The sequence below is a fragment of the Streptomyces sp. NPDC047917 genome, assembly GCF_043204345.1.
GTDB classification, from domain to species: domain Bacteria; phylum Actinomycetota; class Actinomycetes; order Streptomycetales; family Streptomycetaceae; genus Streptomyces; species Streptomyces sanglieri.
In genome coordinates this window covers 115,546-346,231 of sequence record NZ_JBIDCA010000003.1, presented here as the reverse complement: position 1 = coordinate 346,231, position 230,686 = coordinate 115,546, and the positions used below count along the sequence as shown (strand labels likewise).

General features: G+C 70.2%; 182 protein-coding genes and 2 pseudogenes (1 of these 184 cut by a window edge). 70 read left to right on the top strand and 114 right to left on the bottom strand.

What is annotated here, in order from left to right; all coding sequences use genetic code 11:
- The 5 genes from zapE to ACGF8B_RS08375 form a co-directional block, all read left to right on the top strand.
- On the top strand, window positions 1-209 hold the final stretch of the coding sequence (gene zapE, locus ACGF8B_RS08395) for a cell division protein ZapE (protein ID WP_392735941.1). Its footprint begins 931 nt before the window's first position; 209 of the gene's 1,140 nt are visible here — the last part of the coding sequence; its start codon lies beyond the left edge, outside the window; its stop codon occupies window positions 207-209.
- An 85-nt stretch (window positions 210-294) separates the two neighbouring features.
- Entirely contained in the window at window positions 295-720 is a 426-nt protein-coding gene (locus tag ACGF8B_RS08390) for an OsmC family protein (protein ID WP_392735939.1), read from the top strand.
- 125 nt (window positions 721-845) lie between these two features.
- On the top strand, window positions 846-2,246 hold the full coding sequence (locus ACGF8B_RS08385) for an alkaline phosphatase PhoX (protein WP_392735937.1): 1,401 nt from the start codon (window positions 846-848) through the stop codon (window positions 2,244-2,246).
- A 310-nt stretch (window positions 2,247-2,556) separates the two neighbouring features.
- The gene (locus ACGF8B_RS08380) at window positions 2,557-4,779 is read left to right on the top strand and encodes an FAD-dependent oxidoreductase (protein ID WP_392735935.1); all 2,223 of its coding nucleotides are present in this window, start codon (window positions 2,557-2,559) and stop codon (window positions 4,777-4,779) included.
- A 143-nt stretch (window positions 4,780-4,922) separates the two neighbouring features.
- Entirely contained in the window at window positions 4,923-5,792 is an 870-nt protein-coding gene (locus ACGF8B_RS08375) for a polysaccharide deacetylase family protein (RefSeq protein WP_392735933.1), read from the top strand.
- 160 nt (window positions 5,793-5,952) lie between these two features.
- On the opposite strand, the gene dacB is transcribed toward ACGF8B_RS08375, so the two are convergent.
- The 3 genes from dacB to ACGF8B_RS08360 all read right to left on the bottom strand — a co-directional run bounded on the left by dacB (window position 5,953) and on the right by ACGF8B_RS08360 (window position 9,762).
- Window positions 5,953-7,419, bottom strand: coding sequence for a D-alanyl-D-alanine carboxypeptidase/D-alanyl-D-alanine-endopeptidase (gene dacB / locus ACGF8B_RS08370; protein ID WP_392735931.1), 1,467 nt, complete (start codon window positions 7,417-7,419; stop codon window positions 5,953-5,955).
- A 322-nt stretch (window positions 7,420-7,741) separates the two neighbouring features.
- On the bottom strand, window positions 7,742-8,929 hold the full coding sequence (locus tag ACGF8B_RS08365) for an FtsX-like permease family protein (protein WP_392735929.1): 1,188 nt from the start codon (window positions 8,927-8,929) through the stop codon (window positions 7,742-7,744).
- Window positions 8,930-9,078: 149 nt separating this feature from the next.
- Window positions 9,079-9,762: an ABC transporter ATP-binding protein gene (locus ACGF8B_RS08360; RefSeq protein ID WP_392735927.1), complete on the bottom strand. Its 684-nt coding sequence runs from the start codon at window positions 9,760-9,762 to the stop codon at window positions 9,079-9,081.
- Window positions 9,763-10,153: 391 nt separating this feature from the next.
- Between ACGF8B_RS08360 and ACGF8B_RS08355 the strand changes: the two genes are divergently transcribed.
- Window positions 10,154-11,119, top strand: a complete 966-nt coding sequence (locus ACGF8B_RS08355; RefSeq protein WP_392735925.1) for a sensor histidine kinase — start codon at window positions 10,154-10,156, stop codon at window positions 11,117-11,119.
- A 35-nt stretch (window positions 11,120-11,154) separates the two neighbouring features.
- Window positions 11,155-11,820 carry a LuxR C-terminal-related transcriptional regulator gene (locus ACGF8B_RS08350; RefSeq protein WP_392735923.1) on the top strand — a complete coding sequence of 222 codons (666 nt, stop codon included), beginning with the start codon at window positions 11,155-11,157 and terminating at the stop codon, window positions 11,818-11,820.
- A gap of 89 nt (window positions 11,821-11,909) precedes the next feature.
- On the opposite strand, the gene ACGF8B_RS08345 is transcribed toward ACGF8B_RS08350, so the two are convergent.
- The 4 genes from ACGF8B_RS08345 to ACGF8B_RS08330 form a co-directional block, all read right to left on the bottom strand.
- Window positions 11,910-12,185, bottom strand: a complete 276-nt coding sequence (locus ACGF8B_RS08345; RefSeq protein WP_392735921.1) for a hypothetical protein — start codon at window positions 12,183-12,185, stop codon at window positions 11,910-11,912.
- 156 nt (window positions 12,186-12,341) lie between these two features.
- Window positions 12,342-13,010: an ABC transporter gene (locus tag ACGF8B_RS08340; protein WP_392735919.1), complete on the bottom strand. Its 669-nt coding sequence runs from the start codon at window positions 13,008-13,010 to the stop codon at window positions 12,342-12,344.
- On the bottom strand, window positions 13,007-13,864 hold the full coding sequence (locus ACGF8B_RS08335) for an ATP-binding cassette domain-containing protein (protein ID WP_392735915.1): 858 nt from the start codon (window positions 13,862-13,864) through the stop codon (window positions 13,007-13,009). The genes ACGF8B_RS08340 and ACGF8B_RS08335 overlap by 4 nt, the downstream gene beginning before the upstream one ends.
- A gap of 44 nt (window positions 13,865-13,908) precedes the next feature.
- The gene (locus ACGF8B_RS08330; RefSeq protein WP_392735913.1) at window positions 13,909-14,583 is read right to left on the bottom strand and encodes an AIM24 family protein; all 675 of its coding nucleotides are present in this window, start codon (window positions 14,581-14,583) and stop codon (window positions 13,909-13,911) included.
- Between the two features lie 72 nt (window positions 14,584-14,655).
- On the opposite strand from ACGF8B_RS08330, the gene ACGF8B_RS08325 reads away from it, so the two are divergent.
- The 4 genes from ACGF8B_RS08325 (at window position 14,656) to ACGF8B_RS08310 (ending at window position 18,741) form a co-directional block, all read left to right on the top strand.
- The gene (locus ACGF8B_RS08325; RefSeq protein WP_392735912.1) at window positions 14,656-15,405 is read left to right on the top strand and encodes a peptidyl-tRNA hydrolase; all 750 of its coding nucleotides are present in this window, start codon (window positions 14,656-14,658) and stop codon (window positions 15,403-15,405) included.
- Between the two features lie 107 nt (window positions 15,406-15,512).
- Window positions 15,513-16,811, top strand: a complete 1,299-nt coding sequence (locus ACGF8B_RS08320; RefSeq protein ID WP_392735910.1) for a DUF692 domain-containing protein — start codon at window positions 15,513-15,515, stop codon at window positions 16,809-16,811.
- 5 nt (window positions 16,812-16,816) lie between these two features.
- The gene (locus ACGF8B_RS08315; protein WP_392735908.1) at window positions 16,817-17,854 is read left to right on the top strand and encodes a TIGR04222 domain-containing membrane protein; all 1,038 of its coding nucleotides are present in this window, start codon (window positions 16,817-16,819) and stop codon (window positions 17,852-17,854) included.
- Between the two features lie 89 nt (window positions 17,855-17,943).
- Complete coding sequence (locus tag ACGF8B_RS08310; RefSeq protein ID WP_392735906.1) at window positions 17,944-18,741, top strand: TIGR04222 domain-containing membrane protein; 798 nt, start codon at window positions 17,944-17,946, stop codon at window positions 18,739-18,741.
- A gap of 160 nt (window positions 18,742-18,901) precedes the next feature.
- Here the strand turns inward: ACGF8B_RS08310 and hemQ are convergent, their stop codons facing one another.
- The gene (gene hemQ / locus ACGF8B_RS08305; RefSeq protein ID WP_360552020.1) at window positions 18,902-19,630 is read right to left on the bottom strand and encodes a hydrogen peroxide-dependent heme synthase; all 729 of its coding nucleotides are present in this window, start codon (window positions 19,628-19,630) and stop codon (window positions 18,902-18,904) included.
- A 4-nt stretch (window positions 19,631-19,634) separates the two neighbouring features.
- A complete protein-coding gene (gene hemG, locus ACGF8B_RS08300) occupies window positions 19,635-21,122 on the bottom strand; it encodes a protoporphyrinogen oxidase (protein ID WP_392735903.1) in 1,488 nt (495 codons plus the stop codon).
- Between the two features lie 125 nt (window positions 21,123-21,247).
- Here hemG and ACGF8B_RS08295 point away from each other — a divergent pair, with 125 nt between their 5' ends.
- Window positions 21,248-22,234: a DUF4349 domain-containing protein gene (locus tag ACGF8B_RS08295; RefSeq protein WP_392735901.1), complete on the top strand. Its 987-nt coding sequence runs from the start codon at window positions 21,248-21,250 to the stop codon at window positions 22,232-22,234.
- A gap of 50 nt (window positions 22,235-22,284) precedes the next feature.
- Window positions 22,285-23,670, top strand: coding sequence for an FAD-dependent oxidoreductase (locus ACGF8B_RS08290; RefSeq protein ID WP_392735899.1), 1,386 nt, complete (start codon window positions 22,285-22,287; stop codon window positions 23,668-23,670).
- Between the two features lie 26 nt (window positions 23,671-23,696).
- On the opposite strand, the gene hemE is transcribed toward ACGF8B_RS08290, so the two are convergent.
- Window positions 23,697-24,770 carry a uroporphyrinogen decarboxylase gene (hemE, locus tag ACGF8B_RS08285; RefSeq protein WP_392735897.1) on the bottom strand — a complete coding sequence of 358 codons (1,074 nt, stop codon included), beginning with the start codon at window positions 24,768-24,770 and terminating at the stop codon, window positions 23,697-23,699.
- Window positions 24,771-24,898: 128 nt separating this feature from the next.
- On the opposite strand from hemE, the gene ACGF8B_RS08280 reads away from it, so the two are divergent.
- The 9 genes from ACGF8B_RS08280 (at window position 24,899) to ACGF8B_RS08240 (ending at window position 34,624) form a co-directional block, all read left to right on the top strand.
- On the top strand, window positions 24,899-25,558 hold the full coding sequence (locus tag ACGF8B_RS08280) for a DUF3000 domain-containing protein (RefSeq protein ID WP_124721164.1): 660 nt from the start codon (window positions 24,899-24,901) through the stop codon (window positions 25,556-25,558).
- 263 nt (window positions 25,559-25,821) lie between these two features.
- Entirely contained in the window at window positions 25,822-26,484 is a 663-nt protein-coding gene (locus ACGF8B_RS08275) for a response regulator transcription factor (RefSeq protein ID WP_024488613.1), read from the top strand.
- Window positions 26,485-26,599: 115 nt separating this feature from the next.
- Window positions 26,600-27,874: an HRDC domain-containing protein gene (locus tag ACGF8B_RS08270; protein ID WP_392735894.1), complete on the top strand. Its 1,275-nt coding sequence runs from the start codon at window positions 26,600-26,602 to the stop codon at window positions 27,872-27,874.
- Between the two features lie 290 nt (window positions 27,875-28,164).
- Window positions 28,165-29,391: a thiolase family protein gene (locus ACGF8B_RS08265; protein WP_392735892.1), complete on the top strand. Its 1,227-nt coding sequence runs from the start codon at window positions 28,165-28,167 to the stop codon at window positions 29,389-29,391.
- Entirely contained in the window at window positions 29,388-31,517 is a 2,130-nt protein-coding gene (locus tag ACGF8B_RS08260) for a 3-hydroxyacyl-CoA dehydrogenase NAD-binding domain-containing protein (protein WP_392735890.1), read from the top strand. The genes ACGF8B_RS08265 and ACGF8B_RS08260 overlap by 4 nt, the downstream gene beginning before the upstream one ends.
- Before the next feature lie 279 nt (window positions 31,518-31,796).
- A complete protein-coding gene (locus tag ACGF8B_RS08255; protein WP_392735888.1) occupies window positions 31,797-32,138 on the top strand; it encodes an ArsR/SmtB family transcription factor in 342 nt (113 codons plus the stop codon).
- Window positions 32,139-32,206: 68 nt separating this feature from the next.
- The gene (locus ACGF8B_RS08250) at window positions 32,207-33,904 is read left to right on the top strand and encodes a SulP family inorganic anion transporter (protein ID WP_392736468.1); all 1,698 of its coding nucleotides are present in this window, start codon (window positions 32,207-32,209) and stop codon (window positions 33,902-33,904) included.
- Complete coding sequence (locus ACGF8B_RS08245) at window positions 33,901-34,326, top strand: ATP-binding protein (RefSeq protein ID WP_392735887.1); 426 nt, start codon at window positions 33,901-33,903, stop codon at window positions 34,324-34,326. Before ACGF8B_RS08250 ends, ACGF8B_RS08245 begins: the two co-directional genes overlap by 4 nt.
- Window positions 34,327-34,402: 76 nt before the next feature.
- Window positions 34,403-34,624, top strand: coding sequence for an alkylphosphonate utilization protein (locus ACGF8B_RS08240; RefSeq protein ID WP_124721159.1), 222 nt, complete (start codon window positions 34,403-34,405; stop codon window positions 34,622-34,624).
- A 92-nt stretch (window positions 34,625-34,716) separates the two neighbouring features.
- Here ACGF8B_RS08240 and ACGF8B_RS08235 read toward each other — a convergent pair whose 3' ends face one another.
- The 4 genes from ACGF8B_RS08235 to galE form a co-directional block, all read right to left on the bottom strand.
- Window positions 34,717-35,067 carry an ArsR/SmtB family transcription factor gene (locus tag ACGF8B_RS08235; RefSeq protein WP_392735885.1) on the bottom strand — a complete coding sequence of 117 codons (351 nt, stop codon included), beginning with the start codon at window positions 35,065-35,067 and terminating at the stop codon, window positions 34,717-34,719.
- 183 nt (window positions 35,068-35,250) lie between these two features.
- The gene (locus tag ACGF8B_RS08230; RefSeq protein ID WP_392735883.1) at window positions 35,251-35,622 is read right to left on the bottom strand and encodes a hypothetical protein; all 372 of its coding nucleotides are present in this window, start codon (window positions 35,620-35,622) and stop codon (window positions 35,251-35,253) included.
- Between the two features lie 526 nt (window positions 35,623-36,148).
- Window positions 36,149-37,255, bottom strand: a complete 1,107-nt coding sequence (locus ACGF8B_RS08225; RefSeq protein WP_392735881.1) for a hypothetical protein — start codon at window positions 37,253-37,255, stop codon at window positions 36,149-36,151.
- A gap of 83 nt (window positions 37,256-37,338) precedes the next feature.
- Complete coding sequence (gene galE, locus ACGF8B_RS08220; RefSeq protein ID WP_392735879.1) at window positions 37,339-38,349, bottom strand: UDP-glucose 4-epimerase GalE; 1,011 nt, start codon at window positions 38,347-38,349, stop codon at window positions 37,339-37,341.
- 181 nt (window positions 38,350-38,530) lie between these two features.
- On the opposite strand from galE, the gene ACGF8B_RS08215 reads away from it, so the two are divergent.
- The gene (locus tag ACGF8B_RS08215) at window positions 38,531-39,637 is read left to right on the top strand and encodes an LCP family protein (RefSeq protein WP_392735877.1); all 1,107 of its coding nucleotides are present in this window, start codon (window positions 38,531-38,533) and stop codon (window positions 39,635-39,637) included.
- A gap of 31 nt (window positions 39,638-39,668) precedes the next feature.
- Here the strand turns inward: ACGF8B_RS08215 and ACGF8B_RS08210 are convergent, their stop codons facing one another.
- The 9 genes from ACGF8B_RS08210 to ngcE all read right to left on the bottom strand — a co-directional run bounded on the left by ACGF8B_RS08210 (window position 39,669) and on the right by ngcE (window position 51,975).
- Entirely contained in the window at window positions 39,669-41,183 is a 1,515-nt protein-coding gene (locus ACGF8B_RS08210; protein WP_392735875.1) for an amino acid permease, read from the bottom strand.
- A 145-nt stretch (window positions 41,184-41,328) separates the two neighbouring features.
- Window positions 41,329-43,257: a 1-deoxy-D-xylulose-5-phosphate synthase gene (gene dxs, locus ACGF8B_RS08205; RefSeq protein WP_392735874.1), complete on the bottom strand. Its 1,929-nt coding sequence runs from the start codon at window positions 43,255-43,257 to the stop codon at window positions 41,329-41,331.
- Window positions 43,258-43,463: 206 nt separating this feature from the next.
- Window positions 43,464-44,792, bottom strand: a complete 1,329-nt coding sequence (locus ACGF8B_RS08200) for a sugar ABC transporter permease (protein ID WP_392735872.1) — start codon at window positions 44,790-44,792, stop codon at window positions 43,464-43,466.
- Complete coding sequence (locus ACGF8B_RS08195; protein WP_124721550.1) at window positions 44,789-45,583, bottom strand: ATP-binding cassette domain-containing protein; 795 nt, start codon at window positions 45,581-45,583, stop codon at window positions 44,789-44,791. Before ACGF8B_RS08195 ends, ACGF8B_RS08200 begins: the two co-directional genes overlap by 4 nt.
- Window positions 45,584-45,928: 345 nt before the next feature.
- Window positions 45,929-47,026, bottom strand: a complete 1,098-nt coding sequence (locus tag ACGF8B_RS08190) for a substrate-binding domain-containing protein (RefSeq protein ID WP_392735869.1) — start codon at window positions 47,024-47,026, stop codon at window positions 45,929-45,931.
- Window positions 47,027-47,148: 122 nt separating this feature from the next.
- Complete coding sequence (locus ACGF8B_RS08185; RefSeq protein WP_342279351.1) at window positions 47,149-48,348, bottom strand: ROK family transcriptional regulator; 1,200 nt, start codon at window positions 48,346-48,348, stop codon at window positions 47,149-47,151.
- A 195-nt stretch (window positions 48,349-48,543) separates the two neighbouring features.
- Window positions 48,544-49,461: a carbohydrate ABC transporter permease gene (locus ACGF8B_RS08180; protein WP_392735867.1), complete on the bottom strand. Its 918-nt coding sequence runs from the start codon at window positions 49,459-49,461 to the stop codon at window positions 48,544-48,546.
- 91 nt (window positions 49,462-49,552) lie between these two features.
- Window positions 49,553-50,476, bottom strand: coding sequence for a carbohydrate ABC transporter permease (locus ACGF8B_RS08175; protein ID WP_392735865.1), 924 nt, complete (start codon window positions 50,474-50,476; stop codon window positions 49,553-49,555).
- A gap of 50 nt (window positions 50,477-50,526) precedes the next feature.
- Entirely contained in the window at window positions 50,527-51,975 is a 1,449-nt protein-coding gene (gene ngcE / locus ACGF8B_RS08170; RefSeq protein ID WP_392735863.1) for an N-acetylglucosamine/diacetylchitobiose ABC transporter substrate-binding protein, read from the bottom strand.
- 500 nt (window positions 51,976-52,475) lie between these two features.
- On the opposite strand from ngcE, the gene ACGF8B_RS08165 reads away from it, so the two are divergent.
- The gene (locus tag ACGF8B_RS08165) at window positions 52,476-56,321 is read left to right on the top strand and encodes a GH92 family glycosyl hydrolase (RefSeq protein WP_392735861.1); all 3,846 of its coding nucleotides are present in this window, start codon (window positions 52,476-52,478) and stop codon (window positions 56,319-56,321) included.
- A gap of 134 nt (window positions 56,322-56,455) precedes the next feature.
- On the opposite strand, the gene ACGF8B_RS08160 is transcribed toward ACGF8B_RS08165, so the two are convergent.
- The 4 genes from ACGF8B_RS08160 to ACGF8B_RS08145 all read right to left on the bottom strand — a co-directional run bounded on the left by ACGF8B_RS08160 (window position 56,456) and on the right by ACGF8B_RS08145 (window position 61,986).
- Window positions 56,456-57,100 carry a histidine phosphatase family protein gene (locus tag ACGF8B_RS08160; RefSeq protein WP_392735859.1) on the bottom strand — a complete coding sequence of 215 codons (645 nt, stop codon included), beginning with the start codon at window positions 57,098-57,100 and terminating at the stop codon, window positions 56,456-56,458.
- Between the two features lie 380 nt (window positions 57,101-57,480).
- Window positions 57,481-60,207 carry an aconitate hydratase AcnA gene (gene acnA / locus ACGF8B_RS08155; RefSeq protein WP_392735857.1) on the bottom strand — a complete coding sequence of 909 codons (2,727 nt, stop codon included), beginning with the start codon at window positions 60,205-60,207 and terminating at the stop codon, window positions 57,481-57,483.
- 259 nt (window positions 60,208-60,466) lie between these two features.
- Window positions 60,467-61,357: an aminoglycoside phosphotransferase family protein gene (locus tag ACGF8B_RS08150; RefSeq protein ID WP_392735854.1), complete on the bottom strand. Its 891-nt coding sequence runs from the start codon at window positions 61,355-61,357 to the stop codon at window positions 60,467-60,469.
- Between the two features lie 224 nt (window positions 61,358-61,581).
- Window positions 61,582-61,986, bottom strand: coding sequence for a winged helix-turn-helix transcriptional regulator (locus tag ACGF8B_RS08145; protein ID WP_392735853.1), 405 nt, complete (start codon window positions 61,984-61,986; stop codon window positions 61,582-61,584).
- Between the two features lie 70 nt (window positions 61,987-62,056).
- Here ACGF8B_RS08145 and ACGF8B_RS08140 point away from each other — a divergent pair, with 70 nt between their 5' ends.
- Entirely contained in the window at window positions 62,057-62,881 is an 825-nt protein-coding gene (locus ACGF8B_RS08140) for an alpha/beta fold hydrolase (protein ID WP_392735851.1), read from the top strand.
- A gap of 158 nt (window positions 62,882-63,039) precedes the next feature.
- On the opposite strand, the gene ACGF8B_RS08135 is transcribed toward ACGF8B_RS08140, so the two are convergent.
- The 3 genes from ACGF8B_RS08135 to ACGF8B_RS08125 all read right to left on the bottom strand — a co-directional run bounded on the left by ACGF8B_RS08135 (window position 63,040) and on the right by ACGF8B_RS08125 (window position 65,899).
- Window positions 63,040-63,921: a GyrI-like domain-containing protein gene (locus tag ACGF8B_RS08135; RefSeq protein ID WP_392735850.1), complete on the bottom strand. Its 882-nt coding sequence runs from the start codon at window positions 63,919-63,921 to the stop codon at window positions 63,040-63,042.
- 49 nt (window positions 63,922-63,970) lie between these two features.
- On the bottom strand, window positions 63,971-64,780 hold the full coding sequence (locus ACGF8B_RS08130; protein WP_392735848.1) for a phytanoyl-CoA dioxygenase family protein: 810 nt from the start codon (window positions 64,778-64,780) through the stop codon (window positions 63,971-63,973).
- A gap of 192 nt (window positions 64,781-64,972) precedes the next feature.
- The gene (locus ACGF8B_RS08125) at window positions 64,973-65,899 is read right to left on the bottom strand and encodes a hypothetical protein (RefSeq protein ID WP_392735847.1); all 927 of its coding nucleotides are present in this window, start codon (window positions 65,897-65,899) and stop codon (window positions 64,973-64,975) included.
- A gap of 356 nt (window positions 65,900-66,255) precedes the next feature.
- Between ACGF8B_RS08125 and ACGF8B_RS08120 the strand changes: the two genes are divergently transcribed.
- The 3 genes from ACGF8B_RS08120 (at window position 66,256) to ACGF8B_RS08110 (ending at window position 69,350) form a co-directional block, all read left to right on the top strand.
- Complete coding sequence (locus ACGF8B_RS08120) at window positions 66,256-66,768, top strand: hypothetical protein (protein ID WP_392735845.1); 513 nt, start codon at window positions 66,256-66,258, stop codon at window positions 66,766-66,768.
- 26 nt (window positions 66,769-66,794) lie between these two features.
- Window positions 66,795-67,526: an RraA family protein gene (locus tag ACGF8B_RS08115; protein WP_392735844.1), complete on the top strand. Its 732-nt coding sequence runs from the start codon at window positions 66,795-66,797 to the stop codon at window positions 67,524-67,526.
- Window positions 67,527-67,820: 294 nt separating this feature from the next.
- Window positions 67,821-69,350, top strand: a complete 1,530-nt coding sequence (locus ACGF8B_RS08110) for a UDP-N-acetylglucosamine 1-carboxyvinyltransferase (RefSeq protein ID WP_342279337.1) — start codon at window positions 67,821-67,823, stop codon at window positions 69,348-69,350.
- Window positions 69,351-69,992: 642 nt separating this feature from the next.
- Here ACGF8B_RS08110 and ACGF8B_RS08105 read toward each other — a convergent pair.
- The 3 genes from ACGF8B_RS08105 to ACGF8B_RS08095 all read right to left on the bottom strand — a co-directional run bounded on the left by ACGF8B_RS08105 (window position 69,993) and on the right by ACGF8B_RS08095 (window position 75,663).
- Window positions 69,993-71,114: an oligogalacturonate lyase family protein gene (locus ACGF8B_RS08105; RefSeq protein WP_392735842.1), complete on the bottom strand. Its 1,122-nt coding sequence runs from the start codon at window positions 71,112-71,114 to the stop codon at window positions 69,993-69,995.
- Window positions 71,111-74,308 (bottom strand): hypothetical protein, encoded by a 3,198-nt coding sequence (locus tag ACGF8B_RS08100; protein ID WP_392735840.1) that lies wholly within the window; start codon window positions 74,306-74,308, stop codon window positions 71,111-71,113. The genes ACGF8B_RS08105 and ACGF8B_RS08100 overlap by 4 nt, the downstream gene beginning before the upstream one ends.
- A gap of 110 nt (window positions 74,309-74,418) precedes the next feature.
- Window positions 74,419-75,663 (bottom strand): ABC transporter substrate-binding protein, encoded by a 1,245-nt coding sequence (locus ACGF8B_RS08095; protein WP_392735839.1) that lies wholly within the window; start codon window positions 75,661-75,663, stop codon window positions 74,419-74,421.
- Window positions 75,664-76,061: 398 nt separating this feature from the next.
- On the opposite strand from ACGF8B_RS08095, the gene ACGF8B_RS08090 reads away from it, so the two are divergent.
- Both ACGF8B_RS08090 and ACGF8B_RS08085 read left to right on the top strand, forming a co-directional pair.
- Window positions 76,062-77,243, top strand: coding sequence for a LacI family DNA-binding transcriptional regulator (locus tag ACGF8B_RS08090; RefSeq protein WP_392735837.1), 1,182 nt, complete (start codon window positions 76,062-76,064; stop codon window positions 77,241-77,243).
- Window positions 77,244-77,879: 636 nt separating this feature from the next.
- On the top strand, window positions 77,880-78,530 hold the full coding sequence (locus ACGF8B_RS08085; RefSeq protein ID WP_392735835.1) for a GNAT family N-acetyltransferase: 651 nt from the start codon (window positions 77,880-77,882) through the stop codon (window positions 78,528-78,530).
- A gap of 125 nt (window positions 78,531-78,655) precedes the next feature.
- Here ACGF8B_RS08085 and ACGF8B_RS08080 read toward each other — a convergent pair whose 3' ends face one another.
- Window positions 78,656-79,465: a sulfite exporter TauE/SafE family protein gene (locus ACGF8B_RS08080; protein WP_392735833.1), complete on the bottom strand. Its 810-nt coding sequence runs from the start codon at window positions 79,463-79,465 to the stop codon at window positions 78,656-78,658.
- Between the two features lie 101 nt (window positions 79,466-79,566).
- Here ACGF8B_RS08080 and ACGF8B_RS08075 point away from each other — a divergent pair, with 101 nt between their 5' ends.
- From ACGF8B_RS08075 to ACGF8B_RS08055, 5 genes are all read left to right on the top strand, one after another.
- Window positions 79,567-80,337, top strand: a complete 771-nt coding sequence (locus ACGF8B_RS08075) for an AraC family transcriptional regulator (protein WP_392735831.1) — start codon at window positions 79,567-79,569, stop codon at window positions 80,335-80,337.
- 231 nt (window positions 80,338-80,568) lie between these two features.
- The gene (locus ACGF8B_RS08070; RefSeq protein WP_392735829.1) at window positions 80,569-86,943 is read left to right on the top strand and encodes a protein kinase; all 6,375 of its coding nucleotides are present in this window, start codon (window positions 80,569-80,571) and stop codon (window positions 86,941-86,943) included.
- A gap of 43 nt (window positions 86,944-86,986) precedes the next feature.
- Window positions 86,987-89,962 (top strand): DEAD/DEAH box helicase, encoded by a 2,976-nt coding sequence (locus ACGF8B_RS08065; protein ID WP_392735827.1) that lies wholly within the window; start codon window positions 86,987-86,989, stop codon window positions 89,960-89,962.
- A complete protein-coding gene (locus tag ACGF8B_RS08060; protein ID WP_392735825.1) occupies window positions 89,962-93,939 on the top strand; it encodes an Eco57I restriction-modification methylase domain-containing protein in 3,978 nt (1,325 codons plus the stop codon). Before ACGF8B_RS08065 ends, ACGF8B_RS08060 begins: the two co-directional genes overlap by 1 nt.
- Before the next feature lie 323 nt (window positions 93,940-94,262).
- Window positions 94,263-95,084: an EcsC family protein gene (locus ACGF8B_RS08055; protein ID WP_392735823.1), complete on the top strand. Its 822-nt coding sequence runs from the start codon at window positions 94,263-94,265 to the stop codon at window positions 95,082-95,084.
- 70 nt (window positions 95,085-95,154) lie between these two features.
- Here the strand turns inward: ACGF8B_RS08055 and ACGF8B_RS08050 are convergent, their stop codons facing one another.
- Window positions 95,155-95,346 (bottom strand): DUF397 domain-containing protein, encoded by a 192-nt coding sequence (locus ACGF8B_RS08050; protein ID WP_392735821.1) that lies wholly within the window; start codon window positions 95,344-95,346, stop codon window positions 95,155-95,157.
- The gene (locus ACGF8B_RS08045; protein ID WP_392735820.1) at window positions 95,343-96,224 is read right to left on the bottom strand and encodes a Scr1 family TA system antitoxin-like transcriptional regulator; all 882 of its coding nucleotides are present in this window, start codon (window positions 96,222-96,224) and stop codon (window positions 95,343-95,345) included. Before ACGF8B_RS08045 ends, ACGF8B_RS08050 begins: the two co-directional genes overlap by 4 nt.
- Before the next feature lie 173 nt (window positions 96,225-96,397).
- Here ACGF8B_RS08045 and ACGF8B_RS08040 point away from each other — a divergent pair, with 173 nt between their 5' ends.
- Window positions 96,398-96,850 carry an ATP-binding protein gene (locus ACGF8B_RS08040; protein ID WP_392735818.1) on the top strand — a complete coding sequence of 151 codons (453 nt, stop codon included), beginning with the start codon at window positions 96,398-96,400 and terminating at the stop codon, window positions 96,848-96,850.
- Between the two features lie 397 nt (window positions 96,851-97,247).
- A complete protein-coding gene (locus tag ACGF8B_RS08035; protein ID WP_392735817.1) occupies window positions 97,248-99,359 on the top strand; it encodes an RNA-directed DNA polymerase in 2,112 nt (703 codons plus the stop codon).
- Between the two features lie 95 nt (window positions 99,360-99,454).
- Here ACGF8B_RS08035 and ACGF8B_RS08030 read toward each other — a convergent pair whose 3' ends face one another.
- The 5 genes from ACGF8B_RS08030 to ACGF8B_RS08010 are packed head-to-tail and all read right to left on the bottom strand — an operon-like array spanning window position 99,455 to window position 108,186.
- Window positions 99,455-100,765, bottom strand: coding sequence for a hypothetical protein (locus ACGF8B_RS08030; protein ID WP_392735816.1), 1,311 nt, complete (start codon window positions 100,763-100,765; stop codon window positions 99,455-99,457).
- A 45-nt stretch (window positions 100,766-100,810) separates the two neighbouring features.
- On the bottom strand, window positions 100,811-101,923 hold the full coding sequence (locus ACGF8B_RS08025; RefSeq protein ID WP_392735815.1) for a hypothetical protein: 1,113 nt from the start codon (window positions 101,921-101,923) through the stop codon (window positions 100,811-100,813).
- Between the two features lie 5 nt (window positions 101,924-101,928).
- The gene (gene drmB, locus ACGF8B_RS08020) at window positions 101,929-103,812 is read right to left on the bottom strand and encodes a DrmB family protein (RefSeq protein WP_392735814.1); all 1,884 of its coding nucleotides are present in this window, start codon (window positions 103,810-103,812) and stop codon (window positions 101,929-101,931) included.
- Complete coding sequence (locus ACGF8B_RS08015; RefSeq protein WP_392735812.1) at window positions 103,809-106,958, bottom strand: helicase-related protein; 3,150 nt, start codon at window positions 106,956-106,958, stop codon at window positions 103,809-103,811. Before ACGF8B_RS08015 ends, drmB begins: the two co-directional genes overlap by 4 nt.
- A gap of 37 nt (window positions 106,959-106,995) precedes the next feature.
- A complete protein-coding gene (locus ACGF8B_RS08010) occupies window positions 106,996-108,186 on the bottom strand; it encodes an RNA polymerase sigma factor RpoD/SigA (RefSeq protein ID WP_392735810.1) in 1,191 nt (396 codons plus the stop codon).
- Window positions 108,187-108,762: 576 nt separating this feature from the next.
- Between ACGF8B_RS08010 and ACGF8B_RS08005 the strand changes: the two genes are divergently transcribed.
- From ACGF8B_RS08005 to ACGF8B_RS07995, 3 genes are read left to right on the top strand one after another with little or no spacing between them, the layout of a single operon-like run.
- Window positions 108,763-110,550 (top strand): AAA family ATPase, encoded by a 1,788-nt coding sequence (locus ACGF8B_RS08005; RefSeq protein WP_392735808.1) that lies wholly within the window; start codon window positions 108,763-108,765, stop codon window positions 110,548-110,550.
- Between the two features lie 20 nt (window positions 110,551-110,570).
- Window positions 110,571-111,836, top strand: a complete 1,266-nt coding sequence (locus ACGF8B_RS08000) for an McrC family protein (RefSeq protein ID WP_392736466.1) — start codon at window positions 110,571-110,573, stop codon at window positions 111,834-111,836.
- A 12-nt stretch (window positions 111,837-111,848) separates the two neighbouring features.
- Entirely contained in the window at window positions 111,849-113,984 is a 2,136-nt protein-coding gene (locus tag ACGF8B_RS07995; RefSeq protein ID WP_392735806.1) for a UvrD-helicase domain-containing protein, read from the top strand.
- 57 nt (window positions 113,985-114,041) lie between these two features.
- Here ACGF8B_RS07995 and ACGF8B_RS07990 read toward each other — a convergent pair whose 3' ends face one another.
- On the bottom strand, window positions 114,042-115,697 hold the full coding sequence (locus tag ACGF8B_RS07990; RefSeq protein WP_392735804.1) for a class I SAM-dependent DNA methyltransferase: 1,656 nt from the start codon (window positions 115,695-115,697) through the stop codon (window positions 114,042-114,044).
- 285 nt (window positions 115,698-115,982) lie between these two features.
- Between ACGF8B_RS07990 and ACGF8B_RS07985 the strand changes: the two genes are divergently transcribed.
- Window positions 115,983-117,686: a TIGR04141 family sporadically distributed protein gene (locus tag ACGF8B_RS07985; RefSeq protein ID WP_392735802.1), complete on the top strand. Its 1,704-nt coding sequence runs from the start codon at window positions 115,983-115,985 to the stop codon at window positions 117,684-117,686.
- Window positions 117,687-117,796: 110 nt separating this feature from the next.
- Here ACGF8B_RS07985 and ACGF8B_RS07980 read toward each other — a convergent pair whose 3' ends face one another.
- A complete protein-coding gene (locus tag ACGF8B_RS07980; RefSeq protein ID WP_392735800.1) occupies window positions 117,797-118,615 on the bottom strand; it encodes a hypothetical protein in 819 nt (272 codons plus the stop codon).
- 56 nt (window positions 118,616-118,671) lie between these two features.
- On the bottom strand, window positions 118,672-119,295 hold the full coding sequence (locus ACGF8B_RS07975; protein ID WP_392735798.1) for a TetR/AcrR family transcriptional regulator: 624 nt from the start codon (window positions 119,293-119,295) through the stop codon (window positions 118,672-118,674).
- A 98-nt stretch (window positions 119,296-119,393) separates the two neighbouring features.
- Here ACGF8B_RS07975 and ACGF8B_RS07970 point away from each other — a divergent pair, with 98 nt between their 5' ends.
- Together ACGF8B_RS07970 and ACGF8B_RS07965 are read left to right on the top strand one after the other, a co-directional pair.
- Entirely contained in the window at window positions 119,394-120,326 is a 933-nt protein-coding gene (locus ACGF8B_RS07970) for an aldo/keto reductase (protein ID WP_392735796.1), read from the top strand.
- Between the two features lie 37 nt (window positions 120,327-120,363).
- Window positions 120,364-121,203 carry an SDR family NAD(P)-dependent oxidoreductase gene (locus ACGF8B_RS07965; protein WP_392735794.1) on the top strand — a complete coding sequence of 280 codons (840 nt, stop codon included), beginning with the start codon at window positions 120,364-120,366 and terminating at the stop codon, window positions 121,201-121,203.
- A gap of 145 nt (window positions 121,204-121,348) precedes the next feature.
- Here the strand turns inward: ACGF8B_RS07965 and mnhG are convergent, their stop codons facing one another.
- Genes mnhG through ACGF8B_RS07935 form a run of 6 tightly spaced genes read right to left on the bottom strand, consistent with a single transcriptional unit; the run spans window position 121,349 to window position 127,829 of the window.
- The gene (gene mnhG / locus ACGF8B_RS07960) at window positions 121,349-121,702 is read right to left on the bottom strand and encodes a monovalent cation/H(+) antiporter subunit G (RefSeq protein WP_392735792.1); all 354 of its coding nucleotides are present in this window, start codon (window positions 121,700-121,702) and stop codon (window positions 121,349-121,351) included.
- The gene (locus ACGF8B_RS07955) at window positions 121,699-122,037 is read right to left on the bottom strand and encodes a monovalent cation/H+ antiporter complex subunit F (RefSeq protein WP_392735790.1); all 339 of its coding nucleotides are present in this window, start codon (window positions 122,035-122,037) and stop codon (window positions 121,699-121,701) included. The genes mnhG and ACGF8B_RS07955 overlap by 4 nt, the downstream gene beginning before the upstream one ends.
- Entirely contained in the window at window positions 122,034-122,660 is a 627-nt protein-coding gene (locus tag ACGF8B_RS07950; protein WP_392735788.1) for a Na+/H+ antiporter subunit E, read from the bottom strand. The genes ACGF8B_RS07955 and ACGF8B_RS07950 overlap by 4 nt, the downstream gene beginning before the upstream one ends.
- Window positions 122,657-124,309: a Na+/H+ antiporter subunit D gene (locus tag ACGF8B_RS07945; protein WP_392735787.1), complete on the bottom strand. Its 1,653-nt coding sequence runs from the start codon at window positions 124,307-124,309 to the stop codon at window positions 122,657-122,659. The genes ACGF8B_RS07950 and ACGF8B_RS07945 overlap by 4 nt, the downstream gene beginning before the upstream one ends.
- A complete protein-coding gene (locus tag ACGF8B_RS07940) occupies window positions 124,306-124,908 on the bottom strand; it encodes a Na(+)/H(+) antiporter subunit C (RefSeq protein WP_392735785.1) in 603 nt (200 codons plus the stop codon). Before ACGF8B_RS07940 ends, ACGF8B_RS07945 begins: the two co-directional genes overlap by 4 nt.
- Window positions 124,905-127,829 (bottom strand): Na+/H+ antiporter subunit A, encoded by a 2,925-nt coding sequence (locus ACGF8B_RS07935; protein ID WP_392735783.1) that lies wholly within the window; start codon window positions 127,827-127,829, stop codon window positions 124,905-124,907. The genes ACGF8B_RS07940 and ACGF8B_RS07935 overlap by 4 nt, the downstream gene beginning before the upstream one ends.
- A 303-nt stretch (window positions 127,830-128,132) precedes the next feature.
- On the opposite strand from ACGF8B_RS07935, the gene ACGF8B_RS07930 reads away from it, so the two are divergent.
- Genes ACGF8B_RS07930 through ACGF8B_RS07910 form a run of 5 tightly spaced genes read left to right on the top strand, consistent with a single transcriptional unit; the run spans window position 128,133 to window position 133,724 of the window.
- On the top strand, window positions 128,133-131,129 hold the full coding sequence (locus ACGF8B_RS07930; RefSeq protein ID WP_392735781.1) for a nitrate- and nitrite sensing domain-containing protein: 2,997 nt from the start codon (window positions 128,133-128,135) through the stop codon (window positions 131,127-131,129).
- The gene (locus ACGF8B_RS07925; RefSeq protein ID WP_124721110.1) at window positions 131,126-131,563 is read left to right on the top strand and encodes a roadblock/LC7 domain-containing protein; all 438 of its coding nucleotides are present in this window, start codon (window positions 131,126-131,128) and stop codon (window positions 131,561-131,563) included. The genes ACGF8B_RS07930 and ACGF8B_RS07925 overlap by 4 nt, the downstream gene beginning before the upstream one ends.
- Window positions 131,560-131,964 carry a DUF742 domain-containing protein gene (locus ACGF8B_RS07920; RefSeq protein ID WP_371098985.1) on the top strand — a complete coding sequence of 135 codons (405 nt, stop codon included), beginning with the start codon at window positions 131,560-131,562 and terminating at the stop codon, window positions 131,962-131,964. The genes ACGF8B_RS07925 and ACGF8B_RS07920 overlap by 4 nt, the downstream gene beginning before the upstream one ends.
- A 6-nt stretch (window positions 131,965-131,970) precedes the next feature.
- The gene (locus ACGF8B_RS07915) at window positions 131,971-132,540 is read left to right on the top strand and encodes an ATP/GTP-binding protein (RefSeq protein WP_259933666.1); all 570 of its coding nucleotides are present in this window, start codon (window positions 131,971-131,973) and stop codon (window positions 132,538-132,540) included.
- A gap of 50 nt (window positions 132,541-132,590) precedes the next feature.
- Window positions 132,591-133,724 (top strand): FAD-dependent monooxygenase, encoded by a 1,134-nt coding sequence (locus tag ACGF8B_RS07910; RefSeq protein ID WP_392735778.1) that lies wholly within the window; start codon window positions 132,591-132,593, stop codon window positions 133,722-133,724.
- 62 nt (window positions 133,725-133,786) lie between these two features.
- Here the strand turns inward: ACGF8B_RS07910 and ACGF8B_RS07905 are convergent, their stop codons facing one another.
- Together ACGF8B_RS07905 and ACGF8B_RS07900 are read right to left on the bottom strand one after the other, a co-directional pair.
- A complete protein-coding gene (locus ACGF8B_RS07905) occupies window positions 133,787-134,188 on the bottom strand; it encodes a RidA family protein (RefSeq protein ID WP_317868165.1) in 402 nt (133 codons plus the stop codon).
- Entirely contained in the window at window positions 134,185-135,312 is a 1,128-nt protein-coding gene (locus tag ACGF8B_RS07900; RefSeq protein ID WP_392735775.1) for an acyl-CoA dehydrogenase family protein, read from the bottom strand. Before ACGF8B_RS07900 ends, ACGF8B_RS07905 begins: the two co-directional genes overlap by 4 nt.
- A gap of 198 nt (window positions 135,313-135,510) precedes the next feature.
- On the opposite strand from ACGF8B_RS07900, the gene ACGF8B_RS07895 reads away from it, so the two are divergent.
- The 3 genes from ACGF8B_RS07895 (at window position 135,511) to ACGF8B_RS07885 (ending at window position 138,432) form a co-directional block, all read left to right on the top strand.
- Complete coding sequence (locus tag ACGF8B_RS07895) at window positions 135,511-137,112, top strand: AMP-binding protein (protein WP_392735773.1); 1,602 nt, start codon at window positions 135,511-135,513, stop codon at window positions 137,110-137,112.
- A 70-nt stretch (window positions 137,113-137,182) separates the two neighbouring features.
- Window positions 137,183-138,004, top strand: a complete 822-nt coding sequence (locus ACGF8B_RS07890) for a GNAT family N-acetyltransferase (RefSeq protein WP_392735772.1) — start codon at window positions 137,183-137,185, stop codon at window positions 138,002-138,004.
- On the top strand, window positions 138,001-138,432 hold the full coding sequence (locus ACGF8B_RS07885; protein ID WP_392735770.1) for a hypothetical protein: 432 nt from the start codon (window positions 138,001-138,003) through the stop codon (window positions 138,430-138,432). Before ACGF8B_RS07890 ends, ACGF8B_RS07885 begins: the two co-directional genes overlap by 4 nt.
- On the opposite strand, the gene ACGF8B_RS07880 is transcribed toward ACGF8B_RS07885, so the two are convergent.
- A complete protein-coding gene (locus ACGF8B_RS07880) occupies window positions 138,419-140,773 on the bottom strand; it encodes a bifunctional salicylyl-CoA 5-hydroxylase/oxidoreductase (protein ID WP_392735767.1) in 2,355 nt (784 codons plus the stop codon). The two genes, ACGF8B_RS07885 and ACGF8B_RS07880, sit on opposite strands and share 14 nt — an antisense overlap.
- A gap of 4 nt (window positions 140,774-140,777) precedes the next feature.
- Window positions 140,778-141,605 (bottom strand): enoyl-CoA hydratase family protein, encoded by an 828-nt coding sequence (locus ACGF8B_RS07875; RefSeq protein ID WP_392735764.1) that lies wholly within the window; start codon window positions 141,603-141,605, stop codon window positions 140,778-140,780.
- A 257-nt stretch (window positions 141,606-141,862) separates the two neighbouring features.
- Between ACGF8B_RS07875 and ACGF8B_RS07870 the strand changes: the two genes are divergently transcribed.
- Window positions 141,863-142,294 (top strand): ATP-binding protein, encoded by a 432-nt coding sequence (locus ACGF8B_RS07870; protein ID WP_342279310.1) that lies wholly within the window; start codon window positions 141,863-141,865, stop codon window positions 142,292-142,294.
- A gap of 40 nt (window positions 142,295-142,334) precedes the next feature.
- Here ACGF8B_RS07870 and ACGF8B_RS07865 read toward each other — a convergent pair whose 3' ends face one another.
- The 19 genes from ACGF8B_RS07865 to ACGF8B_RS07775 all read right to left on the bottom strand — a co-directional run bounded on the left by ACGF8B_RS07865 (window position 142,335) and on the right by ACGF8B_RS07775 (window position 163,558).
- On the bottom strand, window positions 142,335-143,777 hold the full coding sequence (locus ACGF8B_RS07865; RefSeq protein WP_392735762.1) for an amino acid permease: 1,443 nt from the start codon (window positions 143,775-143,777) through the stop codon (window positions 142,335-142,337).
- A 166-nt stretch (window positions 143,778-143,943) separates the two neighbouring features.
- Window positions 143,944-144,963: an ornithine carbamoyltransferase gene (argF, locus tag ACGF8B_RS07860; protein WP_392735760.1), complete on the bottom strand. Its 1,020-nt coding sequence runs from the start codon at window positions 144,961-144,963 to the stop codon at window positions 143,944-143,946.
- Between the two features lie 180 nt (window positions 144,964-145,143).
- Entirely contained in the window at window positions 145,144-146,376 is a 1,233-nt protein-coding gene (locus ACGF8B_RS07855; protein WP_124721096.1) for an arginine deiminase, read from the bottom strand.
- 154 nt (window positions 146,377-146,530) lie between these two features.
- Window positions 146,531-149,095 (bottom strand): polynucleotide kinase-phosphatase, encoded by a 2,565-nt coding sequence (locus ACGF8B_RS07850; RefSeq protein ID WP_392735758.1) that lies wholly within the window; start codon window positions 149,093-149,095, stop codon window positions 146,531-146,533.
- Window positions 149,092-150,591 carry a 3' terminal RNA ribose 2'-O-methyltransferase Hen1 gene (locus tag ACGF8B_RS07845; RefSeq protein ID WP_392735756.1) on the bottom strand — a complete coding sequence of 500 codons (1,500 nt, stop codon included), beginning with the start codon at window positions 150,589-150,591 and terminating at the stop codon, window positions 149,092-149,094. The genes ACGF8B_RS07850 and ACGF8B_RS07845 overlap by 4 nt, the downstream gene beginning before the upstream one ends.
- 103 nt (window positions 150,592-150,694) lie before the next feature.
- A complete protein-coding gene (mmuM, locus tag ACGF8B_RS07840) occupies window positions 150,695-151,729 on the bottom strand; it encodes a homocysteine S-methyltransferase (protein WP_392735755.1) in 1,035 nt (344 codons plus the stop codon).
- A 189-nt stretch (window positions 151,730-151,918) separates the two neighbouring features.
- Window positions 151,919-152,842: an LLM class F420-dependent oxidoreductase gene (locus ACGF8B_RS07835; RefSeq protein WP_392735754.1), complete on the bottom strand. Its 924-nt coding sequence runs from the start codon at window positions 152,840-152,842 to the stop codon at window positions 151,919-151,921.
- Window positions 152,843-152,967: 125 nt separating this feature from the next.
- Window positions 152,968-153,570 (bottom strand): DUF6099 family protein, encoded by a 603-nt coding sequence (locus ACGF8B_RS07830; protein ID WP_392735752.1) that lies wholly within the window; start codon window positions 153,568-153,570, stop codon window positions 152,968-152,970.
- A gap of 123 nt (window positions 153,571-153,693) precedes the next feature.
- Window positions 153,694-154,062: a nucleotide pyrophosphohydrolase gene (locus ACGF8B_RS07825; protein ID WP_342279303.1), complete on the bottom strand. Its 369-nt coding sequence runs from the start codon at window positions 154,060-154,062 to the stop codon at window positions 153,694-153,696.
- Window positions 154,059-155,270: an ATP-binding protein gene (locus tag ACGF8B_RS07820; protein WP_392735750.1), complete on the bottom strand. Its 1,212-nt coding sequence runs from the start codon at window positions 155,268-155,270 to the stop codon at window positions 154,059-154,061. Before ACGF8B_RS07820 ends, ACGF8B_RS07825 begins: the two co-directional genes overlap by 4 nt.
- A gap of 116 nt (window positions 155,271-155,386) precedes the next feature.
- A complete protein-coding gene (locus ACGF8B_RS07815; RefSeq protein WP_266621820.1) occupies window positions 155,387-155,782 on the bottom strand; it encodes a cell division protein SepF in 396 nt (131 codons plus the stop codon).
- Between the two features lie 104 nt (window positions 155,783-155,886).
- Window positions 155,887-157,161: a cytochrome P450 gene (locus ACGF8B_RS07810; protein WP_392735748.1), complete on the bottom strand. Its 1,275-nt coding sequence runs from the start codon at window positions 157,159-157,161 to the stop codon at window positions 155,887-155,889.
- The gene (locus ACGF8B_RS07805; protein ID WP_342279300.1) at window positions 157,158-157,772 is read right to left on the bottom strand and encodes an ATP/GTP-binding protein; all 615 of its coding nucleotides are present in this window, start codon (window positions 157,770-157,772) and stop codon (window positions 157,158-157,160) included. Before ACGF8B_RS07805 ends, ACGF8B_RS07810 begins: the two co-directional genes overlap by 4 nt.
- Window positions 157,750-158,103: a DUF742 domain-containing protein gene (locus tag ACGF8B_RS07800; protein WP_259933687.1), complete on the bottom strand. Its 354-nt coding sequence runs from the start codon at window positions 158,101-158,103 to the stop codon at window positions 157,750-157,752. Before ACGF8B_RS07800 ends, ACGF8B_RS07805 begins: the two co-directional genes overlap by 23 nt.
- Window positions 158,100-158,525, bottom strand: a complete 426-nt coding sequence (locus ACGF8B_RS07795; RefSeq protein WP_392735745.1) for a roadblock/LC7 domain-containing protein — start codon at window positions 158,523-158,525, stop codon at window positions 158,100-158,102. Before ACGF8B_RS07795 ends, ACGF8B_RS07800 begins: the two co-directional genes overlap by 4 nt.
- Entirely contained in the window at window positions 158,522-159,883 is a 1,362-nt protein-coding gene (locus ACGF8B_RS07790; protein WP_392735744.1) for an ATP-binding protein, read from the bottom strand. Before ACGF8B_RS07790 ends, ACGF8B_RS07795 begins: the two co-directional genes overlap by 4 nt.
- A gap of 75 nt (window positions 159,884-159,958) precedes the next feature.
- Window positions 159,959-160,975: an MBL fold metallo-hydrolase gene (locus tag ACGF8B_RS07785; protein WP_392735743.1), complete on the bottom strand. Its 1,017-nt coding sequence runs from the start codon at window positions 160,973-160,975 to the stop codon at window positions 159,959-159,961.
- 349 nt (window positions 160,976-161,324) lie between these two features.
- A complete protein-coding gene (locus ACGF8B_RS07780) occupies window positions 161,325-162,497 on the bottom strand; it encodes a Gfo/Idh/MocA family protein (RefSeq protein WP_392735741.1) in 1,173 nt (390 codons plus the stop codon).
- 260 nt (window positions 162,498-162,757) lie between these two features.
- Entirely contained in the window at window positions 162,758-163,558 is an 801-nt protein-coding gene (locus tag ACGF8B_RS07775; protein WP_124721081.1) for a DeoR/GlpR family DNA-binding transcription regulator, read from the bottom strand.
- 185 nt (window positions 163,559-163,743) lie between these two features.
- On the opposite strand from ACGF8B_RS07775, the gene ACGF8B_RS07770 reads away from it, so the two are divergent.
- Both ACGF8B_RS07770 and ACGF8B_RS07765 read left to right on the top strand, forming a co-directional pair.
- On the top strand, window positions 163,744-164,628 hold the full coding sequence (locus tag ACGF8B_RS07770) for an SIS domain-containing protein (RefSeq protein WP_266489904.1): 885 nt from the start codon (window positions 163,744-163,746) through the stop codon (window positions 164,626-164,628).
- 11 nt (window positions 164,629-164,639) lie between these two features.
- Window positions 164,640-165,758 (top strand): acyl-CoA thioester hydrolase/BAAT C-terminal domain-containing protein, encoded by a 1,119-nt coding sequence (locus tag ACGF8B_RS07765; protein ID WP_392735740.1) that lies wholly within the window; start codon window positions 164,640-164,642, stop codon window positions 165,756-165,758.
- On the opposite strand, the gene ACGF8B_RS07760 is transcribed toward ACGF8B_RS07765, so the two are convergent.
- The 11 genes from ACGF8B_RS07760 to ACGF8B_RS07710 form a co-directional block, all read right to left on the bottom strand.
- Window positions 165,740-166,342, bottom strand: a complete 603-nt coding sequence (locus ACGF8B_RS07760) for a hypothetical protein (protein ID WP_392735738.1) — start codon at window positions 166,340-166,342, stop codon at window positions 165,740-165,742. The genes ACGF8B_RS07765 and ACGF8B_RS07760 overlap by 19 nt on opposite strands.
- A gap of 81 nt (window positions 166,343-166,423) precedes the next feature.
- Window positions 166,424-167,578: a P1 family peptidase gene (locus tag ACGF8B_RS07755; RefSeq protein WP_392735736.1), complete on the bottom strand. Its 1,155-nt coding sequence runs from the start codon at window positions 167,576-167,578 to the stop codon at window positions 166,424-166,426.
- A gap of 11 nt (window positions 167,579-167,589) precedes the next feature.
- Window positions 167,590-168,270: a 4'-phosphopantetheinyl transferase gene (locus ACGF8B_RS07750; RefSeq protein ID WP_392735734.1), complete on the bottom strand. Its 681-nt coding sequence runs from the start codon at window positions 168,268-168,270 to the stop codon at window positions 167,590-167,592.
- A 133-nt stretch (window positions 168,271-168,403) separates the two neighbouring features.
- On the bottom strand, window positions 168,404-169,636 hold the full coding sequence (locus ACGF8B_RS07745; RefSeq protein ID WP_392735732.1) for an MFS transporter: 1,233 nt from the start codon (window positions 169,634-169,636) through the stop codon (window positions 168,404-168,406).
- Between the two features lie 6 nt (window positions 169,637-169,642).
- Complete coding sequence (locus ACGF8B_RS07740) at window positions 169,643-170,200, bottom strand: GNAT family N-acetyltransferase (RefSeq protein ID WP_392735730.1); 558 nt, start codon at window positions 170,198-170,200, stop codon at window positions 169,643-169,645.
- Between the two features lie 12 nt (window positions 170,201-170,212).
- Window positions 170,213-171,382, bottom strand: coding sequence for a type III PLP-dependent enzyme (locus ACGF8B_RS07735; RefSeq protein ID WP_392735728.1), 1,170 nt, complete (start codon window positions 171,380-171,382; stop codon window positions 170,213-170,215).
- A gap of 16 nt (window positions 171,383-171,398) precedes the next feature.
- Window positions 171,399-172,820 carry a DUF6271 family protein gene (locus tag ACGF8B_RS07730; RefSeq protein WP_392735726.1) on the bottom strand — a complete coding sequence of 474 codons (1,422 nt, stop codon included), beginning with the start codon at window positions 172,818-172,820 and terminating at the stop codon, window positions 171,399-171,401.
- Window positions 172,802-173,866: a phytanoyl-CoA dioxygenase family protein gene (locus tag ACGF8B_RS07725; protein WP_384762353.1), complete on the bottom strand. Its 1,065-nt coding sequence runs from the start codon at window positions 173,864-173,866 to the stop codon at window positions 172,802-172,804. The genes ACGF8B_RS07730 and ACGF8B_RS07725 overlap by 19 nt, the downstream gene beginning before the upstream one ends.
- Before the next feature lie 292 nt (window positions 173,867-174,158).
- A complete protein-coding gene (locus tag ACGF8B_RS07720; protein ID WP_392735724.1) occupies window positions 174,159-175,049 on the bottom strand; it encodes an ArsR/SmtB family transcription factor in 891 nt (296 codons plus the stop codon).
- 337 nt (window positions 175,050-175,386) lie between these two features.
- Window positions 175,387-176,247, bottom strand: coding sequence for a Gfo/Idh/MocA family protein (locus ACGF8B_RS07715; protein ID WP_392735722.1), 861 nt, complete (start codon window positions 176,245-176,247; stop codon window positions 175,387-175,389).
- Window positions 176,248-176,467: 220 nt separating this feature from the next.
- Window positions 176,468-176,899 (bottom strand): hypothetical protein, encoded by a 432-nt coding sequence (locus ACGF8B_RS07710; protein WP_392735720.1) that lies wholly within the window; start codon window positions 176,897-176,899, stop codon window positions 176,468-176,470.
- A gap of 104 nt (window positions 176,900-177,003) precedes the next feature.
- On the opposite strand from ACGF8B_RS07710, the gene ACGF8B_RS07705 reads away from it, so the two are divergent.
- Window positions 177,004-177,990, top strand: coding sequence for a sensor histidine kinase (locus ACGF8B_RS07705; RefSeq protein WP_392735718.1), 987 nt, complete (start codon window positions 177,004-177,006; stop codon window positions 177,988-177,990).
- Between the two features lie 18 nt (window positions 177,991-178,008).
- On the top strand, window positions 178,009-178,620 hold the full coding sequence (locus tag ACGF8B_RS07700; RefSeq protein WP_392735716.1) for a DNA-binding response regulator: 612 nt from the start codon (window positions 178,009-178,011) through the stop codon (window positions 178,618-178,620).
- Between the two features lie 108 nt (window positions 178,621-178,728).
- Here ACGF8B_RS07700 and ACGF8B_RS07695 read toward each other — a convergent pair whose 3' ends face one another.
- Window positions 178,729-179,382, bottom strand: coding sequence for a LuxR C-terminal-related transcriptional regulator (locus ACGF8B_RS07695; RefSeq protein WP_392735714.1), 654 nt, complete (start codon window positions 179,380-179,382; stop codon window positions 178,729-178,731).
- Window positions 179,370-180,536 carry a histidine kinase gene (locus ACGF8B_RS07690; RefSeq protein WP_392735712.1) on the bottom strand — a complete coding sequence of 389 codons (1,167 nt, stop codon included), beginning with the start codon at window positions 180,534-180,536 and terminating at the stop codon, window positions 179,370-179,372. The genes ACGF8B_RS07695 and ACGF8B_RS07690 overlap by 13 nt, the downstream gene beginning before the upstream one ends.
- A 179-nt stretch (window positions 180,537-180,715) precedes the next feature.
- Between ACGF8B_RS07690 and ACGF8B_RS07685 the strand changes: the two genes are divergently transcribed.
- Window positions 180,716-180,889, top strand: coding sequence for a hypothetical protein (locus tag ACGF8B_RS07685; RefSeq protein ID WP_266768893.1), 174 nt, complete (start codon window positions 180,716-180,718; stop codon window positions 180,887-180,889).
- Between the two features lie 161 nt (window positions 180,890-181,050).
- Here ACGF8B_RS07685 and ACGF8B_RS07680 read toward each other — a convergent pair whose 3' ends face one another.
- The 3 genes and pseudogenes from ACGF8B_RS07680 to ACGF8B_RS07670 form a co-directional block, all read right to left on the bottom strand.
- Window positions 181,051-181,950 (bottom strand): agmatine deiminase family protein, encoded by a 900-nt coding sequence (locus ACGF8B_RS07680; RefSeq protein ID WP_392736465.1) that lies wholly within the window; start codon window positions 181,948-181,950, stop codon window positions 181,051-181,053.
- 76 nt (window positions 181,951-182,026) lie between these two features.
- A pseudogene (locus ACGF8B_RS07675) lies at window positions 182,027-182,944 on the bottom strand (ABC transporter permease); the annotation flags it as partial.
- A gap of 152 nt (window positions 182,945-183,096) precedes the next feature.
- Window positions 183,097-184,248: an ABC transporter substrate-binding protein gene (locus tag ACGF8B_RS07670; RefSeq protein WP_392735710.1), complete on the bottom strand. Its 1,152-nt coding sequence runs from the start codon at window positions 184,246-184,248 to the stop codon at window positions 183,097-183,099.
- Between ACGF8B_RS07670 and ACGF8B_RS07665 the strand changes: the two genes are divergently transcribed.
- Together ACGF8B_RS07665 and ACGF8B_RS07660 are read left to right on the top strand one after the other, a co-directional pair.
- The gene (locus ACGF8B_RS07665; RefSeq protein WP_392736463.1) at window positions 184,202-184,804 is read left to right on the top strand and encodes a TetR/AcrR family transcriptional regulator; all 603 of its coding nucleotides are present in this window, start codon (window positions 184,202-184,204) and stop codon (window positions 184,802-184,804) included. The two genes, ACGF8B_RS07670 and ACGF8B_RS07665, sit on opposite strands and share 47 nt — an antisense overlap.
- 109 nt (window positions 184,805-184,913) lie before the next feature.
- Window positions 184,914-186,068 carry an agmatine deiminase family protein gene (locus tag ACGF8B_RS07660; protein WP_384768933.1) on the top strand — a complete coding sequence of 385 codons (1,155 nt, stop codon included), beginning with the start codon at window positions 184,914-184,916 and terminating at the stop codon, window positions 186,066-186,068.
- Window positions 186,069-186,433: 365 nt separating this feature from the next.
- Here the strand turns inward: ACGF8B_RS07660 and ACGF8B_RS07655 are convergent, their stop codons facing one another.
- Complete coding sequence (locus ACGF8B_RS07655; protein ID WP_363278713.1) at window positions 186,434-187,084, bottom strand: GPP34 family phosphoprotein; 651 nt, start codon at window positions 187,082-187,084, stop codon at window positions 186,434-186,436.
- A 655-nt stretch (window positions 187,085-187,739) separates the two neighbouring features.
- Here ACGF8B_RS07655 and ACGF8B_RS07650 point away from each other — a divergent pair.
- Window positions 187,740-188,921 (top strand): PucR family transcriptional regulator, encoded by a 1,182-nt coding sequence (locus ACGF8B_RS07650; RefSeq protein ID WP_392735708.1) that lies wholly within the window; start codon window positions 187,740-187,742, stop codon window positions 188,919-188,921.
- 43 nt (window positions 188,922-188,964) lie between these two features.
- Here the strand turns inward: ACGF8B_RS07650 and ACGF8B_RS07645 are convergent, their stop codons facing one another.
- Both ACGF8B_RS07645 and ACGF8B_RS07640 read right to left on the bottom strand, forming a co-directional pair.
- Window positions 188,965-190,365, bottom strand: coding sequence for a carboxylesterase/lipase family protein (locus ACGF8B_RS07645; protein ID WP_392735706.1), 1,401 nt, complete (start codon window positions 190,363-190,365; stop codon window positions 188,965-188,967).
- A gap of 117 nt (window positions 190,366-190,482) precedes the next feature.
- Window positions 190,483-191,337: an alpha/beta hydrolase family protein gene (locus tag ACGF8B_RS07640; RefSeq protein WP_392735705.1), complete on the bottom strand. Its 855-nt coding sequence runs from the start codon at window positions 191,335-191,337 to the stop codon at window positions 190,483-190,485.
- Between the two features lie 2,721 nt (window positions 191,338-194,058).
- Between ACGF8B_RS07640 and ACGF8B_RS07635 the strand changes: the two genes are divergently transcribed.
- Both ACGF8B_RS07635 and ACGF8B_RS07630 read left to right on the top strand, forming a co-directional pair.
- The gene (locus tag ACGF8B_RS07635) at window positions 194,059-195,075 is read left to right on the top strand and encodes a hypothetical protein (RefSeq protein WP_392735703.1); all 1,017 of its coding nucleotides are present in this window, start codon (window positions 194,059-194,061) and stop codon (window positions 195,073-195,075) included.
- A gap of 1,249 nt (window positions 195,076-196,324) precedes the next feature.
- Window positions 196,325-197,332: a hypothetical protein gene (locus tag ACGF8B_RS07630; protein WP_392735701.1), complete on the top strand. Its 1,008-nt coding sequence runs from the start codon at window positions 196,325-196,327 to the stop codon at window positions 197,330-197,332.
- 505 nt (window positions 197,333-197,837) lie between these two features.
- Here the strand turns inward: ACGF8B_RS07630 and ACGF8B_RS07625 are convergent.
- The 11 genes and pseudogenes from ACGF8B_RS07625 to ACGF8B_RS07575 form a co-directional block, all read right to left on the bottom strand.
- Window positions 197,838-198,179, bottom strand: coding sequence for a hypothetical protein (locus ACGF8B_RS07625; RefSeq protein ID WP_392735699.1), 342 nt, complete (start codon window positions 198,177-198,179; stop codon window positions 197,838-197,840).
- Between the two features lie 187 nt (window positions 198,180-198,366).
- Window positions 198,367-198,801 carry a hypothetical protein gene (locus ACGF8B_RS07620; RefSeq protein WP_392735697.1) on the bottom strand — a complete coding sequence of 145 codons (435 nt, stop codon included), beginning with the start codon at window positions 198,799-198,801 and terminating at the stop codon, window positions 198,367-198,369.
- Window positions 198,802-198,995: 194 nt separating this feature from the next.
- A complete protein-coding gene (locus ACGF8B_RS07615; protein ID WP_392736500.1) occupies window positions 198,996-199,253 on the bottom strand; it encodes a hypothetical protein in 258 nt (85 codons plus the stop codon).
- Between the two features lie 820 nt (window positions 199,254-200,073).
- Window positions 200,074-200,145 (bottom strand): annotated as a pseudogene (locus tag ACGF8B_RS07610) (helix-turn-helix domain-containing protein); the annotation flags it as partial.
- Window positions 200,146-200,288: 143 nt separating this feature from the next.
- Complete coding sequence (locus ACGF8B_RS07605; RefSeq protein WP_392735695.1) at window positions 200,289-200,942, bottom strand: HAD-IA family hydrolase; 654 nt, start codon at window positions 200,940-200,942, stop codon at window positions 200,289-200,291.
- A gap of 323 nt (window positions 200,943-201,265) precedes the next feature.
- Entirely contained in the window at window positions 201,266-201,463 is a 198-nt protein-coding gene (locus ACGF8B_RS07600; protein ID WP_392735694.1) for a hypothetical protein, read from the bottom strand.
- Between the two features lie 387 nt (window positions 201,464-201,850).
- The gene (locus ACGF8B_RS07595) at window positions 201,851-202,783 is read right to left on the bottom strand and encodes an alpha/beta hydrolase (protein ID WP_392735692.1); all 933 of its coding nucleotides are present in this window, start codon (window positions 202,781-202,783) and stop codon (window positions 201,851-201,853) included.
- A 13-nt stretch (window positions 202,784-202,796) separates the two neighbouring features.
- The gene (locus ACGF8B_RS07590) at window positions 202,797-203,981 is read right to left on the bottom strand and encodes a low temperature requirement protein A (protein WP_392735690.1); all 1,185 of its coding nucleotides are present in this window, start codon (window positions 203,979-203,981) and stop codon (window positions 202,797-202,799) included.
- A 72-nt stretch (window positions 203,982-204,053) separates the two neighbouring features.
- Window positions 204,054-204,986, bottom strand: a complete 933-nt coding sequence (locus ACGF8B_RS07585) for an alpha/beta hydrolase (RefSeq protein ID WP_392735688.1) — start codon at window positions 204,984-204,986, stop codon at window positions 204,054-204,056.
- A 41-nt stretch (window positions 204,987-205,027) separates the two neighbouring features.
- The gene (locus tag ACGF8B_RS07580; RefSeq protein ID WP_392735686.1) at window positions 205,028-205,798 is read right to left on the bottom strand and encodes an SDR family oxidoreductase; all 771 of its coding nucleotides are present in this window, start codon (window positions 205,796-205,798) and stop codon (window positions 205,028-205,030) included.
- A 53-nt stretch (window positions 205,799-205,851) separates the two neighbouring features.
- On the bottom strand, window positions 205,852-206,265 hold the full coding sequence (locus ACGF8B_RS07575) for a cupin domain-containing protein (protein WP_392735685.1): 414 nt from the start codon (window positions 206,263-206,265) through the stop codon (window positions 205,852-205,854).
- 187 nt (window positions 206,266-206,452) lie between these two features.
- Between ACGF8B_RS07575 and ACGF8B_RS07570 the strand changes: the two genes are divergently transcribed.
- The 3 genes from ACGF8B_RS07570 (at window position 206,453) to ACGF8B_RS07560 (ending at window position 209,196) form a co-directional block, all read left to right on the top strand.
- Complete coding sequence (locus tag ACGF8B_RS07570; RefSeq protein ID WP_392735683.1) at window positions 206,453-207,337, top strand: helix-turn-helix transcriptional regulator; 885 nt, start codon at window positions 206,453-206,455, stop codon at window positions 207,335-207,337.
- 35 nt (window positions 207,338-207,372) lie between these two features.
- Entirely contained in the window at window positions 207,373-208,260 is an 888-nt protein-coding gene (locus tag ACGF8B_RS07565) for a helix-turn-helix domain-containing protein (RefSeq protein ID WP_392735681.1), read from the top strand.
- A 588-nt stretch (window positions 208,261-208,848) separates the two neighbouring features.
- Entirely contained in the window at window positions 208,849-209,196 is a 348-nt protein-coding gene (locus tag ACGF8B_RS07560) for a hypothetical protein (RefSeq protein ID WP_392735679.1), read from the top strand.
- A gap of 39 nt (window positions 209,197-209,235) precedes the next feature.
- Here the strand turns inward: ACGF8B_RS07560 and ACGF8B_RS07555 are convergent, their stop codons facing one another.
- The gene (locus ACGF8B_RS07555) at window positions 209,236-210,363 is read right to left on the bottom strand and encodes a hypothetical protein (protein WP_392735677.1); all 1,128 of its coding nucleotides are present in this window, start codon (window positions 210,361-210,363) and stop codon (window positions 209,236-209,238) included.
- 679 nt (window positions 210,364-211,042) lie between these two features.
- Here ACGF8B_RS07555 and ACGF8B_RS07550 point away from each other — a divergent pair.
- On the top strand, window positions 211,043-212,416 hold the full coding sequence (locus tag ACGF8B_RS07550; protein ID WP_392735675.1) for a hypothetical protein: 1,374 nt from the start codon (window positions 211,043-211,045) through the stop codon (window positions 212,414-212,416).
- Window positions 212,417-212,686: 270 nt separating this feature from the next.
- On the opposite strand, the gene ACGF8B_RS07545 is transcribed toward ACGF8B_RS07550, so the two are convergent.
- The 5 genes from ACGF8B_RS07545 to ACGF8B_RS07525 form a co-directional block, all read right to left on the bottom strand.
- Window positions 212,687-214,537, bottom strand: coding sequence for a serine/threonine-protein kinase (locus ACGF8B_RS07545; RefSeq protein WP_392736461.1), 1,851 nt, complete (start codon window positions 214,535-214,537; stop codon window positions 212,687-212,689).
- A 490-nt stretch (window positions 214,538-215,027) separates the two neighbouring features.
- Entirely contained in the window at window positions 215,028-216,356 is a 1,329-nt protein-coding gene (locus ACGF8B_RS07540) for a class I SAM-dependent RNA methyltransferase (protein WP_392735673.1), read from the bottom strand.
- Window positions 216,357-216,500: 144 nt separating this feature from the next.
- Window positions 216,501-218,549, bottom strand: coding sequence for an APC family permease (locus ACGF8B_RS07535; protein ID WP_392735670.1), 2,049 nt, complete (start codon window positions 218,547-218,549; stop codon window positions 216,501-216,503).
- A 134-nt stretch (window positions 218,550-218,683) separates the two neighbouring features.
- A complete protein-coding gene (locus ACGF8B_RS07530; protein WP_392735668.1) occupies window positions 218,684-219,709 on the bottom strand; it encodes a 1-aminocyclopropane-1-carboxylate deaminase in 1,026 nt (341 codons plus the stop codon).
- 208 nt (window positions 219,710-219,917) lie between these two features.
- Window positions 219,918-220,592, bottom strand: a complete 675-nt coding sequence (locus ACGF8B_RS07525) for a GntR family transcriptional regulator (RefSeq protein WP_392735667.1) — start codon at window positions 220,590-220,592, stop codon at window positions 219,918-219,920.
- A 286-nt stretch (window positions 220,593-220,878) separates the two neighbouring features.
- Between ACGF8B_RS07525 and ACGF8B_RS07520 the strand changes: the two genes are divergently transcribed.
- On the top strand, window positions 220,879-221,547 hold the full coding sequence (locus ACGF8B_RS07520) for a TrkA family potassium uptake protein (RefSeq protein ID WP_124721011.1): 669 nt from the start codon (window positions 220,879-220,881) through the stop codon (window positions 221,545-221,547).
- A complete protein-coding gene (locus ACGF8B_RS07515) occupies window positions 221,547-222,224 on the top strand; it encodes a TrkA family potassium uptake protein (RefSeq protein ID WP_072485888.1) in 678 nt (225 codons plus the stop codon). Before ACGF8B_RS07520 ends, ACGF8B_RS07515 begins: the two co-directional genes overlap by 1 nt.
- A 104-nt stretch (window positions 222,225-222,328) precedes the next feature.
- Here the strand turns inward: ACGF8B_RS07515 and ACGF8B_RS07510 are convergent, their stop codons facing one another.
- The 5 genes from ACGF8B_RS07510 to ACGF8B_RS07490 all read right to left on the bottom strand — a co-directional run bounded on the left by ACGF8B_RS07510 (window position 222,329) and on the right by ACGF8B_RS07490 (window position 227,933).
- Window positions 222,329-223,099, bottom strand: coding sequence for a DUF3159 domain-containing protein (locus ACGF8B_RS07510; protein ID WP_392735665.1), 771 nt, complete (start codon window positions 223,097-223,099; stop codon window positions 222,329-222,331).
- A 3-nt stretch (window positions 223,100-223,102) separates the two neighbouring features.
- Window positions 223,103-223,519: an OB-fold nucleic acid binding domain-containing protein gene (locus ACGF8B_RS07505; protein ID WP_164495335.1), complete on the bottom strand. Its 417-nt coding sequence runs from the start codon at window positions 223,517-223,519 to the stop codon at window positions 223,103-223,105.
- A gap of 167 nt (window positions 223,520-223,686) precedes the next feature.
- Window positions 223,687-224,379: a response regulator gene (locus ACGF8B_RS07500; protein WP_124721532.1), complete on the bottom strand. Its 693-nt coding sequence runs from the start codon at window positions 224,377-224,379 to the stop codon at window positions 223,687-223,689.
- An 88-nt stretch (window positions 224,380-224,467) separates the two neighbouring features.
- Window positions 224,468-227,011, bottom strand: coding sequence for an ATP-binding protein (locus ACGF8B_RS07495; RefSeq protein WP_392735663.1), 2,544 nt, complete (start codon window positions 227,009-227,011; stop codon window positions 224,468-224,470).
- 172 nt (window positions 227,012-227,183) lie between these two features.
- On the bottom strand, window positions 227,184-227,933 hold the full coding sequence (locus ACGF8B_RS07490) for an ABC transporter ATP-binding protein (RefSeq protein WP_392735661.1): 750 nt from the start codon (window positions 227,931-227,933) through the stop codon (window positions 227,184-227,186).
- 263 nt (window positions 227,934-228,196) lie between these two features.
- Here ACGF8B_RS07490 and ACGF8B_RS07485 point away from each other — a divergent pair, with 263 nt between their 5' ends.
- Together ACGF8B_RS07485 and ACGF8B_RS07480 are read left to right on the top strand one after the other, a co-directional pair.
- Window positions 228,197-229,099 carry a M20/M25/M40 family metallo-hydrolase gene (locus ACGF8B_RS07485; protein ID WP_392735660.1) on the top strand — a complete coding sequence of 301 codons (903 nt, stop codon included), beginning with the start codon at window positions 228,197-228,199 and terminating at the stop codon, window positions 229,097-229,099.
- 22 nt (window positions 229,100-229,121) lie between these two features.
- Window positions 229,122-230,552: a M1 family metallopeptidase gene (locus ACGF8B_RS07480; protein ID WP_392735659.1), complete on the top strand. Its 1,431-nt coding sequence runs from the start codon at window positions 229,122-229,124 to the stop codon at window positions 230,550-230,552.
- Window positions 230,553-230,686: the final 134 nt, after the last annotated feature.

The window sequence follows — 230,686 nt, the reverse complement described above, 5'->3', positions numbered from 1 at the left end:
CGGTCCCCGACCAGTCGACCGCGCTGCGCCTCGTCGTCCTCGCCGACCGGCTGTACGACCGGGAGGTCCCGGTGCTCGCCTCCGGGCTGCCGTTCGACCGGCTGTTCAGCGAAGAGATGCTGAACGGCGGGTACCGGAAGAAGTACTTCCGGGCGATCTCCCGGCTGACGGCGCTGGCGCGCGACGCGAAGGGGCTGGTGGCGCAGTAGGTTCGGGGACGTACCACCCCGAGGCGCCCCCGCGGCGCCCCGGGACCCCCGTAGCGACCGCGCACACCGTTTGAAGGGATCCAGCATGGCTACCACCCGCCAGGCCCACACGGTCTGGGAAGGCAACCTGATCGAGGGCAAGGGTGTCGTCACCTTCGACTCCTCCGGCATCGGCGAGTTCGACGTCTCCTGGCCGTCCCGCGCGGAGAAGGCGAACGGCAAGACCTCGCCCGAGGAGCTCATCGCGGCGGCCCACTCCAGCTGCTTCTCGATGGCGCTGTCCCACGGACTGGCCTCGGCCGGCACCCCGTCGACCCAGCTGACCACCACGGCCGACGTCACCTTCCAGCCCGGCACCGGCATCACCGGCATCCACCTCACCGTCCAGGGCGAGGTCCCCGGCATCGACGAGGCGGGCTTCGTCAGGGCCGCCGAGGAGGCCAAGGCGAACTGCCCGGTCAGCCAGGCGCTGACCGGTACGACGATCACGCTCTCCGCCTCGCTGGTCTGACCACGGGGGCCACTCCCGGCCCGGGACACACCCGCGGCCCGGTGACCCGCATGGTTCCCGCGCGGCTGTGCGCGTGGTACACACATGCGGGTCACTTCTCCTGTCCGCCAGCAGGGAGTTGCCCCATGTCATCAGAGACATCACGACCGACCGCAGAAACGTCGCGCCCCGCCGCCACCCGCCGTCAGGTCCTGGCCGGCAGCGGCGCGGCCATCGCCTCGGTCGCCTTCACCGGAGCGTTCTCCGAACTCTTCGCGGGCACCGCGGCCGCCCGGGGACACGCCGGGTACGGCCCGCTGGTGCCGGACCCCGACGGGCTGCTCGACCTTCCCAGGGGCTTCCGCTACCGGGTGCTGTCCCGGGAGGGCGACCCGCTCCGCTCCGGCGAGGGCCCGGTCCCCAGCAACCACGACGGCATGGCCGCCTTCGCGGGCCGCCACGGACACGTCCGCCTGGTCCGCAACCACGAGAACCGCGTCACCGCCAAGCTCCAGGTCCCGGTCGTCGAGGGGCTCACCTACGACCCGATGGGCAAGGGCGGCTGTACGGCACTGGAGCTGGACGGCCGCAACAACGTCCTCGGTGAACGCGTCGCCATCGCCGGTACGGCGGTGAACTGCGCGGGTGGCCGCACCCCCTGGAACACGTGGCTGACCTGCGAGGAGACCGAGGACCGAGCGGGCACCAACGGCTACACCAAGGACCACGGCTTCATCTTCGAGGTGGACGGCGCCGATCCGCGCCGCACGGGGGCCGTGCCGCTCACCGCGATGGGCCGCTTCCAGCACGAGGCCATCGCGATCGACCCGGAGAACGGGACCGTCTACGAGACGGAGGACGCGTTCGAGAGGCCGTTCGGGCTCTTCTACCGCTTCCTGCCGGAAAAACCGCTCGGCGGTACCGGCTCGCTGCGGGCCGGCGGCCGGCTGGAGGCCATGCGGGTGCCGGGCGTCCCCGACCTCTCCGCGGTCCAGGAGACCGGCGCGAGCTTCGAGCGCGTCGAGTGGGTTCCGGTACCGGATCCGCTGGCCGCCGGGACACCGATCCGGTTCCAGGACTTCGGCCCGAAGGGCATCACCCACGCGCAGAAGCTGGAGGGCTGCTACTGGGGCGGGTCCTCGGTCTACTTCGTCTCCAGCTTCGCGCACAGCGCGGAGGGGTCGGCCGCCGACCACTACGGCCAGGTGTGGCGGTACGAGCCGAAGCGGCGCCGTCTCACCCTCGTGATCGTCTTCGGCCCCGGCACCGACGTACAGCTGCCGGGCGAGTCCCCGGACAACATCACTCTCGCCGCCGACGGCGGGCTGATGGTGTGCGAGGACGGCGGCGGCGCGCAGCATGTCTTCGGGCTGACACGGCGCGGCGAGGTGTACGCGATGGCGCGGGGCCGGCAGAACATCGGGACGCCCGAGAAGCCGGAGTGGGGAGAGTTCGCCGGGGTCACGTTCGCGCCGGACGGCGGGACGATGTTCGTGAACTGCTACACGCCGGGGACCACGTTCGCGGTGACCGGGCCGTGGCGCTGACGCGCTGACCCACCGACGTACCGGGGGGGGGCGGGCAGCCGGTGCCCGCCCCCTTCGCGCCGCCCGGAGCGGGGCCCGTGTTCCGCACAGCGGAACAGCGGGCGGGAGGGCCGGAAGAACGCCCCACGGGACGATGGAAGTCGATCGAAGAAGCTGCGGCGGAACGGCATCGGTGGGGATAGGCTCCCGCCTGGTTCCGCGTGCCTCCGCGGGACCCGCCGCACCGGCAGGCAAGGAGGAGCGCCTTGTCCGCACCGGTGCACCGCATGTTCTCCACAGCCTCGAAACCAACCCCGATGGGACGTGAACAATGAGGCACGAAACCGCACGGCACGACATCACCGTCGTCGGCGGCGGACTGGCCGGTGTGTGCGCGGCGATAGCCGCCGCCCGGCTGGGCCGTACCGTGGCGCTCGTCAACAACCGGCCGGTGCTCGGCGGGAATTCCAGCAGCGAGGTCCGGGTCTGGGTCGTCGGCGCCACCGCGCACGGCAACAACCACAACGCCCGCGAGGGCGGCATCATGGGCGAGCTCTTCGTCGAGAACCAGTTCCGCAATCCGGACGGGAACCCGTACTACTGGGACACGGTCGTGCTGGACGCGGTCCGGGCCGAGCCCGGGATCACGCTCTACCTCAACACCGATGTCAGGGAGGTGGATGCCCAGGGGCCCGAGGACGCCCGGCACATCACCGCCGTCACCGGCTGGATGATGGGCTCCGAGCGGCTCATCCGCTTCGAGAGCGAGATGTTCCTGGACTGTTCGGGGGACGGCCTGATCGGCCACCTGGCGGGCGCCCGGCACCGCATCGGCCGGGAGTCGCGCGCCGAGTACGACGAGGCGTGGGCGCCCGAGGAGGCCGATCGCATCACACTGGGATCGACCCTGCTCTTCTACACCAAGGACGCCGGACACCCCGTCAAGTACGTGCCGCCGTCCTTCGCCAAGAACATCGCCGAGACCTCCATCCCGCAGCGGCGCATCATCAAGTCCGGTGACAACGGCTGCGCGTACTGGTGGATCGAGTTCGGCGGCGAGCTGGACACGGTGCATGACAACGATGTCATCCGTGATGAGCTGTGGTCGGTGATCCACGGCATCTGGGACCACATCAAGAACTCCGGCGAGTTCGACGCGGCGAACATGACGCTGGAGTGGGTGGGTTCGGTGCCCGGCAAGCGCGAGTACCGGCGCTTCCTCGGCGACTACGTGCTCCACCAGGGCGACATCCTCGGCCAGACCGAGTTCGACGACCGGGTCGCGTTCGGCGGCTGGTCCATCGACCTGCATCCACCCAAGGGCATGTACGCCGACGGGGACGGCGCCAAGCAGCGCTACGCGGACGGGATCTACCACATCCCCTACCGCAGCCTGTACTCGGTGAACACGACCAACCTGCTCCTCGCCGGACGCAACATCTCCGCCAGCCACGTCGCCTTCGGCTCCACCCGCGTCATGGCGACCTGCGCCACCGTCGGCCAGGCGGCCGGCACCGCCGCCGCGCTCTGCGCCACCGGGGAGGTCACCCCGCGCGAACTCCCCGTACCCGAACTGCAGCGCGCCCTGCTGCGGGAGGACGCCTCCGTCGTCGGTCTGGCGTCGAGCGACCCGGAGGACCTGGCCCTGAGCGCCACCGTCACGGCCTCGTCCACGCTGACGGGTCTCGGCGCCGAGGCCCCGCTGGAGCGCGTGCCGCTGACCGCCGACGCCGGTCTGGTGCTGCCCGTCGATCCCGAACTGACCGGCCTCGAACTGCTCGTCGACGCCGAACGAGACACCGAACTCGTCGTCGAGCTGTACGACCCGGAACTCGGGCAGAACTACGTCCCGCGGCGCCTCGTCGACTCCGTCACCGTCCCGGTCGCCGCCGGGTCGAAGCAGTGGGCCGGGACGGGGCTGCGCTGGTCGCCGGAGAACGCCCGCAACGCCTTCGTCCGCGTACGCGCGAACGAGGACCTCGCCCTGTACGGCACCGACGGGCCGGTCCCGGGTGTTCTCGGCCTCACCCACGTTCCGCTGCGCCCGGAGCAGGAGTCGCCGCAGCCGCTGCGCGAGTGGACCGACGACGGTCTGCTGCGCCGCGCCTTCTGCTTCCGGGCGGGCGAGACCGCCGCGTATGCCCCCGCCAAGGCCGTGGACGGCTTTGCCCGCCCGTACGCCGGTCCGCACATGTGGGTCTCCGAGCCGCTCCGGGACGGCGTCGGGGCCTGGCTGGAGCTGGCGTGGCCGCAGCCGGTCACCCTGGGGCGGATCGACGTGCTCGCCGACGACGACGTCAACGAGGACCTGATCAACCTGCACCACCACCGCACGCCCTTCGACGTCCTCCCCACCCTGCTGCGGGACTACCGCGTCGAGGCGCGTGACGCGGACGGCACCTGGCGGACCGTCTCCCGCACGACGGACAACCGGCGGCGGCGCCAGGTGCACACCCTGGACCAGCCGGTCGCCTCGACGGCGCTGAGGATCGTCGTCGAGGCGACCAACGGGGCTCCGTCGGCCCATGTGGTCGCCGTCCGCGCCTACGCGTAGGCGCGGTCCGGCGGGGCGGGCCGGTGGACCACTCGGCCGGCCCGCACCCGCCGACTCGACGGCCCGGGTGAATCCGGGTGCGACTCCGGTCGAGCGCGGCCCCGTATCCACCCACTGGTCAGATAAACCGATACTTTCCGCTGGTGACCCATTCTGTGCGGAAATCAACGGCTCTGACCGTTCTCGGTGTGGTGCTGGGCGGCCTCGCCGGCTGCGGGGGCCCCGGCAGTGTGTCTACCGACGGCCCCCCGGCTGCCGGGCGTACGCCCTTCGCGGCCCACACCCCGTCGCACGCGGCCTCGGCGCCGCCCACGCTGGCTCCGGGCCCCGGTGCGCGGACGCCGGTCTTCGAGCGCGGGGTGAAGGCCGGCGCGAAGGTGGTGGCGCTGACCTTCGACGCCGACATGACGGCCGACGAGGGACCGCGCGCGGCGGCCGGCGAGCATTTCGACAATCCCGGACTCATCGATCTGCTGCGCCGGTCGAAGGTGCCGGCGACGGTCTTCATGACCGGACGATGGGCCGACGAATACCCGGAGCAGGCCAGGTCCATCGGTGCCGATCCGCTCTTCGAGGTCGGCAACCACTCGTACAGCCACTACGCCTTCAAGTCCCCCTGCTACGGACTGCCGGCCGTGGCGAAGGACGGCGAGCGCGCCGACGTGGCGCGGGCCTCCGCCTCGTTCCGGAAGGCGGGGGTGCGCAATACGGTGCCGTACTTCCGCTTCCCCGGCGGCTGCTACGACGATGCCTCGCTGCGCGCGCTCGCGCCCGAGAAGGTGACGGCGGTCCAGTGGGACGTCATCAGCGGCGACGCCTTCGCGACGGACCCGGACGCGGTGGCCGAACAGGTGCTGGACGGAGTGAGGCCGGGGTCGCTGGTCGTCATGCACTGCACCCGCAGCGCGGCGCCGGTCACCGACGAGGCGGTCGAGCGGATCGTCCCGGAGCTTCGTGAACGCGGGTACCGCTTCGTGAAGGTCTCCGACCTGATCCGGGCCGCGCAGCGCTGACCGCGGCCCCGTGTCCGCTCAGCCGGAGCACGCCGTGCGCTGGGACGCGTACGAGCCCTACCCGGGCAGCGAGCCGGCGCGATCCGGTGTGACCGCTGCCCCTGGCCCGGACTCCGCTCCATCATCCCGCGCCCCCTTCACGTCGGTTGGGTTGTGCTTCTCAGGGATTGGGGTTCCGGTAGATGCTCGCGGCCATGGCGCCCAACTGTTTGTTGGCCTTGAGTGCCAGGTCGATGGCACCGTTCACGGTGTTGCCCGGTGCGAGGATGTCATTGACGTAGATGGCGAAGGCGTAGCGGCGGCCGTTCTCCGCATCGACATATCCGGCGAGTGCCTTGGTGGTCAGGGCCAACTTCCCGTTGACGGCACCGATCAGGGTGCCGGTCTTGGCTCGGATGTGGCCCGCGGCCGGGTCGGTGGGCTTGATGACGCCGGCCAGCGAGCCGTCCACGCCCATGGTCGGCATGGAGTCGTGCAGGACGCCGAAGTAGTTCTTCCCGGAGAGATTCCGCAGTAGTTGCGTCTGGGCGGCCGGTGTGGCCCTGTCACCGGTGAGGCCCTGGGCGTCCACGAGATCGAAGGAATCACCGTCGATGCCGGCACGCGTGAGAAATTCTCGTTCGGTCCTCATACCGTCGGCGTAGGTGTGCTTGCCGTTGTGGACGGCCATCAGGGGCGGCAGAAGGTTGGCGCCGAGGTTGTGACTGACCTTGTTGATCAGTTTTGCGTATTCCTTGAAGGGGGGTGACGTGTAGCTTGCGGAGACGGGCAGCCTTTTGACCTTCTGCACCGGCGGGAGTTTGCTGCTGGGATTGTCCCCCAGGGTTGGGGAGGCGACGGAGACGCCATGCTCGGCGAGTGCTTCGATGAGTACCGTGCGGGCGAACGCGGCCGGGTCGGGCACTTGGTACGTCGCGATGAAGGGCGCGGTGGCGTCCGCCGGCACGGAACCCCGTATCCGGATGCGTCCGGCAGCGGGAGAGTCGGTCGTGACGGCCGGCTTCGTCCCGGCGGGAGTCGTGGTGACGTGCGAGTCGACGGTGAACGCGGCGGTCTTGGGGCGCCAGTCGACGGTTGCCGGCCGGCCGGGTGCTGCCGGGGTGATCAGCAGGTCGATGAGGTTGTCGTTGACGACTGTCGGCGTGATGGGTATGCCTCCGATCGTCACCGGGGCCCAGAGGCGGTCGTCGATGACCACGTCTCCGTCGATGTGCCGGATGCCGCTCGCCGCGACCTGCCGGGCGAGGTCGTTGATGCCGGCGAGGGGGTCTTCACGCGTGAGGGTGGCCATACCGGGCACGGCATTTGCATCGGTGTGGTCGAAATCCGGGATGTCGACCTTCCCGAGCGCGTTGGTCCGCCCGCCGAGTGTCAGATCGCCGCTTCCCACCATGATGAGGTTTCCGGAGAGGCGGCCGTCGTGCGATACCGAACCGGAGCGGACAAGGGGGGTGCGGAACCGATGGCTGCTCCCGAGTGTGTCGAGCGCGGCGCCGACGGCGAAGGTCTTGGCGGTCGAGCCCATCACGAACTTGGACGTGGCGTTCTTGGACTGCACGACCTTTCCGGATGTCAGGTCGGTGACCTGAAGTCCCCACTGTCCCGAGGACCATGGGGCACCTCGCATGAGTTTCTGCAGCTCTGCGCTCACTCCAGCGGCGCTCGATGATCCTGGAGCCGAAGGATGCTTGTCGGTTGCGTCGGTGTGGCACGCGGAAGCGGTGAGCGCGGCGACCGTCGAGGCGGCGACGACGGCTACGGTGCGGGGCCGTCGGCGTCGTGCCTTCGGCTTGACGGCGTGTGCGCCGTTCATGGGAGTGCGCTCCTGCAAGGCGACGCCTTGGCGGTCCGACGGGGTGTGACGGCGCACGAAGCCAGTGATCCTGGAGAACATTTGGGGTTGATCCTCATCTTGTTGCGCGGCGGTGACGCGAGTGGTCGTGCCGGAGTTACGAACGCAGGGCCCGGGCAGCGACCGTGCGTGATGTGCGGGCAGCCTGGAGGGCCAGGGCGAGGCAGGTGGTCAGGAGGGTCACAGCGGCGAGTGCGCCGAGCGTTTCCCACGGGAGACCGTTCAGAACGCGGGCGATACCGATCCTGGCTCCCGCGGCGATGGTGGCGCTCGTGACGGCGATGGAGATCGCGCCGAAGAGGATTGCCGTCCCGGCGTAGATGGCTCCCTCATAGATCGTTGCCCGGATGACCACGCCCGGTCGTGCGCCGGCGACCGTCACGACGGCGGAGTCACGGGTGCGCTCCCGCCCGACCAGGGCGATCACGGCGAGGCCGCCGACCCAGGACACGACGAAGACCCAGCCCAGAACGACCATGACGTCACCCAGCCCGGCGCTGCTTCCGGGCATGACGTTCCCCATCACCATGAAGAGCCCGACAAACGACAGGGAGAGCGCGAAGGGCAGCACCGTGGTGACGCTTCGGGCTGCCCGTGCACGGCACGATTGCACGGCAAGGTGCCAGGTGACGCTGCGCGACGGTACGAGTGCGGTCCAGAGCTTCATCAGAGGCGTGAGAACCCACGGCCCCATCAGCAGCGCCAGGCAGATGAGGAACAGGTCGCCGGCGAAAGCGAAGGCCGTCCGCTGTTCGACGCCGCCTTCGAGTTCCAGTCCCAGCCCGGGAATCCACATGCCGACCACTCCGGCGAGGAGACACAGGGCGAGAACGCCGCGTGCGGCACCCGGCCGGGCCGGCGGATCCGAGAGGTCCCGGAAGGCGCGCATCTCCGGTGTCCTGGCGGCGCGGCGTGTGACTCCCCAGCCGCCGAGCAGACACGGAACCGCCCCGAGCAGCACGGCTACGCCCACGTGCCAGAGCTCGAAGCCGACCGTCGCTCCGTGCAGATCGAGTCCCGTGGCCGTCCACTGGTCGAGGGCGATACCCGCGACCAGAGGGGCCAGCGGCACCGCCAGCGCACCGGCAATCGCGCCGAGCACCATCAGTTCGGTGCGCAGGATGCGCCTGACCCGATCGCGGGGGATCCCGAGGATCACCCACAGGGCGTGTTCGCGTCGCTGGGTCTTCGACGTCAGACCGACCGCGGACGCGACGATGCCCACGGCGGCGAACAAGGTGAAGAAGACGATGTTTCCGCCCAGCGCGATCGACGCCGAGGACATGCGTGTATCGCCTGCTGCGCGTGCCGCCGAGACAGCGGTGAACATGGCAATGACCGAGCCGGCGGAGCATGCCGCGCCGACCGCCGCACACACGAGCGTCCACAGCCACATGGATGCCTGCATGCGGATGTCCGACAAGACGAGTCGCATCATGCTGCTTCGTCACCTGCCTCATCCACGGACTGTGCCGCGAGGACGGCATCGCTCACCGCGCGGGAGTCGCCGCCGGGAATGACGGCGTGAATGCGCCCGGACCCCATCACCACGACCTGGTCGGCCCGTGCGGCCGCGTGAGGGTCGTGCGTGACCATGAGGACCGTGGTCCCCTGCGCGGGGAGCGCCTGGAGCCAGTCGAGCACGACATGACCGCTCTTGAGGTCGAGCGCCCCGGTCGGCTCGTCGGCGAAGACGATCCGCGGCTGATTCGCGACGACCCGGGCCACTGCGACGCGCTGGCGTTCCCCGCCGGAGAGGCGGTCGGGACGTCGCCGGGCGTGCTTGGCGATGCCGAGCCGCGTCATCGCGTCGTCGACACGGGACCTGGGCACACGGTGGCCGGCCAGCCGTGCCGGAAGGGAGATGTTGTCCTCGACGGACAGAGAACTGACGAGGTTGTACTCCTGGAAGATGAAGCCGACGTTCTCGCTGCGGAATGCAGCCTGCTTGCGCGGCGAGAGCGAAAGGACGTCCGTCCCGAGAACCTCGATGGAACCTGCGGTCGCTCGCTCCAGGCCGGCCGCGCACAGCAGGAGCGTCGACTTGCCTGACCCGGACGGGCCGACGACGGCAGTCAGCCGGCCTTCTGGAACGTCAAGGTCGATGGCGTGCAGCACACGTGTTGTCTCGCGTCGACGCCCCGGGACCGGAAAGTCCATCTGAAGGCCACGCAATCGAATACACGGAGAAGAAGAGGAAGCTGAAAAATGCATGTCTCAAGCCAAGCAGGGCGCGAGGGCCGATGCACGGGTGCCTGCACTGCTTGAAGGTAGACCTGGGTCTACCTTCTGGCTGTGTGCGAGAATGCTCGTCATGGCGCAGATTCGCTTGGTCCGGAGGGTACTGACAGAATTGGTCGCAGGGATAGCCTTTCCGATTCTGCTGCTTTCTCTCCTCGTTGTGCCGGTAGCGGCCCCAGTGGTGGCAGAGGTAGACCGTTCACGAGCCCATTGGTGTGGCGCTGAGGCACTGTCCCTGAGGCCCGCTGCTCAGAGCTGGACGCGATGGGTGTCACTCCGGCTGCGTTCAAAATCGGTATGGAGAACCGACCTCCCTGTTTTCCTCGTCACGCTGCTCCTGTCCGCGCTGTCACTGTTGATTTCCTTCTTCGGGTTCATCGGCGCCGCCGCCCTGGTTTTCTCTCCCGTATTCTGGGCCTTCGATATCGCAGCACAGGTCGGCCCGTTCACGCCGAAATCAGTACAGCAAACCCTTCTGGCCGTGCCCGCAGGAATCGCTCTGGGTGCAGTCACCGCGAGTTCGTTGACCGGAGTGTCCCTTCTTCGTGACCTTCTCCTGCGCGCTTTCTCAAGAAGCCGGGACTCGGACCTGCTGGCAAAACTTGAGGAGCTCCGCAGCAGCAGGGCGTCCCTGACTGCGGCCTTCGAGATTGAGCGACAGCGAATCGAACGCGATCTGCACGACGGAGCCCAGCAGGAGCTCGTCGCCGTCGTCATGCGCCTCGGGATGCTGGAGGCGGCAGCCGCCGACCACGAGCGAACCGTGCAGCTGGCACGCCAGGCACAGGCCCACGCGGAACGCGCCCTGGAACGGCTGCGGGAAACGGTGCGTGACATCCACCCCCGTGAGCTGAGCGACCTCGGCCTCGTCGCAGCCGTCCGGGAACTGGCTGCGCGATCACCCCTGCGCGTCGAGTTGACCAGCAATGGCGACGACTCCCAGCTTTCGTCGCCAACAGCGACGGCGGTATACTTCACGGTCTCCGAGGCTCTGACAAACATCGCGAAACATGCAGGCGTGGACACCGCACAGATCGACATGAAATGCGCTAAAACCAGCGTGAAAGTTCGCGTTCGTGACGACGGTACCGGCGGTGCGAGAATCGACTCGGGCTCCGGACTCGCAGGACTGCGTGAGCGAATGCGGAGTGTCGGCGGGGATCTCGAAATCCTCAGCCCGGCCGGTGGCGGAACAGAGGTTACAGCGTCCGCCCCCAGCCAACCCCCATGGTAGATGAAAAAATATTGAGCAACCGGATAGGGGCGGGCATGAGAATTGTCCTGGCGGACGACAGCGTGCTGATTCGAGCGGGTATCCGAGAAATCTTGACCTCCAATGCCCATGACGTGATCCGCGAATGCGAAGACGCCGATGAGCTGGTGGCCGCTGTCGATGCATTGGCGCATGCCGGGACCGCTCCAGACATCGTTATTACAGATGTTCGCATGCCACCGGGAAACACGGATGACGGGCTCCGTGCTGCAATCGATCTGCGCTCCCGGTACCGGGATCTGCCGGTGGTGGTCCTTTCCGCATATGTCACGGGACCATATGTGCGAGAGCTCCTCAACGGACCAGGCGCTGACGGAGCCGTCGGATACCTGCTCAAGGAGAAAGTGGGAAGAGTCGCAGACTTCCTACGGGCTGTCGAGACGGTCTCCAGGGGCGGAGTAGTGATCGACCCCGAGGTCGTCCGCCACGTCACGCGCGCCCACTCTCCCCAAGGACCGCTTGCCCGGCTCACCGCCCGCGAGCGGGAGGTGCTCGCCCTCATGGCCGAGGGGAGCTCCAACGCGGAGATCGCATCGAAGTTGTTCCTTTCGAGCGCTGCTGTCAGCAAGCATGTGGCGAATGTTTTCGCGAAGCTCGGCATGGCTCCCGGCGAGGACAACAGACGAGTCAAGGCCATTCTGACCTGGTTTGAATACAATTGACTCGATGCCGATATCAGCCGGTGAGCGAGTCCCTGGACTTCCCGGTACGGGCTCGAATCTGTCGACGTTGAGCTGGCCTTCCGCTCGATTCAGTCTGTGCGGCGGCGTGCTGCGAAGAAGATGAGGACTGCCGGCGCCACGGCAATCAGCCGGCAGACGGCTGCCACGATCCACGGGGTACCGAGAGCCTGCGGGAACCAGCCCGCGAAGAAGGCGCAGCCCAGCACGAGCGGCAAAAGCACGCGACAGACGCGGTGGATGCGGACGGCGTCGGCGGGGCCGGCGGGGCTGTTGCAGTGTCCGACCGCAGCCGTGCAAAGGAACGCGACGCCCACGCTGCTGATCGCCCACGGCAGCCGCTCCATGCGGTCTCCCTGCCTGACGGGCCGATCCCATGTCGAGGCGATGCAGTGTGAGCTGGGCACGCTGCTTGACGACTGGCGCCGGCTGCAACGCTCAGTCACAGGTGGACGCACCGCAGTACGTCGCTTCCCTGCGTTCGTCCATGGGTACGAGCCTGTTCAGGCGCGCAGGGAAGCCACCTTGGCGACGAGCGCGGCCGCCACGACGGCGAGGGCGGTGGCGGCGACGAGCGGCAGGACGGGCAGGTGCACCGTGCCGGTCCGCGACCCGGTGACCAGGCCGGTCACGGCGGCGTTCGCGGGCGAACCGCCGATCACCAGGGCCGGCAGCGCGAGGAACACGGTGGCGGCGACGGACCAGCCGCGCCGGTGCAGCAGCGGCCGGGTGCAGAGCGCGCCGATCACCGCCCCCAGCAGCACACAGCAGGCGACGGCGAGCAGCCCCGCGATCCCGGCGGGCAGCAGCGGCACCCGGACGGAACCGTCGGCACTGGCCGGCTTGCTGATCAGCAGCACGATCAGGCCGGCGGCCGCCCCCAGCAGTCCGGCGCAGCCGAGCCCGGCGAGCAGCGCCGCCAGATGCGCCCTCGCCGGTCCCGCCGCCGCGGCGACGACGGTGCGGGCGGCGGGCGGCTCCTGGTTGACGCAGAGCTGTACGAGCCAGGCGGTGACGGGCAGGAGCCCGGCGGCGGTGTAGCCGAGCGAGTCGAGGACGGGCTGTCCCTGCTGCACGCCGACGCCGATGAAGGCCGCGTACAGCAGGACCGGGGCGAGCCAGCGCTGGGAGCGGACCAGCAGGGCGGTCTGGTAGCGCAGGAGGGCGGTCATGGTGCCTCGGGGATCGGGCGGTGACCCGGGTCCGTGGCGGACCGGGGCGGAGCGGAGCTCTCGACGTGGGCGGGTGCGGTGGCCACCTGCCGGATGTGCCAGGGCGGGTGGGCGGTGAGCAGGGTGCGCAGCAGCGCGTCGGAGTGCGCGGCCGCGACGGTGAGCCGTACGCCTCCGCCGGGCGCGGGGGCGTGCTCCGGAGCGCCCGGCAGTCCGGCGGGGAGCGCGGCGCCGGGCGGGCCCGCCACCTCGATCCTTACTCGCGGGCCGGCCCCGGTGGCGGGTGCCCCGGGGGCGGCGAGGAGGGTGTTGCCCTCGATCCGGAACACGGCGTCGGCCGCTCCGGCGAGCCTGCGCGGGTCGTGGTCGACGAAGACGACGGTGGCGCCGGCCGCGACGCGTTCGGCCACCGCCCGGTCCAGCTCGTCCCGGGCCGCCGTGTCGAGCCCGGTCCAGGCCTCGTCCAGGATCAGCAGCTCCGGCTCGGCGAGGAACGCCTGGGCGACGGCGACCTTCTGGCTGGTGCCCTTGGAGAGTTCCGGCAGCGGTGTGCGGGCGTGGCCGGCGGCCCCGAAGCGGGTCAGCCAGGCCCCGGCGCGGTCCGCCGCCTCGGGGGTCCGCAGGCCGTGGATCCGGCCGAGGTGGACGAGGTACCCGGACGCGGTGAACGGCAGCGCGGCCGGGAAGCGCTCGGGGACGTAGGCGGTGCGTGCCCGGCGGCCGGTGATCCGGCCCTCCGTCGGGGCGTCGATCCCGGCGAGCAGCCGCAGCAGGGTCGACTTGCCGGTGCCGTTGGCCCCCTCGATCCGGATCAGGGTGTGCGTGGGCAGGTCGAGGGCGATCCCGCGCAGCACCCATGGGCCGCCGATCCCGTATCGGCGGCCGACCCCGTCCAGCCTCAGTTGGCCGTCTTCTCGGGTTTGGCCTCGCTGGGCCGTACGATCACGAATCCCTCGCCGTCCAGCCGCAGTTGGACGGCCTCGCCGGATCCGCCGCGGATCATCGAGCCGACGCTCTGCGAGCGGTGCAGCGACGTGGTCAGGCTGGCGCTCCAGCCGACCACCGCGTCCGTGTCGACACAGACCGGCTGCTGCGGCGTGACGGGGATCACGATGGGGTGGCCCTCACACATCAGGCCGAGCTTGCCGTAGCCCGTGAAGACGCTGTTGAAGAGCCCGCCGCCGGTCATTCCGGCGCCCTTCACGGTCTTGATCTCGTAGGAGAGCGTGGGGTCGAAGCAGAGCACGTTGCGGCCGTTGATCGTGAGGACGTCGCCGTGCTCCATCTCCACGATGAAGCAGTTGGCGGCCTCGTGCGCGAACCAGGCCTCGCCCTGGCCCCGGACCGCCATCAGCGGCAGTCCCTCGCCGGTGACGGCGCGCTTCAGCATGCCGCCTATGCCCTGGCCCTTGCGCTCGAACTGCAGATCACCGCGGAAGGCGATCATCGCTCCCTGGCGGGCGTGCATCTCGCCGTTGACGGCGTATTTGATGGATTTGGCGTTCTGCAGGGTCATCCCGGGGGCCGTCGCCTGCTGTGCCAGGTTCTCGCTGGAAAAGAGATCGCTCTTCATGCGGTGCATCCTCACCCGGAGCGGTCCATTCCGCCAAGATGCCCGGGTCGGGCGGCTGGCAGACTGGACCGGGTGAGCAGCAATGACATTCCCGCGTCCCCTTCCACTCCCCGTTCGCCCGCGGCGGACAGCCCGTTCAGGTCGGAGCCGACGAGCCGCGACGAGGCGCCGCAGTACGTACTGCCGTTGGTCGTGCACATCGAGAAGACGGCTCCCCCGGTCCGTACCGACGCGTTGCGGACGGCGGCCCGCGCGGTGCTCGTGATGCTCAGCGACGAGCGCTCGACCGGCGAGGGCGAGTGGGCGCGGGTGATGCGGGACTGGCAGGACGCCCGGATCCGCAAGGTGGTGCGGCGGGCGCGCGGCGCGGAGTGGCGCAGGGCGTCGGCGCTGCCGGGCATCACGGTCACCGGTGACAGCGCCGAGGTGCGGGTCTTCCCGCCGGTGCCGCTGGACGGCTGGCCGAAGGAGCTGGCGAAGCTCCAGGTGTCGGGGACGGATCTGGACGACCCGGAGCCGCCGGCCGCGCCCGATCGCTCGGGGCCGGTGCTGTGGCTCAACCCGGAGCTGGACATGTCGGCGGGCAAGACGATGGCGCAGGCCGGACACGGTGCGCAGCTCGCCTGGTGGGAGCTGTCGGACACGGAGCGCAAGGCGTGGCGGGAGGCGGGCTTCCCGCTCTCCGTCGCCACCGCGGAGGCGGGGAGCTGGCGGGAGCTCACGGTGAGCGGGCTTCCGGTGGTGCAGGACGCCGGGTTCACCGAGATCGCCCCCGGGTCGTGCACGGTGGTCGCCGACCACCCGGCCCTGCGACGCGGCTGAGCGCCGGGGCCGGGAACCTCAAATCGAGCTCTGAACGTCCCTCACTTCGGATTCACCACCGGCCCGTGGGGCCATGAGCCCTGCACGGAGCGGAGGAGGGGGACGGCATGAGGCTGGGAATCGGGATCGGCTGGCGGCCGGAGATCGCGGACGCCGTCGAGGCGCTGCCCGGGATCGACTGGGTGGAGGCGGTCGCGGAGAACATCTGCACCGGTCATCTGCCCGATTCGCTGGTACGGCTCAGGGCGCGCGGTGTCACGGTCGTGCCGCACGGGGTCTCACTGGGGCTCGGCGGTGCCGGCCGCCCCGACCCGGGCCGGCTCGCGGATCTCGCCGCCCGCGCCGAACTGCTCTCCGCGCCGCTGGTGACCGAGCACATCGCGTTCGTACGGGCCGGGGGCCCGCGCGTCTCCTCGCCGGTTCTGGAGGCGGGTCATCTGCTGCCCGTCCCGCGGACCCGGGACGCGCTGGACGTGCTCTGCGAGAACGTACGCATCGCGCAGGACTCGCTGCCGGTGCCGCTGGCCCTGGAGAACATCGCGGCACTGATCTCCTGGCCCGGCGAGGAGCTGACCGAGGGGCAGTTCCTGGCGGAGCTGGTCGAGCGCACCGGGGTCCGGCTGCTGATCGACGTGGCCAACCTGCACACCAACCACGTCAATCTCGGCGAGGACCCGGCCACCGCGCTCGACGAGCTGCCGGTGGAGGCCATCGCGTACGTGCATGTGGCCGGCGGCGTCGAGAAGGACGGCGTGTGGCACGACACCCACGCCCACCCGGTCACCGGTCCCGTCCTCGACGTCCTGGCCGAGCTCCGCTCCCGGGTCGACCCGCCCGGCGTCCTGCTGGAACGCGACGACGACTTCCCGCCGGCCGCGGAGCTGGCGGGCGAACTGGACATGATCCGGGCCACCTTGGACGGGGCGTCCGGGGACGCGGGGCGGCCCGCCCCGCGTGTCCGCCCGTCCGCGCCGGCCGGGGCGTCCACGCCCTCCGACGCCACGCGCGACCGGCTCGCGGCGGCCCAGACCGCGCTGCTCGGCGCGCTCGTCGCCGGCGGCCCCGCCCCGCGGGGCTTCGACCGGGAACGCCTCGGCGTCCAGAGCCGCGCCCTGGCCGCCAAGCGGGCCGGGGTCGTCGCCAAGGTGGCGCCCGAGCTGCCGGAGATCCTCGGCAGCGGCTACCGGGACGCCTTCCTCTCGTACGCCGGTGCCCGCCCCATGTCCGGCGGGTACCGGCGCGACGCGCTGGACTTCGCCGAGCAGTTGCTGATCGCGGGCCGGCCCGCCGACGCCGCCGCCCGGCGCCGGCTGACCCACTGGTGGCAGGACCGGGCAGGTGCGCACCCGCCGCGCCGTGCGACCCGGCTGGTACGAGCCGCCCGCGCGGCCCTGATCGGAAGGTGACCGGCATGAACACCGTCGCACTGCTGGTGGACCTCGGGATCGTGGTCTCCTCCGTGCTGCTGATCGTGGGGCTCTCGCGGGCCCGTGGCGGCACCGGCGGCGCCGTCCACGACCTCCACGAGGTCGCCTTCCTCAACGGCGGTCCGGGCAGGGTCGTGGACACCGCGCTCACCGCGATGCAGGCGGACGGCCGGATCGCAGTCGGCGGCCCCGGAATCGTCGCCGTCCAGCGGGCCGAAGCCCATGACCCGGTGGAGCGCGCGGTGCTCCAGGAACACGCCGTGGCTCCCAGCGGGGCGCTGCACACCCTGCGCGAGGCGGTGATGCGGCACCCGGCGGTGCAGGAGGTCGGCGACGGGCTCGCGGCCCGCGGTCTGCTGGCGGCGCCCGCCGCGAGCCGGACGTGGCGCCGCTGGGGCATCGTCCAGGGGCTGGCCTGCGTACTGGCCGTCCCGCTCACCGTCGTGGCGACCGTGAGCCGGTCGCTGTCCGACGAACTGTCCCCGGACTCCCCCGTGCCGTTCGTCCTCAAGGTGCTCCCGGTTCTGATCCTCGGCCTGCTCACCGGCTTCATCTGTGCCGGGGTCGCCCGGGGACGCGTCACCAGGTCGGGGCGCCGGGCCTCCGAGGCCTACCGCGCCGCTCACGCGTACGACCCGGGCCCGGCCGGTCTGGTGGCGACGCACGGACTGCGGGCGCTCCCCGATCCGGTGCTCCAGGCGCAGCTGATCGCGGCGGCCCGGATGCAGCCGCAGGGGCGGCGGGCGCACACGGCGGCGACGGCGGCGACGGTCACGGGTTCCTCCGCCCTGCTCCTCGCGCCGGTGGTGTGGTGTGCGGGTACGAGTCCCGGTCACGGCAGTTGCGGGAGTTCCGGCGACGGGGGCGGCGGAGGCGGCGGGGGCGGGTGCAGTTCCGGGTCGAGTTGCGGCTCGGGGTCCGGCTGCGGTGGTTCGAGCGGCTCCGGCTGTGGCGGCAGCAGCGGTTCCAGCTGCTCCAGTGGGGGCTCCAGCTGTGGTGGCGGGTCCAGTTGCGGCAGTTAGGGCGGTTCCGGCGCCGCCGGACGGGCCCCGGCCGTCCGCATGGTGAACGGACCATGGCGTTCCGAGCCCTCCTGGCATAGAAAGCCGCCATGCTCTGGGTACTGTTTCTGCTGGTCGCATGGGGTGCGGCAACCGTCTCGTGCGTCCGGCTCTGCCTCGTCTCGGCCCGCGCCGGGCTGCTGTCCGGCGCGTCCGCCGACGACGTGGGGAGCATCACCGCCGGGCATGAACTGACCCTGTACGAGACCGCGTTCCTGGCGGGCGGCCCGCACCGGGTGGTCGATCTGGTGCTGGCCGGCATGCATCTGCGCCGACGGCTGCTGCTCGCGCACACCGGCTGGGCGACGGTCGTCGACCCGGAGGGCCGCGACGAGATGGAGCGCACGGTGATCCGTGCGATAGGGCCGCGGGGCCAGTCCCCGATACCGTCGATACGGACCGCCGCGGCCGGCGCCGACGCCGTACGCGCCCTGGCCGACCGGCTGGTCGCCGCGGGTCTGGCGCTGCCCGGTGGTGCCGGTACCGATGTCGCGGCCGCGGTGCGCGCGGTGCGCGGTGCTGCCGCGCTGGTGGTCGCGATGGGGGCCGTCACGCTGCTGATGCCCGGTCAGGAACACGGCCCCGGCGGGCCGGTGATGTCGCTGCTGGTGTGGTTCGGGCTGCCGCTCGCGCTGACCGTCGGCTGTCTGGCCATAGCCCGGATGGAGGTCCATCCGTACAGCTCGTGGGCGTCGCCCGCCGGTCAGCGGCTGCTCGCCGCGAACGATGTGCGGGGCGTCGGGGCGCACCGTGATGTGCTGGCGGCGCTCGCGGTACGCGGGGTGCGCGCCGTGGACGATCCGGCGCTGCGGGCCGCACTCGGGGGCGGTCCGGGCGCTCCGTCGTGAAGTGGTGTGCGGTGGGGCGTGTCGAGAAGACGCCGGTGCGGCGCGCTGGACGCGCGCCGCACCCGGAGCCGAACCCGGTGTCGCTGGAACGACGGGCAGCGCGTGACGCGCCGGTGCCCGCCGTCTGATCTTCCGGGTCGGGGTGGTCGGAGCCCGCTCGCTACGCGAGCCCGGCCACCAGGTCTGCGACCGACTTCCTGCGCCCCGTGTAGAACGGAACCTCTTCGCGGACGTGCATCCGCGCTTCGGAGGCCCGCAGGTGACGCATCAGGTCGACGATGCGGTGGAGCTCGTCGGCCTCGAAGGCGAGGATCCACTCGTAGTCGCCGAGCGAGAAGGAGGCGACGGTGTTGGCCCGGACGTCGGGGTAGCCGCGCGCCATCTTGCCGTGGTCCGCGAGCATGCGGCGGCGGTCCTCGTCGGGCAGCAGGTACCAGTCGTAGGAGCGCACGAAGGGGTACACGCTGATGTAGTTGCGCGGCGTCTCGTCGGCCAGGAACGCCGGGATGTGGGACTTGTTGAACTCGGCGGGGCGGTGCAGCGCCATGTTCGACCAGACCGGCTCCAGCGCCAGGCCGAGCCTGGTGCGCCGGAAGAGGTTGTACGCCTCCTGGAGCTCGTCCGCCGTCTCGGCGTGCCACCAGATCATGACGTCGGCGTCGGCCCGCAGGCCGGAGAGGTCGTAGGTGCCGCGGACGGTGATGTCCTTGGCCGCGAGCTGGTCGAACAGCTCCTGGACCTCGTCGGCGTAGCCGGCCCGGTCCGCGGGCAGGACGTCGCGCAGCTTGAAGACGGACCACAACGTGTAGCGGATGACCTCGTTGAGGTCCTTGGCCTTCTTACCCGCGTTGGGGCCCTTGCTTGATTTCACAGTCTCAGGCGCACTCATACGGCTATTGTCCCGCCTCGCTCCGTGTGCCCTTAACCAGGGTCGACGTGGCGATGATCTCTTCACCGGATCCGCCGGTGACGTCGGCCGCGATCTCGTCCGCGGCGCGATGGGCGCTCGCGATGCACGCCGGGATGCCGACTCCGTCGTAGACCGCTCCGCAGACCCGCAGCGCGGGCAGCTTGGCGACCTCGTCGCGGATCCGGGCGACCCGGGAGAGATGGCCCACCGGGTACTGGGGCAGTCCGCCGATCCACCGGGTGACCTCGGTGTCCACCGGCTCGGCGGCCAGGCCGGTGGCCTCGGCGAGGTCGCGCAGCGACACGTCGACCAGCTCGGCGTCCTCGCGGTGGATGTGGTCCTCCTCGCCGTAGCGGCCGACGGAGGTCCGCAGCACGAAGAGGTCCGGGGCGGATTCTGCGACCCAGTTCCACTTGTGGGAGGAGAACGTGGACGCCTTGATGGTGCGGCCGTCGACCGGGGGGACGAGGAAGCCGGAGCGGCCGTCCAGTGCGGTGGTGGCGGCGATGTCGGAACGGCGGAAGGCCATCGTGACGAGCGCCATCGACGCGTACTCGACACCGGCGAGTTCGGCGGAGGCCGCCGGGGACTCGGCGGCGAGCAGTGTGGAGGCGGACCAGGCGGGGGCGGCGAGCACGATGCCGTCGGCGTTGATGACCCGGCTGTCCGTGCGGACGTCCCAGCCCTCGGCGGTACGGGTCAGGCCGAGGACGGGGGTGGCGGTGAGGATCTCCCCGCCGCCCGCGCGCACGGCGTCGGCGACCGCCCGGGGCAGGGTGCCGATGCCGCCGGCCAGGCCCTGGAAGACCGGTCCGGTCTGCTGCCGGGCCGCGGCCCGTTCCTGGATGCGGCGGACGCCGTCGAGCAGCGAGCCGCCCTCCCGCGCCGCCTCGAAGAGCTGCGGTACGGCGGCGCGCATCGAGATCCGGTAGGCGTCGCCCGCGTACACACCGCCGAGCAGCGGCTCCACGAGCCGGTCGACGACCTCGCGGCCGAGCCGGTCGGCGACGTACGCGCCGACGGCGACGTCGTCGCCGACGGGGGTCGGGGTGAGGTCGCGTTCCTGCGCGATGCGGGCGAGGCCCTCGGGGGTGAGCAGTCCGCCGAGCGCCGCCGGGTCGCCGGGGACGCCCATCACATGGCCCTTGGGCATGGGGCGCAGGGCGTCGCGTGTCCAGACCGACGCGGTGGCCGTGGCGGGCGGCTGGAGGCGGTCGCCGAGCCCGACGACGCGTGCCAGGTCCACGCCCTCGGGGCGCCGGGCGAGCATCGACTCGGCTCCGAGGTCGACCTGGGTGCCGGCGATCTCGCCGGTCATGAGCTTGCCGCCGAGCCGCTCGGTGGCCTCCAGCAGGGTGACCCGCAGGCCGGTCCCGAGGAGCCGGTGGGCGGCGGCGAGACCGGCGATGCCGCCGCCGATGACGACGACGTGTCCGGTGCCCTGGTCCGCGCGGTTTATTGAACGCTGCATGTCCCCACTCTCTCAAACCCGGTCCGAGTCCTGAACGTGACTGCTTCGAAACCGGCATTCGGCAACCGCTGCCCCGGCCCGGCACGTCGAACCGGCACCATCGACGACCCGCCTTGGGGGCATTCATGCAGAGACACCGGCATCCTGGCCGTTCATCGATCCGTCGTCCGCGTCCGGTCCTGGCGGCCGGCCTCGTGGCCGGCCTCGTGGCCGGCCTGCTCGCGCTGAGCGGCTGCGCGGCCTCGGACAGTGCGAGCGACGCGAGTCCCGGTGACGGCAAGCGGGCGTTCGGTGCCGAGGAGCGGGGCGCCGCCGACGCGGCGGCCGGGAAGGCGGAGCAGGGGACGGCCGGTTCGCCGTCGCAGCGGAAGAAGACCGACGCCCTGCCCTCCGGCACCCATGTCATCCGTACCGCCGCGCTCTCGGTGGAGGTGCGGAACGCGCCGGAGGCGGCCGCGGCCGCCCGTTCCGCCGCCGAGGGCGCGGGCGGTCTGGTGGCCGACGAGAGGACCGAGCGCGTCGACGACACGCATGAGGTGTCACATCTCGTGCTGCGTGTTCCGCAGGGCGAGTACGAGTCGGTGCTGAAGCGGCTCGCGGGCACCGGAAAGCTGCTGTCGCGCACCTCGTCGGCGAAGGACGTCACCGACCAGGTGGTCGACGTGGAGAGCCGCATCGCCACCCAGCGGGCGAGTGTGGCGCGGGTACGGAAGCTGATGGACCAGGCGGAGAAGCTCAGCGACGTGGTCACGCTGGAGGGCGAGCTGAGCAGCCGTCAGGCGACCCTGGAGTCGCTGCTCGCCCAGCAGGCGTCGCTGAAGGACCGCACCACGCTCGCCACGATCACCCTCGACCTCTCCGAGCCGGAGACGGCGGCGAAGGACGGCGACGACGACGGCCCCGGCTTCCTGGACGCGCTCGGCGGCGGCTGGCACGCGTTCGTGACGGCGCTGCTGTGGCTGGCGATGGCGGTGGGTGCCGCGGCCCCGTTCCTGGTCGCGGCGGCCGTGCTCCTGCTGCTGTGGCGGCTGCTGCGCCGCCGGCTGCCCGGACGCCGCGCGCCGCGGACTCCCGGGCCGGGCGGGTCCTCGCCCGCTCCCCCGGCGTCGTAGCGTGGTCCCTTCGGACCGGGGACGGACCCCGGGTGTCGAAGGGACCAGGCATGACGGCGGAGCGACTGGTGGTCATCGGTGGTGACGCGGCGGGCATGTCCGCCGCGTCCCAGGCCCGCAGGCTCAAGGGCCCCGACGAGCTGAGCATCGTCGCGTTCGAGCGGGGCAACTTCACGTCGTACTCCGCCTGCGGCATCCCGTACTGGGTCGGCGGCGACGTCGCGGAGCGGGACCACCTCATCGCGCGTACGCCCGAGGAGCACCGGGCCCGCGACATCGATCTGCGGATGCGTACCGAGGTCACGGAGATCGATGTCGCCGGGCAGCGGGTGCGGGCGCTGGACCTGGGCTCCGGCGAGTCGTACTGGACGGGCTTCGACAAGCTGGTGATCGCGACGGGTGCCCGGCCGGTGCGTCCGGCGCTGCCCGGCATGGACGCGCCCGGAGTTCACGGGGTGCAGACCCTGGACGACGGTCAGGCCCTGCTGGAGTCCCTGGACCGGGCGCCGGGCGGCAGACGGGCGGTCGTCGTCGGGGCGGGCTACATCGGCGTGGAGATGGCGGAGGCCATGCTGAAGCACGGCTTCGAGGTGACCGTGCTCAACCGCGGCGAGCAGCCGATGGCGACGCTCGACCCCGACATGGGGCGGCTGGTCCACGACGCGATGGACGGCCTGGGCATCACCACGGTCAACCGGTCCGAGGTCACCGCGATCCGCACCGGCTCGGACGGACGGGTCCGCGCGGTCGCCACCGGCGACGCCTCCTACCCGGCCGACGTGGTGGTGCTCGGGATCGGCGTGGAGCCGGAGACGACGCTGGCCCGCGCCGTCGGGCTGCCGCTCGGCCCGCACGGCGGGCTGCTGACCGATCTTTCGATGCGGGTCGTCGGGCACGACAGCATCTGGGCGGGCGGCGACTGCGTGGAGGTCCTCGACCTGGTGGCGGGCCGCACCCGGCACATCGCGCTGGGCACCCACGCCAACAAGCACGGCCAGATCATCGGGGCCAACGTCGGCGGCGGCTACGGGACGTTCCCCGGGGTGGTCGGCACGGCGGTGAGCAAGGTGTGCGACCTGGAGATCGCCCGTACCGGTCTGCGCGAGAAGGACGCCCGCGCGGTGGGTCTGCGGTACGTCACGGCGACGATCGAGTCGACGGGCCGGGCGGGCTACTACCCGGGGGCGCGGCCGATGACGGTGAAGATGCTCGCGGAGTACCGCACGGGCCGGCTGCTCGGGGTGCAGATCGTGGGCCGGGACGGGGCGGCCAAGCGGGTGGACATCGCGGCGGTGGCGCTCACGGCGGGGATGACGGTGGAGCAGATGACCGCCCTGGACCTGGGTTACGCCCCGCCGTTCTCGCCGGTCTGGGACCCGGTCCTGGTGGCGGCCCGCAAGGCGGTGACCGCGGTACGGCGGGCGGGCACCGCCTGAGCGCGCGGTGCCCGCCCGTCGCCGGGTCAGCGCTCGGTGCTGGTGTGCACGTACTCGACGAGCCGGGTCAGCGCGTCCGGGTCCATCGACGGCATCACGCCGTGGCCCAGGTTGAAGACATGGCCTTCGAGACCGGCGGCGGCGTCCAGCACTTCCTGGGCCTTCTCCTCCACGGTCGCCGTCGGGGCGAACAGCACCGCGGGGTCGAGGTTGCCCTGGAGCGCCTTGCCGGGGCCGACCCGGCGCGCGGCCTCGTCCAGCGGGACCCGCCAGTCGACGCCGACGACATCGGCGCCCGCCTCGCCCATCGGGCCGAGGAGTTCGCCGGTGCCGACGCCGAAGTGGATGCGCGGGACGCCGTACGGGGCGACGGCGTCGAAGACCTTCGCGGAGGCGGGCAGCACCGAACGGCGGTAGTCGGCGGGGGCCAGCGCGCCCACCCAGGAGTCGAAGAGCTGGACGGCCGAGGCGCCCGCCTCGATCTGCACCTTGAGGAAGGCACCGGTGATCTCGGCGAGCCGGTCGAGCAGATCCGCCCAGAGCTGCGGGTCGCCGTACATCAGGGCCTTGGTGTGCTCGTGGTTGCGGGACGGGCCGCCCTCCACGAGGTAGCTGGCGAGGGTGAACGGCGCTCCGGCGAATCCGATCAGGGGGGTGGCGCCCAGCTCGGCGGTGAGCAGGCCGATGGCCTCGGTGACGTAGCCGACGTCCTCGGGCGTGAGGTCGCGCAGCCGGGCGAGATCGGCGCGGGTGCGGATCGGGTCGGCGATCACCGGGCCGACGCCGGGCTTGATGTCGAGGTCGATCCCGATGGCCTTGAGGGGTACGACGATGTCGCTGAAGTAGATCGCGGCGTCGACCTTGTGGCGGCGGACGGGCTGCATCGTGATCTCGGCGACCAGTTCCGGCATCATGCAGGAGTCGAGCATCCCGATGCCCTCGCGCACCTTCAGGTACTCCGGCAGCGAACGCCCGGCCTGGCGCATGAACCAGACCGGCGTGTGCGGAACGGGCTCGCGCCGGCACGCCTTCAGGAACGCCGACTCATGGGTGGCGGAGGTCTTCGTCTGCTGGCCCATGGGGCGGTCGTTGGCACTCACACCGGAATCTTCGCACGAAGCCGTGACGGCCTCGCTCCCTCCCCGATCGTGGACATGGTGACAAGCAGCCGAGCCCGCCAGGGTGTCCCTCCCTGCGCGAAGCGCCGGTTCCGCCTACTCTTCCCCGCATGGCTCCGGCTCAGGGACAGTTCTCCGATCAAACCGATGGCGCTGACAGCAAGGACAGCGAGGAGGGTGGTTCCGTCCCGCCCGCGTTCCGGTCGGCGGTGGACGCGCTGCACTCCGCGCGGCTCCGCCCCGAGCTGGAGGTGGAGTCGACGAGGCCGCCCAAGCGGCTCGCTCCGTACGCGTACGCGCTGGAGGCGGCGGTCGTCGACGGCGAGGACGATCTCGCCGACGGCCGCCTGGTGCTGCTCCACGACCCGGCCGGGCACGATGCCTGGCAGGGCACTTTCCGTCTGGTGACGCTGGTGCGGGCCGAGCTGGAGCCGGAGATGGCCTCCGATCCGCTGCTGCCGGAGGTCTGCTGGTCCTGGCTGACCGGTGCGCTGGAGGCGCGCGGTCTCTCGTACGGGGAGGCGGGCGGCACGGTGACCCGGGCGGGGTCGCACTACTTCGGCGCGCTGGGCGCGAGACGCCCGGCGACCCAGATCGAGATCCGGGCGTCGTGGACGCCTCGGGAGGGCCGCGGCGGGGTGCCGGACACGGCGGCGCATCTCATGGCGTGGGGCGACCTGCTGTGCCAGATCGCCGGTCTGCCGCCCTCGGGGCCCACCGACGCGGCGGTGGTGACACTTCCGCAGCGGCGCGGTCCGCAGGTTTCCTGATCTTTTGCTCTTCTGCTCTAAATTCTCTGGCTGAAACTCTACCCTCGCCGGTAACTGTGCGTCATATTTCGCGCACGGTTACCGGCGTTCTTTTCGTACAATCGATCGCGCGTCCGATTTGCCCGAATTGTTACTCAGCAAATCGTGATCTTCCCCTAAAGGAGCACGGGTCTGCTGCCGAAGAGGTCAATGACCCTTCAAGCACGGTTCGCCCCGGCTTCATCCCCGAGCCGGCCCGTCCCGTCCACTCCCCAGGAGGCCTGGTGTCCGTTCTCCTAGAGCAGCCCGCAAGCCTGGTCGCCTACCGCCCGAACAAGCCGACGGCCATGGTCGTCGTGGCCGACCCGCGCGTCCGTTCCACCGTCACCCGCCATCTGTGGGCACTCGGAGTACGTGACGTCATCGAGGCGTCGTCCATCGCGGAGGCTCGTCCCCGCGTCGGCAATCCGCGCGACATCTGCGTAGCCGACGTCCACCTGCCCGACGGTTCCGGGCTGACCCTGTTGTCCGAGACCCGAGCAGCCGGCTGGCCGAACGGCCTCGCCCTCTCCGCCGCCGATGACATCGGCGCCGTGCGCAACGCCCTCGCGGGCGGCGTGAAGGGCTATGTAGTCACCGGCACACGTACCAATATCGGCCACCCCACCCGTCCTGGCGTCGCCCCCATCGGCGCCAATGCCGCCCGTATGCACCGCCGGCCCCCCGGCACCCCGAGCCACCCGGGCGGCTACCGCGAACTGTCCGGCCGCGAGGTCGAGGTCCTCCGGCTGGTCGCCGAGGGCCAGTCCAACAAGGCCATCGGCGTCTCGATGGGCCTGTCCGCACTGACCGTCAAGAGCCACCTCGCCCGAATCGCCCGCAAGCTCGGCACCGGAGACCGCGCCGGAATGGTCGCCGTCGCCCTGCGAACGGGAATCATCCACTGACGCCCGCGCCCCGGCGGGTCCACGCAGTCACGGACCGGCTGGTTTGCATTCATCGGCGCCCGTCGACGGAACGTTCCGTCGACGGGCGCCGTACATACACAGATACCCTTGACACGTGACCGACGCCCAAGAGACCGCAGCAGACACTTCACTGCGAACCACCGGGGGCGCTCCCCCGGACGACGTCGCCCCGGCGCCGATCCCCTTGCTCGAACCTCGCGAGGGCATTCCCCCGGTGGTGGCCTCCGACGACGCCCTCGCCCGGGTGATCGCCGCCTTCGCCGACGGCTCCGGACCGGTGGCCGTCGACGCCGAGCGCGCCTCCGGCTACCGCTACGGCCAGCGCGCCTACCTCGTGCAGCTGCGCCGTGACGGCGCGGGCAGCGCGCTGATCGACCCCGTCGGCTGCCCCGACCTGTCGGGCCTCGGCGAGGTGCTGAGCGGCAGCGAGTGGATCCTGCACGCCGCTACCCAGGACCTGCCCTGCCTGCGCGAAATAGGGATGACTCCCACCGGGCTCTTCGACACGGAGCTGGCCGGACGGCTGGCCGGCTTCCCCCGCGTCGGCCTCGGCGCCATGGTCGAGAGCGTGCTCGGCTACTCGCTGGAGAAGGGCCACTCCGCCGTCGACTGGTCCACCCGCCCGCTGCCCGACCCCTGGCTGCGCTACGCGGCGCTCGACGTCGAGCTGCTGATCGATCTGCGCAACGCCCTGGAGGAGGAGCTCGACCGGCAGGGCAAGCTGGACTGGGCCCGCGAGGAGTTCGACGCGATCGCCTCGGCGCCGCCCGCTCCCCCGCGCAAGGACCCGTGGCGGCGCACGTCCGGCATGCACAAGGTCCGCCGGCGCCGCCAGATGGCGGTGGTGCGGGAGCTGTGGACCGCACGCGACCAGGTCGCCCGGCGCCGCGACATCTCGCCGGGCAAGGTGCTGGGCGACACCGCGATCGTCGAGGCCGCGCTCGCGCTGCCGCCGAACACGCAGGCGCTGACCGCGCTGCCCGGGTACGGCCACCGCATGGGGCGGCGCCAGCTGGAGCAGTGGCAGGCGGCCATCGACCGGGCCAAGGCGCTGCCGGACACGGAACTGCCGCAGCCCGGCCAGACCCTCGCCGGCCCGCCGCCGCCCCGCGCCTGGGCGGACAAGGACCCCGCGGCGGCGGCCCGGCTCTCGGCCGCCCGCGCCGCGGTGTCGGAGCTCGCCGAGCGGCTGCACATGCCGCAGGAGAACCTGATCACCCCGGACACGGTGCGCCGGGTCTGCTGGGAGCCGCCGAAGAACCTGGCGCCGGACGCGGTCGAGACCGCGCTCGCCGGGTACGGGGCGCGCCGCTGGCAGATCGAGCAGGTGGCCCCGCTGCTGGTCCGCGCGCTGGCGCCGACCGCCTGAGCGACGCTCGCCAAAGAGCGCTTCGAGGGGCGTAATCGCGCCAGGTTGTGCGGTCCGCGGTCACATCGTGTTCCCGATCGCCGGGCGGGGCTGAATTCCAGCCGCGTCCGGCGATCGGCGCTTCCGGACCCCGGAACGGCTCCCGTTCCGGGGTCCGCCCGCATGTGACCTTCGCCGCTCCCGCCACGGGGGGTGGGCAGTCTGGTTACCCGCAAGTAGCATGATGGGGGCGGCGCGCTTCCGGGCGTGCCGCGCAGCAGTGCCATCCCGCACCCTGGAGGAGAGCCACCGTGCCTCGTACCATCCGGGACGTCGTCTTCGTCGACGGCGTCCGCACCCCGTTCGGCAAAGCGGGCCCGAAGGGCATCTACCACGAGACCCGCGCCGACGATCTCGTCGTGAAGGCCATCCGGGAGCTGCTGCGCCGCAACCCGGACCTGGACCCCGCGAAGATCGACGAGGTCGCCATCGCGGCGACCACCCAGATCGGCGACCAGGGCCTGACGCTGGGCCGTACCGCCGGGATCCTGGCCGGGCTGCCGCAGTCCGTGCCCGGTTACTCCATCGACCGCATGTGCGCGGGCGCCCTGACCGCAGTCACCTCGACGGCCGGTTCCATCGCGTTCGGTGCGTACGACGTCGTCGTCGCCGGTGGTGTCGAGCACATGGGCCGCCACCCGATGGGCGAGGGCGTGGACCCCAACCCGCGCTTCGTGTCGGAGAAGCTGGTCGACGAGTCCGCCCTGTTCATGGGCATGACCGCGGAGAACCTGCACGACCGGTACCCCACGATCACCAAGCAGCGCGCCGACGAGTACGCGGTGCGTTCGCAGGAGAAGGCCGCCAAGGCGTACGCCGACGGCAAGATCCAGCAGGACCTGGTGCCGGTCTCGGTGCGCCGCACCAACGCCGAGGCCGGCGAGACGGGCTGGGGCCTGGTCACCGCCGACGAGCCGATGCGCCCGGGCACCACGATGGAGTCCCTGGCCGGTCTGAAGACCCCGTTCCGCGCCCACGGCCGGGTCACCGCCGGTAACGCCGCCGGTCTCAACGACGGCGCCACCGCCTCCCTGCTCGCCGCCGAGGACGTCGCCCGCGAGCTGGGGCTCCCGGTCAAGATGCGTCTCGTCTCCTACGCCTTCGCGGGCGTGGAGCCGGAGGTCATGGGCTACGGCCCGATCCCGGCCACGGAGAAGGCCCTCGCCAAGGCGGGCCTGTCCATCTCGGACATCGGTCTCTTCGAGATCAACGAGGCGTTCGCCGTGCAGGTGCTCGCCTTCCTGGAGCACTACGGCATCGCCGACGACGACGCCCGCGTCAACCAGTACGGCGGCGCCATCGCCTACGGTCATCCGCTGGCCTCCTCCGGTGTGCGTCTGATGACTCAGCTGGCCCGCCAGTTCGAGGAGCAGCCGGAGGTCCGCTACGGCCTGACGACGATGTGCGTCGGCTTCGGCATGGGCGCCACGGTCGTCTGGGAGAACCCGCACTTCGAGAACGCCGGAGGCGACAAGTGAGCACCACCACCGAGCTTCTGAAGGGTGCGGCCGAGCTGTTCCCCGGCGAGGTCGTCACGCAGGCGCACGTACGCCACCTGGACCTTCCGGCCGGTGCGGGGCGGTTCGCCCTCATCACGCTGGACAACGGCCTGGACCACACCAAGCCGACCACCTTCGGACCGCAGTCGCTGGCGAATCTGAACGCCGCCGTCGACCAGGTCGAGAAGGAGGCCGCCGAGGGTGCGATCACCGGTATCGGCATCACCGGCAAGCCGTTCATCTTCGCGGTCGGCGCCGACCTCAAGGGCGTCGAGCTGCTGAAGAACCACGACGACGCGCTCGCCATCGGCAAGGGCGGCCACGACGTGTTCCGGCGTCTGTCCGCTCTCGCGGTCCCGACGTTCGCCTACTACAACGGCGCGGCGATGGGCGGCGGTGTCGAGGTCGGTCTGCACTGCTCGTACCGCACCGTCTCCAAGGCGCTGCCCGCGTTCTCGCTGCCCGAGGTCTTCCTCGGTCTGGTCCCGGGCTGGGGCGGCTGCGCGCTGCTTCCCAACCTGATCGGTGCCGACCGCGCGGTCTCGGTCATCATCGAGAACTCGCTGAACCAGAACCGCCAGCTCAAGGGCAAGCAGGTCTTCGAGCTCGGGATCGCCGACGCGCTCTTCGAGGGCGCGGACTTCCTGGAGCAGTCGCTGATCTGGACCGCGAACGTGCTGAACGGCACGGTCACGGTGGAGCGTGCCGAGATCGACCGCGGTGACGCCTGGGACCAGGCCGTCGCGCGGGGCAGGGCGATCGCCGACTCCAAGGTGCACGGCGCCGCCCCGGCCGCGTACCGCGCGCTGGAGATCATCGCCGCGGCCAAGGACGGCGACCTGGGCGCCGGCTTCGACGCCGAGGACCAGGCCCTCGCGGACCTGATCATGGGTGGCGAGCTGCGCTCCGGGATCTACTCCTTCAACCTGGTCCAGAAGCGCGCCAAGCGCCCGGCCGGTGCCCCGGACAAGAACCTGGCCCGCCCGGTCACCAAGGTCGGCGTCGTGGGTGCCGGTCTGATGGCCTCGCAGCTGGCGCTGCTGTTCCTGCGCCGCCTGGAGGTGCCGGTCGTGCTGACCGACATCGACCAGGAGCGGGTGGACAAGGGTGTGGGCTACGTCCACGCCGAGATCGAGAAGCTGCTCGGCAAGGGCCGGATCAACCAGGACAAGGCCAACCGCCTCAAGGCCCTGGTCTCCGGTGTGCTGGACAAGGCGGAGGGCTTCTCCGACGCCGACTTCATCATCGAGGCCGTCTTCGAGGAGATCGGCGTCAAGCAGCAGGTGTTCGCGGAGGTCGAGGCGGTCGCCCCGGCGCACGCGATCCTCGCCACCAACACCTCGTCCCTCTCGGTCACCGAGATGGCGTCGAAGCTGAAGCACCCGGAGCGGGTCGTCGGCTTCCACTTCTTCAACCCGGTCGCGATCCTGCCGCTGCTGGAGATCGTCCGCGGCGAGCAGACCGACGACGCCTCGCTGGCCACGGCGTTCGGTGTGGCGCGGAAGCTGAAGAAGACCGCGGTGCTGGTGAAGGACGCCCCGGCGTTCGTCGTCAACCGCATCCTCACCCGCTTCATGGGCGAGATCCAGAACATCATCGACGAGGGCACCCCGGTCGACGTCGCCGAGAAGGCCATCGAGCCGCTCGGTCTGCCGATGTCGCCGCTGGTGCTGCTGGAGCTGGTCGGCCCGGCCATCGGTCTGCACGTCTCGGAGACCCTGAACCGCGCCTTCCCGGACCGGTTCACCGTCTCGGAGAACCTGGCCGCGGTCGTCAAGGCCGGCAAGCGCGGCTTCTACGTCTACGGCTCCGGCAAGCCGGAGCTGGACCCGGAGGTCGCCGCGCTCCTGAAGCAGGGCGATGTGGTCCTGTCCGAGGAGCAGGTCCGTGACCGGGTCCTGGACGCGGTGGCGCAGGAGATCGGTCTGATGCTGGACGAGGGCGTCGTCGCCGAGGCGCAGGACATCGACCTCTGCCTGATCACCGGCGCGGGCTGGCCCTTCCACCTGGGCGGCATCACGCCGTACCTGGACCGTGAGGGCGTCTCGGAGCGGGTGAACGGCAAGAAGTTCCTGGCGCAGGGCGTGGCGAGCGTTCCGGCCTAGTACCTGGTGGGTACCGGTGGACGGGCCGTGCGGAGGGATCTCCGTACGGCCCGTCCGTCGTGTGCTGGGCATACGGCGTGCGGGAGGCCGGTGCCGAAGCCGCCCCGCCGGTGCGCGGTGTCCTGTCCCGGAACTGCCGAACTCTTGAACTACTGAATCCGTGAATTGCAAAATTATGCAATTCAATACATGCTGTGGTGGCTGTGTCCGTAGGTAGCCGCGGGCACAGCACCAGTCGATGCCCCGGGGCGACCGGGGCGATGAGGAGCGCTGGAGACCGTGCCGGTTCCGCTGTACCAGGCCAAGGCCGAGTTCTTCCGGATGCTCGGGCACCCGGTACGTATCCGGGTGCTGGAGCTCCTCCAGGACGGACCGATGCCGGTACGGGACCTGCTCGCCGAGATCGGGATCGAGCCTGCCGCACTGTCCCAGCAACTGGCGGTCCTGCGCCGCTCGGGAATCGTGACCGCGACCCGCGAGGGCTCGACGGTGGTGTACGAACTGGCCGGCGGCGACGTCGCCGAACTGATGCGCGCGGCACGGCGCATCCTGACGCAGATGCTGGCCGGCCAGCACGAACTGCTGGCCGAGCTGCGGGAAGCCGAGGTCACGGCCCGGTGAGCACTCTCCTGGCGAAGGGCGGTGCCCGGCTGCGGCCGCTGCTGCCTTCGCGTGCCGATCTGGCGGCGATGGGCCGTGATCCGCGCCGGGACCTGCTGGCCGGGCTGACGGTGGCCGTCGTGGCGCTGCCGCTCGCGCTGGGTTTCGGGGTCTCCTCCGGCCTGGGCGCCGAGGCCGGGCTGGCCACCGCCGTGGTCGCGGGTGCGGTGGCCGCCGTATTCGGCGGCTCCGGCCTCCAGGTGTCCGGGCCGACCGGGGCGATGACGGTGGTGCTGGTGCCGATCGTCGCCCGGTACGGCACCGGTGGTGTGCTGATGGTCGGGCTGATCGCCGGGCTGATGCTGCTCGGCCTCGCCGTCGCGCGGGCCGGGCGGTACATGGCGTACATTCCCGCCTCGGTGGTGGAGGGCTTCACCCTGGGCATCGCGTGTGTGATCGGCCTCCAGCAGGTCCCGAACGCGCTCGGGGTGACCGGGCCGGAGGGCGACAAGGTCCTCGTGGTGACCTGGCACGCCGTCGAGGCGTTCGTGAGGTCCCCGGATCCGACCGCCCCGGCGCTGGCCGCCGGGGTGGTCGTGGTGATGCTGGCGGGGGCCCGCCTGCGGCCGGGCATCCCGTTCTCGATCGTCGCGGTGATCGCCGCGACCCTCGTGACGCAGCTCCTCCATCTGGACGCCGCCCCGATCGGGGAGCTCCCGGCGGGGCTGCCCTCCCCGTCGCTCGGCTTCGTCGATCCGTCCGCGCTGGGCTCGCTGCTGGCCCCGGCGGTCGCGGTCGCCGCCCTGGCGGCGCTGGAGTCCCTGCTGTCCGCGCAGGTCGCCGACGGCATGACGGTCGGCCGGAGGCACGACCCCGACAGGGAACTGTTCGGGCAGGGACTGGCGAACATCGCCGCCCCGTTGTTCGGCGGGGTGCCCGCGACCGGGGCGATCGCCCGCACCGCGGTCAACGTCCGCACCGGCGCCTCCTCCCGGCTGGCCGCGCTCTTCCACTCCGCCGTGCTCGCGGCCATCGTGTTCGCCGCCGCCCCGCTGGTCTCCAGGATCCCGCTGGCCGCGCTGGCCGGGGTGCTGATCGCGACCGCGATCCGCATGGTCGAGGTCGGCTCGCTGCGGGCCATGGCGAAGGCCACCCGCGCGGACGCGACCGTCCTGGTGCTGACCGCGGTGGCGACCCTGGCCCTGGACCTCGTGTACGCGGTCGTCATCGGCCTGGTCGTCGCCGGGGCGCTGGCGCTGCGGGCGGTGGCCCGCCAGGCACGGATGGACCGGGTGGACTTCCGGCCCGACCTGCCCGGCGACCACAGCGAGGAGGAACACGCGCTGCTGGCCGAGCACATCGTCGCGTACCGCATCGACGGGCCGCTGTTCTTCGCCGGTGCCCACCGCTTCCTCCTCGAACTGTCCGAGATCTCCGACGTCCGCGTGGTGATCCTGCGGATGTCGCGGGTCACCACCCTGGACGCCACCGGCGCGCTCGTGCTCAAGGACGCCGTGGAGCGGCTCGACCGGCGCGGCATCGCCGTACTCACATCCGGCATCCGCCCCGGTCAGCGCCAGGCACTGGACTCCGTCGGCGCTCTGGAGCTGCTGCGGGCGGAGGGCCGGGAGTACGCCACCACGCCGGAGGCGATCGCCGGAGCCCGCGGCCACCTGCAGCGGGCCGGGCTGCTGCCCGCCGCGCCCGAGCGGAACGCTCCGGCCACCGACCGGACCGGCCCCGTCACCCACGAAACCCTCGTCGACATCCACCCGGAGGCGAAGTGAGCACCGGGCTCGAAGCCCTCCCGTACCGGCATGTGCTGACCGTGCCCGCCATGGGGACGGCCGTCCGCATCGCCCGCGAGACCACCGAGCAGGTCCTGGCGGAGTGGGGGGTCGGCCGCCGCCACCCCTGCGTGGATCCGGTACTGCTGATGGTCGCGGAGCTGGTCACCAACAGCGTCCGGCACGCCGCGGAACTCTCCCCGAGCCTCACGGTCGTCTTCGCGGGCGGCCCGGACACCTTCGCGTTCGCCGTCCACGACCGTCACCCCCACCAACCCGCCCTGCACACCGCGTTCACCGGATCCGGCTCCGGAGGGCTGGCGACCGTCGTCGAGCTCACCCTCCAGCTCGGCGGCAGCGCCGTCGTCCGCCCGGACGCGGACGGGCACGGCAAGAGCATCTGGATCACCCTGCCCCTGTAGCGGCTCGCCCACGACGGCGGCGCGGCAACCCGACAGCCCGAACAACCCGAACAACCCGAACAGCAAGGAAAGACCGATGAGCGACATCGTGGTGAAGGACAGCAACGGCACCGCCCTGGAGGACGGTGACTCCGTCACGCTGACCAAGGACCTGAAGGTCAAGGGGACGTCCGAGACCCTCAAGCGCGGCACCCTGGTGAAGAACATCCGGCTCACCGGCCGGGCCGACGAGGTCGAGTGCAACACCAAGAAGGTCAAGGGGCTGGTCCTGAAGACCCAGTTCCTGAAGAAGGCCTGACCAGGCGCGGTGCCCGCCGTGCGGTCATCGGCCCCGTTCCCGGCTCCGGGGACGGGGCCGCGCACGTCGCGGATCGTGCCGCCGGCGTCAGGTCACGGCCTGGTCCGGGCATCGGCAGTGTGCAGCTCGGCCAGCAGGCCCTGCTGGCCGGCCAGCATCTGCGTCAGGATGCGCCGTGCCGCGCGCATCAGTTCGGCGACGTCGCCGCCGGCCAGTTCGTACACCACCGTCGAGCCCTCGCGGGTCGCGGTCACGATTCCCGAGCGGCGCAGGACCGCCAGTTGCTGGGACAGCGCGGCAGGCTCGATCCCGATCTCGGCGAGCAGGTCCCGTACCGGCATCGGACCGTCCTGGAGGAGCTCCAGCACCCGGATACGTACCGGGTGCCCGAGCATCCGGAAGAACTCGGCCTTGGCCTGGTACAGCGGAACCGCGGGCTTCACCGCTCGCTCACTCCTTCTCCGGTCGGCGTGCTGATGCTGTGGCGGACACGTCCATTCTCGCTCGCGTACCGGCGGTGCCGAAGCACGAGCCGTTCACCGCGGTCACGGCTCGCGTCCGCCGCCGGTCGGGGCCGTGGCCGGCCCCGACCGCACACCGCCGCGCGCGGCGGCCCCGGTGCGGTCTCAGGTGCCGTCGGCCCCCTGGTGCCGGTAGCTCACGCTGTGCCCCAAGTTGCGTACGAGGACGAAGAGGCCTCCCGTGCCGTCGAAGGCGGCCGCCGGGAAGCCGGCCTCCCGGCTGCGGTGCCGGTTGCCGGAGTTCGGGCTGCCCAGGGAGTGCCACGGGGTGGGCGGGTGCCCGGTGCGGTACTGGGTGGCCCGCACCACCGCGACGTCGTCGCCGCCGTCCTTGAGCGGGATCCTGCGGAGTGCGAACAGGTGCGGGAAGCCGTGCATGTCCCGGACCACCCGGAGGCCGGGCATCAGCCGCGGGCCGGGGAGGAGCTCCGGACCCTGCCAGGCCGTGCCGCCCGGTTCGCGCTGCGTCCAGCGCACGACGCCCGCGGCGGAGGGCAGGAAGGCGGACAGCCTGCCGTCGAACCCTCGGTCGGCCAGTGCGCCGGGTGCGGGTGGCGCGGCTGCGAAGCGGCGCCGGACCGTTCGTCCGCGCCGGCCCGGTGGCAGTCGACGAAGACCGGGGTGCCCGATTCCAGCTGGTGTTCGCGGGCCGCGGTGAGCGCGGCGGCGGCGTTCTCGGCCGACTCGTCGTGGACGGGGAGTTCGCGCTCCTCGTCGTACGACACGTGCGCCGGATCGGGGTCCGCCAGGCGTACCCGCTGCGGCTTCAGCGTGCGCAGCTCCCGGAGCAGCGCGGCGTGGCGACGGTCCGGGGTGCGCCGGTGACCCGGCAGCCGCGCCGTTCCGCGTCGGTGAGCGCGCGGTCCAGAGCCGCCCGTCCTTGCCGTCCTCCTCGACGCAGAGAGCGCTCAGCTCCGCGCCGGGCCCCTCCGCCGCGACGAGTGCCGCCGCCTCGCGATGGCGTGCGGCGACGATCGTCACCGCCGGGCCGGACCCGGGGTGTTCACACCCGGCTCCAGTCGCCGAGGGTCAGCCCCTGGCCGTCCTCCTGGCGTGCGACGACCAGCACGCCGTCGGCGCCGAGGGCCGCGAGGACCGTCCTCCCGTGGCCGTCGGCGGCCAGTGCCGGGTCTCCGGCGCAGCTCCTTCCCGTGCCGGTCCACCAGAAGCCGGCCTGCTCGCCCTCGGTCGCACAGACCCCGAGGTGGACCGTCCCGTCGGCCCCGCGGACCGCGAGCACCGTGCAGTCGAAGCCGTCGACCGTCGTCCGGACGGCGGCGATGCGGCCGTCACCGGGGTTGCCCCCCAGCGGTACGGGCCGGCCGCCCTCCCGGACCGCGACCACACCGGTCCCCCACGCATCGGTGAGGTAGTACGTCAGCCGGCCGGGCGCGGTCTCCAGCGCGGTCACCGATCCGGGCAGCGGGGGCACGGGCACGTCGTGTCCGCGCTCCAGGACGCCGTCCGGCTCCGGCTGCCGGAGCCGCAGCGCGGCGGTGCGGGTGGGAACGAGGACCTCCACCAGGCCCGAGGAGGTCGCCGCGGGGACCGGCCCGTCGGTGCCGCCGGAGACCTGGAGCTGCGTCCAGGCCTCCCACCGGCCACGCTTGTCCTCACGGCGCAGGGCGACGCCGCCCGCTCCGGTGGGCACACAGACGTGCAGCGCTCCGTCGCGGGCGACGGCGGCGGCCGGGGCACCGGTCCCGACCGCCTGGTCGATCTCCTTGAACGGGTTGCCCAGCGAGCGCCACTGCGTCATCGGGCGGCCCGTCTGGTACTGCGTGGCGTACATGACGTCCACGTTCGTCCGGCCGTCGGCGCGCGGCCGGACCCGGCGCCCCAGCAGATGCGCGTAACGATTCTGCCCCTGCACCACGGTGAGCCGGTCGATGTCCTTCGCGGGCAGGACGTCCGGGCCCGTCCACCGCGGGCCGCCGGGAGCGGACTCGGTCCAGCGCAGCACGGCGCCCTCGACGTGGACGTACGCGGTCAGCCTGCCGTCGTGTCCGATCAGCAGCCAGGGGCCGCCGAGGGCTCGGTCCAGCCGCGCGGAAGCCTCCGCCACGGGCTCGTCGCGCTGCGTCGCTCCACGCGGGGAGGTGTTGCGCATCGCTGTTCGTCACCCACCCTGTGAGCAGGCCCGTGCAGGTCACAGGCGCTGGATCGAGACATCATAAACAAGCCATGGCATGCTCAGGCCGAGCCGGCGGCACCGGCCGGGCGGCGCGCCTCGGGGTGCCCGAGGCACCAGCCCTCCCACGCGGAGGCGACCATCTCGCGGACGTCGTGCCGGGCGGACCAGCCCAGCTCGGCACGGATCCGGTCGGCCGAGGCGACCACCCTGGCCGGGTCTCCCGCCCTGCGCGGCGCCGGGACCGGGGCCGCGTCGGCCCCGTACCCCGTCACCTCACCGATCAGTTCGATCATCTCGCGCACCGAGACGCCCTCGCCCCGGCCGATGTTGACGGTCAGGTCGGTGCCCGGCTCCCGGCCGAGGAGGGCTCGCGCCGCGGCGAGGTGCGCGGAGGCGATGTCGTCGACGTGGATGAAGTCGCGTACGCAGGTGCCGTCCGCGGTGTCGTAGTCGTCGCCGAAGACCACCGGGGCCGCCCCCTGCGTCAGCCTCTCGAAGACCATGGGCACCAGATTGTGGACGCCCGTGTCGGCGAGGGCGGGGGTGGCCGCCCCGGCCACGTTGAAGTACCGCATCGAGGCGGTTGCGATGCCGTGCGCCTTCCCGGCGGCACGCACCATCCACTCGCCCGTCAGCTTGGTCTCGCCGTACGGGTTGATCGGGGCGCACGGGGTCGACTCCGTGACGAGCGGCACGTCGGGCATGCCGTAGACGGCCGCCGACGACGAGAAGAGGAACGCCCGCACCGCGTTTCCCGCGGCGGCCTCCAACAGGGTCCGCAGGCCCTGCACGTTCTCCCGGTAGTAGAACAGCGGGCGCTCGACGGACTCCGCCACCTGCTTCTTCGCGGCGAGGTGGACCACCCCGCGCACCGGGAACTCGGCGAAGGCGTGCCGCAGGCAGTCCGCGTCGAGCGTCGAGCCCTGGATGAGCGGGACGTCCGCGGGCAGACGCGAGCGGTCGCCCGTGGAGAGGTCGTCGTACACGGCGACCGATTCGCCGGCCTCGCGCATGGCGCGGACGACGTGCGCTCCGATGAAGCCCGCCCCACCCGTGATCAACCAAGTCATGAACGAATAGTAGTTCGGGCAGCACAGATCATGATTCCGGGGGCCAAAACACCCATTCGAGCGATCCTCCGTTCTATAGTGCACGCTCAGCCATGCACACACGGACCGGCCGCACCTCCCACCCGAGTCCCACGCACTCCACGGTCCGTCTCGAACCACGAGATTTGAGGACTCGACCACGATGAGCCACGACGGCATGTCACGGGGCACCCGTGAGGGGCGTCCGGCCTCCCACGGTGGCGGACGGAAGCAGCGCGGCGGCCCTCGCAAGCGTCGCCGCGGCCTCAGGATCACCCTCGGCGTCCTGCTCGTCCTGCTGCTCGCCGCCGGCGGCACCGTCTACTGGCTCTACAGCCGCCTCGACGGGAACATCCAGGGCGTGGACATCGACAAGGCTCTCGGTGAGGACCGTCCCGAGAAGCTGCCGACCAGCGGTCAGAACCTGCTGGTGCTCGGGTCCGACTCGCGGGCCGGAGCCGAGAACAAGGAGCTGGGCGGCGGCGGTGACGTCAGCGGCGCCCGGTCCGACACCGCGATGGTGGTGCACATTCCCGAGGGCCGTTCCAGGGCGGTCGCCGTCTCCATACCCCGCGACACCCTGGTCACCCGGCCCGAGTGCACGAAGGCGGACGGCTCGACGGTGCCGTCGGCGAACCGCGTGATGTTCAACTCCGTCTACTCGCAGGTCGGCCCGGCCTGTGTGGTCAAGACCGTCGAGAAGATGTCGAAGGTCCGGATCGACCACTACCTGGAGATCAACTTCGCCGGGTTCAAGGACCTGGTGGACGCCATCGGGGGCGTCACCGTCGATGTCCCGCAGGACATCCACGACAAGTCCTCCGGCCTCGACCTCACCAAGGGCCCGCACAAGCTCGACGGCACCGAATCCCTCGCCTACGTCCGTACGCGCCACGGCATCGGGGACGGCAGCGACCTCGGTCGGATCGGGCTCCAGCAGCAGTTCCTGCTCGCCCTGCTGAGCGAGGTCAAGTCGCAGGACCTGCTGGGCAGTCCGACCAAGTCGTACCGGATCGCCGGCTCGGCGACCAGGTCGCTGACCACCGACGCGGGGCTCGCCTCGCTCAAGTCCCTCGCGGAGTTCGGGCGTTCGATCAACGGCGTGGACCCGGGCAACATGGAAACGATCATGCTCCCGGTGGCGTACGACAAGCAGGACCGCAACCGGGTGGTGGCGGCCGAGCCGCAGGCCGGCGAGCTCTGGAAGGCGATCCGCGAGGACGGCACGATCCCGGAGTCAGCGAAGAAGTCCCCCGCCACCGGCGGCTGACGACCCGGCACCCCGTCGCGCACCGACCCGGCTACGACCGGCGGCCGACGGGGTCGTTGATCCGGCTGTGCCCGCGTCCGTAGACGAAGTAGATGACCACGCCGATGGCCATCCAGATGCCGAACCGCAGCCAGGTCTCCGCGGGCAGATTGAGCATCAGCCACACCGACGCGGCCACCGAGAGGACGGGGATCAGCGGTACCCACGGGGTACGGAAGGCCCGGTGGAGGTCGGGGCGGGTGCGGCGCAGCACCATCACGCCCAGGGCCACGACGACGAACGCGAAGAGCGTGCCGATGTTCACCAGCGTCGCCAGCTCGTTGATGCTGGTGAATCCCGCGACGATCGCGATGATCACGCCGAGCAGGATGGTCGGGCGGTACGGGGTGCCGAACTTCGGGTGGGTCTTGGAGAAGAACCTCGGGAGCAGCCCGTCGCGGCTCATCGCGAAGAAGACCCGGGTCTGTCCCAGCAGCAGGATCAGACAGACCGTGGTGAGACCGATCGCCGCACCGAAGCTGATCAGCCCCGCGTAGACCGGATGGCCGACGGCCTTGAAGGCGTCCGCCAGCGGGGCCTCCACCGACAGTTCGGTGTAGTGCTCCATGCCCGTGACCACCAGCGATACGGCGACGTAGAGCACGGTGCAGATGAAGAGCGAGGCCAGGATGCCGCGTGGCATGTCACGTTGCGGAAGCTTGGTCTCCTCGGCGGCGGTGGCCACCACGTCGAAACCGATGAAGGCGAAGAAGACGACGGAGGCGGCGGTGAAGACGCCCATGACGCCGAAGTTGGTGGGGGCGTAACCGAACATCAGCTGGACCAGCGGTGCGGTCAGCCCGGAACCCGAGGTCTGCGGCTGTGCCTCGGGGATGAACGGCGAGTAGTTGGCGGCCTTCACGAAGAACAGCCCCGCGATGATCACGATCAGGACCACCGCGATCTTGATGGCGACGACGACGGTGGTGACCCGGGCGGACAGCTTCATGCCGAGCACCAGCACCACGGTCAGGACCAGCACCAGGGCGAAGGCCAGGATGTCGAAGCCGAATCCTTTTGCCACGTCCGTTCCGGAGAGCACGTCCGGCATGCTCCAGCCGAAGTTGTCCATCAGTGAGCGGACGTAGCCGGACCAGCCGACCGCCACCACTGCCGTGCCCAGCGCGAATTCCAGCACCAGGTCCCAGCCGATGATCCAGGCGACCAGTTCGCCGAGCGAGGCGTAGGAGAACGTGTAGGCGGAGCCGGCGACCGGGACGGTGGAGGCGAACTCGGCGTAGCACAGTGCCGCCAGCGCGCAGACGACACCGGCGACGACGAAGGCCAGTGCGGTGGCGGGGCCCGCCGTCTCCTTGGCCACCTTGCCGGTGAGGACGAAGATGCCGGTGCCGATGATGACGCCCACTCCGAAGACCGTGAGGTCCAGGGCGGAGAGGGACTTGCGCAGCGCGTGCTCCGGCTCCTCGGTGTCGCGGATGGACTGCTCGACCGTCTTGGTCCGGAACAGTCCGTCGCTGCTGGGTGGTGTGTCCTGCTGGGCAGTCACCGGCGTACCTCCACGCACTCGTCGTGTACGCCATGATTGGGACCGCACCGGCGGCACACCGTTGCGCACCGGGCGATTTCACGCGAATGGGCCGGTCGGACCACCCGTACAGGGTGACCCGACCGGCCCATCGGTCGTACCGGTGTCAGTCGCGGGCGGGCTCGATCACGGAGCGGCTGTCGGCGTCGCTCTCGAAGCGGCCGTCCAGCTTGGCGACCAGGCCGGTGACCTGGCGGGCGATGTCCGGCGCGGTCAGCCCGATCTCGGCCATGACCTCCTTGCGGGAGGCGTGGTCGAGGAAGCGGGGCGGGATGCCGAAGTCGCGCAGCGGTACGTCGACCCCGGCGTCGCGCAGGGCCTGTGCCACGGCGGAGCCGACGCCGCCTGCCCGGCTGTTGTCCTCGACGGTGACGACGACCCGGTGCTGCTCGGCGAGCGGGGCCATGGCCTCGTCGACGGGCTTGACCCAGCGGGGGTCGACGACGGTCGTCGAGATGCCCTGGGCCTCCAGCAGCTCGGCGATCTCCAGGCACATCGGGGCGAGCGCGCCGACGGAGACCAGCAGTACGTCCGGACGGGTGGTGCCGGGCTCGCGCAGCACGTCCATGCCGCCGACCCTGCCGACGGCCTTGACCGCCGGGCCGACCGCGCCCTTGGAGAAGCGGACCACGGTCGGTGCGTCGTCGACCTCGACGGCCTCGCGGAGCTGGGCGCGTACCTGGTCGGCGTCGCGCGGGGCGGCGATCCGCAGGGTGGGCACGCACTGCAGGATCGACATGTCCCACATGCCGTTGTGCGAGGCGCCGTCGGTACCGGTGACTCCGGCCCGGTCCAGGACGAAGGTCACACCGCACTTGTGCAGCGCGACGTCCATCAGGACCTGGTCGAAGGCGCGGTTGAGGAAGGTGGCGTACACCGCGAAGACGGGGTGCAGTCCGCCGGTGGCGAGGCCGGCCGCGGAGACCGCGCCGTGCTGCTCGGCGATGCCGACGTCGTAGATCCGGTCCGGGAAGGCCTTCTCGAACTTGGTCAGGCCGACCGGCTGGAGCATGGCCGCGGTGATCGCGACGATGTCCTCGCGCTCCTTGCCGAGCTTGACCATCTCCTCGCCGAAGACGGAGGTCCAGTCGAGGCCGGAGGTGGCGACCGGGAGGCCGGTGTCGGGGTGGATCTTGCCGACGGCGTGGAAGCGGTCCGCCTCGTCGAGCAGGGCGGGGGTGTAGCCGCGGCCCTTCTCGGTGAGGCAGTGCACGATGACGGGTCCGCCGAAGCGCTTGGCGCGCTGGAGCGCGGACTCCAGGGCCTCGATGTCGTGGCCGTCGATCGGGCCGACGTACTTCAGGCCGAGGTCCTCGAACATGCCCTGCGGGGCGATGAAGTCCTTCAGCCCCTTCTTGGCGCCGTGCAGCGTCTCGTACAGCGGCTTCCCGACGACGGGGGTGCGCTCCAGGAGGTCCTTGCCGCGGGCCAGGAAACGCTCGTAGCCGTCGGTGGTGCGCAGCGTCGCGAGGTGGTTGGCGAGACCGCCGATGGTCGGCGCGTAGGAGCGCTCGTTGTCGTTGACGACGATGACGAGCGGGCGGTCCTTGGCGGCGGCGATGTTGTTCAGCGCCTCCCAGGCCATGCCGCCGGTGAGGGCGCCGTCACCGATGACCGCGACGACGTGGTCGTCCTTCTTGAGGACCTCGTTGGCCTTGGCGAGGCCGTCGGCCCAGCCGAGGACCGTGGAGGCGTGCGAGTTCTCGATGACGTCGTGCTCGGACTCGGCACGGGAGGGGTAGCCGGAGAGGCCGCCCCTGCTCTTGAGCTTCGAGAAGTCCTGCCGGCCGGTGAGGAGCTTGTGCACATAGCTCTGGTGGCCGGTGTCGAACAGCACCTTGTCCTTCGGCGACTCGAAGACCCGGTGCAGGGCGATGGTCAGCTCGACCACACCCAGGTTGGGGCCGAGGTGGCCGCCGGTCTTCGATACGGCGTCGACCAGGAAGGTCCGGATCTCTTCGGCGAGCTGGTCCAGCTGCTCGGGAGTGAGCCGGTCCAGGTCACGCGGTCCACCGATGCGGGTCAGCAGAGCCACCCGTGCCTCCTTGCGTATTGAGCTGGTCGAGCATGCCGATCCGATGAGTCTAATGTTCCGTCCGCCGTCACGGGCATCGGGCAGGGACAGTACGGGGAGAGTGCTGTCACACTCCGCGCCCCGCACCGGACTGTGCCCGGCACCCCTCGGGGGGTGCCGGGCACAGTCCGGTGCGGATGTGATGTCCGGGTCTCGCGCGGGGCCTGCTACGCGCGGCCTGCGGTCTTCTGTGTGCGGCGGGAGACCGAGTCGATGACCACGGCGGCCAGCAGCACCGCTCCGGTGATCATGTACTGGATGGCGTTGGCCATCCCGATCATGTTCAGGCCCTGCTGGATCGACTGGATCACGATCATGCCGAGCAGCGCCGACCAGACCTTGCCCCGGCCGCCGAAGAGGCTGGTGCCGCCGATGACGGCGGCCGCGATGACCAGCATCAGGGTGTTGCCGCCGCCGACGCTCTTGGTGGCACCGCCGGAGAGGCTGGCGATGAACAGGCCACCGAAGGCGCCCAGCATTCCGGAGAGCGCGAAGACGATGATCCGGATCCGGTCGACGTCGATACCGGCGCGGCGTGCCGCCTCCGGGTTGCCACCGACCGCGAAGACCTGGCGGCCGAAGGTGGTCCGGCGGGCCACGAAGTCGGCGACGATCAGCACGGCGAGGAAGATCACCAGGGCCAGCGGCAGGCCGCGGGCGCCGGAGGGCTCGTTCAGGACGTACGCGACGGCGAAGCAGAGGATCGCGACGATGCCCGTGCGGACCAGGACCTCGGTGGTGGGGCGGGCGGGCAGGCCCGCGGCCCCGCGGCGCCGGCTGTCCATCAGGAGCGAGGCGGCGTAGGCGAGGACGGCGACCAGGGCGACACCGTACGCGACGGCCTTGTCCTCGAAGAAGTAGTTGGTGAGGTTCTCGACGATGCTGCCTGACGGCGTGTTGATCGAGCCCTCACCGCCCATCATCCACTCCTGCAGACCGCTCCAGCCGAGGAAACCGGCCAGGGTGACGACGAAGGCCGGCACGCCGATCTTGGCGAAGAAGAAGCCGTGCAGTGCGCCGAGCACCATGCCGGAGAGCACCGCGACGAGCACCGCCGTCCAGTCGCTCCAGCCGTGGTTGACGCTGAGCACGGCCCAGACGGCCGCACCGACACCGGCGACCGAGCCGACGGACAGGTCGATCTCGCCGAGCAGCAGCACGAAGACGATGCCGACCGCCATGATGCCGAGGCCGGAGCTGTAGACGGCGACGTTGGCGATGGAGCTGGCGGAGAGGAAGTTGCTGTTCTGGAACTGGAAGACGACCGCGATGACGATCAGGCCGACCAGGACCGGCAGCGAGCCGAGCTCGCCGCCGCGCACCTTGCGGGTGAACTCGGACCAGTAGCCCTTGAAGCCCTCCTCGCGGACGAGCAGGCGCGGGTCGACCGCGGGGGCGGGGGCCGCCGACGGTTCGGCCTGCGGTGCCGCCGCGTCGGACTTCTCGGTGGCGGGCTTCTCGGTGGAGGTCCCGGGGGTCTTGGCGAGGTCGCTCACTTCGCGTCCTCCTTCGTGGCTGTGCGTGCCTGGCGGCGCGTGACGGCATTGTCGGTGGCACCGGTGATCGCGGAGATGATCTCCTCGTGGGACGTGGTCGCCACGTCGAAGACCCCGTTGTTGCGGCCCAGCCGCAGCACCGCCACCTTGTCGGCGACGGCGCGCACATCGGCCATGTTGTGGCTGATGAGGATGACGCCGTGGCCGCGCTCGCGCAGCCGCTCGACGAGGTCGAGGACCTGGGCGGTCTGCTCGACGCCGAGGGCGGCGGTCGGCTCGTCGAGGATGACGACCTTGGGGTCGCCGATCAGGGCGCGGGCGATGGCCACGACCTGGCGCTGACCGCCGGAGAGCGAGGCGACCGGGATGCGGACGCTGGGGATCCGGATGGACAGCGTGTCGAGCAGTTCCTTGGCGCGCTTCTCCATCCCGATCTCGTCGAGGACGGAGGCCTTGCGCAGTTCGCTGCCGAGGAAGAGGTTGGCGACCACATCGAGGTTGTCGCAGAGCGCCAAGTCCTGGTAGACGGTGGCGACTCCGAGCTCCTGGGCGTCGTTCGGCCGGTTGATGCGGACCGGTGCGCCCTCCCACTCGATGGTGCCTTCGTCGATCGGGTGGACACCCGAAATGGTCTTGACGAGGGTCGACTTGCCGGCGCCGTTGTCGCCGACCAGGGCGACCACTTCACCGGAGCGAATCTCCAGGTCCACATCGGTGAGCGCCTGGACGGCGCCGAACCGCTTGGAGATTCCGCGCAACGCCAGCACGGGCGTAGCGGACACGTGAATCATCTCCTTCGCCGCCTGACCGGCGGGGATGGTGCTGCTGAGCACAGGGGCGGTGCCGGTCGCCGGACCACCGGGGTGGCCGGGAGGTCTCCGGGGGGCTGTCCCGGTGAGCGCCGTCGCCGGGGGACGACCGCGCGCAGAGGACCGGAGCCGGCGAAAAGTCCGGGACCGGTGATCGGTCCGGAACCGGCATGGGGCCGGGACCACCGGGAGTCCCGGGGCCTGTGAGCGGCCCGGGACGGCAGGAGGTCCGCGATCGGGGAGAAGTCCGGCTCCCGCCCCTGCTTGCGGGGCATTGGACGGGGCGGGTGCCGGACCGGAACGGGGGTGACGCCTGCCGGCGGTGGCTTACTTGATGCCGGCGGCGTCACAGGCCGCCTTGTACTGGGCGGTGCAGATCTCCTCGACCTTGTAGACCTTGTCGGCGACGATCGTGGAGGCGATGTTCTCCTTGGTCACGACCGAGGCGTCGTACAGCTTCGACGGGGTGCCCTTGAACTCGCCCGAGAGGCTGTCGACCTTGACCGGGGCCAGGTCGTCGATCTTCTTGCCCTGGAGCAGCCGGACGGCGATCTCGGCGGTGGTCTCGGCCTCCGGCTTGATCTGCTTGTAGATCGAGAAGGCCTGCTCGCCCGCGAGGATGCGCTGCAGACCGGCGAGCTCGGAGTCCTGACCGCCGACCGGGATCTTCACGCCCTGCTTCTTCAGGGCCGTGATGATGCCGCCGGCCATGCCGTCGTTGGCGGAGTAGACGCCCTGGAAGCCGTTCTTGCCCAGGGAGTCGATGGCCGCTCCCATCTTCTTGTTGGCCTCGTCCGCCGACCAGTCCGGGATGTCCTGCTCGTAGACGACCTTCTTGACCTGCTTGTCGAGGACGCTGTGCGCGCCCTTCTTGAAGAAGGGGGCGTTCGGGTCGGTCGGCGAGCCGTTGATCATGACAACGTTGCTGTCCTTGGCCTTGGCGCCCATCGCCTTGACCAGTGCCTCGCCCTGGAGCTGGCCGATCTTCTCGTTGTCGTACGACACATAGGCGGAGATCGGACCCTCGGCGAGACGGTCGTACGCGACGACCTTGACGTCCTTCTTCGCGGCCTGCTGGACCCAGGACTTCGCGGCCTTGTAGTCGACGGTGTCCAGGATGATGACCTTCACACCCTGCGTGACGAGCGCGTCGAACTGCTTCTTCTGGGTCTCGCTGTCCTGCGCGGCGTTGTTGTACTTGACCTTGCAGTCGGAGCACAGCGCCTCGATCTTCGCCTCCATGATGGGGCGGTCGAACGTCTCGTATCGCGTGGTCTTGTTCTCCGGCAGGAGCAGGCCGATGGTCTTGCCGTCGCCGCCGCTGCCGGAGTCCTTGTCGTCACCGGCCTTGCCACACGCCGCGAGGGAGACGGCCATCGAGACTGCGGCCGTGCCTATGACGATGCGTCGCGTCGTTGCGTTCATTACGGGTTGCCTCCCTGACGAGGCCGCAACGTTGCGGCCGAGGTGGCTGGCAGTCAACTCGGCTGCAACGTCAGCGTCAAGGAGTAAATCCTTAACGAGATGACAACGGTGCCATTCGTTATCTAAGTGAAGGCAGGAGTGGCTTTCGGCAGGGTGCTCTCCAAAAGGGTCGAATCACCCATCTCACTGAGCACCAGGGCCAGTGCGCCCAGCACTTCGGCCCGGCCGCCCAGTGCCCCGGGCAGCACCGAGAGCTGCCGGGCGGCGCTCGGAATGGCGTAGCGGGAGACCGAGTCGCGGATCGGCCCGAGCACCAACTCGCCCGCCTCGGCGAGTGATCCGCCGAGGACCACCCGGCTGGGGTTGAGCAGATTGCAGAGGTTGGCCACTCCGCTGCCGATGTGCCGCCCGACGTCGCCGATCACCCGGCGGCAGCCCGGATCGCCCTCGCGGGCCAGCTGGACCACGCGTTCCATGGTGAGGTCGGGGCCGTGGCTGGGCTGGAGCAGCGGCAGGACGTACCGGGCGGCCGTGAAGGTCTCCAGGCAGCCGCGGTTGCCGCAGCGGCAGACCGGGCCCGACTCGTCGAGCGTGATGTGCCCGATCTCGCCGGCCGTGCCGCCCGGACCCCGGTAGATGCGCCCGTCGATCACCAGACCGGCGCCGACCCCGCTGGCCACCTTGATGTACGCGAGGTCCTTGACGCCCCGGCCGCTCCCCCACACCAGCTCGCCGAGCGCCCCGAGGTTGGCGTCGTTGTCGACGTACACCGGCACACCGAGCCGGCCCGCCAGCTCCTTGCTGGGGTTGATCCCCGTCCAGCCCGGCAGGATCGACGTGGAGCCCAGCGTGCCGGACTCCACGTCGATCGGGCCGGGTACACCGAGGCCCACCCCGATCACCTTGTCCGCACTGATCCCGGTGGTCTCGATCAGCCGCCTGACCAGCTGCTCCGCCCGCCCGAACCCCTGTGCGGACGAGGCGTCGACGTCCAGCGGCTCGGCTTCCTCGGCCAGCACCTGGTGGGCCAGGTTGCCGACCGCCACCCGAAGGTGCGTATGGCCGAAGTCGACGCCGATCACGATGCCCGCGTCACCGCTGAGCGAGACGCTGCGGGCCCGGCGGCCGCCCGCCGAGGTGGGGGTGACCTCGACCGTGCCTCCATCCTTCAGTTCACGAACGATGTTGGAGACGGTGGCCGCTGACAGGCCGGTGCTCCGTGCGATCTCCGCCTGGGTGAGCGAACCGGCCATGCGTACCGCACGCACGACCCGCTCAAGGTTGGCGCGATGCAGAGATGTCTGCGACCCCGGAGTCTCCATCGACTCTCTCACTCCTACCGTTTTCTCTAACATGTGAACTCTAAGCTGAGCGTTTTGCGGCACCCCCCGTCAAGACCTTGAGCAAGCGAAGCCTCGGATGAGCACCGCGGGACGGCCCCGCGGACGCGCGAACCGCCCGCCGGCGCGTGGCCGACGGGCGGTTCGTCTGTACGGGGGTGGGGTGGTGCCGGGCGGCTACTTCACCGCGCCCGCGGTGAGGCCGGCGACGACCTGGCGCTGGAAGATGATGTAGGCCGCGAGGACCGGCAGCATCGCCATCACCAGACCGGCGAACAGGCCGGACCAGTCGCCCTTGTACCCCTGGCTGGTGGCCAGTTCGACCAGCCCCTGGGAGAGCACCCGGTATTTCGGTTCGGTGTTGAGCACCGTCGGCAGCATGTACTGGTTCCACTGACCGAGGAAGTTGAAGATACCGACGCTGATCAGGCCGGGCTTCGCCATCGGCAGCATCACCTGGAAGAACGTCCGGGTGTGCGAGGCACCGTCGAGCATCGCGGCTTCCGCCACCGAGCTCGGCAGGGTCCGGAAGAACGAGGTGAGGAAGAAGACGGTGAACGGCAGCGAGTACGCGATGTAGACCATGATCAGTCCGTGCCGCGTGTTCAGCAGGGCCATGTTGTTCATGACGAAGAACAGCGGGACCAGCGCCAGGATGATCGGGAAGCTCATCCCGCCGATGAACAGGAAGTAGATGAAGCGGTTGCCGGGGAAGTCGAACCGCGCCAGTACGTACGCCGCCATCGAACCGAGCAGCAGGGTGCCGACGAGCGAACAGCCCACCACCACGATGGTGTTGAAGAAGTAGTCGCTCATGTGCGCCTGGCTCCAGGCGCGCGACCAGTTCTCGAAGTGCAGCTTGTCGGGCAGCGCCCACGGCGTCGACAGGATCGAGTCGTCCGTCTTGAACGACGCCATCACCGCCCAGAGCAGCGGCAGGACGACCAGGATCGCCCAGATGATCAGCACACCGTGCGAGAAGACGTTGAGGACCTGGCCCTCGCTGCTCTTCTCCTTGGCCGCGGGTGCGGGCTCCTTGGCCACCGGAGCCGGGTCCGCGGCCGGGGCCGCGGGGGGAGTGTCAGTCGTCTTCACGTGTACTCACCTCGTACTGTCGAGCCGGACACGGAGGCCGACCTGTGGTGCCTGCTGGGGGTCCGGGAACCGTCTCCCGGGAATCGCAGCATCAGAACTCCAGCCGATCACGCCGGCCCAGTCGCATCACGATGGCGGCGAAGGCCAGGGTGACGATGAGCAGTCCGACACCGATCGTCGTCGCGTAGCCGGCCTGCCCGTCACGGAAGGCCGTCTGGTACACGTACAGCGGCAGGACGGTGGTCGAGTAGTCGGGGCCACCAGGGCCCACGGTCATGACCTGCACGGCGGTGAACGCCTCGACGCCGAGGGCCAGAATTCCCATGTAGACCCAGCCCGACTGCACCGTGTCCCAGAGCAGCGGAAGGGTGATCTTGAAGAACGTGGTGAAGCGGCTGGCGCCGTCGAGCAGTGCCGCCTCGTAGAAGTCCTTCGGGATGGACGCCATTCCGGCCGAGAACAGGACGACGAAGAATCCGACCGTCGACCAGACCAGCACCGTCATGACACAGATCAGCGCGAGGTTCGGGTCGCCCAGCCAGTCCGGCTGGATGGAATCCAGGCCGATTCCCTTCAGTGTCGAATTCAGCATCCCGCTGGTGGGGTTGAACGCGAACTGGAAGAGCAGGGCCACGATGACGATCGAGAGCACCTGCGGGAAGAAATAGGCGATCTTGTAGAAACTTGAGCCGCGCACGCCGGAGACCGTGGCGTTCTTGCGCCGCCGGCCCCCGACATTGAGCATGAAGGCGAAGAAGAGCGCCAGACCCAGCGTCACCAGCGGCAGCAGCAGCACGAGCAACACGCTGTGCTGCAACGACTTCCAGAAGATGTCGTCCTTCAGCATCCTCGTGTAGTTGTCGAACCCGACCATCTTGAAGTCCGGGCTCAGGCCGGTCCAGTCCGTGAACGAGTAGTAGATGGACTGGATGAACGGCCAGATGACGAAGACCGCGTACAACGCGAGTGGGAGTACCAAGAATCCCACGATGAAACGGTACTTGCCGTGCTGCATCGTTTACCGACCCCGATCTTTCTGCGGGTGCCGCCGCTGGTGACGGTTGCTCACTGGTGCTTGTAGTGCTTGATGGACTGGTCCTTGGCCGCCGCGTCGGCGAAGGCCTGGATCTTCTTGATGGCTTCCGCCGGGGTCGCGCGGCCGGCCATCATCTCGCCGATGCCGGCGACACCGATCTGCTCCTTCTGGAGCTTCACGTACCAGTCCTGCATGCGCGGGTTCACCACGTTGTCGCCGGCCTTCTTCAGCGCGTCGACCCCGGCCTGCATGGCGGTCGACAGGGTCAGACCGTCGGTGCCGCCGTTGAACGCGCTGAGCGACTTGACCTGCTTGGTGAAGTTCTTCGAGGACTCCTCGGAGAGCATGATGCGCAGCTGCTCCATGCCGCCCTGCGGGTTCTTCGCGTTGGCCGGGACGATGAAGGGCTCGCCGCCGGAGGCCCAGATGGTGCCGAACGGCAGCTTGTCGGACGAGTCCAGGCTGGACGGCGCCGAGACCATCATCTTGAAGTCCTTGGGCGTGGTCGGCGCGGCCTCGTTCTCCACCCACGAACCGTTCGGGAGGAAGAGCGCCTTGCCCTTGGTCCACTCGGTCTGCGACTGGATGTGGGTCAGACCGGGGGTGCCCTTGAGGATGTACCCCTTCTTGTACAGCTCGTAGTACGCCTCGAACGCCGCCTTGACCGCGGGGTCCTTCCAGGCGTTCGGCTCCAGGTTGTCGATCTTGTCGAGAACCTCCCGGCCACCGATCTTGGCGATGAACGGGGAGAGCGAGAACGGCAGGTAGTACGGGTACTTACCGGCGTACGTCCAGCCCGCGATGCCCTGCTTCTTCGCCTTCGCGCAGAGGGCGAGCATGGCGTCCCAGTCCTCGGGGTACTCCGCGTCGAGCTTCTCCAGCGCGGTCTGCGAGTACCAGACGCCGTACACGGTGTACGCGTAGTACATGATCCAGACCGGGTCGCCGTCGAACTGCCCCATCTCCAGGACACCGGGGCGCAGCGTGTCGCGGACCTTCTTGCTCGGGTCGTCGATGGACGGGGCGTCCATCAGCGGCGTCAGGTCGAGCAGCTGCTTCTTGCTGGCCAGGACACCCATGTCCATCTGCTCGGCGCCGGAGTTGTCGATCAGGTCCGGCGGGGTGCCGCCGTTGAAGCGGGGCTGCAGCTGCGACTGGATCTTCTGGGTCGCGACGTGCTTGATCTTGGGGGCCTTCGGGAACGCCGCGTTGTACTTCTTCTCCGCGTCGATCGCGTACTGCTGGCCGAAGCCGCCGTCGAAGATGACCACCTCGAGCGGGGCCGTCTCGTTCACGCCGAGCGGGTTGGTCTTGGTGACCTTGCCCTTGTCGACCTTCTTGTCGCTGCTGCTGTCGCCGCTGGCGCACGCCGACAGGAAGCCCATCGCCGGAACGCTGATCAGGCCGAGTGCGGCCGATCGCTTGATCACATCGCGACGGCCAAGGCCCTCATTCTTGTGGGCGGAGGTGGATCCCATGCTCAAGTCCTCGCCTTCTCCAGGACTCAGGCGGTGTGTACCGGTCGCCCGTAGATATTCGCCTCAGGCGAAGGGCCCCGCCACCGCGGTCAGTTGCGCTTGGGTGGTGCTGATTTCAGGCTAGCCATGTGCAGTGGGGGGATCGGGGAGACCGGGCATCGGACGCACCCGTCGTGCTGTCCTCGGCCCTTCCCCCGTGTCCCCCTTGTCCGCGTCACCGGAAAAGCTGTGCGGACGCCGACAGGTATAGTCCACTTCCGGTCGACTGAGCAAGATCGAATGCGAGTTTGAGCAGCAGTCTTTCCCGAGTTGAGACCTCGCGGATACATGGCCCCCGCACGCTCTTGGTCCGGGTGTAACGATTTCCGCATTCCGGTCGATTCGGCTTGCGCTTCCCACCCAACACCCTTGACACGTCCCGGCACTTGGCTCCCTACTGGACCTTGCGCATCTCTCTGACAACGTTGTCCAGATGCACTCCTCGGGAGGAATGGCTCGGCATGCAGCCCCGACATGGTTCTCGCACGAGACAAAGCCGTACGGCCGCGCTGATCGCGGCTTCACTCGTTCTGGTCGTGACCGCCCCCTCCGTCGCCGCCGCACAGTCGGCCGGCGCACACGAAAAGGGCCGGCCGCCTTCGGGAGACCGGACATTCAGCTCGTCGTTCGAAGCGGACGAAAAGCAGCCGGACTGGCGCAATACCGTAGAAGAGGGTCCGGACGGAAAGAAGCGGTCATCGGGTGTCGATGGCGGCTTCTCCGCAGGAATACCGGGCAATATCACCGACAAGGTGACAGATGTCCGCGCCAGTGGCGAGAACACCGGCGGCGGAGAGGTCAAGGAAAACCTGATCGACGGGGAATCCGGCACCAAGTGGCTGGCCTTCGAGCCCACCGGTTGGGTCGAATTCGACCTGGACGAACCGGTCAAGGTCGTGACATACGCACTGACTTCGGCCAATGACCACGACGAGCGCGACCCGAAGGACTGGACCCTCCAGGGCTCCGCCGACGGCAAGGACTGGCAGGACCTCGACTCCCGGACCGGCCAGACGTTCACCGAGCGGTTCCAGACGAAGTCGTACGATTTCACCTCTGACACCGCATACCAGCACTTCCGTCTTCGGATCACGAAGAACAACGGCGCCTCGGACGCCACCCAGCTCGCCGACGTCCAGTTCTCCGACGGCGACACCTCCACCCCGGCCCCGGACGAGATGCGCAGCCAGGTCGACCGCGGCCCCTCCGGCTCCCCCACCGCCAAGGCAGGCGCGGGCTTCACCGGAAAGCGGGCCCTGCGGTACGCCGGTACGCACAAGGCGGACGGCCGGGCGTACTCGTACAACAAGGTCTTCGACGTGAACACGGCTGTCACCCGTGACACCTCACTGTCGTACCTGGTCTATCCCCAGATGGGCGAGACCGACCTCTCCTACCCGGCGACCCATGTCTCGGTGGACCTGGCGTTCACGGACGGCACGTATCTGAGCGATCTGCGGGCCACCGACAGCAACGGCGGGCTGCTCACCCCGCAGGGCCAGGCCGACGCCAAGCGGCTGTACGTCAACCAGTGGAACAAGGTCGAGTCGACGATCGGCACCGTCGCGGCGGGCAGGACCGTCGACCGGATCCTGGTGGCGTACGACTCCCCCAAGGGCACGGCGAAGTTCCAGGGCTGGATCGACGACATCGAGATCGCCCCGAAGGCGCCCGAGAAGCGCCGCTCCCACCTCTCCGACTACGCGTCGACGGTCCGCGGCACCAACTCCAGCGGCGCCTTCTCCCGGGGCAACAACTTCCCCGCCACCGCGGTCCCCAACGGCTTCAACTTCTGGACACCGGTCACCAATGCCGGCTCGACGAGCTGGCTGTACGACTACGCGCGGGGCAACAACGACGACAACCTGCCGACCCTCCAGGCGTTCAGCGCCAGCCACGAACCGAGCCCCTGGATGGGCGACCGGCAGACCTTCCAGCTGATGCCCTCGGCGGCCACCGGCACCCCGGACGCCTCCCGCAAGGCGCGTGCGCTGCCGTTCCACCACGAGAACGAGACGGCGCGGCCGCACTACTACGGTGTGACCTTCGACAACGGTCTCAAGGCCGAGATGACGCCGTCGGACCATGCGGCCCGGATGCGGTTCACCTACCCCGGTGACGACGCGAGCATCGTCTTCGACAACGTCTCCAACGACGGCGGACTCACCCTCGACCCGGCCACCGGCTCCTTCACCGGCTTCTCCGACGTGAAGAGCGGCGGCTCGACCGGCGCCACCCGGCTCTTCGTGTACGGCGTCTTCGACGCGCCGGTCACCGCGAGCGGCAAGCTGTCCGGCGGCGGGGGCGACGATGTCACCGGCTACCTCCGCTTCGACGCGGGCAAGGACCGCACGGTCGGGCTGCGCCTGGCGACCTCGCTCATCAGCGTCGACCAGGCCAAGCAGAACCTCGCCGCCGAGATCCCCGCCTCGCGCTCCTTCGGCCGGGTCGAGGACCGGGCGCAGCGGGCCTGGGACGACATCCTGGGCAAGGTGGAGGTCGAGGGTGCCACGGCCGATCAGCTGACCACCCTCTACTCCAGCCTGTACCGGCTGTACCTGTACCCGAACTCGGGCTTCGAGAAGGTCGGCGGCAAGGACAAGTACGCCAGCCCGTTCTCCCCGCAGGTCGGCTCCGACACCCCGACGCACACCGGGGCGAAGATCGTCGACGGCAAGGTGTACGTCAACAACGGCTTCTGGGACACCTACCGCACCACGTGGCCCGCGTACTCCCTGCTCACCCCGGGCAGGGCCGGCGAGATGGTGGACGGCTTCGTCCAGCAGTACAAGGACGGGGGCTGGATCTCCCGCTGGTCCTCCCCCGGCTACTCCGACCTGATGACCGGCACCTCCTCGGACGTCGCGTTCGCGGACGCCTACGTCAAGGGCGTGCGGTTCGACGCGGAGGCGGCGTACGACGCGGCGCTGAAGAACGCCACGGTGGTCCCGCCGTCCTCGGGCGTCGGCCGCAAGGGCATGGTGACGTCACCGTTCACCGGTTATGCGAACACCGACACCCATGAGGGCCTGTCCTGGTCGCTGGAGGGCTACCTCAACGACTACGGCATCGCGCGGATGGGCGAGGCGCTCTACAGGAAGACGAAGAAGCAGCGCTACAAGGAGGAGTCCGAGTACTTCCTCGACCGCGCCCGCAACTACGTCCGGCTCTTCGACGACAAGGCCGGTTTCTTCCAGGGCAGGGACGCCGGGGGCGGCTGGCGGCTCCCCTCGGACCGGTACGACCCCCGGGTCTGGGGCTACGACTACACGGAGACCAACGGCTGGGGCTACGCCTTCACCGCCCCGCAGGACAGCCGGGGCCTGGCGAACCTGTACGGCGGCCGCGCCGGCCTGGCCGAGAAGCTCGACACGTACTTCTCGACTCCCGAGACGGCGGGCCCCGAGTTCGTCGGCTCGTACGGCGGTGTCATCCACGAGATGACCGAGGCGCGGGACGTGCGGATGGGCCAGTACGGCCACAGCAACCAGGTTGCGCACCACGTCACCTACATGTACGACGCGGCCTCCCAGCCCTGGAAGACGCAGGAGAAGGTCCGCGAGGTCCTGGGCCGGCTCTACACGGGCAGCGCCATCGGGCAGGGCTACCACGGCGACGAGGACAACGGCGAGCAGTCGGCCTGGTTCCTCTTCTCCTCGCTCGGCTTCTACCCGCTGGTCATGGGCAGCGGCGAGTACGCGATCGGCTCCCCGCTCTTCAAGAAGACCACCGTCCACCTGGAGAACGGCCGCGACCTGGTCGTCCGGGCGCCGAAGAACAGCGCGGAGAACATCTACGTCCAGGGTCTGCGGGTCAACGGCAAGAAGTGGACCTCCACCTCACTGCCGCACGAGCTGCTGGCCAAGGGCGGTGTGCTGGACTTCGACATGGGCCCGAAGCCGTCGTCGTGGGGCACCGGCAAGGACGCGGCGCCGACCTCGATCACCACGGACGACAAGGTGGCGTCGCCGCGGACGGACGTGCTGAAGGGCGACGGCGCCCTGTTCGACGACACGTCGGCCACCTCGGCGAAGGTCACCTCGGTGGACCTGCCGGTCCCCGCCGCCACGGACGCGGTCCGGTACACACTGACGTCGGACAAGGCCGCCGGGGCCCCGTCCGGCTGGGTACTCCAGGGCTCGTCGGACGGCACGACGTGGAAGGACCTCGACAAGCGCTCGGCCGAATCGTTCGCCTGGGACAGGCAGACGAGGGTGTTCTCGGTGCGCGAGCCGGGCGCGTACGCGCACTACCGCCTGGTGTTCGCCGGTGAAGGCACGCTGGCGGAGCTGGAGTTGTTCTCCTGATACGACGCCCCCTTCTCCATAGCCGGCGGCCGGTACCCCTGGCGGGGCGCCGGCCGCCGGCGCGTGCGGGCCGGCGCGGCTCCCGCTCGGTCGTGCTCGGTCGTGCTCGGTCCGTTCAGTCCCGCTCGGTCCGTTCAGTCCCGCTCCGGACTCTCCGGCACTGCCCGGGGGAACAGGCTCTCCGGCAGTGTCACGTTCCACGCCGTGATGACCGGCTTCCCGTGCTCGGTACCGAGCCGCGAGACGGCACCTGTGGCGAGCTGGAACAGCGTCCCCTCGGCCGGGGTCAGACCGAGATAGCGAGCGGTGAGCACACGCAGGAAGTGGGAGTGGGCGACGAGCGCGATGTCCTCGTCCGTGTCCCGGCTCGCCGCCTCGGCGGCTTCGGCCAGCACCCGGTCGGCGCGCGCCCCGATCTCCGCGGGGGTCTCGCCGGGGTGCGCCTCGGGGCCGGGAGCGACGCCGTCGGTCCAGAGGTTCCAGTCGGGGCGGGTACGGCGGATCTCGTCGGTGGTCACCCCTTCGTAGCCGCCGTAGTCCCATTCGCGCAGTTCGGGTGTGATGCGGGGCGCGGCGAGCCCGGCGAGCTCGGCGGTGCGCCGGGCCCGCACGGCGGGAGAGACGAGGGTGAGCGCGACCCGCCGGTCGGCGAGCAGCGGCGCCAGGGCCCGGGCCTGCCGTTCCCCGAAGGCGGTCAGGGGCAGATCGGTGTAGCTCGTGTGCTGCCCGGACCGCGACCACTCCGTCTCGCCGTGCCGGATCAGGATCAGCTCGCCCATGATGATTCCGCTCTTTCCTTGCCGATGCCGATGCCGATGCCGGTGCCGGTGCCGTCGGCGCTGTCACTGTCGCTGTGTGAACCTGCGGCCCCACGATCGCATTCCACCGGGCCGGCGGCGGGGTGCGGCTCGCCCTCGTGCGCCCGGTCGGCACGGAGTCCTGCGGGTGGGACGTCCCGGCCTTCCGGGTGCGGTACGTCCACGCGCCGCTGCGTCGCGGCGCATGCCGCAGCCCAGGAATCTCGACCCGTACGCCGACGCCCGCCCCTGCTGCGGATCCGAACCGCGCCGTCTGCGGAGGGGCCGCCCGGACGACACGCGAAGGGCCGCACCCCGGAATTCCGGAGTGCGGCCCTTCGGCTCTGCTGCCCGCCTCGCGACTACTTGCGGATCAGGTTGCGGAGCACGTACTGCATGATGCCGCCGTTGCGGTAGTAGTCCGCCTCACCGGGGGTGTCGATGCGGACGACCGCGTCGAACTCCACACCGGTGTCGGTGGTCACCTTGACCGTGCGCGGCGTGGTGCCGTTGTTCAGCTCGGTGACGCCGGTGAAGGAGAAGGTCTCCTCGCCGGTGAGGCCGAGGGCCTCGGCGGTCGCGCCCTCCGGGAACTGGAGCGGGAGGACGCCCATGCCGATGAGGTTCGAGCGGTGGATGCGCTCGTAGGACTCGGCGATGACGGCCTTGACGCCGAGGAGCGCGGTGCCCTTGGCGGCCCAGTCGCGGGACGAGCCGGAGCCGTACTCCTTGCCCGCCAGGATGACCAGCGGGGTGCCGGCGGCCTGGTAGTTCTGCGAGGCGTCGTAGATGAACGAGACGGGGGCATCGCCCGCGGACGCAGCCTGGGTGAAGTCGCGGGTGAAGCCACCCTCGGTGCCCGGGGCGATCTGGTTGCGCAGGCGGATGTTCGCGAAGGTGCCGCGAATCATGACCTCGTGGTTGCCGCGGCGCGAGCCGTACGAGTTGAAGTCGCGGCGCTCGACGCCGTGCTCCGTCAGGTACTTGCCGGCCGGGGTGTCGGCCTTGATCGCACCGGCCGGGGAGATGTGGTCGGTGGTGACCGAGTCGCCCAGCTTGGCGAGCACGCGGGCGCCGGTGATGTCGGCGACCGGGGTCGTCTCCATCGTCATGCCCTCGAAGTACGGGGGCTTGCGCACGTAGGTGGACTGCGCGTCCCACTCGAAGGTGTTGCCGGTGGGGATCGACAGCGCCTGCCACTGGGCGTCGCCCGCGAAGACGTCCTGGTAGGACTTGTTGAACATGTCCTCGCCGATGGAGTTGGCGACGACGTCGTTCACCTCGGCCTCGGAGGGCCAGATGTCCGCGAGGTAGACCGGCTTGCCGTCCTGGTCGATGCCCAGGGCGTCCTTGGTGATGTCCACCTTCATCGAACCGGCGATGGCGTACGCGACGACCAGCGGCGGGGACGCCAGGTAGTTCATCTTGACGTCGGGGTTGATCCGGCCCTCGAAGTTACGGTTGCCGGAGAGCACCGAGGTCACGGCCAGGTCGTGCTCGTTGACCGCCTTGGAGACCTCCTCCGGCAGCGGGCCGGAGTTGCCGATGCAGGTGGTGCAGCCGTAGCCGACGAGGTTGAAGCCGACCTTGTCGAGGTACGGGGTCAGGCCCGCCTTGTCGAAGTAGTCGGTGACGACCTTCGAGCCCGGGGCGAGGGTGGTCTTGACCCACGGCTTGCGGGTCAGGCCCTTCTCGACCGCCTTCTTCGCCACGAGCGCCGCGGCGACCATGACGTACGGGTTCGAGGTGTTGGTGCAGGAGGTGATCGCGGCGACGGTGACGGCGCCGTGGTCGATCTCGTACGTCGTGCCGTCGGGGGCGGTCACGGTGACCGGGTTCGACGGGACGCCGTTGTGCGCGGCCGGGGAGTCGGAGGCCGGGAAGGACTCCTTGCCCGCCTCCTCGTCGTCCGCGACGTAGTTGCGCACGTCCTGGGCGAACTGCGCCTTGGCGTTCGCGAGGACGATGCGGTCCTGCGGGCGCTTCGGGCCGGCGATCGACGGGACGACCGTCGACAGGTCCAGCTCCAGCTTCTCGGAGAAGTCCGGCTCGGCGGCCGGGTCGAGCCAGAGGCCCTGCTCCTTGGCGTACGCCTCGACGAGCGCGACCTGCTGCTCGTCGCGACCGGTCAGGCGCAGGTACTTCAGCGTCTCGTCGTCGATCGGGAAGATCGCGGCGGTGGAGCCGAACTCCGGCGACATGTTGCCGATGGTGGCGCGGTTGGCGAGCGAGGTGGCGGCGACGCCCTCACCGTAGAACTCGACGAACTTGCCGACGACACCGTGCTTGCGGAGCATCTCGGTGATGGTCAGCACCAGGTCGGTGGCGGTGGTGCCGGCCGGGAGCTCGCCGGTCAGCTTGAAGCCGACGACGCGCGGGATGAGCATGGAGACCGGCTGGCCGAGCATCGCGGCCTCGGCCTCGATGCCGCCGACGCCCCAGCCCAGCACGCCGAGGCCGTTGACCATGGTGGTGTGCGAGTCGGTGCCGACGAGGGTGTCGGGGTACGCCTGGCCACCCCGGACCATGACCGTACGGGCCAGGTGCTCGATGTTGACCTGGTGGACGATGCCGGTGCCCGGGGGGACGACCTTGAACTCGTCGAAGGCGGTCTGGCCCCAGCGCAGGAACTGGTAGCGCTCCTTGTTGCGGCCGTACTCCAGCTCGACGTTCTGGCCGAAGGCGTCCTTCGTGCCGAACTTGTCGGCGATGACGGAGTGGTCGATGACCAGCTCGGCCGGGGCGAGCGGGTTGATCTTGGCCGGGTCACCGCCCAGCTCCTTGACGGCCTCACGCATGGTGGCGAGGTCCACGACACACGGCACACCGGTGAAGTCCTGCATGATCACGCGAGCCGGCGTGAACTGGATCTCCTGGCTGGGCTGAGCCTGGGAGTCCCAGCCGCCGAGGGCCCGGATGTGGTCGGCGGTGATGTTCGCGCCGTCCTCGGTGCGGAGCAGGTTCTCCAGCAGCACCTTCAGGCTGTAGGGGAGGCGCGCGGAGCCCTCGACCTTGTCCAGCTTGAAGATCTCGTACGACTCGTCGCCCACGCGCAGCGTGCTGCGGGCGTCGAAGCTGTTCGCCGACACGACAGTCTCCTTCATCAATGTGCGCGTACTCCGCGCCGCGCCTCATTACGGCGGGCGCCGCGTGGTGCCGCCTACGGCTCCTCGACCATCCGCTAAGGTAAGGCTTAGTTAGGTAACCCTTACCGACTGACGGACTGCGGTGCGCCTTCGGCATATATCTCGATGTCGAGATAACTCTAGTACATCACCGTCGCACGGTCATGCGGGGGCGCCGGTGTCCGCCGCAATCCAACCGGTGTCCGCTGTCATCCAAGCGGCATCACCTCGTAGGCTCCAGAATGCGGTCGAGTGTCCGGCGCCCCATTCCGCTCATCGTCGGATTGCTCTCGACGTAGTACCAGACGAGACCCATCGCCTGTTCGAAGGCCCACGCCCTGCCCCGCTCCCACTCCAGATCGTCGCAGGCCAGCGCCCGCCGGAGCACTTCCCGCGGGCCCGGTCGCAACAGGTGCCAGGCGCTGACCAGGTCCAGCGCGGGGTCGGCCGGGCCGAAGCCGCCGGTGTCGAGTACGCCGCTGAGCCGGTCTCCCGTGACCAGTACGTTGCCGGGAATCAGGTCACCGTGGCTCATCACATCGGCAGCCGTGCGTGGCAACTCCCGGAGGTGGCTCCACACTTTGCGCAGCCGCGGCACGTCGAGCAGCTCCTCGCTCTCCTCGAAGCATTTCGCCATCCAGTCGTCGTGGTGGGCGAGAACGCCGCCACGGTTCTCGCCGCTGAAACACCGCCCCCGCGTCCCGGCGTCCCGCAGGGACGCGATGAAGGCCGCAAGGTCCTCGGCGAAAGCGTCCGACCCACTCGGGTCGGCATCGGAGGCGACCGTTCCCGGCAGCCATGTCTGGACCGACCACGGCATGGGGTAACCCGCTCCAGGCTTTCCCAGGGCGACGGGTTCCGGAACGGGGAACCGAGACACCTGTGCAAGCTCCGCGCTCGCCCGGGCCTCCCGTTCCAGAACCGCCAGCCCCTCCGCGGCATCGGTCGGGCGCAGCGGGAAACGCGCGGAGAGGTTGTCCCCGATACGGAAGATGGCGTGGACCGTCCCGGTCGACGACAGGGGCCGGACCGCCCTGCCGCTCCACTGAGGGAACTGCTCCTCGATCAAGGTCGCAACGATTTCGGTGGTCACGTCCAGTTGGTCGTCGTGCATGGTCAATCTCTCGGGCCCTTCCACTCGTCCAGCTCGAAACGACGGAAGCAATCCTGATCAACGGAGGCAATCCCGGTCAACGGAAGCAATCCGGATCGGCTTGGACGACAGCCAGTACGCGGACGTCAGATTCCACCCGGCCCGGCCGCGTTCGAGTGAAGACCCCGGCCATGTGGCCACGCGTCCCGCATTCGTCACGGCCCGGGCACCGTCTTCCTGCGCGCTCAGTCGCGGCTGTCGTACGAGTGCCGTGCGGCCGCGATGGCCGGTCGGTTCCTGTCGGCCCACGCCGCCAGGGCCTCCAACGGCTCACGGATCTCGTCGATCAAGGCAGTGGTGGCGTATTCCACGCGGGGTGGTGAATCGGGATGGACGGTTCGGGTGATCAGCCCGTTTCGCTCCAGGTTGCGCAGGCTCAAGGTCAGCATGCGTCGGCTGATGCCCTCGATGGCGCGCTCCAGTGCGGTGAAGCGGTGCGGTCCGTCGCCGAGAACGACCAGCACCTGGGCGCTCCACTTGTCGCCGATCAGGGCGAGCACTTCCCTCAAAGGGCAGTCGGGGATCACCTGGGCGTCGTCCGGGGGCAGCGGTGTGAGCTGGTTCGTTACGCCGGTGTTCCGTCGCGACATGAAAGTGCCTCCTTCCGCAGAGCCTGAGCATGCTCCAGGATGACGCCTGTTACAAGTCGTAACTTTCCTGGTGGCAGGCGCTGTTGAGCGTGATTCCGAGGGCGCCGAGCAGACAGTGGACAAGGAGGAGCGGGTGCCGACCGCACACAGCGACGGATTGAAGATCTTCTACGAGGTGTCCGGAGACGGGCCGGTTCTGGTCCTGCATCCGGGGATGTTCCAGACCGGCGCGAGCTGGAGTGCCGCCGGCTACGCCCCGAGGCTGCGCGCCAACCACACGGTGGTGGCCATCGATCCGCCGGGGCTGGGAGCGAGCGACGCCCCGACGGACCCGGCCGCGTACGCCCTGGAACGCCGTGTCGAGTGCGTCACCGCCGTCCTCGACGACATCGGTGCCGACCGGGCCGGTGTCTGGGGCTACTCCATGGGTGCGTTGACCGCACTCGCCATGGCCCTGCACGCGCCGGAAAGGTGCGCGCGGGTCGTCGCCGGCTCGTGGGACCCCGCGGACGGTTTCGCCTCCGCACGCGATCACGTGTTCCAGCAGCTCGGCCTGCCCGCCGAGACCGACGCGTTCGACATCCTGCGGCAGGGCGCCCGTGCCGATCCTTCGCAGGCCGCCGTCATCGACGCAGCCGATCCGGCGGCCCTGCGCGCCAACTACGAGGCGTTCTCCCGTGACCGCGCTCTCGACGCCGGACTGGCCTCCTCCGACGTCCCGATGCTGATGTACTGCGGCACGGCCGACCCCTGGCACGAACCGATGCGCAAGGTCACTGAACGGACCAGCGGCAGCTTCTTCTCCGTACCCGGTGCCGATCACCGGGGCGGCTGGGTTCGTTCTGCGGAGATCCTGCCCCGCGTTCTGCCGTTCCTTGCCGCCGGCAGGTGGTGAGCACTCCGGTCGACCGCGTGAGATGTTCCGCCCCGGCCCGCCGGTGGCCACCGGGCGTGGGACAAGCCGAGGACGGCCGTCCCACCACACCTGTCCGGCCCCGGGTCAGCACCTGATCGCGGGCCACGGTCCGCCGGACGGCACGCCGGTGCCGCGGCTCACGACGAAGGCCGGGCGTCCGGCTCGGGCTCCACCGGGAGCCACAGTTCGGCGTCGGCCCCGGTCTTCTCCGGCGACAGGCGGATACGCAGGATCTCGGGGCCGGTGCGGGTGCGGTACGGGTTCGACGGGAACCACTCGGTGAACACGTCCCGCCACAGCTCCTGGACGGCCTGCGGCGCGGGCCCGGAGGTGGTGAAGACCGCCCAGGTGCCGGCCGGGACGGACAGCGCGGTGGTGCCCTCGGGAGCGGCCGCGGAGGTGACCACGCCGTGGTGGTAGTCGAGATCGGTGCCCTCGGCACGGCTGGGGTCCAGGTCGTCGCAGACCGCGACGACGCCGTGCGGCTCCTGGTCCGACAGTTTCTCCACACGCTCCAGGGCCCGCGGATCGATCCCGCGGACGAAGTCCATGATCGCCCGGTTCGGCCCGGCGTGCACCAGCGGCACCCGCGCCCTGAAGCCGACGACGGTGAAGGCCGCCTTGTCGACGAGGCGGTATCGCATACTGCTGCTCCCCTCGACGGTGAGGCGGAAGGCCATCCGCGACTGGGAGCTGAGCGCGGCGCCGGTACGCCGGGCCTCGCCCGGTCCGATGCCGTGCATGGCACGGAACGCCCGCGCGAACGCCTCGCCGGATCCGTAGCCGAATCGCACCGCGATCTCCAGCAGCGTGTCACGTCCCGCGAGCACTTCGGCAGCGGCGAGGGTGAGCCGGCGGCGCCGGACGTACTCCGACAGCGGCATGCCCGCGAGCGCGGAGAACATCCGGCGCAGGTGGTACTCCGAGGTGGCCGCGACGCGTGCCAGCTCCCCCATCTCGACAGTCCCGTCGAGATGGCGCTCGATGTGCTCCATGGCCTGGTTCAGCCGCTCCAGCACGCCCGGTCTCCCTCCTCCTGGCGACCACGGCGCCGGGCGGTGTCCACGGTTACCCGGCGCCGCCGGTGCCGGCCCCGTCCGGACCTGGCGTGTCCCGTCCCAGGCCTCGGCGGATCGCGATCTCCACGGGAGAGTACGCGCCGTCGGCCCGTTCCGTTTCGTACGGTGCGGCCGGCATCAGCGGCGGCTGGGCCATGAAGCGCGGCCGCGTCCCGTGGTGCGGTTGCGCCGAGTGCACCAGGAACGGATGGCACAGGAGGACATCGCCCGGGGACCCGGTGGCGAGGGCGAGTGGCCGGTGGTCGGACGCCGCCACCAGCTCGGGGGCGAGGGCCAACCCGCTCGCCCCGTCCTCCCCGTACTTCTCCAGCACCTTCGGCACATCGAGGTGCGAGCCGACCCGGATCCGGGTGGGGGCGTCCTGCTCACCGACCTCGCTGAACAGGAACAGCATCAGCAGCGCCCGGCCCCGGGAGCGCAGATTCGTGAAGTACCAGCTCTCGCCCTCCGGCAGATAGCTCCCCTCGATGTGCCAGCCCGCGTCGTCCGGTTCCTCCACGTGCGGGAAGCGCAGCGGGAACGTGCCCAGCGAGTAGCGCGGCTCCCAGCGTCCCGCGCCGACGAGAAGGTCGTAGGCGTGGTGCAGGGACGGGGAGTTGGGTGCGGCGGCGAACGGCCCCTGCGCCATGCCGGGCACCTGGTGCACGGGCCGCGTCCACGTCGCCGGGTCCTGCGGGTCGCAGCCCGTCTCCCGCCACAGCAGACGGGCGCAGTCGGCGGCCACACGTGGCGCGACGGCGCCCGCCAGCTTCACGAAGCCGTCACGGAGAAAGCGGGATACCAAGGTCGTGTCGTCCATGCGCCCATCGTGCGGCGGCACCGGCCCCGGCCACCCGACATTGTCCGCACCGCTTCTGTCGGGTGTCCGCCGAGCCCTTACCCGCTCCTGCGACCCGGCCGCGCCCGGCGCTCCGAAGGGGCCGGCACGGCCGCGGGGAGCCGATCGGCCTCGCCTCGGGGCCCGGCGACACACGGCAGCACACGGCGGCACTCAGAATCCGTGGTCGATCTTCTTCTCCCGCATCAACTCCCCCAGCTCCGTGTCCGACAGCGGGTGCAGAGTGTCCAGGAGATGACGCAGCCCTGATTCGCCGACGCTCTGGCTGGCGACCGAGACCTCCGCCTTCCCGTGCCGGCGTACGAGGGTGACCTCGCGGGTGCCGTCGGGAAAGCCGCGGACCATGACCATCTCCCCGTGCCCGTCCACCGCGCAGGTGACGGACTTGTCCACGGGCTCGGGGCACCGGGGTTCCGGCATGTCCGAGGAGCGCACGACGAGGCCCGCGTACCCCGTCTCGTACCCCTCCCGCACGGGGCGGTAGTCGACGACGAAGGTGGCGGGGCCCAGCTCCGCCCGGGACACGTGCATGCCCGGCGGCGCGTCGCCGAGGTACAGCAGCTCGGGCTTCTCCCGGTACCGCGCGACCTCCGCCTCGTGCTGACGTCGCTGCGACTGCGCCGGGCCGACGAAACCCCCGTAGACCACGCCGGCCGCCAGCACCACCAGCGCCCCCGACCGCACCCACCGGCCCGGCACGAAGAACGCCGCGGCCACGGTGTACGGCACCCCCGTCAGCGCGATCCGGGTACCGGCGCTCCCCAGGTCGACGTCCCCGCCGTAGGCGGCCAGGCCCGCCAGGACGCCGAGTGTGCCGAGTACGAAGACCAGTACCGCCCAGCCCAACCGCCCCGGCACGGAACCGCACAGCGGCACCACGTCCTTCACCGGCAGGCCCGCCACGGCCAGCAGGCCCACCATCAGCGGCGCTCCCAGTGCCAGGACCGGCACCGTCGCACCGGCACCGCCGCCCCAGGCAACCGCCACCAGACCGAAGCCGAGCGCCGGCACCGTCATCGCCGTGATCGCCCAGACCAGAAAGAGATGCAGGGCCGTGAACGCCCCTCTGCCACTCGTCATGCCGCGGAGCCTGTCAACCGGCTTCCCGGCACACATGAGTACCCGTACTCAGCGGACGGCCCCTCCGCCCGGCCGGGGGGCAAGTCGGCCCGTACGCCGGCGTCGAACCCCTCGTCGGCGTCGAACGACGCGTCGGCGCACGCGAGCACAGCGTGCCGGCGAAGCCGCTGAGCCCGTGGTCCTGCGCGTGGTCCTGCCGTAGTTCTGCCAGAAGTCCTGCCGGAAGTCCTACCCGTAGCGGAAGCAGTACAGCTCGCGCATCCGCGCCGTCGCCAACTCCGGCCGCCTTCCTCCGTGTCTGCGGCACCGGGACCTCCGGGCGGGCCGATGTCAGATGCCGGATCTATGGTTCCGCCATGGCAGTTCCCGAGATCATCCCCATAGCCCACGAGCCCGGATACCGGACCGACACCGTCGGGCGGTACGCGGACGGACAGTTCCTGGCCTCGGTCACCTACGCCTTTCCCCAGGGGTACACGATCGGCGACGGCTGGGAGGAGCACAAGCGCCTCTACACCGTTCTGCACCGCTTCGACCACGAGGGCCGGCACCTCGATTCGGACATCGGGTACGCGGGCACGTACGCCGAGCAGCAGCACCCCGCGGGCGACGGCTCCGTCATGGCGCGGGCGGAGGCGCGGCTGGCGGCGCTCCTCGACGGCCTTCCCGAGCGCGACTACGGAGACATCGCGATCCGGCCCTTCCGGCTGACGGTCGACGGCGTGCTCTTCGGGCTGATCGTCGAGCACCACGACGGGGAGAGCGCGGACGAGGAGGGCGGCGACGGGGAGGGCGAGGACGACTGGGCCGAGCTCCACCCCGACCAGCTCGGCTTCTACGCTCCCTGGGACGGCCAGTACGACACCTGACGCGTGGGCCCGGACGACGGAGGAACATGAACGACATCAGTGAGTTCGAGGAGTTCAAGGAGCCCCGGGAGCCCGGTCGGACGGGAGAGTCCGGTGGGCCCGGGGAGTCCGGTGAGCCCGGGGTGACCGACGGGTTCGGGGAGACCGACGGGTTCGGGGGCATCTCCCCGACCACCCTGGCCGATCTCCTGGGGCGCGGGCAGGTCATGGACATCGGCGTCCGCCCGCTGTGGCCCTCGGTCCCCCGGGTCGCCGGACCGGCGTTCACCGTGCGGTGCCCTCCGGGTGACAACCTCATGCTCCACGCCGCCGTCCACCGCGCGCAGCCCGGCGCCGTCATCGTCGTCGAGTCGGGCGACGTGGACCACGCGCTGGCCGGCGGGAACGTCTGCGCGGTCGCCCAACGCCGGGGAATCGCCGCGTTCGTGACCGACGGCGTGATCCGTGACCTCGCCGAGGTGCGCGAGATGGGGTTCCCCGTCTTCGCCAGGGGCGTGATCCCCATCCCCGGCACCAAGAAGGCGGTCGGGCCGCTCAACGGCCCCGTGCGGTGCGGCGGTGTGGCCGTGGACGCCGGTGACATCGTGGTGGCGGACGAGGAGGGCATCGTGGTCGTTCCGCGTGCCCGGCACGAACAGGTACTCCTCGACGCGCGGGCGAAGGCGGCCAAGGAGGCGGGCGAATCCCTGGACGCCTGGGAGGCCGCGCATCGTGCCCGTATCGACGGCATCCTGCGCGACAACGGTTTCGAGGACTGACCTCGCAGGACGGCCGCCGGTCTCCAGAGGCGGCCCCGGAACCGGCGGCCGGTCTCCGCCCTCCCGATCCCCGGGCACCGGCTTCCGTACGCCCGGGTCGCCCCGCCCCCCCGTACGGACGCGCACCGCGGGCGGTCGCGGCGATCCGGGCGGACCATTGAACGCATGGTGCGCAGCGGGACGGCGCATCTCGTACGCCTCCGACCTGCAACTGCCGCGCCGACACGCCCGGGCGTCACCCGAACGCCACACCCCGGCGCAGGTCGCATCTCATATCTGAGATAACCTTTCACCATGTCAGACGATTACCTCGTACGCATCGGCAAGCTCATCCGTGACGCCCGTCAGCATCGGGGCTGGACACAGAGTCAGCTCGCCGAGGCGCTCGCCACCAGCCAGAGCGCCGTGAACCGCATCGAGCGCGGCAATCAAAACATCAGCCTTGAGATGATCGCGCGCATCGGTGAGGCACTCGACAGCGAGATCGTGTCGCTCGGCTACGCCGGGCCCATGCACCTGCGGGTGGTCGGCGGTCGCCGGCTCTCGGGCTCCATCGACGTCAAGACGAGCAAGAACGCGTGCGTGGCACTCCTCTGCGCCTCGCTGCTCAACAAGGGCCGTACGGTGCTGCGCCGGGTGGCCCGGATCGAGGAGGTCTACCGCCTCCTGGAGGTGCTGAACTCCATCGGTGTGCGCACCCGGTGGATCAACGAGGGAACCGATCTGGAGATCGTCCCGCCCGCCCGGCTCGACATGGACGCCATCGACGCGGACGCCGCCCGCCGGACCCGTTCCATCATCATGTTCCTCGGCCCGCTGCTGCACCGCATGGACCGGTTCAAACTCCCGTACGCCGGCGGCTGCGACCTCGGTACGCGGACCATCGAGCCGCACATGATCGCGCTGCGCCGCTTCGGCCTGGAGATCGCCGCGACCGAGGGGATCTACCACGCCCAGGTCGACCACTCGGTGACCCCCGCCCGCCCCATAGTGCTGACCGAGCGCGGTGACACCGTGACCGAGAACGCGCTGCTGGCCGCCGCCCGGCACGACGGCACGACCGTCATCCGCAACGCCTCCTCCAACTACATGGTCCAGGACCTCTGCTTCTTCCTGGAGGCGCTCGGCATACGCGTGGACGGCATCGGCACGACCACACTGACCGTGCACGGCGTCCCGCACATAGACGTGGACGTCGACTACTCCCCCTCCGAGGACCCGGTCGAGGCGATGAGCCTCCTCGCCGCCGCCGTGGTGACGGAGTCCGAACTGACGATCCGCCGGGTGCCGATCGAGTTCCTGGAGATCGAACTCGCGGTGCTGGAGGAGATGGGCGTCGACTGCGACCGCACCACGGAGTACGTCGCCGACAACGGCCGTACCCGCCTGGTCGACCTCACGGTCCGGCCCTCCAAGCTGGAGGCGCCGATCGACAAGATCCACCCCATGCCGTTCCCGGGCCTCAACATCGACAACGTGCCCTTCTTCGCGGCGATCGCCGCCTCGGCCCAGGGCCAGACCCTCATCCACGACTGGGTCTACGACAACCGGGCCATCTACCTCACCGATCTGAACCGCCTCGGCGGCCGGCTGCAACTCCTGGACCCGCACCGGGTACTGGTCGAGGGCCCGACCCGCTGGCGCGCCGCCGAAATGATGTGCCCGCCGGCCCTGCGGCCCGCCGTGGTGGTACTGCTCGCCATGATGGCGGCCGAGGGCACGTCGGTCCTGCGCAACGTGTATGTCATCAACCGCGGTTACGAGGAGCTGGCGGAGCGGCTCAACTCCGTGGGCGCGCAGATCGAGATCTTCCGGGACATCTGATGCGCAGATGCCGCCGCACTCTGTCTGACCTGCTAATCAGCGGGTCTGGGAGGGGTGCGGCGGCATCTCTGGGACTTCTCCGGGACATTGGGCCGGCGGTGGGCTGCGAGCCGCGCTCCACAGGCCCTGCCGACCGGCCGCGGCTACGCGAAGATCGCGTCGATGGCTGCGCTGCCCCGTGCGCCGGCTCGGGGCAAGAAGTGGGAGTACTTCCGCAGCGTGAACCCGGGGTCGGAGTGCCCCCAGCCGGCGTGCCGGGGAGACGACCGATGCGCCGGCCTCCAGTTCCTCGGAGGCGTAGAAGTGCCGCAGGGCTTCCGCTCACGTCCCGTCGCCAAGAGGTTGTATGTCCTCGGCCGCCGGTGTTTGGCTTCCACAGGCGTCTCAGGGGGAGTCGGGTCGTCCCAGGGCAGTGTGACTGGTACTTCCTGGCATGCTCACCTCCCGTCTGCACCGGCAGTTGCGCGGTGTGACGGTCGTGGCCCTTCCGTAGCGGGACGAGGCCACCCACTTGCGAAGCCTCCCTTCACGAGGCGGCCAGTTACGAGGCGCCCGCTTGTGAAGCGGCCCACCCCGTCCCGCTGTTCAGACAGGTCCGGCGGTCGGTCCCGCGTGGTCTCGGAAGCAGTCGGGAACCGTGTTTCATGACGTGGCTGGGGGTGGCGGCGGGGGCAGGGGCACCCGGGCCACCGCGATGTCACCGGTCGACGGATCGCCGTGGTTGTAGAGGACCGCGGTGCCGTCGGGGGTGAATATCGGGTGCGGGTGCCGGGGGTGCCGGTCGGCTTCCGTGCGTGCCAGGGGTGTGCGGGCGCCGGTGGCGACGTCGACGAGCACGATGTCGGACACCTGTCCCGCGTTCTGCCAGCCCCGGCCCGGTGCGTCGAGCGGACCGGAGGTGTCGACGACGGCCAGCCGTCCGTCGCGGCTGATGTCGCAGTGCCAGTCCCGTTCGCCCTCGCTGACGAGCCGGGCCGGCCTGCCGTCGGGGTGGACCATGTAGAGGCCGCGCGGTCCTGCCTCGCTCTCGCCGTACGCGCACACCACGGCGCCCACATCGTGGAACATCCAGCGTTCGTGGCCCACGGCGAGTGTTCCGGCTGGTGCTCCGGTGCGCGCTCCGGGATGCGTTTCGGAGCGCGTTCCCCCATCCGCCGTCTGGTCGAAGACGCAACGCCCCTCCGGGTCCCGTGTGCGGTGCCGAGCCCAGATCCGGTCGGCGATCTGCTGGGAGGGCCCCTCGTGGGCGAAGGCCAGCCACGATTCGTCGTACGGGCTGTACGCCGGGTGGTTGGCGAACCATGGCTTGGTGAACAGTTCGCCGACCCTTCCGGTGGACACGGAGATTTCCAGGCAGGTCACCGGTGTGTCCCGGCCCTCGGGGTGTTCCATCACCACCACCCGATCTCCCGCACCCGTGAGGGAGCACAGGTCCTGCAGGGTGTGCCCGGGAGCGGCCGTGTACAGCCGCTCGGGGACACCGGAGTCCAGATCGAGAATGTGGAGCGCACTGTTCCAGACCCAGGCCACCCGCTCGGCGGACAGGGCCACGTCGGGCCAGAGCAACTGCTCCGGCCCCGAGGCGCTGGGCGGCAGTTCGCACAGGGCGCGTGCGGCACGGTCCTCGCCGCGCCAGCGGACACTGGTGAGCCCGATGGCACCGGTGACCGGGGAGTGCCGGGTCAGCACCACCCGTTCACCGGCGGCGTGGAACCCGTTGGTATGGGGGTAGGGCAGATGGGCGCCGCTGAGGAGGAGAGTCATGGCACGAGCCTCGCGGACCGGAACTGTGCGGGGTTCTTGGGAGCCGCGCCGACTCCGGCCCCCCACTGGAGATAGCCGTCCCGGGCGTCGGGGCCGGTACCCGCGTCGGCGTCGTTGACGAGGAACGACAGCCCGATCGTCCCGGTGGGCGGCCGGTCGAACCCGAGCGAGGACCAGGGCACCGCGAGCCGGTACGTGGTGGTCCGGGCCGCCTCGTCGCGCACGACGGAGACGTCCGCGCCCGGTGTGGGCCCGGCCTGCTGCCCCGGTGGGGCGCTCCAGGTGTACGCGACGGGGCCGCTCGGCAGCAGCGCCGCGCCGACCTCGACCCGGGTGCCGCCGAGCGTGCCGGGGAAGTCCGAGTAGAGGTCGTACTGAATGGAGTCGACCTGCCAGGCCGTCGAAGGGTCGGTGCGGGCGGCGTTGTGCACGTCGTCCCTGATGGCCGCGTCCAGGATCAGGTTCTCGTCCGTGTAGGTGTAGCGGATCGTCCCGGAGAGATCGTCGGGGCCGGTCCTGGTACCGCCCCGCAGACCCACCCAGTCCCCGAGGGAGTTCAGGTCCGTCGGGGCGAGGGTGGTTTCGCCCGCGCGTTCCACGGGGCTGAAGCTGAGCGAGCCCGAATCCGTGGCACCGCCGGTGGTGACGGAGTAGGCGTAGGACACGAACTGCTTCATATCGGAAGGGAGTTCAACCGTCCTCTCGGACGATTGCCCGGCGGGAACCGGAGCCGGATCCGTGATCGTGCCCATCCAGGGCCCGACTCGCCAACCCACCGGCGCGGGTGCCAGAGCCCGGTCCGGGTCGTTGTTGGTGATCTTCACGGTGAGGCCTCCGCCGCTCCTGCGGATGTCGGGTCGTCCGGTCACGGTGTACGGCTCGACCACCTTCGTCGTGGTGCGCAGCCGGGCCAGCCGGCCGAAGGAGGCGTTGACTTCGCGCATGCCGGCGGTCGCGGTGGCGGGCACCGTCAGCGTGAGCGAGGTCTTGGCACCGGGCCGGGTTCCCAGCGTGCCGTGCACGCCGTCGATCGTGACCGGCAGTCGGCGGGGCAGCGCGCCCGCCCCGGTGCGGTCCGCGGTGACGGTGACCTTCAGGGCGGCGCCGGTCACCGACTGCTCCGTCGTACTCAGCGAGAGCGGTGAGTTCGTGACTGTCACGCCGGTGACCGGCCCTTCAAGGAAGACGGGGCTGCCGTCGAGGCCGAGCGTGATGTGCCCGGCCGTCGGGACGAGCGTGCTCCGCTTGCCGAACTGGTCGGTCAGGGTCAGGGGCCTGTCGGTGGCGACGGAGACCGTCTTCGGCGAAGTGGCCCACAGGGAACGGGTGGTGGTGCCGTACGGGTAGATGTGGACGGCCGGGTCGCCCGCGCTCTCCCGCTCCCCGAGCGGCTTGCCGGCGGTCTGGCGGATGAGGACGGCGTTGGAGACGGCGGCGGGTTTGGGGGCCAGTCCCTGGACACCGGCCCCGGCGCGGCGGAACAGGCCGAAGCGGTGTTCGCGTTCACCGGAGTCGGTGCCGTCGTCGAGGAGGTCGTACCAGAAGTACTTGTCGGCACCGGCCGCGCGCGCCAGCGTCTGGGCGCGGATCAGGTAGTCGGCCTGCTGGGGCTCGCTCCAGCCGCCGGTGTGTGTGGGCCAGCCGTTCTCGGTGACCCAGACCGGCATCTTCTTGCGCGCCTCGACCTTCTTCACCAGCTGCGCGAACTCTCCGAGCGCCTTGATGTCCTCCGGCGGCGTGCCGGGCGCGTCCGCCGCGTTGGCGTAGTAGTTGACGCTGAAGGTGTCGAGGTGATCGAGGCCGCCTCGGGCGATGAAGTCGTCATGCCAGGCGAGCTGGGTGCCGGCCGAGGTGGGGCCCACGATGTTGGCGTCCGGCATTGCCTGCTTCACCGCCTTGACCATGTCGATGTAGCACTGCGCGGTGATGCCGCAGGCCCCGTCGTTGAACCCGGTCCCGTTGAACTCGTTGTAGACGGAGAAGTCCTTGGTGTACGGGGCATAGGCGGCGGCCGCCGCCGCACCGAACCTGGCGAAGGCCGCCAGCCCCTCGGGCGAGCTGGGGGTTTTGCCCCCGTCGTAGAGGGGATTGCGGTAGCCGAGGATCGGCATGGTCCTGATGCCGCGCCCCGCCGCGCTCTTCAGCCCCGCGTCGAGGGCGTGGGAACCGAAGTCGTAGACGCCCTTCTGCTTCTCCACCGCCCAGTTGGCGTCGGATCTGACCTGGCTCCAGCCCACGGTGGCGGCGGAGTCGAGCAGGGTGTCCTCCCACCCCGGCTGCCAGCCGTAGTGCATGGCCACGGCGTAGTACGGGTCCTTGGCGGACGGCGGTGGGGTGACGACACCGAACGAGGTCGTCCGCGTCACCGGGGCACCGGAGTCGGCGGTGGCGGTGAGTGTGTAATAGCCGGGGCCGAGATCCCTGATGTCGAGGGCGGCGCTGCCGTTGGTGACCTGCGCCGTGCCGGACTTCAGCGGCACCCCGTTCGGGTCGCCGATGGTCCAGCCGACCCGGTCTGCCGCGGAGGCGAAGGTGATCGGCCCCTGATCCGCGCCCTGGGCGAAGAGCAGACGGCGTGAGGTGATGTCGAGCAGCGGGGCATCGGTGAACTCGACGGATATCCGACTGAAGCAGATCGGCGGCATGTTCTCGGCCGTCGCCTGCACATCGAGCCGGAAGTCGGCGCCGTTGGCACGGTTGGCGAACCTGATGTCGCCGAGCTCGAACTGTTGGCTGCGCCAGGTGCCGGTGCCCTTCAGCGCCGGGCCGGACACGCCGGTGAAGGCATTGGACTGCGAGTCGTACTGGAGATTCATGCCGACCGCCGCCGCGTCGAAGTAGTCGACCGTGACCACGGCCCGCTTCGCCCCGGCGGGGACGGCACCGGCCGCCACATCGACGTACAGGTACCGGTTGTACGGATCGCCCGACATCGTCCAGCAGCTTCGCCCCGCCTGTTCGCACACCGCGTGGGCGGGGTCCTTGTCGCGGTCTCCGGGCCAGGCCCGTTCGATGCCCTCGTACACGGGCTTCGCGCCGAGCACCGCCGTGGCACGGGCGGTCTGGGCGGGCCGGGCATGCGCCTGCGTGGCTGCGGGGGCCTGTATCAGTGTTGCAGCCAGGGCGGATACGGCGAGCGTCGTGAGCGTGCGACGCAGCCGGGTGAGCGGTCTTCTCGGTGGTGCTCCGGACATCGTGAGGCCCTTCTCGCGGAGTTGCGGGGTGCCGAGCCGTTCTGTGTGGGGGTGTCAGTTCCGTGTGGGGTGCCGGCTCCGTACACGAGTGTCGGTTCCGTGGGGGTGTGTCACCGCTGCGCCCGGTCGATGAGCGGGCCGACCCTCCGGTCCGCCTTCTCCAGCTCGGCAGCCGGATCGGTGTTCTCCCGGGTCAGTACGGCCTGCACGGCGCCGTCCAGAGCGGCGTACAACTCCTGTGCGGCGACGGGTGGTTCGACGACGTACTTGGTGGTGTCGAGGCTGTTCACGTACGGGGCGAAGTTCTTCAGCGGCACGTTGGAGTGCTTGCGCTCGGCCTCGGCGGCCGGGCCGGAGACCTTCGCGTCGTAGAAGGGAAGACCGGGGACTCCGGCGGGATTCCTGTCGGCGGCGATCTGCTCGGTGCGCTGTGCGGCCAGCGCGGGGTCGTACTTGGTCCTGAGGTAGAAGAAGTCGATCCACTTTGCCGCGGCGCGACGCTGCGCCGCGTCCGCCTTCGGCGAGACGACGGCGACGCCGCCGCCGAGGAGGGTGGCCTTCTCGCCGCCGGAGGGAAGCGGGGCCTGTCCGTAGGCGCCGGGCCTGCCGTGGAACTTGGCCACATAGGCACCGTAGGTGCTGGGAGAACCCAGCAGCATGGCGACCTTCCCACTGGCGAAGTCACGGGTCAGGTCGTCGGTGCCACGCAGGTGCTGCTTGCCCATCGACCCGTCGGCCCACCGCATGGCCTTGAGCAGGTCGAGGGCCTTGCCGGTCCGGCCGTCCCGGAAGGCCGTGGTCTGTTTGCCGTCCGCCTTCTTCTCCATCCGGCCGCCGTAGGAGTACGTCATTGTGGTCAGCATCCAGCCGCCGGTGTTGTCTACGGTATGCATGCCGAATCCGGGCACACCGGTCCGGTCCGTGATCGTCCTGGCCGCGGTGCGCAAGTCGTCCCAGGTGACGGGCGGCTTGTCGGGGTCGAGACCCGCCTTGCGAAACAGTTCGCGGTTGTAGACCAGGCCGACGGAGTACACCTCGGTGGGAATCCCGTACACCTTGCCGTCGGCACCCGTGACCGGGGCGAGCAGCCGCTTGTCGAACTCCGTGCCGTGCGGCAGTTCCGCGATCTCCTTGCTGAGGTCGGCGATCTGGTGCCGTTCGATCATGTTCGGCGGGTAGGTCAGCGGTATCCGGAAGACGGTCTCCAACTGACCGGAGGCGAGACGCGCGGGAAAGGTCTTGGCGTCCCACAGCGCGTCGGTCGGCTTGATCCTGATGTCCGGGTTGGCCTTCTCGAATGCCTTGACCTGCGCGAGGAAGTCCTTCCGGCCTGCCGGAAGTGTGGTCGGCGGCATGCCCGCGACGGTGATCTCCGTTCTGCCGTCCGCGCTCCCTCCCCCTTCGCCACGCCCACAGGCGGCGAGGGAGACAACCATGAGCAGAGCCGCACCGACGGCGGAGAAGTCCCGCCGTCGGTTCCTGATCCGCCTGCCTGCTGATCTGCGCGTGGGTTCGGTCATCATGGCTCCCCTGAAGGTGGATCGGGCTGAGCAGAAGCTAGCAATAACGTGTTAACGCGTATAGACGTTGGCGCCAACTCACCTTGTTCGAAGTGAAAGTTCGTGCAGTTAACGCATTAGGAGTGCTGTCTTTCGTCGTCGCCCACCACTTGGACCGCAGGCGCGTGAGCCCCTTCTGTGCAGGAGGGGCTCGGAGCTATCCTTAGCGCGTTAACGTGTCAGGGAATGAGTCGGTGAACGATGGGGGCAGCATGATCGAGGCCGAGCGCGAAGGCACCGGCCAGAACCCGCTCTACCGGATGGTGAAGCGGGATCTCGTCGCGGACATCGACCGGGGCGCCTACGAGCCCGATCAGCCCTTCATCAGCCAGCGCGAGGTCTGCGAGAGATTCGGTGTCAGCTCCACGACCGCCGTGCGGGCCCTCAACGAACTCGTCACCGAGGGCTACCTGGTTCGGCAACGGGGACGCGGAACGTTCGTGGCGGAGCGGCGATCACCGCCGACCGGTAACGGGGCAGGGGCGCGTGAGCGCTCGGTCGCCTGTGTGATGCACGGCCACGGCGCGCACCAGTCGGACGTCCTCGACGGCATCGAGTCGGTGTGCGGCGAGGAGGGGCTGCGGATGTTCCTGTCGAACTCCAAGGGCTCGAAGCGGGCGGAGGAGCACTCCCTGCGTCAGGCGCTGGAGTCGGGCGCCGGGGGTGTTGTGCTCTACCCCGTCGACGGCGGCTCGGACTCACCGGCGCTGGCCGAGCTCGCACGGTGCGGGGTGCCCGTCGTCATGATCGACCGCTACCACCCCGAATCCCCGAGCGATGCCGTCGTCTTCGACAACTACGCGGTGGGATTCGGGCTCACCGAGCACCTCATCGAGCGCGGTCACCGCCGGATCGCCACGCTCTGGGACGAGACCGACGTCACCAGCGTGACGGAGCGGCTCACCGGACACGTCCAGGCGCTTCGGACGCATGGCATTCCGGTCTCACCCGAACTCACCGCCCTCACGACCTATCACAGGCTGCCCGACGACCGTCGGCTGGCGATGCTCTCGGCCTTCCTCGACCGCCCGGAGCCACCCACCGTGCTGCTCTGTGCCAACGGCCACACCCTGGCGCACGCGGCCCGGGACCTCTCCGTCCTCGGTCTTGAGGTCCCCGGCCAGATCGAACTCGCCGGCATGGACGACGCCGGCCCCTTCGACCTGCTTCCGCTGACGCTCGCTGCCGCCCGCCTGCCCTCCCGGGAGATGGGCCGCCGGGCGATGGAGATGCTCGCGCAGCGCATCCGGAACCCGGACGGTCCGCACGAGGTCCGGCACATCCTGCTGCCCGTCGAGATCCGGACGCGTGACTCCGCGCAGGCGTATCTGCGGGTGGTCGGGGCCGGATCCGCCCACCGCGCGCGAGCGCGTTAGGCCGGGACCGCTGCCGTCCGCCGTCCGCCTTGCGGCTCCGCTGCCTCGTGGCCCCTCCGTATGGCGTCCTCCTCCGGAACTCGCCCTCCGGAACTGTCCTGATGTGCCTGATGTGCCTGATGTGCCTGATGCGCCTGACGCGTCCGCCGTGCCGCCGCCACCCGCATGACGTCCTCGCGCCGGAGCGAGGGCGTTGCGGAGTACCTTCGGCGGGGCTCCCTCGCCGAACGGGATGCCTGAGAGCGGGCGCCTGAACGGGGTGCCCGAAGGGGACGCTCGATGGGAACGCCCGAAGGGAACCCGTTCGCGTCGCCGCCGATCCGGCCTCGGCCGAAGAAGAGTGTCGCCCATGCCGCTCTCCGTACCGGCCGGCGTCGCGCCCGACGACGCCACCGAAGTCCTCAAGGTCCCTGACTTCCGGCGTCTGTGGGCGGCCGAACGGATTCCGGTACGTGGCAGCCGAGGTGGCTCCCTTCGCACTGCCGGTCACCGCCCTGCTCCTGCTGCACGCACAGCCGTTGACGATGAGCCTGATCTTCAGGTCTGCGGGACTTCGCGCCCGAGCGGAAGGGCTGTTGCCGGCCACGGTCCGGTGGTGCCGGGCGGGAGGCGAGCAGGTCGTGGTTTCATGCTGCGATGGAACGACAGGCGGACCCCGCGGTGGAAGAGACTCCCGGCTGCCGCGTCCGGTGGCGTGAGGGTTCCGATCTCGACGCCTGCGTGGAGCTGCTGGCCGACGTGCACGAACGGGACGGCTACCCGGAGAACTGGCCCGAGCATCCCGGTGACTGGCTGGCCCCGCCCTCCCTGTTCGCCGCCTGGGTGGCGGAGGTGGACGGGCAGGTCGTCGGTCATGTCGGCCTGGCCGAGGGCGGGGCGGGAGACCGGGCGCCGGCCCTGTGGGGCCGCCGGGCGGGCGTGCCTGTCGAGAAGGCGGCCGTGGTCAGCCGTTTGTTCGTCTCCCCCGCGGCACGTGGCCACGGGGTCGGGGCCCTGCTGATGGAGCGGGCCACCGGTGAGGCCCGGCGGCGCGGACGCCATCCGGTCCTGGACGTCCTGACGTCCGACACATCGGCCGTGGCCCTGTACGGACGTCTGGGGTGGACCTTGCTGGCCACCGTCGAGCACCGGTGGAGCCCGACGGAGACGGAGACGGTGACATTGCACTGCTACGCCGCACCCGTCACTCCCGCCGCACCCGTCACTCCCATCGCACCCGCCGCACCCGTCGCTCCCGTCGCTCCCGTCGCTCCCGGGTCGGCACGGCAGGTCGCGTCCGGACCGTGAGCCGGCTCCCGCCCCACAAAGTCGGACGGCTCCCCGGTGCGGGAGCGAGGTTCCACGGTGTCCCTGGCGCGGCGGACGAGCCGTGAACCAACCGAGTCCTGGCCGGGCTTGGCGATGACGGAACGTCAGAGCCCCATCACCAGCATCACGATCAGCACGATCACGAGCAGCGCGACGTACGCGATCGAATGGACCCGGTCCGGGACCCGGCCGACGAGGCGTCGGGCCACGGCGATGGTGGGGAGCGAGCCGATGAGCAGGGCGGCGCCCGCGGTGAGGTCGATGTAGCCGAGTCGACCCGAGCCGGCGGTGGTGGGGGCGAGAGCGTAGACGAGGGTTCCGGCCACGGCGACCGGGACGCTCAGGGGGTTGGCCATCCCGGTCGCCTCGGCCATCGGCAGGCCCCTGCGTCGCAGGAGCGGGACGGTCATGACGCTGCCGCCCACCCCCAGGCCGGCGGCCACCAGGCCGATACCGATGCCGCCAAAGGTGACGGTTCGTCGTTCCAGGGGCTGCGGGCGGGTCCGTTGCGTCACGGCGAGGAAGCCCTTCCTGAGCAGGCTGTCGGCGATCGTGACCAGCAGATAGGCGGCGAACAGCAGGCTCAGCGCCGTGCCGCCGATCAGGGTGGTCGCGAACGATCCGGCGACGGCGCCCGCCGCGATGAAGGCCGCCAGCGGCCAGACGTACTCGCGGCGCAGCCGGCCCTGGCGCCACTGGGCCAGGGCCGCCGCCGAGGCGTTGACGACCATGACGGCCGCCGAGGTCGCCACGGCCACGTGCATGGCGTCCGCGTCCGCTCCGGGGCGAGCCGTCACGGTCAGGACGCCGTAGACCACGGGCACCGTGATGAAGCCGCCGCCGAAGCCGAAGAGCACGGTCGTGATGCCGGTCAGACAGCCGAGGGACAGGAGAGTGAGGAAGGAGGTGAGCACTGGTCCGACACTAGGGAGGGCCGGACCTGGCGGGCAATCGATGAATTGCCTACCGTCTACGCGCAGCAGACACGATGTGTGGCCCCGGGTAGCCTCGCGGCATGCGGAACATTCCGGTCGCGGAGGTGGACGGGCTCGATCGAGCGGTGCTGGCCATCGGCACCGACTACCCCCCTGACCACCTGCTCGTCTGGCACGAGCACCGCCGCGCCCAGGTCCTGTACGCGGCCACCGGCATCATGCGGGTCGAGACGGCGGACGGCAGCTGGACGATCCCCACCGCCCGCGCCGTACTGATCCCGTCCATGACCAGGCACCAGGTGGCGATGACGGGCGTCAGCACCCGCAGTCTCTACATCGAGCCCGCCGCCGTGCCGTGGTTCCCGTCCCGCTGCCAGGCCGTCGACGTCTCCGCCCTGCTCCGGGAACTCATCCTGGAGGCCGTCGAGATGGCGCCGCGCTACCCCGAGCACAGCCGCGACGCCGCGGTCGCCGCGCTCATCCTCCACGAGCTCAGGAACCTCACCCCGCTCCCCCTCGATGTGCCGCTGCCCTCCGATCCCCGGCTGCGCGGCCTGTGCGAGGCGTTCCTCCAGCAGCCGGACATCCACGACCCGCCCGCGCGCTGGTGCACGGCCCTCAGCGTCAGCGAACGCACCCTCGCCCGCCTGTTCCTGCGCGGCACCGGGCTGACCTTCTCGCAGTGGCGTCAGCGCGCCTGTGTCCTGCACTCCCTCCAGCACCTCACGGCGGGTACGCCCGTCACACGCATCGCGGGCCTGCTCGGCTACGACAACCCGGCCGCCTACACGGCCGCGTTCAAGAAGCTCCTGGGCCGGCCGCCGACGGCGTACCGGAGCGGGGAGGGCTGATCGTATCGGGAGCCTGGGGAAGACCGGGGACGTGCGGCCCGCCTGGCCACGCTCATCGACCACACCTTGCAGTCCTCGCCATCCGATGCCGCCGTACTGGAAGAGCCGCATTCACCGTTCACGACATCACAATGAGTTGACGACGTCAACAAGGCAATGCAACCTTCTCCAGCGGGGTTGAGGTGTACACTTCCTGCGGAATGTACGCGACAGGTGAACGGGGGAGGGCCAGTGAGCCTGGAGACGGTCGACGCGCGGTTCCGGATCACGGGAATCGTGGGGCGCGGGAACATGGGGGAAGTGCACCGGGCCGAAGACCTTCAAGCCGCCCCGGACTCCCCTCACCGGGAGGTCGCGATCAAGACCGTGCTGCGCGGCCGGACCGGAATCGCCGTCGACACCTCGGGGTCCAACAAGGAGATCGACCGCTTCCGCCGTGAAGTGCGGATCATGCGCATGCTCTCCCAGGGCCACCCGAACCTCACCCGGCTGATCGACGGCGGCGTCGACGAGTCGCTGGGCAGCACCGGTCTGCCTTACCTCGCCATGGAGCTGCTGGACGGTCATCCGCTCGCGGATCTCATCGACGAAGAGCCTCAGCTCCCGGTCTCCTGGGCCGCCGCCGTCGGGGCGCAGATCGCCGCCGGTCTCGCCGCCGCGCACACGGCCGGGGTCGTCCACCGCGACCTGAAGCCCGCCAATGTGATGCTTACACGCGACGGCACCGTCAAGATCCTCGATTTCGGCATGGGCTCGATCGTCGACGATCCCGACCAGACGCGGCTGACCAGCACGGGCGTCAGCGTCGGCACGGCCCGCTACATGGCACCCGAGCAGTTCCGTGCCGAACGCGTCTCCGCCCTCGCCGATCTCTACGCGCTCGGCTGCATCCTGTACGAGCTGCTGATCGGGCAGCCGCCGTTCTCCGCCAGAACCCCGTTCGAGCTCTCCGAGCAGCACCAGCACGAGCGGCCGCCGCTGCTGACCCTGGTACGCCCGGACCTGCCCGCCGGGCTGGTCCGGCTCGTGGACCGGCTCCTGGAGAAGGACGCCGAGCTGCGGCCGGAGAACGCCGCTCTGGTCCGTGACGCGCTGGTTCCGCTCGCGCTCGCACCGGACGACACCGCCACCCTGCCGGCTCCGCACTGGCAGGTGATGGACCCGGTGGCGCGGCTGCGTTCCCTGCTTCCCGAGCGCACCCCGGCCGCGCCCGCACCCGTGCCACGCAGGGAGCCGCGCCTGCCCGAGACGATGGATGTCTTCGGCATCCATGGCAAGTTGATCAGCGAGTACGAGGAGTTCACCAGGAGCGCGACGGTGATCCGGGACGCCCGGATCGAGGGCTTCGTCAAGGACGACCTGGCGGCGAAGTCGCAATGGCCCGACCCGTGGCTGTCGCTGAACCCGTTCTTCGCCGACGGCGGCCAGGTCACCGACCTCGTACGGGACGGCGTGCTGCACCCCAGGTGTGCGGAGATCTTCCAGGCGGGCAAGAAGGAGACCTCGCCGCGCCCGGACGGTCGTCCACTCACCTTCCATCTCCACCAGCGGGAGGCGATCGAGGCCGCGCAGGCGGGCGACTCCTATGTACTGACCACGGGCACCGGATCCGGCAAGTCCCTGTCGTACATCGTCCCGATCGTGCACCACGTCCTGAAGGAACGCGAGGCGGCCAGCGCAGGCGCGGGAGGCCGGGTGCGCGCGATCGTCGTATACCCGATGAACGCCCTGGCCAACTCCCAGCTGAAGGAGCTGGAGAAGTACCTGCGCCATGGTTTTGGAGCAGGTCGCGAGCCGGTCACCTTCGCCCGCTACACCGGCCAGGAGTCCGAGGAGCAGCGTCGGGAACTGCGCAAGAACCCTCCGGACATCCTGCTGACGAACTACGTGATGCTGGAGCTGATGCTGACCCGGCCGGACGACCGGTCCAGCCTGATCCGTATGGCCGACGGTCTGCAGTTCCTCGTCTTCGACGAGTTGCACACCTACCGGGGCAGGCAGGGCGCGGACGTGGCGTTCCTGATCCGTCGGGTCCGTGAGGCCTGCCGGGCCTCGGCGACCCTGCAGTGCATCGGCACCTCGGCGACCATGTCCACCGAGGGCTCCTGGGAGGACCAGCGGCGCGAAGTGGCCAAGGTCGCCGGCCGGCTGTTCGGTACGACAGTGCTGCCGAAGCGGGTCATCGGCGAGACGCTCGTCCGGGCGACCGAGGAGGCCGCGGTGACCGTGCCCGCCGAGCGGCTGCGGGTGCCTGCGGCTCCCCGCTCGTACGAGGCGCTGACGAAGGACTCACTGGCCCGCTGGGTGGAGTCCCGGTTCGGTCTGGAGCGCGAGGAGGCGACGGGACGGCTCCGCCGCCGTGCACCGGGCACCGTCGAGGATGCGGCGGCCGAGCTGGCCGCGGAGTCCGGGGTGGCCGAGGAGAACGTGCGCGAGGCGATCCGTACCACGCTGGAGGCGGGTGCGCAGGCGAAGCATCCGGTGACCGAGCGGCCGATGTTCGCCTTCCGGCTGCACCAGTTCCTCTCCAAGGGCGACACCGTCTACACGACACTGGAGGATCCACTCACCCGGCCACTCACCCGCACCTACCAGCTGGAGCAGCCGGACAGCGACGGCAAGCCGCTGTTCCCGCTGGCGTTCTGCCGTGAGTGCGGCCAGGAGTACCTGACCGTCTGGCGCTCCGGGGAAAGCGGCGCGTTCCGGTACGAGCCGCGTCGGAACACCTCAGCCTCCGGAGGCCGTGACGGCGAGGGCTACCTGTACCTGGGCATGCCCGGGGAGGACTACGAGTGGCCGGCCGATCCTCAGAACGCCGTGGACGACAGGCGGTTGCCGGAGTCCTGGCTGGAGCCGGACGCGCAGGGTGTGACCGTCGTCAAGAAGTCCTACCGGCCCCGGGTGCCCAAGCGCGTCGTCGTGGACGCCTTCGGGAACGAGGCCGACGAGTCGGGCGAGGCAGGCGAGGGGCTGGTGGCGGCGTTCGTCCCGGCACCGTTCCTGTTCTGCGTGCACTGCCAGGTCTCCTACGAGCAGACTCGCGGCCGGGACTTCGCCAAGCTGGCCACCCTGGACCAGGAGGGACGCTCCTCGGCCACCTCCCTGATCTCCGCGTCGATCGTGAAGTCCCTGCGCGCGGTGCCCGAGGAGAGCCTCGGCAAGGATGCGCGCAAACTCCTGACCTTCGTCGACAACCGGCAGGATGCCTCGCTCCAGGCCGGCCACTTCAACGACTTCGCGCAGGTGACCCAGTTGCGCGGCGCCCTCTACCAGGCCGCGGTGCAGGCGAGCGAGGAGGGGCTGCACCACGACGACCTCGCCGAGGCGGTGACCGAGGTGATGGGGTTGTCGCCGCGTGAGTACGCCGGGGGTGTGTCCCCCGCCCCCTCGATGGAGCGTCGTGCGACGAAGGCCTTCCGCGACGTCGTGGGATACCGGCTCTACCGGGACCTGGAGCGCGGTTGGCGCATCACGATGCCGAACCTCGAACAGACGGGGCTGCTGCGGATCGACTACGAGGACCTGGACTGGATCGCCGCCCGGCCGGATCGCTGGCAGTCCGCGCACGCCGTGCTGCGCGACGCCGACCCCGCGCTGCGCGAGGAGGTCGCCCGTACACTGCTCGACTTCATGCGGCGGGCCCTCGCCATCGACGTGCAGTACTTCCGTGACGACTTCGACACTCTGCAGCGGGCCAGCGAGGAGCGTCTCACCGGTCCATGGGTGCTGAGCGAGAGCGACCGGCCCGCCGTCGGTACCGCCTACCCGTACGGTTCGAAGCCTGGCATGGAGCGCTCCGCGCTGTTCCTGTCGGCCCGCGGCAAGTTCGGCAAGTACCTTCGGCGGAACATGCCCGAACTGCGTGCTCTGCCGCTGGACGATGTGCAGTGCGTGATCGAGGACCTGCTGAAGGTGCTGCTCGATGCGGAGCTGGTGCGCGAGGTGGAGGCTGCCCCCGAGCACTCCGGGCCTGCTTACCGGCGCCGAGCGGCCGAGAAGCGCACCGGTTACCGGGTGTCGGCCGCCGCCCTGGTCTGGCGGTCCGGGAGCGGTGAGCGGGGTGCGGTCGATCCGCTGGCACGCACGTACAGCAGCGGTGAGGGGCCGCGCGTCAACCCGTTCTTCCGCGACCTGTACCGGACAGCAGCGGCTGAGCTGGCCGGGCTGTTCGCCCGGGAGCACACCGCGCAGGTCACCCCGGAGGAGCGGCTGGAGCGCGAGGAGCAGTTCCGTAAGGCCGAACTGCCCCTGCTGTACTGCTCGCCGACGATGGAGCTGGGCGTGGACATCTCCTCGCTCAACGCTGTACTGATGCGCAATGTGCCACCGACCCCGGCGAACTACGCGCAGCGCTCGGGCCGGGCCGGCCGTTCCGGTCAGCCAGCGCTGGTGACCACGTACTGCGCCACGGGCAACAGCCACGACCAGTACTACTTCCGCCGTTCCCAGGACATGGTGTCCGGGCAGGTGGCGCCACCTCGCCTGGACCTTGCCAACGAGGATCTGGTCCGTTCCCACCTCCAGGGCATCTGGCTGGCGGAGACCGGGATGAAGCTGGGCATCGCGATTCCGGATGTCGTCGACGTGGCCTACGACCCGGACGCCAGCGACCGCCCCGACCCGCGGATGCCGCTGCCGCTCCTCCCCCACATCCGCGACCTGTCCCTGGACGAGGGCGCGCGCCGGCGCGCGGTCGCCGCCGCCCGTACCGTCCTCGCCCCGCTGATCGCGGACTTCGCGGCCACCACCTGGTGGTACGACGAGTGGATCGAGGACAGGATCGACCGGGCACCGCATCGGTTCGACGAGTCCTTCGATCGGTGGCGCCAGCTGTTCCGGGCTTCCGTCGTCGATCAGTACGAGCAGAACAAGCGGGTCGTCGACCACACGCTCTCGCAGGGCGAGCAGGGCCGCGCACGCACCCGGCGCCGCGAGGCCGAGACCCAGACGAACCTGCTGTTGAACCGCTCGTCCGACAGCAAGTCGGTGATGAGCGACTTCAATCCGTACCGCTATCTGGCGTCCGAGGGGTTCCTGCCCGGCTACAGCTTCCCGCGCCTTCCCCTGGCCGCGTACATCCCGCGCTCGGGCAACCGCCGCAATGCCGACGGCGACTACCTCCAGCGTCCCCGGTTCCTCGCGATCCGGGAGTTCGGCCCCGGCGCGCTCATCTACCACGAGGGTGCCCGCTACCAGGTCACCCGTGTCCAGCTGCCGCCGGACGCCTCGGGCGACCTGGCGACGGCGGAGGCGCGGCGCTGCGACGGCTGCGGTTACCACTACGCCGTCAAGCCCGGCACGGACCGGTGCGACATGTGCGGCGAGGACCTGCGAAACAAGCGCACCGGCCTACTGCACCTGCACACCGTGTACACCACCCCGCGCGAGCGGATCTCCTCCGACGAGGAGGAGCGCCGCCGGGCCGGTTTCCGCCTGGAGACGTCGTACGCGTTCCAGGAGCACGGCGCCCGCAAGGGACGCCTCACCTCGCACGTCACCGACAGCGACGGGGCGCCGGTCCTCAACCTGGACTACGGCGACTCGGCGACCGTCCGCATCACCAACCTCGGCCGGGTCCGCGACAAGGAGAACGAGCCGGACGGCTACTGGCTCGATCTCGGCGACGGCCGCTGGCTCAACGACCGGGCCGCCGCGGACGCCATCGAGGGCACCGGTATGCCGGTGGTCGACGAGGACGGCAACGAGAAGCGTCGCAAGAAGCGCGTCCTGCCCTATGTCGAGGACCGTCGCAACATCCTCGTGGTGACCTTGGACGAACCGCAGCCCGAACCGGTGGCCCTGTCGTTCCTGTACGCGCTGGAGCGGGGTATCGAGGCCGCGTTCGAGCTGGAGGACTCCGAACTGACCGCGGAGCTGCTGCCTCCGGACGAAGGACCGCGGCGTCACATCCTGTTCACGGAGGCGGCCGAGGGCGGCGCCGGCGTGCTGCGGCGGATCCAGCACGACAGGGGTGCCCTCGCCAAGGCCGCCCGGACCGCCCTGGAGATCTGCCACTTCGACCCGGAGACGGGCGAGGACGAGGGCGGGCCCGCGGAGGGCGAGAAGTGCGCCCGTGGCTGCTACGCCTGCCTGCTGACCTATGGAAACCAGACGCACCACCGCAACCTGAGCCGGCACAGCGCCAGGCCGTTGCTCGCGCGGCTGGCCGCCGCCCGTACCGAACGGGAGGACCGGGGCGAGTCCCGCAGTGAACGCTTCCGCAGGCTGGCCCCGGCGGTCGACGTCGCCGGTGACACGCCCGCCAGGACCGTGACGCCCGCGCCGACCCCGCTGGAGACGGATCTGGGGGCCCTCGTAGCGAGCGGCGACCTGCTCGGCTGGCTCAAGGCGAAGGGCTTCCGGCTGCCGGACGAGGTCGAGGTCCTCGTCCCGGAGGCGGCGGCCTGCCCCGACCTCGTCTTCCGCCTGGACGGTGTCAACCTCGCCGTGTTCGTCGACGCCCCCGGCCAGGCGGCCGGCTCGACCCGTGACATCGAGGCCAGCTACCGCCTGGAGGAAGCCGGCTGGGACGTCGTGCGCTTCCCGACGGACGCGGACTGGGACGCCATCACCGAGCGCAACGCCTCCTACCTCCACCTGCGTTGACCGCCACCCCGCCTCTTCTCGATCCAAGGAACTGAGAAATCTCATGAGCCTCACGTACACAGCCGGCTCCCTGGTCGCTGCCCGTGGCCGGGAATGGGTGGTACTGCCCGAGAGCGCCCCCGACATGCTGGTACTGCGCCCCCTGGGTGGGAGCGAGGACGACATCGCGGCCGTCTTCCCCACCTTCGAAGAAGTGCGGCCGGCCGAATTCACGGCACCGAGCCCGGCCGACCTGGGTGACCAGCGGTCCGCCGGTCTGCTGCGCACCGCGCTGCGAATCGGCTTCCGTTCGGGAGCGGGCCCGTTCCGTTCGCTGGCTTCGATCGCCGTGGAGCCCCGGGCCTACCAGCTGGTCCCGCTGCTGATGGCGCTGCGGCAGCGCACCGTGCGGCTGCTGATCTCGGACGACGTCGGCATCGGCAAAACCGTCGAAGCCGGTCTGATCGCCAAGGAGCTGCTCGCGCAGGGCGAGGCGACCCGGCTGACGGTGTTGTGCTCCCCGGCGCTGGCCGAGCAGTGGCAGTCCGAGCTGCGGGAGAAGTTCGCCATCGACGCCGAACTGGTCCTGGCCTCCACGGTGTCACGCCTGGAGCGCGGCCTGGAGCTGGGCCAGTCCCTGTTCGACAAGCACCCATACACGATCATCTCGACGGACTTCATCAAGTCGACCCGGCACCGCGAGGACTTCGTACGGCACTGCCCCGACCTGGTGATCGTCGACGAGGCCCACTCCTGCGTGGCCGCCGACGACGCGTCGACGGGCTCCGCATCCCATACCAACCAGCTCCGTTACGAGCTGCTGCGCAAGGTCTCCGCCGAAGCGGACCGGCATCTGCTGCTGCTGACCGCGACCCCGCACTCCGGCAAGGAGTCCGCGTTCCGCAACCTGCTCGGCCTGGTGCGGCCCGAACTCGCGACGCTGGACCTGGAGTCGCCCGCGGGACGGGCGAAGCTCGCCGAGCATTTCGTGGCCCGCAAGCGCGCCGACGTCCGCGACTACCTCACCAAGGAGGACGGTCTCGCCGACGACTCCCTGGCCGAGCGGACGGCCTTCCCGTCCGACCGCTGGACGAAGGACGAGCCGTACAAGCTGACGCCCGCCTACCGGGCGCTGCTCGACGACGCCATCGCGTACGCACGCGACCGCGTCGCAGCCGCCGGGGAGCAGGGCCGTCGTGAGGCCCGGATCGCCTGGTGGTCGGTGATCGCGCTGCTGCGCTCGATGGTGTCCTCGCCCGCGGCCGCCGCGCAGACCCTGAAGACCCGCTCCGAGTCTGCCACCGCCCGCACCGCGCAGGAAGCGGACGCCCTGGGTTCCCCGGTCGCCGCCGATTCCGCCGACAACGACCGGCTCGAAGGCATGGACGTCGCGCCGGGTGCCGCCGAGTCGGAGGAGGCGGGTGCCCGGCTGCTCGAACTCTCCCAGCGGGCCGCCGAGCTCGTCGGCCCGGCCGAGGACGCGAAACTGAAGGCGCTGACCCGGCACCTGAAGAGTCTGGTCGCCGACGGCTACCACCCGATCGTCTTCTGCCGCTACATCCCCACCGCCGAGTACCTCGCCACCCAGCTGGAGGGAAAGCTCGGCAAGAAGACGAAGATCGCCGCGGTGACCGGCACCCTCTCCCCTCAGCAGCGCCTGGAGCGGATCGAGCAACTCGCCACCGAGACCGCCGAGGCGTCCGGGGAAGCCGGTGACCCGGCCGTCCGTCGCGTCCTGATCGCCACCGACTGTCTCTCCGAAGGAGTGAACCTCCAGCACCACTTCGATGCCGTCGTCCACTACGACCTGGCCTGGAACCCCACTCGCCACGACCAGCGCGAGGGCCGTGTCGACCGTTACGGGCAAAAGCACGACCAGGTCCGTGTCATCACCATGTTCGGCGAGGACAACGGCATCGACGGCAAGGTCCTGGAGGTGCTGTTCATGAAGCACCGCCAGATCATGAAGGACCTGGGCATCTCCGTCTCCGTCCCCGACGAGACCGCCTCCGGCGTCACCGACGCGGTGGTGGAGTGGCTGCTGCTGCACGGGCGACAGGGCAGTCAGGAGAGCCTGTTCGAGCTGGACACCCATCAGGAGTCGTTCGACCGCATCGAGCGCGAGTGGAACTCGGCCGCCGAGCGCGAGAAGACGTCCCGCTCCAAGTACGCCCAGCGTGCGATCCACCCGGAGGAGGTGGCGCGCGAGGTCGCCGCCGTACGGGCCGCGCTCGGCGGTGCCGAGGAGGTCCGCGGTTTCGCCCTGGAGGCGCTGCGCGACCTGGACCTGCTGGTCCGTGACCCGCGTGACGGTACCGGCGACTTCACGGCCCAGCCCGGCGGCGCCCCGGCCGGCCTGCGCGACGCGCTCGCCGCCACGCTCGGCGGACGGCTCGTCGAGGAGGACCGCCAGATCCCCTTCCGCACCACACCCGCGATCGGTCGCGGCGAGGCCGCTTTGGTCCGCACCGACCCGGCGATCGGCGCCATCGCCTCGTACGTCCTGGACTCGGCGCTCGACGCGAACACCCCCGGCCCCCGCCCGGCCCGCCGCTGCGGTGTGGTCACCACGGACGCGGTCACCATCCGCACCACGCTCCTGCTGGTCCGCTACCGCTTCCACCTCACGCTGCCGTCCCGCACCGGCGAGCGGCAGCTGGTGGCCGAGGACGCCCGGCTGCTCGCCTACGAGGGGATGCCGTCGCGCGCCCGCTGGCTGGACGACGACGCGACCGCCGCCCTCCTTGCGGCCCGCGCCAGCTCCAACACCCACGAGCAGTTGGTCCGCAACCAGATCGCCAAGGACCTGAACGGTCTGCCGGACCTCGCCGCGCACCTCACCGAGTACGGCACCCGCCTGGCCGCCGAGCTCGACGCCTCGCATCGCCGGGTCCGCAAGGCCAACGAGGAGATCGTCCGCGGCCTGAAGGTCGTCCCGCAGGAGCCCGCCGACGTCCTCGGCGTCTACGTCTACCTGCCGCAGCAGCCCGCCACCGTCCCCGCCGCGCCCGCCTCTACCGTGTCCGGAGCCGAAGCCTGATGTCCGCCGCCACCCGCACCGCCCTGGCCTTCACCGCCGTCACCACGGTCGGCGGCCTGCTCCCCACCGACATACTGCTGCGCATCGCCGAAGCACGGAACCTGCCGGGCACCAAGCCCGCCGACTACGGCCTGCCCGCCTCGGTGCCCGTACGCGACGAGGCCGAGCGCGCCTGGGAGTACCTGAAGCCCCTCTGGCGCGACCTTCGCACCGCGCTCCCCTCGGACCCGGCTACCGGCGCACCCGCCGCCGACCCGACGGGCCGCGCCGGCACCGACTGGCTCGCCCAGCTCTTCCGCAAGCTGGACTTCGGCGCGCTGACGGAGGTCGGCGCGGCGGGGATTCCGGCGGACTCCGACCCGGAGAAGCGCTTCCCCGTCTCCCACCGCCACGGCCCGGCGCTCATCCACCAGATCCCCTGGAACCAGGATCTCGACAAGCGCCCGGCCCCCGGGCTGGTCCCGCCGCAGTCCATGCTCCAGGACTGCCTCAACCGCACCGAGGCCCATCAGTGGGCCGTCCTCACCAACGGCCGCCGGCTGCGTCTGCTGCGTGACTCGTCGTCCTTCTCGACGGCGGCCTACGTCGATTTCGACCTGGAAGCCCTGTTCGACGGCGAACTGTTCAGCGAGTTCGTGCTGCTGTACAGCCTGCTGCACGCATCCCGGTTCACGGTGGCGGACGGGGCGGCGGCTACGGGGTGCTGGCTGGAGAGGTGGCGCGCCGAGGCCGTCACCTCAGGCGCCCGCGCCCTGGACCAGCTGCGCCTGGGCGTGCAGAACGCTCTCACCGTCCTCGGCACCGGCTTCCTGCGCCACCCGGACAACGGAAAGCTGCGGGAGAACACCGACCCGAAGGCCCTCCGGGACGCCCTGCTGCGCCTGGTCTACCGCCTGCTGTTCGTCTTCGTCGCCGAGGACCGCGACGCCCTGCTCGACCCGGACGCCGACAAGCGTCAACGGGAGGCGTACGAGCGGTACTTCTCCTCCGTCCGGCTGCGTGAACGCGCCCGCCGCCGTCAGGGCACCGCCCACGGTGACCAGTACGAGGCCCTGCGCATCGTCCTCGCCGCTCTCGGCACGGAGGGCGGCCGCCCCGAACTGGCCCTGCCCGGCCTCGGCGGCCTGTTCTCCTCCATCGAGGCCGACGCGCCGCTCGACGGCCTGAAGCTGTCCAACGAGTCCCTGCTCGCCGCCGTCCGCCACCTAGCCCAGGTCCGCGACCCGGGCGCGCGCCGCTGGCGCTCCGTCGACTACCGCCACCTGGACGCCGAGGAACTCGGTTCGGTCTACGAGTCCCTGCTGGAACTGGAACCGAAGCACTCCGCGACGGACCGCTCCTTCGAGCTGGTGGAAGTGGCGGGCAACAGCCGTAAGACGACCGGCAGTTACTACACCCCGTCCTCGCTCATCGAGTGCCTGCTCGACACGACGCTCGACCCGGTGCTCGACGACGCCGTCAAGCGGGGCGAGCAGCGGGCCACTGCCGCCGGCCGCCCCGACCCGGCCGACGACATCGTCGCCGAGCTCCTGTCCCTGACGGTCTGCGACCCGGCCTGTGGCTCCGGCCACTTCCTCGTCGCCTCGGCTCGCCGCATCGCCAAACGTGTGGCGTCCGTGCGTGAGCGCAACCCGGAGCCGACGGTCGACGCCATGCGCCACGCCCTGCACGAGGTCGTCGCGCGCTGCGTCTACGGTGTCGACCTCAACCCGATGGCCGTGGAGCTGGCGAAGGTCTCCCTGTGGCTGGAGGCCATGGAACCGGGCAAGGCGCTTGGTTTCCTCGACGCCCACATCAAGCACGGCAACGGGCTGATCGGTGCGACGCCGAAGCTGCTGGGGGACGGCGTCCCCAACGACGCCTTCAAGCCGATCGAGGGCGACGACAAGAAGCACGCGTCCGGCCTGGTCAAGCGCAACAAGGCCCAGCGCGGCGGCCAGGACGAGCTGCTGTTCGACACGGAGACCCTGCCGGGGAACGAGCGGTACGCCGTGGAGCTCGCCCGGATCACCGCCGCCCCTGCCGATTCGCTGGAGGACGTGCACGCTCAGGAGACCGCGTACCGGGTGTACGTGGAGTCGTCGGCGTACGTCCAGGACCTCCACGCCGCCGACGCCTGGTGCGCCGCGTTCGTCTGGCCCAAGCACGCGGGGGCGCCGGAGGCCCCGACCGACCAGGTGTTCCGGGCGCTGCGTGGCCGGGATCAGTCGTCGGTGTCGGACGCGACGCACGAGGAGATCCTGCGGCTGCGGGACCAGTACCGGTTCTTCCACTGGCACCTGGAGTTCCCGGAGGTGTTCGCCGTCCCGGGGTCGGGGGCGGGGGTCCAGTCGGGGACGGGGTGGGCCGGCGGGTTTGACGCGGTGGTGGGGAACCCGCCGTGGGAACACCTTGAGCTGAAGGAAACGGAGTTCTTCTCCTCTTTCCCGGAAATCGCTGACGCCTCCAGCGGCAAGCGCAAAAAACTCATCGATCAAATCCAAGAAACAAATCCAAACCTCTACGAGGCCTATCAGAGATCGAAGCGCGCAATCGACGGCACCCGACACTTCGCTAACTTCTCCGGCCTTTACCCACTGTGTGGCCGCGGCCGCATCAAGACGGACCCTGTCTTCGCCGAGCAGTGCCGCCGCCTGGGGTCACCGAGTGGGCGTGTCGGCATCATCGTGCCCACAGGCATCGCTACGGACGCGACAACGCAGTTCTTCTTCAAGGACCTAGTCGCACACAAGTCCTTGGCAGCGCTGTTCGACTTCGAAAATTCGTCCCCGCTATTCCCTGGCGTTCACCGCTCGTTCAAGTTTTGCGTCCTCTCCCTGACAGGCAGCGATGCGCCCACGCCAGCAGCGCGCTTCGGCTTCTTCCTGTCTGACCCTTCCGAGCTCGCCTGCCCTGACAACACGTTCCCACTCACCCCCGGGGAGATCGTTCTCCTCAATCCGAACACCGGCACGTGCCCAGTATTTCGCAGCCGCAGGGACGTCAGGATCGCACTTCGGGCCTCGCAGCAGTTCCCTCCCCTGCGCTCAAAAACCTCGCAAGGCCCATACAAGTTGACTATTCGCAGAGTATTCAACATGGGACTCCCAGAGGTCGACTCCATTTGCCCTCACGAGACCACTCCGAGCCCCGGAAACACGATGATGCTGGAGTCCAAACTTACCCACGCATACAACCATCGATTCGCAACCTACTCAGATGCAGAAAAAGGAGCGCGTCGGTATAGCACCGTTTCCGAACTTGATGACCCGACCTGGAATATCAGAGGCCGACGTTCCATTGCTAACGCCGAGCTTTCAAAGAAGCTCGATACTCTATGGAAAGCCGACTGGATTCTCGCATGGTCAGACGTCGCTCGAAATAATGATGTGCGCACACTGATTGCCCTGATCGCACCTCGCGCAGCATCTGACTTTACGCTGCGCTTGGGATTCCCGGCTGAAAAAGTGCATGCACCTCTACTCCTTGCAGCTTTCAATACCTTCAAAATGGACTACTTGCTTCGACTGCGCCTAGGAGGTCTTCATGTATCCGATTACCTTCTCGAGCAACTTCCAGTCCCGCCCCCGGAAGCACTCGCCCCGTATGAAGCGTTCATCTCCGCTCGCGTTTTGGAGCTCACCTACACCGCGCATGAGATGGCCCCCTTCGCCCGCGACCTCGGCGACACCGACACCCCCTTCCGCTGGAACGAGGAGCGCCGCGCCGTAATCCGCGCCGAATTGGACGCTCTGTTCTTCCACCTCTACGACACCAACCGCGACGACGTGTCGTACATCCTCGACACTTTCCCGATTGTCAAGCGCAAGGACGAGGAAAAGTATGGCGAGTACCGCACCAAGAACCTGATCCTCGCCGAGTACGACCGGATGGCCTCCGCCGGCCTCACCCTGGAAACCCCGCTCACCGAGGACGAGTCCGGCACCTACCGTTCCACCCTCACTCCGCCCCCCGGCCAGGGTCCGCGCCACCACTGATCGTCCTCCGGGGTGGCCGCGTCTGCGGTCGCCCCGGGGAGTTCCGCTCGTCACGGCTTCGCCTTCCCCTGCCCGCAGACAGGCCCCCTGGGCCCGGCGGCCACAGCCGAAACGGAGAACTTCTTTGAGTACATACGCGGCCTCGTCCCCCGCTGTCCCGCCCTCCATGAGCGCGTACGAGGAGCAGGTCTGGAAAGCGCTCAACGAGCACTGGGAGCGCCGCAACAACCGTCGCGGCCTTCCGAACTGGGCGAGCAACGCCCTCGGCCGCACCGGGGAGGTCGCAGGGAACGCCGGGCGCCGGGCGCCGGGTCAAGGAGGCCGTGCCAGAAGGGGTCAAGGAGCCGATACGTCGCGCGGGCGGCGCGCTCGCCGACGCGGCCCTGCGACCGGCGGTCGCGGGCGCGACAGCGCTGCTCGACCTGGTCAACGACGCGGCCCTGGAGCTCAACGACCCGAAGAGCGTCGAGAAAATCGCCCGCAAGCGAGGGCTCGAAATCGACAGCTTCACCGAACTGCGGGAGCAGGACCTCAAGGTCTGCGACCGGCTGCTGACCCGCAACACCATGAAGTGGCGGACCGCCGGCGCGTTCGAAGGGGGTGCCATGGGCGCACTGGCCATGGTCCCCGTCGCCGGTATCCCCGCCGCGATGACGGCGGACATCCTCGTCATCCAGGTCCTGAGCGCGTCGATAGCCACACGCATCGCTTACTCCTACGGCTACGACGCCAAGGACCCCGACGAGCAGCTCTTCATCCAGCGCCTGGTACACCGGTCCTTCATGGCGCAGGCGGCCAAAGCCGAGCCGCTGCACAAGACCGCCCAGGCGGCACAGGCGCTCAAGGGGCGCGTGAACTGGTCGGCCAAGCTCCGCAACGACCACCAACTCGCCGCCGCTCTGGAGAAGTTGATGCAGCACCTGAGCCCGGCGGGCTCCAGGGTGTCGGTCAAGAGCGTCGCCAAGGTCGTGCCGTTCGTCGGCGTCCTCGTCAGCGCAGGCTTGAACTCCGCGGTCCTCGGCCGCGTGGCCTCCGAGGCCCAGCGGTACTGCCAGACCCGCTTCCTGTGCGACAAGTACGGGCTGCCGCTGCCGGCCGCACTGGCGACCGACCCGGACGACAACCCCGAGGACGGCACCCCGTAAAACGCCGACCGAGGGAGCCCGGGCCACCCCGGTGTGCCGCCGGTCGTTCCACCGGCGGCACACCGGCCGCTCAGCTCCCCGACACGAACCTCACGAAGGGCGCCCACTCCTCGCGCCCCACGGCGAAGGCCGGGCGCGCCAAGTCCTTAGAGTCCCGTACGTGAACAGCCTCTTCGGCGACTGCGATCTCCACGCAGCTGTCGCCCTGGGTGCCGCTGTAGCTGGACTTGAACCAGGCGAGTTCCGTCGTACCGCTGCTCATAGCTCTCCTCGCAGTCGCTCCAGCAGGTCCCGGGATTCCTTGGGGTTCAGGGCCTGCGAGCGCAGTGTTTCACAGCGGCGGCAGAGCAGACTCACCTCTTTCGGGCCGGAGATGAGCCGCCCGTTCTGCTGCCCCTCGGAGTATCCGAGTCGCTTGCCGTCCGGAGTCTCCAACAGCTGAACCGGCCCGTCCAGGCACCCGTGGAACTCCAGATCCATCGGTACCACCTGAAGCGTCACGTTGCGCGGGGCGGTGAGCTCAAGGACATGATCCAGCATGCTCGCGTGCACCTCCGCCCCACCCAGCCTGCGCCGGAACACATGTTCCTCCACGATGAAGCTGAACGGCACGGTCGGCCGCTCCCTCATCATCCGCTGCCGCTCCATCCGCGCGTTGAGCTGATCCTCGATCTTCTCGTCGGTCAGCAGCGGGATGCTGTTGTCGAACACCGCCCGCGCATACGCCTCCGACTGCAACAGCCCCGGCACCAGCCGACACTCGTACGTGCACAGGCTCACCGCCTTCCGCTCCAGTCGCGCCCAGCGCCTGAACCACGCCGCGAGGCCGACCTCGCCACGGCTGAGGTGGCCGGCCGCCTTCCGCAGGGCGCCCGTGTTGCCAAGCGCCCCCTCCGCGCGCTCGACGAACTCCTCGTCCGGCATGCGGCGGCCCAACTCAACAGACTCCACGGTGAGTTTGGAGTACTGGACGAGGTCGCCGAGCTCGGTCCGGCTGAGTCCCGCGTGCTCGCGCAGGGCCTGGACGACCGCGCCGAACGTGCGCAGACTGTCCGACGGATGGGGCTCTCGCTCCCCCTCCCCCGCCTGGGCTGTCCGGGCTTCGGCGCCCCCGGCCGCCTCCTCTTCGACGATGTCCATCCGCCGCTCCTCTCGTCGCACCCGCACCCGCGGCAGCTCCTCGCCACCGTCACGTTCACCACCCAGCGTGACAGCCAACCTCACGTACCACCTACTGAATGTGCCCGTACGCTGACTCCGCGTACGGGGTGCGGCGCTCGCATCCGGCCATATCCGGCCGCCACGATGGCGCCATGAACCAACCCACCCCCCAACTGGCCGTATCACAGCGCACCTTCACGCAGCTACTGTCGTCCACACGGCGCGGCGCCCGGCTCGCGCGGCTGCTCGGCGTGGCCCAGCTGCAATCCTGGGGCGCCCCGCAGGACCTCACGGAGCGTGCTGAGCTTGTCGTCGCGGAGCTTGCCGCCAACGCCGTCCTGCACGGCTTCGTGCCCGGCCGGAGCTTTCGGCTGACGCTCACGTTCGATGCCTCGTCCGGCCGCCTCCGCGTCGACGTCACCGACGCACGCGGGGAGCGGCTGCCCCGCCTCCCCCGCGAGTTTCCCCATGAGGACGCCGAGTTCGGCGCGCTCCACACCGGCGGGCGCGGCCTCGCGCTGATCGCCGCGCTCTCCGACCGCTGGGAGACGGTCCCCCACCCGCCCAGCGGCAAGACCGTCCGGGCCGAGCTGTCGACTCCTTGACCAGCAGGTGTTCGTCACCGTACGCGCCGCCGCCCTCGACGTTCAGGACCATCACGAGCAGGTCGACGCTGCGGCTGTCGTCGTGCTGCCGGACGCTGTGAGGGAGCACCGTGCTTCGGTGTGCCATCAGGTGACCCCGCATGGCGAGTTCGGCTCATAGGGAGGCTACGATCCGACTCAACGCAGTCGGCGGGTCTCAGGAACCCATCCCTTGCGATGGGCCCTCCGGTCCGGGGCACCTCGGTGCTGATCACATCGGGTGCTGGGGATCGGGCCCTGTGCTTGCACAGGGTGGCGGAGGGACACAGCGGACCGCCCGTGGCGGGGCGGTGGAACTACTCAAGGTGAGGCTCGCCGGCTGCGTCTCACAGGTGAGGGACGAGGCGGTTCGGTGACGATGGCAGACAACTTCGTAGACCTCACCCCTGCGCAGTTCCTCGAGGCGGTGGTCAGCGGCTCGATCTTCCCGTACACCGAGCACCGGATCCCCAAACACAGCGGCGGGCTGCGGACCTTACATGCCCCGGTCCCACAGTTGTCCGAGATGCAGCAGGGAATCCTGACCCGTCTGGAGACTCTTCCAGCCAGGTTCCAGCCCCACCCGGCAGCGTTCGCCTACCGAGGTGGCCGCTCGGTCGTGGACTGTGCCGCCATCCATCTACGAGCCCACACCGTGATCCGCCTGGACATCGCCGACTTCTTCGGGAGCATCCGGGAACGACACATCCACACCGCGCTGAAGGGCGCCTGGGCTCGCCCGGCGGAGCGCGAGTACCAGATCGATCTTGTGGAGAACGGCGACGGCCACCAGGAGATCGGCCTGCGTCGTATCGGCCGCACCCTGAGCGCATACACCACCGCTCGGCTGGTCACCGTCTCTCCGCCCGGGCCGAACCAGACCTGGTCGAACCGCGGCACCGGGCGTCGCAGCGTGTACCTGGAGGCCACCGGACAGAGCTTCTCCGTCAGCCGGCCCGACTTGCTCTACAAGCACACCCGCGAGGGGTTCCTGCCGCAGGGCGCTCCTACAAGCGGATACCTGTCGAACCTCGTCATGCACGATGCCGACGCTGTGGTCACCCACTTGGCAGAGTCCTTGGGTCTGCGCTACACGCGCTACAGCGACGACATGTACTTCTCCAGTCGTCGGCTCGTTCGCCACGAGAAGGTCGACCGTCTCGTGGTCGGTGTGAAGAAGGCATTGACCTCGCTGGGCATGAAACTCAACACGAAGAAGACCTACGTGGCGCGTCCCGGTGCACGCCGCAGTGTGCTGGGCATCCTCGTCGACGGCCCCACTCCTCGCCTGACGCGCGAGTACAAGCGCCGCATCACCAAGCATGTGCGAGGGGCTGCGTCGTTCGGTATCGAGCAGCACCGCCGTCACCAGGAGTTCAAGGGTCTGGCCGAGCTGGACGCCCACGTGACCGGGCTGCTGTCGTTCGCGCACATGGTCGAGCCCGGCTGGGCCGAGAAGCAACTCGCAGACTGGAAGCGGCTGCGCGGGATTCCCCTTGCGTACGAAGAACCGGTGATCGCGGAGCATGGACTCGATCTGTTCTGGGACGAGGAGGTCGAGATCTCGCAGGCAGACCTGGCCAAGGCCTCGATCGACGACCTCATCCGCGGCGCCCAGCGCTACCGCTCGTCCTCGGACTACTTGCAGATGCTCGAGTTCGTAGGCCGGTTCAAGCGGTATGCCCCGTTCAACGCGATGGTGGTCCACATCCAGAAGCCCGGGGCTCGCTACGTCCTTTCCTCCTCCGAGTGGATGTCGAAGTACCAGCGCGTGCTCAAGCCCGGTGCCCAGCCGCTGCTGATCTTTCAGCCGCGTGGGCCCTACATGCTCGTGTACGACGTCGGGGACACCGAAGCCCTGCCCGGGGCTCGGCCTTTGCCCAAAGCAATCACCGCCCCTGCGTCGGTGTCCTCTCGAGCCGGCGAGAAGGAACTCGTCGAGGTCTGGCACCACACCGAGAGCAACCTCGCACCCCTGGGGATCCGGCTCACCCTGGTCAATTACGGGGCCTCCTCCTGCGGGCGTACGTACCCCAGCAGGTCCGGTGTTCCCGTCGAGCGTTCCGGCAGCAGGCCCGGGGACCGGCCGGAGACATACCCGACGTTGTTCGAGATCGAGGTCAACCGGAACCTGCCTCTGCTGGACCAGTACGCCACGCTTGCCCACGAGCTCGGCCACTTGTTCTGCGGGCACCTCGGTGCAGGCCCCGGGCAGACCTGGCCAGACCGACAGTTGCGGCCCCGCTCGGATGAGCAACGCGTCACAGCCCATGCCCGCAATGAGGTCGAGGCCGAGTCCATCGCCTACATGGTCCTCAAGCGGCTGGACCCAGATGTCCAGATGGGCGACTACATCACCGGACACCTCGGCCTCGACCAGCAGGTTCCCGAAAGCGTCGCCCTCAACCTCACGTTCAAGGCGGCGGGCCTGATCATCGAGATGGGCAAAAAGCGCCTCCCTGCTACCAAGCTCCAGAAACCCAAAAAGTGATCAGGGCGCCAGTCCTGGACTCGACCAGTCCTCGCAGCACCGGTGGAATCGGGCCCGGATGTCAACCCTCGAAGGATTTCCGAAGCCGCCCCCCCCTAAGCGGGCAGCGCAGGGAACACGACCACCGAGCCGTCCTTGTCGCGGGCAATCTCAATCGCCACGTCTGTCGTGCGGCTGTTGACCGTGACGCCGTCGCCCAGCTTGTGAATCCGGTGTGCCGCACTCATAAGGCGATCGACTTCACCGGTCGTGAAAACGGGTCGCAAACCGTTCGGGCGTGCCAGCTCCAGTACCGACAGGCGTACCAGGACACCGGCGATGCTCGACTCCAGTTCGTCGAGGCGCTGCTGATCGCGCTTGAGTGCGCGGGTGAAGCTCTCGAAAGGATTACCGGGGTCGCTCTGGGCGTGCTCGACGGCCTGGAGGACGACCACCCGCCGCTTCAGCGCGATAGCCAGGGAAGCGAGTTCGAGGTGGGTGCGGAACGTGCCGCCATGGTCGTCGACGCCAGGGAAAGACTTGGTCAACGTGCCGAGTTCGACGGCCTCACCCTCGGGCAGTCTGGCGAGCGCGCTCTGCCATCGGGCAAGGCGGCGGTCGGCTCTGCCCAGCGCCGTGTTGATGGCATGCACCGCCGAATCGAGTCCCAGCGAGACACCGAGCTTGCCCTGGTCGAGCAGAAGGGCAGTGGCTTTGTCGATGGAGTCGCGACAGCCGTCGAGTTCGCTGTGCTCGTCGTCGAGCTTCTCCTCCTGAATTTGCTCCAGCAGTACCGTGATGTGTTCGATGGCCTGCTGGCGCTTGTGGTCGGCGTGCGCGCTCACCCCCACCGCCACGGCCATGAGCACGAGCGGAGCGGCCACGGTGAGCACCGTGCCGCCGGCGGCCGCGGCACCCGCGGTCGCACCGGCCCCGCCGACCGTGCCCGCCGCTGCCGCTCCTCCGACCGGCACGAACCTCGCTTTGGAGGCGATCCTGCCCGTCGAGTTCACGAGCTCACCGTAGATGCCACCGGCTGCCCCCTTGGGCACCATCGGGCGAACGATGCCCTGCCCGAACTGGGCGGCGACCTTCGCCGGGATCACCATGCGATACAGATTCTCGCCGGAAGCGGTCGCTCTGGCCGCCGTAAGGGAACTTCGCGCCGATTGCGTGATGAACTGGGACAGGTGCTGTGCTAGGGGACTCGCGGCGTCGAGCGGGATGCCACGGCCGCGGTCGATCTTGTCGGGCACCGGATGCACCTCAAGGGTGACGATCGGCTCGTCGGCCAGGACGGCCAGCACTCCGCGCAGTTCAGCCAGGCGCTCAGCCGTCATCGACTCGCCTGCGGTCAACCCTGGCAATCGGACATCAGCGGTCGCCAGCGTCCACACAGGCACGGTCGCCTTGCGGTCGTCAGTCATCGTCTCCCCTTGTTTTCCAACATGCTCGTAGCCTCAGTCGCGCCATCACCGCATCCGCACCCACCCGTGCAGCCCCTCCAGATGCCGTGGCAGTCGGCTGCCCTGCCAGCCCAGCACCAGCCGCTCCCGGGCGCGAGTGATCATGACGTAGTACGCCATGCGCAGGGTCGCCGACGTGGGGTCGGTGGCGGAGTCGGACTCCGCGTCTGCGATGACGACGGTGTCGAAGTCGAGGCCCTTGGCGCTGGCACGGTGGACGAGGACGACGCCGGGGCGGGCCAGGTCGAGGTCGCGGTAGCGGCCGGAGGAGGCCGCAGAGCTGTAGAGCTGGGGCTCGTGGGCGAGACCGGCACGCTCCAGACGGCGCATCAGGTCAGCTGCAGTGCGCAGGGAGTTGGTGATGACGCCGATGCGGTCCCGCGGGTTCCGGGCCGCCAGGCCGACAATGTCGTCGGCGAGATCCTTGGTGCCGGAATACTGGCGGACCATGGGCAACGTCCCGCTGCGGAAAGGGATTTCGGGGCTGCTACCGCCCGTACGGAAGTGCTCCGCGAGGGAGGCGATCTCGCGGCTGTTGCGGTGGTTCCCGGCGATCTCGACTCGCCCCGTGGAGCGGCCGAGAGCGTCAGTGATCTCGGTGAGGGTGGAGTTCGTCTCAGTGAGGCGCTGACACTCGTCGGCGAAGACCGTCACGGAGGCGGCGGCAAGGCGGGCCAATCGGTAGAAGCCCGGCGGCAGGTCCTGGCCCTCGTCGACGACGAGACGGGGCGTGGCGGCATCGTGCTCACCGACAGCGTCGGCGGCCTGGTGAGCGAGAGCCGGCCAGTCGAACCAGCTGTCCTCCGTCCGCGGTGCGTCACGGCCGAAGCGGCTGTAGATCCAGAGGTGGGCGGTGGATGCCTCGACAGGTGCGCGGGGGACCGCGAGACCCGCGAGGGTGTCGCCCAGGAGCTGGCGCAGCAAGTTGGAGCGCGACAGCAGCAGGGTGGGGCGGCCGGTGAGGGCGAGGTGGACGGCGCGGTGTGCGGCGAGCAGGCTCTTGCCGCTGCCGGGCGGGCCGCTGACGACGTGGTTGCCGGTCAGTGGCAGGGCGTCCAGGCAGTCGCGCTGGGCGGGGGTGAGGTCGGGGTGGAGGATGGCGGCGTTCGCGGTGGTCATGGGCGTCATCCCCGGGCGATGGCGGCGGCGTACTCGCGGCTCGCAGTGAGGACATCGGTGAAATAGCCGGGAACCCGGGCGGAGCCGACGACCAGGGCACGGTCGAGAAGAGTGTTGCCGGTCTGGCAGCTGGTCTCGGGCAGCAGGGTGCAGGCGTGGCAGGCGGCCCGGTTGAGGTTACCGAAGCCCTGGCCGGTGTGTTCGGCACACAGCGGGTCGGCGGAGCACCAGGCGGCCGCCTCCAGCATCCGGATGAGCGTCTCGGCCAAGTGCGGTGCCTCGCCCTGCCGGACCAGGCCGCCGAGGGTGCCCTCCGCGTCGCCGGCGGCCGTGTAGATCAGCAGCCCGCACTGGCCGTACTCGGGGCGGCCGTAGACACGTTCGCACAGGCTGGCGGTGGTGTAGCCGGAGTCGAAGGAGAGCTGGCGGATGAGCAGGTGGGCGACGGTGTGCAGGAGCAGGAAGCGGGCCGAGAGTTCACTGCCGGTGGTCTCGGCGAGCTGTTCGTCGCGGAACGACGCGTCGAGGTCCGTACGGATTTCGTGGACGTGGGCCTGCACACGGGGGTCGTTCTCCCAGGCGGTGAGGCGCTGTTCGTCGAGGGTGAGGACGATGCCCTCGCCGTAGACCTCGGTCGCGGGGAGCCAGCGCAGGCGGCCGCTGGTGTCCGCGGGCACGAGGGTGCCGCCCGGCGAGTGGCGGCGGAAGCCGGTCAGCGCCCGCACCTCACGGAGGCGGTCGACGAGGACGACGCCGTCGACGTGCGCGTCGAGGGCGGCCCAGGGCTCCTCCTTCTCGCCGTCCAGGCCGAGTCCGCCGCGACGGATCGCGAACTCCGATGTGGCTTCGGGGAGTTGGCTGACATCGAAGGCGTACCACTCGTCGCGGCTCAGGTCGACCTTTCCGGACCTACCTGGCTCCGGCCGGTCGGCAAGCGGTTGTACAGAGGCGCCTGTGGCCTCCGCGACGAGCTCGTCGATGAGGCTGTCGGGGGCGTCGGTGTCCTCCTTGATCATGCCTCGGAAGGTGTCGGCTCTGGATGTGCCGAGCGCGTCGAGCAGGATCGGCCAGTAGCCATGGCCCAGGACGGCCTCCGCCATGTTCCGCTCCGCACGCGGGGCTTCGGCGGTCTGAGGGATGTCGAGGGCCGAGTAGACGACCGGGTAGTAGACGTTGCCGGCGGTGCGCTGCACGATATGCACCTGCTGGCCGCAGGAGGCCCTCGCGTCCCAGTGCTGCCAGGGGTTGCGGCCCGAGCAGCGTCCGCCCTGGGGACCGAGGACGTCGAGCAGGTCGCGTTCGGCGCCGCAGGGCTTGCCGCTCTCCCTGGTCGCTCCGCAGCGCACCGAGAGCGCTTCGAGTCCGGAGGCGCGGTCTGCGACGCGGAAGCTGAGCCGGCGTGCCTTCCAGGCGTGCTTCGACTCGGAGCAGGACTCCCGCCGCTCGGGCGCCAGCTTGGAGTGTGCCCAGTACCACCAGTCGACGTCGTCGAGGTGTCCGTCCGGGCAGATGCGGACGAACCGCATCGGGGTGAGACGGGGTGCGGCGGCGCAGGACGTGCAGACGGGCGGCTCGCCCGGCTTCTCGTTCTCGCGCAGAAAGCGGGCCATGGCCCGGCAGGAACCGCAGAACAGCCAGCCGGGGAAGCGCACATAGGGGACGCCGGGCCGGTCGGACTTGTCATAGCGGTCGTTGAGGGTGTGGGGCGCGGCGAAGAATCCCTTGACGCCGAGGCGGGTGGCGAGCCGTTCGGCGGGGATGGGGGCCTTGAGGTCCGGCCACCTCTCGATGCCGGCGGCGACGAAGGACTCGCCCTGTACGTCGAGTACCGCGCCCACGCCGAACGGCAGCACGGTCTGCGCCTGGCGGACCCGGAGTTTGCGCTTCACTTTCCCGCTCCCGTCACGGTGATCTGGCACTCACGGTCGACGCTGCGCATGGAGTTCAGGGTCTCCCACAGGCCGTAACGCTGTTCGAAAGTCTTGAGCAAGTTGTGCTGGCCCTTGCCCTGGCTGCGGTAGTAGAGCTCCTTGCCCTCGGCGGCGGCGGTGTCGGCCTGCCGGTACCAGTCGTCCAGGAGGTAGCCGAGCTCCGCTCGTACGTCGGCGCGTACGGCGTCGGCGTCGGCTCCCGTGGCGCCGCGCTCGGCGGTCGCGGCACGCTCGGCGAGGGCGTCGGCGATCCGCCCTGCCTCTTCCTTGTGGTTGGTGATCCGTCCGGCCCGGTTCTCGGCGGCCAGGCCGAGCCGGTGCCGGACCAGGATGACGAGTGCGGCGTGCAGGGCACGGCGGCGCGCGGGCAGGGACCAGGGGGTGACGCTGGCGGGTTCGACGTAGCGGTAGAGCGCCCGGTGGTAGTCCATGAAGGTCTCGTAGTGGGACCGGTCGCGCGGGCGCGTGGCGTTGAGGTAGGTGACGACGAGTCCGGGCACGTGGTGGCGGCCGACGCGGCTGGTGGCCTGGATGTACTCAGCGGTGGTCTTGGGCTGGCCCTGCATGAGCAGGTACGCGAGCCGCTTCACGTCGACGCCGACGGAGAGCATGTTGGTGCACGGCAGAAACGACACCGACCGGGGGTCCGTCCAGGGCTTTTCGAGACGGTCGAGGAGGATGGGCTGATCAGCGCGCTTCACGCTGCTGTCGAGTTGTTGTACCTGCTCGCCGACCAGCTCGCGCGTGCCCGCGCCCTCGTCGAGGCCGCGGAGCTGGGCGGGGATGTCGTCGCCGGCCGCGGTGACGGTACGGCCGAGTTCGCGCAGGCTGTGGTGGTAGGCGACGAGCGTCCAGTAGTCGTCGCGGTGTTCCTCGGGGAGCTGGTGGACGCCCTGGAGCATGGCCGCCGTGGTGGCGACGGCGCCGCGGCCCGCGGTGTGGCCCTGCGCCATGACACCGAGGTAGAGGCGGCCGGGGCGGCCGGTGTCGGGGACGGCGAAGAAGCTGTCGCGGGCGTCGAGTCCGGGCGGCGGGAAGAGCTGAACGTCCTGGTGGTGCAGGGCGCGGACCTGTTCGGCGGAGCGCCGGATGGTGGCCGTGGCTGCGACGATCTTGGGCGTGCGGCCGTCCGGGTCGGTGCACAGCTCAAGGATGGCCGCCTCGTAGAGGCCGACCGTGGTGCCGAGCGGTCCGGTGAGCAGGTGCAGCTCGTCCTGGATGATCAGGGACGGGGGCAGGTTGCCGGTGCCCGCGCCGAAGAGACTGCCGGAGTCGGGCTCCCAGGCGAGCCGGGCGAACTTGTCGACGGTGCCCAGGACGAAGGTGGGCGGATCCTCGTAGAGGTGCTGGTCGACGACGGCGACGGGAAGGACGTCGTGGAAGGCGCACTCGTCGCGGGTGCAGTAGAAGGCGAACTCGTCAGTCTCGGCGCGAACTCCGTAGTCGGAGCGGACGCTGGACCGGGTCGGCGGCAGGATGCGGGTGCCACACCACGGACAGCGGTCGAGGATGAAGACGTCCTCGGGGTGGCTGGCCTCGCGCTGCTCGTCGAAGGCGTCCTTGGCCGCCTGGAACTTGTTCGGGGTGGTGGTGTCGCCGACCCACAGGCCGATGGTGATGGGCTCGCCACCGAGGCCAAGTCCGGGTTCGGTGCGGCGAAGGTGCTCTATGGCGCAGATCGTGGTGGCGGCGCGCTGGAACTGCTGGGTGGTGAGCAGACTGAGGGTGTAGCGGCTGAGCACAGTGGTCCCGCCGCCTTCGCCGCGGATCCGGCGCAGGGCGATGGTGAAGGCGGCAAGGAGCAGATACGCCTCGGTCTTGCCGCCACCGGTGGGGAACCAGATCAGGTCGGTGGTCTCGCGGTCGCGGTGTCCGGGGTCGGCGACGCCGTCGATGGCGAGGAGGAAGAAGGCGAGCTGGAAGGGACGCCAGGTTGCCTTGGGGTCGACGGGTGGGTCGAGGGCCACGGGGTCCGCGCGGTGGCGCCGTTGACCGGCCTGGTCGGGGGCGGAGTGCCGCATCTGCAGCAGCATGGCGCGTTGGGCGATGCGGAAGGCGTCCAGGAGTTCGGGACGTTCGGGGTCGCAGAGTGTGCGTACGCCCGCTTCAATGCGGGTGACCGTCTTGTGGACTCGGTCGAGGATCCGCTCCGCGGCCTCCCGGCCCCAGGGCGGCACCTCGACGGATCGCTGGCCCACGTACCAAGCGTGGTACGAGGCAGCGAACTCAGCGAGCTCCTCGCGGAGTTGGCCCCTGCTGACGGCCGGGTCGGCCAGGTGGGAGATGGTGAGCGCGGGGGCGTCGAGCGGGCCGCCGGCCCGGATGGCGGGCACCTCAGCGCGTGGCAGGGCTTCGCAGACGAGGAGTTCGACACCGCCGTCCTCGCCGCGGTCCTCACGAACGGCGCAGCCGTGGCCGATGGCATGGGTGACGACGTGCCGGTACTGAAGACGCAGTTCGCGTTCCTCGGGATCGCGGCTGGCGAGCCGGACGCTGGGATACGGCAGCACGGCGCCGTCAGAGGGGCGGACGCTGAGCCGGCACTGGAACAGCATGTCGTCCCAGTCCGGCGCCTTGTCGTCGGCACCGTCGTGGTGTCTTTCGTTGACCAGGGCCACGGTGATGAGGGTGCCCGCGCCGTAGGTCCGGCGGGTCAGCTGAATCTTCGCGCGGTCATCGAGGACAGGGATCTCCTCCCGGTCGGGGCCGGCCGTGTGTGTCTCGGGCGTGAGGGGGACGCGCCGCCAGCGCCGCCCGCGCCCGGATTCGTTCCGCTGCGTCTCGTAGCGGGCGGCGGCACAGCTCACTTCGACGTCTACGGCATCGGTGTAGAAGCTGATGCCGAGGGACGCGGGCAGCCAGCTGTTGGTCTCGGGCACGGGGTCGGGGGCCGGGTCCACGTCAGGGGCGTCCTGCTCGGCACCGGGTGCCTCGGGGTCTTCGGCCGCGTGGGCGAGCCGACGCTGGCGGTCCGCCTGTTGCGGGTAGAGCGTGCCCATCAAGTACTGCCGGTCCGGCGGCGCGTCGAGCACCTCGTCGTCTTCGCCGACGGGGCCGACGAGCTGTCGGGCGAGGTAGTCGACCAGCTCCTGGCGCGGGTCCATGTGCGGGTTCCTTCGGATCTGATGGGATGCGGCCGGTTCACAAGTGCGACGGGATCAGCCCGTGGCGGATCAGCTGGCCACGGAACTTGGACTTGGACTTCGACTCGATCTGGCGGATGCGCTCGCGAGTGACGCCGAAGACGACTCCGATCTCCTCGAGCGTGTCCGGCTCGTCGCCGTCGAGACCGGTGCGCCGGATGAGGACGTGCCGCTCACGCTCGGAGAGATGACCCAGGACGTGCCGCAGGCGTTCCTGAAGCTCCTTGCGGAGCAGCACGACCTGGGGCCCGGGCAGTCGGCTCGGCCCGATGATCAGGTCACCGAGGACCGTGTCGTCGCCGATGATCCGGTCCAGGGAGTCGGTGGGCCGGCTGACCCGGCGCACCTCCTCCACCTCGGCGAAGGTGAGGCCGGTCGCGTAGGCCACGTTGTCGACGGTCCGAGGGCGGCCCTCGCTCAGCAGCTTGCGCTCGGCGACGGCGACCTTGCTGACCCTTTCGTGCATATATACCGGCAGCCGGATCATGGTGCCCTCGTCAGCGATGGCCCGAGTCATGGCCTGCTTGATCCACCACGTCGCATAGGTCGACAGCTTGAAGCCCTTGGTGGCGTCGAACTTGCGGACCGCGCGCATCAGTCCGAGGGTTCCGTGCTGAACGAGGTCCTCGATGTCGAGTCCGTGCCCCTGGTGGCCGTGTGCGATCTTCCACACGAGCCGCTGATTGTGCAGGACAAGGCATTCGTAGGCATGCCACTGCTCGCTGCCGCGAGGCAGCGCCTTGATCTCGTCCGCCGGAACATCGCGGCTGAGGTGGTCAAGGCCACCGCGAAGGAGAACGGCGAGGCCCACTTCCTCTTCCGCCTTGAGCAGCACCTTGCCCAGGCTCCGCCGCCACCGGTCCTCTTCCAGCACGGCCCGGGCCGCGCGGACGGCGTCGGACAGTCTGTCGTCCGTGGCGGAAGCAGTGAAGCGGGCTACGCGCTTCTTGCCGGTCGGCGGCTTCGGCGACGCGGCTCCCGACACGGCAAGGAACGCCGGCCTCGCCGAGCGGGTCACCTGGCCACCCGTCAGAGCCTGGGCGACCGAGCGGGACAGACCCGGGCGGGTGATCGGGAAGTCCACGGTCAGCTCTCGCGCTTCGGCGGGACTGAGCCCATGGAGCCGCACGACGCCGTCGTGGGCCAGCTTGCCGACCTTGCCGTCGGCATCGGCGTAACGGGCCAGCATGCGCCGGGCCTGGGCCAGGCGTCCGGCCGCTTCACTGGGGACCGGCGCAGGTTCGGGGGCGGCATTCCACTGCGCCCCTGGCCGAAGCACGGGGGCGCCGGGTTGCGGAACTGACACTACGACAGGTTCCGCGGCGGAGGTCCGGCACCGTTTCCGGCGCGCGGATTTCACGTGAAGACCGACAGCGGCAAGCCCGTTGCGCAGCCTTCGTTGCTGCTCGTCACTCGTGAGCCCGAGCCGGTCCGCTTCCAGGGCAAAGGCCCGATGACTCACGAGGCCCGAATGAGGCGCGGATTGCCTCAGCCTCTCGATGACCGACGGCAACTCCGCCTCGATCGTGCGCCGTCTGGCCTCGGCCGTCGGCTCCCCACCCATAGCGCCCCCCAGTTGAGCGTTTGAGCACCCGGACTTCCGGCGAACGGTCTGCCGGGCGCAAGCAACACCCTAGAACGGACATGTTTACATCGTCAACACATTAAGCCGATCCGTTTACATGTTCGAGAAGGGTCAATTGACGGCGTCAACAGGTAGGGTGAGCGCGTTCGCGCAAGCCTCCCCTCGCACGGAAGGTCACCCATGCCGCAGCCCGACCGCCTTCCCGGCGCGCCCGAGTTCCGTATCAAGCTCCCCAAGGACGGTGGCGAGGCACGCGGGCATCTGCTCACCGAGTTCGGCGGGAACGGCACGCACAAGTTCCTCCTGCACGAGGGGTCGACGGTGGCGGCGGAGGCGTGGCCCGGGCTCGGTGACCACGGACGCCGGCTCCGTGCGGATCTGAGGGCGAGCGGCGCACTGGCCGACGCCCCGGTGGACCTCGACCGGCCCGGGACGCTGCCGCGATGGGTGGCCACGCGCGACATCCCGTGCAACTCCTCCTCCGCTGCCGCCGCACTGGTGTACGGCTATGACGCTTCTGGCCCGGAGTCCTGGCGAACCGCCGAGGGCCATCCGCTCGCCGACTACCTGTCCACCGCCTGGCGCGCTCCGCGCAAGGCATGGCTGGTGCGCGGCAACAACGTCTCGGGGCACAACCTGGTACGGCAGCTGTGGTTGAAGGAGGGGTTCGTCTCGCTCGCCGGTGCGCATCTGCCGCCCCTGGAGGAGGCCGATCCGACCAAGAGCGCGCTTCGTCGCTTCGTCGAGGGTGGGTACGAGGGGTCGGCCTCGTACAACCAGAAGCGCGGTCTTGTCGACGAGTTGCACGGATTCCTGACGCAGATGCGCGTCGGCGACACGGTGGTCACCATAGGCGACGGCCGGCTTCACCTCGGCCGGATCACCGGGGAGGCCGCGCAGACCGCGTCCCCCGGCGGCCTGTCCAATCTGCGGCGGTCCGTCTCCTGGCAGCCCGACAGCCACCCGTACGAGGAACTGCCGGAAGAGGTGCAGCAGAAGCTCTCCGTGCAGCATGACGTCGTCGACCTGACCGGTGTGCTGGAGGCGCTGGACGGGCTCGCCGCACCGGCCGGCCCTGTCGCGCCCACCGATCCCACCGCGTCCGACTTCCTGCCGGACATCACCGGTGCGCTCGCCGCAGACCTCCTCGTCCACGAGAAGGAATGGCTGGAGGACGTACGTGAACTGCTCGTCGACGAGCGGCAGATGGTCTTCTACGGTCCGCCCGGCACAGGCAAGACCTATCTGGCGATGAAGCTGGCCGAGCACTTCGGCGGCGGTCCCGAGCAGGTCAAGATCGTGCAGTTCCACCCGTCATACGCCTACGAGGACTTCTTCGAGGGGTTCCGGCCCGTGGAGGACGACGAGACCCGGGAGGTCGCCTTCCGGCTGACTGCGGGGCCGCTGCGGGAACTCGCCGATCTCGCCTCCCGAGAGGGCAATCGGAACATCCCGCACTTCCTGATCATCGACGAGATCAACCGGGCCAATCTCGCGAAGGTCTTCGGCGAGCTGTACTTCCTGCTGGAGTACCGGCAGCGGTCCGTCCGTCTCACCTACTCCGGGGACGATTTCGCGCTGCCTCCCAACCTGTTCGTGATCGGCACCATGAACACCGCCGACCGCTCGATCGCTTTGGTGGACGCGGCGATGCGGCGCCGATTCGCGTTCGTGGAGCTGTCCCCCCGTACCGAACCGACCGCCGGGCTGCTCGCACGGTGGCTGGAGAGCCAGGGCAAGGACGGGGAACCCGCTCGTCTTCTCGACGCGCTCAACGCCCGCATCGACGACACGGACTTCGCCATCGGGCCCTCCTACCTCATGAAGCCGGGCGTGTACCGCAAGGGCGGCCTCGACCGCACCTGGCGCACGAAGATCCTGCCGCTGCTGGAGGAGCACCACTACGGCGAGGGCCTCGATGTCGCCGCCCGCTACGGCCTCGACTCGCTGCGCGAGCAGCACCCGTGACCGTTTCCGCAGCCGCGTCCATGCCGGATGTGACGCTGCGCGAGTACGGGCCCGCGCTCTCCGTCCCACTCGCCGCCGAAGCCGGCCGAGCGCTGGCCGCCGCCGGAATCCTGCAGAGCGCGACCCCGGATCCCCGCCGGGAGGGGCACTGGCTGCTGCGGGCGGGCAGCAGGGTCGGCGCCGTGCGCACTCCCGGCGGTCCTGTCGTTCGGATCATGCCCAAGACCCCTGTGAGCCGGCTGTTCTTCCTTCTGGGCTTCAGTCTCGACCCGGCGCGTGCCTGGCGCGACAGCCGGGAGGGCACCGTCGACACCGGGGCTCACGACGACATCGTCCCCGCGCTCGCGCATGCCGTGGAGCGGCAGATCGACGCGGCTCTGCGCCAGGGGGTTCTCCAGGGCTACCGCGAGGTCGAGGAATCCGCGCTGGTCGTGCGCGGGCGGCTGCGCGAGGCCGAGCAGATCAGGCGGCACTTCGGCCGGACACCGCCCGTGGAGATCGTGTACGACGCGTTCACGGCCGACACCGCCGAGAACCGGATACTGCGCGCCGCCGTCGAGCGGCTGTTGCGGCTGCCCGGAGTTCCCGGGCCGGTTCGTCGGCGCCTCGCTCATCAGCGTGTGCGTCTCGCCGATGCCCGGCCTCTGATACGAGGGCAGGAACTGCCGCGCTGGCAGCCGTCGCGTCTCAACTCCCGCTATCAGCCCGCGCTGCGACTCGCCGAGGCCGTCCTGCGTGGTGCCTCGCCGGAGCACCGGCCGGCCGAGGCCGAACCGCTTGCCGTGGACGGCTTCCTGTTCGACATGAACAAGCTGTTCGAGGACTTCGTCACGGTCGCGCTGCGCGAGGCTCTTCGTGAGCACGGCCTGACCGCGCGGCTCCAGGACCCCCACCACCTCGACACCGCCGGTCTGGTGGGGATGCGTCCCGACCTCGTCGTCCGCACCGGGGACGGTCGCGCTCCGGTCGCCGTGGTCGACGCCAAGTACAAGATCGAGAAGGCCGACGGGCTCCTCAACGCCGACCTGTACCAGGCCCTCGCGTACGCCACGGTGCTCGGTCTGCGCGAGGCCCACCTCGTGTACGCGGCCGGACGGCAACCGGAGCGTTTCCACGAGGTCCTCGGAACGGCTGCCGGACAGGAGCGTCGAGGAGTGCGCCTGTACCAGCACACCCTCGACCTCTCCCGTACGCCTGAACAGCTCCTGTCGAGGATTCGGGAACTCGCCGGAAAGCTGACCGCGGCAGCACCACGTCCTCGGTCCTCAGACACCGCCACGCTGTAAGAAAGGGACATCATGCCCCGGCTTGCCTTCGCCCAGAGCTTCTGGGACGGCTACGACATGCTGGAGAAGCCGGTGCGAGCCGGTGTGCGCAAGGCCATGGGCAAGTTCCATGCCCTGACCGCCGCCGAACTCAACGCGGACAAGGGCCTGCATCTGGAGTCGGTGAACAACGCCCGTGACCCAAGGATGCGAACCATCCGCATCACCGACTTCTGGCGGGGCGTCGTTCTCGCACCCGACGACGGCAGTGATGTGTTCCTGCTGGTCAACGTCCTGCCGCACGACGACGCCTACAGGTGGGCCGCGAAGCGTCTGTACAGCGCGAACACGGCGACCAGGGCCCTGGAGGTACGCGACGCCGTCGCCCTGGACGAGCTGACGCCGCTGTACGAGACGGCTGCGGCGGACGCCCCCAGGCTGCTGTTCGCAGATGTCTCCGACGGTGCTCTGCGCGAACTCGGTCTCGACGACCAGGTGTTGCGCGCCGCGCGTTCCATGGTCGACAAGGCCCAGCTGGAAGCGTTCTCCACTCTTCTGCCGGAGGACCAGCTGGAGGTGCTGCAGTACCTTGCCGAGGACTTCAGCCCGGAAGTGGTCTACCGCGACGTCGTCGCCGTCCGCCGGCCCGCCGACGCACCCGCCGAGCCGGTCGAGGACCTCGCCACGGTGATCGCCAACACTGCGACGCGCATCCGGCTGGTCACCGGGCCCCAGGAGCTGGAGGAGGTGTTGCAGAAGCCGTTCGCAGCCTGGCGGGTCTTTCTCCACCCATCCCAGCGACGTGCCGCCTACCGCACCTCGTACGGGGGTCCGGTCCAGGTCACGGGCGGGCCGGGCACGGGCAAGACGGTCGCCGCCCTGCACCGGGTCAAGCATCTGCTGGGGCGCAGCGAAGACCGCCGGGTCCTGCTGACCACGTACACGAACGCGCTCGCCGCCGGGCTGCGCGAGATGCTCGGCCTTCTCCTCGACGAGGACGAGAGGCTGTTGGCCCGGGTCGATGTGACGACGGTCGACGCCTACGCCAACGGAGTCGTGCGTGCGAAGTCCGGGGCGATGCCGCAGCCGATCGGGGACAGAGAGCAGCGGCAGTTGTGGGAGAAGACCGTCAAGCAGCTTGAACTGCCGTTCACCACGCAGTTTCTGGCCCAGGAGTACCGGCATGTCGTACTCGGCCAGGACCTTCGCGATCTCGACTCCTACCTCGGCGCGAGCCGCCGCGGCCGCGGCACCGGCATGGGTCCCGCACGCCGCCGAGAAGTGTGGAGCGGCGTCGAACGGTTCGAGCAGTTCTTGCATGACCGGGGCGAGACCACACACCTGCGGGTCTGCACCCGAGCAGCGGAATTCCTGGCCGGCGAGCCGGCTCCGTACGCCCACGTCGTCGTCGACGAAGCGCAGGACCTGCACCCCGCGCAGTGGCGGGTGCTGCGTGCCGCTGTGACTCCCGGGCCTGATGACCTGTTCATCGCCGGCGATCCGCACCAGCGGATCTATGACTCCCGGGTGTCGCTCGGTTCCCTTGGTATCGCCACAGCCGGCCGCAGCTTCCGGCTGCGCGTCAACTACCGCTCCACCGAGGAGATTCTCACCTGGTCGGCGCGGCTCCTCGCGCCCGTCACCGTCGACGCGCTGGAGGGCGAGGGATCGGACTCGTTGGCCGGCTACCGTTCCCTGCTCCATGGACGCCGCCCGCAGGTCCAGGGGTACGGAACCCGGCAGGAGGAGACCGACGCCCTGATGGAACGCGTTCAGGCTCTGCTCGCCAATGGCCTTGCGCCACACGAGATCGGCGTGTGCGCACGCTTCAATCTCGCCCTCGACGCGGCCGAGGACAAGCTCAAGGCTTCCCGTATCCCGGTTCTCCGGGTCAAGGGGCAGTCCGCACCGGGGTCGCCGGGCGTACGGCTGGCGACCATGCACGCGATGAAAGGGCTGGAGTTCCGCGCGGTGTCCGTCCTCGGCGTCAATGAGGGCGCCGTACCGTTCGCCCGCGAAGTCACCCCACGTGAGGCGGACCCTCTCCAGCACGACGCCGACCTGCTCCGGGAACGCTGCCTGCTCTTCGTCGCCTGCACTCGTGCACGCGAGTCACTGAGCGTGACATGGAGCGGAACCCCGAGCCCGTTTCTGCCGCGCCCGGCCTGACCGGCCCGGGCGCGGACCGGTGCAAGTCACCCCTCGGCGGGGTGTCCCGCACCGAACTCATTCCTCCGGTGTCAGGGCGCCCGTGGCAAGGCCGTCACGGGCAACTTCGGCAAGCTGCCTGCTCAGCTCGTCGACCCGGCGCATGCCTTCCTCGAACTCGGACAGGGCCCGGAAGGCGGATCCATAGCGTCGCTGCTCGTCGATGCCCATGCGGGGGATGCGTGACCCCCGGGTGTCGAGGCGATAGGTCCCACTGGCGCTCGTGGACCGGCGGGTGTTGACGGAGCTCCGCAGGAAACCCTGGAGATAGTCGGTGTCGAGTTGCTCGCTGGCCGAAACCGGCTCCGAGTCCTCGTATGCGACGAGTCCGGCGCGGGCGAGATCCGCGACGCTGGTCGTCGCGCCGTCCAGTGAGCCCGGTCCGCCCCCGACCGTCAGCTCGGGCAGGAGGGCGGCGAGTCGGCGGATCCAGTCCTCCATCTCCTGGCGCAGGGCCGTGTACTCACCGGGATAGTCGCGGTGCCGGGAGCGGAGGTGACTGCCGGGGGTGAGATCGACGGTGTCGTCGAGGAGTTTGATCAGCGGCACGTCGGCGACCTGGTCGGAGCGTGGATCCAGACCGTCGTCGGGGCTGTTGCCGGTCAGGTCCACCATGCGCACGGTGCGGTTCGTGTCCGCGCTCCCCGTGTTCTCAGGACGCTGCAGACACCACAGGTGGACGGGCAGGGAGTGAGATGTCGCCGTCCCCGGCGGCAGGGCGACCACTTGACGCAGGATGCCCCGGCGTACGAGTTCTGCCCGGATGCGGCGTCCCGCCTTACGGTAGGCGACCGAGGCAGGCATGACCATGAGGACCTGGCCGCCGGGCTCGGCGTGCGCATACGCATGCTGGAGCCAGGCAAGCTCGCCCTCGGCCTTGGACGGGGTACCGAGCTCCCAGCGCGAGTCGAGCAGCAGCTCCTCCCGCCCCCACTCGGTCACACCGGCCGGCGGGTCGCAGACGACGAGGTCCGCCTTGAGATCCGCCCATTCGTCCGCACGCAGGGAATCCCCCGCCACGATGCGGACTCCCGATCGCCCCAGGAGGTCGGCACGGAGCTGTGCGAAACGGGCGCTGTCGGCGTCCACCTCCTGACCGCAACAACGCATGCCCGGCTGGGAGGCGACGGACAGCAGCAGCACCCCGATTCCGCAGGCGGGGTCGAAGACCACGGCTCCGGAAGGAAGTGCGGGAGCGAAATGGCACACGGCACGCACCACGCGCTCGGGAGTCACCTGATCCGATCCCGTCCGCCGAGCGGAGTCCATGAACCGTTCGGTCAGCCCGTGCACGAGGTCGGCGGGTGCCGCGGTGCGAGCGAGCTTCCGTACTCGAGGAGCGACGTCGTCCGGCAGCTCCGGCGCAGGCTTTCCGGCCAGCGCCGCGGCCACCTCGGTCAGGCCCGCAACCATCTGTTCCCCGTACGCAGCTCGCAGGGCCTGCCACAACTCGACCTCGGGTGACATTTCCTGACCCTTGCGCTGCTTGTCCAGCCAGCCCTGAACCTCGGCGAGCGCGAAGAGCGGACTGTTCGCGGCGCCTCCCGCCGGCGCCGGGAAGTCGTCATAGCGCCGACGCCAGTTGGAGACAGCAGCCCGGGTGACACCGGCCAGCCGAGCGATCTCGGCACCAGTGACAAGGGGGCCGACCGGTGAAGCCGCTTTATCCGTCATGCGTCCAGCGTACACGGATCGCCAGGACTCCATCCAGAAGACACTCTGTTGACAGTGCGCACAGACTAGTGTCAATGTCCTCCGTGTACCTGATCCGTCCTGGCAGGTGCGAGGTGTGGGGCGCCCTCGGCGCAGCCGCTCTCGTCGTGTTGTGTCCCGCGACGTGGGGCTGCCCGAACCTGCCTGCTGCACCTGCCCTCGTCCCGTCCGGCCACGAGGCGAAGCACTCCGGTGCATCCCGCCCTCGCTTCAGACTTCTCGCTCGCTGTTCCACGGAGGCTCGCCTTGGCATCGAACACCGCGGTACGCACCGTCTACCGGCTGACTGGTGTCGCACCCACCCCTGAGGCCATGTTGGACGTCCTTGACCCGGAGCTTCTGGACAGGCTCGGTGCCGATCTGCACTTCCCCGAAGCACTCGGAGTTCCGGCCGTGTACATCACCTGCGGGATGGAACTCACCGAGGCCCCGTGGTGCGACCCCATGGCACGCACCACCGGTGTCACAGTTACCGAAAGCGTCCGCCGCACCGCCGCCGTCCTTCTGCTCGCCGTCGACGGCGCGGCGTACGCCATAGGCTGCGACCAGGGGTACCGGCTGATCCCCGACCACCTCAAGGACAAGCGCTTCGGTCTCTCCTTCGCCATCCGGCAGATGGATCCGAACATGATCCGTGGGGCGGTCTCAAGGTCCCTCGGACAGGCACGCACCGACATCTCCCTGGTTCCGAGCGGCGCCCCGGTCCCGATGCTCGGCATCCGTGACCACTCGCGTGTCGTTCGCAGCCTGGGCGGATACCTCGACGACCTTCCACTCACCCGCTCGCGGTACACGCGTGGAAAGGCTGTCAGCGCCCAGGGCGGATGCGGATTGAGGATCGCCCTCGGGATCGAACCCGAGGCTCTGCTCTCCGACTTGCGGACCATCGCCAGAATCTGCCACGAGGACATCCCGCACCAGGAACTGGCGTTCGTCGACCACATCGTTCCGGTGGGCGACCCGACGGTCCTCGACGCCCTTGAGCGGGATCTGGACGACTGTCTCGGTCGGCCCGTCGATGGACGGATCTCTGCCGTCGTTCCTTCCGATCATCATGTGGCGTACACGGAGGCCACCGCGTACATGACCCGGATCAACAGCAGCGATGCTCGGCGCTCCGACGACTTCGACCTCGGCTACGTACTCGCTCGAGCCCGGCTCGCACCGCCCGGGCGGCGTGTCGAGGTGCTGCGTGAGGGGACGGTGACCCTTGCCAGAGACCGCTGGGCGGGTGCTGCCGACACCCTCGCTGCGACCAGTGCGCTGGCCTGGTTGGAGGCCGGCTCCTCTCTGGGCTCCAAGCGGTACTTCCTCCTGGAGGGCGAGTGGTACGAAGCCGGGGCCGCCTATGTGGCCGAGTGCCGAGCCTCCGTGGCGGCCCTGTTCTCTCCCGTGCCCTCCGTCTCGCTCCCCGCCTGGCTCGAGGGTGAGTCCGAGAACGCCTACAACAACAGGGTGGCCGACGAGCGGCCGGGCTGGTTCTGTCTCGACACCAAGAACGTGATCAATCCCCTCCGGCCGAGGGACCAGGTCGAGATCTGCGATCTACTCATGCCCGACGACACCCTGGTCCTCGTCAAGCGCGCAAGTGGTTCCGGCCCGCTGAGCCACCTGTTCGGCCAGGCCAGGGTGGCCGTGGAACTCCTCCAGGAGTCCGCCCAGGTCCGTGCAGAATTCGCTGCGAAGGTCACCCGGATCAGCGGAGGCAACCATGTGCTTCCCGACGACTTCACGCCCAGGCGGATCGTCCTTGCCATGCTGCTCAAGAACCGCGAGAGCCTGACCCCGGATTCCATCTTCGGCTTCTCCCAGATCACCATTGCCCAGACCGCGAAGGCCCTGGCCGCACGTGGAGTGGCTGTCGAGGTCATCGGGATCCCCGAAGGCGAGGCCGACACGCTGCCTCTACCTTCGCGTCATGTAGGGATCAGTGCCGGGATCCCTGGCTGAGCGTTCCGGACGCCGGTTCATTGGGATGACGGTCGCGTACGTCCAGGCGAAGTCAGTGTGACCCGATGGCCTCCGGTCCAGGCACCGAGACTGCCCGGACTCCCCGGCCGTCACGAGGGGCGCTGGTGGCCCACGTCCCGGGCCAGGTCCAGGCCGAGGACCCGGTCGAGGTGGGCGAAGGTCTCGAACTTGGCGCCCGGCGGTACATCGGACCGGTCCGCCAGCTCGGCCAGCAGGGCCAGGACGGCGGCGACGTCGAGATCCTCGGCGAGCGCCGCGTACGACTGCCGCAGCAGGTCGGCGGGGATCGGCCGGGACGGCTCCTGCGCCCAGTCGGCGACCGACCGGCGCCAGTCGCGCAGTGTCCGCCTGGCCTCGGCGAGCGCGGCGCCGGTGACCGTGACGGGTGTTCTGTAGGGGCTGGTCAGCAGCAGCAGGCGCACGGCCAGCGGGTCGGCGGTGTCCGCCGGATCGGGTGTGCCCGGGACCGGGAGGTCTGGGGTCGGTGGGGCCGTGGTGACTCGGCCCACCTCGATCAGGGCGCCGCCCTCGGCGCCGGCCGGGTGGGTGCCCTCGGAGACCACGTGGACGTCGGCGGGGCCGCCCAGCGCCGCGTCCGGGCGGTGGGCTCCGACGACTGCGGGGGGATGGATGCCGAGTACCGCCATGACCCGGTCCAGGGCGCGGGCCCGGTCGGGTGTCAGCTCCGGGGTGGTGAGGACCGTGATGACCTGGAGGCCGTTCAGCTCGGCGGTGCGTGCCAGTACGTCGCCGATCAGCGGGACGCGCAGGTGCACGGGGCCCAGCCCGATGCCGGTGTCCGCCCCCGTGCCGATGTCCGGCAGCTGGACGCGGCTGCGCAGCAGGTGGCGTGGGGCGGCGGGGACTTCCACGAGGTGGCCGGTGCGGGTGTCGGTGATACGCAGCATGATGCGGAGGCTAGGCCGTGTCCGGGGGCCGGTCCTGTTGCCACGCCTCGCGCGCTTCAGGAGGGGGCGTCGGGGAGCTCCGTGGCCGAGCGCATGTAGTCGTCGATGATCCGGTGGACCGCGCCGCGGTGGTCGGCCGGGTCGCCGTCGAGGCCGGCGGCGCGGAGGGCAAAGGCGCCGAACAGCTCCCAGCCCAGCAGCTGAGCGACGGCCAGGGCGAAGGCCTCACGTACCTCCGCGCTGTCCTGCGCCCCGAGGGACACCGCGGCGTCAAGCGCCGACGAGCGTTCCTGGAAGGAGGAAGGGGCCCGGTTGCTCAGCGCCAGCCAGGACACCAGGCGCACGTAGTCCATGCTGCGCTGTTCCTCGCTGCGGAGCCGGGCGAGTGCCTCCAGCGGGTCGGAGGCCGTGCGTACCGCCTCCAGGGTCTCGCGCTCCGACACGTCCAGCACGGCACGGATGAGGTCCTCGCGGCCGCCGATGTAGTGGTGGATGAGGCCGTGATTGACGCCGGCGTGCTGGGCGACATCGCGGAGCGACACCGAGTCGGGGCCGCGTTCGGCGAAGAGGGCCCGTGCGGAGGTGACCAGTGCGGCCACCGTCTGTTCCCGGCCCAGCCGCGGTCGGCGGCCGGGACGGTTCGCGGGCTCGTCGTGCTTGTCGTGCTTGTCGGAGGACATGTTCTCGACTTTAGTCACTCGTCTAAAGTGAAGCGATCCGGGTCGGGGCAGCGCTGCCCGGCCGGTGAAGGAGAGAAGGCAAGTGGAGGTCTTGAACAATGGAAACGCGTGAGTTCGGCGACGGTGGTCCGCAGCTGTCGGTGGTGGGCCTAGGGTGCAACAACTTCGGGATGAAGCTGGACGCCGAGGCGAGCCGGGCGGTGGTGGCCGCCGCCCTGGACGCGGGTATCACCCACTTCGACACCGCTGAGATGTACGGCGACGGCAAGTCCGAGGAGTACCTCGGCGCCGCCCTCGCGGACCGCCGCGACGAGGCCGTCATCGCCACCAAGTACCTTCCGCGGCCGCAGGACGAGCCCTGCACGCCGGGCGCTCTCGCGACGCGCATCCGCGAGGCGTGCGAGTCGAGCCTGCGCCGTCTGGGTACCGACCGGATCGACGTCTACTACCAGCACTACCCGGACCCCGAGGCGCCGGTCGAGGAGGTCGTGGAGACGCTCGACGAGCTGGTGCGGGCCGGCAAGGTGCTGCACGTGGCCACCTCGAACGTGGACGCGGGGCAGATCACCGACTCCCGCCAGGTCGCCGAGAAGCTCGGGCTCGCCCGCTTCACCGGGGTGCAGGCCGAGTGGAACCTGCTTGCGCGCGATGTGGAGGCCGGTGTCGTTCCGGCGGCGCGGGCGGCGGGCATGGGCGTCGTGCCCTACTTCCCGCTCGCCTCCGGCCTGCTCACCGGCAAGTACGCCGCCGGGCAGCCCTACCCCGAAGGGTCGCGCTTCGCGCTCATCCCGTACTTCGCCCAGGTGGCGACCGAGGAGAACTTCCGCAAGGTCGATCAGCTGACCCGGTTCGCGGCCGACCGCGGGCGGAGCATCATCGAGCTCGCCTTCGGCTGGCTCCTCGCCCAGGACGGTGTCGCCTCCGTCATCGCCGGCGCCACCACCCCCGAGCAGGTCGCCGCCAACGCCGCGGCGATCGGCTGGGAGCTGGATGCCGAGGAGCTCGCGGCCGTGCAGGACATCCTGCGCTGAACCGCCGCACACCCACGATCGAGAAACAGGACCTTTCATGACCACTTCACAGGACACCTTCCAGGGCAAGGTCGCCGTCATCACCGGGGCCTCCGCGGGCATCGGCGCCGGCTTCGCCGAGCACGCCGCCTCGCTCGGGATGAAGCTGGTCCTCGCCGACATCGCCGAGGACCGGCTGGCTGCCATGGTGCGGGCGCTGGCCGACAAGGGCGCCGAGGTCGAGGGCGTCGTCACCGATGTCGCCGACCCGGCGTCCGTGGAGGCGCTCGCCGAGCGGGCGTACGAGCGCTTCGGCACGGTCGATCTGCTGCTCAACAACGCCGGGATCATGGCGATGGGCTACTCCTGGGAGATCCCCGCCGAGCGCTGGGACGCCATGCTGCGGATCAACATCGGCGGGTACGTCAACGGCATCCGGGCCTTCGTGCCACGGCTGCTCGCCCAGGGCGGGAAGGCGTGGGTGGTGAACGTGTCGTCCGTCGGCGGGTTCCTGCCGAGCCCGCTCATGGCGCCGTACAGCGTGACGAAGTTCGGCACCCTGGCGCTGACCGAGTCGCTCGCCTACGAGTTGCAGATGAAGCAGTCGGACATCCAGGTGTCGGTCGTCTTCCCGGACTCCGTCCAGAGCGAGATCTTCAAGGTCGACGCTCCCGGCCAGGAGGCTCAGCCGGAGGTCGCCGCGTTCAACGAGCAGCTCCAGGCGCGGGCCGACTCTGTCGGGATCACGCCGCTGGAGCACGCGCGACGGTGCTTCGAGCAGATCGCGGAGGGGCGCTACTGGGTGTTCCCGCAGCCGGAGATGGTGGACGCGGCGCTGCCGGCGCGCACGGACATGATCCTGGGGCGGCACAACCCGGTGCTGAACCCGAACGTCTGACGCGATACGTCCGGGCGATGAAGAGGCGGGGCCCCCGTCCCCCTGGCATTCATGCACGGATGCCGGAGGTGCCCCGCCCCGTCGCTTCTCGCCGCGTCACTTCTCGCTTCTCACTTCTCGCCTCTCGCCTCTCGCCTCTCGCTTTTCACTTCTCCTCGGTCAGCTGCTCGTCCAGTTCGTCGAAGAGCAGCTCGCCGTGGTCGATCTGGCCGGTCCGGTAGGCGGATCGCGCCACCAGATGGGCGGCGACGGGGCCGGTCATCAGCTGGAAGAAGCCGATCAGCGCGAGGGTGGCGAGGTCCATGCCGCTGCGCAGCCGCAGGGCTACCCCGGCGAGGACCAGGAGCATGCCGAGGGTCTGCGGTTTGGTCGCGGCGTGGCTGCGGGAGAGCACGTCCGGCAGCCGCAGCATCCCGATCACGCCGAGCAGGCAGATCGCCGCGCCGATGAAGACCAGGGCCGCGCCGGCCAGGTCGAGGATCTGGAACCAGACGTTCACTGCTTCCTCCTCTCGGAGGTGTCGGGGCCGTTCCCGTTCGTTCCGTTTCGCGGCGGCCTGTCGCGTACGGCGATGAAGCGGGCGATGCCGACCGACCCGGTGAATCCCAGGAACGCCAGCACCAGCATGATCGGGAAGTAGAACGAGTCCCGTGCGAAGGCGGACTTGGCGCCGAGGCCCGCGATGATCAGGGCCGCGCACACATCGAGCGAGATGGCCCGGTCGAGCATGGAGGGGCCTCGGCGGATGCGTTCGAGCAGTGCCGCTCCGGCGACGACGATGACCACGACGGCCGCGGTGAGCAGTGCCCGGTCGACGGTCTCCAGTGCGCTCATGCGTCGCCCTCCCGGTCGGGTGCGGTCGGTGGGGGCGGTGCGGCGACGCGGGCGATCTCGTCCGCGGTGCCGAAGGCCCGTACGGTGAGCCGTTCCAGGCGCCAGACGGAGCGGCGCGCCGCGTCGAGCACGGCGGGCCGGTCCGCGTCGAGGACGTGCAGGAAGACGGTGGCCGTGGCGCGGCGTACCTCGACGACCGATCCGCCGGGCACGTTGGAGACGGCCACGGCGGTGGCCGCGAGCATCAGGTCGGAGCGGCAGCGCAGCGGTACGGCGATGACGGCGGCCCGGTGCGGGTGGTCGACGAAGATCTGCCGGGTGACGCGTACGCCCGAGGTGTACATGTCGTAGAGCAGATATCCGGCGAGCATCAGGATGCCCCAGGGGTGCAGGCGGAGTCCGAGGTCGACACGGGGCAGCGGGAAGGCCAGGCAGACGGCCACGGCGACGATCGCGCCGGTGAGCAGGTTGGCCGGGTTCGGGCTGGACCAGAGCAGCACCCAGATGACGGTGAGCCAGGCGATGAGCGGGAGGTCGAGCACGCGTCGTCGGCGTCCGACGAACTCGCAGCTGAAGGGTGGCAGGTCCTTGTTCCGGAAGGACAGCCTGAGCAGGCGTTTCACCGGCCGAGCACCGCCTGTACGTAGGGCGCCCGCGCGATGAGTTCGGCGGCCGCGCGGTCGGTGTAGGAGGTCAGGGGGCCCGCGAAGACGGTGAAGGCGAGGCCGAGTGCGACGGTCGCCGCGGTGGCCCAGGTCATCGGCAGGGGCAGTTTCGTCGTGGTGGTGACGGCGTGCCCGTGGAGGGTGGCCGCGACCGCCCGCCCGGCGGGCTGGTGGCGGGGACGGACCGGTTCGTCGCCGGTGCCGGGGATCCGGTCGGGGCCCTCGTCCCCGTCGTCGTCCTCGTCGGAGTCGGACTCCAGGACGGTGCCGGTGGCGGCCTGTCCGGGCGGCGCGGCCCGCCAGAACGCCAGGTTCCAGACCTTGGCCATCACGTACAGGGTGAGGAGGCTGGTCACCGCCGACCCGGTCACGAGGATCCACGCCCAGACGCTGCCGTCGGCGACGCCGGCCCGCATCAGCCCGAGCTTGCCGATGAACCCGGACAGCGGCGGGATGCCGGCCAGGTTCATGGCGGGTACGAAGAAGAGGGCGGCGAGCAGCGGGGCGGCCTTGGCGAGGCCGCCGATGCGGGTGAGTTCGGTGGTGCCGCTCCGGCGTTCGATCAGCCCGGCCACCAGGAACAGCGTGGTCTGGACGGTGATGTGGTGGGCGACGTAGACGATCGCGCCGCCGTACGCGTCCCGGGTGGCGAGGCCGATCCCGAAGACCATGTAGCCGATGTGGCTGATGAGGGTGAAGGAGAGCAGCCGTTTCAGGTCGGTCTGGGCCACCGCTCCGAGGATCCCGACGACCATGGAGGCGAGCGCGGCGGCCATCAGCAGATCGCCGAGCCGGTTGCCGGGGAAGAGCAGGGTCTCGGTGCGCAGCATGCAGTAGACGCCGACCTTGGTGAGCAGACCGGCGAAGACGGCGGTGACCGGGGCGGGTGCGGTCGGGTAGGAGTCGGGGAGCCAGGCGGCGAGCGGGAAGACGGCGGCCTTGATGGCGAAGACGGTGAGCAGCATGGCCTGGATCAGGGTCTGGACGCCGAGCGGGAGTGCGGCGAGGCGGCCGGCCAGTTGGGCGAAGTTCGCGGTGCCGGTCGCCGCGTACGTCATGGCGATGGCGGTGAGGAACAGCATCGACGAGAACAGCGAGATGACCACGTAGGTGGAGCCCGCGCGGATGCGGGGTCCGGTGCCGCCGAGGGTGAGCAGGACGAAACTGGCGACCAGCATGATCTCGAAGCCGACGTAGAGGTTGACGAGGTCGCCGGCGAGGAAGGTGCAGGAGACTCCGGCCACCAGGATCAGATAGGCCGGGTGGAAGACTGCGACGGGGGTCTCCTCCTCCCGGTCGGCCATGCCCTGTCCGAGGGAGTAGACCAGCACGCAGAGGGTGACGGCCGATGAGACGGTCAGCATCAGTCCGGACAGCCGGTCGGCGACCAGGGTGATGCCGAGCGGCGGGGCGAAGTCGCCGAGGTGGACGGTGAGCGGGCCGCGCATGTCGGCGACGGTCATCAGAGTGACGGAGAGCCCCAGTACGGCGGTGAGCACGGCGACGCTGATGAGGCGTTGGACCTGTTTGAGGCGGGTGCCGAAGGCGAGGCTCAGGCCGGTGGCGCAGAGCGGCAGCAGCACCGGCAGGGGGACGAGTGCGTTCATCCGGTGGCTCCCGGGTCGGCGTCGGTGCGGTCCTGCTGGGCCGCGTAGTCCTCGGGGTCGGCGCCCAGCACGTCGTGCCAGAGGTCGCCGGTGGCGTCCCGGCCGCGGGCCTGCAGGGCTCGGTCGGCGCGCAGCCGGGCGCGCAGTCTGCGGCGCTCCTCGCGGTACCGGGCGCGTTCCTCGTCGGTGACGTCGTCGGCTGCCCGGTACCGCTCGCGCAGTTCGTCCCGCTCGCCCCGTACCTCGGAGCGCAGCACGATCCTGCGGTCCTCCAGATCGTCGTGGACCTCGTCGGTTCCGGTCAGCTGGTGGCTGCGGTAGGCCATGGCGAGGAGGAACGCGGTGGTGGCGAGGGTGATGACGATCGCGGTGAGGGCGATCGCCTGCGGCAGCGGGTCGGTGACCCGTCCCAGCGGGACGCCGTAGAGGAGGGGTTCCGCGCCGGCCCGGCCGCCTGCGGCGAGGACGAGCAGGTTGATGCCGTTTCCGGCGATGACGGCGCCGAGCAGGATCCGGGTGAGCGGGCGGGTGAGCATGAGGATGCCGCCGACCGCGCAGAGCACCGCGGCGGTGGCCAGGAGGGAGACGCTGACGGTCATCCGGGGGTGCCTCCCGTGCCGGGTGCCGGGCGCGGGGGCGCGGCGGAGCCCGCGGCGGCCTGCTCGGCCGCCGCGCGCTCGATCTGGCGGTCGATCTTGGCGCCGAGCGCGCGCACGATGTCCAGCACCACGCCCAGGACCAGCAGATAGACCCCGAAGTCGAAGAGCATGGGCGTGCCGATGTGGTAGTCGCCGATCAGCGGCAGCCGGCCGTGGTGGGTCCAGGCGTGCAGGACCGTTCCGTCGGCGAGGCCGAGCAGGGCGACGCCCGTGGAGAGGAACAGCCCCAGGCCGGTGAAGAGTCCGGGCTGGAGCGGGGCGGCCTCGGCCAGTTCGAACCGTCCGCCCGCCAGGTAGCGGGTGATCAGGGCGAGTCCGGCGACGAGCCCGGCGACGAAGCCGCCGCCCGGCATGTTCTCGGCACAGAACAGCAGGTACACCGAGAGCACCAGGACCGGGTGGAAGAGCAGCCGGGCCACGACCTCGAAGACGATCGAGCGGTGCTCGGGCGCCAGCGTCGAGCCGGCCGCGAGCCAGCTTCGCTCCGGCGCCCCTTCGTCGCCGTGCGGCAGCCCCGTCATCCCGGGTGCCGTCAGCGACCAGGCGGTACGCCCCCGTGCCTCTTCGCGCGGCGACGATCCCTCGGTCCGGCGGTGCAGATAGATCAGGCTCGTGACGCCGACCGCCGCCGCGGCGAGTACCGCGGACTCCCCCATCGTGTCCCAGGACCGCAGGTCGACGAGGATGGTCGCCACGACGTCCTTGAGCCCGTGGTGGGATACCTCCTCGACCATGGCCGCGCCCGCCGGGGCGCCCGTGCGGGCGGCCGAGGCGACCCACACGACCACGCCGAGCGTGGCCGCCGCGGCCAGCGCCACCGGGATGCGCACCGCGCGCCGCCAGGTGCTGACCGACTCCTGGAAGTGCACCGGCATCCGCCGCAGCACCAGCACAAACACGATCATCGACACGGTCTCGACGCAGAACTGGGTGAGCGCCAGGTCCGGGCCGCCCTGGACGACGAAGAGCAGCGCCGCGCCGTATCCGGTCAGCCCGGCCAGGACCACCGCCTTCATCCGGCGGCGGACGGTGAGGCAGCAGAGCGCCGCCGCACAGGTCAGCAGGGCGACGGCGCCCTGGAGCGGGACGTCCCAGACGCGCGGGGCCACCGCTCCGCGCCAGGGCCGGTCCACGCCGAGGACGGTGAGCTGGCCGGCCAGCATCACCAGCAGAGTGGTGGCCAGGTAGCCGGAGAGCGAGCCTCGCTGGACGAAGCCGGTGAGCTGGAGGGAGAGCCGTTCCAGGCCGAGCAGCAGGTGTCCGAAGACGCTGTCGGCGGTCGGCCAGGCGATCCGCCGGGAGAACCGGGTCACGGTGGTGCGCCCCGTGAAGAGCAGCACACCGCCCGCGGTGGCGGCCGCCGAGAGCAGCAGAGCGGTCCCGAAGCCGTGCCAGAGGGCGAGGTGGTACGGGTGCGCGGACGGCGGGAAGGTGTCGGCGTACGCGCTGAACAGCCGGTCGGTCCAGCCGACACCCGGGCCCAGTACCAGCCCGCAGAGCGCGAGCAGGGCGGGCGGTGCGAGGAAGGCCCGGCCGACCGGGTGCACCGGGGTGTCCTCGGCTCCCGGCTTGCGGAAGAAGGCGCCCCAGACGAACCGCAGGGTGTACGCGACGGTCAGCGCCGAGCCCGCGACCGTGATGCCGAGCGCCCAGCGGTCGGCGGTCGATCCGTGCAGCAGCGCGTCGAACGCGGCCTCCTTGGCGGCGAACCCGAGCAGCGGGGGCAGGGCCGCCATGGACGCGGCGGCGAGCACCGCGACCGCGCAGACGTGCGGCAGCGCCCGGCCGACGCCGGAGAGCCTGCGCAGATCACGGGTGCCCGCCGCGTGGTCGACGATGCCGGTGACGAGGAACAACGGTGCCTTGAACAGTGCGTGACCCAGGATCATGACGGCGGCGGCCAGCGCGGTGTCCCGGTTGCCGGTCCCGGCGAGCAGGGTGAGGAAGCCGAGCTGGCTGACGGTGCCGTAGGCGAGGACGAGTTTGAGGTCGTTCAGGCGCAGCGCCCGCCAGCCGCCCAGCAGCATGGTCGTGGCGCCGAGGACGATCACGACCGGCCGCCAGACGGGCACGTCGGCGAAGCCGGGCGCGAGCCGCGCGACCAGGTAGACCCCGGCCTTCACCATCGCGGCGGCGTGCAGATAGGCGCTGACGGGGGTGGGTGCGGCCATGGCGTTCGGCAGCCAGAGGCTGAACGGCCAGATCGCCGACTTCGACAGGGCCCCGCACAGGATCAGCACCACCGCGACGGAGACGGCGAGGTCCGCCCGGGGCGGGTCGGCGAGGATCGCGGAGATGCGGTACGTGCCCGCCGCCTGACCGATCATCAGGAAGCCGACGAACATCGCGAGGCCGCCGAGGGTGGTCACGGTGAGTGCCTGGAGCGCGGAGCGGCGGCTGTGTCTCTGCTCGCTGTCGTACCCGATCAGCAGGAACGAGAAGACCGTGGTCAGCTCCCAGAACACATAGAGCGAGATCAGGTCGTCGGCGAGGACGAGCGCGAGCATGGCGCCCGCGAACGCCAGGAGATTACCGGCGAATCCGGCCAGTTGCGGGGTTCCGTCGGTGAAGTACGAGGCGCAGTAGAGCAGGACGAGCGTGCCGATTCCGGCCGCGAGCAGCACCATCAGCTCGGCGAGAGCGTCGAACCGCAGCGCGACGGTGACGTCGTACGCCGGCATCCACCGCCACGACCAGGTGACCGCGGAGCCGGACGCAGCGGTGTTCCACTGCGTGGCCGCCCACACGGTGGCGGCGGCCGGTGGCAGGGCGAGGACGACGAAGGCGCGTCTGCCCAGCGCCCGTACCAGCGGTCGCGCGAAGGCAGCCAGAACGAAGTGGCAGACGATGAGCGCGGTCATACGGCCCCGGGGGACGTTCCGCGCCCGCCGTGGACGGGTGTCCCGGGCCTGGGCGATACGTAACGGGCAAATAGCACCCAATACAGATATATCCCCGACCGCGCTTCACCCCTACGGCGCGCCGCGCCCGTCGCCTCGCGGTGGGTTCACCCGGGCGTCCCGGCCCGCTGCCCGGACCGGGGCGAATCGGCCCGGCCGGTCACGGTGGCGGAGATGTGCGTGACCGGTGTTGTACCTGTGAGCCCGCTTTCTTTTCATTTTTTCACTGTGACTAATATCTATCTGTCGAAGTTCTCAACGGATTTGACCAGTCCCGAGGCTGGCATCATCAAGGAGCACGCCCTGCGCACGCGCGCCTCACGGCGGACCGAATCGACCACCATGTCGCTGCGGACAGCCCTGCTCGTTCTGGCCATCGTTCCCGGCGTCGCACTGGCCGCCCTCTGGGCCGTCACCAGTGGTCAGACCCTGCTCGACTTCCAACGCCAGGCCGCTCAGGGGCAGCTGGCGCAGAAGGCCGGCCAGCCGTCCAACATCGTGTACTACAACCTCCAGGCGGAGCGCCGGCTCAGCGCCGAGGCGCTAGCCCGGCACAAGGGCGCCACCGAGGAGCTCCAGCAGCAGCGCAAGCTGACCGACGAAGCCGTCGAGAGCTTCCAGTCGCTCTCCGACGTGGCGACCGACGACGCGCCCGCCGAGGTCCGTGACGCGGTCGGCAGGGCCCGCGCGGCCATCAACCAGTTGCCGGCCCAGCGTGCCCTCGTCGACGACGGCGGCAACGACCAGCAGAAGGCCGTGTACGGCTACTACACGGACCTGATCGCGGTCGACCTCCAGCTCTTCGCGGCGCTCAGCCATGTCGACAACGGCCGGATCACCACGCTCTCGCAGCCGCTGGTCGACCTGTTCTGGACCAAGGAGATGATCTCCCGCTCGGACGCCCTGCTGGCGCGCGGCTGGTCCAAGGGGAAGCTGAGCACCGAGGACCTGAGGCAGGTCCGGGAGGCTGTTTCCGGCCAGGAACTCCAGTACTCCACCAAGGTCGTTCCCCAACTGCCCGCGGACGAGAAGGCCATGTGGGAGAAGATCACCCGCAGTTCGGCCTGGAAGACCAAGACGCGGGTGGAGAACGAGGTGCTGCGCCCGGCCGGCGCCGACGCGAAGGGGTTCGTCGCCCTCGACGCCCAGGAGAAGACCTGGCGCGGAGCGATGGACGAAGTCACCCCGCAGATCGAGAAGCTCCTTGAGCACCGCACCGCCAGTGTGGTCGAGGAGGGCAAGGGCAGCGTCATGTCGCTGCTGTTCAAGATGGTGCTGACCACCGTCGTCGGCCTGGTGGCCGTGATCGCGGTCATCTGGACCACCTGGCGCCTCACCCGCAACCTCCGCCGCCGGATCGGCAGCCTCCAGGAGCGGGCCGAGGAGCTGGAGAAGGCCCTGCCCGACGTCGTCGAGCGGCTCGGCCGGGGCGAGCGGATCGATGTCGAGGCCGAGGCGCGGGCCATCGAGCACGACAGCAAGGGCGGCCGGAGCGACGAGCTGACCCAGCTCGGCGACGCGCTCAACCTGGCGCGCACCAGCGCGCTGGCGGCGGCCGTCAAACAGGCCGACCAGCACCGCGGCTTCGAGCGGCTGCTCCAGCGCATCGCCCGCCGTACCCAGCAGTTGATCGGCCAGCAGCTGAAGAAGCTGGACGAGCTGGAGCGCAAGCACGAGGATCCCGAGGTGCTCGACGGGCTCTTCGACCTGGACCACCTCACCGCCCGACTGCGGCGGTACGAGGAGAACCTGGTGATCCTCGCGGGCGGTTCCCCGCACCGGCGCTGGCGCAAGCCGGTTCCGCTGCTGGACGTGATGCGTTCCGCCCAGGGCGAGGTGCAGGACTACCGGCGCGTGGTACTGGACCTGGACGGCAGCCCCTGGTTGTCGGAGCGGGCCGTCGGCCCGGTCTCCCACGTGCTCGCCGAGCTGATCGAGAACGCGCTCAGCTTCTCCCGGCCGCCCAGCCCGGTCGAGGTCAGGGCCGCGAAGGTGAGCCGGGGTCTGGCCATCGAGGTCGAGGACCGCGGACTGGGGATGGAGGAGGAGCAGTTGGCGGCGGCCAACGAACTGATGGTCCGGCCGCCCCGGATGGACGTGCTCGCCCACTCCGACGACATCCGTCTCGGTCTGTACGTGATCGCGCGCCTCGCGGACCAGCACGGCCTGCGGGTGGAGTTCCGCTCCTCCGCGTACGGCGGTACCCGCGTGGTCCTGCTCGTCCCCGACGAGCTCACCGTCCCCGAACCGCGGACCGGTCCGGTCGGCGTGCCGGCCCCCGCGGCCGACGCCCCCGCCGCCGCACCCGTGGCCCCTGCGGCCCCAGCGACCGACGGCGCGCTGCCCACCCGGGTCCAGGGCCAGGCACTGGCCGGGGTCACCGCGCTGCACACGTCGGGCGCCCCGTACACCACCACCGAGCAGCCGTACCCGGTCGCCGAACAGCCCTACCCGGCCCCGGAGCAGGAGCCCTACCGGCCGGAACAGGAGCCGGAGACGCCGTACGCCGCGCCCGCCGCGCCGTACGCCGCGCCCGCCGCGCCGTACGCCGCTCAGGAGAGCCCGTACGGCCAGGCCGAACGGCCGTACATGACGGCCGCCGGCCAGTACCCGGTGGACCGGCCGCCCTACTCGGCACCCGAGGGCGGGTTCCCGGGCGACCAGCCCACGTACCCGGCGTCCGAGGGCGGGTTCCCGGGCGACCAGCCGTCCTACGAGGCGCCCCGGGACGAGTTCCCCGGTGACCGGCCGCCTTACGCGGCGCCCGCCGAACCGTACGCGGCCCCGCAGCCGTACGCGGCCCCGTACTCGGCAGCCCCCGGAACGGACCACGTCTCCCTCCCGGTTCCCGCGCCCCGGCAGTTGGAGCCGGAGAGCGGCCGGCCCGCCCGGTTGCCGGTCCCGGAGCCCGACCACCCGGCCCCGCCGGACGTCGCGGCCGTCCGCGCCGCCCAGGACGCGGGGCCCGGGCCCGACCGGCCCGCCCTTCCCGCGCCCGGTGCGGAACCCCCGCTGCCGCGCCGGGTACGGCAGGCCAGCCTGGCCGATGAGCTGCGACTCGACCCGGCGGCCTCCCGGCCCGCCGCACCGCAGCCGACGAGCCCGTCCGAGAACCCGCAGCCGCGGCCGGCGCCGCGCCGGGCAGGCGCCGCGATCGGGGCGTTCCAGCGCCGTTCCCGCGCCGCCCGCGCGACCGACGAGACGCCGGAGCAGCCTGCACCGCCAGCCATCCCGCTCCCCACGAGAGAAGAACGGCCATGACACGCACAACCGCCACCCACCAGGACCTCGACTGGCTGCTCGACGGCCTGGTGGACTCGGTGGCCGAGACCCAGAACGCCGTCCTGCTGTCCGACGACGGCCTCGTGGTGAGCCACTCGCGCACCATCGACCGCGCCGACGCCGAGCGGCTGGCCGCCATCTGCACCGGTCAGCAGAGCCTGGCCCGCGGCGTCGGCCAGCTCTTCAACGGCGGCGGCGTGCACCAGGTCATCGTCGAGCTGAACGACCTCTGGCTCTTCATCATCGCGGCCGCCCAGGGCACCCACCTGGCCGTGATCGCCTCCCAGGAGGTGGACGCCGAGATCATGTCGCTCGCCATGCACAACCTGGTGCAGCAGGTCGGCCAGAAGCTCACCACGCCGGCCCGCGGCGAGTTCGACGCCTTCGGTACCGGGGACGGGCAGCGCGCGTGACCCCGCACTGGGAGGAGGAGGCCGAGGAGGACGGTGCGGGCACGATGGTGCGCCCGTACACCATCACCCGGGGCCGGACCGCTCCCGAGCGGGACGACTTCAGCCTGATCACCGTGCTCACGACCGCGCAGGACCCCCGGGACGAGCACGGTGCGCCGGTGCGGCCCGGGCGGCTCCAGCCGGAGCACCGGATGATCCTGGAGCGCTGCCGCCGCCCGGCCGCGGTCGCCGAGGTCGCCTCCGACCTCGGCCTCCCGGTGTCGGTGACCAAGATCCTGCTGGCCGACCTCGTCGCCCAGGGCCTGCTGCTCGCCCGCGCCCCGCTCTCGGTGGCGCGGGTGGCGGGCGGCCGCGACATGGGCCTGCTGGCCGCCGTTCGAGACGGACTCCGGAGACTCTGAACCAAGATGACAAGCAGTCAGGCGGCCCCCGCCGCCGTCAAGATACTCATCGCCGGAGGCTTCGGCGTCGGCAAGACCACCCTGGTGGGCGCGGTCAGCGAGGTCGCGCCGCTGCGCACCGAGGAGTACCTCACCAAGGCCAGCATCGGGGTCGACGACCTGGCCGGTGTCGGCCAGAAGGACACCACCACCGTGGCGCTGGACTTCGGCCGCATCACGGTCAGTCCCGAGCTGGTGGTCTACCTCTTCGGCACCCCGGGCCAGGAACGCTTCTGGTTCATGTGGAACGACCTGGTCAACGGGGCGCTCGGCGGTGTGGTGATCGCCGACACCCGCAGGCTGGAGACGAGCTTCGCCTCGATCGACTTCTACGAGAGCCGGGACATCCCGTTCGTCGTCGCGATCAACTGCTTCCACGGCCACAACACCCGCACCCCGGACGAGATCAGGGCCGCCCTCGACCTCGACCCGCACGTGCCGCTGCTGATCGGTGACGTCCGCGACCGGCCGTTCGGCCGGGACGTGCTGCTGGCCCTGGTCGACCACCTGATGAGCCTGCCCGTCGCCGCCGGCTGACCGCCCGCGCCCCGTAACTCCCCGCACCTTTCCCGCTCTGGAGACACCTGATGGCAACACCCCTGCGCGTCCTGATTCACGGCGGCGGCATCGGCGGGCTCACGCTCGCCACCGCGCTGGCCCGGCGCGGCCACACCGTCGAGATCGCCGAGCTCCGCGACGAGGTGGACGCGCTCGGCGTCGGCATCATCCAGCCGTCCAACGCCCTCCATGTCATGCGGGAGATCGGGGTCCTGGACGACTGCCTGGCGGCGGGCTTCGAGTGGGAGGTCCTGACCATCGCCGACCCGGCCGGCAACACGCTCGCCGAGATACCCCAGCCCCGGATGGGCGACGCCCCCTCCAACAACGGCATCCCGCGCCCCGCCCTGGCCCGGGTGCTGAACTCCGCCGCCGTCGCAGCGGGTGCGAAGATCCGCTTCGGCACCACCATCACCGAGCTGACCGACGACGGCTCCGGCGTGGACGTCACCCTGTCCGACGGTTCCTCGGGCCGCTGGGACCTGGTGGCCGGCTTCGACGGCATCGGTTCGCCGCTGCGCACCCGGCTCTACGGGGACCACTACACCCCCGAGTACACCGGCTTCGCCAACTGGCGGGTGACGGTCCCCCGGCAGCCGCAGGTGCGGGGCGTGGTGATGGGCACCGCGGGCAAGGACGCGAAGGCGCTGCTCACCCCGATCACCGAGGAACTGATGTACCTGGGCGCGGTGTTCGCGGAGTCCGAGGACTTCCGGCCGGACCCGGAGCGGGCCCACGAGCAGTTGACGGAGCGCCTCGCGATGTTCTCCGGGCCGGTCGCCGAGGCGCTCGGCACCGTCACCGACCCGGCCTCGGTGGTGTACTCGCGGATCTCCCAGGTGACGGTCGAGGAGCCGTGGCACGTCGGCCGGGTGGTCCTGGCCGGTGACGCCGCGCACGCCTCCACCCCGCACATCGCGCAGGGCGCGGCGATGGCCGTCGAGGACGCGCTGGTGCTCGCCGAGTCGCTGGACGCCGGGTCCGACGTGGCCGCGGCGCTCGAAGCGTGGGAGGCGCGCCGCCGCCCCCGGGCCATGTGGGTGCAGGCCATGTCGCGTGCGGTGCTCAAGCAGGAGACGGGCAACGGGACGACGCCCGAGGAGGACGAGCTGCTGAAGGTCGGCATCCCGGGCGCGGCGCACGTGCTGGTGAAGCCGTACTGACCGGCGCCGACACACGCCGTTGAACCCGTACGGGCCCGGATCGCCGGGCCCGTACGGTGCGTTCAGGGCAGTACCGCCACCCCGTCGATCTCGACCAGGGCCTGTTCGTCCCAGAGCCTGGCCACGCCGATGACCGCCATCGCCGGGTAGTCGCGGCCCGCCAGCCGCCGCCAGATCCGGCCCAGTTCGGCGGACCGTTCGCGGTAGTCGGCCACATCGGTGGCGTACACGGTGACCCTGGCGAGGTCCGCCGGGGCGCCGCCCGCCGCGCGCAGGGCGGTGAGCAGATTGGTGAGCGCGGTGGCGAACTGCTCGGGCAGGCCGTCACCGACGATCTTGCCGCCCTCGTCGAGGGCGGTCTGCCCGGCCAGGAAGACGAGCTGGCTGCCGGTGGCCGTGACGGCGTGCGAGAAACCCGTGGGCGGTGACAGGTCTACGGGGTTGATCCGGTGGACCGGACTCATGCGGACGCCTCCCGGGTCGCGTACAGCTCCTTGGCGATGATCGTGCGCTGGACCTCGCTGGCGCCCTCGTAGATCCGTGGCGCGCGGACCTCCCGGTAGAGGTGTTCCAGGAGGTGACCTCGGTGCAGGGCGCGGGCGCCGTGCAGCTGGACGGCGGTGTCGACGACGTACTGCGCGGTCTCGGTGGCGTACAGCTTCGCCATGGCGGCCCGGCGCGGCACGCCGGATTCCCCCGCGTCGTATCCGGCGGCCGCCGCGAACACCAGGAGCCGGGCGGCCTCGGTCCGGGTGGCCATCTCGGCGACCTGGTGCGAGACGGCCTGAAGGTCCTTCAGCGGGCCGCCGAACGCGGTGCGGTGGGCGGTGTGCTCCACGGTGGCGTCGAGGGCGGCGCGGGCCATGCCGACGGCGAACGCGCCGACACTGGGGCGGAACAGGTTGAGGGTGTCCATGGCGACCCGGAAGCCCCGGTCGGGTTCGCCGAGCACGTCGTCCCGGGTGACCGGGACTCCGTCGAAGGCCAGGGCCCCGATGGGGTGCGGCGAGAGCATGTCGAGGGCGGTGCCGGTCAGTCCGGGGCGGTCGGCGGGGACCAGGAACGCGGTGACGCCCCGGGCGCCGGCGCCCGGGGTCGTGCGGGCGAACACGGTGTAGAAGTCGGCCTCGGGGGCGTTGGAGATCCAGCACTTCTCGCCGGTCAGCCGCCAGCCGCCGGGGGCGGGGCCGGCGCTCAGGGCGAGGGCCGCCGCGTCGGAGCCCGCACCCGGTTCACTGAGCGCGAAGGCGGCGACGGCGCGGCCGGCCCGCACCTCGGGGAGCCAGCGTTCGCGGTGGGCGGGGGTGCCCGCCCGGAGCAGCGGGTGGGTGCCGAGGCCCTGGAGGGCGAGTGCGGTCTCGGCCTCGGTGCAGCCGCGGGCCAGGGACTCGCGGAGCAGACAGAGGTCGAGGGCGCCCGAGCTCAGCATCCGGTCGAGCAGCCCCGCCCCGCCCAGTGCGGCGACCAGGGGGCGGTTGACGTGTCCGGGGGCGCCCTTCTCGGCGAGGGGGCGCAGTTGTTCTTCGGCAAGGGTTCTTAGCTCTTCACACCAGGCGGTCTGTGCCGGATCGAGTGAGAATGCCGTCATACGGGCGCCTCTCTGGTCGCGTCTCGTCTTCCCGGTCTCTCGTTCCCGTTTTTCCCGTCCGTGTTCCTGCCCGTTCTCCCGTCCGTTCGATGTCCCGTATCCCGTCCGCCCGAATTCCTGCCCACCCGCTCTATCGCGGACCGTTGACTACCGTCACCCAAACGATACGCTCCAGAGGCGACAAGGGGGCGAGCCGTCATGGACCCGAAGACCTCAGCGCACGTCGACACCTTCGCCAGGGAGCACCTGCCACCGAAGGACCAGTGGCCGGAACTGCTCTTCGGCCTTCCCGAGCTGCAGTACCCGGACCACCTCAACTGCGCGGCGGAACTGCTGGACCGTACGGCCGAGCGCTTCGGCCCCGACCGCCCCGCCTTCCGCACCTCGGACGGCACGGTCTGGAGCTACCGGGAGCTGCGGGAACGGGTGGACCGGATCGCCCATGTCCTCACCTCCGACCTGGGGGTCGTGCCCGGCAACCGGGTCCTGCTGCGCGGCCCCACCACCCCGCTGCTGGCCGCCTGCTGGCTCGCGGTGCTGAAGGCCGGCGCGATCGCCGTCACCGTGCTGGACCGGCAGCGGTCCGCGGAACTCTCCACCATCTGTTCCATCGCCCGGGTGAGTCACGCGCTGTGCGACTCCCGGGCGGTCGACGACCTGGTGAAGGCCGGGGTGCCGGGGCTGCGGATCACACCGTACGGAGGTGACGGACCGGACGATCTGCTGCGTCTGGCCGAGGCCAGGACCGGGCCGTACGAGGCCGTGCGTACGGCGGCGGACGACGTCGCGCTGATCGCGTTCACCTCGGGCACCACCGGACGCCCGAAGGGCTGCATGCACTTCCACCGGGATGTGCTCGCCATCGCCGACACCTTCTCGGCCCATGTCCTGCGGCCCACCCCCGACGATGTGTTCGCGGGCAGCCCGCCGCTCGGGTTCACGTTCGGCCTCGGTGGTCTGGTGGTCTTCCCGCTGCGGGCCGGCGCCAGTGCCCTGCTGCTCGAACAGTCCGGCCCGGCGCAGTTGCTGCCCGCGCTGGCCGCCCACCACGTCTCGGTGCTGTTCACCGCGCCGACCGCCTACCGCGTGATGCTCGACCACATGGACCACCACGACGTCAGCGCCCTGCGGCGCTGCGTCTCGGCCGGGGAGAACCTCCCGGTCGCCACCTGGCGTTCGTGGCACGAGCGGACCGGATTGCGCATCATCAACGGCATCGGTGCCACCGAGCTGCTGCACATCTTCATCTCGGCCGCCGACGACGCGATCCGGCCCGGCACCACCGGAGTCCCCGTCCCCGGCTGGCAGGCCCGGGTGCTGGACCGGGACGGCCGCCCGGTGCCGGACGGGGAGCCCGGTCTGCTCGCGGTGCGCGGCCCGGTCGGCTGCCGCTATCTCGCCGACGAACGCCAGCGGGACTACGTGGCACACGGCTGGAACCTCACCGGGGACACCTACGTGCGCGATCCGGACGGCTACTTCCGCTACGTGGCCCGCGCCGACGACATGATCATCTCCTCCGGCTACAACATCGCGGGCCCCGAGGTCGAGGACGCCCTGCTGCACCACCCCTCGGTGGCCGAGGCCGCGGTGGTGGGCCGGGCGGACGAGCTGCGCGGCCAGATCGTGGTGGCGTACGTGGTGCTGCGCGAGGGCGCCGGGACGGCTGCCGACGAGCTGCGCGCGTACATGAAGACCGAACTGGCCCCGCACAAGTGCCCCCGCGTCATCGAGTTCCTGCCCGCCCTCCCCCGCACCGCCACCGGCAAGCTCCAGCGCTTCCGGCTGCGGGAGGGCTGAACCGGGCGCCGAATCCACCGGCCCGGAAAAAGCGCGTGCCGCGCTCCCCGCGCACCCGGCAGGATGAACCATGCCCTGGACCTTCACCGATGACGTCGACGCCTTCCTCGACACGGCCGGCGCCTCACTGGCCGCCCGGCCCGCCGAGAACACCCAGATCCTGACCGTCACGGAAACCCTGCGGCTCCACGGCCCGCACGCCTACGGCGACGCCGCCCCGCTGCTCGGCTGGTGGCGCGGGGCGGCCGGCGAGGTCGCGGGGACGCTGGTGCGGACCCCGCCGTACCCGACCCTGCTGGGATACGTCGCCCCGGAGGCGGTCGGCCCGCTGACCGCCGCGCTCCCGCTGACCCGGATCAACGCGGACCGGACCACCGCCGAGCGGATCGCCGCCGGCCGGCCCGGTCACCGGGTCGAGCAGGAGCAGCGGCTCTACCGGCTGGCGACGCTGATCCCGCCCTCCCCGGTCCCGCCGGGACGGTCCAGGGCCGCGGCCGCCGCCGACCGGGAGCTGCTGGTGCGCTGGGTCCGCGACTTCGCCGGAGGGACCGGCCAGTCCGGTGCCCACGCCGAGCGGCTGGTCGACGAGCGCATCGCGTCCGGCGGGCTGGCGCTCTGGGAGGACGACGGCGTCCCGGTGTCGATGGCCGGGGTCTCGCCACGGATCGCCGGGATGGTCCGGGTCTCCACGGTCTACACCCCGCCGGAGCGCCGCGGCCGGGGCTACGCGGCAGCGGTGACGGCGGAGATCAGCCGGGCGGCGAGGGAGGCCGGCGCGCAGGAGGTGCTGCTCTTCACCGACCTCGCGAACCCCACCAGCAACGGCGTGTACCGCCGCATCGGCTACCGGCCGGTCTCGGACCGGCTGCTGATCAGCGTGGCGGAGCGGTGAGCGGGAAGCCCGAGCCGGTCTGGCTGGTCGCCGCGAACGTGGTGCTGTGGCGGCGGTACGGGGATCTCGGCCAGGAGCAGCGGCCGGGCACGAAGGCGTACCGGGGCGGCGCGAAGGTGTACGTCGTGGGCACCTGGCCGGGGGTGGGGCACCAGCAGCTGACCACGGTGGGGCACGGGCGGCACACCGGACACTGGATCACCATCGACACCGGTGTCCGTCATCTGCACACCTTCCGGGCGCGGTTGGTGTACGCCCCGGCGGTGCTGAAGCGGTGCGACGGCCGGGGCCCCGGCACGCGGGAGGAGGCCGCGGAGCTGGCCGCGCTGCTGGAGCGGATCGCCCGCGAGGAGCGGCACGCGCACCACGCGGCGCCGCATCCGCAGGGGTGCCTGTGCCACGAGTGTCTGCCCGTCACTCCAGGGTGAGCCGCGGCTTCGGGGCGTCCGTGCGGCCCGTCGGCGGGGTGCGGCTGCCCGCGCGGTACGGCAGCGGCCAGGGCGCGCCCGGCCCCTCGTAGCCCTGCTCGGCCGCAGCGTGCAGCGTCCACTGCGGGTCGTAGAGGTGGGGGCGGGCCAGGGCGCAGAGGTCGGCCCGGCCCGCGAGCAGCAGGGAGTTGACGTCGTCCCAGGAGGAGATCGCGCCGACCGCGATGACGGGCACGCACAGGGTGTTGCGGATCAGGTCGGCGTACGGGGTCTGGTAGGAGCGGCCGTACTCGGGGTGTTCGTCGGGGACGACCTGGCCGGTGGAGACGTCGATGGCGTCGGCCCCGTGGGCGACGAAGGCGCGGGCGATCTCGACGGCGTCCTCGGCCGTGGTGCCGCCGTCGGCCCAGTCGGTGGCGGAGATCCGGACGGTCATGGGCCGGTCGTCGGGCCAGACGGCGCGGACCGCGTCGAAGACTTCGAGGGGGAAGCGGAGCCGGTTGCTCAGCGGTCCGCCGTACTCGTCGGTGCGGTGGTTGGTGAGCGGCGAGAGGAAGCCGGAGAGCAGGTAGCCGTGGGCGCAGTGCAGTTCGAGCAGGTCGAAGCCGCAGTGGTCGGCGCGTCGGGCCGCTGCCGCGAACTGCTCGCGCACGGCGTCGAGTCCGGGCCGGTCCAGGGCGTGCGGGACCTGGTTGACGCCGTCCGCGTACGGAATCGGGGAGGCGGCGGCGAGCGGCCAGTTGCCGTGGTCGAGGGGTTGGTCGATGCCCTCCCACATGAGTTTGGTGGAGCCCTTGCGTCCGGAGTGGCCGAGTTGTACGCCGATGGCGGTGCCGGGCGCTCCCACGTGGACGAAGTCGGTGATCCGGGTCCAGGCGGCGGCCTGTTCGGAGGTGTAGAGCCCGGTGCAGCCTGGGGTGATGCGGCCCTCGGCGCTGACGCACACCATCTCCGTCATGACGAGTCCGGCGCCGCCGAGCGCGCGGGCGCCCAGGTGGACGAGGTGGAAGTCGCCGGGGACGCCGTCGACGGCCGAGTACATGTCCATGGGTGAGACGACGACGCGATTGCGGAGTTCGAGGCCGCGCAGCCGCAGCGGGGTGAACATCGGCGGGATGCCCGGCGGGCAGCCGAACTCCGTCTCGACGGCGGCGGTGAAGGAGGCGTCGCGCAGCCGCAGATTGTCGTGGGTGACGCGGCGGCTGCGGGTGAGGAGGTTGAAGGCGAACTGGCGGGGCGGCTGGTCGACGTAGGTGCCGAGCTCCTCGAACCAGCGCAGGCTGGCCGCGGCGGCCCGCTGGGTCGATTCGACGACCGGGCGGCGCTCTGCCTCGTACGCGGACAGGGCCTGCGGCAGGTCGGGCTGTTCCTCGACGCAGGCGGCGAGGGCCAGGGCGTCCTCCACGGCGAGTTTGGTGCCGGAGCCGATGGAGAAGTGCGCGGTGTGGGCGGCGTCGCCGATGAGGACCGTGTTGCCGTGCGACCAGTGGGCGTTGACGACGGTGCGGAAGGTGAGCCAGGAGGAGTTGTTGGAACGCAGCGGCCGGCCGCCGAGCGCCTCGGTGAAGATCTTGGCGCAGCGCAGCGTGGAGTGCTCGACCTCGCAGGTGTCGAATCCGGCGGCCCGCCAGACCTCCTCGCGCATCTCGACGATGACGGTGGAGGCGTCGGCGGAGAAGGGGTATCCGTGGAGCTGCATCACTCCGTGGGCGGTCTCGGCGGTCTCGAAGCGGAAGGCGTCGAGAGCGAAGTCGGCGGCGAGCCAGATGTAGCGGCAGCGGTGGGTGGTGAGGCGGGGGCCGAAGATGTCGGCGTGGGCGGCGCGGGTGAGGCTGTGCACGCCGTCGGCGGCGATCACCAGGTCGTGGGTGGCGGCCAGTTCGGCGGCGGGCGGGGCCTCGGTGCGGAAGCGGAGGCGCACGCCGAGGGATTCGCAGCGCTCCTGCAGTATCCGCAGCAGCCTGCGCCGGCCCAGGGCTGCGAAACCGTGGCCGCCGGACGTCTGGGTGGTGCCCCGGTGGACGATGTCGATGTCGTCCCACCGGACGAATTCTTCCCTGAGGGCCCGGTACACGACGGGGTCGGCGTGTTCGATGCCGCCGAGGGTCTCGTCGGAGAGGACGACGCCGAAGCCGAAGGTGTCCTCGGGGGCGTTGCGCTCCCAGACGGTGATCTCGCGCTCCGGGTCGAGCCGCTTGAGCAGGGCCGCGGCGTAGAGCCCGCCGGGGCCGCCGCCGACGACCGCGATGCGCCGCACACCGGGCCGGGGCGCACCGGCTGCCGCTCCGGTACGGGTCACGCCGGTGCGGGCCGCGCGGGCCGTCGCCGCTTCGGAGGGCATCGTGCTACCTGCCCCGCCACTTCGGGGGCCGCTTCTCGGTGAAGGCGGCGTGGAATTCCGCGTAGTCGTCGCCGTGCATCAGCAGGGCCTGGGTGGCGGCGTCCATCTCGACCGCGGCGGCGAGCGGCATGTCGAGTTCGGCGGTGAGCAGTGCCTTGGTCTGGGCGAGTGCGAGGGCGGGTCCGTCGGCGAGGCGGCGGGCGAGCGCCGCCGCCCGTACGTCCGCCTGGCCCTCTTCGGTCAGCTCGCTGATCAGACCGATGCGTTCCGCTTCGGGTGCCCGGACCGGTTCGCCGAGCATCAGCAGCCGGGTGGCATGGCCGAGGCCGACGACGCGTGGCAGCAGGTAGGCGGCGCCCATGTCGCCGCCGGAGAGGCCGACCCTGGTGAAGAGGAAGGCGAAACGGGCCGACGGGTCGGCGATCCGGAAGTCGGCGGCCAGCGCGAGAACCGCCCCCGCGCCCGCGGCCACCCCGTGTACGGCGGCGATGACGGGGAAGGGGGTCTCACGGAGGGCCCGCACCACCTGCCCGGTCATGCGGTTGAAATCGAGGAGCTGGGCGGTGTCCATGGCGAGCGTCGCGCCGATGATGTCGTCGACGTCTCCGCCGGAGCAGAATCCGCGGCCCTCCCCCGCGAGCACCAGCGCTCGCACGCTGCGTTCGCGGGAGAGTTCGGCGAGCAGATCGCGCAGGTCGGCATAGGCGCCGAAGGTGAGCGCGTTGAGTTTCTCGGGCCGGGCGAGCGTGACGGTGGCAACCCCGTCGTCCGTCGTCAGCCGCAGATGGCGCCAGTCGTCCGTGTGCGGGGCGGAGCTGGGAAACGGGCTCATGGAGGGGGCTCCCCTTCAGCCGTCGGGCTGCTACCTGCCCCCGAACTTATCACTCGTACGTGACTTCCGTCACGAGCACGCGATATGCGGAGCGTGAGAACTCAGTGGCCAACGTCCCTTTGATACCGGTCGACAGTCCCTTGTCTGTGTCGTTGCGGTTCGTAAGGTTGAAACCGAGAAGTCTTGACCGCCAGAGAGTCCCGCACCCCACGCGGGCGACCGCACCCGACCCCGAGCCCCGGAACGGAAACCATGCCGTGCCCACCGATGTCCCCTTCCCCGCCTCCTGGCGGATCGCGCTGCCGCATTCGACCGCGGCCGTACCGATCGCCCGCGCCCTGATCCGTACCGCACTCGCGGACATCGACGCGCCGGCCGACACCGACACCGCCGAGCTCCTCACCGCGGAGCTGGTCGCCAACGCGGTCGAGCACACCCGGAGCGACGAGCCCATCGAGCTGGTGGTGGAGCTCCTGCCGACCGGCTGCCAGGTCGAGGTGCACGACCGCGATCCCGCCCCGCCGGGCGGCCTGTCCTTCCCCCGGCCCGGCGCCGAACCGGACCCCTGGCAGGAACACGGCCGGGGCCTGCTGCTGATCCGTACGCTCAGTTCGTCCTGCGGACACCGCACGACGGAGCACGGCAAGGCGGTGTGGTTCACGCTGCCGTCCCTCACGCCTCAGAGCTGAGCGCCACCCCGGAGCAGACCCGACGCCGGCGGCCCCGGCCTCAGCCGGTCGCGCCGACGCCCGCCAGCCGGGAGCGGCTGCGGCCGTAGAAGGCGTATACCGCCGCGCCGGCCAGCAGGAAGACGGCGAACTGGATCCAGGTCCGCAGGCCCGTCCCGTACATCAGGTACACGCAGAAGCCGACGCCCAGGAGCGGGCTCAGCGGATAGAGCGGAACCCGGAACGAGCCCCGCACCTCCGGATTGCGGCGCCGCAGCACGATCACCGCGATGTTCACCGCGACCATGGTGGCCAGGGTGCCGATGGTCGTCAGGTTCACCACCACGTCGAGCGAGGCGAAGGCCGCCGGGACAGCGAAGACGACCGCCACGATCCAGGTGTTGGCGACCGGCGTCGACGTGCGCGGCGAGACCCGCTCGAAGACCCGTGGGATCAGTCCGTCCCGGGACATCGACATCAGGATGCGGGTCTGCCCGTACATCACCGCGAGCACGACCGAGGCGATCGCGACGACCGCGCCGAAGGCGATGACTCCGCCGCCCGCGGTCGAGCCGGTGACCTGGTCGACGACGATCGAGAGCGCCGCCGGCCGGTCGGCGACGGCCTTCGGCCCCAGTGCGCCGATGGCGGCGAGCGCGACCGCGCAGTAGAGCAGGGTGACCAGACCGATGCAGACCATGATCGCGACAGGGATGTTCCGTCGCGGGTTCTTGACCTCTTCGCCCGCCGTGGTGATGGCGTCGAAGCCGATGTACGAGAAGAAGGCCAGCGACGCGCCGGCCGTGACCCCGCCCGCGCCGTGGGCGAAGAACGGCGCGAGGTTTCCGCGCTCGAAGGCGGTGAAGGCGATGACGCAGAAAAGGACCAGGATGGTGATCTTGAGGACCGCCATCGCGGCGGTGGCCCCGGCGCTCTCCCGGACGCCGCGCACCAGCAGGGTCGCGGCCATCATGACCACCAGCACGGCGGGCAGATTGATCACCCCGCCGTCGCCGGGCCCCGCCGAGAGCGCGGCCGGCAGCTGCGCGCCGAACAGGCTGTCCAGCAGCTCGTTGACGTACTGGCTCCAGCCGACGGCGACCGCGGAGACCGAGACGCCGTACTCCAGCAGCAGACACCAGCCGACGAGGAACGCGACGCGTTCGCCGAGGGTGGCGTAGGCGAAGGAGTAGGAGCTGCCGGAGACCGGGATGGCACTGCCCAGCTCGGCGAAGGAGAAGGCGGTGAAGATGCAGGTGATGGCGGCCAGCACGAAGGAGAGCACCACCGCGGGGCCCGCCTCGGCGACGGAGTCGGACAGGCCGACGAAGATACCCGTCCCGACGACGGCGCCGACACCGAAGCACACCAGCTGGAAGAGCCCCATGGTGCGCTTGAGGCCGTGCCCCTCCAGGTCGGCGCCGGACTCGGCGATCAGCTGGTGGGGGTTCTTGATGCGCGGCCCGGACGGGTGCGGGGGGCTCGGTGGGCGCAGCGGACTCACGGGGGATGGTCTCTTCTCTGGTGGAGCATGTGGGGGGGGCGTGCGTCTGGGCTGTGGGGGCTCCGGCGACACACAGAGAAATGGGGTTCGAGCGTGCGAGCTCGAACCCCACCAAGAGGCAACATATTAGTCACCTTTACGCATGTTCACCCAATCGGGCGCATGGTCATGCAGCCGACCGGCCGCCGGCCGCCAGGGTCGCCACCAGAACGGCCTTGATCGTGTGCATCCGGTTCTCCGCCTCGTCGAAGACGACCGAGTGCGCGGACTCGAAGACCTCGTCGGTGACCTCCAGCTCCGTCAGTCCGTAATCGGCCTCGATCTGCCGCCCGACCCCGGTGCCGAGGTCGTGGTAGGCGGGGAGGCAGTGCAGGAACTTCACGTCGGCGTTGCCGGTGGCGCGGAGCACGTCCATGGTCACGCGGTACGGCGCCAGGGCCTCGATGCGCTCGGCCCAGACCTCCTTGGGCTCACCCATCGAGACCCAGACGTCGGTGGCGACGAAGTCGGCGCCCCCGACGCCCTCGGTGACGTCCTCGGTGAGGGTGACGGTCGCGCCGCTCCCGACGGCCAGCCGGCGGGCCTCGGCGACGATCCCCTCGGCGGGCCAGTACGCCTTCGGCGCGACGATCCGTACGTCCATGCCGAGCAGGGCGCCGGTGATCAGGTAGGAGTTGCCCATGTTGAAGCGGGCGTCGCCGAGGTAGGCGAAGGCGATCCGCTCCAGCGGCTTGACGCTGTGCTCGGTCATGGTGAGGACGTCGGCGAGCATCTGGGTCGGGTGCCAGTTGTCGGTGAGCCCGTTGAACACCGGCACGCCGCCGTGGGCGGCCAGCTCCTCCACGGCCGCCTGGCTGTCACCGCGGTACTCGATACCGTCGAACATCCGGCCGAGGACGCGGGCCGTGTCCTTCACCGACTCCTTGTGCCCCAGCTGGGAGCCGGAGGGGTCCAGATAGGTCGTCGAGGCGCCCTGGTCGGCGGCGGCCACCTCGAAGGCGCAACGGGTCCGGGTCGAGGTCTTCTCGAAGATCAGCGCGATGTTCCTGCCGCGCAGCCGCTGCGCCTCGGTCCCCGACTTCTTGGCGCTCTTGAGCTCGGCCGCGAGCTCGATCAGGCCGCGGAACTCCTCGGCCGTGAAGTCCAGCTCCTTGAGGAAGTGGCGGCCTGCGAGGTCTATGGCCATGGGACAGCTCCTGGGTCGGGCGGGGATCGCACGTACGGTAATTCTGGAAGTCTATACGACACCATGCATCGCTATACGGAGACGGGTGCGCCGAGGCGCGGCCGCGCACCCCGCCGCGACCCGCTCCACTCCCGTGAACCCGTTCGCGCCCCCGCGTACCTCTGTGCGGCCCGGCCGTGCCTACACCGGGTCGCGCACCACCGGGCAGCTCATGCAACGGGGGCCGCCCCTGCCCCGGCCCAGTTCACTGCCGCGGATCTCGATGACCTCGATGCCTTCCTTGCGCAGGAAGGTGTTGGTGGTGGCGTTGCGCTCGTACGCGACGACGACGCCCGGCTCGACGGCCAGCACGTTGCAGCCGTCGTCCCACTGCTCGCGCTCGGCGGCGTGCACGTCCTGGGTGGCGGTGAGGACCCGGATCGAGTCCAGCCCCAGGGCGTGCGCGATCGCCTGGTGCATGTGCTCGGGCGGATGGTCGGTGACCTTGAGGTCCCTGGGCCCCGCGCCGGGCTCGATGGTGTACGAGCGGAGCATGCCCAGCCCGGCGTACTTGGTGAAGGTGTCGCCGTCGACCATCGTCATCACCGTGTCGAGGTGCATGAACGCCCGGCGCTTGGGCATGTCGAGCGCCACGATCGTATGGGCCGAGCCGGCGTCGAACAGGCCGCGGGCCAGCATCTCCACCGCCTGCGGAGTGGTGCGCTCGCTCATCCCGATGAGGACGGCACCGTGCCCGATGACCAGGACGTCGCCGCCCTCGATGGTGGACGGGTAGTCGTCCTGCCCCTGGGACCAGTGGTGGAAGGCGCCCGCCTCGGGGCCGGTGAAGAGGGGGTGGTGGCGGTAGATCGCCTCGAAGTGCACGGTCTCGCGCTGCCGGGCCGGCCAGCGCATGGCGTTGATGGACACCCCGTCGTATATCCAGGCCGAGGTGTCCCGGGTGAAGAGGTGGTTCGGCAGCGGGTCCAGCAGGAAGTCGTCCAGGTCCATGACGTGGAAGCGGACGGAGGTCGGCTCGCTGTTGCCCGCCAGGAACTCCCGCTTGGTCATGCCGCCGACCAGCGCGTCGGCCAGCTCCGCGCTGGGCAACTCCTCGAAGGCGGCCCGCAGGTGCTCGGTGGCGAGCGGTCCGTACTCCTTCTCCTCGAAGACCCGGTCCAGGACGAGCCGTCTGGCCACCGGGATGTCCAGCGACTCACGGAGCAGATCGCCGAAGAGGTGCACCTCCACCCCGCGGTCACGCAGCACGTCCGCGAAGCCGTCGTGCTCCTGGCGGGCCCGGCGGACCCAGAGCACATCGTCGAAGAGGAGCGCGTCCTTGTTGCTGGGGGTGAGCCGCTTCAGTTCCAGATCCGGGCGGTGCAGAATGACGCGGCGCAGCCGCCCGGCCTCGGAGTCGACGTGGAATCCCATGTCTCCATCCTCACCGTGCGCGGGCCGGTGAACCCTGCGAATCGCCAGCGGGTTTTCCGTTGATCACTCCGGATCGCTCCGGATCGCCCGGGAAAACCCACCGACGCCTCCGCGAAACCCGCCGGCGACGCTCCGCCGCCTGCCGCGACCCGCCTCACAGGCGCGGGTCGACCGGCTCCGACTCCAGGGCCAGCACCGCGAACACCGCCTCGTGGACCCGCCACAGCGGCTCCCCGTCGGCCAGCCGGTCCAGCGCTTCGAGCCCCAGCGCGTACTCCCTCAGCGCCAGCGAGCGCTTGTGGCCGAGGAACCTGTCGCGCAGCCGCTCCAGGTTCTCCGGGCGGGTGTACTCGGGGCCGTAGATGATCCGGAGGTACTCCCGGCCGCGCACCTTGATGCCCGGCTGGACCAGCCGTCCCTTGCCGTCCCGTACGAGCGCGGCGAGCGGCTTGACGACCATGCCTTCGCCGCCGCGGCCGGTCATCTCCAGCCACCAGTCGACCCCGGCGCGCACCGATGCCTCGTCCCCGGTGTCGACGACGAGCCGGCGGGTGACCTGGAGGAGCCCCGTCGGGTCGTGCTCGACCAGCCGGTCGAGCCAGGCCAGCTGCTCGTCGTGCGGTACGGAGGCCAGCGAGCGGCCCTGCACGGCGAGGATCTGGAACGGCGCGAGCCGCACCCCGTCCAGGCCCTGGGTGGACCAGCAGTACCGGCGGTACGCCTCGGTGAACGCGGTGGCGTCCTCGGCCCGGCCCCGCTGGCGCTCCGCGAGCGGACCGACGTCCACACCGCGGGCGGCCGCCGCCGCGAGGGCCGCGTTGGCCTCCGGGAGGACGGCGCCGGACGCGGCACCGACCGCGGCGTACTGCGAGCGCAGCAGCCCGGCCGCCTTGAGCGACCAGGGCATCAGCTCGGCGTCGAGCAGCACCCAGTCGGTGCCCCACTCCTCCCACAGTCCGGCGGCGGTGACGGCGGTACGCAGCCTGCCGAGGATCGCCTCGGTGAGCGCGGCGTCGTCGAGGAACGGCCGTCCGGTACGGGTGTACAGCGCCCCGGTCGGACCGCCCGCGGCGCCGGGGGTGCCGCCGACGCCGAACCGCTCACGGGCGGCGGCCGCGTCCCGGCAGACCAGCACCACCGCACGCGATCCCATGTGCTTCTCCTCGCACACGACCTCGGTGACACCGTCGGCCCGGTACTGCGCGAAGGCCTCGGCCGGGTGCTCCAGATAGCCGTCCTCGCGCGAAGTGGCGGTCGGCGCCATGGTCGGCGGGAGGTAGCCGAGCAGCTGGGGGTCGACGGCGAACCGGCTCATGACTTCGAGGGCTGCGGCGGCGTTCTCCTCGCGGACCGCGACGCGGCCCATGTGCCGGGTCTCGACGATCCGCCGGCCCTGCACATCGGCGAGGTCCAGCGGGCGTCCCTCCCGGCCGCCGGGCGCCTCGGTGGCCAGCGGCTTGGCCGGCTCGTACCAGACCCGCTCGGCCGGTACGTCGACGAGCTCGCGCTCGGGCCAGCGCAGCGCGGTCATCTTCCCGCCGAAGACCGCTCCGGTGTCCAGGCAGATGGTGTTGTTGATCCAGGAGGTGCTGGGCACCGGGGTGTGGCCGTAGACCACGGTGGCGCTGCCCCGGTACTCCTCGGCCCAGGGGTAGCGCACGGGCAGGCCGAACTCGTCGGTCTCACCGGTGGTGTCCCCGTACAGGGCGTGCGAGCGGACCCGTCCGGAGGTGCGGCCGTGGTACTTCTCGGGCAGCCCGGCGTGGCAGACGACGAGCCTGCCGTCGTCGAGCACGTAGTGGCTGACGAGCCCGTCGATGAACTCGCGCACCTGCTCGCGGAAGGCCGGGTCCTTCTCGTCCTCCCGCTCCAGCTGCTCGATGGTCTCGGCGAGTCCGTGGGTGTGCTGGACGTTGCGGCCCTTGAGGTAACGGCCCAGCTTGTTCTCGTGGTTGCCCGGTACGCACAGGGCGTCGCCCGCCGCCACCATGGCCATCACGCGGCGCAGCACTCCGGGGCTGTCGGGACCGCGGTCCACGAGGTCGCCGACGAAGACGGCCGTACGCCCTTCGGGGTGCGTGCCGTCGATGTAGCCGAGCTTGCCGAGCAGGGACTCCAGCTCGGAGCTGCAGCCGTGGATGTCGCCGATGATGTCGAAGGGGCCGGTGAGGTGGCGCAGGTCGTTGTAGCGGCGCTCCAGCACCACTTCGGCCCGGTCCGCCTCCTCCTCGGTGCGCAGGATGTGCACCTTGCGGAAGCCCTCGCGCTCCAGGCCCCGCAGCGAACGGCGCAGTTCGCGGCGGTGGCGCTGGATGACGTGGCGCGGCATGTCGGCACGGTCGGGGCGGGCCGCGTTGCGCGCGATGCAGACCTCCTCGGGCAGGTCGAGGACGATCGCGATGGGCAGCACGTCATGGCTTCTGGCCAGCTGGACGAGCTGCCTGCGGCTCTCGGACTGGACGCTGGTGGCGTCCACGACGGTCAGCCGCCCGGCCGCCAGCCGCTTGCCCACGATGTAGTGCAGTACGTCGAAGGCGTCCCGGCTGGCGCTCTGGTCGTTCTCGTCGTCGGCGACCAGGCCGCGGCAGAAGTCCGAGGAGACGATCTCGGTGGGCTTGAAGTGCTTGCGGGCGAAGGTGGACTTCCCGGAGCCGCTGGCCCCGATGAGGACCACGAGGGAGAGGTCGGTCACCGGCAGCGTGCGTGCGGTACTGGTCATGCGGCATTCGCCTCCTTCTCGGTCCGGGTCCCGCTCTGCTTCGCGGTCTCGCCGGCCGTGGTCTGGGTGAACACGGCCATCTGTGTGGGCGGTCCCACCTCGGGGTCGTCCGTCCCCACGGGTACGAAGTCGACCGCGTACCCGTGCCGCTGCGCCACTTCCCGGGCCCAGCCGCGGAATTCGTCCCTGGTCCATTCGAACCGGTGGTCGCCGTGGCGCGCGTGCCCGGCGGGCAGGGTCTCCCAGCGGACGTTGTACTCGACGTTCGGTGTGGTCACGAGCACGGTCCGCGGACGGGCCGAGCCGAACACCGCGTACTCCAGCGCGGGCAGTCGGGGCAGATCGAGGTGCTCGATCACCTCGCTGAGCACGGCCGCGTCGTACCCCTTGAGCCGCTTGTCGGTGTAGGTGAGGGAGCCCTGCCGGAGGGTGACCCTGGCCGCCTGCCGCTCGCCCATCCGGTCCAGCTTGAGCCGTCGTGACGCGAGGGTGAGGGCACGCATGGAGACGTCGACGCCGACGATCTCGGTGAAGGCCACGTCCTTGAGGAGCGCCTGCACCAACTGGCCCTGGCCGCAGCCCAGGTCGAGGACCCGGCTCGCGCCGGCGGCCCGCAGCGCTTCGAGAACGGCGGCGCGGCGCTGCTCGGCGAGCGGGACCGGCTTCTCCTCGGTGTCGGTCGTCTCGTCGACCGCGTTGTCGATGCTCTCGACGTCGAGGTCGTCCGACTCGGCGAGCCGCACCAGTTCGAGCTGCTGCATCGCCTGGCGGGTCAGCCCCCAGCGCCGGGACAGATAGCGGCTGGTGATCAGCTTCTGCTCGGGGTGGGTGGCGAGCCAGCCCTCGCCCGCGCGCAGCAGCTTGTCCACCTCGTCCGGCGCGACCCAGTAGTGCTTGGCGTCGTCCAGCACCGGCAGCAGCACGTAGAGCTGGCGCAGGGCGTCCGCCAGCCTCAGCTCGCCTTCGAGGACCAGCCGTACGTACCGGGAGTCCCCCCACTCCGGGAACTGCTCGTCCAGCGGTACCGCCACGGCGTCCACGCTCGTCCAGCCGAGCGGACCGAAGAGCTTGCGCACCAGCTCCGCACCGCCTCGGGCCGGAAGCGCCGGCACCTCGATCCGCAACGGCATCGGCGTCCGCACGCGCTCGGGCAGCGCACGGCACACCCCGTTCAGCGCGGACTTGAAGACCGCGCTCATGGCGACGGACAGCAGCGAGGAGGCCGCGTACGGGCGGTCGTTGACGTACTGCGCGAGCGCCGCGTCGGGAGCGCCTCCCCTGCCCCTGCCCTTGCCGCGGCGCACCAGCGCCACGGGGTCCACCTCCAGCAGGAGCGCCGCGGTGCAGCGCTCGGCGGATGCCTCGGGGTAGAAGACATGCGCGGTGCCGTGTGAGGTGGAGAACGCCTGCGCCTTCTCGGGGTGCTTGTGCAGCAGAAAACCGAGGTCGGTCGCCGGGCGTTCCAGGTCGCCGGTCGTGCTGATTGTCAGGAACACATGTCTGAGTATGGTCTGCTCCACACGCCCCCACCAGGTATTTTCGAGTGTTCGGGCCATCGTCCCGACAAACGCCGCGACGCGCTGGCACGCCCGTCGCGCCCTACATGGGCCCGCCGCCCGCCGTCGCGCCGAACAGCCCGGCCAGTTCCGCGACGGTGTCCGGACCGACCCGGCAGCAGCCGCCGATCAGCCGGGCCCCGGCGCCCTGCCAGGCTCTTGCCCTGCCCGGCTCGAACGTGGGGGCACCGACCCATCCACGGCCGCCCGCGTCCCACCGCTCGCCGCTGTTCGGGTAGACGACGACCGGCTTCCCGGTCACCTCGGCGGCCACCCGCACCGCCCGGCCGGCATCCACCGGATCGCAGCAGTTCACCCCCACGGCCACCACCTCGTCGTGCCCCCGGACCAGCCCGAAGGCCGTCTCCAGCGGCTGGCCCGCCCGGGTACGGTCACCCGCCACGCTGTACGAGAGCCAGACCGGCAGCCCGCACCCCTCGACCGCCCGCAGCAAGGCCTCGGCCTCGTCGGTGTCCGGCACCGTCTCCAGCGCCAGCACATCGGGCCCGGCGGCGGCCAGCGCCTCGATCCGGGGCCGGTGGAAGCGCTCCAGTTCCCGGCCGGTGAGCCCGTACCGGCCCCGGTACTCGCTGCCGTCCGCCAGCATCGCCCCGTACGGGCCGACCGAGGCGGCGACCCAGACGTCCCGCTCCACCGCACCGGCCGCCCTTCGCGCCAGCCGGACACTGCGGGCGAACAGCTCGGCCGCCTCCGCCCGTCCGATCCCCCGCCGCGCGAACCCCTCGAAGGTCGCCTGGTAGCCGGAGGTGATGAGCACCTGTGCACCCGCACGCACATAGGCGGTGTGCGCCGCCTCGATCTGTCCGGGCCCGTCGGTCAGCAGCCGGGCCGACCACAGGGCGTCGGACAGATCGCAGCCCTGCGCCTCCAGTTGGTTCGACAGTCCCCCGTCCAGCACGACCGGCCCCGCCGCGAGAGCCTGCCCGAGCGTACGGACGGGCGGGCCGCCGAGTGCGCCACCGGGCGTACCGGCCGGCGTACCGACAGGCGCAACCCCCGGCGTACCGACGGGCGGGCGTCGGGGCGGTGGGCCCTCAGCCCGGTGGGCAGGGTGCACAGGTGACTCCCTCCGTCGGTCCGTCTATCTCTCGGTGCGCCAGCCTGTCGGTCCGTCTGTCTCTCGGTACGCCGGCCTGTCGGTCCGTCTGTCCGTCTGTCCGACTGCTCGTCCGACTGCCGGTCCGTCTGCCGGTCCGTCTGCCGGTCCGTCTGTCCTGATCCTCGCGCTGTCCTCGGTCCCGGCGCCTCAGCCGAGCTGGGACAGGACCTGCTCGGAGATCAGCTCCAGATGGTCCAGGTCGTCGAGGTCCAGCACCTGGAGGTAGATCCGGGACGAGCCGATCGCGCCGTACCTGCCGATCTTGTCGACCACCTCGGCGGGCGAGCCCGCGAGCCCGTTCGCCTTCAGCTCCGCCACCTCGCGCCCGATGACGGAGGCGCGGCGTGCCACCTCGGCGTCGTTTCTGCCGACGCAGACCACCAGGGCGTTGGAGTACACCAGGTCGTCCGGTGCGCGGCCGGCCGCCGTTGCCGCGTCCCTGACCCGGCCGAACTGCTTCTCGCTGTCCTCCAGCGACGCGAAGGGGATGTTGAACTCGTCCGCATAGCGGGCGGCCAGTCGCGGTGTACGCGTCGCGCCGTGGCCACCGATCAGCACCGGCACCTTGGCCTGCGCCGGCTTGGGCAGCGCGGGCGAATCCGTGAGCTGGTAGTAGGTGCCGTCGAAATCGAACGTCTTGCCCACCTCGGTCGCCCAGAGCCCGGTGATGATCTCCAGCTGCTCCTCCAGCCTGCCGAACTTCTCCTTGGGGAACGGAATGCCGTAGGCCTTGTGCTCCTCCTCGAACCAGCCCGCGCCAAGACCCAGTTCGACGCGCCCGCCGGACATCCGGTCGACCTGTGCGACCTGGATGGCGAGCACACCGGGGAGCCGGAAGGTCCCCGCGGTCATCAGCGTGCCGAGCCGGATCCGCTTGGTCTCACGCGCCAGCCCGGCCAGGGTGATCCAGGCGTCGGTCGGACCGGGCAGCCCGTCCCCCGGTCCCATGCGGAGGTAGTGGTCGGAGCGGTAGAAGGCGTCGAAGCCGAGGTCCTCGGTCGCCTTGGCGACGGTGAGCAGGGTGTCGTAGTCGGCCCCTTGCTGGGGCTCGGTGAAGATTCGAAGATCCATGCGTCCATCCTGCACCTCCGGCCGCCGGTCGCTCCGCTCCTCCCGTCTCCCCCGCGCCGCCACCGCCGGACTCCGGTACAGTCATCCGCCCCCTCCCGCCCGGGCACCGTCCCCGAAGCCGCACGTCACTCCCGGAGCCTTGCGCGACCCCGGCCGGCCGCGGTCGTACCCGCCGTCCCGCCGACCCCGCCGCCATCGCCGGCCGCGCCGTACGAGCCGGTCGCCCCGTGCACGCCGTACGGGCCGTCCCGTCCCCGGCCGCGCTCCAGATCCTGCTGCCGCTCCCTTTCGTGCTCATCGAGGCGACGAAGCATTCCGTGCACCCGGTCCATCGACTCGTCGGCCGCGTCGATCGCCTCCATGCACTGCCAGTAGAGCCCTTGCTCATCGGTCTCGCAGGCGACCCCGACCAGCGCCATCCCCACCTCGCCGAGCAGTGCGACCAGCCCGGTCAGCGTCGCCCGGGGGTCGGCCAGCCCCGAGAGCTGCGCGGCCCGCGCCACCCCGGCCCGCGCCGCCGGATGGTCCAGCGAACCGCTGCTCCGCCCGCCGATCTCGCTCAGCCCACGCGCCTCTCCCCGTAACTCCTTGGGCCCGTCGGCCGCCAGGCGGCTGCCGATCGCCTGGGCCAGCGCCTGGGCCTGCCATGCCTCCGCGATGATGTCCGGCGTACCCCTGCTCTGCGCCAGAGCACGCCGGCTGACTCCCACAAGCCGTTCCGCTTCCATGCGTTCCCCCGTCCGTACGAAAAGCCGCTCACCTCATCCATTACCCACAGTGAGGTCACCGGTACCGAAAAGCCAGGGGAATTCGGAAATCTGTGGACACAAAATCGATTGTGGACAAGTTGATCACTCCGAAGAGTGACGGTCACCCGTTTCCGTGGACTCCTGGCCCTCCGGCACGGGGAATCGGGACTCGTTCCGCTCGATCTTCTCCGACAGCGCGGAGAGCGCGTCGATGCCCAGTACCTCGCAGAACTGGAGCAGATACGCGAGGACATCCGCGACCTCGTCCGCGACCCGGTGCGCCGTCTCGGGCCGCTCCATCACGCGCGCCGACTGCTCCGGCGTCAACCACTGGAAGATCTCGACCAGTTCGGACGCCTCGACGCTCAGCGCCGCCGCCAGGTTCTTCGGGGTGTGGTACTGCTCCCAGTCACGTGCGGCCGCGAACGCGGCCAGCCGTCGCTGCAGGGTCTGTACATCGAGTTCTGTCACGGCTCCAGGTCTACCACCGTCACCCCGGGAGTCTCCCGGGCCCGTTCGGCGTTCGGCTCCGTGACGGTCCCGATCAGCCGGAGGTGCCCGGTCGCCCCGACCGACACGGCCAGGGCGAGCAGTTCGCGCATCTGCCCGCCGTCCAGGTCCCGGTCGAGTCCGTCGGCCAGCACAGCGAGGGTCTGCATGGCCGACGGCACCTCCCCCGCGGCGTCCACCGCCACCGCCTCCGGACCGGTGAGCATCACCAGGGCGAGGGCGAGATAGCGCAGTTCGCCGTCCCCGAGCCGCTCGATCGGGGTGGCCCGCCCCCCGCCCCGCCCGAGCATCGCCCGCAGCGATCCGCCCCCGAGCCGTTCGACGCCCAGCGAGTCAACCGTCCCCGCGCACCCGGCGTGCGCCGCGGCGACGAGCCGGGCATGGCGCTGGACGCACTGCGCGCGGGTACGCTCCAGCACCGCGGCGAGGTTGTCGCAGCCGCGTCGCAGCCTGTCGTCACCGACATGCGCGGGGGCCCGCATCCACTGCGGCTGCGGTTCGCACGCGAAGACCGACCGCAGGGCCACCACCATCTGCTCGGCGGCGGCCAGGACCCGTAACTGCCCCTCGGTCCGGCCCGCGACCCGCAGCGGCAGCAGGGCCGTGCCCAGCCGGTCGTCCGGCAGCGGTGCCCGTGTCACGGGGACCGCGCCCGCCGTGTGCCAGGCCGCCTGGACGGTGGCGCGCCCCGGGTCGCGCAACGCGGTGGTGAGCAGGGTCTCGCCGCTGCCGGTGAGCCGTTCGCCGACGATGCGCAGGGTGGGCTCCGCCTGGATGGCGACGTCCAGCCGCACCGGTCCGGCCGGACCGTCCGCCGTACAGCCGATCCGGAAGCCGCGGCGGCCCTGCGCATCGGCCGCGGCCCCCTCCGGCACACAGGCCGCCGGATCCGGGAACACCTCGTCCAGCGGGTCGCCGCCGCCCAGCCGCGCCAGGGCCTCGTACGCCCGTAACGCGCTCGATTTGCCGCTGCCGCCGGGCCCGCCGAAGAGCGTGACGGGTCCGATGGGGAAGGCGGCGCCCCGGTGCGAGGCGAAGGCGGACAGCCGCAGCTCGGTGACGACGGGTCCGGCGGAGCGGACCGGCGTGCGTGCGGCGAGGGACGTGCCGCCGGGCACGGTCGGGGCGGCGGACGGCGTCGGGAAGGCCTCGGGGCGGAGTGCAGTCATGGGCGGACGGTATGCGGGCCGCCTTCAGGCGAACCGTTCCGCCTGAACGACCTTCCTACGATCGGAGTACGTCGAGCACCTCGCCCGCCCCCGCCAGCGCCCGCCCCGCGGCCCTCCTACGAACCCGGAAGGCCCGCCGCCGTGACTCCCTCGACCTCCATGCCGACCGGGGACAGCAGGAAGACGTTCCGGTCGACCCGGTGCATTCCGCTGCCGAGGCCGAAGACCACCCCGCTGGTGAAGTCCAGGATGCGTTTGGCCACATCCGTCTCGGCGCTGGTCAGATCGAGCAGCACCGGAATCTGCGCGACCAGATATTCGGCCACCTCCCGTGCGTCCGCGAAGACCTGCACCCGCAGCACGACGAGCCGTCGTTGCTCGGCCGCTTCGGCCTCCTCGACCGTGCGGTGGTCCACTCTGGACGGCCACTCGTTGCGGCTGCGCAGAGGTACGACCTGGGCAAGCCCCTCCCACTGCTCGTCCGTGACGTCGTACCTGTCGTACCTGCTCACCGGACCACCCCGTCTGTGCTTCGGTCGGCGTTGCGCCGGCTGCGCTCGCTGTTCATCGGGCAATTCTCTCGCCACTCACCCGTTCGGCGTACCACCGACACGGTTCAAGGGCCGATCGACACCGCCGGCGGCCCGTCCGCCGCTTCCCCGGCGGTCCTGTGCCGGTGGGCCTCCGCGCTCATGTCGACGGGGGTGAACCGTACCGGAAGCCGGATCAGCGCGCGGTGGAAGGGGCCCGGACGCCACTTCAGCCCATCGGCCGGAACAGCCAGTTCCGCATCGCACAGCTGGCTGGTGAGCTGCTCGATCGCGGTCATGGCGATGAGCAGCGCCGGCTGCTTCGCCGGGCACCGGTGCGGACCGGCGGACCAGGCGAGGTGGGCGCTGGCCCCGGAGCGTACCGCGGAGTCCGAAGGGCCGGGCGCCGAGCGGGTGTTGGCCGCGGCGTAGGAGACCAGGAGGAGTTGTCCCGCGCGCAGCCGCACGCCGTGGAACTCCGTGTCGTGCCGCGGGTAGTGGGCCGCGAGATTGGCCAGCGGCGGGTCCTGCCAGAGGACCTCGTCGATCGCCTCGTGGGCCGTCATCGCGCCGCCGTGCAGCGAACCGGCGTAGCGGGCGTCGGTGAGCATGTGCAGCAGCGCGTTGCCGATCAGATTGGTCGTCGGATCGTGACCCGCGCTCATGATCAGGGTGATCTGACGCACAGTCTCATCGTTGTCGAGACCGGCCGGATGGCCGAGAAGGTACGAGGTGAGGTCGCGGCGTGGCCGGACGCGCCGGGCGGCGACCAGTTCGGTGACGACGTCGACGAGGTCGGCGTACGCGGTGGTGGCGTTCTCGGCGGAGTTGAACATGCCGGCGATGCCGTTGACGATGCGTTCGCCGTCGCCCGGCTGCACGCCGAACCAGGTGACGAAGACGTGCAGCGGGAGCCGCCGGGCGTACTGGGCGATGAGATCGGCGTTGCCGTCGGCGGCGAATTCGCCGATCAGGCGCCCCGCGACCCGGGTGACCTCGGCACGCAGGACGTGCGGTTCGATCAGGGCGAGGCTGTCGTTGATGGCGTCGCGGTAGCGGGCGTGCACGTCGCCGTCGCTGAAGAGCGCGGTGGGCCGGTGGCCGAGCACGGGCAGGATCGGCGAGTCCTCGGGGACGGTGGCCTGCCAGGCGCGCGGGTCCTTGGTGAAGGTGTGGGTGTCGCGGAGCAGATCGACGGCGGCCTGGTAGTCGGTGACCAGCAGGGCGTCGATGCCGGGGGCGATCCGGACGGGCGCGAGGGGGCCGTGTTCGCGCAGCCGCCGGTAGTGGTCGTGCGGGTCGGCGGCGAATTCCGGACCGTACAGGGCGAGGGGTTCCGGCGGTTGTACGTACGGCGTCATGACGGGTCCTCGGGCCGGGGCATCCGGGTCAGTACGTGTTCGGCCAGTGCGATCAGCGCGTCGATGCTGCCGCGGCGTTCGCGGGCGTCGCACTGCACCAGCGGCGTCTCGGGGGCGAGGTCGAGGTGTTTGCGCAGGACCTCGTCGGTGTGGGCGGGGGCGTCGGGGAAACGGTTGACCGCGATCGCGTACGGCAGGCCCTGCTCCTCGACCATGTCCATGACCGCGAAGGAGTCGGCCAGCCTGCGGGTGTCGACCAGTACGAGTGCGCCGAGCGCCCCGCGCGCGATGTCCTCCCAGAGCGGCAGGAACCGCTGCTGGCCGGGGGTGCCGAACATGTAGAGCACCAGGTCGTCCAGGACGGTGAGCCGGCCGAAGTCGACGGCGACGGTGGTCGTGGTCTTGTCCGGCAGTCCGGCGGTGTCGTCGAACCGGGTGCTGGACTGGGTCATCGCCTCTTCGGTGTGGAGCGTGGCGATCTCCGACAGCGTACGGATCAGGGTGGTCTTGCCGACACCGAACGGACCCGTGACGACGATCTTCATCAGGGTCCGGGCGGCGGGCGGCAGATAGCCGACGCCGGTGCGTTCAGTGGAGGGAGCGGAGTCCAACGAGCAGCCTCTCGACGAGCGACCGGTCGATCTCCCCGGCGCTGGGGACGGGCGGTCGGGTGTGCAGATGTCCGGCGGCCGCGAGGTCCGTGGCCAGGAAGACGGTGGCGCTGACCGGCAGGTCCAGGTGGGCCGCGCATTCGACGACGGTGAGCGCCCCCGGTTCGAGCAGCTCGCAGAGTCTGCGCTGTTCCGAGCCGGTGTCCTGGGGCAGCTCGGTGTCGGCGCGCACGAGGATGTCGAGCCGGTCGAGTGCGGGACCGGCGGGCCGGGTCCGGCCGCCGGTGACCAGGTAGGGGGGTATCAGACGGCGACCCGGGCCGGAGGTCATGGCCGGGCGTCGGTGTCCGGCCGGCGGGCAGGTGCGTTCATCGCCCGGGTCAGGGCGGTGACCTGCACCTGCATCTGGTACGCGATGTCGCCGAGCTTGGCCCCGGGTTCCGCGAACAGGGCGAGCGTGGTGTTGTTCCCGGCCGGTACGACGATGGCGAAGCCCTGGTCCGACTCGACGACGGTCTGGGCCAGGCGCGGCGCCTCGACGTCGGTGAAGGCCGTGGTGAACGCGCGTGCCGCGGCGTGCAGGGTGGCGGTCATGGCGGCGACCCGTTCGCCGGAGGCCCGGTCCAGGCCGGGCGAGGCGCCCTCGACGAGGCCGTCGCCGGTGGCGACCACGGCGTGCTGGACTCCGGGCAGCTCCAGCAGCGGGGTCAGCACCCATGCGAGGTCGCCAGTGGTGGAAGTGGGGGCGCTCACGTCTGGTCGTCTCCTTGGTCGTCCCGGTCGTCCGGGTGGTCGTGGTCGTCCGGTGCGGGCGCGGGCGGCGGTCCGGCGACGCTCCTGCCGTTGAGGGTGCCCTGCTGGAGTGCCGCCCAGGAAGCCCCGGCCTGCTCGGGTGTACGGGGCACCTGTTCGAGGTCCGGGGCGGAGGCGGCGCGGGCCGGGGCCGGGCGTGGTGCGCGTCGGCGTCGGCTGGGCAGCGCGGGTGCCTCGCCGCCGGCGGGTTGCGGCACGGGGGCGGTCTCCTGCTCGGTCGGGGCGGGGGCGGCGGGCGTGGCCTGCGTCCGCACCGGTTTCGGGGCGAGGGCGGAGAGGCTGCGGTCGTCCTCCAGCACGGTCAGCAGATGGGCGGGGACGCGCAGGATCGTACGCATGCCGCCGAACGGCGATTCCTCGATGTGACAGTTGAAGCCGTACTGCAGCACCAGTCGTCCGACGACGGCGAAGCCGGTCTGCGGGGGATCGCCCAGCTCGGTCAGCAGGACCTCGGGCGGGCCCGCGAGCAGCGCCCGTGCACGGTGGAGCGCGTCGCCGTCCATGCCGATGCCCGCGTCGTCGACCACCAGGAACGCGCCCCGGCCGCCGCTCTGCTGGAGGGTGACCTGGACATCGGTGTCGGGGTGCGAGTAGGCGGTGGCGTTGGCCAGGACTTCGGCCAGGGCGATGGCGAGGGGTTCGGCGGCGCGGGCGACGAGGGCCAGCCGTTCGTCGCGCAGGTGGTTGGCGACCTTGATGCGTTCGTAGCCGGCGACGCGGGACTGGGCGCCGAGCACGATCTCGACGAGCGGTGAGTTCTGGCGGGCGAGGCCGGGCCAGGCGTCGCAGAGCACCGCGGTGGCCTGGGTGCGTCGCAGCGCCAGTTCGTTGCGGAAGTCCAGTTGCAGGATGCGCGGGTCGTCGTACTCGTGCTGGAGCTCGTGCAGCAGCTGCTGGGACTGGTTGAGCAGGGACTGGATCTTGGCGGAGGTGCCGCGCATCGCCGCGCGGGCGGCCGCGTCGACCCGGCCCCGCTCCTCGACGACGGCGGTGCGGGCGGCCTGCACCGCCTCGGTGAGCAGCCGCGCGGAGCCGCCGTCGACCTCGGCCGCCTCCCGCAGTCCGGGGACCTTGGCGGTGGGATGGGAGAGGGCGAGCGCGGCGGCGGGTATCCGCTCGCGGGCCAGCTGGCGGATCTCGTCGGTGAGGGCCGCGGTCCGGGCCTCGGCGGCCTTCGCCTGCCGTTCGGCCAGCTCGGCGCGGGCCGCGGCAATGCGTTCGGCGCGCGCCGAGTTCTGTGCGCGGACCGCTGCCGCCACGGCAGCGGCGGCGGCGATCACCGCCACTATCCAGCCCATGCCGTCACCGCGTTTCTGTTGTCGGACCGGTCTTCCGGCCGAATCGGTGGCAGGAGTTCCGCGGGTCCGGCCGGCTCATCCGGACAGGCCCTGGTGCCCCGCGGGACCGCCCGGCCCGTCCGGCTGTTCCAGTTCCTGAGCGACCACGGCGACCTCGGTCATCACCTGGAGCACGCCCGGCAGTTCGGAGCCGTCGAGCTGCCGGTACTCGCTGCCGATGGTCACCACCAGCCGCTCCGGAAGCCCCAGTTCCGGGTAGCGGCCCTCGCCGATGACCCGGCGGGCCGCCTCGACGGCGGGGATCCCGGCCGCGTGGAAGGCGTGGGCGCGCTCGCGCACGTACTCCAGGTACACGATGTGTTCGCGCACCCCGGCCCGGTCGAGGAGCGGGCCGTGCCCCGGGACGACGGTCTCGGCGCCGGTGCCCAGTACCCGTTCGCAGGCCGAGATCAGGTTGCTCAGCGGGCCCGCCCAGTGCACCGGGTGGTCACCCGGCTGCTCCGGGGTGGAGGAGAAGATGATGTCCCCCGTGAACACGGCGCCCTGGGCGGGCAGATGGACCATCAGGTCGCCGGTGGTGTGCGCGGACGGCAGCGCGGAGATCTGGACCGGGTACTCCCCCAGGGTCAGTTCGAGCTCGCCCGTGAAGTAGGTGGTCGGCATCACCGGCTCGGTCCGCGACCAGTCGAAGGGGCCGAAGTGGCGCGCGAGGTAGCTGCCGAGCGGGGTGGCCGGATCGCCCGAGGCGACCAGGGCGTGCTGCTGCTTGGGGGTGGGTTCGTAGTGGATGTGCTCGCGGGCCTCGCGGGTCGCGATGATCTCCGCGTCCGGGAGTACGCCCGCGCCCCAGAAGTGGTCCCCGTTGGCATGGGTGACGATCACCCGGTCGACCTGGACGCCGTCCGGCAGCCGCTTCGTGGACTCGGCCAGGAACTGACCGGCCAGCACGGCGTCGTACGGGGTGTCGATCCACAGCGCACCGCGGGGCGAGACGAGCAGACCGCAGTTGGCCAGCCCCCAGCCCCGTTTCGGCGGGAGCCATGCGTAAAGGCCCCGCCCCAGGTCAACGACGTCTCCACCCGTGATCGACATGGACGCGATTATGCCGACCGGAATCCGGCCACGCGTTCGAACCCGGCCATCACGGGATCTCGTTGGCTTGAAATCGCCCCCATGACCCGACGATGACGCATCCCCGGTGACCCTGCGAGACCGGCACAGCCCACCCCCACCCGTCACCTTTCTCGCAATCCCACCCGATTCACCCGGCCGCGTCACACATCTGACCGAACGCCCACCGGGCGGCCGCCAAACCGGAATGAGCCGATTACCCACCGAGCATGACCGAAAACAGTCGTACGGAGACCTTCGGGGACGGCGCCGGAAGGCACCGTCCCCGAAGGTCTCCGCAGCTGCGATCCGGTCGCGCCGCTCGTGCGCGCTACCGGACCTGGCCGCCCTCGAAGTAGGCGACCAGCTCGGGATCGAGGGCCGGCACCTCGAACGGCGCACCGCCCTCGCGCAGGGACCGGGTCGCGAGCACACCGGCGGCGACGCTCATCCGGGCGGCGACCGGCGAGGTGTCGGTGACGCCCCCGTCGCGCACGAACCGGCAGAACTCCTCCATGATCCGGCCGTCCCCGCCGCCGTGGGTACCGTCGGCCTCCGGCACCCGGTAGGTGATGTCCGCCTCGGCGCGGTATCCGCTGGGCCCGGTGTTCCAGACCTTGACCTCGTCGCCGGGCCCGTCACCGAAGTTCTCCAGGCGGCCCTCGGTACCGATGACGGTGTAGTTCCGCCAGTAGTCGGGGGTGAAGTGGCACTGCTGGTAGGCGGCCACGACGCCGTTGTCGAGCTGCATGTTCATCACCGAGACGTCCTCGACGTCCACGATGTGGTGCAGGTCCTTGCGGGCCGTCGGCGGCCAGTCGAACTCCCGCAGCCAGTTCGCCGGGCGCGGGGTGTCCGCCTCCCGGCGGGGCAGGTCGCCGTAGACGAGGAGGTCGCCGAGCGCGTTGACGCGGCGGGTGTAGCCACCGGCCAGCCAGTGCAGTACGTCGATGTCGTGCGCGGCCTTCTGGAGCAGCAGACCGGTGGTGCGGGACCGGTCGGCGTGCCAGTCCTTGAAGTAGTAGTCACCGCCGTACCCGACGAAGTGCCGCACCCACACGGCCTTGGGCTCACCGATGTCGCCGCGGGCGATGATGTCGCGCATCAGCCGTACGACGCCCATGTGGCGCATGTTGTGCCCGACGTACAGCCGGGTCCCGGTCTCGTACGCGGCGCGCAGGATGTTGTCGCAGCTCTCGACGGTGATCCCGAGCGGCTTCTCGACGAAGACCGCCTTGCCGGCCCGCAGCGCGTCGATGGCGATGGTCTCGTGGGTGTCGTCGGGAGTGGCGACCACGATCGCGTCGAGGTCGTCCCGGCCGAGGAGCTGCTTGTAGTCCTCGACCGCGACATCGGCACCGAACCGTTCGGCCTCGCGCCGCCGGACCTCGGGGTCGAGGTCGCAGACGGCGGTGATCGCCGAACCCTGTCCGGGGTGGTGGGCGGAGGTCGCGATGGAACGGCGCAGGCCGAGCCCGATGACGCCGAGTCGCAGGTCTGACACGGGGGTCCCTTCTCTGGCTGTACTGGTGGTGCGGGCGGTTCGTACGGGGATGGGGGGTGCGGCCGGTGCTCCTGCACGGCGACACACACATAGTTCACGACAGCGCACGCACGTGGCAAGAGTTGCTCGTTTCGTGGACCTAGTGAGCATCATTCGACATCGAACTGCCTCGGTACAAGCAAAGAAGCGGCACGCACAGCGAAAACGGCGGGGTGCCGCCCCGCGTCCGGGACGACTCCCCGCCGTCGGGCGGCCGGCGCTCACACCGCGATGACCGTGACCCCGGCCTCGGTGAAACGGGCGGTCGCCTCGGGGGTGATCCCCTCGTCGGTGACCAGGAAGTCGACCTGAGCCAGGTCGCAGACCCGGGCGAAGGCCCGCTTGCCGATCTTCGAGGAGTCGGCGGCCACGACCACGCGCTGGGCCTGCTGGGCGAGCAGGCGGTTGATACTGGCCTCGCCCTCGTGGTGGACGTAGGCACCGCGCTCGGTGTCGATCGCGTTGACACCCAGCACGGCGACGTCGAGCGTGATCTCGCCCAGCACCCCGCTGGCCAGCGGGCCCGTCAGCTCGTACGACTGGGGCCTGGCCACTCCGCCGGTCACCACGATCTTGATCTGCGGGCGGATCACCAGCTCGTTGGCGATGTTGAGGGCATTGGTGACCACGGTCAGGGTCGGCTGCCCGCCCATCCCGGTCGCACCCTCACCGACGACGTCGGAGCGCACCGCCAGCGAACGGGCCACCTCGGTCAGCGTCGTACCGCCGGTCAGTCCCACCACCTCGCCCACCGCCACCAGCTCGGAGACCGCGCGGCCGATGGCCTGCTTCTCCGGGGCGTGGCGGCCGGTCTTGTAGCGCAGGGCCAGTTCGTAGCTGACTCCGTGCGCCACCGCGCCGCCGCGGGTACGGGTGAGCAGCTGCTGCTCGGCGAGCTGGTCCAGGTCGCGGCGGATGGTCGCGGCCGAGACGTCCAGCGCCGTGGCGGCGTCCTCGACGTCCACCCGGCCGTTCTTACCGACGAGTTCCAGCAGCGCGTTCCACCGGGCATCCCTGGACAAGGCAACTCTCCTTACGAGCCCGGGCTTCGGGCACCCATCCCCTTGGGTACGGTCACCGGACACGCGCAAGCGTCGCACAAGGCACCGCCCAGTCAAGCCTCCTGCACGCAGGATGCTTGATAATGCTCGTAGAGCACGTATATCTTGCGTAAACGAGCATCTCACTACGAGTACGGAGTGCAAAAGTGTCATTTGTCGAGATCGAGACAGCCAGTCAGCCGGAGTGCTGGCGTCGCGCCGCCGAGCTGGCCGAGACGCAGTCGGCCGCGCTGCCCGCCACCGGCGAGCGCATCGCGGTCGTCGGCTGCGGCACCTCGTTCTACATGGCCCAGGCGTACGCCGCGCTCCGTGAGGGGTCCGGTCAGGGCGAGTCCGACGCCTTCGCCGCCTCGGAGTTCCCCTTCGGCCGCGGTTACGACCGGGTCGTCGCCCTCACCCGTTCGGGGACCACGACCGAGGTGCTGGAGCTGCTCGAACGGCTCCGGGGTGTCACCCGTACCGTCGCCATCACCGCCGACCCGAACACTCCGGTCATGACGGCGGCCGACGACGTCGTCGTCCTGGAGTTCGCCGACGAGCAGTCCGTCGTGCAGACCCGGTTCGCCACCACCGCGTTCACCCTGCTCCGTGCCCACCTCGGTCTGCACACCGAGGAAGCGGTGCGCGACGCGGAGACCGCACTGGCCGAGCCGCTGCCCGAGGGCCTGGTGGAGTGCACCCAGTTCTCCTTCCTCGGCCGCGGCTGGACGGCGGGGCTCGCCAACGAGGCGGCGCTGAAGATGAAGGAGGCGTCGCTGTCCTGGACCGAGTCGTACCCCGCGATGGAGTACCGCCACGGCCCGATCAGCATCGCCACCGCCGGCACCGCGACCTGGATGTTCGGCACCGCCCCCGAGGGGCTCGCGGAGCAGGTGCTGGCGACCGGCGCCCGCTGGGTGGACAGCGACCTGGACCCGCTGGCCGACCTGGTGCGCGTGCAGCGGCTGGCGATCGCCCGCGCCGTCGCCCGCGGCCTGGACCCGGACAGCCCGCGCCACCTGACCCGTTCCGTCGTCCTCACGGACGCCTGACGGTCCGTCCGATGCACATCGTCGAGCGCGTCTTCCGCGATCCCGGCCGGGTCGAACCGGATGGCGTCGGTCCGGGTGAAGGCGTACGCGGCGAGGTCGATCCGGGTGAAGGCGTACGCGGTGAAGGCGTACGCCGTGAAAGCGCTCGCGGGGCTGCTCGCGGAACCCCTCTCGAACCCCCGCACCGGGGCGTTCGCGAGGGGTTTCTCGCCAGGCCCCCGCACGGTCCGGCCGGCGACCCGGAGGTCGGGGTGCTCGTGCTCTCCGGGTCCAGCGGCCGGATCGAGGAAGAGCGGTGCCGGATCCTGGCCCGGGAGGGCATGACCGCCCTTTCGATCCGCTGGTTCGGCGGCTCCGGGCAGCCGCCGGGCATCTGCGAGGTTCCGCTGGAGACCTTCGAGCCCGCGATCGCACTGCTGCGCACGGGCGGCGCCCGGCGGATCGGCGTGCTCGGTACGTCCAAGGGCGCGGAGGCCGCCCTGCACCTGTCGGTGCTCCTGCCCGGTGTCGATGCCGTGGTGGCCCTCTCGCCCACGTCGCTCACCTGGGCGAACGTCGGACCGGGGAAGGACGTCCGCGACCGGCCCCACCGGTCCTCGTGGACCTGGCGCGGTGAGCCGCTGCCGTTCGTCCCGTACGACGACTCCTGGACGCCCGCGCCCGCACGCCCCGAAGGCGGTCCGGTCGCGATCCGCGGCTGGTACGAGCAGAGTCGGCGCACGTTCGCCGGTCGCGTCGACGCGGCGAGGATTCCGGTGGAGAGGTCGGGCGCAGATCTCGTCCTGGTCGCGGGCGGCGACGACGAGATGTGGCCCTCGCTGCCCTGCGCCGAGGAGCTTGCCGCCCGACGCAGGGCGGCCGGGCTGCCCGTACGGGTCGTCGGCGCCCCAGGCGCGGGCCACCGTCCACGCCTGCCCGGCGAGGGCCCGGCGCCCGCCTCCGCGCAGTTCCGCCACGGGGGTTCAGCCGCGGCGGACGCGGCGCTCGGGGCCGCTGCCTGGCCGCACATCCTCGATGCGCTCCGCGGCCCGTACGGCCCGGCCGAGGGGCCGGGCGGAGACCGGTGGACGGGACGGCCGTCGGCCCCGCCCACCGGACCGCTCGGCCGGGGTCAGGACTCCTCGAAGTAGGCGTCCAGCACCGTGTCGAGCTCCGCCGCCCACCCCTTGAGGCTGCTCCTGGCCGGCGCCTCGACCTCGGCGTTGAACCACCGCCGGGTCGACATATGGACAGTGACGGTGAACCGGCGGCCGAACCGGGGCAACTTCACCTCGACGGCACCGATCTCGTCCCACCGGAAGTCGGCTTCCTGGTCGTCCAGCCGGAACCGGACCCCCGCACGGTCCGCGGCGATCGAACCCCGGCGGTCGCTCACCTCGAACGAGGGACCGTCCGCCGCGTCCTTGCCGTCCGCCGCCGCCTTGCTGTCTCCGTCTTCGTCGGAGGCGTCACCGTCGGGAGCGGCATCGTCGGGAGCGGCGTCGTCGGCCGATCGCTCCTGCGCCGCTTCCGGCTCCGGCCGGTCCTGCTCCGGGTGGTCGTGCTCCAGCTCTTCCTGCTCCGCCTGTTCGGGTTCTGTGTCCTCCAGGTCTGGCTGCTCCAGGCTCGTGTCCGGTTTCCTGGCCGTGACGGGGGCCGTGAGACCGGGGATGAACGCCGGGTCTGTCCCTGCGGCGTATCCGGGCTGAGTGTTCGGATCTATGCGCTGCTCCACGGCGGGCAGTATGGCCGACGAACCTGTACCCGGCCAACGAGCCCGCCGCGAAGCGGCTGTGAGTGCCCCGGTCGGGTGGGGCTACGAGACGGCTCCGCGCGCCGTCAGGAGTTCGGCCACCCGGTCCAGCGGGAGCGCCGGGACGTGGTGGCCGGCCCGGCCGGTCATCGGCTGCGCGCCGGTGAGCACATTGAGCACCGCCTCCTCCACCGACTCGACCACCGCGCCGTAGAAGGGGTCCATCCGGCCCCAGGGCACAAAGCGCATCGACTCGTACGGAGCACTGCCGTCGTTCTCAGGGAACGTACTGGTCAGCGCGGACGGGTTGGCCGTGGAAAAGGCCAGGAACAGGTCTCCGGAGAAGTGGCTGCCGGTGGTGCCGGTACGGGCCAGGCCGAGCGTCACCCGGCGGGCCAGCGCCTTGCACTGACCCGGCAGCAGCGGTGCGTCGGTCGCCACCACCACGATCACCGAGCCCGCGCCGGGCGGCACCGAGCGCTCCTCGTCGGCCGCCGCCCGGGGAGTTGCCCGAGGGGCCGTCGACCCGGCCGGGCCGGCGAGCTCCCGGCCCACCGGCACACCGGCCACCACCAGTTCGCGCAGTGCGCCGAAGTTGGCCTGGACGAAGGCTCCGACGGTGTACCGGTCCTCGCCGTACTCCACGACGCGCGAGGCGGTGCCGGAGCCGCCCTTGAAGCCGTAGCAGCGCATGCCCGTCCCGCCGCCGACGCATCCTTCCTCGACCGGGCCGGAGGCCGCCGCCTCGATCGCCTCCGCCGCGTGGCGGGGCTCCACGGCCGGGCCGTGGATGTCGTTGAGGTGACCGTCCCAGGTCTCCGTGACGACCGGCAGCAGCCACTCCGGGGCCATGCCCCCGCAGTTGGCGCGGACCCACTCGACCACGCCCCGGTGCACCGGGCCGACCGCGTACGTATTGGTGATGACCACCGGAACGGCGAGCGAGCCGGTCTCCTCGATCCACGCGGTGCCGGTCATCTCGCCGTTGCCGTTGAACGAGTGCCAGCCGGCCGCGCAGGGGGTGCCCACACCGTCCCGGCCACGCGGCAGCAGCGCGGTCACTCCGGTGCGTACGTCGTCGCCGTCGACGAGGGTGACGTATCCGACCTCGACGCCGGGAACGTCGGTGATCGCGTTCCACCGCCCGGGCTCGCCGTTCAGGGAGATGCCCAACTCGCGTGCGCGCCCGCGCTCTTCGCCCGGGTGGTCTTCAGTCATGCGGACAGAGATTACGGTGCGGGGGTGTTCTCGACAACGATCGCGGTCAGCAGCAGACCGCCCTCGGACAGCCAGCGGCCGCTGAAGACCCCGGGGACCGCCGGCGCTCCCGTACCGGCCGCCGGCTCCAGGTCGGAGTTCAGGATCTCGGCACTGAAGCTGCCGTCCATGCGGAGCTCGATGTCGGCCTCCTCGAAGCCCAGCCAGCGGTGGGTGAGCGGGAACCAGGTCTTGTACACGGCCTCCTTCGCGCTGAACAGCAACCGGTCCCAGTTGATCCCCGGTTGTTCCAGGCACAGTTCGCGCTCGCGCCGCTGCTCCGTCGCCAGCGCGATGCTGCCGTGCACGTCGTCGGGTAGCGGCGCGTCGCACTCGGCGTCGATGCCGACGGAGCGCACGTCCGCCCGGTGGGCCACGACGGCGGCGCGGTAGCCGGTGCAGTGGGTCAGGCTCCCGACCGTGTTCTCCGGCCAGAGCGGGGCACCGCGCGCGCCCTTGAGGATGGGGACGGGAGATATGCCCAGCGATCCGAGGGCGAGGCGGGCGCAGTGACGCGTCGTGGCGAACTCCCCGCGGCGCTTGGGCACGAAGCCGCGGGTCAGCTCCTCCTCGGCGGGCAGGAGCACGGCATCGGGCAGGTCGGAGAACGCCTCTGCCACCGCTACCCGGGACGGTAGAATTTTCTCGATCATGATCTCCCCTTACCGGCTGGACAGCACCATCCTGCCTGGTGCCGGGAGCACACCCAACCGGCCGGGGTCACCGAGCCCCGAAGTGCCCGTGCTCACGTCCGGGGCTCAGCTCTCGGGGCTCGGTAACCGGGGCTCAGCTCTCTGGGCTCAGGACCCGGGGTTCCGACTCGGCAAGTCCCGGCCAGCGGATCCGTGTGGCGCACAGGGACACCAGGATCGCCGAGGCGGCGACGGCACCCATTCCCCAGACCAGGCTGCCCGCGCTCGCTATGAAGCCGATCAGCGCGGGCCCGGCCAGCAGGCCCGTCGTTCCCATGGCGGCCACCAGGGCCAGCGCGTCCGTGCCCTGTGCTGCCGCCGCCACATAGATGCAGGGCGTCACGGCCGCGACGCCCAGGCCGACGCAGGCGAACCCGATCAGGGTCGGCACCACCCCGCCGGCCAGCAGGGCGAGCGCCAGCCCGGTCCCGGCCACCACACCGCCGACGCGGACGATGCGCCCGTCGCCCCAGCGGCTGCGCCAGCCGTCGGCGAAGACGCGGGCCAGCACCATCATGACCGAGACCACCGCGATGCCCAGGGGCGCCAGTTCCGCCGCCGCGTCGACCACATCCTTCATGTAGAGGGCGGACCAGTCGTTCATGGCGCCTTCGGTGACCGTGCCGAACACCATCGCGAAGCCCATCCATATCGTCACGCGGGACGGCATGCTCAGCCTGCGGCGGCTCTTCTCCGGGACGGGATCCTCGGTGGGCGTACCGGCCTGGCTCTCGGCCGTGAACCCGGCCTGGGGCTGCTCGTCCTCGGTCAGCAGCCCCGACCTGGTCAGTCCGACCAGCAGGAGCAACAGGGCCGCGGCCACACCGAAGTGCACCGTGACGTCCGTGGTCAGCAGGTTCACACCGGAGGCGAGGAGCGCGGCGAACAGCGAACCGGCGCTGAAGGTCGCGTGCAGTCTGGCCATGGCGGTGCGCTGATAGGTGACTTCGAGCGCGGCGCCCTGAGCGTTCATCGCGACGTTCAGGGCGCCGACGGCGATCCCGTCGCAGCAGATGACGACGAGGGCGACCGGATAGTTGGGTGCTGCCGACAGTGCGAGCAGGAGCAGGCTCAGGGCCACGGCCGACAGGACCGCGAGCCGTCGTGAACCCATGCGCTTCATCAGTATCGCCACGAGGGGGAACGACGCGGCCGCGCCCGCGCCGCAGGCCATCAGCAGCAGGCCCAGTTCCGCCTCCGTCAGGTCCAGCCGGGTCTTGATGGCGGGGAGCCGTGATGCCCAGGTCGCGTACTGGAATCCGAGAGAACAGAACAATGCTGCGATCGCGAGCTGCGCTCGGCGGAATTGATCGGTAACGCCAGACATCGGCAATCAGCCCACTTCGTCTTCCAGAGCTGCCCGATGCGAGGACGCACGGGCGGGATTCGTTCTCCTGCTATGGGCGCCGGGCACCGCCCGGGACATGTACACCGCGTCCGCGCCATAACCCGTCGGGGGTGTGACCTCCCGATGGGCCCGGTATCCGTTCGCCGCCCAGAAGGTGTCGCTGCCGAGGACGGCGACCAGGGAGATTCCCTCGTACCCCTTCGCCCCCGCTGTTCCGGTGAAATGCCGCAACAGGCCTTTCGCCAGGCCCCTGCCGCGGAATTCCTCGGCGATGACGAGATCGTGCAGATGCAGATTGCGCGAGTGGAAGACCACGTCCTCCGTCCGGTTCAGGTCCGGATACTCGAACATCGGATAGGGCAGTGCCAGCAGATAGCCCACGGTCCGGTCCCCGTGGTCCAGTACGAAGCAGGTGGCGGGCGAGGCATCGGCCCGGGACTTCAGGGCCGCCCGGCCTTCCGAGAGTCCGGCGGCGGTGTACGCACCGGCCTCCAGCGCCGCGACGGCGTCCCAGTCACGCTCCGAGATACGGCGTATGCACACGTCACGACCCATCTATCCGCCCTCGACGCAGGTGTACGGAAGGGGATCGAAGCCGTTGAATCCCTGGGTCATGTAACCGGTGGCATAGGCACCGCTGGAGAGAATCCAGACCGGGTCTCCCGAGGCGGCGGACCGGGGCACGGAAACACGATTGTGCCGGTGGTCGTAGGCGTCGTCGCTGTCGCAGGTGGGGCCCGCGACAACGGCCCGGACGTGATCCGTGCCGGGGTTCGAGGGGAACAGCAGCCGGTACTGCAACTGATCCATTTCATAAAGGCCGTTGAATTTTCCGCAGCTCAGATAGAGCCAGTGTTCGCGTGCGCCGTCGATCTGTCTCCGGGAGGAGAGCCGGGACACATGTGCCCTGATCGCGCCGTGGTCGGCGACCAGATGACGGCCCGGTTCCATGACGAAGTCCAGCGGGCTTTCCGAAACCGACCCGAGGTGCTGGAGTCCTTCCCGGATCACCGCGAACATCTTGTCCAGCGGAGGGTCCAGCGGGACTCCCCGGCTGTCGAGATAGCCGGCGGCGGGCAGGCCGCCGCCGAGATTGATGTGGTCCGGGAAGATGCCCCGGAGGTTCAGGTCCGTGAGCACATCGGCGATGCGCTCGAAGGCGTCCTGCCAGGCCTCCGATGTCATCTGCTGCGAGCCGACGTGGACGGACAGTCCGGCCGGTGTCAGTCCGGCCGACCGGGCGGCCTCCATGACGACTACCGCGTCGGTCCCGGAGCAGCCGAACTTCCGGCTGAGGCCCCAGAGTGCGCCGTCGCCGGTGGTGGCCAGTCTGCAGAAGACCCGGGATCCGGCGGCGTGGGCCGCTGTCGCCGCCACGTCCTCCAGGCTGTCGGTCGCGAAGGTCCGCACGCCGAGGCGGTGGGCTTCGGCGATGTTCTCGTCGGACTTGATGGTGTTGCCGTAATGGATCCGGTCGGCCGGCACACCGGTCCGCAGGGCCTGCGCGATTTCGTTGGGGCTCGCCGCGTCGAATCCGGACCCCTTCTCCGCGAGCCGGGAAAGGACCTCGTCCACGGGGCAGGACTTCATGGCGAACCGGACGGAGATGCCGGGCAACTCCCGTAACAGTGAGTCGTATTGCGCTTCGATGCCCGCGAGATCGAAGACGATCCGGTCCTCGTCGGCGGCTTCCAGCGCGGCGCGTGTATGGGCGTTCAGACGCATGGTGATCCGGGCCCGTCTAGTGGCTCGACCGGTGGACGGCGGTGGATGTGACCGGCCGGTGGAGGGCGCCGGACGTGGCCGGTCCGTGGACGGCAGTGGATGCGGCCGGTCCGTGCACGGCGGCGGATGCGGCTGGTCCATGCACGGCGGTGGATCTGCTCGCCCGGACCAGGGAGTGCCAGACCTCGGTCAGCAGCGCGAAGTTCTCGATGTCCGCCTGGGCCTCTTCGAGCAGCTGTGGGCCTCGCGCCGCCAGAGTCTCGGCGAACTCGGCGTATCTGCCGCCCAGTCGGCGGTAGGAGCGCTCGATGACGTCCAGCCGGTGCACGTTCTCCTCGCGGTCCGCCCCGGCGCTCTGCCTCGCCAGCCCGGCCACCGTTTCCGGGCGTACGTGGAAGTCGTCGTCGAGCAGTGCGGCACCGGCCGCCGCCATCCGCTCGTAGATGAAGTTGAAGTAGAGCATCGACAGGAAGAACTTCGTGAACCGCAGCTGATAGGCCATGAATCCGGCGTCGGTGCGCCGCTCGGCCGTGTAGTGGTTCACGATGTTGCGGTTGTGCAGTACGCCGGGGAGTGTGCCGTCGTGCACCAGGTGCATCAGGAAGTAGTCGCTGCCGATGGTGTCGGTCGCGGGTGGCAGTGGCACCCGCTCGTACACCTCGTCCAGGAAGCTGATGTTGCACATGTCCACCCGCATGGGATCGACATGGGTCAGGGTCGAGTGGTCGCGGTCGAACGGGTCGGTGCCCGCTCCCCGGAAGGACTCCTCCACCAGTTCCCGCTTCTGCTCGTCCGGCCAGTGGCGAGGAGCCCACAGGCTGACGACGTCGTGGTAGGTGTCGTTGTCCAGCCGGGCTATCTCACCGATGTCCACCGAGAGTTCGCCCACGAAGGAGCTGCCCACCATCGCCACCGGCTTGGCCGTGTGTGCCGGGTCGAGCACCGTCTCGGACACACCGCCCGCCGCGTCGGCCGCTCTCTTCCCGAGCGAGGTCAGCTCATGGTGGATCGGAAAGACCGTCTCGCCGTTCAGAACCTGATACGTGCTGTCGGAGTCCCTGCGGTGCACCGAACGGCAGCCGAGCGCGGCGGCGATCAGGAACGCACGGTTGGTGCAGGCGCCGTAGGAGACGCCGGACGGGAGCATGAGGTCGAGCAGCAGATCCGGCTCGGCGGCACCGGAGCGCCGGATGGCCCGGCGCAGGAAGTCCCGCTGTTGTGTTTCGTCGAGGTGGTGCGTGATCACGTTCGGGGCCCGGCGTGCCTTGGCGACCACCTCGGCATGCTCGGTGAACGCGTCCTTTCCGGAGGAGTCCAGGATCAGCAGATGCACCTCGACACCGAAGTGGCCGGCCGCGTGGTCCGCCTCCTCGCCGATATCCGAAATCGCGGCGGCGCAGGGCCGGTTGGTCGGAAGTGTCAGGCAGATACGGCGCATGCCGGCTCCTCCTCCGACTCTTCGGGTTCCCGCTCGTTCCAGGAAGTCAGCCCCAGCAGCCGCTCGCCGAGGCCGTTCAGCGCGGCGGTGCCGTACCTGAGGGATTCGTGCCGGGTGGCGTCGCCGACCAGCGTCCTGTTCCAGTCCGGTGTGCTGAGCCGGCGCCACGAATCGATCCGGGACCGCCTCAGGTCTTCGTGCGATTCGAGCGCGGGCATCATGGAGAGGTACTGCACCGCGCGCACCCCGTTCTCCGAGGTGTTGCGTGCCACCCCGTGCGCGAGCAGCCCGTTCCAGATGAGCAGATCCCCGGCCCTCAACTCGGGCCGCACCACGGGGAATTCGCTCCGGTCGGCGTCCGGCCTGATCGGGTCGCGATCCGCCGGCTGAGCGATCTTCCACTCCTCGAACCGGCGGAACAGCTCGGGCGAGCACTGGAAACCGCCCAGCTCGGGCCGGGTGTCGTTGAGCGCGATGATCCCCTGGACCCGTTGCGGCAGAACGCCGAGCGTGGTGTCGACATCCCAGTGCAGCTCGATGTCGAAGCCCTTGTCCGTGGGCGCGATGAGCGCGCGGTCACGGTTCTTGATGTTGGGGGGATTGAGGTTGAGCCGGTCCAGCGTCACCCACAGCTCTTCGCAGTCCCAGACGTCGACGAACGCGTCGTACACGCGCCGGGCCTGCCGGCTGTCCCAGAGGAGCTGGTGGTGGTACGCCTCGACGAAGCCGTAGACATGCAGCTCCCGGTCCAGGTCGTTCCGGAACGTCCGGTCCTCGTACCAGCTCTCGGGCCGTGCCGGGTCGAGCCCCTGGAAGTCCCAGGTGAACTCCAGCAGGCGCCGTGCCGCCGCGGCGGGAATGGCCTCCCTGACGATGACGTACCCATAGGTCTGCCAGAAGTCGAAATCCTCCTGGGACAGCACCCGGAGCTCCTGCGACTTGCGGATGTCCCTCAGTGGCGTCTGCGTCAGATACGCCTCGCCGTCCGAGCTGAAGTAGGGGAGGTCCGAGGGGGCTCGATGCAGATACGGGGTGGGCGTCGGCATGCGGTCGCTCCAGGTTCGAAGTTCTCGGTGACTGAGCGGACCGGCCGCTCCCCCAGCGCATCCGGTCCGGGCACGTCACCGCGGTGGGTGCCGGGGAACGGCCTCGGCGCGGCCGCCGTGACCGGCGGGCGTCGGGCCGGGCCACGGGCCGGGCCCGAGCACTTCCCCACCTCGACCCTTGTCGACAGCAGTGGGGCGGACAAGCCTTTCGGTGTATGCCGAATCACCTCGGAGAGGGCTCCGCACCGGCCAATTGACCGACCGTCACTCCTGCGCGGCACCGCCGCCGGCCTCACTGGTTCATCAGGCACTGGGTGAGCGTGACACCCGAACGGTTCAGCTCGTACAGGACGCGGGTGCCGGCCCGGTGGCGTTGCACAACGCCTGCGGAGACGAGGGCCGAGAGGTGCTGCGAGACGGTGCTCGCGGCCAGTCCCAGTTGGTCGGCGAGTGCGGAGGTGGTGATCGGTACGGCCAGCTCGCGGACCACGGACGCACGCCCCCGGCCCAGCAGGATCGCCAGCCGGTCCTCGCGCGGGGGCTGCGTGGCACCGTCCCGTTCGCCACCGGTGTGCAGGAGTCCCGCTCCCCGCGCGGCGAAGGCGACCACGGTCCGCCCCGCGGCGGCCGACCACCAGTGGGTGCCGTCCGCGAAGAGCATCGGCACCGCGGTCACCCGGTCCGTGCCGTCCGTGTGCTCGACCGGGAGCCCGAGATCACGGAGCAGTGCCGCGCCCCCGCCCATCGCCAGGGTGCGCGAGCGGAAGAGGATCTCCTCCTCCAGACAGCGGGCCAGTCCGCCCCCGCGGGGCTCGATCGCGGTTCGCCAGAAGTTCGCCAGCTCCACGGCCAAGTAGCTCAGTTGCGTTTCCGGTTCGCGGATCAGAGCGGCGATCAGGGGATCGTCGAAGGCCTGCGGGTATTCGCGGGCCAGCTCGTCACGGACGAGCCCGGCAGGGGTGCGCGCCAGGCCGTCCAGCTCGTCCGCGACGTTCGCCCTCCGGGAGGTGACACCCCCGGTCAGGAACGAGGGAATGCGCCCGCGCGTCCGGGCCAGGGCGACCACCGACCTCAGCCGCGGCGTCAGCGCACCGTGCGCCTCGCGGGCCCAGGAGGAGTGGGGCCAGGGAACGTCGGGGCCGAACCGGACCAGCAGCGCGGCGGCCCCGAACGCCTGCCACAAATCACACAACGCAAGCCGTACATCAGATAATTGACGGTCCATCAGTTCTCCACGGCAGAAGCACGTGACGGTTCGAGCATGAACCCCGCCCATTCATTGTGGTCCAGACCAATGATGAATGAGCTTTCGGCAACCGTCCGGCGACTGTCAAGGATCTTGTGCCCCAGGTCACACCGGTATCACTCATGGCAAACCGACGCGCGCGTATCGTGATCCCGCCAGGCCAATTGCCGTACGGGGTACGCCTGCCGGACCGAATCCCTTCGCCTGCCGGCAACCCGCGCGGGCATCACGGCACACCCGCACCACCGGGGCCCTACGGTGCGGTGGACCCGGCTCAGCGGGCGTCGGCGGGCGCCTCGCGCAGGGCGGTGGCGACGGACTCCAGCACCTCGATGGGGCGCAGCAGGTCCCCGTAGCCGATCGGCGGCGTGCCCGTGCGCGCCATCTCCAGGAACGCTTCGAGGCCGGGTACGCAGTAGTCCGCACCCGGGGTGAGGGTCTGCTGCACCATGCTCTGCCGGGTGAACGTCATCGCGTGGAAGGGGATCTGGTCCGTGCTGCCCGGCCTGACGAGGTTCACGACGACGCGGGTGTCACCGGCGGTGAACGAGGCGACGACCGTGGTGCCGGTGATGTCGGTGCGTACGCCGGAGATCTCGCCGGGGGCGAGCCTGAGTGCGATGTCCACCGCGTGGATGCCGTAGAAGAAGATCCCGCCGTGGTCGCCGGCCGGATCGGCGGGCCCGGAGACGACGACCAGCTCCGGCTTCTCTCCTGCGGTCGAACGGGCCGCCAGCGCTTCGGTGCCGGGTAGCCACCGGAGTGCCGAGGAGGAGGTGAGCGGTGCGTTGTGGGCGCGTGCGGTGTCGATCATGGCCCGGGCGTCCGCGACGGTGCGGGCGAGTGGCTTGTCGACGAACACCGGAAGACCCTCGGTCAGAAAGGGGATCGCCTGGTCCCGGTGGCGTGCACCGTCCCGGTCCGCGACGACGACCGCGTCGACCAGCCCGATCAGGGCGGCGGGCTCGTCGACGATCTCCGCGATCCCGCCGGTGGCCGCCAGCGCGACATTTCGCCGACCGCGCCCACCGCTGAGCGCCACGACGCGCGCGTCGCCGGTCGCCCCGTCGCCGTTGAGGTGGCGCACGATCTGGTCGACATGGCTGTTGTCCGTGCCGACGATCCCGATGCGCATCCGGAGAGCTCCCCTTCGAGGTGACAGGTCTGTGGAATCACACCTTCCCGGGCGTGAGGGGCGCCCCTGCGCAGCGCAGCACCGAGTCTCCCACGGGGGACGAACGGGGCACGAGGCAGTGTCCCGGTCGAACTGCCCCCGTGACCGTTCCCATGCCCTGATGGCCCGTCCGGTACCTCGTGCCGACGCGGCCCGGATCGAGATCGTGACCCACTGGAGGTCACCGGCTGTCGTCGGCTCCGACATGGAACCTCGTCAGTGCAAAGAGGATCACCAGGTCGAGCGCCATGACGGGGATGGCCCACGCCGGGTAGTACGGAACGAACATGAACTGTGTGATCAGACTGATCCCCGCCGCAGCCACGCCGGCCCCACGGCCCCAGCTCCTGTTCGACAGGATCGCCAGGCCGGCGACGACGAGCGCCACACCGACCACGAGGTGGATCACGCCCCAGGCCGTGAGATCGAACCGGTAGGCGTACCGGGTCGAGACGGCGAACAGGTTGTCCTCTGCGATACCGGACGCGCCCACGAGAATGCTGAGCGGCCCGCTGAGCATCAGCAGGGCCCCGGCCGTCTGGGACGCACCGTCGATCTTCGCGCTGCCGGACCCCCGGTGCCCCGGCGGCGTCTTGTTCGGGATCGCTGTCATGGCCGCAGCCTTCCTGTACAGCATGGCCACGGCCGCCCACCGTCCGGCCCGGTGCCCGAAATGGGTCAATCTTCGTTCTCCAGCTGAGGCATTCGAGCGCCGCCGTGCGCAGGGCTCCCGTCCTTCAGCGGAGCCTGACGCTCGGAGCCCAGACGCTGTTGACCTATCTGCCGATCGCGGCCTTCCACTCGCAGTGGGGCGCCATGGCCGGTTTCCTGGCGGGCTCGCTGCTGCTCCTGTTGCCGAGCCGGTGGGCCTGGCCGGCGTACGGCCTGGTCGGACTGAGCATGCTGATCCCGCCGACCCTGGACAACCTCTCCGTCCAGGAGACCGTCTACCTGGCGCAGTCGACCCTGCTGACCGGCCTGGTGGTCTACGGACTGTCCCGCATGGCGGCGCTCATCCAGGCACTGCACGACACCCGCAGCCAGCTCGCGGGCCTGGCGGTGGCCAAGGAACGGCTGCGCTTCGCCCGCGACCTCCACGACCTGCTGGGCTACAGCCTTTCGGCCATCACGCTGAAGGGCGAGCTGATCCACCGCCTGATCCCCTCCAATCCGCGGCGCGCCCTTGAGGAGGTCAGCGACGTACTCATCATCTCCCGCCAGTCGCTGGCCGATGTGCGCGTGGTCTCCAGCGGCCTGCGCAGCATGTCCCTGGAGCAGGAGATGCGTTCGGCCCAGTCCCTGCTGGAGGCCGCGGACGTCAAGGTACGGGTGGACATCCGGCTGGGCACGCTCGACCAGCGGGTCGACTCCGTACTGGCCGCCGTACTGCACGAGGCCGTGACCAATCTGCTGCGGCATTCGCGGGCCGGTACCTACGCCATGGCGGCGGCCCAGGACGGCGACCGGGTGCGGCTGTCCGTGTCCAACGACGGTGTGGATCCCTCGTACCGAGATGTGTCACCCCACAGCGGCAGTGGTCTGGGCAATCTGCGGGAGCGGTTGCAGTCCGCCTCCGGCGTGCTGACGATCACCCGCGGCCCGGGCGGCACCTTTGAACTGGTCGCGGAAGCACCGGCGCGACCACCACGCAGATTCGCCGACCCCGACGACGCCGAGTTCGGCGCCCAGGACCACGCCGCCTGACCCGGGAGAACCTTCATCATGACGATCCGCATCCTGCTGGCCGAAGACATGAACATGGTGCGCGGCGCCCTGGTCGCCCTGCTGAACCTGGAGGACGACCTTGAGGTCGTCTGCGAGGTCGAGCGCGGCGACGAGATCCTCGACGGCGCCCTCCTGCACAAGCCGGACGTCGCCGTCATCGACGTCGACCTCCCCGGCATCGACGGGCTGACCGCCGCCGAGCGGCTGCGCAAGCAGCTCCCGGAGTGCCGCGCGCTGATCCTCACCAGCCTCGGCCGTCCCGGGGCACTGCGCAGGGCACTCGCCGCGCAGGTGTCCGGCTTCCTGCTCAAGGACGCGCCTCCCCAGGAACTGGCCGCCGCCGTGAGGAACGTGGCCGCCGGGAAGCGGGTGATCGACTCCCAGCTCGCCCTCTCCGCGTGGAACAGTACGGAGAGCCCGCTGACCACCCGCGAGACCGAGGTCCTGCGACTGGCGGCGGACGGCCTGGAGCCTGTCGAAATAGCCGGACATCTCCAACTCTCCCTCGGCACCGTCCGCAGTTACCTCACCACCGCGGTGACCAAGCTCAACGCCCGGAACCGGGTGGACGCCATCAAGATCGCGCGTGACGCCGACTGGTTGCTGTAGCGCAGTTGCCGCCGTCGCTGCAACGGACACTCGTCAGGTCCGAGTACGAGTATGGGGCCGGGCTTCAGCCGACGGTACCTCGCGGCTCATATGTCTGGCATGAATCTTTCACGTGTGGAATCGCTTGTTCAGGTAGGCGAGGACCGCCAGGACCCGGCGGTGTCCGCTGTCGCTCGGTGGCAGGCCGAGCTTGTTGAACACATTGCCGATGTGCTTGCTCACCGACCGTTCCGTGACCACCAGTTGGGCCGCGATCGTGGCGTTGTCCCTGCCCTCCGCCATCAGCTGGAGCACCTCGCGCTCGCGCCGGGTCAGTGAGTCGATCGGGTCGTCCCTGCGTTTCGCGAGGAGCTCCGCCACCACCTCCGGGTCCAGCGCGGTGCCGCCCGAGGAGACCCGCTCCAGGGCGTCGAGGAACTCGTCCACCCGGCCGACCCGGTCCTTGAGCAGATATCCCACGCCACTCGCCCCGCCGCCCAGCAGTTCGGTGGCGTAGGTCTCCTCGACGTACTGCGAGAGCACGAGCACGGGCAGTCCCGGGATCTCCGCGCGCGCGGCGAGCGCCGCGCGCAGCCCCTCGTCCCGGAACCCCGGCGGCATCCGCACGTCCAGTACGGCCACGTCCGGTCGGTGCTCCAGCAGGGCGGGCAGCACTTCCGGGCCACTGGACGCGACCGCCGCCACCTCGTGCCCGGCGGAGGTGAGGAGCAGTACGAGCCCCTCACGCAACAGAGCGTTGTCCTCTGCGATCACCACACGCACGGAAGCTCCACTTCGATCGCGGTCGGCCCCCCGACGGGGCTCGACACCTGCACGATGCCGTCGAGCGCGGCGATCCGCCGCCGCATGCCGAGCAGCCCACTGCCGCCGCTCTCATCGGCTCCGCCGCAGCCCTCGTCGCACACCGAGATCCTCAACGAGCCGGGGGTACGCAGTAGTTCCACCCTGGCCCGGCGGGATCCACTGTGCTTGGCGGCGTTGGTCAGCGCCTCCGCGACCGAGAAGTACGCCGCCGCTTCGACCGCGGCCGGTGCGCGCGCGCCGCCCTCCACACCGTCGTCGGTCACCTCGACCTCCAGACCGCTGCCGGCGGCGAGCGCCCGTACCGCACCGACGAGCCCGCGGTCGGTCAGGATCGGCGGATGGATGCCGCGCACCACGTGCCGCAGTTCGGTGAGGGCCTCCTCCACCTGGTCCTGCGCATCGTCGAGCAGCTTGCGGGCTGTGTCGGGACTGTTGTCGTACGCCCTGCGCGCCAGCCCCACCCGCATCGACAGCGCCACCAGGCGGGCCTGCGTACCGTCGTGCAAGTCGCGTTCGATCCGCCGCAGTTCGGCGCCGTGGGCCGCCATGGCATCCGCTCGGGTGGCCGTCAACTCCTCTACACGGTCCGCGAGTTCGGCACTGCGCCGGGCGTCGGGCGAGAGGTCCAGCAGGGAGCGGGTCCAGGCGGCGTCCAAGTCGGCGAGCCGGCCGAGAAGCGGCAGCACCACGGCCCGGTGCCCCAGCACCCAGCACCAGACGCCGTCCACCAGAATGGCGAAGATCCACACGAGCAGCGAGGCGTACGCCAGCAGCCAGCCGTAGAGCAAGTGGGCCGCCAGCCACCTCAGATCGCGGTACGTCCCGGGGTCCTTGACCGCCGTACGCACCCGAACGGGGAGGTCACCGACGAGCGGTACGTACGCCTCGGGGACCTCCTCCCCCGTCCAGTTCGCGACCTCGCGCCGTTTGGCTCCGGCGAGCCGGCGCAGCAGCAGGACCGTTTCGGGCAGGACGCCCGCGCCGATCACCAGCACGGTGACGGTCACGGTGAACCCCAGCAAGGGCAGGAACAGGAACGAGGCCAGGGCCAGGCCGGCCGATCTCAGCAGGTGCCGCGTCGCCCGCCATGCGAGCCAGAGCCTCTCTCTCATGGCCATCAGATTAGGTGACCAGCAGGACATGCGAAGGTGTGTGCGCCACCCGGAGCCGTGGTGTAGCGGACTACACCACGGGTCCGGTAGGACGCCCCCTCGATCTGCCGCCCCGCGAACTGGCATCGTGGTTTCCGCAAGGGGCATCGGCCCCCCACCGCTCGATGGAAGGAACGGTCATGAAGGCCCTGCTCTGGATCCTGCTCGTGGCAACCGTCGCCGCAAATGTCTCCACCAGCTTCGCCTTCGACGGCGGCAAGCAGGTCGCCATCAGCGTCAGCACCGGTACCGTCGCCATCGCCTCGGCCGTGGGTCTCTTCCTGATGCGCAACAAGCGCGCGAAGGCGTCCTGACACCACGGTGCGAACGGTCGCGGTGCAACCGGTCGCGGTACGCGCTGCCGCCCGCTCCGGGCCCGGCGCACAGCGCACCTTCTTCCCGCAGCCCGGGCAGTGCCCTGCCCCCGGGGGCAGGGCACTGTTCCAGAGGCAGGGATTCCGCGCTCCGTTCGCGCCTACGGCACGGGCTGTTGCTGGGTGACGCAGTGGATGCCGCCGCCTCCCGCGCCCAGCCGGTCGATGTTCAGCTGCTCGACGGTGCGGCCGGGATGGAGCCGGGCCAGTACGCCCTTCGCCGCCGCGTCCGCCGCGGCATCACCGAACTGGCCGCAGACGACGGCGCCGTTGCACAGGTAGTAGCTGGCGTAGGAGGCCAGGAAGTCCGGGTCGGTGGACCGGATCCTGTCGTAGTCCGGGCCCTGGAGTTTCATCACGTCCATCGGCCGGCCGGTGGCGGTCGTCGACGCGGTGAGGACGCGGTGCTGTTGGCGCGCGTCCTTGGCGTACGCGTCGTTGTCCGACGCGAGCGGCATCTGGACGAGTGCCTCGCCCTCGGCGAGGAAGCGTGAGGTGGCGTCGACGTGGTCGTCGGTGATGTCCTGCCCGTACACGCCGTCGAACCAGATGACCTCGGACGCGCTGGGCAGGTAGGCGATGGCGAGGGCGATCACCGGGGCGAGCAGGCCCTCTCCGTACACCGAGATGATGAGGATCGCGAGCAGCATGCCGGGGAAGGCGAAGACCAGTTCGGTGCTGCGGGAGAGCAGGGAGTCCAGCCGGCCTCCGCGCCAGGCCGCGGCGGTGCCGACGGCGACCCCGGCCAGGGTGGAGAACGCGACCACCTCCAGCGGCCCGAGCAGCGAGGTCCTCGCGCCGAGCAGCAGCCGGGAGAGGGTGTCACGGCCGGCGGCGTCCACGCCGAGCGGATGGTCGGCGGAGGTGCCTGCCAGCGCACTGCCCAGATCGACGACGTTGGGATCGTGCGGCACCAGCCAGGGTGCGAGCACCGCGGCGGTGACGACGAGGACCACCAGGGCCAGGCAGATCAGGTGGAGCGGTGAGCCGGCGGCGCGGATCCCGGACAGGCCGGGCCGGCGGGTGGGTACGGCGGTCGTGCGGCGGCCCCCTGGTACCGAGCGTGAGCCGCGGGTCGGCCAGCGGCAGCAGCAGGTCGACGACGAGGTTCACGGCCATGAACAGGGCGACGACGATCAGCGCGATGGCCTGGACGGTCGGGAAGTCCTTGGTGGTGGTGGAGAGTTCGAGAAGCTGGCCTATGCCGCCGACGCTGAAGGCGGTCTCGACGAGGATCGTGCAGACCAGGAGCGTGGAGACGACCAGGCCGCCGGTGGTCAGGATGATGCCGAGCGAGTTGCGGAACGCATGACGGCGGATCACCTGGCGTTCGGGGACGCCCCTGCTGCGGGCCACGGTGACGTGTTCGCTGTCGAGTGCTTCGAGCATGGCCGAGCGGGTGACCCGGGTGAGCATGCCGATCAGGTAGAGGGCGAGTGCGACGGCGGGCAGCGTCAGGTGCCGGAGCATGTCGACGGGACCGTCGCCCGAGCCGCCGCTGGGGAACCAGCCCAGGCGCACGGCGAACAGACCTTGCAGCAGCACGGCCGCGACGAAGGAGGGGGTCGCGACGGCGAACGTCGTGGCCACCAGGACTGCGGAGTCGGTCGCCCCACCACGTACGGCGGCCAGTCCGCCCAGGAACAGCCCGACGAGCACCACCACGGTCAGCGACATCGCGATCAGCAGCAAGGTGGTGGGGAGCCGGTCGGCCAGCAGGCGGGACACATCGGTGCGGTAGGTGATGGACCGCCCGAAGTCGCCCTGCAGGACGTTCCCGAGCCAGGCGAAGTACCGTACGGCGAACGGATCGTCCAGGTGGTACTGGGAGTTGATGGCGGCGAGGGCTTCGGGCGAGGCCGAGCGGCCGGAGAGCAGGAAACTCGCCGGGCTGCCGGGCGCCAGGTACATCGCACCGAAGACCACGAACGAGGCCGCGAACAGGGTGGCGGCCATCTCGGCCGTCCGCCGCACCGCGAATACGACGAAGCTCATTCGACGGCCCCCACTTCGGCGGCCCACGGCTGGTACATGTACGAGATGGTCGTGGGGGCGCCGGTGATCCTCTTGTTGAGGAAGAGGGCGGTGGGCCATTCGGCCACCGGGATCCACAACAGGCTCCGCGCGGCGCGCCGGTGGGCCTCCGCCTAGATCGCCAGCCGCCGCTTCGGATCGTCCACGGCACCGGCCCGGTCGACGAGTTCGTCGTACGTCTTGTCGCTGTGCCCGGCGAAGTTCAGGTAGGAGCCGGTCCTGAAGTTCGTCAGGACGTCCAGCGGATCGGTGATCGAGTCGTAGTACGTGAGCGGGAACATGTCGATGCCCTTACGGGCTCCGGGGTCGGTGAACAGCGCGGTGAACGCGTTGGGCGCGATGGACTTGAGCCGGATGTCCAGGCCGATCCGGGTTCCGGCCGCCTGGACGGCGGTGGCGAGGAGCGAGACGTCCTGGCCGATGGAACTGGTGGCGACGGTCAGGGTCTTGCCGGTGGCGCCCGCCTCCTTGACCAGCGCCTCGGCCCGCGCGATGTCCGGGGCCGCGGGGCGCATGCCCTCGAAGGCCCGCTTCCTGGTCCGCTCCGGCGCGTCAGCCCAGGCGGCACGGGTGGTGAGCGTGCCGGTGGGGGTGCCGGCGCCGCCGAGGCCGACCTGGACGAAGCCGGAGCGGTCGAGGGCCGGCGAGAGGGCACGCCGTACGCGGAGATCGGCGAGCGGGCCCCGCATGTTCGTGATGGCGACATTGACCGTGCTGAGGCCCTCGCCGAAGTACAGCTCGCCGACGCCGCTGCCGCGTAGCCGGGTGTAGCTCTCGGTGGGGATGAGATAGCTGCCGTCGGCCTCCCCGCTCAGCAGGGCGTTGGTCCTGGCCGAGACGTCGGGCAGGAAGCGGAACACCGCCTTGCCCGACCTGGCCCGGCGTCCCCAGTAGCCGTCGAAGCGGTCGAGCTCGATGGACTGGCCCTTGCGCCAGGTGCCGAGTTCGAACGGTCCGGTGCAGGCGAGGCCGCCCGAGGTCCCGTAGTCCTTTCCGGCCGCCTCGACGCCGTCCCTGGAGGCCACCGCTCCGGCGGCGGTCGCCATGTACTGGGGGAACTGCGAGTCGGGTTTCCTCAGCTCGACGGTGACCTGGAGCGGACCCGTCTTCCTGACGGAGGCGACGTTCTGGAAGGTCTGCGCCCACGCGGCGGCGTTGTCCGGGTCCCGCTGCCGGTCCAGGCTGAACACCACGTCGTCGGCGGTCATCGTCCCGCCGCTGTGGAAGCGCAGGACGGCCATCCTGGAAGCGGCGGCCAGAGTCATCGCCCGACGTGGGGTCCGGGGCCTGCGGGTGCCCGAGGTCGCCGCCGAAGCCGGCGTCTCCACCGCGCTCGCCTACTACCACTTCAAGGACCGCGCAGGCATCCTGCACCGGACGCTGGAGTTCATCAGCGACCGGGCCGAGCGCTGCACCGTGGACCGACCGGCCCGGGAGTACGACAACGACCCCCACCACGACCTCGAACGCTCCCTCCTGCTGGAGTTCCAGGACCGGCCCGAAGTGCGCGAGAACAGCATCGCCTGGGGCGAGTTGCAGGCCACAGCGGTCTTCGACCCCGAGCTTCGCGCCGCACTGGCCGGGGCCCGCCTGATCTGGATCGGCGAACTGACCAGCACCCTCGCCCGCATCCGGCCGGCCGCTCCCGCCCCCGCACTCACCGAGTCCGCCGAACGGCTCACCGCCGCCCTGGAGGGCCTCAGTACACGCTGGCTGAGCGGACTGCTGTCCACGGGCCACGCCCGCGAACTGATGCGGGACGCCATAGCCATGGAACTCCCCGGTCGACCAGCCCCACACCACCATCTTCTCTTTGACTGACTTTTCAGTTAGTGCCACAGTGGACGAACGAACGGGGAAGCCCCCACTCACCGAGCGCCCCCGCACCCCGGCAGCTAGCTTGGCCCCATCACACTCATCGGAGCTCACCGTGCCCCACCATCTCCCCTCCCGCCGTTCGGCCCTCCGCTCGATCGCCGGGATCGGTGCCGCGGTCCTGGGCGCCTCGTCCTGCGGCCCCGGCGAGTCGGCGACCGGGCCGAGCGGCACCGGCAACGAGGACGCGATGACGAAGGGACGGCGAATGGGCGCCGAGTGGGAGAGCCACGCACGCACCTTCATGTCGTGGCCCGCCCTGGAGTCGGTGTGGGGTGAGGATCTCCGGTACGTGCGCGAGGACATCGCCCGCATCGCCCGCGCCGTCGCGGAGTACGAGTACGTCGTGATGCTGGCCAGGCCCGACCAGCAGAAGGCCGCCCAGAAGGCGTGCGGCCGCGACGTCGAGGTCGTTCCGCTCGCCGTCGACGACCTGTGGGCCCGCGACACGGTGCCCGTGTTCGTGGAGGACGACGGCAAGGTCACCGGCATCGACTTCAACTTCAACGGCTGGGGCAACAAGCAGCAGCACACCAACGACGCCCGGGTGGGCCGCACCCTCCTGACCGCGTACGACATCCCCCGCAGCAAGGCCCCACTGATCGCCGAGGGCGGCTCCTTCGAGACCGACGGCGAGGGCACCCTCCTCATCACCGAGAGCTCGATCGTCAACGACAACCGCAACCCCGGCAAGAGCCGGGACCGGATCGAGGCGGAACTCAAGCAGACCCTGGGCATCAAGAAGGTCATCTGGCTGGCCGGCGTACGCGGCCAGGACATCACCGACGCCCACGTGGACAGCCTCGTACGCTTCACCGCCCCCGGCGTGGTGCTCCTGGACAGGGCCCACCCCGACACCCCCGCCGACTCCTGGTCACGCGCGGCCGACCAGGCGAAGTCCGTACTGAGCAGGGCGACGGACGCCAAGGGCCGCCCCTTCGAGATCATCGACCTCCCCCAGCCCGACCTGTACGAGATCACCGGCGAGGGCGACGACTTCGTGTCGACCTACGCCAACTTCTACGTGGCCAACGATTCGGTCTTCATCCCCGGGTTCGGCGACCGGAAGTCCGACAAGCGGGCCAAGAGCATCCTGCGGGAGCACTTTCCCGGGCGTGACATCGTCCAGATCAACATCGACACCATCGCCTCCGGAGGCGGCGGCATCCACTGCTCCACACATGACGAACCGGGCAAGCCGGTCGACTGACCCCCGCCCCGCGGAGCAGCCGCTTCCACGATGCGGGCCCGGCCGGAACAGGTCTCGGCGGGACCGCCGAGACCGATCGTCTTCGGCCGGGACCGACCGCGGGTCCGGTGCCCTGGCAAGACCCGGTGCACCTCCTGGCGTTCGGCTCCAGTGCCGGACTCGCAGTCGAGGCACATGCGAGCCGTGCGCTCTCGGTGCGTCGATCGACGAGTCCGGCCGAGCAGCCAGGGATCCGCAATCACCGCTCACGCCCCCGGATCGCCCGGCCCCTCACACCGTCGGCCATCGGCATCAGCGGTCGGTTCATGACACCGGGAAGGTGGCCAACGCGGCCGGATCTCCGTATGGGCCGGGCACACGGCCCGTCAGACACCTCGCCAGATGTTGTCGAAGGCCGCCTGTTCCACATCCCGCCGCTGCCGTACGGCCGCAAGCTCCAACTCCGCGTCGCCGACCGCGGCCAGCACCGCCTCCACGCCGTCCGGCAGGTCCACGGACTCAGCGGAGCCATCAGAGCCACCGAAGCCGTCGGAGCCGTCGGAGCCGTCGGCGGATTCGTCATGAATCAGTACGGCTGCCACCAGAGCGGTGAGCACGGGCTCCTCCGCCGTCAGCCGGCCGGCCGCACGACGACGCTCGGGCGAATCGACGAGTGTGGGCTCACTGCCCGCCCGGAACGGCAGCCTGCGGCCTCGCTGCCGGGTGAGCAGCCCCTCCTCCTCCAGAGCGGCCTGGTAGGCCGAGAACAAGTCGCGTCCCCGCCGCCACAGCCAGTCGTCCACGGACTCGTACGGCTCCTCCCGTACCAGCACCGAGGCGGCGGCCCGCAACAGCGCGTCGTCGGGCGCGTCCACGCCGGCCGGCACGATGTGGTCGCCGTCCAGTTCTGCGGCCCCGGCGTCGACCAGGTCGATCAGTTCGGCTCCCGCGAGCCCGAGCGACAGCTCGCCCTGGCCCGGCGGCCGGCCGGATGCCGGGTCCAGGGCTACGAACATCAGGTCACGCGGTGTGGTCATGCTCAGCTCCTGCTGTCTGCGGGCGCGGACCGGGACGGCCGACAGGGCCCGATGTGGTCGCAGAACGGTGCGTTGCGGGTGGCCCCGCAGCCACACAGTACGGCCCGGGTCTCCTGCCGCGCTGGATCGTGAACGCGAACCCCTGCCGGGACGGACGGGTCGCCGGTGCGCCCTCTTCTCGCACGACGTGCCGCCGAAAGGCACCACGTCTTTCCGCTGCCCCGCCCGGGCACTGCCGAGGCGCGCGACTCCCAGGCGGAATCGCAGGTCGGACCCCGGGACCGCATCGCGGTCGTGCCTGTTGCTGCAGCGAGTTCGCCAACGATGTCGTATTCGAGGGTGGTCACTTCACCGTCGATGTCTTTGACGACTACCTTGCCAAGGCTGTCGTGCTCGAACCGAAAGTCCGGCCGAGGCTGTTCGTCCTTGAGGTCATCCGGCCGGATCGTGCTCGTAGTGCCACTCCGGGCCCTGGGGACTGATGACACCCGTCATACGCAGGTTGGCATGCTACGGATGTGCCACATGACGTCGTCTCCTTCGTCGACGAGTCGGCGGCCGCGAGCGGTTCGGGAACACGCCCGACGCACTGCCCGCGCCGCCGGACCCGGGGCTCCGATTGACGGCACGGCCGGGGCGGTGTGACGATGCGCCGATGTCGGACCTGCACGCCCGGATGGCTGCCCGGGTCGGTGACCTCACGGCCGTCGTGGTCGCGCGCTGCGCGGCGGAGGCACCGTTCTACGGGGCGCTGCCCCGCGCCACCCTCCAGGGCGAGGTGGCGCGGTCCATCGCGGCTGTGCACGCGCTGTTGCTCAGGGCACTGCGCGACGGCGGCGGGGGTCCGATGGGGCCGGGCGATCTGACCCGGCTCATCGAGTGGTCGGCGCGCCGGGCCGAGGAGCGCGTCCCCCTGGAGGCGGTGATCGCCGCGTACCTGATCGGCGCCGAGGTGTGGTGGCAGACGCTGACCGAGGTCGCGGAGCCCGGTGAGCTGGCCGGGGCGGGCGGCAAGCTGCTCGCCTGCCTGCACACCGCGCTGCCCGCGGTCGTCCTTGCCCATCAGAACGCCCGGGAAGACCTCCACAGCGAGGACAAGCGCGTACGGCGGGCCCTGCTCGGCGCCCTGCTGGAAGGACGGCCGTACGAGGAGCTGGCGGGTGTGGCGCGGGTGGCCGTGGTGGGTGAGCACGAGGTGGTTGCCTTCGCGTTCGAGTCCGACCCGCCGAGCAGATTGGTGCAGTCCTCGCTCGACGCCTTCACCGGGATCCCCGTGCTGATGGACCACGTCGCTCGGATCGCCCTGTTGCCGGGCAGGCCCGACGTGCCGGGCCTGGTGGCCCGGCTGGAGAAGGACGTGGGGCAGCCCGTGCGCGCCGCCGCCGCCCGCTCCTCCGTACCGGCGGCCATCTCCTCGGCGGCGCAGGAGGCCGGCCGCGTGCTGGATCTCGTCCGGCGGCTGGGGCGCCCGCCCGGGTGCTACCGCCTCGACGACGTGCTGCTGGAGTACCAGCTCGCGCGCCCCGGGGACGGCCTGGTGCGGCTGGCGGCCAAACTCGACCCCTTGGCGGAGCATCCGTACCTGCTCGAAACGCTGCGCGTGTTCGTGGAGCGGGGGCTCAACCGCCGCCGGACGGCGTCGGAGCTGTGTGTCCACCGCAACACCCTGGACTACCGGTTGCAGCGAGTGAGCGCGCTGACGGGCCTCGACCTCGCGGTTCCCGCGCAGGCGCGGCTGATCCAGGCGGCGCTCGTCGCCAGGGACCTGGCCGGGCCCGCGGATCACCGCGGGGTCACCGGACCGCAGGGATCCGCAGGAGCAGCGGAAAGCAGCTGAGCCACGGCCGGCCGGCGTCGGCGAGCGCTCGGCCGGTCATCTGTCAGAGCCAGGCGCCGAGTTCCTCGTGCCGGGGTGCGAGTACCAGGTCGGCGCCGGGGTGGTCGAAGACCATGACGGGCCGCTCCGCGTTCCAGCCGGACCAGCCCGGCTGTCCGGTGGTGGCGAAGGCGACCCAGGCCCGGTGCATGGCGTCGGCCAGTGGCTGGGGCGCGCCGGGCCCGGTCAGGTCCTCGGCGGCGCGCAGGTTGTCGAAGACGAAGCCGAGTTCCAGCGCATGGCACGCGCCGAGTTCCATCACGGGCGATCGCCAGCGGAATTCGTAGACGAAGGTGCGGGCGGGCCGGGAGTCGGCGAGGCGGTTGAGCGGCCCCCGCAACAGCAGGTCGGTGGCCATCTCTCCCAGGATCTCACCGGGTTTGGCGTCCGGCCGGGTGGCTCGGTACAGGCGTGCCACGCGTTGCGGGACACGGATCTTCAGCAGTGCCAGCCGCAGGGTGAGCCGGCTGATCCGGTCCACGGTTCCGCCGGGTACGAACCACAGCCGGTACTCCTCCCGGTTGCAGCCCAGCAGCAGGTCGGCCTCGGGAAGGGGCGGGGCGGCGGGCACCACGTCGCCGTCGACCACGATGTGGAAGCCGGGACCGCCGCCGATGGGGTCGGACCGGTCGACGACGGCGGCCTGCGCGTCCAGCAGCAGGTCTCGGTCCACCGCCGCGAACGCCTCGGCGGTGGCCGGGATCCGCAGTCTCTTCGCCATCGACCGTACGGTCTTCGCGCCCTCGCGGCGCGACACCGTGTGCGGTGGGCCGCTCTGCAGGATCGCCCGGTGGAACAGCCCGGCCGCGCCGGGGCTGGTCATGAGGGCCGCGATGCTGATGGCGCCGGCGGACTCCCCGAACACGGTGACGTTCGCCGGATCTCCGCCGAAGGCGGAGATGTTGTCGCGGACCCAGATCAGGGCTGCGATCTGGTCGAGGAGGCCCCGGTTGACGGGGGCGTCGGGGAAGACCCCGAACCCCTCGACGCCGAGCCGGTAGTTGACGGAGACGAGGACCACCCCGTCGCGCGCGAAGGCGCCCCCGTCATAGAGCGGCAGGCTCGCCGAGCCGTTGCGCAGGGAACCCCCGTGGATCCAGACCATGACAGGCAGTCGGCCCTCGCCGACCGACGGGGTCCAGACGTTCAGGTTGAGGCAGTCGTCCCCGGGGATGCTCGGATCGGGTATCAGCCGGTCGAGGGGCGGGCGGTAGGGACGTTTGGGGGCGGTCGGCCCGTACTCCAGAGCGTCTCGTACCCCTTCCCAGGGCTCGACCGGGGCGGGAGCGCGGAAGCGGTGGGCGCCGAAGGGCGGGGCGGCGTAGGGGATGCCGCGGAAGGTGGCGATCCCGTTGTGGAAACGGCCTCGGACCTTGCCCTGCCCGGTGGTCGCGATGAGGTCCATGGCGGTCCTTCCATGTACGAACGGGGGCCGGCCGCCCCTGGTCGCGGGAGCGTCAGGGGCGGGCGGCGTGGATCGGGACAGCCGCCGGTCACGGCAGAAGGAATCTCCGGGAACGGGTCACTGGCTTGCGAGACCGTTGCGGCGGACGTCGGACCAGGTGCCGCTGTCGGTGCAGATCCCGCAGTCGGCCCCGAAGAACTGTGCCCTCGCCGTCTGGTCCCCCATCAGCTGTGCCTTGAACCAGGCAGTGGTGGGCGCGGCGAACGGGCCGGGGTCGCCCACGACCGTGAAGTGATCGGCGCCGCGCAGTTCCCCGTAGATGGCCGGGATGTGGTCGGCGTCGTTGTAGAAGGCCTTGACCAGGAAGGGGAAGACGATGCTGTCCTTCTGCCCGGCCAGGAGGAGCGCGGGTACGTGGACGTTGTCGATGTTGGCGAGCGGCCCGGGCTGGATGGGCAGGATGGCGTCGATGCGCGGGTCCGCGCCGACGACGATGGCGGCGGCGCCGCCCTGCGAGTGACCGGACGCGCCGATGTGCTCAAGGTCGACACGGTCGTGGAAGGGGCTGGCCGGGTCGGCGTTGCGACGGGTGAGCAGGTCGATCCCGGCGCGCATGGAGATGCCAAGGTTGGACTGCGGGGTGTTGGCGGCGGCGACGATGAAGCCCTGACTGGCCCAGTGGAGCAACAGTTCGCGGTAGACGACCGGGAAGGCGAAGGTGCCGTTTCCCCACACGATCACGGGGTGGCGGCGGTCGCTGGTCGCGATGTCACGCGGGTAGTACAGGGTGGTCACCACCCCGACCTCCACCGCGGTGGCGTAGGGTCCGGGAGCGCCGTAGTCGGTCGCGGCCGCCTCGCCACTGGAACCGGCGGGGGAACCGGTGGACGCCGCTGCCGTTCCCGCGCCGGCAGAAGCCGTCAGCAGGAGCAGGAGCGCGGTCAGGGGGACGAGCAGTTTTCTCCAGAGCACAGCGGACTCCCGATGTCGTCACGGTGAACTGGATGTTTCATCCGGCTCACACCTTGTCTGATCGCACATCCTGAAGCACTGTTCGAGACCCGTCTCTGCGCAATCGCGGCAAGCAGCGGGCTCGGAGTTTGTGCAACATGCCGAGAGGCCTGAGCGCGGTGAGGGTGCCATGCTCGGTTCCGCCGCTACGGCAGAGAGCCCGCCGCCCGGTCCCGAGAGGAGAACGCCGGGAACGGAGAGAGCCCCGCGCACCGTACGCCCCGCATGACCTGCACCGTCAATCAGATGACGCTCCATCAGAACGAGCGTCACATGAGCGCCACGAGCGTCGTTTCAGCGTCAAGATATCGCCCGTAACACCCACAGCGCACACGATGCACACCGATAAAACTGTAGGTCAGGCGTCTTCCCACACCGGTTCAAAGATCGCGACGCACTCCGCGTACGAGGTCATCGGAAGTATGTCAGCCAAGACGACAACGGGGTAAATACCAGGTCAGAGCCACTTTTCCCGCTCTGGCGGATGACAATCCAAGCTTGAGCGTCAAATGAGCGTCACGGGCACCGGATCGCAGCCGCCGCCTGCGGGTGACACGGGGAACGCATCGACCCAGCGCCCAATCATCGTCCGGGCCATCCAGATTGCCACCCTCGTCGCCGAGAGGTCGGCACCATTCCAGACAGGCCTGGCGCTGGTGACCGCATCGTCGTCCGCACCAGTGAGCAGCTGGTGCCCGGCGAGCAGGGCGAAGACCCGGCCGCGGTGACGGTGTCGACGCTCCCAACCACGGTGGCGGACTCCGCATCAACCTGCGCGGCATCTGCCCGGGCACGAAGCACGAGCTACACCACATGCGCGCCCAGGGCAACGGCGCCATCGTCAACCGCCTTTTCCTCGGCGGTCTCATCGGGCTCCGCGGCAGTGCCTCCCTGCCACTCCTTCGAGCACGGTGTGACCGTCCTGACCACCAGCGCCGCCCTCTGGTACGCCCCGCGCGGCATCCGTACCGGCGCCGTCTGCCCCGACACCATCGACACGGCACGACGGGTCGGAGCCTGCCGGGAGTGGCTCTGCGCGAAAGGCGCGGGCGGGCTCTCCAGGTACCGGCAGTGCCACGTGCGGCAGGCGTGGGTCGGTCCCGCAAGGGCTGCGGAACTGACCTGCCTGCCGTGCTCCGAGACACCCAAATCGCCTCATGATCGCCCCAGTGGCCACAGACATGTGGCTGGCCCAGAGCCTCGGAGCAAGCGTCGTCCGAGCGTCAAGAATCTCCGAACGAGGCCCTGAAATAGTCGCCGCTGTGGTTGCTTCCGCCATGAAATCGCAGGTCCAGCCGCCTCCAGAGGTCAGTCTGTCCGCTCGAACCGCTACACGGAGGGAAACAGGTCGAGCGAACCACCCAGGCCTCAAAACCACAGGTCAGACACCCTTCGCGGCCGGCTCCAGAATCGCCACGCACTCCACATGATGCGTCATCGGAAGCGTGTACGGCTCCATGCTGCCAAAGAAGTCGCAGGTCAAACCACGCTTCTGGCTTCTCCGCAGTGAAATTCCGGGGATGGAGCGTCAAATGAGCGTCACGCGAGTCTGCCGCACCGCCCAGAGAGTGAGACCCGGGCACCGAAGCCGACACGAGATCGCGTTTCGCGATCTTCAGGGCTGGCGTCCGAGGACGCAACGAGATCGAGGCCTTCGGCGGGATCGCCAACGCCTTTGCGAGCCAACGCAGTACACCGACATGCTCCGTGCCCCCGCTCCAGCCGGCGCACATTGAACTGGCGACAGCACAATTCGGTGGCGCCCTCCAGCTTCGTCGGACATAAGCCGTCAGGCGTGGTCGAGCAACCGGCACCCCAGGGCGGCGCCGGGACCTTGGATGCCACGGACATCACCAATCGGCGGACGGGCGCCGTTTTTTACGGGGGTCTCGTCGGGCTTCTGGCATCTGGCAAGCAGGCCGAACCGGCCCCCTGGGGACGGCCTGGTCCTCTCGACCGACAGGTCGACGTGACTCGATCCGGGACCACGTGCCCAGCGGGTGCAGTGGTAGATCCAGCAGCCTTGTGGGCCCCGCTGGCACCGGACGGGTTCGGCCAGTGGCACGGCGCACCAGCCACGGGGTTCCGCTGAAGAGATTGCCCGCGTAGCCCCTGGTCCGGTCGACAACCTGGTACAACAGCTCTGGCAGAGCCGCGAAGCAGCGCACCAGAGTGCGCTACGACCTCCGCCGTCGCCGCGTCGCCCTGCGGTTCTGGCACGTGGTCCGCTTCTGGTGCCCCTCCTGGTCGATGAACAGGTCGGTTGATCGGCGGACCCGCTCCCCGCCTTCGGTGTCGAAGTCGAACGTGGGCCGACGGAAGCCGCCATGGAATCGGATCCAGCGGCGGTGGCGTGACGGGCTCCTCGAGCAGTCCAGGACGACACACTCGCGTTATTCCTTCGGTACGTGGACGTCGCCTGCCGCTGCTATGCGTGTCATCACCGACTGACAGTGCACCATCCGTCACTATTGCGACAACGTCTCGCATGCTCGATGAACTAGGCATTTGCGGGCGATGAAGCTGCCCGATGTGATAAATCGCCGCCGCGTCACTGCCCGCGCTTCAGGTCACCGCGCCAAGTGACGCCAATTCGGAGAACGGTCACCCAATCGCTCGTAGAAGTCCGCACGGTGAACCACTCCCGCTTGCCCCGCATTCAGCACGTAACCGGAGTTAACCGTGATCGAAGACGCCGCGCCTGCTACCGTAACGCTGCCTGATCTCGTACGCGAGGTCGTCACCGTTGCTGCGGCAGCCGAAATCCTTGAGAAGACCCGCTTGCACGGTTGCAACCCGCGCAAGCTGGATTCTTCTCACGCCCGGCGGCTCGCTCGTGACATGTGCAACGGTAGCTGGGACGACTACAACCCCGACGTCCTGTCTCTGTGCGGCCATGGAGCCGCAATCCAGGGACAGCACCGCCTCGAAGCGGTAATCATCAGCAAGACGCCCCGCAGCTTCCTTGTCGCCCGGGACGTGCCACATGGTGCGGCAACGACGATGGACTGCGGCAAGGCTCGATCGGCTGCGACCGCGCTGTCACTGGTGGGCGTCGACGGGCATCGCAAGGACATCTCTTCGACCATTCGTCTGCTGCAGAACTACGACGTCGAACGCAAGAAGGTTGCCTGGCCCGCATGGCGGTCGGTCGTCTACACCAATGCCGAGATCGTACGGTTCTTCCAGTCCAAGTATTCCGACCTGCCGGACTTCCTGCCGCTGATGACCGCTCTGAAGAGCGGCGTGTACTCCGCCCCCGCAGCGTCACTGGCATGCGCGTATCTGGTCCACCGGGACGGCGGGAGCACCTCGCACGCGGACGACTTCTTCCAGGGCCTGATCTCCGGAGCCCACCTGGACACAGCCGACCCCAGGTGGATCACTCGCCGGTACTTCCACAGCCCGGCCCGGCCACGACGCGGCAACATCACCAGCGCCCTCCACCTGGGACTGCTCCTGAAGACGTGGAACCTCTGGGTCACCGGTCAGACCTGGGAGATCGCCAACTTTCGCGCGACACAGCGCATGCCCGACATCATCAACGCGCCATGTCCTGCACAAGCGCAGCAAGCCTCCAGGAATCCGAGCAAGGACGGACCCGTCATTCCACGCCGCCGAGCTGCAGACCGAGCCGCCGTTCCTGGACAGACGATGGGCGTGATGCACCTGCCCATGGAAGAGGGCTTCCCCGTATGAGAGGCGCATCCCGGACACGGCGATGGCGTTTGGCCGCTCGCCTTGCACGAACTGTTCAAGAAGCACTGCTGGACACCAAGGCTTTGGCAAGCGGACACGCAACGCCATGCCCCGCCGACCTTCGGACGTGGTTACCGGCTCGGACATCGACGTGGGCGTGCGTCAGGAGCCTTCAGCTCTGCCCCCGACCGAGGGCCGGTCGGCATGCCTGGTCGCCTGCTGCGGCGAGGCCACCGCGGAGTGTCGCTACGACCAGTAGCCGGAATGGACTGCTGTCACGGCGTTACCGGTGCAGCGAGCCGCGAGCGGCGCGGCAAGGAGTGATTTCGCGGTGATGCCTCTCCATGCCGAGGACCGCGGGGCGTCGGTGGAGCCCGACGTTCATCGAGCCGGGCAAGAACACGCTCGCGCAAGCAGAACGCCTTTTGACAGGGCTGCCGGCAAGCCGCGGTCGACCATCCCTGACGTAGCGCCTAACCATCGAGCGAATAATCGCACCCGCCGCACCTCGTTGCGCCACCCGGTTTCACGTGGTCACGCCACGACATCGATTCGCGCGACAGAAATTGATCCTCGGTGGTGTGACTGATCATATGAAGGTGGGAGCCCTTCGATAGAGGGCTCCCACCACCTTCCGTGTATCCGCTGAAAGGAAAAACACGGTCATGAGTCACTCTTCCAGAGCCGGAGCCACTTCACGCTGGCGCAGGGCCCCGGGTGATGCTGTCCATCAATCGGACGTAATTTCACCGCTCTGCAATGTCCCTTCGCACCTGCAGCCTCCCGAGAGCGCCCCCCTCAGAGCGGCCCGGCACAATTCATTGTTCAAACAGCGCACCCTCCTCGTGTTGTGCGCCGCGGTCACCCTTGCCAACAGCGTCGGCTACATCGCGGCGTCCGCAGGCGGCGGTCCACGGGCCGGGCTGGCCGCAGGAGTCTGCGCGTTCGCTGGAACCATCGGGTTCTTCCATGAACATACGGACTGACACCACCGGTCACTGAGTACCTGTCCCTGCCGAGCTGACGGTGCACCGCCCGCCTCTCCGTCAACCGTGCCCCATTCTCGAACCAGGAAAGGAAGCCGAGCCGTCGGCAGAGGCGGGCATTACTCACCGCGCTGGGCTCACTTCCCACAAAGCAAGGTCACCCGCTCCGGCGATGTGAGCCCGCTCCTGACTGCGCAGACACGAACCGTCGCTACGGAAAACGCCACCCAATCGCCCCTGTCTCGGATCCATCGGAGTCTGACATGAACGACGAGAGCATGTCTTCCTCTGCACCGCTCCCCTTGCCGGTGCGTGAGATCGTCACCCCTGCTGCGGCAGCCGAAATCCTTGAGAAGACCCGCTTGCACGGTTGCAACCCGCGCAAGCTGGATTCTTCTCACGCCCGGCGGCTCGCTCGTGACATGTGCAACGGTAGCTGGGACGACTACAACCCCGACGTCCTGTCTCTGTGCGGCCATGGAGCCGCAATCCAGGGACAGCACCGCCTCGAAGCGGTAATCATCAGCAAGACGCCCCGCAGCTTCCTTGTCGCCCGGGACCTGCCACACCAGACAGCCACCACTATGGACTGCGGCAAGGCGCGCTCCGCCGCCACCGCGCTGTCACTGGTGGGCGTTGAGCGGCATCGCAAGGACATCTCTTCGACCGTCCGGCTGCTGCGACTCTACGACGCCGAACGCAAGAAGGTTGCGTGGCCCGCATGGCGGTCGGTCGTCTACACCAATGCCGAGATCGTAAGATTCTTCCAGTCGGAGTACCTCGACCTGCCGGACTTCCTGCCACAGATGACCGCCCTGAAGAGCGGCGTGTACTCCGCCCCCGCAGCGTCACTGGCATGCGCGTACCTGGTCCACCGGGACGGCGGGAGTACCTCGCACGCGGACGACTTCTTCCAGGGCCTGATCTCCGGAGCCCACCTGGACACAGCCGACCCCAGATGGGTTGTCCGCCGATACTTTCAGAATCCGGCCCGGCCACGACGCGGCAACACCGTCAGCTCACTTCAGCTGGGACTGCTGCTCAAGACCTGGAATCTATGGATCTCTGACGGGGTCTGGGAGATGGCGTACTTCCGCCCCAACGAGCGTATGCCCGAAGTCGTCCGCGCTGGCTCGGCACGCAGATTCACCGAGGTGCAGCACGAATCAGCCGACCCGGACAGTAACAAGATGCCCTTGTCACCACGTCGCACTGCACGCCAGGCCCGTGTGCCCGACCAGAACTCCAACACGGCTCAGGTAGGCTCCTGAATCATCCGTACCGGGCCGCCTCGGGACCGAGTTGGGGCAGCGTCAGGGCCACGAGGCGGCAGTCGCCACCAGCAATCGGGCGACTTCCCGCCGCGACCATCGGCCGTTCGGACATCCCGGAGGCCCCGCCAGGCCGCCACTGACGACGACCTCTGAACTCAGGGCAGCCGGCATACCGCCGTCGCCGGCCTTCAGAAACGGTTGAAGGTCAGCCGATTTCGATTCCCGCGCAGGGGGCGTGCCCGGAGGATCCTGGTCGCCGTGGTCGCCCGCCTACACGCCCTCCAGGCACGCCTGAAGCCCACCACCTCTGGGAGCTGGCGACTGACTGGCTCTTGATCGGACTGGCGTCGGCGTCGTGGCGGCAGCCTTAGTGGTCACGCTCCGACTCTGGAGGCACGCCTGGGAAACCGGCTGCCATCAGGGCGACGAGAACAGTGCGGGTACGCGCGGCCGCGGAGCCCTGGCGCGGTGCGGGTGATCCTTGTGCGCCCGGGCGCCCAGCTCACGTATCGTCGCCAAGGTGACCAACGCGCGTGTGGCGAGCAGGCACCGTATCTCCTCCGATGATCTTGCCGAGCTGATCAAGGAGTTCGACCTCGGCGACGTCGTCGCCTGGCGCCATCTGACCGACGGCCTGATGAACGTGAACTGGCGGATCGACACTCTGGCGGGGAACTTCGCTCTCAAGCGGGTCACGGATGTGCCGCTCGACAGGTTGCGCCGCAATCTTGATGTACTGCCCGCCCTTGCTGAGGCCGGCAACGAGGACATCGCCTTTCGGGCGTGGTGCACGGGCGGGGTGGAGGAATGGACAGCAAGCGCGGCGGCTCAACAGGTGTCCCAAGTACCGGACGGAGCAAGGACTTCGAGGCTGTCGGGGTCGTCGGTCTCCCAGTGGGGGCCGCCCCCGGTCGGCGGTCGCAGTACCCACACGGTGCCGTCGGCTCGGACGTCAGTGACGATCGCCCGCTGCCCGCTGCCGTCCCTGACGAGGTCGCCGACCACGCGCGCTTGGCGCTCACGACGGGCTCTCATCGTGCGTGTCGCTCTGCGCGAACCATCTGGAGGCCGCATCCGCAAGGTCGCGACGGCGCCGGGCCTGGCCGGGGGTACGACGGGCCGGGGTGCCGTTCGACGCGTCCGCGAGGAACCCTCCCCCGGTCGCGGAGGAGAACACCGAGAGCCGCGAACTGGACAGCGCCGGAGGCAACATGTGCCGTGCTGCTGACGACAACGCCCCGGATCATCCCGGCGGACAGGGCGACCGTGACGGCCTGCCAGCCCGGGCGCTCCCTCAGCGGCTGCGCCGGGTCGGGGTCGGACCAGACGCCGGCGACGTGCCAGTGGCGGGCGTCGGCGTAGTAGCGGCCACGCTCCTCGCTCTCGTCGAGGGTGGTGGAGGTCGTGGCGCAGGAGTAGACGGCAACGGGTACGTGCCCGAGGCCGCCGGGCGGGTTGTTCGGCATGCCTCAAGCCTGCTGCCCTGCGATGCTCGGGCCCAGGCACGGCCCGTCGCAGCGGAGGGATTCCGTACCCGGCTCGACTGTCACGTCCCGTGGCAGCGGAGACGGACTCCTCCGAGGGGGTACCACGGCCCGTGGCAGTCGCGCTGATGACGTCCGCGGAGCTACTACGGGCCCGTGGTACTTCGACCCGTGCGTCAGCGCACCCCGAGCGGTACGCCGGCGGAGTTGGCCAGCCCTCGCAGTCGGTTGACGGACACGCCGGCAAGCCTGCTGATGATGACGCCGGGAAGCATCTGGTGGCGCACCCAGCCAGGAGCCATCTCGCACACGGCTTGGAGGGTGTCGGCAGCGGCCTCCCACCGTCGGCATTCCACCTGGGTGAGGGCGACGTCCAAGCCGTAACGGGCTCGGGTGGCCAGGGGCACGCTGGCGTCCAGGCGGACGGTATCCATGAGGCGCAGAGCCCCGCCCGTGTCGCCCGAGCGCCACCGCGATGCTCATCGCCTGTGTGGCGGCGTACATCGGCCCGTACGGCTGGGCGTGAGAACCGCGGGCATGTTCGTCCCCGATGCGGGCGGCGACGGCGTGCGCCTGGGAGAGGTACTCGCGGGCGTTGTCCGCGCTCGCCCCGCCCCGGGAGGCGGCGACGGCGGCATTCGTGACGAGCTGGCCGTAGACGCTGAGCCGGTCCGAGCCGTGCTCGCTCATCTTGGGCTCGATCCTGTCGGCCTGGGCCGCTGCGAGGAGGAATCCCTGCTTGGTGCGCCCATCACGGAGATTGACCCACGCGGTCGTGGCGGCGAGATGGGCGTCACGAAGGTCGTCCCCGGTCCGCACGGCGACCTGGCGGCCATACGTGAGGGCCGCGTACGCCAGATCTCGCGAGCCGAGCATGTTCGCGGCCATGCCGGCGGTCTGAAAGGTGTCGATCAGCACTCCCCCGGCGGCCTCCTTCTCCTCGAGGCCAGCGGCGTCGAAGCGGGCCCGCGCCTCGGGGAGAAGCTGCCCGAGGAGCGTTCCCAGCTCGGCGTACCGACCGCCCCAGTAAGCGGCGTCCGCGCGGCGCAGGACAGCACGGAGCTCTTCGACACTTCCCAGCTCGACTTCGGAGGGAATGCCGATCGCGGCGTCATGGGTGGCGGCGGAGACCATGCGCAGCGCGGCCCGCTCGTCCCGGTCCATGGAACGGCGAGGCGCCTGTTGCCCGAGCAGCACGGCGATGTCGGTACCGAGCGAGTGGGCGATCGAGAGCAGGGACGGCAGCGATGCCGTCCCTCCGCGTTCGAGCTTCCGAACCACCCCGACAGACACCCCGGCGGCCTCCGCCAACCGCTCCTGCGTCATCCCGCCCCGCAGCGCCTTCAAACACTCCGAGGTGGTGTACTCCGACCACTCCATGGTCCAGAACCTCCGCGTGGTGAGCCCCACACGGACAGTACTGGCCGGAGAGGGAACACGGACGCCCTTTCCTGGCAAGGAGGTTGACCTCAGGCGGCGTGAACCGCTGTGACCCCGAGCAGTGCTTCAAGCTCGGCCACGGCCGCGTCCTCGTCCGTGACATGGACAGTGGAGATCCCCAGCGCGGCGGCCGGCGGAAGGTTCACCGCGTGATCGTCCACGAAGACGCACCGCTCGGCGGGCAACCCGATGCGCTCCAGTACGAGCCGGTAGATCGCCGGATCCGGCTTCGCCAGCCCCTCCAGCTCGGACACGACGTGAACGTCGAAGAGGTCCCAGATGCCCACGTGCTCGTACGGGTTGAACGGATTGAGGCCGAAGCTGTTGGACAGCAGGCCAAGCCGGTGACCGGCGGCACGCGCGGCACGCGCGAGCGCGACCATCCTGCGGGCCACAGGCACCCCGGCCCAGGCCCGGCCCATCAGGTTCACCGGATCCACATGCGCACCCAACAGCGCGGCCGTGCCCTCGTTCCACTCGGCCTGCCCGATCTCCCCGATCTCCAGAGCCGCGTACAGACGCCGGCCTTCAGGGTGATCGTTGAGAGTGCTGCGCCACGCACCCGGAGCCAGCCCTTCTGACACGCACCAGGCGCGGTGGACGTCGATCGGGCTGGCAGTAAGCACCCCGGCAAAGTCGAGGATCAGGCCGCGCCTGTCGGCGATATCAGTCCTGTGCGGCATCCGGTGATCGTTCCTTCCCTGATGGCTTCTCTCAGCGACGCTACCGCGCACTGACCGTGCGGACGGGCGAAGCCTCTCTCACCGATTCGCGCGAGCACCTGGCGTGCTGCCCTGACGGAACGCCTGTGCTCGGAAATGCCCGATGGCAGCCACGGGCCGTTCATCCGCGTCCTCGCGTCCCGCCCCAGCGGCCCCCGGCACGCCGTTGCCCGGCACACCCCGGTCGACTCACGGCGGATTCAATCGGTCGTTGTGCAGGATGCACCCGTCGATGTGCCCGCGCCGGGCCACGGCGTTGTCCAGGGCGACCACGGCCGGCTCTTTCACGAGCGGGTAGATCCTTTTCCCGGCAGATGAGCCTGCGACAAGTAGGTCGCGGACCGGCGCAGGACCCCGTTCTCCTGCTCCAGCAGCTTGATCCGCCGACGTGCTTCCCGCAGTTCCACGCTCTCCTGGCTGGTCATGCCGGGCTTGGTCCCGTCGTCGGTGTCCGCCCGACGCATCCATTTCCACAAGGTCATCGGATGGACCCCGAAGTCGGTGACCGCGTGCTGCTGCCCGAAAACTGGTTGAGCAAGCTCAAGGATGGCCCGGGCCCCACAGTGGGTACGGCCACCAAGCTCGGTACTACCACCGCGGTTCCCTGTCCGACTTCGTGGGGCGAGCACCGGCAGCCGACAGGGACGGCTGACGGAACCTCCTGCCACGACGTGCCAGTAGGGGCGGTCAACCACAGGCACGGGAAGATGGCCGAGAGCCCCGACTTTGATGCCCTTTCCACAGATCAGAGGCCATCCGAACCCTCAACCGCTGGGTGATTCCAAGCTCATTGCGCGGGTTGGCTTCCGCTCTCCCACGAAGCCCCAGGCCAGCGACCTGGGGCTTCATCGTTGTCCGGGCCACGCCGGTCAGAGGTGCTTCTTGTAGAACGGGATCAGGTGGTCGAGGGCGATCTTGACCGGTTCGGGCCGGTCGTAGAGGTCGTAGTGGGAGAAGCCCTCGGCGACGACGAGTTCCTTGTCCTTCGAGGCGGCGCGGCGGTAGATCTCCAGGCCGTCGCGGTAGGCGCCGAATGCTCCGGGCTTGTCGCCGACGATGACGCACAGGGGGCGGGTGAGGAGGACTTCGGCGCGGTGGAAGGCGTCCCAGCCGATCGAGGTGGCCTGGCGGGCGAAGAGTGCTTCGGTGCGGCCGCCGGGCTTCTGGCCGCGTTCGGTGCGGTAGTAGTCGGTGGCCTCGACCACGTCGATCTCGATGATGCCCTGCTCCTTGGCCGTGGCGGGGTCAGCCGGCAGGAGCTGGTCGATGCGGGGTTCCGCGCCGCGGGCCTCGGCGGTGCGCTGCTCGGCGATGGCGTCGAGGGTGGCGAGGGGGTCGTAGCCGCTGAACGCCTCGTGCATGAGGCGTCCGAAGTTGACTCCGGTGACGCTGCCGACGGCCTTGATGCGGCGGTCGGTCATGGAGGCGTTGATCGCGTAGGCACCGCCGCCGCACACGCCGATGACCCCGATGCGGTCGGCGTCGACGTACGGCAGCATCACGAGGTGGTCGATGACGTGGCTGATGTCCGACACACGGAAGTACGGGTCCTCGATCGAGCGGGGCGTCCCGCCGCTGGCGCCCTGGAAGCTGGCGTCGTAGGCGACGACGACGTAGCCCTCCTTCGCGAGTGCCTTTCCGTAGATGTTGCCGGACGTCTGCTCCTTGCAGGAGCCGATGGGGTGGACGCTGACGATCGCGGGGTAGGTCCGGTTCTCGTCGAAGTCCGGCGGGAGATGGATGTCGGCGGCCAGGTCCCAGGCGAGGGCCTTGACGGTGGTGCTCCTGATGTTCTCGGGCATGGGTACTGCGTCCTTACGAGGGAAGGCGGTCGTCCGCTTCGGTGGCGGCTTTCGGTGGGCCGGCCAGCCGTCGGTGCGCCCGGGTGAGGACGGCGGCGGTGGCGATGAGGATGAGGTCGAGGAGGGCCAGGGAGGCCAGCGGAGGGAGCCGGACGGCGGCCACGCCGGTGGCGGCGAGGACGGCGGCGGCGAGGAGGCGTTCCTTCCAGGCGCCGCCGGCCGTGGTGCCGAAGAACCAGGCGGTGGTGGCGAGGTAGAGGGCGGGGCCGCCGAAGAGGAGGAGGGCGAGGGTGGCTGAGCCGTGGCCGGTGGGGTGGGCGATGGTGAGTTCGCTGCCGACGGCGAGGGCGACCAGGGCCGCCAGGACGAGGTAGGCGCTGTTGGTGCCGAGGCGGACCGCGCGGACCGGGTCGGGGCTGTGGGTCACGGAGTCGGTGATGACGTCCTCACCACCGCCGAAGTAGGCGCCCCACAGGCAGGCCAGGGCGATGAAGACGCCGGCGGTCGCGAGGATGCTGGGGGCGTCGACGGGGGCGTCGGCCATGGCGCGGCCGGCGGTGAGGACGGTCTCGCCGAGCAGGATGATGAAGAACAGCCTCAGCCGTTCGAGCATGTGGTCGGCGTCGAAGGCGAGTTCTCGGCTGCTGAGGGTCCGGCCGGGCAGCGGGTGGGCCAGCCAGGTGCCGGTGAGGTCGATCAGGGCGGCCGCCGCCCACCACCACAGCCGCGGCCCGGAACCGACGGCGGCACCGACGATCCACAGCGGGGCGGAGGCCGCCATCCAGACCAGGGTGCGGCGGAAGTGCTCGCGCAGCAGGGCGGTGCGGCCGGCCAGCGCCGTCACCGCGCCCGCGAGGAACAGGATCGCGAGGAGCGGGATCACGAACGCCCAGGCCCGGTCGTCGAAGGCGCCGGGGATCGCCGCGTTCATGAAAAGCCCGAGGCCCATGACGATGACGATCATCCAGCGGGTGACATCGCGGTGGACGTCGAGGAGTGTGGCCTCGTAGCTGGTGTAGGTCCAGGTGCCGAAGACGGCCACGAGCAGGACGCCCGTCTCGGCGGCGCCGCGCCAGGTGAGGTGTTCGAGGAGGTGGTGGGAGAGCTGGGAGACCGCGAAGACGAATACGAGGTCGTAGAAGAGTTCCAGCGGGGACACTTCCCGCCGCAGTCTCATCGACTCGGGCACGGTGCTCATGTGCGGGGTTCCTCCGTGGGGGACGGTGACGGCCGGGGCATGGGTGCCCGGCCGTCACCGTCGTGTGTCGGGTCAGCCCTGGTCGGCGGGGGCGGCCGCCAGGTGCTCGTTGTAGAACGGGACGGCCTCGGCGATGGCCTGGTCGACGTACTTGGGGACGTCGTAGAAGTCCATGTGCGTACCGCCCTCGACCACCCGCAGCTTCTTGGTGCTGCGGGCGCGTCCGTGGAGCTCGGTGGACATCCACAGGGACCCGGCCTCGCTGCCGGCGACGACGAGGAGGGGCTGGGTGAGGAGGTCCTCGACCATGTGGAAGGCGTCGAAGGTGAAGATCCGCGAGACGCTCTTGGTGAAGAGGAACTTGTTCTTGGCGTTGGGGTGCTGGGCGCGCGGGGTGAGGTAGTACTCGCCGGCCTCGGCCAGGTCGCGCGGGGTGTTCTCGTCCGGCTCGGCCGGGACGTAGGGCAGGTAGGTGGGCTCGGCACCCTGGGAGGCTTCGGCGGTGCGCTGCTGGGCGACGGCCTTGAGGGTGGGGACGGCGGCGGCGTCGGAGTCGGTGCCGTACCAGCCGCGGCGGAAGTTCGTGCCGATGTTGACGGCGCTGACGGTGGTCAGGGCCTTGATGCGGTAGTCGGTCATGGCGGCGTTGACGCTGTAGCCGGCACCGGCGCAGATGCCGAGGGTGCCGATCCGCTCGGGGTCGACGAAGTCGAGTGTCTGCATGTGGTCGACGGCGGCGCGGACGTCGTCCACGCGGGCGTAGGGGTCCTCCAGGTGGTGCGGCTCGCCACCGCTGTCACCCTGGAAGGAGGCGTCGAAGGCGAGGGCGACGAAGCCCTGCTCGGCGAGCTTGCTCGCGTACAGGCCGGCGGCCTGCTCCTTCACGCCGCCGCCGGGGTGAACGACGACGATCGCGGCGTGGCGGGTGGTGCGGTCGAGGCCCTCGGGCAGGTAGAGGTTGCCCGCCATGGTGATCTGGCCGTTGGGGAAGGTGATGGCTTCCATCGTGATGCTCCTGGTGAGTCGTGCCGTGCGGGGGTGTGGTTTCAGGGGGTGCGCAGGTGCGCGAGGTCGTCGCGGACGCGGGCCGGTTCGTCGTCCAGCGGCATGTTGAGGCTGTCCTCGACCGCGTCGAGCGCGCCTGGGGCGTCCGGCTTGGCCTGGGTGAACAGGGCGGTGAAGTCGGTGGTGGCGGGGCCGGGTCCGGAGAAGACCTCGAAGGTCCGGCCCAGCGCGGTGTCGTCGAGGAGGGCCTCGATCAGGAGGGCGCCCAGGACGTCGCGGCCGATGCCGGCCTCGCCGGTGTCGCCCTGCTCGATCCGCAGATGGGCGCCGCCCTCGCCGGCGTCCAGCCAGCCCGGGCGGACGATCGTGTACGGGGCGCCGCTGAGGCGGACGAGGCGTTCGGAGCGGCGCTTCCAGTCCAGGGCATGGCCGCTGTCGTTGAAGTAGTGGTCCCGGCGGGTGACGAAGATCGTCGTCATGAGGACGATCCGCGGGCGTCGGTCGCCGAGCGCGGTCAGCACGTTCGCGACGCCGCCGTAGTCGACCCGCTCGAAGGACTCGGGGCGGGCGTCGTCGTCCGACCCGTGGACGAAGATCACCGCGTCGGTGTCGGCGACCGCCTTGACGAGCGTTTCCGGGGCGGTGAGATCACCGGTCACGATCTCGGTGCCGTCCGGCAGGACCTTTCGGGCACGGGACTCGTCGCGGGCAAGCGCCACGGGGGTCAGACCCCGGGCAGCCGCCGCGGCGACGACGTGGCGGCCGGTGCGGCCAGTGGCCCCTACGACAAGGACGCGGTCGATGGCGGGCATGGGGTTCCTTCTTCCTTTCCCGGTACGACGGGGAGGTCGGAGACGGTGGGGTTTCAGCCGCTGGTGGTGCGCGGGCGTCCGTACTGCTCGGCGGTGATGGCCTCGTGCCAGTCGGTTTCCGGGGTGTGGTCCCAGACGCCCTCCCACAGGGCGAGGTGCTCCATGAACGACTCCGGAGTGGCGCCGTGCCAGTGCTCCTCACCGGGTGGACAGGTGACGGTCTCGCCGGACCGGGCCTCCAGGACCCTGCCGTCGCGGGTGCCCACGAGGGCGATGCCGGAGACGACGTGCAGGGTCTGGCCGAGAACGTGGGAGTGCCAGTGGGTGCGGGCACCGGGCGAGAAGCGGACCAGGTTGGCCCGCATCCGCGACGGCTCCTGGCCCGCGTGGATGACGTCGAACCAGACGTCCCCGGTGAACCATTCGGCCGGAGCCTTCGTGGTGGGCCGACGTTCGACGAACTCCATGGCTTCTTCTCCTGAAAACGGGCGGGGTATTTTCCGGGATCTCCGGAACCCGTGACTTCCTCGGGCACTGAAAACACTCGCACGTGCCGCACGCCCGCTGTAGAGGAGAATTCCATCCCGGGAGGAAAGCATCCGGGGATAAAACTCTCCCTCCCACAGAAGTTGCGTTCCGGGTATGAATGAGTGCATGAGCAGCAACGCACGCCCCGACGAGCTGGGGGCCTTCCTGAAGGCCCGCCGGGCCGAGATCGACCCGAGTACGGTCGGGCTGCCCGACACCGGACGGCGGCGCGTCAGCGGGCTGCGCCGAGAGGAGGTCGCCGCCCTCGCCTCGGTCAGCACCGACTACTACACCCGCCTGGAGCAGGGCCGGATACAGGCATCGCCGCACGTCCTCGACACACTGGCCCGGGTCCTGTGCCTGGACGACGACCAGCGCGCCTACCTGTTCGAGGTGGCCGGGAAACTCTCGGCAAGACCGGTCCGACGCACGTCCCAGAAAGTTCATCCCCGGCTGCTGCGCCTGCTCGACGACCTGGAAACGATTCCCGCGATCGTCCTCGGCCGCCGCATGGACATTCTCGCCTGGAATCCGCTCGCGGCCGCCCTCGTCACCGATTTCGGAGAAATCCCGGAGAAGCGGCGGAACTACATCCGGCTTGTCTTCACCGACCCCAGGATGAGAGCGCTGTACGCCGACTGGGAAAACGTCGCCCACACGTGCGTCGCCCAGCTGCGCATGGAAGCCGCCCGCGACCCGGAGAACGCGCGCCTGACCGCCCTCGTCGGCGAGCTGTCGGTCCAGGACGCCGACTTCCGCCGCTGGTGGGCCGCCCACCACGTCGCCGTGCGCGGCATCGGCACCAAGACGCTGCGCCACCCCGTCGTCAGCGAACTGACCCTCGACTGGGACACCCTCGCCCCCACCATCGACACCGACCAGCAGCTCGTGATCTGGACCGCCGAACGCGGCACCCCCTCCCACGACGCGCTGCGCATCCTCGCGTCCTGGGCGGACAGTGCCTCCACGGCCCCCGCGGACGGCGAGACCGGCCGCACGCGGCTCGGCTGACCCCGGCCGGTGCAGACGGCTGCCACACTGGAGACATGACCAGCAGCAGCGGCGACCCGAAAGAACTGGGGGTCTTCCTCAAGGCCCGCCGGGCGGCGCTCGACCCCCACCGGGCCGGACTGCCCGAGACCGGAACCCCACGCAGGGTGGCGGGGCTGCGCCGTGAGGAGGTCGCCCGGCTGGCCGCCATCAGCACCGACTACTACACCCGGGTCGAGCAGGGCCGCATGCGGGCCTCCGCCCCCGTCCTCGACGCCATCGCCCGGTCCCTGCGCCTCACCGAGGACCAGCGCGCCTACCTCTTCGAGCTCGCCGGCCGTCCACTGTCCGAACCACTCGCGCATCCGGGCCGGAACGTCACCGAGCACACCCGAAGGCTCCTCGACCAGCTGACCGCATCACCAGCCCTAGTCCTGTCGGACACCATGGACGTCCTGGCCTGGAACTCGCTCGCCGTGGCCCTCCTGGTCGACTTCGGACAGATCCCCGAAGCGGACCGGAACTACGTCTGGCTGCTGTTCAACGACCCCGCGCTGCGGGCCCTGTACGACGACTGGGAGGCGGGGGCCCACGCCTGCGTGGCCTATCTGCGCATGCACACCGCCCGCCGCCCGGACGACCCCCGTCTCCAGGGACTCCTGGCCCGGATGGCCCCGCACGCCGACTTCGAGCGCTGGTGGCACGCTCAGGACGTCGCCGTCCAAGGCACCGGAAGCAAGGTCTTCCACCACCCCGTCGCCGGCACCCTCGTCCTCGACTGGGACACCCTCACCAGCTCGACCACCCCGGACCATCACATCGTCGTCTGGTCCGCCCCGCCCGACAGCCCCACAGCCCAGGGCCTGCACCTCCTCGCGACAGCTACCCGAGAGGCAGCCCAGACATCCGCCGTTCCGTCGGGCCTCCCGGAGTACAGCGCGTAGTCGATCCACAGCAGCCTCTTCCCGGAGCAGTAACTGAACGACTGCCCCAGGGCCGGGTGATTCCCAAGCTCAGAGCGCAAACTCGTCTTCGCCCCCGCCTGCTGCGCCCGACGGCCCTGGTCGGGGAGCCATCTGGGAGCCGACCTGCTTCCCAAGCCCCTGCGAGACCTTCCGGCCCCACTGCGCACCAACGCTGCGACCAGGTAAATCGGCAAACCGGGTGGTGCGGGGCTGAGCCGAATCTCATTCGGGACGAAGAGGTCATGAATTCAGATCTCGACGCCTCAACAGAATAAGACCAGGTCAGGGGCCTGACCATTCAGCGAGGATCAGGACCTCCCCGCGTTCCCAGTAGTGTCTGGGAAAATCCTGCAGGGAGATCTTGGTGGGGTACCCCAAGCTCTGGGGTATGGCGTATCGGGAGGGCATGCGATGGAGCCGAGAAGTGCAGCAGCAGCGGGACGAGCCTTCCCTTACACCGCACGAACCACCTGTTACATCGAGATCCACAAGGACGGCCGCGTCACTCACGGCGCAGATCGGGCGACGTACGAGCGGGCGGTGGCCGGCGAGTCCAGGCTGTATGCCGTGTGGCCTGGGGAGTGGTCCAGCCACCTCTTCCTGATCGACGATCTGGACGAGTACGCCAAGGCCTGCGGCATCAAGCACGACGTCCAGCGGACAGGGCTGGCCGAGCATGTGCACCAGGTCCGATGGACCGAGTCGGACGACGAGCAGAATCCTCGCAGCCCGTACATCGGCATCGAGGTCGTGCTGGACTGCGGGTGCAAGATCGAGAGTCTCCGTGTGTTCGCCGAGCAGATGCGGGAGCAGAAGGGCTGGGCGGTGGCCACCTCGGTCGGGTGGAGCCGCTGGGGCGGACCCGAGGGGACCACGTACTCCCTCAGGGTCCGCCGCAAGAGCCTGACTTCCTGAACCATCGCGGTCGGGATCCTGCAGAACGCTACCTGGCAGTCAGCGACGGAACCCACGATGGGGATCTCGTGCGTCGACATTCAGGAACGGTTCGAACCAGGCTGCGGCACGTAGATCGCCGATGCCCATGTGTTGGTTCGTCTCGCCGTCCGGCTCCTCAATCCCGTCGAAACGAGTGTTGTAGAGCATCAGCACGTCGGTGTCCTGGAAGAACATCTCGGAACACATGCCGAAGTCGTAGTCGTCACGGTGGCTGGGCAGCCTCCCGTGGTCACCAGCGGCATCGTCTTCGACCTCGCGGTCGGCGGCGTCACGGACGGCGAGGTGAAGGGCGAGTTCTTCGGCCGTGCAGGTGGGTTCCGGCCAATGCCCCCGTTCGAGGTCACCGGCAAGGTCGTCGGCGGCCCGGGCAAACCGGCGGCGCCACTGGAGGTCGGCTGTGAAGGTCAGCTTCGGGAGATAGGAGAACACTCCCCAGTGGCCGTCGCGCTCGTCTGGCACCACGGTCCGGTCGCCAAGTTCCTCACCGTCGTCGTACGCCTGGTCGGCGAGCACGCACAGTTCCGTGTAGAGGAAGTCGGCAGTTCGGGGGGTGAGTTGCCACTGACATCGTTCGTCTTCGCACTCCGGGTCATCGCAGTGCGGCGCCTCCGTCGCGAACAGAGCCGCGAAGTCCGGACTCTTCCCCTTGGCTGACGGCTTTGCTTGCTCGCCTTGGAGGACAACCGCCGAGTGCCGGCAGCCCACGCCGAAGTTGGCAACTACCGCTTCCTTGCTCCAGTCGGCGACCTCATGCCCCTTCTCCGTGCGCAGTCTCAGGCACTGGGAGGTGTCCGTGACCGTGTCCGCGCCCTCGATCTCGCCGTCGGACTCCCCGAGCCACATGACAGCCCCGACAATGTCCTGAGGGTCGTCGCTCTCGGGGTGCTGACTCGGCAGGGGTTCCCAGCCTGCGCCCCTGGCTGCCTTCAGCACGGCCTGCGGGTCATGTACGTGGAATTCTCGGAGTACCTCTACCCGAATGACCGGACCAGTCAGGTCAGCGAGCCGTGCGTCGTTCGGGGTCCTTACGGCGCGCTGAGCCGCGTCGGTGTCGCTGTCCTCCTCCGCATCGTCATCAACGTCGTCGGCGAGCTGCTCCCACTTCAGGAAGCTGCCTGGAGTCATGGGCCAGACTCCCGCCAGCGCGTGTCGTGCGGCACTGCGGAGGGACGAAGCCGGAGCATCCGGCAGCTGGGCACAGAGCTTCTCCAGCGGCTCGGGTTTCCACGCGTCGGCAGAAGCGCCGATGGCTCGCTGGAGAATGCCCACCGCCTGCTGCGCGAGCTCGGGCTGCCGGCAGGTGAGGACGGCCTGCAATGAGGCAGGGCCCTCTCCGTGATGAACGAGAGCGAGGATGCGGCTCTTGCTGGGGGTGTGCTCGCAGTGGAAGCCGCGCAGCGCGGCTGGTGTCGACTGAGCAGACATGCGGAGGACTCCGAACAATGGGCGCACGAGAAACGTGCGTGAAAGCGAGTGGAGTTCCGCTGGTGGGCACGCTGCTGACGTGCCTCCGGACGGTGAAAACTAGTGCGCTTGGCTGGTTCCCCCGGTGCTACCGGGAGTCCGGACCTGGCTCCCGCAGCTTACTCACACGAAACAGCCGAGGGCGGTGGCAGCAAATAATCCCGATACCGGGGTGCTCCGCAGCGGTCTCGGCTCAGCCGAGCGGGCATGCGCCGCATGAGGGTCGGCCTCGCTCGCCAGAGGGCTCTCGCATGCGCCCCTGCGCACTTGCGTGCTCCGGCTCTCGATCCCCTACCTTCGCCGGGTTCGTGAAGCGCCCGCCCAAGCCGTAGGGGATGCATTGAAGCCTGCCAAGAAGGTACTTCTCGACCTCGACGCCTCGTCGAACATCTCCGTCCGTTCCAACGATGAACTGCTCGGCAAGGTGCAGTCCGCGATCGCCGCTGACGACAAGGCGCGCAAGAAGAAGGAGGCCGAGCCGCTCCGGCGCAAGCCGGTCCTATCGGACATCGCGAGCACCGAACTCGATCGCCGGACGCGGGTCTCCATGTGGGACGTCCTGCACACGCTCGGACGGGCGATGTCCCTGTCCTGGAAGGGAGCCGGTCGCGGCCTTGCGGAGCACTGGGGGGCCCTGAAGTACAGCCAGGCACTGACAGGCGGCCCCGACTCCTTCCTCGGGCTGACGACCGAAGGGCGGAAGATCGCCGAACGGTACAAGAACATCCAGTCGCACGAGCTCGGCATCGCCTTCGGGCTCACCCTCGCCAAGCAGGTGCTCGGGTGCAGGTTCCCCGAGCACTCTGTGAGCATCGTCCCCGCCGACGCTGTCCTGCGTGCCGGGTGGGCACTCACGAGCAGGGAAAAGGGCAACAAGGTCGGGTACGGGTACCGGCCGCAGTACTTCGCGGAGGTCTGGCGCCCAGGGGAACCGTCCTTCGTGATTCCCATCGCCACCAAGGGAAACCACAGCAACGCGGCCATCTCGGCGGGGCAAATGGCGTCCGCGTCCGCACACGCCGAGGCCGTACACATCGGCGCGTGGAACGAGACCCCGAGCCTGCTGTTCAGCACGGAGCTGCCCGCAGACGGCACTGTGACCGTCCACGCCCTGCAGGCTCCGGGCCGTGACGGCCTGCTCGCCGTCCCCTCTGGTGGGAGCAGGGTCGACCTGGACTCCAATCCGGTGCAGGAGAACCCCTTTCCGGGAATCCAGCCGCCCCGGGAAGGGGACATGGTCCGCGAGCCCGTGCCCGGCTGCCACGTGACTCCCGAGTACTTCGGGTGGTTCCAGCAGGTCCTCGGGCATACGGCGGCGGCCAGCCTCATGGCCTTCACCGGCTCCGGCCAGGGCACCGCCCGCTACCTCACCGAGCGACAGGGCAACGACCGCTTCGACGGCATCGAGCACGCCGCTGCCGGCAGCGTCCAGGACATCAGCCACCGACTCTTCGGACGCACCTATGCCGGCACCGACCACGTGTTCCGGCTGAACGGACCCCGCGTCGAAGCCTTCTCCGGCATGGACAAGGAACTCTTCGACCTCCTCACAGCAGGAAAGGCCGAGGACTACCGCATCCGCGTACACGCGGCCCGGCACACCCGTCCCCGGCTCGCCTGGGACAAGAAGTGGGGTGGTCCCGTCTCCGTACATGCCGACGGGTCCGTCCTCGCCATCCGTCTACTGCCTGGTCAGCGAGTGAAGCGCAGTTAGCGAACTGTCCCGAAAACGCCGGAAGATCGAGCGCGGGACCTGTGTGTACCGACAAAGACGCAGGTCACGCACCCCAACTCACGGATCACACCAAGTGCCTTCTAAGCACTTGGCGGCGGAGTGCGCGGCACGTCATTCAGCATGGGGGCCACGGCTGGAACCCCACCGGACCCCGACGCGGCCTGGAGAGACATGCGCTGGGCTGGCATGCCCGAGGCCCGTGTTTCGGCTGACTACCACTCGGCGCAACGATGATGGCTTGTGGGGAGGTCAGCTCGGACAGCTGCCGGCCGTGCCCCAGCGGAGGAAATCCGTGCTTCCGCCGCCGTCGAGGACCGCCACCGCGTACTGGGCGTAGCCCCATCCCTGCCCGGCGCGAGATTCCGCGAGAACTGTCCGGCAGGCCACGCCGGCGGCGGCCTCCGCCCATTCCTCTCGCGTGCTCTGGTCCCACTCGGGCTTCGTGGCCCACACGTACAACACGCCTTCGTGCGGAGCGAAGCCGATGCTGGTGTTCTCGTCGCTGATGTAGCGGGGGTCTTCGAGCAGACGGGATTTGGCGTTCCAGTCGACAAAGAGCTGGTGGACCGCTTCGGTTGCCACTCTGATTCCACGCTGGTCGACGCTGGGGATCTGGGCCGCGGCCAGCCCTTGTTCGGTGGGGTGCCAGCTCGGGGCCCGCCCGGGGTCGGTGGCGGTGCGGTCGATGGTCTGTGTGATGCAGTTGGTGTTGGCGCGGAAGTCGTCCTCCCACACGATCGCCGGCGCCGCGGGGGTTGTGTTGTCGATCAGAACGTACTCGTCGTACGGAAGGGACTTGTAGATGTCCGCCATCATGCGCAAGGTGAGGCAGGCGTTCTTGGCCACTCCTTGCACGACGCGTGGCTCCACTGTCGGGCCGCTGATGGTTATGTAGAGCTCCCTCCGAGATGGCGCGTAGCCCACGTCGTACTGGCCGCTGTAGTTGTACTCGTCGCCCATGCCGTAGCTGAGGTCGTGCCCGAGTGCGGCCTCGGTCTCGGTCTCCGCCTCTCCTTTGGCGCGACGAGCCGCACGCCATGTGGCGATGGTCGCCTCGTCCGCGTCCGCAGAAGAAGGGGATGATGCGGCGCCGACCGCAGCCTGGGAGTTTGCTGCGGGCGAAGCGGAAGTCGACACGGCAGCGGTCTTGGTGGGGGATGCACTGGCGTGAGGACGGGAACTCGTCGAAGTCGTCTCCGTCTTGTCGGGCTGCAGGGCCAGCGCTCCACCCGCCAGGCCACCGATGACAGTTCCCACCACCGCCGCGATGCCGACGAGTCGTCTGCTGGAACGGGCAGGACGTCTCCAGTTCGGGTCGTCCAGAGTAGGGACGTCCCACTGGGCAGCGACGAGATCGCCCACCAGTGTCGGCTCCGCACCCGTCGGCGCGACCTGTGTGACCTGTGCTGCGAGGAGGACGGCACACGTCTCCGCAGCGTCCCACGCGGTGGCTCGGCCCCCCGGCTCCTTGGCAAGAGACCTGCTCACGATGGCGTGGATTTCGCCAGGAAGGCCACGCAGATCAGGTTCCTCGGACATGACCCGGTAGGCGACCGCGTCGGGGGCTCCCCCACCGAAGGGCGCGCGACTGGTGGCCGCAAAGGCTATGAGGGCGCCCCAGACGAACATGTCGCCCTCGGGACCCGTGCTACCCGTGCGGTAATGCTCAGGGCTGATCCATCCTGGAGTGCCGGTCAGAATGCCGGTACGTGTCACGGATGTGCCGTCGACGGCATGAGCGATGCCGAAGTCCAGGACGCGGGGACCGACCGGAGTCAGGATGACGTTCTGCGGCTTGACGTCCCTATGGACGACACCCGCGGCATGAGTGGCCGCGAGAGCCTGGGCCGTACCTGCGGCAAAGGCGTACAGGGTTCCGCCGGCAAGTGGACCGTAGGTCGCAATGTACCGATCGAGGGTGGGCCCTGGAGCATAGGCAGTGGCCAGCCATGGCGACGCGGCTTCGACGTCAGCCGCGAGCAGGGGTATGAGGCACGCGCCCTGGACACGAGCGGAGAGCTGGACTTCTCGCCGGAAGCGAGCCCGGAACTCCGCGTCGTCCGCCTGGGCAGGGTGGACGACCTTGACCGCGACTCGCAGACCGGCGGCGTCGAGGCCGGCTTACACCGTGCCCATGCCCCCGGAACCGAGCCGCCCGATGATCCGGTAGGGACCGACACGCTTGGGGCCACCGGGGTGGGCAGCCAGCACCCGCCCACCTGAACGAGGACTGATCACCGGGCTTCCGATCTCCTTCAGACGTGCCACAGGCCAGAGGCCGGACGCATGCCGGTACCTGAGAGCTGGATATTAGCCGCGCGCCGAGACGATAGGCACTGCCTTCTCAAGCAATGATCGGCGGCACCTCCGCATCGGACGCACAAGAGCGAGACGGAGCCGACGAGCCTCGCTCGCCGCGCTCCTTCGCTTTCGCCGCAGCCCACCTCTTCATCGGCGTGTACCGCGATCCGGCCCTTCCCGACATCCACCTGACACCCCATCAGAATGAGCGTCACGAGCGTCATCCCAGCGTCAAGATATCGCCCGTAACGCCCACACAGCACATACCGTCCATCTGCAAAACCCCAGGTCAGGCGTCCTTCTTCACCGGCTCCAGAATCGCCACGCACTCCACATGATGCGTCATCGGAAACAGATCGAACGCCCGCAGCGTCCGCACCCGGTACCCGCCCTCCGCGAAGTACGCCAGGTCGCGCGCCAGTGCCGCCGGGTCGCAGGCGACGTAGGCGATGCGGCGGGCGCCCAGGCCCGTGAGGTGTTTGACGACCTGCTTGCCGGCGCCTGCGCGCGGCGGGTCCAGGACGATCAGGTCGCACTCCGTGATGCCGGTGCGGGGCAGCACCTGGTCGACCTTGCCGTGCTCGATGCGGACCCGGTCGAGGTCCTTGAGGTTGTGGCGGGCGTCCTCGACCGCGCGCTTGCCGGACTCGATGCCGAGGACGGCGCCCTTCTCGCCGATGCGCTGACCGATGGCGCCGGCGAACAGGCCGACGCCGCAGTAGAGGTCGAGGGCCATGTCGTTCTTGCGGGGCAGCAGGCCCTGCATGACGGCACGGACCAGGGTGTTGGCGGCCTGCGGGTGGACCTGCCAGAAGCCGCCGGAGCCGACGCGGTAGGTGCGGTCGTCGGCGCGCTCGCGGACGAAGGCGCGGCCGTGGACTCGGTGAACGCCGCCGTCGCGCTCGTCGACGCGCATCACCGAGACGGGCTTGTCGAGCTCGACCAGGGGCAGCCGGCCGCCAGGCCTCGGGGTGAGGATGACCTGGCGGTCGTGGGAGCCCGTGGCGGCGATGGCCTCCACCGAGGCCATGCCGGGCCAGTCGCGCTTCTCGATGCCGAGCTCCGTGACGCCGGGGGCGGCGATCAGGCAGCGTTCGACGGGCTCCACGTCGTGCGAGCGGTGCTTGCGCAGGCCGACCTTGCCGTCCTCGTCGATGGCGTACTGGACGCGGGTGCGCCAGGCGGGAACCTCGCCCGGCGGGAGCTTGTCGCCCTCGGCCGGCATGACCGTGCCGTCCCAGCCCGCCTCCTCGGGGGTGAGGCCCGCGAGGCGCTGGAGCTGTTCGGCGATCACTTCGCCCTTGAGGCGGCGCTGGGCGCCGGGCTTGGCGTGCTGCCAGTCGCAGCCGCCGCACTTGCCGGGGCCCGCGTACGGGCAGGGCGCCTCGACGCGGTCCTTGGACGCCTCGATGATCCGTACCGCGTCGGCGCGCAGGAAACGGGAGTCGCTCTCGCCGTCGGTGACCCTGGCGACCACCTTCTCGCCGGGGAGCGTGTGCCGTACGAAGAGGACCCGGCCCTCCGAGGTGCGGGCGATGCAGTGGCCGCCGTGTGCGACGGGGCCGACCTCGACCTCGTACTCCTCCCCGACCAGCGACGACGTGGGTTCGTTCTGCATGAGGGGGTGGCTCCAGGGATCAAGGGGAACAAGGGAAGGGGGTCAAGGGGGAACGACCGGACAACGACCACGGCCGGACAACAACCTACGATTCTACGTGGGTGTCGTCCGGCCGTTTACCACCGGCGGAAGCGGGTCCTGCGGTCAGCTCTTGCCGCTGGGTTCCCTGGGCCTGCGCTCCACAGGTCCTCGGCGCACCGAACCCGGGGCGTTCCATTCGGCGCGCTTCCTGGCGCGCTTCTTGGCCGCCTCGGAGGACTCCAGCTGGTACGGCACGGAGGTCACCATGACGCCCGGGGTGAACAGCAGCCGCCCCTTGAGGCGCAGGGCGCTCTGGTTGTGCAGGAGGTGCTCGTACCAGTGGCCGACCACGTACTCGGGGATGTACACGCTCACCACGTCGCGCGGGCTCTCCCGGCGCAGGCTCTTCACGTAGTCGATGACCGGGCGGGTCACCTCGCGGTACGGGGAGTCGAGGATCTTCAGCGGGATGTCGATGCCGCGCCGCTCCCAGTCGTCCTTGAGCGCCTTGGTCTCCGCCGCGTCGACGCTGATGGAGAGCGCCTCCAGCCGGTCGGAGCGGATCAGTTTGGCGTAGGCGAGGGCGCGCAGGGTGGGCCGGTGGAGCTTGGAGACCAGGACGATCGAGTGGACCCGGGAGGGCCGGATCGTCTCGTCGGACGGGGTCTCGTCGGCGGCGATCTCCTCGGCGACCCGGTCGTAGTGCCTGCGGATCGCGGTCATCGTCCCGTAGAAGATCACCATGCCGAGGAGCGCGACCCAGGCGCCGTGGGTGAACTTGGTCGCCAGGACGACGACGAGCACCAGGCCGGTGAAGAAGGCGCCGAAGGTGTTGATCGCACGGGAGCGCACCATGTGGCGGCGCTTGGCGGGGTCCTTCTCCGTCCGCAGGTGGCGGTTCCAGTGCCGGACCATGCCGGTCTGGCTGAGCGTGAAGGAGACGAACACGCCGACGATGTAGAGCTGGATGAGTCGGGTCGAGTCCGCCCCGTAGATCCAGACGAGCAGGATCGCCGCGCCGGCCAGCAGCACGATGCCGTTGGAGAAGGCGAGCCGGTCGCCGCGGGTGTGGAGCTGGCGGGGCAGGTAGCGGTCCTGCGCGAGGATCGAGCCGAGCAGCGGGAAGCCGTTGTACGCGGTGTTGGCGGCCAGGAAGAGCACGAGCGCGGTGGCCGCCGCGAGGATGACGAAGAAGAACGTGCCGTCACCGAAGACCGCCGCCGCGACCTGTGAGATCACCGGGTCCTGGACGAAGGACGAGCCGACCGGGACGCCGTGGTTGATCAGGTCCTTGGCCGGGTTCTCGGCCATCTTCACGTCGGTGGCCATGGCCAGGCCGATGATGCCGCAGAACATGGTGACGGCGAGCAGTCCCATCATCGCGAGCGTCGTCGCGGCGTTCTTGCTCTTCGGCTTGCGGAAGGCGGGCACGCCGTTGCTGATCGCCTCGACACCGGTGAGGGCGGCACAGCCGGAGGAGAAGGCCCGCAGCAGCAGGAAGACCAGCGCGAAGCCGCTCAGCCCCGCGTGCTCGGCCTTGATCGTGTAGTCCGAGGTCGGGGCGTGCATGGTGTCGCCGAGGACCAGTCCCCGGAACGCACCCCAGATGATCATGATGAAGACGCCGGCCACGAAGAGGTACGTGGGAATGGCGAAGAGCTTGCCGGACTCCTTGACGCCGCGCAGGTTCATCAGCGTCAGCAGCACGATGGCGGCGATCGCGCACACCGTCTTGTGCTCGACGACGAACGGGATCGCGGACCCCAGGTTCTCCACCCCGGAGGAGATCGACACGGCGACGGTCAGCACGTAGTCGACCAGCAGTGCGCTCGCCACGGTCAGCCCGGCCTTGGGGCCGAGGTTGGTGGTGGCGACCTCGTAGTCACCACCACCGCTCGGGTACGCGTGCACGTTCTGCCGGTATGAGGCGACGACCGTGAACATCAGGACCACGACGGCGAGCGCGATCCAGGGGCTGAAGTGGTACGCCGACACGCCCGCGACGGAGAGCACCAGGAGGACTTCTCCGGGCGCGTAGGCCACCGAGGACAGCGGGTCGGATGCGAAGACAGGAAGTGCGATGCGCTTGGGGAGGAGCGTTTCTCCCAGCTTGTCGCTGCGCAGCGCCCGTCCGATCAGGATCCGTTTGGGCACGTCGGTCAGTTTGGACACGCTGAGGATCGTAAGCGCTCCGTATGGAAGCCGCAGACGCACCACCCCCGTGGCCCCGCAATCTCCTGCGCTCGGCCGAAAGAGCCACGAAATCCTTAACGGAATCCTTGCGCCCCGGTACGGAATCCGCGCGCTCAGGCGTCCGCGAAAAGGGCGCTGTAGCCGTTCAGCGCGGGCTGGCCGCCGAGATGCGCGTAGAGGACGGTGGAATCGCGGCCGATCTCGCCGCGCGCCACGAGGTCGATCGTTCCCGCCATCGACTTCCCCTCGTACACGGGGTCGGTGACCATGCCCTCGGTACGGGCGGCGAGCCGCATGGCGTCCAGGGTCGCGTCGTCGGGGATGCCGTAGGTGCCCGCGTGGTAGCGCTCGTCGAGCTCGATGTCGTCCACGGTGAGTTCCCGGCGCACACCGATGAGCCGTGCGGTGCCGGTCGCGATCCGGGCGATCTGCCCGCGGGTCCGGGTGGGCTCCGCGGAGGCGTCGATGCCCAGTACGCGTCGCGGGCGGGCGCCCGCCTCCTCCAGCGCGGCGAAGCCCGCGACCATGCCGGCCTGGGTGGAGCCGGTCACCGAGCAGACCACCACGGTGTCGAAGAACACGCCGAGCGCGCGTTCCTGCTCGGCGACCTCGTACGCCCAGTTCGCGAAGCCGAGACCGCCCAGCGGGTGGTCGGACGCGCCCGCCGGGATGGCGTACGGCCTGCCGCCGCCCTCCTCCACCTCGCGCAGTGCCTGCTCCCAGCTCTCCTTGACCCCGATGCCGAACCCGGCGCGCACCAGCCGTACGTCGGCACCGGCCAGCCGGCTGATCAGGATGTTGCCGACCTTGTCGTAGACGGCGTCGGGCCACTCGACCCAGCTCTCCTGGATGAGTACGCACTTGAGGCCGGCCCGGGCGGCGACCGCCGCGACCTGGCGGGTGTGGTTGGACTGGACTCCGCCGATGGACACGAGGGTGTCGCAGCCCTTCGCGAGGGCGTCGGCGACGAGGTATTCGAGCTTGCGGGTCTTGTTGCCGCCGTAGGCGATGCCGGAGTTGCAGTCCTCCCGCTTGGCCCACACCGCGGCTCCGCCGAGGTGCTCGGTGAGCCGGTCGAGCCGGTGCACGGGCGAGGGGCCGAAGAGGAGGGGATAGCGCTCGTACGAGGAGATGGACACGGGGGCTCCCTTGGTCGCGGGTGGGGTGGAGCGGGGCTTGGACGGAGGTGGGTGCGGGGGCGAGGTGGGTGCGGGGGCGAGGTGGGGCGGAGGTGGAGCGGGGCCGAGATGGACCGGCGGGCCGTTCCGGCCGCTCGGGCCGCTGGGACCGGTGGGCTGTTCGGACCGGCGGGGCCGCTGGGGTCGGCGGGCCGCTCGGACCTGCGGGCTACTCGGGCTGTTCGGGCTGCTCGGGCAGTTCGTCGGCCAGCTCTTCCAGCGCCCGCCAGATCTCGGCGGTGATCCGGACCGCCGCTTCGGCGTCACGTGCCGCGCACGCCTCGATCAGCTGCTCGTGCAGCTCCGCGGAGCCGTGCGCGGAGCCCGCCGTACCGAACCGCCGCCACTCCAGGCGCCGGATCAGCGGGGTGTAGCGCTCGACGGTGGCGGCCACGGCCCCGTTGCCACAGGCGGCGACGAGTACGTCGTGGAGCCGGTCGTCGGCGCGCAGCGCCTCCGCCACGTCGCCACGGCCGGCCGCCTTCCGGAACCGTTCGTTGGCGGCGCGCATCACCGTGATGTCGGCGTCCACGAGGTGGGGTACGGCGGTCCTGGCGGCCAGCTCCTGCATGGCCCGTACGACGGCCGCGGCGTCCCGGACGTCGCCCGGCACCAGCCGGGTCACCCGGGTGTAGCTCTGTGGCTTGGATTCGACGAGGCCCTCGCCCGCGAGCCGGGACAGCGCGTCGCGGACCGGGGCCCGGGAGAGCCCCAGGCGGTCGGCGAGGTCGGCATCGCGGACGGGGGCACCGGGCGGGATGTCACCGCGGACGATGGCGTCGCGGATCGCTTCGTACGCGGTGTCCCGCAGCAGGGTCCGCCGGACGGGGCGCAGGGTCTCCATGAACTGACATGTTAGATGTCTGTGCGCTCCACGCTCAAGGGTCCGTGCGCTCCACACTCAACGGTCCGTTCGCTCAAGGCTCCATGCGTCCGGAATTCGCCGCCCTCCACACGGGGCACGGCGAAAGCCCACTCGGATGAGGCTTCGCACTCCGGGCCGCATAAGCTCATCCTGGGCAACGGGACACACCGTTGCCCCGTTGTTTGCCCGGCAAGCTGAGAAAGAAGTGTGAGCAGGGTGTTTTCGCAGGTCAGCCGGACGACCAGGACTGCGAGGTAGGCGCAAGGTGCACATCGTCATCATGGGCTGCGGGCGAGTAGGAGCCGCTCTCGCGCAGACCCTGGAGCAGCAGGGGCACACGGTCGCCGTCGTCGACCAGGACCCGACGGCGTTCCGTCGGCTCGGGTCCGGATTCGGCGGACGGCGCGTCACGGGTGTGGGCTTCGACCAGGACACCCTCCGCGAGGCGGGTATCGAGGAGGCCGGTGCGTTCGCCGCGGTGAGCAGCGGCGACAACTCGAACATCATCGCCGCCCGGGTGGCCCGCGAGATGTTCGGCATCGAGAATGTCGCGGCGCGCATCTACGACCCCCGGCGTGCCGAGGTCTACCAGCGTCTCGGCATCCCCACGGTCGCCACCGTGCGCTGGACCGCGGACCAGATGCTGCGGCGGCTGCTGCCTTCGGGCGCCGAGCCGCTGTGGCGGGATCCGAGCGGTGGTGTGCAGCTCGCGGAAGTGCACACCACGCCGTCCTGGATCGGCCACAAGATCAGCACGCTGCAGGAGGAGACGGGCGTCCGCGTGGCGTTCCTCACCCGGCTGGGCGAAGCCATACTGCCCACCTCGCAGACGGTGCTGCAGGAGGGCGACCTGGTCCACGTGATGATGCGTACGGACGAGATCGCGAAGGTCGAGGCGGCCTTCGCCGAGGGTCCTGAGGAGGGCGGTCACTGATGCGTGTCGCGATTGCCGGGGCCGGTGCGGTGGGTCGTTCCATCGCGGGCGAGCTGCTGGAGAACGGGCACGAGGTGCTGCTCGTCGACAAGGCCCCGACCGCCATCTCGGTGGAGCGGGTGCCGATGGCGGAGTGGCTGCTGGCGGACGCCTGCGAGATCACCTCGCTCGACGAGGCGGCGCTGCAGCGCTGCAACGTCGTGATCGCCGCGACCGGCGACGACAAGGTGAACCTGGTCGTCTCGCTGCTCGCCAAGACGGAGTACGGCGTGCCGAGGGTCGTCGCCCGGGTCAACAACCCTAAGAACGAGTGGCTGTTCAACGAGGCCTGGGGCGTCGATGTGGCGGTCTCGACGCCGCGTCTGATGTCGGCCCTGGTCGAGGAGGCGGTGAGCGTCGGCGATCTGGTCCGGCTGCTGCGCTTCAGCCACGGCGACGCCAACCTGGTCGAACTGACCCTGCCCCCGGAGTCGGCGCTGGCCGGCACCCGGGTAGGCGAGGTGGCCTGGCCCGAGGACACCTCGCTGGTCACCATCATCCGCGGGCAGCGGGTTCTGACGCCGAGCACCGAGGAGACCCTGGAGGCCGGCGACGAGCTGCTGTTCGTGGCCGCGCAGGCTCGCGAGGAGCAGTTGGAGGACCTGCTGTCGGTGCGCCGGGGCGACTCGGACGACTGAGAGCAGGGCGTGGGTACGGGGAGGGCCCGGAACCGTGTGTCACGGTTCCGGGCCCTCCCCGTGGTTCCGGAGCGAGTGGTCTCGGAGCGGCTGTGCGCCGCGCCTCAGAACTCCTGGTTGCGCGCCGCGGCGGCTTCGGCGGCCTGGGCCGCCTTCCGGTCCTTCTCCGCCTGCTCCTCGGCCTCCATCTCGGCGAAAACGTCGATGGGCGGCGGCGCCTTGGCGAGGAAGACCCAGGTCAGATAGACCGCGAGGAGGAACGGGGGGATCTTCAGGGCTACCAGGACCCAGCCGAACTGGGTGGTGTCGGCCCACCAGTACAGCGGGAAGAGGATCGCGCACTTGGCGAGCAGGATCAGGCCCCAGGCGTAACTGGCCTTGGCGTAGGCCTTCTTGCGGCCGGGGTTCCTGGTGCGCCAGGAGAGGTTCTCCTTGAACACCGGCCCCAGGATCAGACCGATCAGCGGCACCCCGGCGAGGGTGGTGATCAGGTAGGCGAGGGCCAGACCGAGCGTGTAGAGCATGCCCGGCAGGTAGAAGTCCTTGGCGTTGCCCGTCATCATCGCGAAGACCACACCGAAGGCCACCCCGAAGACGCCACTGAAGGCGTGTTTGACGGTGTCCTTCCGGATCAGTCGCACGACGACAAGGATCAGGGACACCGCCAGGGCCGCGATGGCCGAGCTGTGCAGATCCTTGTTGATCGTGAAGATGGTGACGAACAGCAGCCCGGGGACGACTGTCTCCACCATGCCCCGGACACCGCCGAACGCCTCGAAGAGCGCGGCCTCGGTGACCGCTTTCGCGTCGGCCGCCTCCTGAGCGGTGCGGGTGGTGCGGTCCGTGTCGGACGTCGGCTTGTCGAGAGACGTCACCGGCTACTCCTTGCCGAGCGGTCGGAGTTCGTATTTGGGGTTGAACAGCACCCGGCGCCCGTGACTCATGGCGATCCGGCCCGAGGCGATGAGCTTGCGCCCCGGTTCTATACCCACGATGGAGCGCCGGCCCAGCCAGACGACGTCCAGCGGAGCGGTGCCGTCGAAGAGCTCGGCCTCCAGGGCGGGCACTCCGGCGCGCGGCCGCAGGGTGACGGTCCGCAAGGTACCAGTCACCTTCACGATCTGCCGGTCGGTGCATTCGGAGATCCGCGTACAGCCCGAGGCCTGCGAGTCCTCCTGGAGCTCCTCGGACTCAAGATCCTCCTGCGAGGTGGACAGCCGGTCGAGCATCCGCCGGAAGCGGCCCGACGGCTTTTCCGCCTTGCCGGACTTGTCGGATCGAGGAACAGCACTCATACCCGAAGGGTACCGGTCCCGGCTGCTCCGGGCGGGTGTCCCCGGTCTCACTCGAACGGGTGACCGGGCATGGACCCCGCGGGGCGGCCGCGGTCACCCTCACCGATCACGGTGGGCGGCCCGGCCCCCGGCCCGGCCCCCTCCCGTCCGTCCGCCCCGCTGCCCGCTCAGCCGCGCTCGAAGCGGTACCCCATGCCGGGTTCGGTGACGAAGTGCCGGGGGTGCGAGGGGTCGGCCTCCAGCTTGCGCCGCAGCTGGGCCATGTAGACCCGCAGATAGTTGGTCTCGGTGCCGTAGGAGGGCCCCCAGACCTCCTGGAGCAGCTGTTTCTGGCTGACCAGCCGGCCACTGTTGCGGACCAGGACCTCCAGCAGGTGCCACTCGGTGGGGGTGAGCCGTACGTCGCGCCCCTCGCGGTGGACCTTCTTCGCCGCCAGGTCGACGGTGAACCCCTCGGTCTCGACGATCACGATGTCGTCGGATCCCTGCTGCCCGACGGGTTCGGCGCGGCGGACCGAGGCGCGCAGCCGGGCCAGCAGCTCGTCCATGCCGAACGGCTTGGTGACGTAGTCGTCCGCGCCGGCGTCCAGGGCCTCCACCTTCTCGTCGGAGGTGTGGCGGGCGGAGAGGACGAGGATCGGCACCCGGGTCCAGCCGCGCAGCCCCTTGATCACCTCGACGCCGTCCATGTCCGGCAGTCCGAGGTCGAGGACGACCACGTCGGGGTGGCGGGCGGCGGCAAGCTGGAGGGCGGTGGCGCCGTCGGGCGCCGCGTCCACCTCGTACTTGCGCGCCTTCAGGTTGATCACGAGGGCGCGTACGATCTGCGGCTCGTCGTCGACCACAAGCACCCGGGTCATGGGGGCCCTGCCTTTCTGCTGTACGTCGATCTCCCGGGACGTGGCGGAGATCATGAGGTGATCCATGTGGCCGGGCGTTCCGCCCGGATCATGAGGTGACCCGCGCGGGCAGGTCGGGGCTGACCGGAACGTACCCCGACGCCGCCTTGAGCGTCAGCACCATGGTGAGGCCGCCGCCGGGGGTGTCCTCGGCGTCCAGCGTGCCGCCCATGGACTCCACGAAGCCGCGGGCCACGGCGAGGCCCAGTCCGACGCCGGCGCCGCGCGGGGCGTCGCCGTAGCGCTGGAAGGGCTCGAAGATGCGCTCCTTGGCGTCGTCGGGGACGCCGGGGCCGCGGTCGGCCACCCGTAGCTCGACGCGTTCGCCGAGTGCGCTGGCGGCCACCGTGACGCGTTCCGCGTAGCGGCTGTACTTCACGGCGTTCTCGACGATGTTGGCGACGGCCCGCTCCAGCAGCCCGGGGTCGACCTCGACCATCGGCAGAGTCTCGGGGATGTCCAGGTCGACGCTGTCCTCGGGGACACCGCCGAGCGCCATCGGGACCACCTCGTCGAGGTCGATCTCGCGGATCAGCGGGGTGACGGTACCGGTCTGGAGCCTGGACATGTCCAGGAGGTTGCCCACCAGGTGGTCGAGGCGGTCGGCGCCGTTCTCGATGCCCTCCAGGAGTTCGGCCTGGTCCTCGTCGGACCAGGCGACGTCGTCGGAACGCAGCGAGCTGACGGCGGCCTTGATGGCCGCGAGCGGGGTACGCAGGTCGTGGCTGACGGCGGCGAGCAGCGCCGTCCTGATCCGGTTGCCCTCGGCGAGCCGCCGGGCCTCCTCCGCCTCGTCGACCAGGCGCTGCCGCTCCAGTACGACGGCGGCCTGCGCGGCGAACGCGCCGAGCACCCGGCGGTCCTCGGCGGGCAGCACCCGGCCGGAGAGGGCCAGCGCCATGTGGTCGCCGACGGGCATGTCCACATCGGCGTCCTCCGGCCGGGCCACCGGGCCCGGTCCGACGCTCCCGGCGCATGTCCACGGGTCGACGTCGCTCACGCGTTCCAGCAGGGCGACGGACTCCATGCCGAAGGTCTCGCGGACCCGGTCCAGGAGCGCGTCCAGCGTCGTCTCGCCGCGCAGCACGCTGCCGGCCAGGAAGGAGAGGATCTCCGACTCGGCGCGCAGCCGGGCCGCCTGGTGGGTGCGGCGGGCCGCCAGGTCGACGACCGAGGCGACCGAGACCGCCACCGCGAAGAAGATCACGATGGCGACGAAGTTCTCCGGGTCCTGCACCGTCAGGGTGTGGGTGGGCGGGGTGAACCAGTAGTTCAGCAGCAGCGAGCCGGCGGCGGCCGACGCGAGGGCGGGCAGCAGTCCGCCGAGCAGGGCCGCGGCGACCGTCATGAAGAGGAAGAGCAGGACGTCGTTGGCGAGCCCGGGGCCGTTGCCCAGGCCGCTCAGGAGCAGCGTGAGGAGGGCCGGGCCGCCCACCCCGACCAGCCAGCCCCACATGATCCGGACCCGGCCCAGCCGGGCGCCCCGGGCGATGGGCAGGCCGCGCCCCTTGGCGACCTCTTCGTGGGTGACGATGTGGACGTCGAGGTCGGGCCCGGACTCCCGGGCGACGGTGGCGCCCACCCCGGGTCCGTAGATGTACTGCCAGGCCTTGCGGCGGCTGGAGCCGAGGACGATCTGCGTGGCGTTCACCCCACGGGCGAATTCGAGGAGCGCCGAGGGTATGTCGTCGCCGATGACGTGGTGGAACGTGCCGCCGAGGTCCTCCACGAGGGTGCGCTGGACGGTGAGTTCCTTGGGGGAGGCGGAGGTCAGCCCGTCGCTGCGGGCTATGTAGACGGCGAGGATCTCGCTGCCCGAGCCCTTGGCCGCCATCCGGGACGCGCGGCGGATGAGGGTACGGCCCTCGGGGCCGCCGGTGAGTCCGACGACGATGCGTTCGCGGGCCTGCCAGGTGGTGCGGATGTTGTGCTCGCCGCGGTACTGCTGGAGGTACTCGTCGACCCGGTCGGCGACCCAGAGCAGGGCCAGCTCGCGCAGGGCGGTCAGGTTGCCGGGCCGGAAGTAGTTGGAGAGGGAGGCGTCGATCCGGTCCGGCTTGTATATGTTGCCGTGGGCCATCCTGCGGCGCAGCGCCTGTGGCGACATGTCGACCAGTTCGAGCTGGTCGGCCCGGCGGACGACCTCGTCGGGGACGGTCTCGCGCTGCCGCACACCGGTTATCGCCTCGACGACGTCACCGAGCGACTCCAGGTGCTGGATGTTGACCGTGGACACCACGTCGATGCCGGCCTGGAGGAGTTCTTCGACGTCCTGCCAGCGTTTGGCGTTGCGGGAGCCCGGCACATTGGTGTGTGCCAGTTCGTCCACCAGGGCGACGGCGGGGGCGCGCTCCAGGACCGCGTCGACGTCCATCTCGGTGAAGAGGGCGGAGCGGTACTCGATCTCGCGGCGCCGGACCTGTTCCAGGCCGTGCAGCATGACCTCGGTGCGCGGCCGGTCGTGGTGCTCCACGAAGGCGACGACGCAGTCGGTGCCGCGCTCCACGCGCCGATGGGCCTCGGAGAGCATCGCGTACGTCTTGCCGACGCCGGGTGCCGCACCCAGGTAGATCCGAAGCTTGCCGCGTGCCATGGCCCCATTGTCTTCTCTTGAACCCGGCTGCGTCCGATGCGGCAGCCGCTTCGAAGCTACCTCGCAGATTGTCGACAAATGGGCCGGCGGGTGGGGCGGGGGACCGTATTGACAGGATTCTGACGCCGCGGACGGGCCGCGGGCGCCCTTCGGCGGCCCGCGGCCCCACCCCCTACGCGTGCTCGACGATGTGCCCGTCGCTCAGTTCGAGCACCCGGTCCGCCAGCCCCAGCAGCTGGGGATCGTGTGTCGCCACCAGTGCGGTGACGTCCTCGCTCCGTACCACCGCGCGCAGCAGCTCCATCACCGCGAGCCCGGTCTCCGCGTCGAGCTGTCCGGTCGGCTCGTCCGCGATCAGCAGGGCGGGCCGGTTGGCGAGGGCGCGGGCGATGGCGACGCGCTGCTGCTGGCCCCCGGACAGCTCGCCGGGGCGCTGGGCGGCGTGATCCGCCAGGCCGACCAGGGAGAGCAGCAGCGCCACCCGGTCCTCGCGCTCGCGCGGGTCCGTCTTGCGCAGCCGCATGGGCACGCCGACGTTCTCCGCCGCGGTCAGGATCGGGATGAGGCCGAACGACTGGAAGATGAAGCCGACCCGGTCCCGGCGCAGCTCCAGGAGTCCGTCCTCGCCCAGCTCGGCGAGGTCCGTGCCGTCGACGGTGATCCGGCCGCCGTCGGGGCTGTCGAGCCCGCCGAGCAGGTTGAGGAGGGTCGTCTTGCCGGAGCCCGACCGGCCCTTGAGCGCGACCAGCTCGCCGCGCGGCACCTCGAAGGACACCCCGCGCAACGCGTGCACGGCCCCGGCCCCGGAGCCGTACGAACGGTGCAGGTCCTCGACCCGGACCATGGGACCGCCGGCGGCCTCCTCGGCGACCGCGGTGCCGCCCTGTCCGTCGATGCCCGTACGGCCGGTGGTCTCACTCATGTCTCTCCCCGTGAACGTGCTCGGTCCCCATAGGCCGCCAGTATGTGCAATGCGCACAGCGCTGGACAATGGCCGACGGCTGTCCGCCTTCCGGCCGGATGCCGATGCGGCGGGTGTGCCGCACCGCCCCCCTGTCGAAGTGCTACCGCTTTCCGACAACTTCACGACAACTTTCTGACACCGGCCGACCAGCCTGGCCGACGTCCGGGCCGGCGGGGCGAGCGCCCCGTCCGAGCCGTCCGGACCGTCTCGAAAGGGTGCGTATGACGTCACGCAGGAGCCTTCCCCGGCTGGCCGCCGCGGTTCTGGGGGTGTCCCTGACCCTCTCCGCGGTCCCCGCCGCCACCGCGGACACGCGGATCCCCGCCGCCCCCACCGTCTCCGAACAACAGGTCATGCCCCACCTGCGCGCTCTGCAGCGCATCGCGGACCGCAACGGCGGCAACCGCGCGCACGGCACGAAGGGGTACGCGGAGTCGGTGGCGTACGTGAAGCGCGCCCTGGACCGCGCCGGATTCCGTACGAAGCTGGTGCCCTTCACCCACGACGGCGCCACCGGCAACAGCCTGATCGCCGACTGGCCGGGCGGCGACCCGGACCATGTGCTGATGACCGGCGCTCACCTCGACAGCGTGAAGGAGGGGCCGGGGATCAACGACAACGGCTCCGGTTCGGCCGCGGTCCTGGCCACCGCCCTCCAGGTCGCGAAGACCGGCCTGAAGCCCGAACGGCATCTGCGGTTCGCGTGGTGGGGCGCCGAGGAGCCGGGGCTGATCGGCTCGGCCCAGTACGTCAGGAAGCTCTCCGCGGCCGAGCGCCGCAGGATCGACGTCTACCTCAACTTCGATCAGGCGGGCAGCAGGAACACCCGGCAGTGGCTCGTGATCCACGACGACGAGCACGGTGAGACCGAGGCCCAGCAGGCGTTCGAGGCGTGGTTCGCCGAGCGGTCCATCCCCACCTTCGACATCGGCGTCGGCGGCTCGGACCACGAGTCGTTCGGCAACGCGGGCATCCCGTCGTCCGGCTTCAGCACCGGCATCTCGGACTGCATCCACGAGGCGTGCGACGACCTGTCCAACGTGGACCCGAAGACGGAACGGACCAGCACCGACGCCATCGTCGGCGTGCTGTGGAAGCTCGCCGCCACCACACCCCGGCACTGACCGCCACCCCCAGGAACGAGACATGTACAGACTCCTGAACCGACGCCGCAGGACCGTCGCCGCCCTGGTGGCCGCGGTCGTGAGCGGTTCCGTGCTGGCCACCGTCCCCGCCTCGGCCGCCATCGGCTCCCCCGGTCTCGGCGACCCGTACTTCCCCGACGACGGCAATCCCGGCTACGACGTCTCCCACTACGACGTCCGCATCGCCTACGACCCGGCGCACACCGACCGGCTCGACGGCGACACCACCGTCACCGCCCGCGCCCTGACCCGCCTGGACCGGTTCGGCCTGGACCTCAAGGGCTTCACCGTCGCGTCGGTGAAGGTGAACGGCGCCCCGGCGAAGGCGTTCTCCCGGGCCGGCGCCCATAAGCTGTCCATCACCCCGGCCCGCCCGGTGACGAAGGGCTCGACGTTCGAGGTCCGGGTGAAGTACGCGGGCCGGCCCGACCCCGAGGGCTGGCACACCCTGGAGACCGGCGGCGCGAACGTGGCGGGCGAACCGCACTCCGCGACCTCCTGGTACCCCGCCAACGACCACCCGTCCGACAAGGCCACCTTCGCCCTCACCGCGACGGTCCCCGACGGCTGGACGGCCGTCGGCAACGGCCTGCCCGGCCCCGAGAGCGTCAAGGACGGCCGAAGGACCTTCCGCTGGTACGAGGACAGGCCGATGGCCACCTACCTCAGCACGGTCGCCATCGACCGGTTCACCGTCCACCGCGGCCGGACCGCCGCCGGGACACCGGTCATCACGGCGTACAGCCCGGATGCCGTCATCGACGCCGAGGCGGAGACCCAGCAGACGGAGATCCTGGACTTCCTGGCCTCGAAGTTCGGCCCGTACCCGTTCTCCTCCGCGGGTGCCATCGTCGTCGGGGCCTCGAAGGAACCCAACGACGGCCCTCTCGCCCTGGAGACGCAGAGCCGCCCCACCTACGGCTCCATGCTCTTCGACGCCTCGGTGGTCCACGAGAACACCCACCAGTGGTTCGGCGACAGCGTCTCGTTCAAGGACTGGCGGGACGGCTGCGTCGCCGAGTGCTTCGCCCAGTACGCGGGACAGCTGTGGGAGGAGCACAAGGGTGCCGACCTGGACCGGGACTACTACCGGTCCGAGGTGGCGGAGTACGCCGACGACCCGTCCTTCTGGTCCGTCAGGCTCTACGACCCGGGACCGGGCAAGGAACTGGACGGGGCCCTGTACTTCAAGGGCTCGCTGATGCTGCACGCGCTGCGCCGCACGGTCGGCGACGAGGCGTTCTTCCGGACGCTGCGGACCTGGACCCGCGACCACGCGTACGGCAACGCCTCGTTCCGGCAGTTCGAGGCGCTGGCGGCGAAGGTCTCGGGCAAGGACCTCAAGGGCTTCTTCGCGGCCTGGGTGGACGGCACGGTGATCCCGCCCCACAAGTACCTGTACCCGGGCTCCCTGGGCACCCCGGCCCGGTGAACAGGCGTGGGGGGGGGGGGGGGGGGGGGCCCCCCCCCCCCCCCCCCCCGCCGGGGCCGCCCCCCCCCCCCCCCCAAAAACCCATAACGGGGGTTTTTTGGATGTTGAAAGTTGCAGCGCGCCGCCCCCCCACC

Coding starts and splice junctions, on each gene's coding strand:
- ACGF8B_RS08390 (WP_392735939.1), top strand. CDS start 295: ATGGCTACCACCCGCCAGGCCCACACGGTCTGGGAAGGCAACCTGATC.
- ACGF8B_RS08385 (WP_392735937.1), top strand. CDS start 846: ATGTCATCAGAGACATCACGACCGACCGCAGAAACGTCGCGCCCCGCC.
- ACGF8B_RS08380 (WP_392735935.1), top strand. CDS start 2,557: ATGAGGCACGAAACCGCACGGCACGACATCACCGTCGTCGGCGGCGGA.
- dacB (WP_392735931.1), bottom strand. CDS start 7,419: ATGCGAGGTGCCCCATGGTCCTCGGGACAGTGGGGACTTCAGGTCACC.
- ACGF8B_RS08365 (WP_392735929.1), bottom strand. CDS start 8,929: ATGTCCTCGGCGTCGATCGCGCTGGGCGGAAACATCGTCTTCTTCACC.
- ACGF8B_RS08350 (WP_392735923.1), top strand. CDS start 11,155: ATGAGAATTGTCCTGGCGGACGACAGCGTGCTGATTCGAGCGGGTATC.
- ACGF8B_RS08345 (WP_392735921.1), bottom strand. CDS start 12,185: ATGGAGCGGCTGCCGTGGGCGATCAGCAGCGTGGGCGTCGCGTTCCTT.
- ACGF8B_RS08340 (WP_392735919.1), bottom strand. CDS start 13,010: ATGACCGCCCTCCTGCGCTACCAGACCGCCCTGCTGGTCCGCTCCCAG.
- ACGF8B_RS08330 (WP_392735913.1), bottom strand. CDS start 14,583: ATGAAGAGCGATCTCTTTTCCAGCGAGAACCTGGCACAGCAGGCGACG.
- ACGF8B_RS08320 (WP_392735910.1), top strand. CDS start 15,513: ATGAGGCTGGGAATCGGGATCGGCTGGCGGCCGGAGATCGCGGACGCC.
- ACGF8B_RS08315 (WP_392735908.1), top strand. CDS start 16,817: ATGAACACCGTCGCACTGCTGGTGGACCTCGGGATCGTGGTCTCCTCC.
- ACGF8B_RS08310 (WP_392735906.1), top strand. CDS start 17,944: ATGCTCTGGGTACTGTTTCTGCTGGTCGCATGGGGTGCGGCAACCGTC.
- hemQ (WP_360552020.1), bottom strand. CDS start 19,630: ATGAGTGCGCCTGAGACTGTGAAATCAAGCAAGGGCCCCAACGCGGGT.
- hemG (WP_392735903.1), bottom strand. CDS start 21,122: ATGCAGCGTTCAATAAACCGCGCGGACCAGGGCACCGGACACGTCGTC.
- ACGF8B_RS08295 (WP_392735901.1), top strand. CDS start 21,248: ATGCAGAGACACCGGCATCCTGGCCGTTCATCGATCCGTCGTCCGCGT.
- ACGF8B_RS08290 (WP_392735899.1), top strand. CDS start 22,285: ATGACGGCGGAGCGACTGGTGGTCATCGGTGGTGACGCGGCGGGCATG.
- ACGF8B_RS08280 (WP_124721164.1), top strand. CDS start 24,899: ATGGCTCCGGCTCAGGGACAGTTCTCCGATCAAACCGATGGCGCTGAC.
- ACGF8B_RS08250 (WP_392736468.1), top strand. CDS start 32,207: ATGGGCCGTGATCCGCGCCGGGACCTGCTGGCCGGGCTGACGGTGGCC.
- ACGF8B_RS08240 (WP_124721159.1), top strand. CDS start 34,403: ATGAGCGACATCGTGGTGAAGGACAGCAACGGCACCGCCCTGGAGGAC.
- ACGF8B_RS08225 (WP_392735881.1), bottom strand. CDS start 37,255: ATGCGCAACACCTCCCCGCGTGGAGCGACGCAGCGCGACGAGCCCGTG.
- galE (WP_392735879.1), bottom strand. CDS start 38,349: ATGACTTGGTTGATCACGGGTGGGGCGGGCTTCATCGGAGCGCACGTC.
- ACGF8B_RS08215 (WP_392735877.1), top strand. CDS start 38,531: ATGAGCCACGACGGCATGTCACGGGGCACCCGTGAGGGGCGTCCGGCC.
- ACGF8B_RS08195 (WP_124721550.1), bottom strand. CDS start 45,583: ATGATTCACGTGTCCGCTACGCCCGTGCTGGCGTTGCGCGGAATCTCC.
- ACGF8B_RS08190 (WP_392735869.1), bottom strand. CDS start 47,026: ATGAACGCAACGACGCGACGCATCGTCATAGGCACGGCCGCAGTCTCG.
- ACGF8B_RS08185 (WP_342279351.1), bottom strand. CDS start 48,348: ATGGAGACTCCGGGGTCGCAGACATCTCTGCATCGCGCCAACCTTGAG.
- ACGF8B_RS08175 (WP_392735865.1), bottom strand. CDS start 50,476: ATGCAGCACGGCAAGTACCGTTTCATCGTGGGATTCTTGGTACTCCCA.
- ngcE (WP_392735863.1), bottom strand. CDS start 51,975: ATGGGATCCACCTCCGCCCACAAGAATGAGGGCCTTGGCCGTCGCGAT.
- ACGF8B_RS08165 (WP_392735861.1), top strand. CDS start 52,476: ATGCAGCCCCGACATGGTTCTCGCACGAGACAAAGCCGTACGGCCGCG.
- ACGF8B_RS08160 (WP_392735859.1), bottom strand. CDS start 57,100: ATGGGCGAGCTGATCCTGATCCGGCACGGCGAGACGGAGTGGTCGCGG.
- ACGF8B_RS08150 (WP_392735854.1), bottom strand. CDS start 61,357: ATGCACGACGACCAACTGGACGTGACCACCGAAATCGTTGCGACCTTG.
- ACGF8B_RS08145 (WP_392735853.1), bottom strand. CDS start 61,986: ATGTCGCGACGGAACACCGGCGTAACGAACCAGCTCACACCGCTGCCC.
- ACGF8B_RS08130 (WP_392735848.1), bottom strand. CDS start 64,780: ATGGACGACACGACCTTGGTATCCCGCTTTCTCCGTGACGGCTTCGTG.
- ACGF8B_RS08125 (WP_392735847.1), bottom strand. CDS start 65,899: ATGACGAGTGGCAGAGGGGCGTTCACGGCCCTGCATCTCTTTCTGGTC.
- ACGF8B_RS08120 (WP_392735845.1), top strand. CDS start 66,256: ATGGCAGTTCCCGAGATCATCCCCATAGCCCACGAGCCCGGATACCGG.
- ACGF8B_RS08115 (WP_392735844.1), top strand. CDS start 66,795: ATGAACGACATCAGTGAGTTCGAGGAGTTCAAGGAGCCCCGGGAGCCC.
- ACGF8B_RS08110 (WP_342279337.1), top strand. CDS start 67,821: ATGTCAGACGATTACCTCGTACGCATCGGCAAGCTCATCCGTGACGCC.
- ACGF8B_RS08105 (WP_392735842.1), bottom strand. CDS start 71,114: ATGACTCTCCTCCTCAGCGGCGCCCATCTGCCCTACCCCCATACCAAC.
- ACGF8B_RS08100 (WP_392735840.1), bottom strand. CDS start 74,308: ATGTCCGGAGCACCACCGAGAAGACCGCTCACCCGGCTGCGTCGCACG.
- ACGF8B_RS08095 (WP_392735839.1), bottom strand. CDS start 75,663: ATGCCGCCGACCACACTTCCGGCAGGCCGGAAGGACTTCCTCGCGCAG.
- ACGF8B_RS08085 (WP_392735835.1), top strand. CDS start 77,880: ATGGAACGACAGGCGGACCCCGCGGTGGAAGAGACTCCCGGCTGCCGC.
- ACGF8B_RS08075 (WP_392735831.1), top strand. CDS start 79,567: ATGCGGAACATTCCGGTCGCGGAGGTGGACGGGCTCGATCGAGCGGTG.
- ACGF8B_RS08065 (WP_392735827.1), top strand. CDS start 86,987: ATGAGCCTCACGTACACAGCCGGCTCCCTGGTCGCTGCCCGTGGCCGG.
- ACGF8B_RS08060 (WP_392735825.1), top strand. CDS start 89,962: ATGTCCGCCGCCACCCGCACCGCCCTGGCCTTCACCGCCGTCACCACG.
- ACGF8B_RS08050 (WP_392735821.1), bottom strand. CDS start 95,346: ATGAGCAGCGGTACGACGGAACTCGCCTGGTTCAAGTCCAGCTACAGC.
- ACGF8B_RS08045 (WP_392735820.1), bottom strand. CDS start 96,224: ATGGACATCGTCGAAGAGGAGGCGGCCGGGGGCGCCGAAGCCCGGACA.
- ACGF8B_RS08040 (WP_392735818.1), top strand. CDS start 96,398: ATGAACCAACCCACCCCCCAACTGGCCGTATCACAGCGCACCTTCACG.
- ACGF8B_RS08035 (WP_392735817.1), top strand. CDS start 97,248: ATGGCAGACAACTTCGTAGACCTCACCCCTGCGCAGTTCCTCGAGGCG.
- ACGF8B_RS08030 (WP_392735816.1), bottom strand. CDS start 100,765: ATGACTGACGACCGCAAGGCGACCGTGCCTGTGTGGACGCTGGCGACC.
- ACGF8B_RS08025 (WP_392735815.1), bottom strand. CDS start 101,923: ATGACCACCGCGAACGCCGCCATCCTCCACCCCGACCTCACCCCCGCC.
- ACGF8B_RS08015 (WP_392735812.1), bottom strand. CDS start 106,958: ATGGACCCGCGCCAGGAGCTGGTCGACTACCTCGCCCGACAGCTCGTC.
- ACGF8B_RS08010 (WP_392735810.1), bottom strand. CDS start 108,186: ATGCTGGCCCGTTACGCCGATGCCGACGGCAAGGTCGGCAAGCTGGCC.
- ACGF8B_RS08005 (WP_392735808.1), top strand. CDS start 108,763: ATGCCGCAGCCCGACCGCCTTCCCGGCGCGCCCGAGTTCCGTATCAAG.
- ACGF8B_RS08000 (WP_392736466.1), top strand. CDS start 110,571: ATGCCGGATGTGACGCTGCGCGAGTACGGGCCCGCGCTCTCCGTCCCA.
- ACGF8B_RS07995 (WP_392735806.1), top strand. CDS start 111,849: ATGCCCCGGCTTGCCTTCGCCCAGAGCTTCTGGGACGGCTACGACATG.
- ACGF8B_RS07990 (WP_392735804.1), bottom strand. CDS start 115,697: ATGACGGATAAAGCGGCTTCACCGGTCGGCCCCCTTGTCACTGGTGCC.
- ACGF8B_RS07980 (WP_392735800.1), bottom strand. CDS start 118,615: ATGCTGCGTATCACCGACACCCGCACCGGCCACCTCGTGGAAGTCCCC.
- ACGF8B_RS07975 (WP_392735798.1), bottom strand. CDS start 119,295: ATGTCCTCCGACAAGCACGACAAGCACGACGAGCCCGCGAACCGTCCC.
- ACGF8B_RS07970 (WP_392735796.1), top strand. CDS start 119,394: ATGGAAACGCGTGAGTTCGGCGACGGTGGTCCGCAGCTGTCGGTGGTG.
- ACGF8B_RS07965 (WP_392735794.1), top strand. CDS start 120,364: ATGACCACTTCACAGGACACCTTCCAGGGCAAGGTCGCCGTCATCACC.
- ACGF8B_RS07955 (WP_392735790.1), bottom strand. CDS start 122,037: ATGAGCGCACTGGAGACCGTCGACCGGGCACTGCTCACCGCGGCCGTC.
- ACGF8B_RS07945 (WP_392735787.1), bottom strand. CDS start 124,309: ATGAACGCACTCGTCCCCCTGCCGGTGCTGCTGCCGCTCTGCGCCACC.
- ACGF8B_RS07940 (WP_392735785.1), bottom strand. CDS start 124,908: ATGACCGTCAGCGTCTCCCTCCTGGCCACCGCCGCGGTGCTCTGCGCG.
- ACGF8B_RS07935 (WP_392735783.1), bottom strand. CDS start 127,829: ATGACCGCGCTCATCGTCTGCCACTTCGTTCTGGCTGCCTTCGCGCGA.
- ACGF8B_RS07925 (WP_124721110.1), top strand. CDS start 131,126: ATGACACGCACAACCGCCACCCACCAGGACCTCGACTGGCTGCTCGAC.
- ACGF8B_RS07915 (WP_259933666.1), top strand. CDS start 131,971: ATGACAAGCAGTCAGGCGGCCCCCGCCGCCGTCAAGATACTCATCGCC.
- ACGF8B_RS07910 (WP_392735778.1), top strand. CDS start 132,591: ATGGCAACACCCCTGCGCGTCCTGATTCACGGCGGCGGCATCGGCGGG.
- ACGF8B_RS07905 (WP_317868165.1), bottom strand. CDS start 134,188: ATGAGTCCGGTCCACCGGATCAACCCCGTAGACCTGTCACCGCCCACG.
- ACGF8B_RS07900 (WP_392735775.1), bottom strand. CDS start 135,312: ATGACGGCATTCTCACTCGATCCGGCACAGACCGCCTGGTGTGAAGAG.
- ACGF8B_RS07895 (WP_392735773.1), top strand. CDS start 135,511: ATGGACCCGAAGACCTCAGCGCACGTCGACACCTTCGCCAGGGAGCAC.
- ACGF8B_RS07890 (WP_392735772.1), top strand. CDS start 137,183: ATGCCCTGGACCTTCACCGATGACGTCGACGCCTTCCTCGACACGGCC.
- ACGF8B_RS07880 (WP_392735767.1), bottom strand. CDS start 140,773: ATGCCCTCCGAAGCGGCGACGGCCCGCGCGGCCCGCACCGGCGTGACC.
- ACGF8B_RS07875 (WP_392735764.1), bottom strand. CDS start 141,605: ATGAGCCCGTTTCCCAGCTCCGCCCCGCACACGGACGACTGGCGCCAT.
- argF (WP_392735760.1), bottom strand. CDS start 144,963: ATGGCCATAGACCTCGCAGGCCGCCACTTCCTCAAGGAGCTGGACTTC.
- ACGF8B_RS07855 (WP_124721096.1), bottom strand. CDS start 146,376: ATGGGATTCCACGTCGACTCCGAGGCCGGGCGGCTGCGCCGCGTCATT.
- ACGF8B_RS07850 (WP_392735758.1), bottom strand. CDS start 149,095: ATGACCAGTACCGCACGCACGCTGCCGGTGACCGACCTCTCCCTCGTG.
- ACGF8B_RS07835 (WP_392735754.1), bottom strand. CDS start 152,842: ATGGATCTTCGAATCTTCACCGAGCCCCAGCAAGGGGCCGACTACGAC.
- ACGF8B_RS07830 (WP_392735752.1), bottom strand. CDS start 153,570: ATGGAAGCGGAACGGCTTGTGGGAGTCAGCCGGCGTGCTCTGGCGCAG.
- ACGF8B_RS07820 (WP_392735750.1), bottom strand. CDS start 155,270: ATGACTGCACTCCGCCCCGAGGCCTTCCCGACGCCGTCCGCCGCCCCG.
- ACGF8B_RS07810 (WP_392735748.1), bottom strand. CDS start 157,161: ATGACGCCGTACGTACAACCGCCGGAACCCCTCGCCCTGTACGGTCCG.
- ACGF8B_RS07800 (WP_259933687.1), bottom strand. CDS start 158,103: ATGACCTCCGGCCCGGGTCGCCGTCTGATACCCCCCTACCTGGTCACC.
- ACGF8B_RS07790 (WP_392735744.1), bottom strand. CDS start 159,883: ATGGGCTGGATAGTGGCGGTGATCGCCGCCGCCGCTGCCGTGGCGGCA.
- ACGF8B_RS07785 (WP_392735743.1), bottom strand. CDS start 160,975: ATGTCGATCACGGGTGGAGACGTCGTTGACCTGGGGCGGGGCCTTTAC.
- ACGF8B_RS07765 (WP_392735740.1), top strand. CDS start 164,640: ATGCACATCGTCGAGCGCGTCTTCCGCGATCCCGGCCGGGTCGAACCG.
- ACGF8B_RS07755 (WP_392735736.1), bottom strand. CDS start 167,578: ATGACTGAAGACCACCCGGGCGAAGAGCGCGGGCGCGCACGCGAGTTG.
- ACGF8B_RS07750 (WP_392735734.1), bottom strand. CDS start 168,270: ATGATCGAGAAAATTCTACCGTCCCGGGTAGCGGTGGCAGAGGCGTTC.
- ACGF8B_RS07745 (WP_392735732.1), bottom strand. CDS start 169,636: ATGTCTGGCGTTACCGATCAATTCCGCCGAGCGCAGCTCGCGATCGCA.
- ACGF8B_RS07735 (WP_392735728.1), bottom strand. CDS start 171,382: ATGCGTCTGAACGCCCATACACGCGCCGCGCTGGAAGCCGCCGACGAG.
- ACGF8B_RS07730 (WP_392735726.1), bottom strand. CDS start 172,820: ATGCGCCGTATCTGCCTGACACTTCCGACCAACCGGCCCTGCGCCGCC.
- ACGF8B_RS07725 (WP_384762353.1), bottom strand. CDS start 173,866: ATGCCGACGCCCACCCCGTATCTGCATCGAGCCCCCTCGGACCTCCCC.
- ACGF8B_RS07715 (WP_392735722.1), bottom strand. CDS start 176,247: ATGCGCATCGGGATCGTCGGCACGGACAACAGCCATGTCGACCAGATC.
- ACGF8B_RS07710 (WP_392735720.1), bottom strand. CDS start 176,899: ATGACAGCGATCCCGAACAAGACGCCGCCGGGGCACCGGGGGTCCGGC.
- ACGF8B_RS07700 (WP_392735716.1), top strand. CDS start 178,009: ATGACGATCCGCATCCTGCTGGCCGAAGACATGAACATGGTGCGCGGC.
- ACGF8B_RS07690 (WP_392735712.1), bottom strand. CDS start 180,536: ATGAGAGAGAGGCTCTGGCTCGCATGGCGGGCGACGCGGCACCTGCTG.
- ACGF8B_RS07685 (WP_266768893.1), top strand. CDS start 180,716: ATGAAGGCCCTGCTCTGGATCCTGCTCGTGGCAACCGTCGCCGCAAAT.
- ACGF8B_RS07670 (WP_392735710.1), bottom strand. CDS start 184,248: ATGACTCTGGCCGCCGCTTCCAGGATGGCCGTCCTGCGCTTCCACAGC.
- ACGF8B_RS07655 (WP_363278713.1), bottom strand. CDS start 187,084: ATGACCACACCGCGTGACCTGATGTTCGTAGCCCTGGACCCGGCATCC.
- ACGF8B_RS07650 (WP_392735708.1), top strand. CDS start 187,740: ATGTCGGACCTGCACGCCCGGATGGCTGCCCGGGTCGGTGACCTCACG.
- ACGF8B_RS07645 (WP_392735706.1), bottom strand. CDS start 190,365: ATGGACCTCATCGCGACCACCGGGCAGGGCAAGGTCCGAGGCCGTTTC.
- ACGF8B_RS07630 (WP_392735701.1), top strand. CDS start 196,325: ATGAACGACGAGAGCATGTCTTCCTCTGCACCGCTCCCCTTGCCGGTG.
- ACGF8B_RS07620 (WP_392735697.1), bottom strand. CDS start 198,801: ATGCCGAACAACCCGCCCGGCGGCCTCGGGCACGTACCCGTTGCCGTC.
- ACGF8B_RS07615 (WP_392736500.1), bottom strand. CDS start 199,253: ATGGATACCGTCCGCCTGGACGCCAGCGTGCCCCTGGCCACCCGAGCC.
- ACGF8B_RS07605 (WP_392735695.1), bottom strand. CDS start 200,942: ATGCCGCACAGGACTGATATCGCCGACAGGCGCGGCCTGATCCTCGAC.
- ACGF8B_RS07600 (WP_392735694.1), bottom strand. CDS start 201,463: ATGACCTTGTGGAAATGGATGCGTCGGGCGGACACCGACGACGGGACC.
- ACGF8B_RS07595 (WP_392735692.1), bottom strand. CDS start 202,783: ATGCCCGAGAACATCAGGAGCACCACCGTCAAGGCCCTCGCCTGGGAC.
- ACGF8B_RS07590 (WP_392735690.1), bottom strand. CDS start 203,981: ATGAGCACCGTGCCCGAGTCGATGAGACTGCGGCGGGAAGTGTCCCCG.
- ACGF8B_RS07585 (WP_392735688.1), bottom strand. CDS start 204,986: ATGGAAGCCATCACCTTCCCCAACGGCCAGATCACCATGGCGGGCAAC.
- ACGF8B_RS07580 (WP_392735686.1), bottom strand. CDS start 205,798: ATGCCCGCCATCGACCGCGTCCTTGTCGTAGGGGCCACTGGCCGCACC.
- ACGF8B_RS07575 (WP_392735685.1), bottom strand. CDS start 206,265: ATGGAGTTCGTCGAACGTCGGCCCACCACGAAGGCTCCGGCCGAATGG.
- ACGF8B_RS07570 (WP_392735683.1), top strand. CDS start 206,453: ATGAGCAGCAACGCACGCCCCGACGAGCTGGGGGCCTTCCTGAAGGCC.
- ACGF8B_RS07565 (WP_392735681.1), top strand. CDS start 207,373: ATGACCAGCAGCAGCGGCGACCCGAAAGAACTGGGGGTCTTCCTCAAG.
- ACGF8B_RS07555 (WP_392735677.1), bottom strand. CDS start 210,363: ATGACTCCAGGCAGCTTCCTGAAGTGGGAGCAGCTCGCCGACGACGTT.
- ACGF8B_RS07540 (WP_392735673.1), bottom strand. CDS start 216,356: ATGCAGAACGAACCCACGTCGTCGCTGGTCGGGGAGGAGTACGAGGTC.
- ACGF8B_RS07525 (WP_392735667.1), bottom strand. CDS start 220,592: ATGGAGACCCTGCGCCCCGTCCGGCGGACCCTGCTGCGGGACACCGCG.
- ACGF8B_RS07515 (WP_072485888.1), top strand. CDS start 221,547: ATGCGTGTCGCGATTGCCGGGGCCGGTGCGGTGGGTCGTTCCATCGCG.
- ACGF8B_RS07505 (WP_164495335.1), bottom strand. CDS start 223,519: ATGAGTGCTGTTCCTCGATCCGACAAGTCCGGCAAGGCGGAAAAGCCG.
- ACGF8B_RS07500 (WP_124721532.1), bottom strand. CDS start 224,379: ATGACCCGGGTGCTTGTGGTCGACGACGAGCCGCAGATCGTACGCGCC.
- ACGF8B_RS07495 (WP_392735663.1), bottom strand. CDS start 227,011: ATGGCACGCGGCAAGCTTCGGATCTACCTGGGTGCGGCACCCGGCGTC.
- ACGF8B_RS07490 (WP_392735661.1), bottom strand. CDS start 227,933: ATGAGTGAGACCACCGGCCGTACGGGCATCGACGGACAGGGCGGCACC.
- ACGF8B_RS07485 (WP_392735660.1), top strand. CDS start 228,197: ATGACGTCACGCAGGAGCCTTCCCCGGCTGGCCGCCGCGGTTCTGGGG.
- ACGF8B_RS07480 (WP_392735659.1), top strand. CDS start 229,122: ATGTACAGACTCCTGAACCGACGCCGCAGGACCGTCGCCGCCCTGGTG.